Source organism: Sphingorhabdus wooponensis, from assembly GCF_003933235.1.
GTDB lineage: Bacteria > Pseudomonadota > Alphaproteobacteria > Sphingomonadales > Sphingomonadaceae > Sphingorhabdus_B > Sphingorhabdus_B wooponensis.
Window position 1 is genome coordinate 928928 of the sequence record NZ_RWJI01000001.1, and the last position, 230686, is coordinate 1159613.

211 protein-coding genes, 3 tRNA genes and 1 other RNA gene (2 of these 215 cut by a window edge) are annotated in these 230686 nt (G+C 53.6%); 87 read left to right on the forward strand and 128 right to left on the reverse strand.

All coding sequences use genetic code 11. The features are described 5' to 3' along the window. On the forward strand, positions 1 to 13 hold the end of the coding sequence (gene hflX, locus D7D48_RS04680; RefSeq protein ID WP_125230185.1) for a GTPase HflX. The gene continues 1325 nt to the left of window position 1, outside the view; 13 of the gene's 1338 nt are visible here — the last part of the coding sequence; the start codon falls outside the window, past its left edge; the stop codon is at positions 11 to 13. Positions 14 to 28: 15 nt separating this feature from the next. On the opposite strand, the gene mazG is transcribed toward hflX, so the two are convergent. The 7 genes from mazG to D7D48_RS04715 form a co-directional block, all read right to left on the reverse strand. Continuing rightward, positions 29 to 787: a nucleoside triphosphate pyrophosphohydrolase gene (gene mazG / locus D7D48_RS04685; protein WP_125230186.1), complete on the reverse strand. Its 759-nt coding sequence runs from the start codon at positions 785 to 787 to the stop codon at positions 29 to 31. Positions 788 to 879: 92 nt separating this feature from the next. Further along, positions 880 to 1476, reverse strand: a complete 597-nt coding sequence (locus D7D48_RS04690; RefSeq protein WP_125230187.1) for a retropepsin-like aspartic protease family protein — start codon at positions 1474 to 1476, stop codon at positions 880 to 882. Beyond that, positions 1473 to 2249, reverse strand: a complete 777-nt coding sequence (locus D7D48_RS04695; RefSeq protein ID WP_125230188.1) for a TatD family hydrolase — start codon at positions 2247 to 2249, stop codon at positions 1473 to 1475. Before D7D48_RS04695 ends, D7D48_RS04690 begins: the two co-directional genes overlap by 4 nt. After that, positions 2249 to 3817 carry a methionine--tRNA ligase gene (metG, locus tag D7D48_RS04700; RefSeq protein ID WP_125230189.1) on the reverse strand — a complete coding sequence of 523 codons (1569 nt, stop codon included), beginning with the start codon at positions 3815 to 3817 and terminating at the stop codon, positions 2249 to 2251. The genes D7D48_RS04695 and metG overlap by 1 nt, the downstream gene beginning before the upstream one ends. Before the next feature lie 18 nt (positions 3818 to 3835). Further along, positions 3836 to 4801 (reverse strand): DNA polymerase III subunit delta', encoded by a 966-nt coding sequence (locus tag D7D48_RS04705; protein ID WP_125230190.1) that lies wholly within the window; start codon positions 4799 to 4801, stop codon positions 3836 to 3838. Beyond that, on the reverse strand, positions 4798 to 5445 hold the full coding sequence (gene tmk, locus D7D48_RS04710; protein WP_125230191.1) for a dTMP kinase: 648 nt from the start codon (positions 5443 to 5445) through the stop codon (positions 4798 to 4800). Before tmk ends, D7D48_RS04705 begins: the two co-directional genes overlap by 4 nt. A 141-nt stretch (positions 5446 to 5586) precedes the next feature. After that, positions 5587 to 6585: a lytic murein transglycosylase gene (locus tag D7D48_RS04715; RefSeq protein WP_185739782.1), complete on the reverse strand. Its 999-nt coding sequence runs from the start codon at positions 6583 to 6585 to the stop codon at positions 5587 to 5589. A gap of 234 nt (positions 6586 to 6819) precedes the next feature. On the opposite strand from D7D48_RS04715, the gene D7D48_RS04720 reads away from it, so the two are divergent. Continuing rightward, positions 6820 to 6909, forward strand: a tRNA-Ser gene (locus D7D48_RS04720). Positions 6910 to 6929: 20 nt separating this feature from the next. Here D7D48_RS04720 and D7D48_RS04725 read toward each other — a convergent pair. The 5 genes from D7D48_RS04725 to D7D48_RS04745 all read right to left on the reverse strand — a co-directional run bounded on the left by D7D48_RS04725 (position 6930) and on the right by D7D48_RS04745 (position 12106). Next, positions 6930 to 7274 carry a hypothetical protein gene (locus tag D7D48_RS04725; protein ID WP_125230192.1) on the reverse strand — a complete coding sequence of 115 codons (345 nt, stop codon included), beginning with the start codon at positions 7272 to 7274 and terminating at the stop codon, positions 6930 to 6932. Positions 7275 to 7386: 112 nt separating this feature from the next. Continuing rightward, positions 7387 to 8691, reverse strand: a complete 1305-nt coding sequence (locus D7D48_RS04730) for a Xaa-Pro dipeptidase (protein ID WP_125230193.1) — start codon at positions 8689 to 8691, stop codon at positions 7387 to 7389. 134 nt (positions 8692 to 8825) lie between these two features. Continuing rightward, positions 8826 to 10217, reverse strand: coding sequence for a dihydrolipoyl dehydrogenase (lpdA, locus tag D7D48_RS04735; RefSeq protein ID WP_125230194.1), 1392 nt, complete (start codon positions 10215 to 10217; stop codon positions 8826 to 8828). A 3-nt stretch (positions 10218 to 10220) separates the two neighbouring features. After that, a complete protein-coding gene (locus D7D48_RS04740; protein WP_185739783.1) occupies positions 10221 to 10817 on the reverse strand; it encodes a hypothetical protein in 597 nt (198 codons plus the stop codon). Then, entirely contained in the window at positions 10814 to 12106 is a 1293-nt protein-coding gene (locus D7D48_RS04745) for a pyruvate dehydrogenase complex dihydrolipoamide acetyltransferase (RefSeq protein ID WP_125230196.1), read from the reverse strand. The genes D7D48_RS04740 and D7D48_RS04745 overlap by 4 nt, the downstream gene beginning before the upstream one ends. A 153-nt stretch (positions 12107 to 12259) precedes the next feature. Here D7D48_RS04745 and D7D48_RS04750 point away from each other — a divergent pair, with 153 nt between their 5' ends. Beyond that, the gene (locus D7D48_RS04750; protein WP_125230197.1) at positions 12260 to 12715 is read left to right on the forward strand and encodes a universal stress protein; all 456 of its coding nucleotides are present in this window, start codon (positions 12260 to 12262) and stop codon (positions 12713 to 12715) included. Positions 12716 to 12717: 2 nt separating this feature from the next. Here the strand turns inward: D7D48_RS04750 and rnr are convergent, their stop codons facing one another. The 3 genes from rnr to phaR are packed head-to-tail and all read right to left on the reverse strand — an operon-like array spanning position 12718 to position 17114. After that, on the reverse strand, positions 12718 to 14988 hold the full coding sequence (gene rnr, locus D7D48_RS04755) for a ribonuclease R (protein WP_125230198.1): 2271 nt from the start codon (positions 14986 to 14988) through the stop codon (positions 12718 to 12720). Positions 14989 to 14991: 3 nt separating this feature from the next. Beyond that, positions 14992 to 16521, reverse strand: a complete 1530-nt coding sequence (gene proS, locus D7D48_RS04760) for a proline--tRNA ligase (RefSeq protein ID WP_125230199.1) — start codon at positions 16519 to 16521, stop codon at positions 14992 to 14994. Between the two features lie 26 nt (positions 16522 to 16547). Beyond that, on the reverse strand, positions 16548 to 17114 hold the full coding sequence (gene phaR / locus D7D48_RS04765) for a polyhydroxyalkanoate synthesis repressor PhaR (protein ID WP_125230200.1): 567 nt from the start codon (positions 17112 to 17114) through the stop codon (positions 16548 to 16550). Positions 17115 to 17467: 353 nt separating this feature from the next. Here phaR and D7D48_RS04770 point away from each other — a divergent pair, with 353 nt between their 5' ends. Beyond that, entirely contained in the window at positions 17468 to 20581 is a 3114-nt protein-coding gene (locus D7D48_RS04770; protein WP_125230201.1) for a TonB-dependent receptor domain-containing protein, read from the forward strand. A 106-nt stretch (positions 20582 to 20687) separates the two neighbouring features. Here the strand turns inward: D7D48_RS04770 and alr are convergent, their stop codons facing one another. The 8 genes from alr to D7D48_RS04810 all read right to left on the reverse strand — a co-directional run bounded on the left by alr (position 20688) and on the right by D7D48_RS04810 (position 31030). Further along, positions 20688 to 21731, reverse strand: a complete 1044-nt coding sequence (gene alr / locus D7D48_RS04775) for an alanine racemase (RefSeq protein ID WP_125230202.1) — start codon at positions 21729 to 21731, stop codon at positions 20688 to 20690. A 31-nt stretch (positions 21732 to 21762) separates the two neighbouring features. After that, on the reverse strand, positions 21763 to 23349 hold the full coding sequence (locus D7D48_RS04780) for an MFS transporter (RefSeq protein ID WP_125230203.1): 1587 nt from the start codon (positions 23347 to 23349) through the stop codon (positions 21763 to 21765). A 62-nt stretch (positions 23350 to 23411) separates the two neighbouring features. After that, positions 23412 to 25418, reverse strand: coding sequence for an acetyl-CoA carboxylase biotin carboxylase subunit (locus D7D48_RS04785; RefSeq protein ID WP_125230204.1), 2007 nt, complete (start codon positions 25416 to 25418; stop codon positions 23412 to 23414). After that, positions 25418 to 25783, reverse strand: coding sequence for a DUF1330 domain-containing protein (locus tag D7D48_RS04790; protein WP_221738620.1), 366 nt, complete (start codon positions 25781 to 25783; stop codon positions 25418 to 25420). The genes D7D48_RS04785 and D7D48_RS04790 overlap by 1 nt, the downstream gene beginning before the upstream one ends. A 13-nt stretch (positions 25784 to 25796) precedes the next feature. Further along, positions 25797 to 26807 carry a biotin synthase BioB gene (gene bioB / locus D7D48_RS04795; RefSeq protein WP_185739814.1) on the reverse strand — a complete coding sequence of 337 codons (1011 nt, stop codon included), beginning with the start codon at positions 26805 to 26807 and terminating at the stop codon, positions 25797 to 25799. Further along, the gene (gene scpA / locus D7D48_RS04800) at positions 26801 to 28924 is read right to left on the reverse strand and encodes a methylmalonyl-CoA mutase (RefSeq protein ID WP_125230205.1); all 2124 of its coding nucleotides are present in this window, start codon (positions 28922 to 28924) and stop codon (positions 26801 to 26803) included. Before scpA ends, bioB begins: the two co-directional genes overlap by 7 nt. 129 nt (positions 28925 to 29053) lie before the next feature. Beyond that, positions 29054 to 29494, reverse strand: a complete 441-nt coding sequence (mce, locus tag D7D48_RS04805; protein WP_125230206.1) for a methylmalonyl-CoA epimerase — start codon at positions 29492 to 29494, stop codon at positions 29054 to 29056. A gap of 9 nt (positions 29495 to 29503) precedes the next feature. Beyond that, positions 29504 to 31030 (reverse strand): acyl-CoA carboxylase subunit beta, encoded by a 1527-nt coding sequence (locus D7D48_RS04810; RefSeq protein WP_125230207.1) that lies wholly within the window; start codon positions 31028 to 31030, stop codon positions 29504 to 29506. 144 nt (positions 31031 to 31174) lie between these two features. Between D7D48_RS04810 and trhO the strand changes: the two genes are divergently transcribed. Together trhO and D7D48_RS04820 are read left to right on the forward strand one after the other, a co-directional pair. Beyond that, positions 31175 to 32116: an oxygen-dependent tRNA uridine(34) hydroxylase TrhO gene (gene trhO / locus D7D48_RS04815; RefSeq protein ID WP_125230208.1), complete on the forward strand. Its 942-nt coding sequence runs from the start codon at positions 31175 to 31177 to the stop codon at positions 32114 to 32116. 55 nt (positions 32117 to 32171) lie between these two features. Next, positions 32172 to 32801, forward strand: a complete 630-nt coding sequence (locus D7D48_RS04820; RefSeq protein WP_125230209.1) for a glutathione S-transferase — start codon at positions 32172 to 32174, stop codon at positions 32799 to 32801. Here the strand turns inward: D7D48_RS04820 and gorA are convergent, their stop codons facing one another. Both gorA and pgi read right to left on the reverse strand, forming a co-directional pair. Continuing rightward, a complete protein-coding gene (gorA, locus tag D7D48_RS04825) occupies positions 32802 to 34148 on the reverse strand; it encodes a glutathione-disulfide reductase (protein ID WP_125230210.1) in 1347 nt (448 codons plus the stop codon). Between the two features lie 95 nt (positions 34149 to 34243). After that, positions 34244 to 35746, reverse strand: coding sequence for a glucose-6-phosphate isomerase (gene pgi, locus D7D48_RS04830; protein WP_125230211.1), 1503 nt, complete (start codon positions 35744 to 35746; stop codon positions 34244 to 34246). A gap of 121 nt (positions 35747 to 35867) precedes the next feature. On the opposite strand from pgi, the gene lepB reads away from it, so the two are divergent. Genes lepB through era form a run of 3 tightly spaced genes read left to right on the forward strand, consistent with a single transcriptional unit; the run spans position 35868 to position 38313 of the window. Continuing rightward, on the forward strand, positions 35868 to 36758 hold the full coding sequence (gene lepB / locus D7D48_RS04835) for a signal peptidase I (RefSeq protein WP_125230212.1): 891 nt from the start codon (positions 35868 to 35870) through the stop codon (positions 36756 to 36758). Beyond that, the gene (gene rnc, locus D7D48_RS04840; protein ID WP_245964335.1) at positions 36755 to 37423 is read left to right on the forward strand and encodes a ribonuclease III; all 669 of its coding nucleotides are present in this window, start codon (positions 36755 to 36757) and stop codon (positions 37421 to 37423) included. The genes lepB and rnc overlap by 4 nt, the downstream gene beginning before the upstream one ends. Then, positions 37420 to 38313 (forward strand): GTPase Era, encoded by an 894-nt coding sequence (gene era / locus D7D48_RS04845; protein WP_125230214.1) that lies wholly within the window; start codon positions 37420 to 37422, stop codon positions 38311 to 38313. The genes rnc and era overlap by 4 nt, the downstream gene beginning before the upstream one ends. 73 nt (positions 38314 to 38386) lie before the next feature. On the opposite strand, the gene topA is transcribed toward era, so the two are convergent. From topA to plsY, 3 genes are all read right to left on the reverse strand, one after another. Further along, positions 38387 to 40939 carry a type I DNA topoisomerase gene (gene topA / locus D7D48_RS04850; protein WP_125230215.1) on the reverse strand — a complete coding sequence of 851 codons (2553 nt, stop codon included), beginning with the start codon at positions 40937 to 40939 and terminating at the stop codon, positions 38387 to 38389. A gap of 91 nt (positions 40940 to 41030) precedes the next feature. Then, a complete protein-coding gene (dprA, locus tag D7D48_RS04855) occupies positions 41031 to 42134 on the reverse strand; it encodes a DNA-processing protein DprA (protein WP_125230216.1) in 1104 nt (367 codons plus the stop codon). Continuing rightward, on the reverse strand, positions 42134 to 42706 hold the full coding sequence (plsY, locus tag D7D48_RS04860) for a glycerol-3-phosphate 1-O-acyltransferase PlsY (protein ID WP_125230881.1): 573 nt from the start codon (positions 42704 to 42706) through the stop codon (positions 42134 to 42136). The genes dprA and plsY overlap by 1 nt, the downstream gene beginning before the upstream one ends. A gap of 386 nt (positions 42707 to 43092) precedes the next feature. On the opposite strand from plsY, the gene hemA reads away from it, so the two are divergent. Further along, complete coding sequence (gene hemA / locus D7D48_RS04865) at positions 43093 to 44313, forward strand: 5-aminolevulinate synthase (RefSeq protein ID WP_125230217.1); 1221 nt, start codon at positions 43093 to 43095, stop codon at positions 44311 to 44313. On the opposite strand, the gene D7D48_RS04870 is transcribed toward hemA, so the two are convergent. After that, positions 44301 to 45287, reverse strand: coding sequence for a threonine ammonia-lyase (locus tag D7D48_RS04870; protein WP_125230218.1), 987 nt, complete (start codon positions 45285 to 45287; stop codon positions 44301 to 44303). The genes hemA and D7D48_RS04870 overlap by 13 nt on opposite strands. A gap of 54 nt (positions 45288 to 45341) precedes the next feature. On the opposite strand from D7D48_RS04870, the gene D7D48_RS04875 reads away from it, so the two are divergent. From D7D48_RS04875 to D7D48_RS04895, 5 genes are all read left to right on the forward strand, one after another. Then, positions 45342 to 46550, forward strand: coding sequence for a saccharopine dehydrogenase family protein (locus tag D7D48_RS04875; protein WP_125230219.1), 1209 nt, complete (start codon positions 45342 to 45344; stop codon positions 46548 to 46550). Further along, positions 46550 to 47704, forward strand: a complete 1155-nt coding sequence (locus D7D48_RS04880) for a carboxynorspermidine decarboxylase (RefSeq protein ID WP_125230220.1) — start codon at positions 46550 to 46552, stop codon at positions 47702 to 47704. The genes D7D48_RS04875 and D7D48_RS04880 overlap by 1 nt, the downstream gene beginning before the upstream one ends. A 127-nt stretch (positions 47705 to 47831) precedes the next feature. Beyond that, positions 47832 to 49037, forward strand: coding sequence for a type III PLP-dependent enzyme (locus D7D48_RS04885; protein ID WP_125230221.1), 1206 nt, complete (start codon positions 47832 to 47834; stop codon positions 49035 to 49037). A gap of 65 nt (positions 49038 to 49102) precedes the next feature. After that, positions 49103 to 49531 carry an MAPEG family protein gene (locus tag D7D48_RS04890; protein WP_125230222.1) on the forward strand — a complete coding sequence of 143 codons (429 nt, stop codon included), beginning with the start codon at positions 49103 to 49105 and terminating at the stop codon, positions 49529 to 49531. An 11-nt stretch (positions 49532 to 49542) separates the two neighbouring features. Then, the gene (locus tag D7D48_RS04895; RefSeq protein ID WP_125230223.1) at positions 49543 to 49986 is read left to right on the forward strand and encodes an MAPEG family protein; all 444 of its coding nucleotides are present in this window, start codon (positions 49543 to 49545) and stop codon (positions 49984 to 49986) included. On the opposite strand, the gene D7D48_RS04900 is transcribed toward D7D48_RS04895, so the two are convergent. From D7D48_RS04900 to D7D48_RS04920, 5 genes are read right to left on the reverse strand one after another with little or no spacing between them, the layout of a single operon-like run. Further along, positions 49983 to 51182 carry a class I SAM-dependent RNA methyltransferase gene (locus D7D48_RS04900; protein WP_125230224.1) on the reverse strand — a complete coding sequence of 400 codons (1200 nt, stop codon included), beginning with the start codon at positions 51180 to 51182 and terminating at the stop codon, positions 49983 to 49985. The two genes, D7D48_RS04895 and D7D48_RS04900, sit on opposite strands and share 4 nt — an antisense overlap. Before the next feature lie 42 nt (positions 51183 to 51224). Further along, positions 51225 to 52946: a dihydroxy-acid dehydratase gene (gene ilvD / locus D7D48_RS04905; RefSeq protein WP_125230225.1), complete on the reverse strand. Its 1722-nt coding sequence runs from the start codon at positions 52944 to 52946 to the stop codon at positions 51225 to 51227. 35 nt (positions 52947 to 52981) lie between these two features. Continuing rightward, positions 52982 to 53719 carry an N-formylglutamate amidohydrolase gene (locus D7D48_RS04910; RefSeq protein WP_125230226.1) on the reverse strand — a complete coding sequence of 246 codons (738 nt, stop codon included), beginning with the start codon at positions 53717 to 53719 and terminating at the stop codon, positions 52982 to 52984. Further along, positions 53716 to 54543 carry a 4-(cytidine 5'-diphospho)-2-C-methyl-D-erythritol kinase gene (locus tag D7D48_RS04915; protein ID WP_245964336.1) on the reverse strand — a complete coding sequence of 276 codons (828 nt, stop codon included), beginning with the start codon at positions 54541 to 54543 and terminating at the stop codon, positions 53716 to 53718. The genes D7D48_RS04910 and D7D48_RS04915 overlap by 4 nt, the downstream gene beginning before the upstream one ends. Before the next feature lie 42 nt (positions 54544 to 54585). Beyond that, complete coding sequence (locus D7D48_RS04920; RefSeq protein ID WP_125230228.1) at positions 54586 to 56226, reverse strand: electron transfer flavoprotein-ubiquinone oxidoreductase; 1641 nt, start codon at positions 56224 to 56226, stop codon at positions 54586 to 54588. A gap of 114 nt (positions 56227 to 56340) precedes the next feature. On the opposite strand from D7D48_RS04920, the gene D7D48_RS04925 reads away from it, so the two are divergent. From D7D48_RS04925 to moaB, 3 genes are read left to right on the forward strand one after another with little or no spacing between them, the layout of a single operon-like run. Continuing rightward, entirely contained in the window at positions 56341 to 57105 is a 765-nt protein-coding gene (locus tag D7D48_RS04925; protein WP_125230229.1) for a uracil-DNA glycosylase family protein, read from the forward strand. After that, positions 57102 to 58856: a lytic transglycosylase domain-containing protein gene (locus tag D7D48_RS04930; RefSeq protein ID WP_125230230.1), complete on the forward strand. Its 1755-nt coding sequence runs from the start codon at positions 57102 to 57104 to the stop codon at positions 58854 to 58856. Before D7D48_RS04925 ends, D7D48_RS04930 begins: the two co-directional genes overlap by 4 nt. Then, positions 58843 to 59370, forward strand: a complete 528-nt coding sequence (gene moaB / locus D7D48_RS04935; RefSeq protein WP_125230231.1) for a molybdenum cofactor biosynthesis protein B — start codon at positions 58843 to 58845, stop codon at positions 59368 to 59370. The genes D7D48_RS04930 and moaB overlap by 14 nt, the downstream gene beginning before the upstream one ends. A 53-nt stretch (positions 59371 to 59423) precedes the next feature. On the opposite strand, the gene D7D48_RS04940 is transcribed toward moaB, so the two are convergent. The 5 genes from D7D48_RS04940 to D7D48_RS04960 all read right to left on the reverse strand — a co-directional run bounded on the left by D7D48_RS04940 (position 59424) and on the right by D7D48_RS04960 (position 67049). Then, a complete protein-coding gene (locus D7D48_RS04940) occupies positions 59424 to 61022 on the reverse strand; it encodes a long-chain fatty acid--CoA ligase (protein WP_125230232.1) in 1599 nt (532 codons plus the stop codon). Positions 61023 to 61090: 68 nt separating this feature from the next. Then, on the reverse strand, positions 61091 to 64567 hold the full coding sequence (gene dnaE, locus D7D48_RS04945) for a DNA polymerase III subunit alpha (protein WP_125230233.1): 3477 nt from the start codon (positions 64565 to 64567) through the stop codon (positions 61091 to 61093). Between the two features lie 62 nt (positions 64568 to 64629). Further along, positions 64630 to 65118, reverse strand: coding sequence for a glutathione peroxidase (locus D7D48_RS04950; RefSeq protein WP_125230234.1), 489 nt, complete (start codon positions 65116 to 65118; stop codon positions 64630 to 64632). A 16-nt stretch (positions 65119 to 65134) separates the two neighbouring features. Beyond that, positions 65135 to 65806, reverse strand: coding sequence for an ABC transporter ATP-binding protein (locus D7D48_RS04955; protein ID WP_125230235.1), 672 nt, complete (start codon positions 65804 to 65806; stop codon positions 65135 to 65137). Then, positions 65799 to 67049, reverse strand: a complete 1251-nt coding sequence (locus D7D48_RS04960; protein WP_125230236.1) for a lipoprotein-releasing ABC transporter permease subunit — start codon at positions 67047 to 67049, stop codon at positions 65799 to 65801. Before D7D48_RS04960 ends, D7D48_RS04955 begins: the two co-directional genes overlap by 8 nt. A 445-nt stretch (positions 67050 to 67494) precedes the next feature. Between D7D48_RS04960 and D7D48_RS04965 the strand changes: the two genes are divergently transcribed. Further along, entirely contained in the window at positions 67495 to 67980 is a 486-nt protein-coding gene (locus D7D48_RS04965; RefSeq protein ID WP_125230237.1) for an Hsp20 family protein, read from the forward strand. A gap of 46 nt (positions 67981 to 68026) precedes the next feature. On the opposite strand, the gene D7D48_RS04970 is transcribed toward D7D48_RS04965, so the two are convergent. The 3 genes from D7D48_RS04970 to tpiA form a co-directional block, all read right to left on the reverse strand. Beyond that, positions 68027 to 69661: a CTP synthase gene (locus D7D48_RS04970; protein WP_125230238.1), complete on the reverse strand. Its 1635-nt coding sequence runs from the start codon at positions 69659 to 69661 to the stop codon at positions 68027 to 68029. Between the two features lie 99 nt (positions 69662 to 69760). Continuing rightward, on the reverse strand, positions 69761 to 70111 hold the full coding sequence (gene secG, locus D7D48_RS04975; RefSeq protein ID WP_125230882.1) for a preprotein translocase subunit SecG: 351 nt from the start codon (positions 70109 to 70111) through the stop codon (positions 69761 to 69763). A gap of 85 nt (positions 70112 to 70196) precedes the next feature. Beyond that, complete coding sequence (tpiA, locus tag D7D48_RS04980) at positions 70197 to 70943, reverse strand: triose-phosphate isomerase (RefSeq protein WP_125230239.1); 747 nt, start codon at positions 70941 to 70943, stop codon at positions 70197 to 70199. 153 nt (positions 70944 to 71096) lie between these two features. Here tpiA and D7D48_RS04985 point away from each other — a divergent pair, with 153 nt between their 5' ends. The 9 genes from D7D48_RS04985 (at position 71097) to lexA (ending at position 80427) form a co-directional block, all read left to right on the forward strand. Then, positions 71097 to 73037 carry a peptidylprolyl isomerase gene (locus D7D48_RS04985; protein ID WP_125230240.1) on the forward strand — a complete coding sequence of 647 codons (1941 nt, stop codon included), beginning with the start codon at positions 71097 to 71099 and terminating at the stop codon, positions 73035 to 73037. Then, positions 73024 to 74499 (forward strand): anthranilate synthase component I family protein, encoded by a 1476-nt coding sequence (locus D7D48_RS04990; protein ID WP_125230241.1) that lies wholly within the window; start codon positions 73024 to 73026, stop codon positions 74497 to 74499. Before D7D48_RS04985 ends, D7D48_RS04990 begins: the two co-directional genes overlap by 14 nt. A gap of 35 nt (positions 74500 to 74534) precedes the next feature. Further along, positions 74535 to 75599, forward strand: coding sequence for an alpha/beta fold hydrolase (locus tag D7D48_RS04995; protein ID WP_125230242.1), 1065 nt, complete (start codon positions 74535 to 74537; stop codon positions 75597 to 75599). Positions 75600 to 75640: 41 nt separating this feature from the next. Then, positions 75641 to 76240 carry an anthranilate synthase component II gene (locus D7D48_RS05000; protein WP_125230243.1) on the forward strand — a complete coding sequence of 200 codons (600 nt, stop codon included), beginning with the start codon at positions 75641 to 75643 and terminating at the stop codon, positions 76238 to 76240. Continuing rightward, entirely contained in the window at positions 76237 to 77232 is a 996-nt protein-coding gene (trpD, locus tag D7D48_RS05005; protein ID WP_125230244.1) for an anthranilate phosphoribosyltransferase, read from the forward strand. Before D7D48_RS05000 ends, trpD begins: the two co-directional genes overlap by 4 nt. Then, complete coding sequence (trpC, locus tag D7D48_RS05010; RefSeq protein WP_125230245.1) at positions 77232 to 78014, forward strand: indole-3-glycerol phosphate synthase TrpC; 783 nt, start codon at positions 77232 to 77234, stop codon at positions 78012 to 78014. Before trpD ends, trpC begins: the two co-directional genes overlap by 1 nt. Further along, positions 78007 to 78474 carry a cyclic pyranopterin monophosphate synthase MoaC gene (gene moaC, locus D7D48_RS05015; protein WP_125230246.1) on the forward strand — a complete coding sequence of 156 codons (468 nt, stop codon included), beginning with the start codon at positions 78007 to 78009 and terminating at the stop codon, positions 78472 to 78474. The genes trpC and moaC overlap by 8 nt, the downstream gene beginning before the upstream one ends. Beyond that, positions 78471 to 79652 (forward strand): molybdopterin molybdotransferase MoeA, encoded by a 1182-nt coding sequence (locus D7D48_RS05020; RefSeq protein ID WP_125230247.1) that lies wholly within the window; start codon positions 78471 to 78473, stop codon positions 79650 to 79652. The genes moaC and D7D48_RS05020 overlap by 4 nt, the downstream gene beginning before the upstream one ends. 91 nt (positions 79653 to 79743) lie before the next feature. Then, the gene (gene lexA / locus D7D48_RS05025) at positions 79744 to 80427 is read left to right on the forward strand and encodes a transcriptional repressor LexA (RefSeq protein WP_125230248.1); all 684 of its coding nucleotides are present in this window, start codon (positions 79744 to 79746) and stop codon (positions 80425 to 80427) included. Here the strand turns inward: lexA and D7D48_RS05030 are convergent. Beyond that, positions 80421 to 82574, reverse strand: coding sequence for a ComEC/Rec2 family competence protein (locus tag D7D48_RS05030; RefSeq protein WP_125230249.1), 2154 nt, complete (start codon positions 82572 to 82574; stop codon positions 80421 to 80423). The two genes, lexA and D7D48_RS05030, sit on opposite strands and share 7 nt — an antisense overlap. A gap of 251 nt (positions 82575 to 82825) precedes the next feature. Here D7D48_RS05030 and D7D48_RS05035 point away from each other — a divergent pair, with 251 nt between their 5' ends. Further along, a complete protein-coding gene (locus D7D48_RS05035; RefSeq protein ID WP_125230250.1) occupies positions 82826 to 84112 on the forward strand; it encodes a citrate synthase in 1287 nt (428 codons plus the stop codon). 89 nt (positions 84113 to 84201) lie between these two features. Here D7D48_RS05035 and D7D48_RS05040 read toward each other — a convergent pair whose 3' ends face one another. Further along, positions 84202 to 85419 (reverse strand): hypothetical protein, encoded by a 1218-nt coding sequence (locus D7D48_RS05040; protein ID WP_125230251.1) that lies wholly within the window; start codon positions 85417 to 85419, stop codon positions 84202 to 84204. Between the two features lie 201 nt (positions 85420 to 85620). On the opposite strand from D7D48_RS05040, the gene D7D48_RS05045 reads away from it, so the two are divergent. Then, positions 85621 to 87912 carry a coiled-coil domain-containing protein gene (locus D7D48_RS05045; RefSeq protein WP_125230252.1) on the forward strand — a complete coding sequence of 764 codons (2292 nt, stop codon included), beginning with the start codon at positions 85621 to 85623 and terminating at the stop codon, positions 87910 to 87912. A gap of 3 nt (positions 87913 to 87915) precedes the next feature. Here D7D48_RS05045 and D7D48_RS05050 read toward each other — a convergent pair whose 3' ends face one another. The 27 genes from D7D48_RS05050 to tkt all read right to left on the reverse strand — a co-directional run bounded on the left by D7D48_RS05050 (position 87916) and on the right by tkt (position 113584). Beyond that, a complete protein-coding gene (locus D7D48_RS05050) occupies positions 87916 to 88188 on the reverse strand; it encodes a DUF1467 family protein (protein ID WP_125230253.1) in 273 nt (90 codons plus the stop codon). Further along, the gene (locus tag D7D48_RS05055; protein WP_125230254.1) at positions 88185 to 89828 is read right to left on the reverse strand and encodes a ribonuclease J; all 1644 of its coding nucleotides are present in this window, start codon (positions 89826 to 89828) and stop codon (positions 88185 to 88187) included. Before D7D48_RS05055 ends, D7D48_RS05050 begins: the two co-directional genes overlap by 4 nt. After that, a complete protein-coding gene (locus tag D7D48_RS05060; RefSeq protein WP_125230255.1) occupies positions 89825 to 90610 on the reverse strand; it encodes a type III pantothenate kinase in 786 nt (261 codons plus the stop codon). The genes D7D48_RS05055 and D7D48_RS05060 overlap by 4 nt, the downstream gene beginning before the upstream one ends. A gap of 12 nt (positions 90611 to 90622) precedes the next feature. Continuing rightward, positions 90623 to 91369, reverse strand: coding sequence for a biotin--[acetyl-CoA-carboxylase] ligase (locus tag D7D48_RS05065; RefSeq protein WP_245964337.1), 747 nt, complete (start codon positions 91367 to 91369; stop codon positions 90623 to 90625). Further along, the gene (nuoN, locus tag D7D48_RS05070) at positions 91336 to 92778 is read right to left on the reverse strand and encodes an NADH-quinone oxidoreductase subunit NuoN (RefSeq protein ID WP_125230256.1); all 1443 of its coding nucleotides are present in this window, start codon (positions 92776 to 92778) and stop codon (positions 91336 to 91338) included. Before nuoN ends, D7D48_RS05065 begins: the two co-directional genes overlap by 34 nt. Continuing rightward, positions 92778 to 94340, reverse strand: coding sequence for an NADH-quinone oxidoreductase subunit M (locus D7D48_RS05075; RefSeq protein ID WP_125230257.1), 1563 nt, complete (start codon positions 94338 to 94340; stop codon positions 92778 to 92780). Before D7D48_RS05075 ends, nuoN begins: the two co-directional genes overlap by 1 nt. Further along, on the reverse strand, positions 94340 to 96364 hold the full coding sequence (gene nuoL / locus D7D48_RS05080) for an NADH-quinone oxidoreductase subunit L (RefSeq protein WP_125230258.1): 2025 nt from the start codon (positions 96362 to 96364) through the stop codon (positions 94340 to 94342). The genes D7D48_RS05075 and nuoL overlap by 1 nt, the downstream gene beginning before the upstream one ends. A gap of 6 nt (positions 96365 to 96370) precedes the next feature. Continuing rightward, positions 96371 to 96676: an NADH-quinone oxidoreductase subunit NuoK gene (nuoK, locus tag D7D48_RS05085; protein WP_125230259.1), complete on the reverse strand. Its 306-nt coding sequence runs from the start codon at positions 96674 to 96676 to the stop codon at positions 96371 to 96373. Further along, positions 96673 to 97293 carry an NADH-quinone oxidoreductase subunit J gene (locus tag D7D48_RS05090; protein WP_125230260.1) on the reverse strand — a complete coding sequence of 207 codons (621 nt, stop codon included), beginning with the start codon at positions 97291 to 97293 and terminating at the stop codon, positions 96673 to 96675. The genes nuoK and D7D48_RS05090 overlap by 4 nt, the downstream gene beginning before the upstream one ends. Before the next feature lie 12 nt (positions 97294 to 97305). Further along, positions 97306 to 97794 carry an NADH-quinone oxidoreductase subunit NuoI gene (gene nuoI, locus D7D48_RS05095; RefSeq protein ID WP_125230261.1) on the reverse strand — a complete coding sequence of 163 codons (489 nt, stop codon included), beginning with the start codon at positions 97792 to 97794 and terminating at the stop codon, positions 97306 to 97308. Continuing rightward, a complete protein-coding gene (nuoH, locus tag D7D48_RS05100; RefSeq protein ID WP_125230262.1) occupies positions 97791 to 98837 on the reverse strand; it encodes an NADH-quinone oxidoreductase subunit NuoH in 1047 nt (348 codons plus the stop codon). Before nuoH ends, nuoI begins: the two co-directional genes overlap by 4 nt. Then, a complete protein-coding gene (gene nuoG, locus D7D48_RS05105) occupies positions 98834 to 100834 on the reverse strand; it encodes an NADH-quinone oxidoreductase subunit NuoG (RefSeq protein ID WP_125230263.1) in 2001 nt (666 codons plus the stop codon). The genes nuoH and nuoG overlap by 4 nt, the downstream gene beginning before the upstream one ends. A 2-nt stretch (positions 100835 to 100836) precedes the next feature. Continuing rightward, complete coding sequence (nuoF, locus tag D7D48_RS05110) at positions 100837 to 102132, reverse strand: NADH-quinone oxidoreductase subunit NuoF (RefSeq protein ID WP_125230264.1); 1296 nt, start codon at positions 102130 to 102132, stop codon at positions 100837 to 100839. Next, positions 102132 to 102269 (reverse strand): hypothetical protein, encoded by a 138-nt coding sequence (locus tag D7D48_RS10505; RefSeq protein ID WP_185739784.1) that lies wholly within the window; start codon positions 102267 to 102269, stop codon positions 102132 to 102134. The genes nuoF and D7D48_RS10505 overlap by 1 nt, the downstream gene beginning before the upstream one ends. Next, the gene (locus D7D48_RS05115; protein WP_125230265.1) at positions 102269 to 102937 is read right to left on the reverse strand and encodes a complex I 24 kDa subunit family protein; all 669 of its coding nucleotides are present in this window, start codon (positions 102935 to 102937) and stop codon (positions 102269 to 102271) included. The genes D7D48_RS10505 and D7D48_RS05115 overlap by 1 nt, the downstream gene beginning before the upstream one ends. Next, entirely contained in the window at positions 102930 to 103109 is a 180-nt protein-coding gene (locus D7D48_RS05120) for a hypothetical protein (RefSeq protein ID WP_125230266.1), read from the reverse strand. Before D7D48_RS05120 ends, D7D48_RS05115 begins: the two co-directional genes overlap by 8 nt. Then, complete coding sequence (locus D7D48_RS05125; protein WP_425452543.1) at positions 103109 to 104314, reverse strand: NADH-quinone oxidoreductase subunit D; 1206 nt, start codon at positions 104312 to 104314, stop codon at positions 103109 to 103111. Before D7D48_RS05125 ends, D7D48_RS05120 begins: the two co-directional genes overlap by 1 nt. Before the next feature lie 2 nt (positions 104315 to 104316). After that, positions 104317 to 105009: an NADH-quinone oxidoreductase subunit C gene (locus D7D48_RS05130; protein ID WP_245964338.1), complete on the reverse strand. Its 693-nt coding sequence runs from the start codon at positions 105007 to 105009 to the stop codon at positions 104317 to 104319. Then, positions 105006 to 105542, reverse strand: coding sequence for a NuoB/complex I 20 kDa subunit family protein (locus D7D48_RS05135; protein ID WP_125230269.1), 537 nt, complete (start codon positions 105540 to 105542; stop codon positions 105006 to 105008). The genes D7D48_RS05130 and D7D48_RS05135 overlap by 4 nt, the downstream gene beginning before the upstream one ends. Further along, a complete protein-coding gene (ndhC, locus tag D7D48_RS05140; RefSeq protein WP_125230270.1) occupies positions 105533 to 105907 on the reverse strand; it encodes an NADH-quinone oxidoreductase subunit A in 375 nt (124 codons plus the stop codon). Before ndhC ends, D7D48_RS05135 begins: the two co-directional genes overlap by 10 nt. A 102-nt stretch (positions 105908 to 106009) precedes the next feature. Further along, a complete protein-coding gene (locus D7D48_RS05145) occupies positions 106010 to 106828 on the reverse strand; it encodes an inositol monophosphatase family protein (RefSeq protein ID WP_125230271.1) in 819 nt (272 codons plus the stop codon). Then, a complete protein-coding gene (gene efp, locus D7D48_RS05150) occupies positions 106828 to 107391 on the reverse strand; it encodes an elongation factor P (protein ID WP_125230272.1) in 564 nt (187 codons plus the stop codon). Before efp ends, D7D48_RS05145 begins: the two co-directional genes overlap by 1 nt. An 81-nt stretch (positions 107392 to 107472) precedes the next feature. Next, positions 107473 to 108096 carry a thiamine phosphate synthase gene (gene thiE / locus D7D48_RS05155; RefSeq protein ID WP_125230273.1) on the reverse strand — a complete coding sequence of 208 codons (624 nt, stop codon included), beginning with the start codon at positions 108094 to 108096 and terminating at the stop codon, positions 107473 to 107475. Positions 108097 to 108435: 339 nt separating this feature from the next. Further along, the gene (locus D7D48_RS05160) at positions 108436 to 109323 is read right to left on the reverse strand and encodes a fructose bisphosphate aldolase (protein ID WP_125230274.1); all 888 of its coding nucleotides are present in this window, start codon (positions 109321 to 109323) and stop codon (positions 108436 to 108438) included. 76 nt (positions 109324 to 109399) lie between these two features. Beyond that, entirely contained in the window at positions 109400 to 110596 is a 1197-nt protein-coding gene (locus D7D48_RS05165; protein WP_125230275.1) for a phosphoglycerate kinase, read from the reverse strand. A 10-nt stretch (positions 110597 to 110606) separates the two neighbouring features. Next, the gene (gap, locus tag D7D48_RS05170; RefSeq protein WP_125230276.1) at positions 110607 to 111614 is read right to left on the reverse strand and encodes a type I glyceraldehyde-3-phosphate dehydrogenase; all 1008 of its coding nucleotides are present in this window, start codon (positions 111612 to 111614) and stop codon (positions 110607 to 110609) included. Between the two features lie 11 nt (positions 111615 to 111625). Beyond that, on the reverse strand, positions 111626 to 113584 hold the full coding sequence (gene tkt / locus D7D48_RS05175) for a transketolase (protein WP_125230277.1): 1959 nt from the start codon (positions 113582 to 113584) through the stop codon (positions 111626 to 111628). A 220-nt stretch (positions 113585 to 113804) separates the two neighbouring features. On the opposite strand from tkt, the gene D7D48_RS05180 reads away from it, so the two are divergent. From D7D48_RS05180 to D7D48_RS05195, 5 genes are all read left to right on the forward strand, one after another. Beyond that, entirely contained in the window at positions 113805 to 113990 is a 186-nt protein-coding gene (locus D7D48_RS05180) for a hypothetical protein (RefSeq protein WP_125230278.1), read from the forward strand. Next, positions 113990 to 114304, forward strand: coding sequence for a cell division protein ZapA (locus D7D48_RS05185; RefSeq protein WP_125230279.1), 315 nt, complete (start codon positions 113990 to 113992; stop codon positions 114302 to 114304). Before D7D48_RS05180 ends, D7D48_RS05185 begins: the two co-directional genes overlap by 1 nt. Before the next feature lie 25 nt (positions 114305 to 114329). After that, positions 114330 to 114500: non-coding RNA, 6S RNA (gene ssrS, locus D7D48_RS10635), on the forward strand. A gap of 20 nt (positions 114501 to 114520) precedes the next feature. Next, the gene (locus D7D48_RS05190) at positions 114521 to 115090 is read left to right on the forward strand and encodes a 5-formyltetrahydrofolate cyclo-ligase (protein ID WP_125230280.1); all 570 of its coding nucleotides are present in this window, start codon (positions 114521 to 114523) and stop codon (positions 115088 to 115090) included. After that, positions 115087 to 115323 carry a DUF2842 domain-containing protein gene (locus tag D7D48_RS05195; RefSeq protein WP_245964339.1) on the forward strand — a complete coding sequence of 79 codons (237 nt, stop codon included), beginning with the start codon at positions 115087 to 115089 and terminating at the stop codon, positions 115321 to 115323. Before D7D48_RS05190 ends, D7D48_RS05195 begins: the two co-directional genes overlap by 4 nt. Positions 115324 to 115337: 14 nt before the next feature. On the opposite strand, the gene D7D48_RS05200 is transcribed toward D7D48_RS05195, so the two are convergent. The 5 genes from D7D48_RS05200 to thyA all read right to left on the reverse strand — a co-directional run bounded on the left by D7D48_RS05200 (position 115338) and on the right by thyA (position 120298). Next, positions 115338 to 115414 (reverse strand) — tRNA-Asp (locus D7D48_RS05200). A gap of 263 nt (positions 115415 to 115677) precedes the next feature. Beyond that, entirely contained in the window at positions 115678 to 116940 is a 1263-nt protein-coding gene (locus D7D48_RS05205; RefSeq protein ID WP_125230282.1) for a dihydrolipoamide acetyltransferase family protein, read from the reverse strand. A gap of 4 nt (positions 116941 to 116944) precedes the next feature. Further along, on the reverse strand, positions 116945 to 117949 hold the full coding sequence (locus tag D7D48_RS05210) for an alpha-ketoacid dehydrogenase subunit beta (RefSeq protein WP_125230884.1): 1005 nt from the start codon (positions 117947 to 117949) through the stop codon (positions 116945 to 116947). 23 nt (positions 117950 to 117972) lie between these two features. Next, complete coding sequence (locus tag D7D48_RS05215) at positions 117973 to 119259, reverse strand: thiamine pyrophosphate-dependent enzyme (protein WP_245964340.1); 1287 nt, start codon at positions 119257 to 119259, stop codon at positions 117973 to 117975. A 106-nt stretch (positions 119260 to 119365) separates the two neighbouring features. Then, complete coding sequence (thyA, locus tag D7D48_RS05220; RefSeq protein ID WP_125230283.1) at positions 119366 to 120298, reverse strand: thymidylate synthase; 933 nt, start codon at positions 120296 to 120298, stop codon at positions 119366 to 119368. Positions 120299 to 120561: 263 nt separating this feature from the next. Here thyA and D7D48_RS05225 point away from each other — a divergent pair, with 263 nt between their 5' ends. The 12 genes from D7D48_RS05225 to D7D48_RS05285 all read left to right on the forward strand — a co-directional run bounded on the left by D7D48_RS05225 (position 120562) and on the right by D7D48_RS05285 (position 134980). Next, positions 120562 to 122277, forward strand: coding sequence for a sensor histidine kinase (locus D7D48_RS05225; protein ID WP_125230284.1), 1716 nt, complete (start codon positions 120562 to 120564; stop codon positions 122275 to 122277). Then, positions 122270 to 122908: a response regulator gene (locus tag D7D48_RS05230; RefSeq protein ID WP_125230285.1), complete on the forward strand. Its 639-nt coding sequence runs from the start codon at positions 122270 to 122272 to the stop codon at positions 122906 to 122908. Before D7D48_RS05225 ends, D7D48_RS05230 begins: the two co-directional genes overlap by 8 nt. A 185-nt stretch (positions 122909 to 123093) precedes the next feature. Further along, positions 123094 to 125307, forward strand: a complete 2214-nt coding sequence (gene katG, locus D7D48_RS05235; protein ID WP_125230286.1) for a catalase/peroxidase HPI — start codon at positions 123094 to 123096, stop codon at positions 125305 to 125307. A gap of 121 nt (positions 125308 to 125428) precedes the next feature. Beyond that, positions 125429 to 125752, forward strand: a complete 324-nt coding sequence (locus D7D48_RS05240) for a c-type cytochrome (RefSeq protein WP_125230287.1) — start codon at positions 125429 to 125431, stop codon at positions 125750 to 125752. A gap of 129 nt (positions 125753 to 125881) precedes the next feature. After that, positions 125882 to 127048, forward strand: a complete 1167-nt coding sequence (locus D7D48_RS05245) for a DSD1 family PLP-dependent enzyme (protein ID WP_125230288.1) — start codon at positions 125882 to 125884, stop codon at positions 127046 to 127048. 184 nt (positions 127049 to 127232) lie between these two features. Beyond that, a complete protein-coding gene (locus D7D48_RS05250; RefSeq protein ID WP_125230289.1) occupies positions 127233 to 128477 on the forward strand; it encodes a Y-family DNA polymerase in 1245 nt (414 codons plus the stop codon). A 428-nt stretch (positions 128478 to 128905) separates the two neighbouring features. Next, entirely contained in the window at positions 128906 to 130087 is a 1182-nt protein-coding gene (locus D7D48_RS05260; protein WP_125230291.1) for a tyrosine-type recombinase/integrase, read from the forward strand. Then, positions 130084 to 130803, forward strand: coding sequence for a hypothetical protein (locus tag D7D48_RS05265; protein WP_125230292.1), 720 nt, complete (start codon positions 130084 to 130086; stop codon positions 130801 to 130803). The genes D7D48_RS05260 and D7D48_RS05265 overlap by 4 nt, the downstream gene beginning before the upstream one ends. A gap of 72 nt (positions 130804 to 130875) precedes the next feature. Further along, entirely contained in the window at positions 130876 to 131079 is a 204-nt protein-coding gene (locus tag D7D48_RS05270; RefSeq protein WP_125230293.1) for a helix-turn-helix transcriptional regulator, read from the forward strand. 347 nt (positions 131080 to 131426) lie between these two features. Further along, the gene (locus D7D48_RS05275) at positions 131427 to 131702 is read left to right on the forward strand and encodes a hypothetical protein (protein WP_125230294.1); all 276 of its coding nucleotides are present in this window, start codon (positions 131427 to 131429) and stop codon (positions 131700 to 131702) included. Further along, positions 131696 to 133909 carry a PriCT-2 domain-containing protein gene (locus D7D48_RS05280; RefSeq protein ID WP_125230295.1) on the forward strand — a complete coding sequence of 738 codons (2214 nt, stop codon included), beginning with the start codon at positions 131696 to 131698 and terminating at the stop codon, positions 133907 to 133909. Before D7D48_RS05275 ends, D7D48_RS05280 begins: the two co-directional genes overlap by 7 nt. A 576-nt stretch (positions 133910 to 134485) precedes the next feature. Next, positions 134486 to 134980 carry a hypothetical protein gene (locus tag D7D48_RS05285; RefSeq protein ID WP_125230296.1) on the forward strand — a complete coding sequence of 165 codons (495 nt, stop codon included), beginning with the start codon at positions 134486 to 134488 and terminating at the stop codon, positions 134978 to 134980. 101 nt (positions 134981 to 135081) lie between these two features. Here the strand turns inward: D7D48_RS05285 and D7D48_RS10640 are convergent, their stop codons facing one another. Next, a complete protein-coding gene (locus D7D48_RS10640; RefSeq protein WP_425452544.1) occupies positions 135082 to 135309 on the reverse strand; it encodes a helix-turn-helix domain-containing protein in 228 nt (75 codons plus the stop codon). A gap of 112 nt (positions 135310 to 135421) precedes the next feature. Between D7D48_RS10640 and D7D48_RS05295 the strand changes: the two genes are divergently transcribed. The 4 genes from D7D48_RS05295 to D7D48_RS05310 all read left to right on the forward strand — a co-directional run bounded on the left by D7D48_RS05295 (position 135422) and on the right by D7D48_RS05310 (position 138879). Next, positions 135422 to 136111, forward strand: a complete 690-nt coding sequence (locus D7D48_RS05295; protein WP_125230297.1) for a hypothetical protein — start codon at positions 135422 to 135424, stop codon at positions 136109 to 136111. 71 nt (positions 136112 to 136182) lie between these two features. Beyond that, positions 136183 to 136734: a hypothetical protein gene (locus D7D48_RS05300; protein WP_185739785.1), complete on the forward strand. Its 552-nt coding sequence runs from the start codon at positions 136183 to 136185 to the stop codon at positions 136732 to 136734. Positions 136735 to 137276: 542 nt separating this feature from the next. Beyond that, positions 137277 to 137723, forward strand: a complete 447-nt coding sequence (locus D7D48_RS10645) for a transferrin-binding protein-like solute binding protein (protein WP_221738622.1) — start codon at positions 137277 to 137279, stop codon at positions 137721 to 137723. A gap of 13 nt (positions 137724 to 137736) precedes the next feature. Then, positions 137737 to 138879 (forward strand): tetratricopeptide repeat protein, encoded by a 1143-nt coding sequence (locus D7D48_RS05310; protein WP_125230300.1) that lies wholly within the window; start codon positions 137737 to 137739, stop codon positions 138877 to 138879. Positions 138880 to 139741: 862 nt separating this feature from the next. Here the strand turns inward: D7D48_RS05310 and D7D48_RS05320 are convergent. The 3 genes from D7D48_RS05320 to D7D48_RS05330 form a co-directional block, all read right to left on the reverse strand. After that, positions 139742 to 140359, reverse strand: coding sequence for a hypothetical protein (locus D7D48_RS05320; RefSeq protein ID WP_125230302.1), 618 nt, complete (start codon positions 140357 to 140359; stop codon positions 139742 to 139744). A 14-nt stretch (positions 140360 to 140373) separates the two neighbouring features. After that, positions 140374 to 140703 (reverse strand): hypothetical protein, encoded by a 330-nt coding sequence (locus D7D48_RS05325; RefSeq protein ID WP_125230303.1) that lies wholly within the window; start codon positions 140701 to 140703, stop codon positions 140374 to 140376. A 278-nt stretch (positions 140704 to 140981) separates the two neighbouring features. Further along, positions 140982 to 141071, reverse strand: a tRNA-Ser gene (locus tag D7D48_RS05330). 132 nt (positions 141072 to 141203) lie between these two features. On the opposite strand from D7D48_RS05330, the gene hspQ reads away from it, so the two are divergent. Beyond that, entirely contained in the window at positions 141204 to 141554 is a 351-nt protein-coding gene (hspQ, locus tag D7D48_RS05335; protein WP_125230304.1) for a heat shock protein HspQ, read from the forward strand. 33 nt (positions 141555 to 141587) lie between these two features. Here the strand turns inward: hspQ and D7D48_RS05340 are convergent, their stop codons facing one another. The 11 genes from D7D48_RS05340 to glmM all read right to left on the reverse strand — a co-directional run bounded on the left by D7D48_RS05340 (position 141588) and on the right by glmM (position 151485). Then, the gene (locus D7D48_RS05340; RefSeq protein WP_125230305.1) at positions 141588 to 142286 is read right to left on the reverse strand and encodes an aspartate/glutamate racemase family protein; all 699 of its coding nucleotides are present in this window, start codon (positions 142284 to 142286) and stop codon (positions 141588 to 141590) included. Between the two features lie 79 nt (positions 142287 to 142365). Next, positions 142366 to 143748 (reverse strand): NAD(P)(+) transhydrogenase (Re/Si-specific) subunit beta, encoded by a 1383-nt coding sequence (locus D7D48_RS05345; RefSeq protein ID WP_125230887.1) that lies wholly within the window; start codon positions 143746 to 143748, stop codon positions 142366 to 142368. A 31-nt stretch (positions 143749 to 143779) separates the two neighbouring features. Continuing rightward, complete coding sequence (locus tag D7D48_RS05350; protein WP_125230306.1) at positions 143780 to 144061, reverse strand: NAD(P) transhydrogenase subunit alpha part 2; 282 nt, start codon at positions 144059 to 144061, stop codon at positions 143780 to 143782. 9 nt (positions 144062 to 144070) lie between these two features. Next, positions 144071 to 145198 (reverse strand): NAD(P) transhydrogenase subunit alpha, encoded by a 1128-nt coding sequence (locus D7D48_RS05355; RefSeq protein WP_125230888.1) that lies wholly within the window; start codon positions 145196 to 145198, stop codon positions 144071 to 144073. 3 nt (positions 145199 to 145201) lie between these two features. Then, complete coding sequence (locus D7D48_RS10620) at positions 145202 to 145336, reverse strand: hypothetical protein (protein WP_281274254.1); 135 nt, start codon at positions 145334 to 145336, stop codon at positions 145202 to 145204. A 171-nt stretch (positions 145337 to 145507) separates the two neighbouring features. Further along, positions 145508 to 145927 (reverse strand): DUF2177 family protein, encoded by a 420-nt coding sequence (locus D7D48_RS05360; RefSeq protein WP_125230307.1) that lies wholly within the window; start codon positions 145925 to 145927, stop codon positions 145508 to 145510. 72 nt (positions 145928 to 145999) lie between these two features. Continuing rightward, positions 146000 to 147085 carry a dihydropteroate synthase gene (gene folP / locus D7D48_RS05365; protein WP_245964341.1) on the reverse strand — a complete coding sequence of 362 codons (1086 nt, stop codon included), beginning with the start codon at positions 147083 to 147085 and terminating at the stop codon, positions 146000 to 146002. A 23-nt stretch (positions 147086 to 147108) separates the two neighbouring features. Next, positions 147109 to 148212, reverse strand: a complete 1104-nt coding sequence (locus D7D48_RS05370; RefSeq protein ID WP_125230308.1) for a site-specific DNA-methyltransferase — start codon at positions 148210 to 148212, stop codon at positions 147109 to 147111. Between the two features lie 212 nt (positions 148213 to 148424). Further along, positions 148425 to 149006 carry a ribonuclease HII gene (locus tag D7D48_RS05375; RefSeq protein ID WP_125230890.1) on the reverse strand — a complete coding sequence of 194 codons (582 nt, stop codon included), beginning with the start codon at positions 149004 to 149006 and terminating at the stop codon, positions 148425 to 148427. After that, entirely contained in the window at positions 149003 to 150145 is a 1143-nt protein-coding gene (gene thiD, locus D7D48_RS05380; protein WP_125230309.1) for a bifunctional hydroxymethylpyrimidine kinase/phosphomethylpyrimidine kinase, read from the reverse strand. Before thiD ends, D7D48_RS05375 begins: the two co-directional genes overlap by 4 nt. Continuing rightward, the gene (gene glmM, locus D7D48_RS05385; RefSeq protein ID WP_125230310.1) at positions 150145 to 151485 is read right to left on the reverse strand and encodes a phosphoglucosamine mutase; all 1341 of its coding nucleotides are present in this window, start codon (positions 151483 to 151485) and stop codon (positions 150145 to 150147) included. The genes thiD and glmM overlap by 1 nt, the downstream gene beginning before the upstream one ends. Before the next feature lie 96 nt (positions 151486 to 151581). Here glmM and D7D48_RS05390 point away from each other — a divergent pair, with 96 nt between their 5' ends. Then, a complete protein-coding gene (locus D7D48_RS05390) occupies positions 151582 to 152826 on the forward strand; it encodes a dicarboxylate/amino acid:cation symporter (RefSeq protein WP_125230311.1) in 1245 nt (414 codons plus the stop codon). After that, positions 152813 to 153808 (forward strand): aldo/keto reductase, encoded by a 996-nt coding sequence (locus D7D48_RS05395; RefSeq protein WP_125230312.1) that lies wholly within the window; start codon positions 152813 to 152815, stop codon positions 153806 to 153808. The genes D7D48_RS05390 and D7D48_RS05395 overlap by 14 nt, the downstream gene beginning before the upstream one ends. Here D7D48_RS05395 and D7D48_RS05400 read toward each other — a convergent pair. The 4 genes from D7D48_RS05400 to D7D48_RS05415 are packed head-to-tail and all read right to left on the reverse strand — an operon-like array spanning position 153805 to position 158805. Further along, the gene (locus D7D48_RS05400; RefSeq protein WP_245964342.1) at positions 153805 to 154482 is read right to left on the reverse strand and encodes an NnrU family protein; all 678 of its coding nucleotides are present in this window, start codon (positions 154480 to 154482) and stop codon (positions 153805 to 153807) included. The two genes, D7D48_RS05395 and D7D48_RS05400, sit on opposite strands and share 4 nt — an antisense overlap. Before the next feature lie 49 nt (positions 154483 to 154531). Continuing rightward, the gene (locus tag D7D48_RS05405; RefSeq protein ID WP_125230313.1) at positions 154532 to 155824 is read right to left on the reverse strand and encodes an amidohydrolase family protein; all 1293 of its coding nucleotides are present in this window, start codon (positions 155822 to 155824) and stop codon (positions 154532 to 154534) included. Further along, positions 155821 to 157224: an amidohydrolase gene (locus tag D7D48_RS05410; protein ID WP_125230314.1), complete on the reverse strand. Its 1404-nt coding sequence runs from the start codon at positions 157222 to 157224 to the stop codon at positions 155821 to 155823. Before D7D48_RS05410 ends, D7D48_RS05405 begins: the two co-directional genes overlap by 4 nt. A gap of 48 nt (positions 157225 to 157272) precedes the next feature. Next, positions 157273 to 158805, reverse strand: coding sequence for a peptide MFS transporter (locus D7D48_RS05415; protein ID WP_125230315.1), 1533 nt, complete (start codon positions 158803 to 158805; stop codon positions 157273 to 157275). A gap of 132 nt (positions 158806 to 158937) precedes the next feature. Between D7D48_RS05415 and D7D48_RS05420 the strand changes: the two genes are divergently transcribed. Further along, positions 158938 to 159507 (forward strand): nitroreductase family protein, encoded by a 570-nt coding sequence (locus D7D48_RS05420; protein ID WP_125230316.1) that lies wholly within the window; start codon positions 158938 to 158940, stop codon positions 159505 to 159507. A 57-nt stretch (positions 159508 to 159564) separates the two neighbouring features. Beyond that, the gene (locus tag D7D48_RS05425; protein ID WP_125230317.1) at positions 159565 to 159906 is read left to right on the forward strand and encodes a GntR family transcriptional regulator; all 342 of its coding nucleotides are present in this window, start codon (positions 159565 to 159567) and stop codon (positions 159904 to 159906) included. A gap of 19 nt (positions 159907 to 159925) precedes the next feature. Here D7D48_RS05425 and D7D48_RS05430 read toward each other — a convergent pair whose 3' ends face one another. Continuing rightward, positions 159926 to 161341 carry a helix-turn-helix domain-containing protein gene (locus D7D48_RS05430; protein ID WP_125230318.1) on the reverse strand — a complete coding sequence of 472 codons (1416 nt, stop codon included), beginning with the start codon at positions 161339 to 161341 and terminating at the stop codon, positions 159926 to 159928. Positions 161342 to 161489: 148 nt separating this feature from the next. On the opposite strand from D7D48_RS05430, the gene D7D48_RS05435 reads away from it, so the two are divergent. Beyond that, positions 161490 to 163091, forward strand: a complete 1602-nt coding sequence (locus tag D7D48_RS05435) for an isocitrate lyase (RefSeq protein ID WP_125230319.1) — start codon at positions 161490 to 161492, stop codon at positions 163089 to 163091. A 12-nt stretch (positions 163092 to 163103) separates the two neighbouring features. After that, a complete protein-coding gene (locus tag D7D48_RS10510; protein ID WP_185739786.1) occupies positions 163104 to 163262 on the forward strand; it encodes a hypothetical protein in 159 nt (52 codons plus the stop codon). A 100-nt stretch (positions 163263 to 163362) separates the two neighbouring features. On the opposite strand, the gene D7D48_RS05440 is transcribed toward D7D48_RS10510, so the two are convergent. Beyond that, positions 163363 to 164148: a 3-hydroxybutyrate dehydrogenase gene (locus tag D7D48_RS05440; protein ID WP_125230320.1), complete on the reverse strand. Its 786-nt coding sequence runs from the start codon at positions 164146 to 164148 to the stop codon at positions 163363 to 163365. 162 nt (positions 164149 to 164310) lie between these two features. Here D7D48_RS05440 and D7D48_RS05445 point away from each other — a divergent pair, with 162 nt between their 5' ends. After that, positions 164311 to 165459, forward strand: coding sequence for an alpha-hydroxy acid oxidase (locus tag D7D48_RS05445; protein WP_125230321.1), 1149 nt, complete (start codon positions 164311 to 164313; stop codon positions 165457 to 165459). Here the strand turns inward: D7D48_RS05445 and D7D48_RS05450 are convergent. Next, positions 165456 to 166070, reverse strand: a complete 615-nt coding sequence (locus D7D48_RS05450; protein WP_221738623.1) for a LysE family translocator — start codon at positions 166068 to 166070, stop codon at positions 165456 to 165458. The two genes, D7D48_RS05445 and D7D48_RS05450, sit on opposite strands and share 4 nt — an antisense overlap. 77 nt (positions 166071 to 166147) lie before the next feature. Here D7D48_RS05450 and D7D48_RS05455 point away from each other — a divergent pair, with 77 nt between their 5' ends. Beyond that, entirely contained in the window at positions 166148 to 167155 is a 1008-nt protein-coding gene (locus tag D7D48_RS05455) for an LLM class flavin-dependent oxidoreductase (protein WP_125230322.1), read from the forward strand. On the opposite strand, the gene sdhA is transcribed toward D7D48_RS05455, so the two are convergent. The 3 genes from sdhA to sdhC are packed head-to-tail and all read right to left on the reverse strand — an operon-like array spanning position 167130 to position 169764. Next, complete coding sequence (gene sdhA / locus D7D48_RS05460) at positions 167130 to 168932, reverse strand: succinate dehydrogenase flavoprotein subunit (RefSeq protein WP_125230323.1); 1803 nt, start codon at positions 168930 to 168932, stop codon at positions 167130 to 167132. The two genes, D7D48_RS05455 and sdhA, sit on opposite strands and share 26 nt — an antisense overlap. After that, positions 168932 to 169321, reverse strand: a complete 390-nt coding sequence (gene sdhD, locus D7D48_RS05465) for a succinate dehydrogenase, hydrophobic membrane anchor protein (RefSeq protein WP_125230324.1) — start codon at positions 169319 to 169321, stop codon at positions 168932 to 168934. Before sdhD ends, sdhA begins: the two co-directional genes overlap by 1 nt. After that, a complete protein-coding gene (sdhC, locus tag D7D48_RS05470; RefSeq protein ID WP_125230325.1) occupies positions 169321 to 169764 on the reverse strand; it encodes a succinate dehydrogenase, cytochrome b556 subunit in 444 nt (147 codons plus the stop codon). Before sdhC ends, sdhD begins: the two co-directional genes overlap by 1 nt. Before the next feature lie 163 nt (positions 169765 to 169927). Between sdhC and D7D48_RS05475 the strand changes: the two genes are divergently transcribed. Next, positions 169928 to 170620, forward strand: a complete 693-nt coding sequence (locus D7D48_RS05475; RefSeq protein WP_125230326.1) for an SDR family NAD(P)-dependent oxidoreductase — start codon at positions 169928 to 169930, stop codon at positions 170618 to 170620. Next, positions 170610 to 171590 carry a 50S ribosomal protein L11 methyltransferase gene (locus tag D7D48_RS05480; RefSeq protein WP_245964343.1) on the forward strand — a complete coding sequence of 327 codons (981 nt, stop codon included), beginning with the start codon at positions 170610 to 170612 and terminating at the stop codon, positions 171588 to 171590. Before D7D48_RS05475 ends, D7D48_RS05480 begins: the two co-directional genes overlap by 11 nt. Positions 171591 to 171601: 11 nt before the next feature. Here the strand turns inward: D7D48_RS05480 and phhA are convergent, their stop codons facing one another. The 14 genes from phhA to rimP form a co-directional block, all read right to left on the reverse strand. Beyond that, complete coding sequence (phhA, locus tag D7D48_RS05485; protein WP_125230328.1) at positions 171602 to 172471, reverse strand: phenylalanine 4-monooxygenase; 870 nt, start codon at positions 172469 to 172471, stop codon at positions 171602 to 171604. A 71-nt stretch (positions 172472 to 172542) separates the two neighbouring features. Then, a complete protein-coding gene (ligA, locus tag D7D48_RS05490) occupies positions 172543 to 174558 on the reverse strand; it encodes an NAD-dependent DNA ligase LigA (protein ID WP_125230893.1) in 2016 nt (671 codons plus the stop codon). Between the two features lie 29 nt (positions 174559 to 174587). Continuing rightward, positions 174588 to 175151 (reverse strand): hypothetical protein, encoded by a 564-nt coding sequence (locus D7D48_RS05495; protein WP_125230329.1) that lies wholly within the window; start codon positions 175149 to 175151, stop codon positions 174588 to 174590. Then, on the reverse strand, positions 175148 to 176803 hold the full coding sequence (gene recN, locus D7D48_RS05500; protein ID WP_125230330.1) for a DNA repair protein RecN: 1656 nt from the start codon (positions 176801 to 176803) through the stop codon (positions 175148 to 175150). The genes D7D48_RS05495 and recN overlap by 4 nt, the downstream gene beginning before the upstream one ends. A 4-nt stretch (positions 176804 to 176807) precedes the next feature. Next, positions 176808 to 177602, reverse strand: a complete 795-nt coding sequence (locus tag D7D48_RS05505) for an outer membrane protein assembly factor BamD (RefSeq protein ID WP_125230331.1) — start codon at positions 177600 to 177602, stop codon at positions 176808 to 176810. Between the two features lie 173 nt (positions 177603 to 177775). Next, a complete protein-coding gene (gene pnp, locus D7D48_RS05510; protein ID WP_125230332.1) occupies positions 177776 to 180097 on the reverse strand; it encodes a polyribonucleotide nucleotidyltransferase in 2322 nt (773 codons plus the stop codon). Between the two features lie 201 nt (positions 180098 to 180298). Beyond that, positions 180299 to 180568 carry a 30S ribosomal protein S15 gene (rpsO, locus tag D7D48_RS05515; RefSeq protein WP_125230333.1) on the reverse strand — a complete coding sequence of 90 codons (270 nt, stop codon included), beginning with the start codon at positions 180566 to 180568 and terminating at the stop codon, positions 180299 to 180301. A gap of 16 nt (positions 180569 to 180584) precedes the next feature. Further along, entirely contained in the window at positions 180585 to 181487 is a 903-nt protein-coding gene (gene truB / locus D7D48_RS05520; protein WP_125230334.1) for a tRNA pseudouridine(55) synthase TruB, read from the reverse strand. Between the two features lie 6 nt (positions 181488 to 181493). Then, positions 181494 to 182075 (reverse strand): thymidine kinase, encoded by a 582-nt coding sequence (locus tag D7D48_RS05525; RefSeq protein WP_125230335.1) that lies wholly within the window; start codon positions 182073 to 182075, stop codon positions 181494 to 181496. Then, positions 182075 to 182503, reverse strand: coding sequence for a 30S ribosome-binding factor RbfA (gene rbfA, locus D7D48_RS05530; protein ID WP_125230336.1), 429 nt, complete (start codon positions 182501 to 182503; stop codon positions 182075 to 182077). Before rbfA ends, D7D48_RS05525 begins: the two co-directional genes overlap by 1 nt. 29 nt (positions 182504 to 182532) lie before the next feature. Then, positions 182533 to 185085 carry a translation initiation factor IF-2 gene (infB, locus tag D7D48_RS05535; protein WP_125230337.1) on the reverse strand — a complete coding sequence of 851 codons (2553 nt, stop codon included), beginning with the start codon at positions 185083 to 185085 and terminating at the stop codon, positions 182533 to 182535. Between the two features lie 21 nt (positions 185086 to 185106). Then, positions 185107 to 185763, reverse strand: coding sequence for a DUF448 domain-containing protein (locus D7D48_RS05540; RefSeq protein WP_342769815.1), 657 nt, complete (start codon positions 185761 to 185763; stop codon positions 185107 to 185109). Between the two features lie 31 nt (positions 185764 to 185794). Next, positions 185795 to 187405, reverse strand: a complete 1611-nt coding sequence (gene nusA, locus D7D48_RS05545) for a transcription termination factor NusA (RefSeq protein ID WP_125230339.1) — start codon at positions 187403 to 187405, stop codon at positions 185795 to 185797. 3 nt (positions 187406 to 187408) lie between these two features. Next, positions 187409 to 187969: a ribosome maturation protein RimP gene (gene rimP / locus D7D48_RS05550; protein ID WP_125230340.1), complete on the reverse strand. Its 561-nt coding sequence runs from the start codon at positions 187967 to 187969 to the stop codon at positions 187409 to 187411. Positions 187970 to 188156: 187 nt separating this feature from the next. Between rimP and D7D48_RS05555 the strand changes: the two genes are divergently transcribed. Continuing rightward, positions 188157 to 189290 carry a PQQ-dependent sugar dehydrogenase gene (locus D7D48_RS05555; RefSeq protein ID WP_221738624.1) on the forward strand — a complete coding sequence of 378 codons (1134 nt, stop codon included), beginning with the start codon at positions 188157 to 188159 and terminating at the stop codon, positions 189288 to 189290. A gap of 19 nt (positions 189291 to 189309) precedes the next feature. Here the strand turns inward: D7D48_RS05555 and D7D48_RS05560 are convergent, their stop codons facing one another. Further along, on the reverse strand, positions 189310 to 190155 hold the full coding sequence (locus D7D48_RS05560) for a DUF1499 domain-containing protein (RefSeq protein ID WP_185739787.1): 846 nt from the start codon (positions 190153 to 190155) through the stop codon (positions 189310 to 189312). A gap of 170 nt (positions 190156 to 190325) precedes the next feature. Between D7D48_RS05560 and D7D48_RS05565 the strand changes: the two genes are divergently transcribed. From D7D48_RS05565 to D7D48_RS05580, 4 genes are read left to right on the forward strand one after another with little or no spacing between them, the layout of a single operon-like run. Continuing rightward, positions 190326 to 190805: a GNAT family N-acetyltransferase gene (locus tag D7D48_RS05565; RefSeq protein ID WP_125230343.1), complete on the forward strand. Its 480-nt coding sequence runs from the start codon at positions 190326 to 190328 to the stop codon at positions 190803 to 190805. A gap of 38 nt (positions 190806 to 190843) precedes the next feature. Further along, positions 190844 to 191395 carry a DUF1285 domain-containing protein gene (locus tag D7D48_RS05570; RefSeq protein ID WP_125230344.1) on the forward strand — a complete coding sequence of 184 codons (552 nt, stop codon included), beginning with the start codon at positions 190844 to 190846 and terminating at the stop codon, positions 191393 to 191395. Next, complete coding sequence (locus D7D48_RS05575; RefSeq protein WP_125230345.1) at positions 191392 to 191964, forward strand: CoA pyrophosphatase; 573 nt, start codon at positions 191392 to 191394, stop codon at positions 191962 to 191964. The genes D7D48_RS05570 and D7D48_RS05575 overlap by 4 nt, the downstream gene beginning before the upstream one ends. Continuing rightward, the gene (locus tag D7D48_RS05580) at positions 191895 to 193193 is read left to right on the forward strand and encodes a CCA tRNA nucleotidyltransferase (RefSeq protein WP_342769816.1); all 1299 of its coding nucleotides are present in this window, start codon (positions 191895 to 191897) and stop codon (positions 193191 to 193193) included. The genes D7D48_RS05575 and D7D48_RS05580 overlap by 70 nt, the downstream gene beginning before the upstream one ends. On the opposite strand, the gene parC is transcribed toward D7D48_RS05580, so the two are convergent. After that, positions 193181 to 195505, reverse strand: a complete 2325-nt coding sequence (parC, locus tag D7D48_RS05585) for a DNA topoisomerase IV subunit A (RefSeq protein ID WP_125230346.1) — start codon at positions 195503 to 195505, stop codon at positions 193181 to 193183. The genes D7D48_RS05580 and parC overlap by 13 nt on opposite strands. Positions 195506 to 195736: 231 nt before the next feature. Here parC and D7D48_RS05590 point away from each other — a divergent pair, with 231 nt between their 5' ends. From D7D48_RS05590 to D7D48_RS05630, 9 genes are all read left to right on the forward strand, one after another. Beyond that, positions 195737 to 198394, forward strand: coding sequence for a TonB-dependent receptor plug domain-containing protein (locus tag D7D48_RS05590; protein ID WP_125230347.1), 2658 nt, complete (start codon positions 195737 to 195739; stop codon positions 198392 to 198394). Between the two features lie 131 nt (positions 198395 to 198525). Continuing rightward, a complete protein-coding gene (gene purB, locus D7D48_RS05595) occupies positions 198526 to 199836 on the forward strand; it encodes an adenylosuccinate lyase (RefSeq protein ID WP_125230348.1) in 1311 nt (436 codons plus the stop codon). A 102-nt stretch (positions 199837 to 199938) separates the two neighbouring features. Next, the gene (locus D7D48_RS05600) at positions 199939 to 200238 is read left to right on the forward strand and encodes a hypothetical protein (protein ID WP_125230349.1); all 300 of its coding nucleotides are present in this window, start codon (positions 199939 to 199941) and stop codon (positions 200236 to 200238) included. Then, entirely contained in the window at positions 200235 to 200909 is a 675-nt protein-coding gene (gene pyrF, locus D7D48_RS05605) for an orotidine-5'-phosphate decarboxylase (protein ID WP_125230350.1), read from the forward strand. The genes D7D48_RS05600 and pyrF overlap by 4 nt, the downstream gene beginning before the upstream one ends. A gap of 74 nt (positions 200910 to 200983) precedes the next feature. Next, on the forward strand, positions 200984 to 201625 hold the full coding sequence (locus D7D48_RS05610; protein WP_125230351.1) for a phosphoribosylanthranilate isomerase: 642 nt from the start codon (positions 200984 to 200986) through the stop codon (positions 201623 to 201625). Next, a complete protein-coding gene (gene trpB / locus D7D48_RS05615; RefSeq protein ID WP_125230352.1) occupies positions 201612 to 202853 on the forward strand; it encodes a tryptophan synthase subunit beta in 1242 nt (413 codons plus the stop codon). Before D7D48_RS05610 ends, trpB begins: the two co-directional genes overlap by 14 nt. A gap of 97 nt (positions 202854 to 202950) precedes the next feature. After that, positions 202951 to 203736, forward strand: a complete 786-nt coding sequence (trpA, locus tag D7D48_RS05620; RefSeq protein ID WP_125230353.1) for a tryptophan synthase subunit alpha — start codon at positions 202951 to 202953, stop codon at positions 203734 to 203736. Between the two features lie 2 nt (positions 203737 to 203738). Then, on the forward strand, positions 203739 to 204593 hold the full coding sequence (gene accD / locus D7D48_RS05625; RefSeq protein ID WP_125230354.1) for an acetyl-CoA carboxylase, carboxyltransferase subunit beta: 855 nt from the start codon (positions 203739 to 203741) through the stop codon (positions 204591 to 204593). Positions 204594 to 204655: 62 nt separating this feature from the next. Beyond that, positions 204656 to 205996, forward strand: a complete 1341-nt coding sequence (locus tag D7D48_RS05630; RefSeq protein WP_125230355.1) for a bifunctional folylpolyglutamate synthase/dihydrofolate synthase — start codon at positions 204656 to 204658, stop codon at positions 205994 to 205996. On the opposite strand, the gene D7D48_RS05635 is transcribed toward D7D48_RS05630, so the two are convergent. After that, entirely contained in the window at positions 205981 to 207549 is a 1569-nt protein-coding gene (locus D7D48_RS05635) for an AmpG family muropeptide MFS transporter (protein ID WP_125230356.1), read from the reverse strand. The two genes, D7D48_RS05630 and D7D48_RS05635, sit on opposite strands and share 16 nt — an antisense overlap. A 92-nt stretch (positions 207550 to 207641) precedes the next feature. On the opposite strand from D7D48_RS05635, the gene D7D48_RS05640 reads away from it, so the two are divergent. The 5 genes from D7D48_RS05640 (at position 207642) to cysK (ending at position 213758) form a co-directional block, all read left to right on the forward strand. Then, entirely contained in the window at positions 207642 to 208487 is an 846-nt protein-coding gene (locus D7D48_RS05640) for a pseudouridine synthase (protein WP_125230357.1), read from the forward strand. Continuing rightward, positions 208487 to 209035, forward strand: coding sequence for a 16S rRNA (guanine(966)-N(2))-methyltransferase RsmD (gene rsmD / locus D7D48_RS05645; protein ID WP_245964345.1), 549 nt, complete (start codon positions 208487 to 208489; stop codon positions 209033 to 209035). Before D7D48_RS05640 ends, rsmD begins: the two co-directional genes overlap by 1 nt. Positions 209036 to 209124: 89 nt before the next feature. Beyond that, complete coding sequence (locus D7D48_RS05650) at positions 209125 to 211428, forward strand: ATP-dependent helicase (RefSeq protein WP_125230359.1); 2304 nt, start codon at positions 209125 to 209127, stop codon at positions 211426 to 211428. Between the two features lie 84 nt (positions 211429 to 211512). After that, positions 211513 to 212841 (forward strand): MFS transporter, encoded by a 1329-nt coding sequence (locus D7D48_RS05655; protein WP_125230360.1) that lies wholly within the window; start codon positions 211513 to 211515, stop codon positions 212839 to 212841. Then, positions 212838 to 213758 carry a cysteine synthase A gene (cysK, locus tag D7D48_RS05660; RefSeq protein WP_125230361.1) on the forward strand — a complete coding sequence of 307 codons (921 nt, stop codon included), beginning with the start codon at positions 212838 to 212840 and terminating at the stop codon, positions 213756 to 213758. The genes D7D48_RS05655 and cysK overlap by 4 nt, the downstream gene beginning before the upstream one ends. Before the next feature lie 76 nt (positions 213759 to 213834). On the opposite strand, the gene D7D48_RS05665 is transcribed toward cysK, so the two are convergent. The 3 genes from D7D48_RS05665 to D7D48_RS05675 all read right to left on the reverse strand — a co-directional run bounded on the left by D7D48_RS05665 (position 213835) and on the right by D7D48_RS05675 (position 217001). Then, a complete protein-coding gene (locus D7D48_RS05665; RefSeq protein ID WP_125230362.1) occupies positions 213835 to 215634 on the reverse strand; it encodes an acyl-CoA dehydrogenase C-terminal domain-containing protein in 1800 nt (599 codons plus the stop codon). A 32-nt stretch (positions 215635 to 215666) separates the two neighbouring features. Further along, entirely contained in the window at positions 215667 to 216119 is a 453-nt protein-coding gene (locus D7D48_RS05670; RefSeq protein WP_125230363.1) for a MerR family transcriptional regulator, read from the reverse strand. Between the two features lie 93 nt (positions 216120 to 216212). Continuing rightward, complete coding sequence (locus D7D48_RS05675; protein WP_245964346.1) at positions 216213 to 217001, reverse strand: L,D-transpeptidase family protein; 789 nt, start codon at positions 216999 to 217001, stop codon at positions 216213 to 216215. A 133-nt stretch (positions 217002 to 217134) separates the two neighbouring features. Between D7D48_RS05675 and D7D48_RS05680 the strand changes: the two genes are divergently transcribed. Then, positions 217135 to 217845 carry a murein L,D-transpeptidase catalytic domain family protein gene (locus D7D48_RS05680; protein WP_245964347.1) on the forward strand — a complete coding sequence of 237 codons (711 nt, stop codon included), beginning with the start codon at positions 217135 to 217137 and terminating at the stop codon, positions 217843 to 217845. 2 nt (positions 217846 to 217847) lie between these two features. Here the strand turns inward: D7D48_RS05680 and D7D48_RS05685 are convergent, their stop codons facing one another. After that, positions 217848 to 218387, reverse strand: a complete 540-nt coding sequence (locus D7D48_RS05685) for a superoxide dismutase family protein (RefSeq protein WP_125230364.1) — start codon at positions 218385 to 218387, stop codon at positions 217848 to 217850. A 73-nt stretch (positions 218388 to 218460) separates the two neighbouring features. Further along, positions 218461 to 219351 carry a phosphoserine phosphatase SerB gene (gene serB, locus D7D48_RS05690; RefSeq protein ID WP_125230365.1) on the reverse strand — a complete coding sequence of 297 codons (891 nt, stop codon included), beginning with the start codon at positions 219349 to 219351 and terminating at the stop codon, positions 218461 to 218463. Here serB and miaA point away from each other — a divergent pair. The 5 genes from miaA (at position 219344) to D7D48_RS05715 (ending at position 224483) form a co-directional block, all read left to right on the forward strand. After that, entirely contained in the window at positions 219344 to 220270 is a 927-nt protein-coding gene (gene miaA, locus D7D48_RS05695) for a tRNA (adenosine(37)-N6)-dimethylallyltransferase MiaA (RefSeq protein ID WP_125230366.1), read from the forward strand. The genes serB and miaA overlap by 8 nt on opposite strands. A 101-nt stretch (positions 220271 to 220371) precedes the next feature. After that, on the forward strand, positions 220372 to 222114 hold the full coding sequence (locus tag D7D48_RS05700; RefSeq protein ID WP_125230367.1) for an acetolactate synthase 3 large subunit: 1743 nt from the start codon (positions 220372 to 220374) through the stop codon (positions 222112 to 222114). Then, entirely contained in the window at positions 222114 to 222629 is a 516-nt protein-coding gene (gene ilvN, locus D7D48_RS05705) for an acetolactate synthase small subunit (protein WP_125230368.1), read from the forward strand. The genes D7D48_RS05700 and ilvN overlap by 1 nt, the downstream gene beginning before the upstream one ends. 126 nt (positions 222630 to 222755) lie before the next feature. Then, positions 222756 to 223775 (forward strand): ketol-acid reductoisomerase, encoded by a 1020-nt coding sequence (gene ilvC, locus D7D48_RS05710; RefSeq protein WP_125230369.1) that lies wholly within the window; start codon positions 222756 to 222758, stop codon positions 223773 to 223775. A 78-nt stretch (positions 223776 to 223853) separates the two neighbouring features. Further along, positions 223854 to 224483 (forward strand): YceI family protein, encoded by a 630-nt coding sequence (locus D7D48_RS05715; RefSeq protein ID WP_125230370.1) that lies wholly within the window; start codon positions 223854 to 223856, stop codon positions 224481 to 224483. Between the two features lie 76 nt (positions 224484 to 224559). Here the strand turns inward: D7D48_RS05715 and D7D48_RS05720 are convergent, their stop codons facing one another. The 5 genes from D7D48_RS05720 to D7D48_RS05740 all read right to left on the reverse strand — a co-directional run. After that, a complete protein-coding gene (locus D7D48_RS05720) occupies positions 224560 to 225531 on the reverse strand; it encodes an NAD(P)H-dependent flavin oxidoreductase (protein WP_125230371.1) in 972 nt (323 codons plus the stop codon). 154 nt (positions 225532 to 225685) lie between these two features. After that, on the reverse strand, positions 225686 to 227356 hold the full coding sequence (gene leuA, locus D7D48_RS05725; protein ID WP_125230372.1) for a 2-isopropylmalate synthase: 1671 nt from the start codon (positions 227354 to 227356) through the stop codon (positions 225686 to 225688). A gap of 240 nt (positions 227357 to 227596) precedes the next feature. Continuing rightward, positions 227597 to 229534: a potassium transporter Kup gene (locus tag D7D48_RS05730; RefSeq protein WP_125230373.1), complete on the reverse strand. Its 1938-nt coding sequence runs from the start codon at positions 229532 to 229534 to the stop codon at positions 227597 to 227599. Between the two features lie 147 nt (positions 229535 to 229681). Next, on the reverse strand, positions 229682 to 230320 hold the full coding sequence (locus D7D48_RS05735) for a tetratricopeptide repeat protein (protein WP_125230374.1): 639 nt from the start codon (positions 230318 to 230320) through the stop codon (positions 229682 to 229684). Further along, positions 230317 to 230686, reverse strand: the 3' portion of a protein-coding gene (locus D7D48_RS05740; RefSeq protein WP_125230375.1) for a cytochrome c-type biogenesis protein. Its footprint extends 32 nt past the window's final position; the window shows 370 of its 402 coding nt (coding positions 33-402); the start codon falls outside the window, past its right edge; the stop codon is at positions 230317 to 230319. Before D7D48_RS05740 ends, D7D48_RS05735 begins: the two co-directional genes overlap by 4 nt.

Consider the following 230686-nt stretch of genomic DNA (forward strand, 5'->3'; position numbering starts at 1 on the left):
GGCTAATGCTTAAGACTGTGTCTTAACTTTACTCTTTTGCTTTGGCTTGTTGCCAAAGTTCTTCTTTTTCATCGAGTGACAAGCCAACAAAAGCGTCTCCGGCTGACACTTCCATATCGCGAAACCGTCGTTCGAATTTTGCACTCGCTTGCTTCAATGCTAGCTCTGCGTCCACTTTATGAAAGCGGGCGAAATTGACGACAGCGAATAGCAAGTCACCGATTTCTTCGGCCACATGCTCAGGTGTATTTGCTTCGCTAACTTCATCTAATTCTTCAACAATTTTGTCGCGCGCGCCGGACTGATCAGGCCAATCAAAACCCGTGCGCGCCGCCCGCTTTTGAATTTTTTGGGCGCGTAATAACGCAGGAAGGGCAAGGGCTACACCGGCCAGCGCGCTATTGTCTTCATATCCGCTACGCTCGGCGGCCTTTATGGTTTCCCAATTGTCAGGAACTTCATGGCTTTCGGCGGTAACATCACCAAACACATGCGGATGGCGGCGCACCATTTTGTCGCAAATGCCATTCACGACGTCCTGAATATCGAAAATACCTAATTCGCTTGCCATCTGGCTATGAAATACAACTTGAAGGAGTAGATCACCCAGCTCGTCTTTTAGTGCATCTAGATCGTTGCGCTCGATTGCGTCGGCAACCTCATAGGCTTCTTCAATGGTGTAAGGCGCAATTGACGCGAAGTTTTGCTCTAAATCCCATGGACAGCCAGTGTCACGATCACGCAGCCGCGTCATAATGTCCGTTAGAGGGGTAATATCTGCGCGCATCAGTTTGCTATCTCAGTTAGTTCGATAATATATATTATGTTAAATAAATGATTATTTCATCTGTGCCTACGCTTTGATTGGCGTATTCTTATTCAAGGTTGAAGCACCATCATATTACCTTCCACACGCCAGCTATGCAGACTGTTGAGGAAGTTCATACCCAATAAGTTTACATCACCAAAGCTCTCCGAAACCACAACGGGATGATTTTCAATTGTGTGCGGCCCTACAACCAAAAGCTCTACATTCGCACGCTTGGCAGCTACACGACCATTTGCGGTGCTCAGGATGATCGGATAGCCAGTGGCCTCAACGCCTACTTCTTTTGCTGTCGCGGCATTAATCGCGGTCATCGTGGCGCCGCTGTCCACCATGAAGCGAACAGGCTCGTTATTTATGTCGACTAAGAGCCAGTAATGGCCATCGTCCTGTCGGCGTAACTCTATTTTATCACCGCGAATGCTTTGTCCGGCGGTCCCCGATATATCGGCTTTCACGCGTTCCCAAATACCGATAAATTCAAATCGGAAGCTGAATATGGCGAACAAGGCGGCAAATATCGCGATCCAAGCGAGCGCAGCCTTTGCGACTTCGCCTAAGGATAAGCGCCGCGCTGCCAGCGAGCTGACTAGAAGCAAGATACAAATAATGCCCCAAATCAGCGATGGCCCGTCTTCCATGATGTTCATCGCCGTGCTTTCGTGAACAGGTCGTAGAAATTGTCTGAAGTTTGCTCAGCCAGCGTTTCAGGCGCAACGTCACGTAACTGCGCAACAAAGCGCGCTGTATCAGCAACAAAGGCCGGCTCGCCGGTTTTGCCCCGATGCGGGATTGGTGCGAGAAATGGGGCATCGGTTTCCACCAGCAATCGATCTGCGGGCAACCATTTCGCCACATCCTGAAGGTCTTGGGCGTTTTTAAACGTCACGATGCCGGAGAGCGAGATATACAAGCCTAAATCCAAGGCAATGCGCGCAAATTCGGCGCTGGCAGTGAAACAATGAATAACCCCAGTGAACGCCCCTTCCCGCATTTCTTCGGTCAGAATAGCAGCGGTGTCTGCCTCCGCATCGCGGGTGTGAATTATGATAGCCAGGCCCGTTTGCCGCGACGCTTTGATATGCTCGCGAAAGCCTGTGCATTGTTGTGCTCGGTCGCTTTTGTCATAATAATAATCGAGGCCCGTCTCGCCTATAGCGACAACACGCGGATGGGCGGACTTAGCAACAAGTTTCGCGCAGTCCATGCCGACATGCTGATCGGCTTCATGCGGGTGAATACCGACTGATGCCCAAACATCACTCTCTTGTTCGGCAAGGCCAATGACTTCATCCCACTCGCGCTCACGCGTTGAAATATTGAGCATCGCCGACACCCCACTGTCCCGTGCGCGCGCAAGTATTTCGGCCTGTTGTTCAACCAAGCCCTTATAATTGAGGTGACAGTGGGAATCGACGAACATCAGGCGGGAGCCCCCTCCTCCGCCGGCAATTCTAGCCGCGGAAACAGCCCCTGAGGCTGAGCAATTTGGAAACCGCCTTCGGCCAAGGGCGAATACCAATGCGATCCGGCGCGCGCATAATTGCGAACATCATCGGGCACACCCATTTGATCAAGCAGCCTAGTGGCCGAACCGGGAATGAACGGCTGCACGGCTATGGCCAATTGTGCGATGCAAATGAACAACGTCGCCAATACCGTTTCCATGCGCTCGGGATCGGTTTTCTTTAGCGCCCATGGTGCTTGCACGTCGACATAGGCATTACATGCAAACACGGCCTGCATCCAAACTTCTAAAGCTTGCGACATAGCGAGTTCTTCAAAATGAGCCGGAATTTGTGTCGAAACAGCGTTGCCAACCAATTCCAATAAGGCTTCGTCATCAGTATGATGGCCATGGATCGCAGGAAGAAAACCTTCGCAGTTTTTGAAAATCAGCGACAATGTCCGCTGGGCAAGATTGCCAAAGCTGTTCGCCAAATCAGCATTTACGCGCGTGACAATGGCTTCTGGGCTATAGCTACCATCCTGACCAAAGCTGACTTCGCGCAATAGGAAATAGCGTAAGGCATCGACGCCAAACAACTCAGCGAGCTCCATTGGGTCGACAACATTGCCCAAAGATTTCGACATTTTCTCGCCGCGCGACAACAGAAATCCGTGACCGAAAACCATTTTTGGCAAGGGCAGGCCCGCCGACATCAGGAATGCGGGCCAATATACGGTGTGAAACCGGACAATGTCTTTGCCGATGATATGGACGCTAGCTGGCCAAAATTTACGCCACTCTTCGGTGTCATCGGGAAAACCAATGGCGGAGATATAGGTGGTTAGCGCATCGAGCCAGACATACATGACATGGTTCTCGCTGCCCGGAACCTTAACACCCCAGTCAAAGCTGGTGCGCGATACCGATAAGTCCTTTAACCCGCCTTCGACAAATTTGACGGTCTCATTTTTGCGGCTGTCTGGTCGAATGAATTCTGGGTTCGCAGCGTAATAGTCCAACAGAGGCTTTTCATATTTGGAGAGCCGGAAAAACCAGCTTTCCTCAACGGTCCATTCAACAGGCGTGCCTTGGGGTGAAAGCTTCTGGCCCCCTTCCCCTTCGGTGAGCTCGGCTTCATCATAATATGCTTCATCGCGGACTGAGTACCAACCCTCATAACGATCCAGGTAGAGATCGCCGTTTGCCTCCAGCCTTTTCCAAATTGCCTGGCTTGCTTTGTGATGATTATCCGCTGTCGTACGACAAAAATGATCAACAGAAATATCAAGTGTTGCACACATCTGCTTAAAATAGGATGACATTTCATCCGCAAGATCACGCGTTGCCTTGCCCAATCCGCGTGCCGTCTGGTCCATTTTTAGGCCATGTTCGTCCGTGCCCGTAACGAAACAGACCTCGCGGCCATTTAGCCGCTGAAAACGGGCAATCGCGTCGGTGGCAATCGCCTCATATGCGTGGCCGATATGCGGCTTTCCATTGGGATAAGCGATTGCAGTAGTGATGTAGAAAGGTTCGGACATGGATACTCTTCAAATTGGCTATGGGCGCGCTGTATGCGTTTGAATTGATGCCAGCAAGCTTCCCATTTGGAAGACGACGCTTTGTTTATCTAAACTTAAGGCGATGGCGCGCGCGGCAAGCCCGCTTGCAGCTTCCCAAGCAGCGACACCGTTGCTCGTCTGCGTGGCATCCAACTTCCGCGTATATTCTGCGATTAAGGACGGTGCACGGCGCAAGAAAGCCTCATAACGCGGTTGCGCAGCCTTTAATGCCAATTTGTCGGCTAAGTTGCTACGCAATGCATTGTCGCGGTCGCCCGTACGCACAATCGCCATCATGGCGTCTTCAATTTCCTTGAGGTCAAGGCCAAGAAAATCAAGTGCCTGCCCCGGTGTCCCGTTGCCCAAGCGGATAAGTGCTTGCATTTGATCCGCACTGACCTCTGGTGCTGCGCGCTGCAATATATGGGCCATGTCGGCGTCATCCAATGCCTCAAACCGCAGAATCTGACAGCGCGAACGAATGGTCGGTAGCAACCGATCACTGGCATGGCTGATGAGAAAGAAGAATGTACCAACCGGCGGCTCTTCCAACGACTTGAGCAAGGCGTTGGCCCCGCCGCGTTCCAAGTCGTCCGCAGAGTCGATGATGATCGCGCGCCGATTGCTTAAACCCGGGCGGGTGGTCAGCGATTGCTGAAGCCCACGAATTTGATCGACGGTAATGCTGCGTTTGAATTCGGTGGCGTCATCGATGACTTCATCTTCCTTCAACGGCTCTTTCGGTAGCCGCTTCACCGATAAGATATCGGGATGCGACCCGCGCGCAATCATGCTCGCATATGCATTTTCTGGATCAACCAGCATGGCCGCCGCCCGCAAGGCAAAGGCAGATTTCCCGATTCCCCTCGGCCCAGACAATATCCAGCCATGGTGGATTTTTCCGCTATCACACGCAGTCGCGAACTGCCGCCAAGCCTTATCATGTCCGACATAATCGTTCATGCAGGTTCCAACAGATCGCTAATTTCGGTTAGTAACCGCGCCGTTACCGCATCTGCCGTACCCGACGCATCGACAAGGCGCACGCGCGGTTCTCGTTCGGCAAAGCTTACAAAAGCCATATCGACGTCCGAATGGAAAATCTCTGTGCGGCCCTGAATACGGTCAGGCTGGTTCTGGTCGCGTGCCGCCGCGCGGCTTACGGCTTCCTTGGTGTCCAACCTTAAAATTAAGGTCCGGTCGGGTAACATCCCCCGGCTGCCGATCTGATGCAATGTCATGATATCGTTATCGGATAGGCCAGACCCCCCACCTTGATAGGCGCGACTACTGTCGATAAACCGGTCTGAAATTACCCACTTTCCGCTGGCCAAGGCTGGTTCGATGAGCCGTTCAACATGGTCGCTACGCGCGGCCGCAAACAGCAAAGCCTCAGCGCGCGGCATCCACCGTTCTGCGCTTCCACCAAGCACCAACTGCCTAATGGTTTCTGCGCCCTCGGTGCCACCGGGTTCCCGCGTTAATAATACTTCAAATCCCTTTTGTGTAATGAATGCAGCGAGTGCCGCAATTTGCGTCGACTTGCCAACCCCCTCGCCGCCTTCAATGGATATAAAACGGCCGCGCACGGTCACAGGCGCACCCATATTGGTTGGATAATCGCAGTATCAGGCATAAAATATCTGTTCCGTCGTCACATAACGCGAATGGCAAGGCCATTTGCTCTCGCCATCCGATAGGCGAATTCAATAGCCGCGTATAGCGGCCCGCAGGCGCCATTCCAAAACCTAATTGCTTATTTCATCCGCTAACAATCCGACCGAAAGAGCGTAGAAATTCGAACAGTTATAATCAAGTATCACCCGGTAATTCCCGCCGAGAAGATAGGCCGTGTTTCCAGCGCCATCAGGCTCAATCAAGGTCGCCATCATATTGTCATTTGGCCAAAATCCCCGCTGCGGCGATATTCCCAATTGCCGCCATTCGGCGATTGTGCGCCATTGGCTGTGCCGCGCATAAACGCGTGGGCATCTTGGCGATGTCATCCGCGACCTTATGATGCCACGATTAAATGTCTCAGGCACATTGACGGCAAATCCCCAATCTTCGCCACGTCGCCACCCGGCATTGACGAAATAATTGGCGATGGAGGTCATGGCGTCCACTTCGCTGCGCCAAATATCGGCATAGCCATCACCATCGCCATCACGGGCAAGCCGCAAATATACCGAAGGCAAAAATTGTGGTTTACCAAGTGCCCCTGCCCAGCTTCCGGTGATGGCATATTGCGGAACGCCTTTGTCGATCATTTTGAGCGCGGCGATCAACTCACCTTCAAACAAGGCGCGGCGGCGTCCTTCATAAGCCAAAGAGGCCAAGGCTTCAGGGGCGTTGAAATTGCCCATGACGGATCCATAATTGGTTTCGTGCCCGTAAATGGCAATCATGATTTCTTCAGGTACGCCCGTCTCATCCTCGATCCGCTTAAGTAACGGGCGAAGCTCCGTATATTTGGCCCGGCCACGACTGATACGCGATGCGTCTACATGACGAGCTTTATATGGCGCGAAATTGGGCACTGGCGCGCTAGACGGACCTTCTGGTTGCCGCCGGTCAAGCATAACTACGCGGTCATTATAACTTATCGACGGCAGCACGCGGTCGAGCGTAGCTGGTGTCACGCCTTCTTGCAGCGCACGTTGCCGCACTTGTGCCAAATAGGAGCGGAAACCGCTTTCTTGCGCGGCAGAATTTTCCGTAGCGCCTGTTCCAACATCCTGTGCCATGCACGTCGCGCCCAGTACTGAAGCACTTACGCAAAAGGCCATCGTCATCACAATTTTTCGGTAAATGCGCACACGGTTCCCTTATGTTTGATTGAGACATTGTGCCACAAGCGACCACAACTGTGAATTGTTTTGGTCCCGAAAGGAAAGCATTTCATCGCTCGCTTTGGTGCAGTCGCATATCATCTACGCTTGCCATCGCAAAGCGCACTGGCTAGGGGACGCTTCGTAAGCGGACAGGTGGCCGAGTGGTTTAAGGCAACGGTCTTGAAAACCGTCGTGGGTGGAAGCTCACCGTGGGTTCGAATCCCACCCTGTCCGCCAAGTTTTATTCTGCGCGAGACTTATTTCTCCGGTGTTAATTTCGCGCCGCTTTCAACATTCTCGTTAAAGCTTGTGACAATCGAGTCGACCAGCATTTGGATCTCTTCGGCTGCAAATTTCTCCGCTTCGGCCTGGCTTGAACCATAAGACCGCTCGGACTTCACCAATATCGCCTTATAGGCCGCGCGTTCTGTCGGGCATGCCTCATCGGATATTTTGATGAATGCGTTTGGCGCGGATTTTTCGGCGACAGCCACATTGTGGACTTCAATCATGCAGTTGTTGAATGCCTTGCGTGCGTTGTCCATGGGATCGCCTTTCATGGCGGCCATGCTGAGCATTGCTGTTGCGATGATAGTGATCATGTTTCAATATCCCTCATGTTCATTCCCGGACGGTTCTGCGGCCGCTCATACTGCAGTTTACACAAGCGTCATGGCGCAATCAATGCGCTATAACAGATTGATCTAGGCGCGTTCACCGAACGATTTTGCCGCCCTTTACAACGGCATCTACAGACTCCAACTCCCGCACGTTAGCTAAAGGATCGCCATCGACAGCGATGATATCGGCAAAGCGACCAACCGCGATCGCGCCAACATCCTTTTCGCGGCCAAGCGCTTGGGCGGCGTTGCGCGTTGCGGCTTGAATAGCCTCAATCGGTGTCATGCCATATTCAACCATGACCTTGAACTGACCGCCCACAAGACCGTGCGGCATCACGCCCGCATCCGAGGCAAAAACCATCTTCACGCCAGCTTTATGCGCTTTGCGGAAATTGTCGCGCTGGATCTGCGCTACTTCGCGGTCCTTGCGCAGGTTGTCCTCCAATACGCCGTTTTTCGCGCCCTCGGACTGCGTATAGTCGGTGTTGAAGATGTCCATCGAGAACCATACGGGCCGTGCGCGCGCGGCGGCAAGCTTTATGCCCTCATCGTCGACAAGGCTTGCATGTTCAATCGTGTCGATGCCCGCTTTGATTGCTGCCTTTATGCCGTCACCGCCATGGGCATGGGCCGCAACGCGCAGACCCCATTGGTGCGCCTCTTCGGCTATCACACGTAACTCGCGTTCGGAAAGTTGCTGCTGACCCGGCTCGGTATTGCGCGAAAACACGCCGCCCGTGGCGCAGACCTTGATGACTTCAGCGCCATATTTACGCTGGCGCCGGACTTCGTAACGCAATTCGTCCTCGCTATCGGCAATGCCTTCTTCCTTGGACGTCCCTTCAAGACTGGGCGGAAGGAATGTCGAGTCACAATGCCCGCCAGTTGCGCCGATGGAATAGCCAGCCGGCACGATACGCGGACCTATGGCATAGCCGTTTTCAATCGCCTGCTTCAGGCCGATGTCATTCCGGTTTTCCGCCCCGACATTGCGCACAGTCGTAAAACCTGCCTTGAGCATGGCCTGCGCGGCACCAACGGCCGACATGCCCCAGAAGCTGTCGGTAAATTCAAGGCCTCGATAGCCACCAATATCGGCAGGACTGTCAAGATGTACATGCATGTCAATGAGGCCAGGCAAGATGGTTTTGCCGGTCATGTTGATATGCGTGACGTCGCTACCCCACTTTACGGTGCGGGCATCGGCAATGCTGGTAATCCGGCCATCCGCTCCGACAAAAACAGCTGGAAAATCGACTGTTTTACCGGTCAAAACATCGACCATCTTGTCGGCGGTAATCACTGTGGTCTGCGCTTGGGCCGTCGAAGACAAAATAAAGACGCCAGAAAACGCCAAGACCCGCAAATTCTTCAGCAGATTCTCACTAAATGACATACCCGAATTCCCTAGATAATTTTGTTACCGGAAAGATGGCAAAAAATCGAGGTGTAGGACAGCAAAAACATCGCCGACAGAATTTTAAGGCTTAAGTCCTAAGCGCCTTTGCGGTGCTGTTCGGTGCGCCCCATTCACATATGCAGCATCTTGCCATAAGCGCCGAGCACGCTCTCGTGCATCATCTCGCTTAAGGTTGGGTGCGGGAAAACGGTATGCATGAAATCGGCCTCTACCAACTCGGCGGTTTTGCCGATGGTATAGCCCTGGATCAGCTCGGTGACTTCCGCGCCCACCATATGCGCGCCCAGCAATTCGCCGGTCTTCGCATCAAACACAGTTTTGACGAAGCCTTCTGCCTCACCCAAAGCGATTGCCTTGCCATTGCCTAAGAAGGGGAAATTCCCGACTTTAACGTCATAGCCTGCTTCTTTTGCCTTGGCCTCCGTCAAGCCGACACTCGCGACCTGCGGGTGGCAATATGTGCAGCCCGGTATGTTGCGTGGGTCCATCGCATGTGGGTGTCCACCCGCGATGGTTTCCGCTGCGATCACGCCCTCATGGCTTGCCTTATGCGCCAACCATGGCGGGGCGGTGATGTCGCCAATCGCCCATAGGCCAGGTACATTGGTGCGGCAGTTCGCATCGGTTTTCAGAAACCCTCGGTCCATCTCCACGCCAAGCGCCTCCAGCCCAATATTTTCGGTATTGGGGACAATACCGATGGCGACGATGCAATGGGTGAATTCGGATGCAACGACTTTGCCGTCTTTGCCCTTGATCGAAGCTGACACGCCGGTCGCGCTGGCCTTCAGGCTTTCAACCCCTGCCCCGGTCATGATCTTCATGCCCTGTTTCGTTAGCGCTTTTTCCAAGAAAGTAGAAACATCGGCGTCCTCGACCGGCACGATGCGATCCAGCATCTCAACGACCGTCACTTCGGCGCCCATGTCATTGTAGAAACTAGCAAATTCGATGCCAATCGCGCCGGAACCAATGACGAGCAGCTTTTTCGGCATTTCGGTCGGCACCATTGCGTGGCGATAGGTCCAGATCCGTTTTCCATCGGCAGGCGCAAAGGGCAAATCCCGCGCGCGCGCGCCGGTGGCGAGGATGATGTTCTTCGCTGTCAGCTCTTCGGTCTTGCCGTCCTTGGTGACCGAAAGTCTATTGGCCGCGAGCAGCTTGCCATCGCCCATATGGACGGTAATTTTGTTCTTCTTCATCAGATGCGTGACGCCCTGATTCAACTGCTTGGCCACACCGCGCGATCGTTTTACCACAGCGTCAATATCGGCGCTGATATTGGCGGCGGTTAGACCATAATCGCCCGCATGCTGCATATAATGATAAATTTCGGCCGAGCGCAGCAAAGCCTTGGTCGGGATACAACCCCAGTTGAGGCAAATGCCACCAAGATTTTCACGCTCAACAATCGCGACTTTCAAGCCGAGTTGTGCGGCGCGAATGGCGGCAACATAACCACCGGGGCCGGAGCCAAGGATGATGAGGTCGTAGTTAGACATTACTCAGTTTCCAATTAGTGTTAAAGTCGCAGCTATAGCAAAGGTACTCACGGCTGAAATGCACAGCATCCTTAGAAACATTTCAGTTTTTGAGTTAAGTCCACCAATATTGACCGAGAGCTCAATGTCGTCCATTGTGTGCACCGATATGCTTCTTGCATAATCGGAAAGTAGGTTTGCTTTGATGAAACCATTTCGTTCAAAATGCTCTATCACCAAATCCCAGTTTTCGTTTTCAGCCTGAAAGTCTTTAATTCTGCACCCGTCGGATTCCGTGATACCAAAATATCCAAAATTTTTTTCAGTGGGCTTTGCTGGTGCTTCAAACTTTATCGTGAATTTCCGAAGTGTAACGCCAGATGCATTTCGGATTTCTATTGGAGAGTTTATTAATTCACCGAATGAGTGAGCCTGCCACTGAAACTTTAGGTCCTGGTGCGGAGTAACTAAGGAAATAGGTTTATCCAACATTATCTTAACTGTTTTCTTTTTTCTTTCGTACCATTGATCTAACAAAGGCTTGAGGAAGGCGCCAAGTATTACACCAAAGACGGTTGCCGCCACTGGTATAACGACAAACCAGCTTGGTTGACTGCTCAAGCCACCAACCCCAAAGGCTTCTCCACCAGTTCCTTGAAGACTTTCATAAACATCGCGCCATCTGCGCCGTCGATGGCGCGGTGGTCGAAGGAGCCTGTGACACTCATGACCGTGGCGATGGCGAGGGCATCATCTACTATATAGGGGCGCTTTTCCCCTGCCCCAACCGCTAGGATCATCGCTTGTGGTGGGTTGATGACGGCGTCGAATTGCTTGATGCCCATCATGCCCATGTTGGAGATCGACGCAGTGCCGCCTTGGTATTCATGTGGCTTCAACTTGCCGTCCTTGGCACGCGCCGCAAGCTCGGCCACTTCGGTCGAGATTTTGGACAGCGATTTGTTCGCGGCGTCGGTGACGATGGGCGTAATCAATCCAGTCGGCACGGATACCGCGACGCTGATATCTGCGCGGCTATATTGCAGCATATTGTCGCCGGCAAAACTGACATTGCACGCAGGAACTTGTATCAAAGTCAGCGCTAGCGCCTTAATCAGCATGTCATTAACCGACAGCTTGATGCCGCGGCTTTCAAGGCTGGCGTTCAATTCGCCACGCAATTTCAATAAGGCATCAAGGCGAACATCTACCGTTAGATAAATATGCGGCACTTGCTGCTTGCTCTCGGTCAGGCGGCGCGCGATGGTTTTGCGCATATTGCTGAGCTTGACGACCTCATGTGGAATATCGGTGTCAATTGCAGTGGGTTTTACGACAGGCGCTTCTGTTCGAAGGCTGGCATTCGGAGCGGTAGCCGCAACAGTTCCGCCAGAGAGCGCTTCCACATCAGCCTTCACGATACGACCATTGGGGCCTGTGCCAGCGACAGCTGTCAGATCAAGCCCCTTGTTGTTGGCAATACGTTTGGCAAGTGGGCTGGCTATCACGCGGTCATTGTTTTGCGATGGCGCAGGAGTTGCTGCGGCCGCCTGTGAACGAGGTGCTGCCGCGGTCGGTTCCACCGCTTGCGTGGTTGGAGCCACCTTCTCCGCTGCCACAGGCGGAACGGATTGAACCGGCGCAACAGCAGAGGGCGCTGCGTCCTCATCCTCACCCTGAATCATCGCGATAACCGCGCCGACCTTCACGCCGTCTGTTCCCTCGGCAACCAATATTTGGGTCACGATACCCTCATCAACGGCTTCGAACTCCATTGTCGCCTTATCGGTCTCAATTTCGGCCAACAAATCGCCGGAAGACACTTTGTCGCCTTCCTTGACCAACCAACGGGCTAATGTGCCTTCTTCCATCGTGGGCGAAAGGGCGGGCATTTTGAGTTCTATGGGCATCGGGTACTGGCCTTTTATAGACGTCGTTAAACGACTCCGAATAGCCAAGCTTTCCCAAGCGTCAAGCGTGATGAGGTTGCCAATCCCGCAAAATTCGCGCAGGCTATACGAATTCATGAAATGCTGTGGGCATACTATGCCCCGGGGGAAACTATGCGCACATATCTTGTGGTTATCGACGAAACCGAAGAAGCACGGCTTGCCTTGCGGTTTGCATCGCGCCGCGCTGCCAAAACGGCTGGCACAGTGCATATCCTTGCGCTTGTGGAGCAGGCGGATTTTGTCGCTTGGGGTGGCGTTCAAGCGACGATGGAGGCAGAGGCGCGCGACCGTGCGGAGCAGCTTGTAACCGCTGCCGCAGGTTCAATCTTCGACGAAATGGGCGTTCGTCCTGCTATTACCGTTAAACCTGGCGAGGCCATTGATGTTGTAAAAGCCATGTTGGAGGAACATCCCGGTATCGCCGCACTCGTGCTGGGCGCCGCCGCCCAAGGTGCGCCTGGTCCATTGATCAGCTACTTTACGGGCGTAAATGCAGGGACACTGCCCTGCCCCGTCATGGTTATTCCAGGATCTCTCAGCGACGCTCAATTGGATGAATTGAGTTAGCTTTAGCGCCTTTTTCCCTGATGCCGGATGTTCCCGGGCCTGCCCCTCTTTCCTGCGTCATATTTGCCCGCCTTGGGCTTGCCCTTATGCTTGAAACGGTCGGGGGCGTAGCTTCCGCCCTCAGGCAATTCAAAGCGCAGCGACCCTGAAATCGGGTTCGCCTCTGCCAAGCGTAGTTCAAGGCACATGCCCGGCCGATATTCCTGCCGTGTTTTTTCGCCAATCAATGTCTGGCTGGCTTCGTCATAATGGAAATAATCCTTACCCAAGGTTGAGACAGGAACTAAGCCATCTCCGCCAACACCTTGTACAGTAGCGAAAAATCCAAAATTCTGCACACCGGTAATCCGCGCTTGAACGATTTGTCCGACTTGCGCGGACAGATAGGCGGCAATGTAACGGTCTGTTGTTTCCCGCTCCGCTTCCATCGCGCGTCGTTCGGTGCGGCTGATGGCTTCTGCAGTGACGGCGAGCTTCGTAATCGCAGCCTCGGTCAAGCCCGTTATAGGCTCAACATCCTTTATTTTTGGCTTGGGCATCTCAAGCCCATAAGCACTTACCAATGCGCGATGCACGATAAGGTCCGCATAACGGCGGATTGGTGAGGTGAAATGGGCATAGCTACCCAATGACAAGCCGAAGTGCCCAACATTATTGGGGCCATAATAAGCCTGTGTCTGGCTGCGCAACACCGCTTCCATGATTTGCGGCCGCACTTCTTCATCGATGATTTTTTCGAGGATATTGTTGAATGTCTCAGGCTTGACCACCTGACCAAGCGCGAATTCGATATCAAAAGTCTTCAGATATTCTTTCAGTGCCACCAGCTTTTCACGGCTTGGCGGTTCATGCGCGCGGTAAATCAACGAGGATTTCTTTGCCTCCAGCGCCTTGGCTGCGGCGACATTCGCGGCAATCATAAAATCTTCGACCAAACGATGTGCTTCTAGCTGCTCACGCTCGGCGACTCCTGTGACGCGACCTTGATCGTCGAGCGTAATGCGCTTTTCCCGTAGATTGAGTTCCAGCGGCCCGCGCTTGTTCCGTGCCTTAGAAAGCAATCTCCAGCACGCCCAAAGCGGTTTGAGCGCTATTTCCAGCAACGGATTTTCCATCTGCCCATCAATAGCGGCCTGTGCATCCGGATAAGGGATATTGGCCGCAATTCGCGCAATTGCGCGCGTGAAGCGCCATGACGTAACTTGCCCAGTCTTGCTGATGGCAAGGTGGCAGGCGATCACCGCGCGATCCTCCCCTGCTCGCAGCGAACATTTGTCTGAAGACAGCGCGTGCGGTAGCATTGGCACGACGAGGTCGGGAAAATAGACACTGTTTCCGCGCTTCGACGCTTCATGGTCTAATGCGCTGCCTGGACGGACATAATAGCTCACATCGGCAATTGCGACGATGGCATCAAAGCCACCGGTATCAGTATTTGCGGTTGCCCAGATGGCGTCATCAAAGTCCCGCGCGTCGCGTGGATCGATGGCTATGATAGGTAAGTGGCGCAGGTCTTCACGATGGTCGTCTGTGACCGGTAATTCTCTTACGTGCTCCGCCTCACGTTCGGCGGCTTCGGGCATTTCGAATGGTATGCCAAACTTGTGAATGGCGATCAGGCTGAAGCTTTTAGGCGCAAATGGATCGCCCAACACTTGCGTGACCCGAGCCGATTTCTTGTATGCGTTGCCCGTCAATTCGGCGAGTACCAGTTCCCCGGCCTTCGCATTGCCAACGTCACCAATTTGCGTATCAAACCGCGCTTTCTTGTCGACGGATTTCAGCCAGAAACGGCCATTTTCACCGCCTTCGACCACACCCAAAATTTGCTCGCTGCCCTTAGCCAGCTTTTTCATGACGTGCGCGACGTGGCCGTTGCCACGCTCTTCGGTGCGCGCCAATATGCGGTCACTTATGCCCAAGGCGCCACGCTTGCCTTTGGCTTCTATCACCCGAATTTTGGGTAATGGAATGCCTTCAGCCTCCCAATGTTCCGGTACAGCGACCGTGTTATCGCCATCAATCGCAACAATCTTAAGCACCGTAACCTTCGGTACGCCGCCCATTTTGTGAAAGGCACGGCCCGGGGCCATGTCAATCAGCCCTTCGTCGGTCATGTCTTTCAACAATGCTTTTAGGGCAATCTTCTCATTACCCCGCAAGCCAAATTCCCGCGCAATTTCCCTTTTACCCGCAGGGTCCTTGGATATTTTGATAAATTCAAGGATCTGATCTCGGGTTGGGAGGCCTTCAAATTGCGCATATTTGGTCATGCTCTAATAAGTCCGCCCGATTAGTATTCGTTCGACAGCCGGATCACCTGTAAAAAAGCATGGGCCGTTGGCGGGTGCGGCGTCGATGGGGCTGTTGCGCATCGTGATTTTCAAGGCTTTGAGTTGTCCCACGATGGCGTCGAGGGCCGCGCCCGTTGGACGCGACCATTGCACCTCAACCCAGCCGGCAAAGCCTGCTTCATCGCCTGCGAAATGCTGAGCAAGGTCCGTGATGTTGCGGTGAATATTGGCCTCTAGCCGTGCTTTTGCTTCGGTATAAAGATTGCTCTGGATATCCGCCAGCAACGTAGGCGCAGATGCCACAAATTCGGTGCGCGGGGTGAAGGCGGTCGCAAGCTTGCCGTCATCCTTATACAGGCTATCGCGGCGTATGACCGCGGCCTTGCCCTCATTCATGTCGCGTGGCCCCACCTCAACAATGATCGGCGCGCCTTTTTTGACCCAGGCCCAGCGTTTGTTCGACGCCTTTGTCGCTTTGGTATCCAATAACACGCGCAAAGGTTCGCCAAAGACGTTGAGCGCGAGTAATTCCGCCCGCAAGCTGCGGCAATATGCCAATACAGCCTCGTCTTCGTCATTATCACGCAGCATAGGTATGATGACAATTTGATGCGGAGCAATTTGCGGCGGGCAGCGCAGGCCATCATCATCGCCATGCGTCATGATAACGCCGCCAATCATGCGCGTGGAAACGCCCCAGCTTGTGGTATGTGCGAATTGCTGATTGCCGTCTTTATCTTGATATTTAATGCCTGAAGCTTCAGCAAAGCCAGTGCCCAGATAATGTGAAGTTCCTGCTTGTAGTGCTTTTCCGTCCTGCATCATCGCTTCGATACTGTAGGTTGCTACCGCGCCAGGGAAGCGTTCATTTTCTGGCTTTTCACCCGCAACGACGGGCATAGCCAACGGACCTTCGGCAAAGGCGCGGTACATTTCCAGCGCGCGCATCGTTTCCTGCATCGCGTCTGCACGGTCAACATGGGCGGTATGCCCTTCCTGCCACAAAAACTCGCTGGTTCGCAGGAACATGCGCGTCCGCATTTCCCAACGAACGACGTTTGCCCATTGATTGACCATCAAGGGCAAATCGCGCCAGCTTTGTACCCAGCGGCTCATCGCTGCGCCAATCACCGTTTCCGACGTAGGGCGCACGACAAGAGGTTCCTCAAGCTTCGATCCTGGATCCGGTATCAGCTTACCATTGCCATCACTGACAAGACGGTGATGCGTGACAACTGCCATTTCTTTGGCAAAGCCTTCGACATGGTCGGCCTCCTTTTCAAAGAAGGATAAGGGAATGAACAATGGGAAATAGCAGTTTTCAACGCCGGCGGCCTTAATCTCTGCATCCATAAGCTTCTGAATGCGTTCCCACATGCCATAGCCCCATGGCCGGATGACCATGCATCCACGCACACCGGATTCTTCGGCCAAATCGGCCTCTGAAATAACTTCTTGATACCAGCCAGCGAAATTCTGCGCGCGGGTGACGCTTAGAGCATGTTTTATCAAAATCTTACCTGTTTTCTTTGAGGGAATTATGAGGCGCGGTCAGCGGCCATTTTGTCAATCTGCGCCTGTAGCGCCGCTATCTGTTGTTTCAGCTCGGCAACGGTTTCATCGCGTTCCGGCTTTTTGCCTGATAGGTTACCCAAATTGGGCATCAAGGCTTCCCGCGCAGAACGCATGAACTCGATATTCTGCTTTGCCAAATGGCCAAAAGGACCCGAGGTGATCGCGGTTTCAATCACTTCTTGAACTTGCCGTTGGTTTTTGCGGAAATTGTCCATCGACGTTTCCAAAAACTGCGGCACCATGCCTTGCATGGAATCTCCATACATTGCGATCAATTGCTTAAGGAAGCCAACCGGCAACATTTGCTGCCCGCTATTCTCCTCATCCATAATAATCTGCGTAAGCACGCCATGGGTAATATCTTCATTCGATTTTGCGTCAACGACCTTGAAATCAATGTCCTTGCGCGTGAGTTCGGCCAGGAAATCGAGCGTAATATATTTCGAAGACTGCGTATTATACAGCCTGCGGTTCGCATATTTTTTGATGATGATTGGGCCATCACCATTTTTGTTGGCCGTACGTGCCATCGTTGGTCCTTCCGGAAAAGTTGCACCCCGATAGCATCAAGCCATAGTGCACTGCAACATTGGTGAGGGGATAGGTATTCTGCCTGTAGAGATTGAGCAAACTATTCATTGCCGATCCTTATCTCACCCCGCTGTTTTAGTGCCTTCATGAATTTTTGATTAACCACTGTTGCAATGTTGCAACAATTCAAAAAGAAATGCAGCCATTCATATTCCAGTGGTTGCACTTCCAGCCCGCCTCAGTTTACCATATTTTACTTTATGATTAATACATAAAGATTAAGTTACTTAACTGTTTTGCAAGCGGGCGCTGGGCCTGAAAATTGTTCACGAAATTTAGCTGGGGAGCTACAATGAAAAAATCACGTCTCTTTGTCGCAGCGTCATTTGGCAGTCTTGCCATGGTCATTGCATCGCCATCTTTTGCCCAGACTGCACCTGCGCCTCAGGAACCTGAAGAAGAGGTCAGCGTAAATACTAATCCTGCGCCTCAGGAACCTGATGAAGAGGTCAGCGTAAATACTAATCCTGCGCCTCAGGAACCTGATGAAGAGGTCAGCGTAAATACTAATGAAGAGGTTGAGGATACATCCAGCGCTATCGTTGTTACTGGGTCTCGCATCCGTCGCGACACATTCAGCACCATCGAGCCAATTACAGTTGTTACCGCTGAAGAAATTACGCAGGGCGGTTTCAATAGCGCCGCCGACGTGTTGCAAAGCCAAGTCGTGACTGCCGGCGCTGGGCAAATCAATAACTTTTATGGCGGCTTCGTTACCGCTGGAGGTACTGGTGCAAACACGCTGGGTCTTCGCAACCTTGGTCCCGCACGTACGCTCGTTCTGCTGAACGGCCGCCGATTGGCACCTGCCGGTACGCGAGGCAACGTGCTTGCTGCTGACCTTAACGTACTTCCGACGGCAATTGTTGAACGCATTGAAGTTCTCAAGGCTGGCGCATCATCAATTTATGGTTCTGACGCTGTCGCAGGTGTTGTAAACATCATGACTGACAAGAAGGTTCGTGGCGTTACTCTCGATGCGCAAATCAATATCCCTGAAGTGGGTGCCGGAGTCGATCGCCGGATTGCTACAACTTTTGGTTTTGGTGATGACCGACTAAATGTGCTTGGTTCATTTGAGTATCGTAAGCGTAATGCTTTGCGTCTTAAGGACCGTGACTTCACAAGCTGCCCTATACCAGGGTACAAGCTTGACGCTGCCTCGCCTTTGGGCTCAGACGATCCATACCCACTAGGTGATCCGCGTAACTGCTTCACGCTCGACAATGGTGGCGTAACAATTAATACACTCGGCCTTCCTAACCGCTCTGCAATTGGGCGCACGAGTGGAACGGCGGCTACTTTTAACCGCTTTGTTCCATCTGCGAGTGCTGGCGGCGGTACACCAGGATATCTTGGTGTAGGCCTCTATGACCGCGATACTTTTGATCCTGCAATGCAAGAAGAAGAGTTGATCACTCCAGTTGAAAATTACACTGGGTTTCTTGCTGGAACTTACCAAACCGATATGCTGGGTAATGCAGAAATTTACGGTGAGGTGCTCGCCACTCGTCGTAAATCTTCATCTCTTTTATATCGCCAAGTATCTTTGGACTATTTGAGAGGTAGCCCACTTTTACCAGTTGAATTTCGTTCAGGCACGTTCCTCGCTGCCAATAACGTCTCAAGCGGGCAACCAGTTGCTGCGCGCGCCTTTGTGGGTTTTGGTCTGACCGACTCCGCCCAAGAAGTTGACTATGCGCGTTTTGGTACAGGTATCCGTGGTGATTTTGCATTCGATGGCTGGCGTTATGACGCTTATGTCGGAAAATCTTGGACAGATGGTACTTACGAGATTGAGTCTTTCTTAATCGACAGAATGGCGAATGCGATGAACGTTGTGGAATCATCCACTGGTGTCCTGAGCTGTGCGAGCGCCGCTTCTAACGTAAATTGCGTTCCAGGACCTCGTCTTACTGCGGATGTTATTGGCGGTAAATTGCCCCAAGCGTTTCGTGATTACATTCTGGTAAATACCATCGGTAACACTAAGTTTCGTGAAACGACTGCAAGCTTTAACGTAGATGGTCCACTGTTTGCATTACCAGGTGGTGACGTTCAATTGGCCTTGGGCGCAGAATATCGCAAACAGCGCATTGATGACACGCCTGATGCAAACTCGATCAGCGGTAACCTTCTTGGTCTTACTGCGGGTACTCCAACACGTGGCACTGATAATGTGAAGGAAGTGTTCGGCGAAGTATTCGTGCCTATAATGTCCGATCGTCCATTCTTCCAAAATTTGAGCTTGAATGCCTCCGGTCGTTATACTGATTATGCGTCATATGGCAGCGACACCACATATAAGGTTGCTGGCGAATGGGAGTTCTTTAAAGGCGTCGGCATTCGAGGAAGCTACGGCACGTCGTATCGTGCACCTGCACTTTCAGAACAATTCTTGGGCGCGACTAGTGGTTTTAGCAGTGGCGGTAGTGATCCTTGCGATTCAGACAACTTTCCACGCGCTAATGGCCAGCCAAACCCAAGTGCTTATTCTGCTGCTCAACAACAGCGTGCTGCCAATTGCCAGTCAATCGGTATTGATACTAACACCTTCCAGCAGAACTCGAGTATTACTCTGTTCCAACGTGGAGGAGCAGAAACTGGTCTGTCAGCGGAAACGTCGCGTAACTGGTCGGTAGGTGCTGTAGTGCAGCCGCGCATCTCAAATTCCACAACGTTGGGACTTGCGGTAGATTATTTTGATATCAAGGTTTCTAACGGTGTTTCTTCGATTTCAGGTTCGAGCATCCTGTCTCGTTGCTACAGCGACGTCGACTTCAACCCAGCGGAAGGTTTTTGTAAGTTTGTAAAACGCGACGCCAACCAGATTTTGACTGTTACGAGTGGTTACGTGAACCTCTCCCTAGACGTCGTAAAGGGTTATGAGTTTACTGGTCGCTTTTCGACAAATCTGCTTGGTGGTCGATTTACTTTTAATGCTAACATGACAAAATACACAGAACAGTCTGACAAGACTTTCCCCGAAGAGATTTTGCTTGATAATAATGGGACTTTGAATGTTCCTGATTTGCTCGGTAATTTTGACGCCACTTATAGCACAGGCCCTGTGTCTTTCCGCTATGGTGTATCATGGTTTGACGGCAGTAGCGGTACCGCCAAGTACAATCAAACAAGCCGTACTACTGGATTAGTCAACCAAGCCAATGTTGATATCTTGAACGAAGGCTATCAACTCGAAGTGCCAGATTATTATCAGCATAGTGCTTCGGTTCAGCTAAATATCACTGATAAATTCCAGATGACACTTGGTGTACGTAATCTCCTCGATAAGGATCCTCCAAAGGTCTCTGCATATTACACCGTCATCGGTAACGCCCCGCTATATTCAGGTTATGATTACACGGGTCGTCAGTGGTTTTTGAACACGAACTTCAAGTTCTAAAATAAACTTAAGACACAAATTAAAGAAAAGGGCGCCCATGAGGCGCCCTTTTTTGTTGGTTTAACTAACGGTCAGCAGCGCTATAAAATCAGGCCGCTCCAGAATATCAACTCCAGCTACGCTCGAACCTTGACCCTAAATTTGTCAGTAGCTCATATTGCGAAAGCTCCGTCAGCGCGGCGGCAGCTACAAGGTCATATTCTATGTCTACCCAATCACCTTCGCGTAAATCAGGTGATGCATTTAGGTTCAGCGTCACAAGGTCCATCGACACGCGACCGATAACGGGCAATGCAAGCCCATCTGTCCACGCCCTGCCCTTACTCGAAAACGCGCGCATATATCCATCAGCATAGCCGATCGATATTGTGCCCACGCGGGTTTCTTCCGGGCAGGCATAGGTTGCATTGTAACCGACCATTGCACCTGCTGGTAAGTCGCGCACTTGTAGAAGCCGTGCCGATATTCGAACAACTGGCTTAATCCATTTTTCCATGCCAGCGCGGGCAATGCCGCCATAGAGGCTGATCCCAGGACGTGTCAGATCAAAATGATAGTCGTCCCCCAACATAATTCCTGCGCTATTGCACAAGCTAAACCGCTGTGCGGTCACTGTGGAAACAGCTTGAATAAATGCATGAAGCTGTGCTCTGTTTTGTGCAACATCGGTATCCGCCGATGCCAAATGCGACATCAATAGATCAACATCCATGCCATCAAGTACGCCGTCAGCTAAATGCTGTGGCGCTAGGCCCAAGCGGTTAATGCCGCTGTCGAACATGACATGGCATCGTCCGCCGCCTGCGTTGCGCCAGTGGCTAAGCTGTTCTGGCGTATTCAGCACTGGCGTTGCCCCCAACGCCCGCGCCGCTGCGATATCTGATGGCGCAATACCATTCAGCACAGATATCGAATGGGGCGGTAACAAATCGGCAATGGCTTCTGCTTCGCGCCAATGTGCCACGAAAAAGTCACGGCAGCCTGCATCACGCAATCGCGTAACAACTTCACGCGCACCCAAGCCATAAGCATTGGCCTTTACCGCCGCCCCTGCCCGCGCCGCGCCGCTGCACGCATCTAGCGCACGCCAGTTGGCGACGAGCGCATCTCGGTCAAGATGTAGGCGCAATGGGGCTTCAAAATCAGTCATCGACTGCCTTTTGTCCCTGCTGCTCGCTCTGTCAATCCAGCTCCGTTTTTCCGGATGTTTCGGGCAACCAAATCAACGCTACGATGAATGCCATGGCGGTAATCGCCACGGTATACCAAAGTCCCGAAAAGGGCTGTCCGGTTTGTGCGACGATATATTGGGAAATATACGGCAGAAAGCCGCCAAAATAGCCTGTGCCTATGTGATAGGGTATGGACATCGATGTATAGCGGATTTTGGCGGGGAACAATTCCACAAGGATAGCGGCAACTTGCCCGTAGGTCATGCCTGACAAGGCCACCATCAGGAAGACCGCTAAGATGATTTTCCAAGGTTCGCGCTGCGCTGGGTCTGATTTGTCGGGATAACCCGCCTTCTCTAGCGCTGCGATATAGGCTTTTTCATCGAAACCCTGAAGCTTTGTATCCCCGACGTTCAAAGACACAGTGTCGCTGGTTTGTTTGCTATAGGCTATGCCGCGTTTCGTCAGGAAATTCAGCGCTTGCGCACATTCGCTTTCGTGCACGCGGTTAAGTGCGTTAAAATCACATTCCGGCATAGACAAGGTAACAGGATTGCTCTGTGTCGCGCGTGCCAAAGCGGGGTTCGCGGCATCCGCCATCATCCAAAAAATCGGGAACACACCGATGATGGAAAGGCCATAGCCAAGCAATAGAAGTCTTTTGCGGCCCCATTTATCCGACAGCCATCCGCACGCAACATAAGTGGGGGCTGCCAATGCTGCGCCAACCGCCATGTACAAAAGTGCGTCGGTCTCTGGAACGCGCGCAGTTCCAGTGAGAAAGTATAATGTGCCGAATTGGGACGTATAATAAATAACGGTCAATCCAGCTGCGACGCCGAATAATGCAACAAAGATACGCCCCACATTGCCCGGATATTGGAAGCTTTCCAGAAACGGATTTTTGGACGTTGTCCCTGCGGCCTTCATAGCCTTGAAAACAGGGCTTTCCGACAGTTTGACGCGCATATAGAGCGAAATCGCGAGCAGCAAAATTGAGGTCAAGAACGGCACACGCCAGCCCCATGCCTCAAACGCTTCGTTGCTCATGGACTGGCGCGTGATCAGTACGACAATGACAGCGAGCAGAAATCCGCCCGCGACGGACGCTTGGATCCAGCTGGTATATTGGCCGCGTTTACCGTCTGGTGCATGTTCGGCCACATAAATGGCTGCCCCGCCATATTCACCGCCAAGCGCCAAGCCCTGCAGACAGCGCATAAGTAAAAGCAAGCCCGCGGCCCATAATCCTGCGGTTTCAAAGGTTGGCAACAATCCAATCGCTGCTGTTGCAACACCCATCAACGTTATGGTAACAAGAAACGTATATTTGCGGCCGATCTTGTCCCCAAAATATCCGAACAAAATTGCGCCAAATGGGCGCACACCAAAGCCCGCACCAAAAATTGCAAGCGATGCCAAGGTTGCTGCAGTCGGGTTATCTGCGGGGAAAAATAGCTTTCCGATTAACGCAGCCAAAATGCCGTAAACGAAAAAGTCATACCATTCGAAAACCGTACCCAGCGATGATGCTGTAATAACAAGGCGATCACGTTTGGGATCAAGTACGACTTCGGTTTCGGCAGCACTGGCCATGACATTCCCCTAATAACCCTCTGTGCATGTTTTAATGCCAATGTTGGCACTTTCAAGCGGGTTCATTCCATTTCAAGGATCACAGCATCAACGGCCAGACTGTCTCCAGCCTTCGCATTTACCAATTTGACCGTTCCGGATTTTTCCGCGCGCAAAATGTTTTCCATTTTCATCGCCTCTACCACCGCAAGTGGTTGACCAGATTCAACCTTGTCGCCGACATTGACATGCAAAGTCGTGAGTAGGCCCGGCATTGGACAAATAAGGAATTTGGACAGGTCTGGCGGGATTTTCTCAATCATGTGCGTTGCAAGATGCGCGATGTGACCGGGTAGAACGCGGGCAAAATAGGTTGCGCCGCGTGTCGTTAGATGAAATCCCGTGCGTGCTTTGTTGATTTTAACCGCGAGCTCTTCTTCCCCGATTTCCGCTTCAATCAAGCGATCACCAGGGTCATATTCCATCGACAGGTCGAAAGGCGCACCATCAACATGCATGTCGCCATCAACCATTTCGATGTCATGCACCGCATCGCCAATGGTCACCTGCCAGCGTGCTGGCGGCTCCAGCGTATCCCCCAATTGACCATCGACATTCCGCGCGCGGTCGGCTTCTGCTGTCGCCACAAAGCCAGCGATTGCCGCGAGCGATTTGATCAGTTCAGCATTTGCAGGTGCGCCCTGAAAACCGTCAGGATATACTTCCGCGATAAACCCTGTTGTGAGTTCACCCGAACGGAAACGGGGATGCTGCATGATGGCACTCACGAAATCGATATTGTGGCCAAGCCCTTCAATTTCGAAGCGGTCGAGCGCCGCAATTTGCAGGTCGGCAGCTTCGTCGCGGGTTTCTCCCCATGTTATCAGCTTAGCAATCATGGGGTCGTAGAACATCGAAACTTCGCCACCATCCATGACGCCATCATCGACACGAACGCCATCAACGCCGCGTATATCCCCTGCCCAGCCCGCCACTGGCGGATGATAGCGCGTCAATCGTCCCGTGCTCGGCAAAAATCCGCGATAGGGATCTTCGGCATAGACGCGGTTTTCAATCGACCAACCATCGATTTTGATATCGTCTTGCGTCATCGCAAGCTTCTCACCGGCGGCTACGCGGATCATCTGTTCAACCAGGTCAATGCCCGTGATGCATTCCGTAACAGGATGTTCGACCTGCAACCGCGTGTTCATTTCAAGGAAGTAGAAGCTCTCACCGCTTGGGTCCGCGCCGGATACGATAAGTTCCACTGTTCCTGCAGAATAATAGCCCACCGCACGGGACAAGGCCACGCATTGCTCGCCCATTGCTTTGCGCATTTTGGGCGTAACGAAGGGCGAAGGCGCTTCTTCGACAACCTTTTGATGCCGCCGCTGGATCGAACATTCGCGTTCGTTCAAATAGAGGATATTGCCGTGCTGATCGCCCAATATCTGAATTTCGATATGGCGCGGGTTGAGAATGAATTTCTCGATAAACAAGCGGTCATCCCCGAATGAGTTCAGCCCCTCCCGCTTGGTCGCTTCAAAGCCTTCGCGAACGTCCTGCTCATTATACGCAAGCCGCATCCCCTTGCCGCCGCCGCCTGCGCTGGCCTTCATCATGACGGGGTAGCCGATTTCTTCCGAAATCCGCACCGCATGTTCGGTATCGTCAATCTCACCCACAAAGCCAGGGACAACATTGACCCCTGCCGACATTGCCAGTTTCTTGGATTCAATCTTGTCACCCATCGCGGCAATTGCGTTCACGGGTGGGCCGATAAAGGCGATATTTTCCTTGGCCAATGCTTCGGCAAAGCTGGTGCGTTCGGACAGAAAACCATAGCCCGGATGTACGGCCTCTGCGCCTGTTTGCTTGCACGCGGCGATGATCTTCTCAGCAATCAAATAAGACTGCGCAGCCGGTGAAGGCCCGATATGCACAGCCTCGTCTGCCATCTGCACAAAGGGCGCACGTGCGTCGGCATCGGAATAGACCGCGACAGTGGCAATCCCCATGCGGCGTGCGGTTTTGATGATCCGGCAAGCAATCTCGCCACGGTTGGCGATCAGGATTTTTTTGAACATTAAGGAATGACCCCTTCAACAATCATAATGCGGGATACGGCATTTTTATGCCTGATATCGGCGATAGGGCGATATTCGTCTGACATCAAAAATGCTTGAGCTGCAGACATATTTGCAAATGCAATGATAACCAATCGGCCTTTGGGGGTTTCGCCTTCAAAAGATGCCGTTTGCCCGCCACGAACAATATATTCTCCGCCATATTGGGCGACAATTGGAACGACTGCCGACGTATATTTTTCGTACGCCGCGGAATCCGTTACTTCAACTTCGGCAAGAAGATAAGCCTTTGGCACCGGCAACGGGCGCGCGTTTTCGGAATCCGTCTGTGAAACAGCGCTGTCCTGACAAGTTGTTTTCAACATGATATCGCCAAAATCACTCTGCCGCCTCCAGCGCCTTGCACGCGCGTAAGGGCTCCTGTGCATCCATTGGGCGCAGACCCAACTTTGCTAGCATCGCTGCGTCTTTGTCGTCGCCTGCATTGGCCGCGGTGAGCAATTTGTCACCGGTAAAGATACTGTTTGCACCAGCCATGAAGCATAAAGCCTGCGTTGCCTCGGACATGCTTTCACGCCCCGCGCTTAACCGTACCATACTCATTGGCATGGTGATACGCGCCACGGCGATTGTGCGGACAAATTCGATATCGTCGATCTTCGCCAGTGGCGTATCGGCGAGCATATCACCGAGCACAGTGCCCTTCACAGGCACCAAGGCGTTAACCGGTACGCTTTCGGGATGCTGTGGCAAGGTCGCGAGCGTATGAATGAAGCCCACCCGGTCAGCGCGTGTCTCGCCCATGCCGACTATGCCACCGCTACACACGTTAATGCCCGCACGACGGACTTCGGCCAGCGTGTCGAGCCGATCCTCCATCGTGCGTGTGGTAATGATCTCATTATACCGCTCTGGTGAGGTATCGATATTATGGTTGTAATAATCCAAGCCAGCGTCGGCGAGCATGTCTGCTTGGCTGGGTGTCAACATACCCAAGGTCATGCAGGTTTCCATGCCCATGGCACGCACACCCTGAACGATTTGCACAATCGCAGGCATATCGCGATCCTTGGGGTTCCGCCACGCCGCGCCCATGCAGAAGCGGCGTGAGCCAGCGTCTGCGGCTTCAGCCGCCTTTTGCAACACGGCTTGGGCATCCATCAACTTCGTTGCTGCAACGCCGCTGTCGGCCTTCACGGATTGCGAGCAATAGCCGCAATCTTCTGGGCAACCGCCGGTTTTGATGCTCAGCAATGTGCATAGCTGTATCTGTCCCGCCGCATGATGCGCACGGTGCACGGTCTGCGCCTGATACACCAATTCGTCGAACGGCAGGTCAAACAAAGCCGCGATTTCTGCACGGCTCCAGTCGGTGCGTACTGTCACGATGCATCTCCTAAAGGCGGCATATTGTGCCCCAATAACGTCAAAACATCTGCAGCACACTCAACAACATTGCTGCCGGGGCCGTAAATGCCCTGCACCCCTGCCTCACGCAGAAAATCATAATCCTGGGGTGGAATAACACCGCCGGCAATCACCTTAATGTCGCCGCGTCCTGCCGCGCGCAAACCTTTTACCAATTCGGGTATGAGGGTTTTGTGCCCTGCGGCAAGGCTGGATGCGCCAACGGCATCAACATCATGTTGAAGCGCCAGAACAACGGTTTCTTCTGGCGTTTGGAATAATGGACCGCTGATAACGTCAAAGCCCATGTCGGAAAAAGCCGACGCAATGACATTTGCACCGCGATCATGCCCGTCTTGCCCCATTTTCGCGACCAACAGCTTGGGCTTGCGACCCAATCGGCGCTCCACTGAAGCCACGCCATCCAGAACTTGTGCCCAACGTTTGTCAAATTCATGCGCGCTGCCGTAAATGCCTTGAACGGGCACAGGCGTTGTTGCGTAACGACCGAATACAGCCTCCATCGCGTCTGAAATCTCGCCCAAAGTTGCGCGGGCGCGGGCCGCCTCGACAGCGAGTGCCAAGAGATTGGCATTGCCTTTTGCGCCTTCGGTCAGTGCCACCAGCGCCGCCTGACACGCGGCCTCATCACGGGCGGCGCGCGTGGCCGCAAGGCGAGCAATTTGGCCCTGACGCACGAAGTCATTGTCGACTTCCAACGTATCGAGCTGGTCTTCTGTGGCGAGCTTATATTTGTTGACGCCGACGATAACGTCTTCGCCTTTATCGACACGTGCCTGCCGCGCGGCGGCTGCTTCCTCGATAAGGCGCTTTGGCATGCCGGATGCAACGGCCTTGGTCATGCCGCCAAGCGCGTCAACTTCGCCGATGATTTTCCATGCTTGGTCGACCAATTCCGCGGTCAGTGCCTCGACATAATAAGACCCGCCAAGCGGATCGACGACTTTGGTGATGCCGCTTTCTTCGGCCAACACAATCTGTGTGTTGCGCGCAATGCGCGCCGAAAAGTCGGTCGGTAGCGCAATCGCCTCATCGAGCGCGTTGGTGTGCAACGACTGCGTCCCACCTAAGGTCGCGGCCATCGCTTCAATCGTTGTGCGGATGACGTTGTTATACGGATCCTGCTCCTGCAACGACACACCCGATGTCTGGCAATGCGTACGTAGCATTTTGGAGCGTTCATCTTTTGCGCCGAGTTCGTCCATGACACGGTGCCACAATGTCCGCGCCGCGCGAAGCTTTGACACTTCCATGAAAAAATTCATGCCAATACCAAAGAAGAAGGACAACCGCCCCGCAAAGGCGTCAATGTCTAAGCCCGAGGCGATAGCGCGCTGCACATATTCCTTGCCATCGGCAATGGTGAAGGCAAGTTCCTGTACCGCGGTCGCGCCAGCCTCATGCATATGATAGCCGGAAATGGAGATGCTGTTAAACTTGGGCATGTGCGCGCTGGTATATGCGATAATGTCCGATACAATCCGCATCGATGGTTCTGGCGGATATATATAGGTGTTGCGGACCATGAACTCTTTGAGGATGTCGTTCTGGATTGTCCCTTCGAGTTGCGCTTGGTCGACGCCTTGTTCTTCGCCAGCCACAATAAAAAACGCTAAGATGGGGATGACCGCGCCGTTCATGGTCATTGACACGGACATTTGATCGAGCGGAATGCCGTCGAACAAGATTTTCATATCCTCGACGCTATCAATCGCAACACCAGCCTTGCCAACATCGCCGACAACGCGCGGATGGTCGCTGTCATAGCCCCTGTGCGTGGCGAGATCGAAAGCGACCGAAAGGCCCTTTTGCCCAGCGGCCAAATTACGACGGTAAAATGCATTGGATTCCTCAGCGGTTGAGAAGCCTGCATATTGGCGGATCGTCCAGGGGCGGCCTGCATACATGGATGCTCGCACACCGCGCGTAAATGGCGCAAAACCGGGAAGGCCAGGATCGCCAGCATCTTGCGCGGTATAGAGCGGCTTCACAGCGATGCCCTCTGGCGTATTCCAGGTCAGGTCCCTGCCCTTGACCTCTTTGTCAGCCGCTTTTTTCCACTGGTCGATATTCGTCATAAAACTTCCATTCGCTAATCCGTCACCCTAAACGCGTTTCTGGGTCCATTTTGCCACTCACTTCGTTGTTTAGAGTAGCGTGATAGATGCTGCCACAAGTTCAGCATGACGATTGGGGGCAATGCGCGATCAGTGCGCTCCTACACCCACCTCCATAATTTCGGTCAAAACACCTTGCATATCCTTGGGATGCACAAAGAATATCAGCGTCCCATGCGCGCCAATGCGTGGCTCGCCAAGCACGCGTTTGCCCATCGTCTCAAATTCGGCCTTTGCCGCATGGATATCGGGCACTTCGTAACAGACATGATGCTGCCCACCCGCCGGATTTTTCTCCAGAAAGGCTGCTATGGATGCATTGCCGGGCAGCGGTTCGATCAGTTCAATTTGCGTGCCATTCAGCGCGCCATCCGCGGCGGGCGTATCAACAAAGCAGACCTTCACCCCCTGATCAGGCAGGTCGAACGGTTCATGAATTTTCGTCGCGCCCATAACGTCGCGGTAAAAAACGATGCTGTCCGCTATGGATGGCGTTGCAACGCCGATATGGTTCAGACGGCCGAGTTTCATATTAGATCCTCACAACGGAATATTGTCATGCTTCTTCCAAGGGTTTTCCAACGCCTTGTTCCGCAATTTCCGTAAGCCCAAGGCGATCCGTTTTCGTGTGGAATGCGGATAGATGACCTCGTCGATGAACCCCTTGCTCGCCGCCACAAACGGATTGGCGAAGCGGTCTTCATATTCTGCGGTTTTCACCGCTTGCTCTTCGGCCGATAACCCGCGGAAGATGATTTCTACTGCGCCCTTTGCACCCATGACCGCGATTTCGGCGGTTGGCCATGCGTAATTGAGGTCACCGCGTAAGTGCTTGGACGCCATCACATCATACGCGCCGCCATAAGCCTTGCGCGTGATGATGGTGATTTTGGGTACTGTCGCCTCGGCATAAGCGAACAGCAGCTTGGCGCCATGCTTTATTATTCCGCCAAATTCCTGCGCGGTCCCAGGCAAAAAGCCCGGAACGTCAACGAAGCTGACGATTGGAATGTCGAACGCATCGCAGAAGCGCACAAAGCGCGCGGCTTTTTTAGAACTGTTGATATCGAGCACACCTGCCAACACCATCGGCTGATTGGCGACGATGCCTACCGTGCGCCCTTCAATCCGGCCAAAGCCAATGATGATGTTCGCCGCATGGCTGGGCTGGACCTCAAAGAAATCGGCCTCATCGACTGTTTTGCGGATCAGCTCATGCATATCATAAGGCTGGTTCGCACTAGGTGGGATCAAAGTGTCGAGACTAGGTTCAATCCGGTCCCATGGGTCCTCAGTCGGACGCTCAGGCACGCCCGTGCGGTTATTCTCGGGTAAATAATCAAAGAAATCGCGAACCGACAACAATGCCTCAATATCATTTTCGAAGGCATTATCCGCCACGCCAGATTTGGTTGTATGCGAAACCGCCCCACCCAATTCTTCTTGCGTCACGACCTCATTAGTCACTGTTTTTACCACATCGGGGCCAGTGACGAACATGTATGACGAATCCTTCACCATGAAGATGAAGTCTGTGATTGCCGGTGAATACACCGCGCCGCCCGCACATGGACCCATGATTAGCGAAATTTGCGGGACAACGCCGCTGGCCAGCACATTGCGTTGGAACACTTCGGCATAGCCGCCAAGTGATGCCACACCCTCTTGTATGCGCGCGCCGCCGCTGTCGTTCAAGCCAATAACCGGGGCACCGACTTTCATCGCATTGTCCAATACCTTGCAGATTTTCATCGCATGGGCTTCAGACAAAGACCCGCCGAATACTGTAAAATCCTGGCTGTAAACATAGACCAGGCGGCCATTGATAGTGCCGCTACCGGTGACAACGCCATCCCCCGGTATTTTTTGTTCTGCCATACCGAAATCGATGCAATTATGCGTGACATAGGCGTCGAGTTCTTCGAAACTGGCTTCATCCAGCAAGATATCCAAGCGTTCGCGGGCCGTCAAACGGCCCTTGGCATGCTGCGCATCAATACGCTTTTGCCCACCCCCCAGTTTCGACGCCGCGCGGCGTGCTTCCAGTTCAGCGATATTAGCCGACATGGCATTCCCCATAAGCAATTTTGTTGTCCAAAGCCTTGGCATCCTGTCACGGCAATTGCAAATTAATCGTGCGATTAAATTCGGTTTGGCCCGCCATGGATTCCAGGCTGCATAAATCTAAAAAACACGTTATAGGGCCGCGACATGGACGAACAATATCCCATTAAGGTAGCGGCGCTCTATCGCTTTGTAGCATTTGACGCGCCTGAAGAATTGCAACCACGCATTCAGGCACAATGCGCTGCAGGCGGCATCAAGGGTACAATATTGTTGGCGCATGAAGGCATCAACGGAACCGTGGCTGGAAAACCTTCTGACATAGACGCCTTAATAGCTTTTCTGCGCGACATTCCGGGCTGCGCCGAGCTGGATGTGAAATATTCACACGCTAAGGAAATGCCCTTTTACCGTATGAAAGTGCGCCTTAAAAAAGAGATTGTTACGCTCGGCGTAGATGGCATTGATCCAAAAAGAGAAGTGGGCACCTATGTGCAGCCCGAGGATTGGAATGCGCTGATTTCCGATCCAGACACTGTGTTAATCGATACGCGTAATGATTATGAGGTGGCGATTGGCACGTTTGAGGGTGCGGTTGACCCCAGAACCAAATCCTTCAGTGAATTTCCCGATTGGTTTCGCGCGCATCGTGCGGAGCTAGCGGCAGGCAAAACAAAATTTGCGATGTTCTGCACAGGCGGGATCCGGTGCGAAAAATCAACGGCATTTTTGAAGGCAGAAGGCATAGACGAGGTCTATCATCTGGAAGGCGGCATTTTGCGCTATTTGGAGAATATTCCGGAAGCACAAAGCAAATGGCAGGGTGAATGTTTCGTTTTCGACGAACGCGTGTCAGTGAAGCATGGCCTGGAGCTTGGCGAAATGGAACTCTGCCACGCGTGCCGCCGCCCGATTTCACAAGAGGATAAGGCATCCGATTATTTCGTCGAAGGCGTGTCTTGTCCGGCTTGTTATGCCGAACGTACCGACGAAGACCGCGCCCGTTTTGCGGAACGGCAAAAGCAGATTGCCTTGGCCAAAAAGCGCGGCAAACAACATATTGGCGTTAATCCACGTGATGATGGCTAATTTGCGTTTCTTTGGTTTCACGCGCAGTCAAAACACAAGGCCATGTAATAGGTAAATGACCGCCCTGCCGATCCTATATAGTTTCCGCCGTTGTCCTTATGCCATGCGCGCAAGGATGGCTGTCGCGGTTAGTGGCGTACAGGTGGAACTGCGCGAGGTCGTGTTGCGCGACAAGCCGCCGGAAATGTTAGAGGCATCGCCTAAGGGGACCGTTCCTGTTTTGGTGCTACGCGATGGCAGGGTGTTAGAGCAAAGTCTGGATATCATGCGCTGGGCGCTCGCACAGAGCGATCCCAAAGGCTGGCTGGCCCATGACGACCAAGATCTTGTTTTGGCGAATGATGGGCCATTTAAACAAGCGCTAGACCGATATAAATATCCGCATCGTTATGATCTGGCCGATGGCAGCGCACATCGCGACGCCGCTTTGCTCTATCTGGGTGACTTGAATGACCGATTGGCGGCGGCACCCTATCTCGGCGGCGCACAGCCTGCTTTCACCGATATCGCGATATTCCCTTTTGTCCGGCAATTTGCCGCCACGGATGCCTTATGGTTTGGTGCTTTGCCCCTGCCCGCGCTACAAAACTGGCTATCCGCACTTGTTGGCAGCGACCTGTTTGCAGCTATCATGACCCGCTACCCGCAATGGAAAGCAGGCGATACGCCGGTTCACTTTCCCTGATTATTTCATCAAAACCAATTCTTCGGACATGCTGGGGTGCAAGGCGACAGTATCGTCAAAATCCTGCTTGGTTAAGCGCGCTTTAACCGCAACGGCCGCAGCCTGAAGAATTTCGCCGCTGTCTGGGCCGATTAGATGAAGGCCGACAACCCGTTCGTCCGGACCAGCCACCACCATTTTATACAAGGCCCGCTCATTGCGATCGGCAAGCACGTTTTTCATTGCGCGGAAATCGCTTTTATACACCTTCACATCATCATGTTGCGTCCGTGCTTCCGCCTCGGTCATACCCACGCTGGCGATAGGCGGATTGCTGAAAACCGCCGTTGGAATACAGTCATAATTGACCGTGCGCGGATTGTTGCCGAACACGCTATCGGCAAAGGCATGGCCTTCACGGATGGCAATCGGTGTCAATTGCACGCGGTTGGTGACGTCACCAACGGCGTAAATGCTAGGAATATTGGTGCGGTTGTCGTCATCGACTTTCACCGACCCGTCTTTCCCAAGGTCAACGCCTACCTGCTCTAAACCAAGCCCAATGGTGTGCGGCGTGCGCCCGATGGCCCATAACAGCAAATCGGTTTCAATCGTCTCTCCATTGTCGCCCTCAATCAAAAGAGAGCCGTCATCCTGTTTTGTCACCGATTTGATGCCAAAGTGGAAATGGACATCGATACCTTTTTGACGACTTAGGTCGACTAAGCGATCGACAATTTCGTCATCATAACCACGTAAAACGCGGTCGCCATGTGTTACAAGCTTAACTTTGACACCCAGTTCATTGAAAATACCAGCAAATTCATTTGCGATATAACCGCCGCCCGCAATAAAGGCGCGTTTGGGTAATTCAGAAAGGCTGAAAACTTCGTTCGATGTAATCCCATGTCCTGCACCTGGAATTTCAGGAACAGACGGCCAAGCACCCGTAGCAATCAAAATATGCGCAGCCGTGACCATACGTCCGCTGGAAAGTTGAACACTGTTTGCCCCCGTCAGTGTCGCGCGTTCGTGAAAAACCTCGACCTTATTGTTACCAAGCGTCTGGCCATAAAGGCCTTCCAAGCGGTTGACCTCGGCAGCAACATTGTCGCGCAAGACGCTCCAATCAAATGTCGCACCATCGGTATTCCAGCCGAACCGTTTTGCGTCATGCAAATCTTCAGCGAAATGCGATCCATAAACTAACAGTTTCTTGGGTACACAGCCGCGAATGACGCAGGTGCCGCCGACACGATGCTCCTCCGCCACAGCAACGCGGGCTCCATGCGATGCCGCGATGCGTGAGGCCCGGACGCCGCCCGAACCTGCGCCAATAACGAAGAGATCATAATCAAAATCAGCCATATATAGTTCTTTCCTGTGTCCCTGGGATATGGGGACAGGTCATAATATTACCAACGGGAATTCTCACCCATTGTTATCGAATAAATACCGATGGCTTAGATATCGCCAAGCGCCGCTGCAATCAGCGCAGTGGTAGACGGGTCAAAGCCGCTTGCGCCATTGTCACTTATGCTTTTTGCAATTTGCTTGCCGAGCTCAACGCCGAATTGGTCGAACGGGTTAATCCCCAACAAAACCGCATTCACAAATGTCCGGTGTTCGTAAAAGGCAATCAACGCCCCCACCGTTGCGGGCGTGACGTCGTCCAGCAATATCGTCGTAGATGGCCGGTTGCCGACATAATTGCGCGCCAAATCATCGGATTTCTGCCCCGCCATCAATGCCGCGCCTTGGGCAAAGCAATTGACCAGCAAGGTTTCATGATGCTTGGTATCGAAGTCATGCCCCGGCGTCTTGCTGGCGATGAATTCGACGGGGATAAGATGCGTGCCCTGATGCAGCAATTGGAATACGGCATGTTGGGCATCGGTCCCTACACCGCCCCATGTCACAGGCGCGCTGTGGCGTCCAAGTGGCGCGCCTTCGGCGGTCACGGACTTACCGTTTGATTCCATCTCCAACTGCTGAAGATAATCGGGCAGCAGGCGCAAACGCTCATCATAGGCAAATACCGCACGTGTCTGGCAAGACTTGGTTTGGGCATAATAAAGATCCACAAATGCCGCCAATGTCGGGGCATTTTCCATGATGGGCGCATTGCGGAAATGTGCATCCATAGTGGCTGCACCATCCAACAGTTCTTGATACACCGACCACCCAAGACCTAGCGCAACAGGAAAGCCGATCGAGCACCACAAGGAATAGCGGCCACCAACGGTTTCGTTGAACGGCAAAATCCGGCTTTCGTCTATGCCCCATTCGATAGCTTTATCGGGATAGGCTGTCAGTGCGACAAATTGCGCATAAGGGTCTGCCACGCCGCCGTCGCGCATCCATTCCATGGCGCTGGTTGCGTTGAGCAATGTTTCGGTGGTGGTAAAAGTTTTGGAGGCAACGGCGACAATCGTCTTATGCGGGTCCATTCCCTTGACCGCTTCGGTCAGCGCCGCACCATCTATGTTTGACACGACTTTGACATCATAACGTGCGCCATCGCGGCCAAGTGCGTCTATGAGCAGTTTGGGGCCAAGCGCCGACCCGCCAATGCCGATATGCAATATATGGCGGATATCTCCCATTAAGCCAGCATCAATAGCCTCAACCAAACCGCGCATGCGTTGTTGCAGCGCGCGAGCATAGGCAACGGATTCGGCATCGCCCATACCGCGTTCAGCCGCATGCTCAGCGGCACGTGCTTCAGTCACATTGATAGCTGCCCCCGAAAACAACGCAGCCTTTGCAGCGTCAAGCTGCATATCTTCCGCAAGCTTGGCAAAATGACTTAACGCCGCATCATCAAGATGCGTTTTTGACAGGTCGAACCGAAGACCCATCTCCTGTATGGTCATTTTGCTCACGCGATCTGCGTCCGCCGCGAACAGTTTTACTAAGTGTTGCGGCTGATGCTGTTCCAGCGCAACCCATCGTTTATCGGTCATTTTCGGTCTCTTCATTATGGGCGTTGTAACGCAGCGTGAATCTCGGCGCTGGCAAATAACGCGCCTTCACGGTAAAAGACCAGCCTAACCGTCATTCGACGACATTATTTTGTGAGATTTTGTGACTTCTAATACTGAAAAGTCAGGCGATTCATCTGCAACTGCGCCTGCGCCGCAGGTTTCACCACCTGAAACGTCAGAATGGCGCGAATATGGTGGCTTCTTACTGAAGCTTGCATTGTTCGTATTTATATTACGCAGTTTCATCGTTTCGCCCTTCAACATCCCGTCGGAATCGATGCAGCCACGCTTGCTCATTGGGGATTATTTGCTCGTAGCGAAATGGCCATATGGCTATTCCAAGAATAGCATGCCTTTTGCATTGCCGATTATACCGGGACGGATTTTTGCGGGCCAACCAGAACGTGGTGATGTCGTGGTTTTCAAGGCCCCGATGTCAAACGGCGCGGATTATATTAAGCGTGTCATTGGCCTTCCCGGTGATGTCATTCAGATGCGCGAGGGCATCCTTGAAATCAACGGCGTCGCCGTGAAAAAGGAACGTATTGCAGACCTTGTTATTCCAGTGACGCAAAATATGCGAGATGCCGCTGAGCTTGATCGCAATCCATTCCCTTGCTGGCGTCCCGACATGGAGGAACCTGCGGCGAAGGGCGGAACACAATGCCGCTATCCCCGTTTTCGGGAAACATTGCCGGAAGGCAAAAGCTACGAAATCCTCGATCTTGCAAATGGTCTAGAGGGCGACAACACTGAAGCATTTGTTGTTGGTGAAGGCGACTTGTTTCTGATGGGTGATAATAGAGATCGCAGCGCTGACAGCAGATGGTCCCCCATCGACAAACCAGGCGCTATTGGCATGGTGCCGCAAGAAAATCTCGTGGGGCGTGCGTTGGTGTCTGTATTCTCCACCGATGGATCATCGCATTGGTTGCTGCCATGGACATGGTTTACGGCCACGCGCGCGGAACGCATTGGACAAGGGTTTTGACCAACGAAGAACAAGAGGCTTGGCTGACGGCGTTACTTCCAAAGCCGCCAAAGGATTTGGCACTTTACCAGCGCGCACTCACGCACGGCAGTACGGGGCAACCGGACTATCAACGGCTCGAATTTCTCGGCGATCGTATCTTGGGACTTATAATCGCGGATATGCTCTATCACCGATATAAGGATGAAGCCGAGGGGCGCTTATCGCATAGGCTAAACGCGCTGGTTTCGGGCGTGACCTGCGCAGACATTGCGCGGGAAATTGGTCTTCCGCCTTATATCCGTTTGGGCAAGCAAGCGCGTGATGATGGTGCCCAACAAAGCGATAATGTTTTGGGCGACATCATGGAGGCCACTATTGGCGCTGTATATCTGGACCATGGCCTACTCGTCACCCGCGATCTTGTAGAACGGCTCTGGAGGCCACTCCTCGAATCCGCAACTGGCGCCCCCAAACACCCGAAATCCGAACTCCAAGAATGGTGCGCCGCCCATGGTCGCAAGGTTCCTGAATATGTCATCACCAAAAAAGAAGGCCCTCCCCACGCCATGAGATTTGAAATCACCGTCACCGTAAAGGGCTTTGCACCCGTTGCGGCTACCGCCAATAGCAAACAGGCCGCTGAAACCGCCGCTGCACTTGCATTTTTGGAAACCAACGCATGACCAAAAGATGCGGACATGTGGCCATTATCGGCGCTCCCAATGCAGGCAAGTCGACCTTAGTCAATGCTCTGGTCGGACAGAAGGTTGCGATTGTTAGTCCCAAGGCACAGACCACGCGCACGCGCATGTTGGGTGTTGCCTTGTCCGGTGAAACGCAAATCATCCTCGTCGACACACCGGGCATATTTGCCGCGCAACGTAGGTTTGACCGCGCAATGGTGGCTGCGGCTTGGGACGGTGCGGGTGATGCCGACATGATTGCGTTAATAGTCGACGGCCGCGCGGGCGCAGGACCAAAGGTGGAAAAGATCCTTGAAGGATTAAAGGACCGCCCAGAACGCAAGTGGCTCGTGCTCAACAAGGTCGATATTGCCGCCAAGGACAAATTGCTCGCTTTGACCACGAAACTGACGGACAAATGCGCGTTTGAACAGATTTATTATATCAGCGCGGTGACCGGTGACGGTTTGGAAGAATTCAAAACGGCGCTTGCTTACAATATGCCTGAGGGCGAATGGCACTTCCCCGAAGATCAAGTGTCCGATGCTACGGAGCGCCTGATCGCGTCGGAAATAACACGTGAGCAACTTTATCTGCAACTGCATGAAGAGCTTCCTTATGCAAGCGCTGTGGAGACTGAAAAATATAGCGAGCGCGAAGACGGCTCACTAGAAATTCACCAGCAGATTTTAGTGGCCCGCCCTACCCAGCGCGCAATCGTTCTCGGCAAAGGCGGCGCGCGGATTAAGGCCATTGGAGAGGCTGCGCGGCTTGAACTGGCCAAGCTTATGGGCGTGAAAGTTCATCTCTATTTGCATGTCAAAGTGCATGCCAAATGGGACGAGGACCGCAGCCTGTATCGCGACATTGGGCTTGAATGGGTGGAGTAGACTCGGGTCGATTTCTTCCCGATCCCCGTCGCACCAGCGCAGGCTGGTGCGACGGGTGGATGTATTTCGTTGCTTACGTCTTTGCTTTTGCGGCTGGCTTGGCCTTTGCCGGCGCTTTCTTTGCTGCAGCTTTCTTCTTCGGTGCGGCCTTTTTCTTGACCTTACCTTTAGGTGGCATCGCCGCGCGGGCGTCGATCAATTGTGCGGCTTCTTCCAATGTCAGCTCATTTGGTGAGATGGACTTGGGCAAAGTGGCGTTTGTCGTCCCGTCGGTCACATAAGGCCCAAAGCGCCCCTCCATCAGTTTAATCTCCGCATCGGTACGCGGATGTTTGCCGAGTTCCTTTAATGGCGCGCGCGCAGCACCACGGCCGCGGCCGGGGTTGGCCAATGCTTCGGCCAGCTTCACAACTGCGCTGTTCATGCCGGTTTCAAACACTTCAGTCGTTGACTGCAACCGCGCATATTTGCCGTTATGCGCCAAATATGGCCCATAGCGACCAATGCTTGCCGTGACGGGTTCGCCGCTCTCAGGATGTATGCCGACCGTGCGTGGTAACGACAGCAACTTCACCGCCCATTCTAACCCGATATCCTCCGCAGGAATATCCTTAGGGATAGAGGCGCGTTTTACTTCCGCGCCCTCACCCATTTCGAAATAAGGACCAAAACGCCCAGATTTTCGGCTGACTTCTAATTGCGTTTCTGGATGCTGGCCCAGTACTTCTGGACCGGTATCCTCTCCACTTTCGCCGCCGGGCTGCGCGAATTTCCGAGTATATTTGCACTCTGGATAATTTGAGCAGGCCACAAAGGCGCCAAACTTTCCGCCGCGCAGGGCAAGTCTACCATCGCCGCATTTCGGGCATATACGTGGATCAGTGCCGTCCTCGCGGTCTGGAAACAGATAAGGCGACAAGAAGATGTCAAGCTCGGCAGTCACCTCAGATGGTTTCTGCTCCATGACTTCAACTGTTTTGGGTTTAAAATCGCGCCAGAATGCCTCCAGAAAGGTTTGCCAATCGGCACGGCCACCGCTGATTTCATCCAACTGATCTTCAAGACCTGCGGTATAATCATAAGCAACATAGCGTTCAAAAAAGTGTTCTAGAAATGCTGTGAGCAGTCGCCCGGACTCCTCTGCAAAGAAACGATTTTTTTCCACACGAACATAAGCGCGATCTTTTAGAACTTGGATAGTCGACGCATAAGTTGACGGGCGACCAATGCCCAATTCTTCCAAACGCTTTACCAACGTCGCTTCCGAAAAACGCGGTAGCGGTTGCGTAAAGTGTTGTGTCTTTTCCACAGCGTGTTTGGCGGGCGTATCGCCAACGGCCATGGCTGGCAATATCGCGCCATCTTCGCTGTCGCTATCGTCTAGCCCTTCTTCATACACGGCCAGAAACCCTGGGAACTTCATCACTTGCCCTGTCGCGCGCAGGCCAGTCTGTCCGGTGCCGTCAAGCAGATCGACAGTGGTACGCTCCATACGGGCGGATGCCATTTGGCTGGCCATCGCCCGTTTGAAAATCAGGTCATACAAACGGCCATGGTCACCGGAACCTACCTTATCCTTACCAAAATCAGTTGGCCGGATTGCCTCATGCGCTTCCTGCGCGTTTTTCGCTTTGCTTTGATACATGCGCGGTTTTTCGGGTAGATAGCCGCTGTCAAAACGATCCGAGATGGATTTACGCGCGGCGGAAATGGCGCTGTGGTCCATTTGAACGCCATCGGTTCGCATATAGGTTATCGCCCCATCCTCATAGAGACCCTGTGCGATGCGCATGGTGTGACTGGCGGAAAAACCCAACTTTCGTGCGGCCTCCTGTTGCAATGTCGATGTTGTAAAGGGCGGCTGCGGATTTCGGGTTACAGGTTTCGTTTCGACGGTTTCGACTGTGAATTTGCCCGTTTCCACTGCAAGACGCGCTTGTTCTGCGTCTACTTCAGTCTTCAGATCCATCTTGTCGAGCTTCTTGCCCATATATTGAATCAAACGGGCATCAAATTTTTGCCCCTTATGCTCCATAGCGGCCTTCACAGACCAATATTCCTGGGCACGAAACGCCTCAATCTCACGTTCACGTTCCACGATGAGGCGCAGTGCAACGGACTGCACACGACCTGCGGATTTTGCGCCAGGTAATTTACGCCACAACACGGGCGACAAAGTAAACCCAACCAGATAGTCCAACGCACGGCGTGCGCGATATGCATCAATCAGGTCGACATCCAAAGCACGTGGATGCTGCATTGCATCGGTTACTGCCTGTTTGGTAATCGCGTTGAATGTCACGCGGCCTACTTTGGCAGGCAGCGCCTTTTTCTTCGCAAGCACTTCTTGCACATGCCAGCTAATAGCTTCACCTTCGCGATCAGGGTCGGTCGCAAGGATGAGGCTATCGGCTTTCTTGGCCTCGTCGGTAATGGCCTTGAGCTGCTTTGCCTTATCGGCATAATTATCCCACAACATTTCAAAGCCATTGTCTGGATTCACCGAACCGTCCTTGGGCGGCAAATCGCGTATGTGACCATAAGAGGCGAGCACCTTGAAACCCGGGCCCAAATATTTCTCAATTGTCTTAGCTTTTGCAGGTGATTCAACGATTACTAATTGCATGATATATTGTGCTTTTCTAAAATCTCTCGCGTACGCGTGTAGGCTGACGGGGTAAGGCAGAGCTCGTCAAGACGAAAAATGCAGATGTTTTTTATGCCGCCAAGCGGACCTTCCCACCTGCACCGCGCTCTAGTTTTCCGGCCAGCTCAAGCTCAAGCAACACCATCTGGACGGTGGTTGGATTGCTGCCGGATTGCCGTACCAATTCGTCGACCGAGACATAAGTCATGCCCATAAGGTCAATAACCGCGCCGCGCTCAACATTGCTTTCATCATCGTTCATTACGGCAAAGGACGGGGCTGTTTTAACTGCAGGTGCAAGCATCCGGTTGTCCAATGGAGAAACCAGCTCCGCAATTTCCGACGCGTCCTGCACTAATGTTGCGCCTTCACGGATAAGCTGGTTGCAACCACGCGAGCGCGGATCCAGCGGGGACCCGGGGATAGCCATAACTTCCCGCCCCGCTTCTGCCGCAAGTCTCGCGGTAATGAGTGACCCCGAATTTGGCGCGGCTTCAATCACGACTGTTCCAACCGAAGTGCCGGCAATGATGCGGTTTCGATATGGGAAATGTCTTGCGCGCGGTTCGGTTCCCGGCGGTTGTTCCGCTATCAAAAGCCCACGCTCAGCAATGCCCTCCTGCAGCGCGCGGTTTTCGGGCGGATAAACAACATCTATACCACCAGCGATAACCGCGACAGTGCCACTTTCTATGGAGCCCGCATGTGCGGCTGTATCAATACCGCGTGCCAGTCCCGACACCACAGACAGCCCCATTTGGCTGAGATCAAAAGCCAACTGACGCGCAAATTGACAGGCACCGGCCGAAGCATTGCGTGCGCCGACGAGCGCCACAGCAGGTTGCGCCAATAACGATAGATTGCCCTTTACGCAGATAACGGGCGGGGCATTGTCCATTTGCGACAGCAAATAAGGATAGTCGTCATCGCCGATGAAAACATGGCGCGCACCAAAGTTTTGGGCAAACTGAAACTCCCGCGCAATGGCCTCATCATTGGCGAGAACCACCGACTTACCACCGCCGCGACGTATGAGATCAGGTAAAGCCTCAATCGCGGCCCTTGCGCTACCAAAGCGCGCCATGAGTTGCCGATAACTTACGGGGCCTATGTTGGGGGAACGGATCAGGCGAAGCTGATCAAATTGTGCTTGCCTGCTCCCCATTGATGCCATCAGCTTTTGCTTTTGCCGATTCTGGGTTCCGTGCCATCCAGCAGATTTTTGATATTCGATCGATGCTTCCAAAAGACAATCAATGTGCAGGCGCTAAGCAACGCTACCAATTCATAATGACCGAAAATGGCAGCGGCGATGGGCGCAGAAAGAGCGGCGACCAGGCCGGACAGCGACGATATCCGTGAAATAAGCAAGGCGCCAATCCAAGCCACTGCATACACCAAGCCGCCTTGCCAGAATAAACCAAACAAAATGCCTGCATAAGTTGCGACGCCCTTGCCACCTTTAAACTGAAGCCAAACCGGAAAAAGATGACCAAAAAAAGCGCCCGCTGCGGCCAGAATTTCTCCACCGGGTAGATATTTTGTCGCTAGCAAAACCGCGCACAGACCTTTTAGCAGATCAAGCAGCAATGTAAGTGCCGCAAGCCCTTTGCGCCCAGTCCGCAAAACATTCGTTGCGCCAATATTGCCTGATCCAATGGTCCTTATGTCAACACCCCCGGAGAAACGCGTGAGCAACAAACCAAAAGGGATGGCACCAAGCGCATAGCCCAGCAACAGACCCATAAATATGTTGAACCAAGTATCACTCACCAGACGAATCCCCTAAGTTTCTGTATTCTGTAGCTGTTTTGTTCTTCATGCTCAAGGTTGTCGCCTTGATAAGCACCGCTTGCCCCCAACACCTCCATTTATACATAAGACAGGTTTGCATCGAAAAGCCCGCAGATTGTAATTTCCAAAATAACGGAGAGGTCAACGTATTGGGACCGTCCTTTCCTGCTATGTTTTCGTTAGGTGTAACGCAAATCAAATTACTGTAAGCGAAAATATCGCAATAGCGGAACCCGAATGACGCTTATTGCAAGTCGTTCGCGCTGGATTTTTACGGTGCTCGCGATTATTGGGCTTCAGCATATTGCGATAGTGGTTTTTAACCGGGGTTAATGTCCGTGAATTATAACGCTGTTTTCGAAAAGGCGATCGATCGGCTTCATGCTGAGGGCCGCTATCGCGTATTTATCGACATATTGCGGAATAAGGGCAATTACCCGAACGCGCGTTGTTTTGCGGGGCATAATGGTCCCAAGGATATCACCGTATGGTGTTCCAACGATTATCTTTGCATGGGGCAACATCCCGACGTCATTAATGCGATGGAAAACGCATTACACGATGTCGGCGCAGGTTCGGGCGGTACGCGCAACATCGGTGGCAATACACATTATCATGTTGAGCTGGAACATGAGCTGGCCGACTTGCATGGCAAGGATGGCGCATTGTTGTTCACGTCGGGCTATGTTTCGAACGATGCGACATTGTCGACACTCGCAAAGGTCCTACCAGGCTGCATCATTTATTCGGATGAATTGAACCACGCGTCGATGATCGCTGGTATACGTAACGCAGGATGTGAAAAGCGTGTGTGGCGGCACAATGACCTCGCGCATCTTGAAGAGTTGCTCGCTGCTGATGATCCGGAAGCACCGAAACTAATTGCCTTTGAAAGCGTCTATTCGATGGATGGTGATGTAGCGCCTATTGGCGCGGTATGCGATCTTGCTGACAAATATAATGCGCTCACCTATTGCGACGAAGTCCACGCCGTTGGCATGTATGGCACACGCGGTGGCGGCATTTCAGAACGTGACGCCGTCGCAGACCGTGTGACTATTATCGAAGGCACGCTTGGCAAGGCATTTGGTGTCATGGGCGGCTATATCGCCGCGGACCAGAACATCATTGATGTCATCCGGTCTTATGCACCCGGCTTTATCTTCACCACGTCTTTGTCACCGGTTTTGGTCGCGGGTGTATTGGCCGCAGTGCGCCATTTGAAGGCATCCAGCGTGGAACGTGATGCGCAGCAAGCGAACGCCGCCATGCTGAAAAAGCTTTTTGCCGATGCTGGCTTGCCCGTAATGATGAGCAACACGCATATCGTTCCTTTGATGGTCGGTGATCCGGTTAAAGCCAAAAAAGTCAGCGATATATTGCTCGCCGAATATGGCGTATATGTGCAGCCAATCAATTACCCGACAGTGCCGCGCGGCACTGAGCGGTTACGCTTTACTCCCGGACCTCAACATAATGAGGCGATGATGCTTGATCTGACTGCGGCGTTAGTCGAAATTTGGGGCAGGATGGAAATGCCAGTCGCTCAGGCGGCTTGAGCAAGCAACTTAACGAACAACTCACGATCCACGTTTCCGCCTGACAAGGTTACAGCGGTAACGCCCTTGGGTTGTATCTTTCCGGTAAGCACAGCTGCCAGAGCGACAGCGCCGCCGGGTTCTACAACAAGATGTAGACTTTCAAACACCACGCGCATCGCGGTCGCAACTTCGTCCGTCGTTACCGAAACACCATAAGACACGCAGTTGCGCAGAATTTCAAAATTCACTGGATAGGTTTGCGGTGTTTGTAGAGCATCGCAATAAGTCGGATGCGTGAGGTCTTTGACTGGCAAAATTTCACCTGCAGCCAGCGAACGAATGATGTCATCCCAGCCTTCGGGTTCAACAATGGCGATTTCAGCGTTCGGACATGCCAGCGCAAGGCCGGATGCCAAGCCGCCGCCTCCGCAGCAAGACACTATCATATCTGGGCCAGACAAACCAAAATCGCACAGTTGCTGGGCAATTTCGATTCCAGCGGTCCCCTGCCCTTCAATTACCCATGGATCGCCAAAGGCATGCACCAAAGTGGCACCGCTTTGGGCAATCAGTGCAGCGGCAACTTCTTCACGCGATTCCGTGGCACGATCATAAAGAACAACTTCTGCCCCAAGAGCTTTCGTTGCTTCTAGCTTCATGCGCGGCGCATTAGATGGCATCACAATAGTTGCCGATATTCCAAGCCTCTTAGCCGCCCAAGCAACGCCCTGAGCATGGTTTCCACTGGACACGCCGACAACACCCTGCGCGCGCTCTTCTGCGTTAAGGTCGGACAGGCGATGCCACGCGCCGCGAATTTTGAACGCACCTATTGGTTGAAGCATTTCCGCCTTGCACCAGATGGTTACACCGTCCACTTCAAGCGGCAGCAAGGGTGTTTTAGGCAGAATATCCGCAATTTTAGTCATTGCCCGCAGTACGCCTTCGTGCGTTGGTACTTTTTGGGCCGCAGCCAATTCTTGTTCTGTCATAAAAGCCCCCTATATGCGTCCGCTGAACGAATCTCTGATAAGAGGAAACTGAAGATGAGCAAGATATTGGTTATTGGCGCAGGCGGCGTGGGGTCTGTTGCGGTCCATAAGATGGCCATGAATTCGGATATCTTTAGCCACATCAGCCTCGCAAGTCGCACAAAGTCGAAATGCGATGCAATTGCCGCATCTGTGAAGGAGCGGACAGGTGTCGTCATAGACACTTTTGGTCTTGATGCGGATGACGTGCCTGCCACCACGGCTTTGTTGAACCAGATCAAGCCCGAACTGGTCGTAAATCTTGCTTTGCCATACCAAGATCTCAACATCATGGACGCGTGCCTCGCCGCTGGCGTTCATTATATGGACACCGCCAATTATGAGCCGTTAGATGTCGCAAAGTTCGAATATCATTGGCAGTGGGCGTATCAGGACCGTTACAAGGATGCAGGCCTTACGGCATTGTTGGGTTCGGGTTTTGACCCCGGCGTCACCAGCGTGTTCACAACTTATTTGAAAAAGCATTATTTCGACCGTATCGATACGCTCGACATATTGGATTGTAACGGTGGCGATCATGGTCAGGCTTTTGCCACCAACTTCAACCCAGAAATCAACATCCGTGAAGTCACTGCCGTAGCGCGGCACTGGGAAAATGGCGACTGGGTCGAAACCCCGCCAATGTCAGTAAAGCAAAACTTCGACTTTGAAGCCGTTGGCCCTAAGAATATGTATCTGATGTATCATGAGGAAATCGAAAGCCTCAAAACGCATCTGCCCGAAATCAAGCGTATCCGTTTCTGGATGACCTTTGGCGATGCGTACATCACGCATCTGAATGTGCTGCAGGCGGTTGGTATGACGCGGATTGACCCAGTGATGTATGAGGGCAAGGAAATCATTCCGCTGCAGTTCTTAAAGGCTGTATTGCCTGAACCTGCCTCGCTTGGGCCGACGACCAAGGGCAAGACCAATATTGGCTGCATCGCCACTGGCCTTGGTAAGGATGGTACGGAAAAAACGCTGTATATCTATAATATCTGCGATCATGAGGACGCTTATGCAGAAACCGGCAATCAAGCCGTGAGCTACACCACGGGCGTTCCGGCCATGATTGGCGCGGCAATGCTGGTTACGGACAAATGGTCGGGCGCTGGCGTCTGGAATATGGAACAGTTCGATCCAGATCCCTTCATGGATATGTTGAACGCACACGGTCTGCCGTGGCAGGTCAAGGAACTGGACGGGCCTTTGTCGTTCTAATGGAAACCAGAGCTGGCGATCCTGGGGCATTTGCCCATTTTGATCTTCACCGCGTGCCCTCGCCTGCCTTTGTGGTGGACGAGGCGGCGCTGCGGCGGAACCTTGCCATTTTGGCGGACATCAAAAATCGGTCGGGCGCAAAAATACTCTGCGCGATGAAGGCGTTTTCCATGTGGAAAGTTGCACCCGTCATTAGTGAGTATCTGGATGGCGTATGCAGTTCGGGTCTTTGGGAATCGCGCCTTGCTCGTGATTATTACAAGGGCGAAATCGCGACTTATTGCGCGGGTTATAAAGAGACCGATATGGCCGAAATCGTTGAAATATCCGACCATGTGATTTTTAACAGTCCATCGCAGCATTCCCGTTTTGCATCGTTCTTGAATGACAGTGTCGATGTCGGCCTACGCATCAACCCCGAACATGCCGAGGGCGAGGTCGCGAAATACGACCCCTGCTCGCCCGGATCACGGCTTGGGTTTCCGGTTAGCCAGTTGAAGGTTGAGCATCTCGAGGGTGTCTCAGGGCTGCACTTCCATACGCTTTGTGAACAGGATTTCGAACCGCTTAAGCGCACATGGGAGATGTTGAAGCCGCATATCGCACCTTTTTTTGGGCAGCTAAGTTGGCTAAACTTTGGTGGCGGCCACCATATCACCCGCGCAGATTATCAGCGCGACGAACTGGTTAACTTTATTCAAGAAGTTCGTTCCGAAACAGGCTTAGACGTTTATCTAGAGCCCGGTGAAGCCATAGCGCTAGATGCCGGTATTCTGATTGGCGAATTGCTCGACGTTTTTGAAAATGATCTTCAAGTTGGCATAACCGACATCAGCGCGACCTGCCACATGCCGGATGTCATTGAGGCGCCCTATCGCCCCGCTATGCTCGGAGAGCGCTCAGAAGGCTCTCCAGTGCGCCTTGGAGGGCCGTCTTGTCTCGCCGGTGACATCATTGGTGATTATGTTTTGCCTGTTGCAGCAGAGCCTGGTGCGCGTTTCGCATTCCTAGATCAGGCACATTATTCTATGGTCAAGACCAATACATTTAATGGTGTACCTTTGCCATCAATCTGGCTGTGGAATAGCGATACGGATGCGCTTGAATGCGTGCGTTCCTTCGACTGGACCGCGTTCCGCGACCGTCTCAGCTAAAAACCAAACGAATCACTTTACAACACCCCCAGCTTTTCATAAGGCGCACGTCCGCTGCCCCAGGGGGACTTCCAATAACCGCAAGGCAGCCTTGTTGTTTCATGTTATCTTTTGGGGGTCCCTTGAATTGTACGAGAACACTGACGCACTTGCTGTAGTCCGCGCCCTCCGCCCGGACGAACCAATCACGCTACTTCGCCCACATGCTGCAGCACGCGCGGCCCGTTTCTTCGTTGAGAAGTTTCAGGGTAAGTCGCTATATGCGGTAAAAGCGAACCCATCACCTGCCCTTCTGGAAACCCTTTGGGAAGCGGGCATCACGCATTATGATGTGGCGTCCTTGGGGGAAGTTCGGCTGGTCCATAAATTCCTGCCAAAGGCAAAGCTTTGCTTCATGCATCCGGTGAAGAGCGAGCGTGCCATCGCGCAGGCCTATCACAACCATAATGTCCGTACCTTCAGCCTCGACAGCCGTGAAGAGCTGGATAAAATCGTGCGCGCCACCGATGGTGCGACAGATCTCGAATTGTGCGTGCGCATTCGGGTTTCTTCTGAACATGCAAAGTTGAGCCTTGCGTCAAAATTTGGCGCAGATCCATCAGAGGTGGCTGACCTGTTGGTTGCAACACGTCAGGTTGCCGACAGCCTTGGCATTTGCTTTCATGTTGGCAGTCAGGCTATGACCCCAGCAGCTTATGCTGAAGCCATGGAGCATGTCCGCGCTGCGATTGTAAAGGCATCGGTGACGGTTGACATCGTGGATGTAGGCGGTGGCTTTCCTTCCGTTTATCCTGGCATGGAGCCTCCGGCGCTGGATGGCTACTTCGATGTCATTCACGATTGCTTTGAAGATTTGCCAATCAGCTACTCCGCAGAGCTTTGGTGCGAACCTGGCCGTGCATTGTGCGCCGAATATGCATCTTTGCTCGTGAAGGTTGAGAAACGTCGCGGGAATGAGTTGTTTATCAACGACGGCGCTTATGGTTCGCTGTTCGACGCCGCCCATATCGGCTGGCGCTTCCCTGTGGCGCTTCAGCGGTCGGAAACCTCAATTGGTACCCAGATGGCTGAATTCAGCTTCTACGGGCCTACCTGCGACGATATGGACCATATGACGGGGCCCTTCATTCTTCCAGATGATGTTCAGGCTGGAGACTATATCGAAGTTGGCATGCTCGGCGCTTATGGCTGCGCCATGCGCACAGAGTTTAACGGCTTTGGCGAAACAGAAACGCTGGTTGTATCAGATCAGCCAATGGCAACGCTTTATGGCTGGGCTCCAGCCAATGATGAAGGCGTGAGGGCCACGCGTTCGCAAAGCTCAAAGATCTAAGTTACATTTGACAATTTGTCTGAGGTGCATCACCCTCTCCACCTAATGAATGGGAGGGTTTTTATATGAACACAGCTATTTTAGCGCCAGCAGCGGCATTGGTCCTGTGGTCTGTTTTCATGATGTATTGGCTCATGGCGGCGCGGCTGCCCGCAATGGCGAAAATCGGCGTGGATCTTGGTAAGGCTGCACCCGGCGGACGGGGACAAGACATTGATCCTAATTTGCCGCCGCCTGTCGCTTGGAAGTCGCATAATTATGCGCATCTCATGGAACAACCTACTGTGTTCTACGCCGCAGTCGTAATCCTAGCTATATCCGGCGGCGCAAGCGAAATTTCTGTTTATTTGGCGTGGGGATACACCGTTTTGCGGGTACTCCACAGTGTCTGGCAATCGACAGTAAATGTCGTCAGCGTCCGGTTTGTTTTGTTTCTGTTGTCATCATTATGTCTGACGGTTTTGGCCGTGCAGGCAGTGGTTGCGACAATTTAAGGGGGAGTAATATGGAAAGTAATATTTTAGGACCAGTCGTCGCGCTTGCGGCGTGGACAATGATTATCTGGATATGGATGTATGCCACACGCCTGCCAGCGATGGGCCGTGCAGGCATTGACGGAACCAAGATCATTGGCTCTTCCAGCGGTGCGTTGCGTGAGGCACTTATCGCCAAAGGCGAAGAAAAAGCGTCTTGGGTTGCAGATAATTACAATCACTTACATGAAGCACCTACCGTATTTTATGCAGTATGCTTGGTGCTGGCGATGATAGGGCAAGGCGACAATTTGAACGCGACTATAGCTTGGGCATATGTCGGACTTCGCGTAGCGCACAGCTTAGTTCAGATTTTTTCTAACCGCGTGATCATTCGCTTTGCTTTGTTTGCGCTGTCATCCATCGCACTCATGATCCTCGTGGCGCATTCCGTGATGTCGGTACTGCTCCACTAACGGCTAAAATGGCCGACTAGCTCGATATGGGTTGACCAGCGGAACTGCCCCACCGGCCAGATCCGCTGCAACCTGTATCCGGCAGCTACCAAAGTTTTTGCATCCCGCGCAAAGCTGGCGGGGTTACAGCTAACATAAGCTATATTTTGCACATTCGACGCGGCCAACTGCGCCACCTGCTCCTTTGCACCGGCGCGGGGTGGATCAAGCACGACTGATTGGAATTTGTTGAGTTCGTCCGCCGTGAGCGGTCGCCGGAAAAGATCACGATGCTCTGTAAATATAGTTCGGCCCGTAGGCCCTGCTGCTGCCTTAAGAGCGAGACTGGCCTGCAGATCAGCTTCACCTGCATAAACCTTACGACCTTGCCCCATCGATAAGGCGAAAGTTCCAGAGCCTGCAAACAAGTCCGCCACTAAAGTGTCGTTCCCAATAATGGAATTGACCGCATGCACCAACTCCGCCTCACCATCAACAGTGGCTTGCAGGAAGCCATAAGGCTGATAACCCACTGCAACACCGCTAAGCGTTACAGTAACGGGCTCTGGTTCAAAAAAAGGTACAGGACCATAGCCTTCATCTAGCGATAGGCGCGCGAGATTGTGGGTCTTTGCAAACTCTGACAATAACTCATGCGTATCTAGATCATTGGCGATCCAATTCTCAATTAGTACATCGACGCCCTGGTCAACCATCGCCAATTTTATCTGCACCTGACGAGCCCGATTGAGTCGTGGTTCGAGCAAACCGCGTATCGGTGCAAGCAAAGCAAATAGCTCCGGTGCCATAACCTCACACTGACGCAAATCGATGATACGGTGGCTTTTTTCGGTACTGAAACCCAGCTGGAAATGCTTGCCGGCCCAAGCCGAGCGCACTGCGATGCGGCGACGTGACATAGGCGGCGACAGATAAACAGGCATCAGTTCGCCGATGCTGACCTGTTGCGTCGCCAGGGCGTGCGTTACACGTTCGGCAATGAATAGCCGCTGGCTGTCTTCGTCCAGATGCTGCAACTGGCAACCACCACATAATGGAAAATGCTGGCATGGCGGCGCAACATGATGCGGACCATGGATTAAGCCGCCCGACGGATCGACAATGTCGCCCGGCGCAGCGAGCGCTACATAACGTCCGTTTGCCGTGACGCCATCACCGCGTGCGGCCACCCTAATTATTTCTTCTGTCAATTCCATACTGCCCCATGCCCGTGAAGGGGCAAGCAATCAACCGGCGACTTAAATATCAGCAAAAACGTGCGTTTCCTTGGCGCCACCGGGATGCGTGACCGCGCCTTTATAGGCGGGCCCCACATTTTGGGCATAACGCCAAATTGCACCGGACTGATAATCCGTCTCACGCGGCTTCCAGTTTTTACGACGTTCCTCAAGAACTTCTGCAGCAACATTCAGATCAATGACGCCTGTTTCGGCATTAATCATGATCTCGTCACCATCCTCTACCAATGCTATGGGACCGCCCAAAGCGGCCTCTGGTCCAACATGACCAATGCAGAAGCCACGCGTTGCGCCTGAGAAGCGGCCATCGGTAATAAGCGCAACCTTTTCGCCCATCCCCTGCCCGTAAAGCGCAGCCGTTGTCGATAGCATCTCGCGCATGCCTGGGCCGCCCCGTGGACCTTCATAGCGGATCACAATGACTGAACCTTCACGAATTTCGCGCGCCTCAACCGCGGCGAAGCAATCTTCTTCGCAATCGAATACCTGAGCTGGGCCAGTGAATATCAAACGGTCCATGCCCGCGACTTTCACGATTGCGCCTTCTGGAGCCAGCGTCCCGCGAAGTCCAACAACTCCGCCAGTCGGCGTTATGGGGGCGGTTGCAGGATAAATGACTTTTTGGTCGGGGTTCCACGTGATTTGGTCGATATTCTCGCCAAGTGTTTTACCCGTCACTGTCATACAGTCGCCAAATAACAAGCCTTCAGCCAGCAATGACTTCATGAGCATGTACACACCACCCGCATCATACATGTCACGCGCGACAAACTGACCACCGGGTTGGAGATCGGCCATATATGGGGTGGTCTTAAAGGCATCTGCCACATCAAATAGGTCAAAATCTATTCCAGCCTCATGCGCCATGGCAGGTAAATGTAATGCGCCGTTAGTAGATCCCCCTGTTGCGGCGACAATACGTGCAGCATTTACAAAGGCTTCACGCGTACATATGTCACGCGGCCTGATGTTACGTGCAAGCAATTCCATAACTTGAACGCCCGCGGCATGCGCGATTTGGTCGCGTGTCGAATATGGCGCAGGTGCCATGTTACTGTTGGGCAAAGAAAGGCCAATTGCCTCGCCAACGCAGGCCATAGTGTTCGCCGTATATTGACCACCACATGCGCCGTGGCCGGGGCACGCAACACGCTCAAGCTCTTCCAATTCCGATAGAGGACAAGCGCCTGCCGCATATTTGCCTACGATTTCGAACACGTCCTTAACGGTGACGTCTTTGTTATTGTGCCGTCCAGGAAGGATGGAGCCACCATACACAAAGATTGAAGGCACGTTTAAGCGCAACATAGCCATCATGATACCGGGCAGCGACTTGTCGCATCCGGCAAAGCCTACCAGCGCGTCATAGCAGTGGCCACGAACCGATAGCTCCACCGAGTCCGCAATAACTTCGCGACTGACGAGTGAAGATTTCATCCCCTGATGCCCCATGGCAATACCGTCCGTCACGGTAATGGTATTAAAACGGCGCGGCATACCACCGCCCTGCTCCACACCAACGCGTGCGATATCGGCTTGGGCATCGAGCGTCGTATTGCACGGGGCACTATCATTTCCGGCGGAGACCACGCCAACAAAAGGACGCGCAATTTCTTCGGCAGTAAGCCCCATTGCGTAATAATAGCTGCGATGCGGGGCGCGTTCCGGCCCTACAGACACATGGCGGCTTGGCAATTTGGACTTGTCGAATTGGTTTGGCATAATGACCTCCGTTAAGTGGAGCGCTTTAAGCCATTTTATATGGATAAGCCAAGCTGTTCCGAAACAAAATGGCACATATCTGCCAGTGTGCGTGCATATCTTGCTTGGCCATCGGGATGGCAGGATATGTCCTGCCGCATCTCGATACCAATATAGGCTATGTCATTGGCTTCGGCGTGGCGGTTCATCGTCGCGTTCAGCAGCTTGCCTGAATAAGGTAGTTGGTCGCCGACGGTATACCCTGCACTTTCAAGAAATGGGATTGCGAGTTTGGAGGCGGCTTCCTTATCATTATATAACACACCAACCTGCCATGGCCTTGCTTCATCTGGCTTGCTCTCCAATGCCGGCGTAAAGCTGTGGAGAGATAAGATAAGTTTTGGGCGATGTTGAGCCAGCAGCTCACTTAAATGGAAATGATAGGGCTTATGAAATCGTTCCAGCCGTGCTTCTTTTTCGTTTTCGCTGATCGCGTTGCCGGGAATGGGTAATCCATCACTTGCGCTAGGAATTGCTGAATCATCATACAAATCTCTATTCAAGTCGACAACCAGACGCGAATAACCGCCGAGAAATGCAGAGAAACCATCCTCGCGTGCAATTAAGCGCGCAACAGAGGCTACCCCGATATCCCATGCAATATGTGTGTTAAGGCAGGCTCGATCAATTCGAAGGTCGATATCGGAAGGAACATGATTTGAAGCATGGTCTCCAATGATAAGGAAACCGCCTTTGCGCGGCTTTCCAAATATTTCGAAGGGAGCATCCGTCATCGCAGCACACTGGCCATAGACCACCAATGCGGTTCCAGCCTTGCTCTTGCGGCCTCTAGTGATGTGACATCATCAAATAACGCAAAGCATGTTGCGCCAGACCCGGACATACGCACCATGGATGGCTCGGCCTGTGCAAGCTGGGTCAAAATGTCCGTAATGACGGGACATATCTTAGATGCTATCGGTTCAAGGTCGTTGCGCCCAGTAATTGTGGCATCCCACATATCGCCGCGACCAACTGCGCCGCCATCAATGCCGCCCCAAGCCTGAAATATTGCCGCTGTAGAAACAGATTGAAGGGGGTTTACCAGCAACAAATGTCGCGCGGGAACATTGCTATCATCCAAAAAGGCCAATGCCGTTCCGGTGCCACTACCAAAACTTGGGCGGCTGAACACGCAAGCGGGAATGTCTGCGCCTAACGGGGCAAGAATATCTGCCAGTTCTCGCTCGGAGGCACCCAGTGTCCAGAGCTTGTTAAGAAGCCTTGCAGTTGCCGCTGCGTCGGCCGACCCCCCGCCAATGCCCGAAGCAATTGGCAATCTTTTGTCGAGCCGAATTGCAGCTCCTTGCTTGACACCAAAATGCGCCTGTAACGACAAGGCCGCTTTCAGCACCAAATTGTTTTCATCGGCGTTTAGGTCGGCTCCAAAAGGGCCTACAATCTCCAAGCTCAGATCTTTTGCAGGGCGTGCGTTCAGAATATCGCCGTCTTGCGCAAAGGCGAACAGCGTTTCGATATCATGATAGCCATCATACCGCCGTTTACGAACGTGCAAGGCGAGATTAATCTTTGCAAAGGCTATTTCAGAATATTCCACGATTGCCCTTAACCCCGGGTGGCGAAGAAAGCGCCACCCCTATTACATATTGGGGTAATTAGGCCCACCGCCGCCCTCTGGCGTCACCCAATTGATATTCTGGTTCGGATCCTTGATGTCGCAAGTCTTACAATGGACGCAGTTCTGGGAGTTTATTTGATAGCGAGGATCTTTGCCTTCTTCCTCAATCCACTCATAGACACCTGCGGGGCAATAGCGTGTTGATGGACCCGCAAATTCCATAAATTCACTGTTCTTCTGAAGGTCCATATCTTTGACCTGCAAGTGAATGGGTTGGTCTTCGGCGTGGTTAGTGTTTGACAAGAAAACCGACGACAGGCGGTCAAAGCTGAACACACCGTCGGGCTTCGGATAATCAATGCGCTCGGCCTTGTTCTTCTTTTTAAGCGCGTTATGGTCTGGATGGTGTTTCATCGTAAATGGCATGCGAATTCCAAAATTCTCTAGCCACATGTTGACACCCGCAAGCGCGCTGCCCAGCAGGTTGCCGTATTTTTCTACTAACGGAAGGACGTTGCGGACCATTCGTAGTTCTTTGTAAATCCAGCTATTTTCATATGCCGTCTGGTACGAAGTGAGTGCGTCATGTTCACGTCCCGCAGCCAAGGCTTCAACGGCAGCTTCTGCTGCCAGCATTCCCGACTTCATAGCTGTATGCGTGCCCTTGATACGCGGTACGTTTACGAAACCTGCAGAACATCCAATCAATGCACCGCCGGGGAATGTAAGCTCAGGAACTGATTGCCAACCGCCATCGCTAATCGCGCGCGCTCCGTAGGAAACACGGCGACCGCCAGCGAGTATCTTCTTAACCTCTGGATGGGTTTTCCAACGCTGGAGTTCTTCAAATGGTGACAGATACGGATTTGAATAATTGAGCCACACAACAAAACCCAAGGCCACTTGGTTGTTCGCTTGGTGATAAAGGAAAGCGCCGCCATTGGCATCAGCCAAAGGCCAGCCTTGGCTATGAATGACGCGTCCTGCAGAATGTTGCTCCGGCGGAATGTCCCACAATTCCTTAAGACCGATACCGTAAACCTGCGGCTCGCAATTCTTGTCCAAGGCAAATTGTGGCTTAAGCAATTTGGTAAGATGGCCGCGCACACCTTCAGCAAAGAAGGTATATTTTGCGTGCAATTCCATGCCGCGCATATAATCGTCCTTGTGGCTACCATCGCGAGCAATGCCCATATCGCCCGTCGCAACGCCTCTTACTGAGCCATCGGCGTTGTAGAGAATTTCGGCAGCTGAAAAGCCCGGGAAAATTTCTACACCCAGATTTTCAGCCTGCCCCGCCAACCAGCGGCACACATTGCCGAGCGATGCAGTATATGTACCCTTATTGTGCATGAAACCGGGGGTTAGGAAATGCGGCATATTAAACTTGCCGGTCTTGGTCATGATCCAATGCTGATTGTCATTCACGGGTGTATCGGCCAGCGGGCAGCCCATGTTGCGCCAGTCAGGCAGCAGTTCATCAAGCGCCTTTGGATCAATAACCGCACCGGACAATATGTGCGCGCCTACCTCAGACCCTTTTTCAAGGACGCAGACGCTGGTGTCGGGGGATAGTTGTTTTATACGGATTGCGGCCGAAAGTCCCGCTGGCCCGGCGCCAACAATAACAACATCATAGGGCATCGACTCACGTTCACTCATTGCCTTTATCCTTTACCCGGCATATAATTCCAGCTGTCCCGTTATATGAACAGCCTGTGGGAATTGCCATGCCAAGCAATTGACCCTGTCGTCAACTGGTGACTGAAGGGATTTATGGAGGATAAGGGAAAAGTTACTGCTTTTGCAGTGTTTGAATCTTTATCTGGCTGGTGGGAGCTTGCCGGGGTTGATTCTGCTGTGCATGAAGATACGGTCGATTTGCTATCGCAAGAGACTATAGTAGCAACTTCAAAGGTTGCGGTTACTGCCCATTCAGAAAAAAAACTGGCGGAGATACCTGCGCCGATACCTGCTTCCCCAACAATTATTTGGCCTAACGATATTCTCGGCCTTCGCGATATGGTTACCAGTGGCGCTTCCCTACCCGGAAATGCTTATGGCCCCATTCGCTTCCCACCCGTTGGCCCGATGAGTTGCCAACTGATGATTATATCGGATTTACCCGACATAATAGCCGCGCCAGACACCACGATGCAATTGAATGCAGGCCTTCTGCATCGGATGCTTGCTGCGATCGGTATAGATATGGCAGATTGCTATTGCACATGGTTGGCGACGAGCGTCCCTTCAACAGGTGATGTTCCCGAAAACGATTTGGCCAATCTCGCGGCATTTATGCGACACCAGATTCAACTTATTCAGCCCAAATCGCTGGTTATACTCGGTTCTGCCGCATGCAATGCTCTGTTAGGCGAAGAACTGATACATGCACGGGCAAAGCTCCATAATATTAAATATGACGACATTAGCGTACCCACAATGGCGACATTCCATCCACGAACCCTTATTGCGCGGCCTGCCATGAAAAAGCTGGCTTGGATAGATTTGCAAATGTTTGCAAAGAAGGTGATGCAATGAACATAAGAGCACATAAGACGTATTGGCTTGCATTTGCCTTAGCTTGCACCCCCTTTGCGGCCGCTCAAGCGAATACCAGTGGCGGCTTTCGTATTGCTTTGCCGTCTCAGCCAGCCCCATCTGTTCTGAACGCTCAAGAGAAAATCGTTTTCAAAGCAATCTTCGACGCTATCCGTGCGGAGAAATGGGAGGATGCCGCAAAGATGATTGATGCGGCGCCCCAAGGTCCGATGTCCGCGATGGCGCGCGCGGAATTATATTTAGCACCAAACAGACCAAAGGTAGAGGCAGAGCAGTTGCAAGCCCTGCTTGAGGCAGCACCTTATTTGCCACAGGCTGAACAATTGGCAACTATGGCGCGCAAGCGGGGTTTGGAGATGCTTCCAGATCGGCCCGGCATTCGCCGTTTTTCATGGCTGGGTGGCGCGCCCAAAAGAGATTTACCCGCAAACAAGGCAAGCGATAGCATACGCGCCGAATTGCAGCTTTTTATTAAAAATGACCAACCTTTAGCCGCCGAACAATTTCTAGAAAGCAAGGCGTTGGAACTATCACCTGAGGCGCTCACGGAATTACGCTACCGTGTGGCATGGTCTTATTATATTGAAAATGACGATGTCTCCGCGAAGCGCGTTTCTGCTGCTGCACAAATTGCTGGCGGTGAATGGGGTACGCAGGCCAGTTGGGTACTTGGCCTCGCTTCATGGCGGCTCGGTGATTATGCTGGCGCTTATGACGCCTTTGATTTTGTTGCCCGCTTAGCGAACAACGCTGACTTAAAGGCAGCGGGCCTCTTCTGGGGTGCACGCGCAGCGATGGCAGCAAAACAGCCCCAGTTTGTTCAATCCAAGATGCAAAAAGCGGCGCAGTTATCGGAAACCTTTTATGGCTTGCTTGCTAGCGAGGCGCTTGGGATGGAGCCGATTGCGCGGAATATATCAAAAGTTATCCCGCTTGACTGGGCAAGTTTGAAAAACCAGCCGAACGCTGTCTTGGCTGTGTCACTTGCTGAAATTGGCCAGAATAAGTTGGCCGATACAGCATTGCGCCATCAAGCGAGAATCGGAGAGGCGCGACAACACAACAATCTCGCGCAATTGGCGGGCGCGTTGAACTTAGCTTCAACACAATTCTGGTTTGGTCATTATGGTCCATCACGTGACCAAAGCAACGCAACGGCACGTTATCCCCTGCCTAATTGGGAACCAACCGGTGGTTGGCGTGTTACGCCATCCTTAATCTATGCCCACACCTTGCAAGAATCCAATTTCCGTACCGACGTTATCAGCCCAGCAGGTGCGCGCGGTCTCATGCAAGTTCGTCCCGGAACGGCGCAGGACCTTGCGCGCGCGCGCGGTGCTTACTTCACGGCGTCCGAACTGGACCGTCCGGCTATCAATTTGGAATATGGGCAATCCTATTTGGAAAAGCTGCGGGACTTGCCCACAACAGGCGGACTACTTCCAAAAGTGATTGCCGCCTATAATGCAGGGCCAACTCCTGTGGCACGCTGGAACACCGAGATACGCGACAATGGCGATCCGTTATTGTTCATCGAATCTATCCCATTTTGGGAAACGCGTGGCTATGTGGCGATAATTTTACGGAATTATTGGATTTACGAGATGCGCGAAAACAGGGCTTCAGGAAGCTTGAGGGGGCTAGCCCAATATATGTGGCCGAGATTTCCCGATGTAAATGGCATAGTCACTGCGCGAAGGATGACAGGAGGCGTCGTTGCCGCTCGATGAAAATAGGACGTTCAAGCCGGTAAATATCGGGCTCTTAACGGTTTCCGACACCCGTGGTGTTGATAATGATACCAGCGGCGATATTCTGGCAGACCGGATCGCTGCAGCCGGACACAAAATTATTGATCGCGTCATTTTGCGTGACGACACCGCGTTAATTACAGCGCAATTGCATCACTGGATTGATGACAATAATATTGACGTGGTAATATCAACTGGGGGGACGGGCCTCACCGGGCGCGATGTTACACCTGAGGCGCTTAACCGCGTAAAGACCAAGGATATTCCTGGTTTTGGCGAACTGTTTCGCTGGTTAAGCTTCGCAAGTATTGGTACATCCACCATACAGTCGCGGGCATGTGCGGTATTGGCTGGTGGAACATATATCTTTGCCCTTCCCGGCTCAAATGGCGCCGTTAAAGACGGCTGGGACCAGATTTTGGTCCACCAACTCGACAGCCGCCATCGCCCCTGCAATTTTGTGGAACTGATGCCGCGTTTACGTGAATTATAGACTGATTGGGCGGCAAGCTCCGCCCAATCAGTCACAAGGACGCAGCTTGCGGCTCAACCCTCGAGAACAAAATCCTTAAACTGCGCACGAAGTGCAACCTTTTGGATTTTGCCTGTACCGGTGTGCGGCAATTCGTCGACAAACAGGACGCGGTCGGGCATCCACCATTTAACGATACGCTCGGCTAAATACGCCTTTACGGTTGCTTCGTCGACGTCTGCCCCGGGTTTTTTGACAGCGATTAGAACAGGCCGCTCATCCCATTTAGGATGCGGGATACCGATCGCGCCTGCCTCGGCAATTCCGGGGCAACCCACTGCGATATTTTCAAGCTCAACAGAACTAATCCACTCGCCGCCAGATTTGATAACATCTTTCACACGGTCAGTGATCTGCATTGTACCGTCTGGATGCAGTACAGATACATCTCCGGTATCAAACCACTGTTCCGCGTCCACTGCATCCGTATCAGCTTTGAAATAACGCTTAATGACCCAAGGCCCACGAATTTGAAGCGCGCCCGAAGTCACTCCATCGCGCGGTGCGACATTGCCATCCTTGTCTATCACGCGCAGTTCAACACCAAATGGCGTACGACCTTGTTTGCAAACAACGTCAATTTGTTGTTCCAGCGTCAAATCATCCCAATTGGGTGTTGGCGCGCCCATTGTCCCAATAGGTGATGTCTCAGTCATGCCCCATGCATGCGATACGCGCACACCAGCCTTCATCAAACGCTCGATCATAGCGCGCGGCGCAGCCGAACCGCCAATTGTAACCAAACGGAGCTTACCAAGCGTCGATTCACGTGCGGCCGCCGCTTCGGCATCTAGGTGCGCGAACATCGAGAGCCACACTGTAGGCACACCCGCGCTATGAGTTACGCCTTCCTGAAGCATCAGGCCGTGCAGAGTTGGGGCATCATTTGTTGTTGAAAACACAAATTTAACGCCTGCAGCCGCGCCTGCAAAGGGTAGACCCCAGCTTGCCGCATGAAACATCGGGACGATAGGCAACAGCACAGATTGCGGACTGAGATCGAAAATAGCGGGAGCTATTTCGGCCATCGCATGCAACATTGTCGAGCGATGTTGATACAAAACGCCTTTTGGATTGCCGGTTGTCCCGCTGGTGTAACACAACATACATGCGTCGCGTTCATCGCCAGTTGCCCATTCATAATTGCCATCTTGGGCCGCAATAAAAGCGCCATAGCTCTCGTCGCGATCAAATATCACATAATGCTCAACTGTCTTCAGATGTGGCTTCAACCGGTCGATAATGGGCTGAAACATGGCGTCGTACATCAACACCTTATCTTCAGCATGGTTCATGATGTAGATTAGGTCTTCATCAAACAGCCGCACGTTCACCGTGTGAATGACACCGCCAAAGCCAATGGCGCCATACCAAGCCGCCAAGTGCCTATGATGGTTCATTGCAAAGGTCGCAATGCGATCCCCTTTTTGCAGGCCAAGTCCAGCAAAAGCTTGCGCCAATTTGCGCGCTTCTGTGGCTACACCGGACCAATTTGTGCGTTCAATGCTGCCGTCGGTCCAACGCGTCATGATCTCACGCGTACCATGTTCGCGCGCCGCATAGTCAATCAAACGTGGAACCCGGAGGTCCCAATCCTGCATGGTATTGTGCATCAAAATCTCTCCCTCTTACCCCGCCGCAAGATACTGCAGACGCAATTTCTGTCTACGATTTTCGCAGTTCAGCGCACCAATGCCAAAACAGGGCCCAATGGTGCAAGCTCTACATTTTCAATACCGTCAATAAGCCGCACTTGGTCAGCCAAAGATGCATCAATCTGGAAACGACGACCAAGGCTAATATGCACCCAGCGTTCATTGGCAGCGCGGGTTTTGATAACCAATTCGCTTCGGCCGCCATCTAATGGTGCCACGATCTTTGCGAGCTGCGATATGGCTGCTTCATGCGTCACATCCAACTGCATTTTTAGACGCGACACGCTGGTTAAACCAGAGAGGGCTTTGGCGCTTTTCACTGTAAAGCTGGGTGTTTCATCGCCGGGGCGCATGTCCATCTCACAATGCAGCAAAAGGCACTCCGCGTCTTTTGCCCACTCGGCAAGTTGTAAACCCACTGTCTCGTCGAAACATCGCACAGAAAACTGACCGCTATTGTCCGAGAAATCTGCAACCATAAAGCGCTTACCCTTGCGGGATTCGCGCCAGCGGACGCCTTCAATCAATGCGGACATAGTTGCGGATCGGCGGACGCCCTCGGGTATCGGACCGCTGTCGAGCCACACCGCATAAGGCTTTGCACCGTGGCTACTGGCCAGCGCATCATATTGGGAGCAAGGATGTGCCGAAAAGTAGAAGCCAAAAGCGTCTTTTTCCTGGTTCATTTGTTCGGCAGGTGCCCAATGCAGACTGCTATCAATCCTGAGCGCCGCCATGTCCGATCCGCCTTCTCCAAAAAGGCCGCCCTGTCCGCTTTCACGTGAATCACGAGCAGATTGCGCAGCTGCCAAAAGCGTTTCAGCCGCAGCATGGACCGCACCACGGTTTGGTTCCAGTGAATCAAATGCACCTGCAGCGGCGAGATTTTCAAGGCTTCTGCGATTAATCTGGCCTGGATCAACCCGGTTGGCAAAGTCATCAAGACTTTTAAATAAACCCGCCGCTGCACGCTCTTCGACTAATATTTCCATCGCGCCTTCGCCGACATTTTTAATGCCGCCCAAAGCATAACGCACGGCATGTTCGCCATACGCATTAGTCTCTACGGTAAATTCAGCTTCGCTCTGGTTGATGTCCGGCTGCAAGCAGGTGATATCAAGCCTGCGCATATCATCGATGAAGGTTGCAAGCTTATCGGTCTGGTGCATGTCGAAGCACATGGACGCGGCAAAGAATTCCTCGGGATGATGTGTTTTTAGCCAAGCCGTTTGATACGCTAGCACAGCGTAAGCGGCTGCATGGCTCTTGTTAAAACCATAGCCAGCAAATTTGTCAATTAAGTCAAACAGTTCATTGGCGCGATTAGGGGTGATGGCGTGCGTGGCACAGCCCGTAACAAAACGCTCGCGCTGGGCATCCATTTCAGCTTGAATCTTCTTACCCATAGCACGGCGCAGCAAATCTGCTTCCCCGAGACTATAGCCTGCCAAAATCTGCGCGGCTTGCATAACTTGCTCCTGATAAACGAATATCCCGTAGGTTTCGTTCAACACAGGTTCCAGCAATGGGTGCGGATATTCAATGCTCTCTTCGCCATTTTTGCGACGGCCAAACATGGGGATATTGTCCATTGGGCCAGGGCGATATAGCGACACGAGTGCGATAATGTCCCCAAAGTTTGTTGGCTTCACAGCAGCCAGCGTGCGGCGCATACCTTCGGATTCCAACTGGAATACGCCAACCGTGTCGCCACGTTGCAGCAATTCATATACCGCCGGATCATCATGCGGCAGCAAGTCGAGATTGATCTCCACGCCACGTTTGGCCAGCATTTGGCTGCCTTTTTGCAGGACCGATAATGTCTTCAATCCCAAAAAGTCGAACTTAACAAGGCCAGCACTTTCAACATATTTCATGTCGAATTGTGTAACGGGCATGTCCGAACGCGGATCGCGATATAAAGGCGCCAATTCCGACAATTCCCGGTCGCCAATTACGACACCGGCGGCATGGGTCGAACTGTGGCGTGGCAAGCCCTCCAGCTTCATCGCAAGGTCGAATAGGCGCTTCACCTGCGCATCGCGCCGATATTCTTCCCGCAACTCCGCCACGCCAGACAAGGCGCGCTTCAAATCCCATGGGTCAGTGGGCAGATTTGGCACTTGCTTACACAACCGGTCCACTTGGCCGTAGCTCATCTGCAGCACGCGCCCAGTGTCGCGCAAAACCGCGCGTGCCTTCAGCTTTCCAAAAGTAATAATTTGCGCCACTTGGCGTGCACCGTATTTTTTCTGCACATAACGAATGACTTCGCCACGGCGCGTTTCGCAAAAATCGATATCGAAGTCAGGCATCGACACACGGTCAGGATTTAGGAAACGTTCGAAAAGCAAGCCTAGCTTGATGGGATCTAGGTCGGTAATTGTTAGTGCCCAAGCGACCAGCGAACCTGCACCCGACCCACGGCCTGGGCCAACGGCAATGTCCTGTTCCTTCGCCCATTTGATAAAGTCGGCAACGATCAGGAAGTAGCCGGGAAAACCCATGGCGCAGATAACGTCTGATTCAAACTTAAGTCGGTCAAAATAGACTTGTCGCTCGGCAGGATCCGTTATGCCTGCAATCTCAAGGCGCTTTTCGAGGCCAAGACGCGCATCTTCCCGCAACTGCGTATCTTCTGCGGTTCTGTCGCCGGCGAGGCTTGGTAAGATGGGGTTCCGATATGGCGCGAGTGCTGCGCAGCGTTGGGCGACAACAAGCGTATTGGCCAATGCTTCGGGGACATCGGCGAACAGCTCGTGCATTTGCTTGCCTGTTTTAATCCAAGTGTCACGGCTGCTCCTGCGGCGGTCTGCGCTTTCGATATAGGCGCCGTCCGAAATACACAGCATGGCGTCATGCGCGTCGAAGAAGTCAGGCTCGGCAAAAAAAGCAGGATTCGTGGCTACCAGAGGAATGTCGCGGGCATATGCAAGGTCAATAAGCGCCTCTTCAGCCGCTTCTTCAACTGCGTCGTTACGCCTGCTGAGTTCGATATACAAACGGTCGGAAAACAGCGCCTGAAGACGTGTCAGGTAGCTGGATGCGGCATCATTCTGCCCGGCACTTAAAAGCTGCGCCAACGCACCCTCTGCCCCCCCGGTGAGCGCGATCAGCCCGTCTTTATGGTCCGCAAGCTGCTCCAGCGTCACATGCGCGTCAATATCCTCTGGTCGGTCCAAATGCGCCATGGAAACCAAGCGGCACAGATTGTGATAACCACTGTCGTCTTGTGCAAATAAGGGCAACCAGTCGCGGATGAATTTGCCGTCGCTTGTCGGTCGCCTTATCCCAAGCAACGCGCCGATGATCGGCTGAACACCAAAAGATTTTGCGCCGTCCTGAAAGGGCATGACGCCATAAAGGCCATTACGATCACAAATTGAGATAGCGGGAAAGCCAAGCTTCTTTGCCGTCTCACCAATGGCCTTTGGTTCAATCGCGCCTTCCAATATGGTGTATGCGGAATACACGCGGAGGGGGACGAAGGGTACATAAGCCATGCCCCATCGTTAGAACACGCGCCTGATTCGACAAGGTTTGTTTTTGGCTAAGCTGTGGACAATCAAGCCGCCGCGGCGAGCAATGTTTCAATGTCCTTGGCCAGCGCCTCTGGCTTTACCTGTGGGCCATGACGGGCCACAACATTCCCTTTGCGGTCCACAAGGAATTTGGTGAAGTTCCACTTGATGCCGCGCGAGCCCAAGAGGCCAGCCTGCTGCTGCTTCAGATAATGCCACAACGGATCTTCGTCCGTTCCGTTCACATCGATTTTAGCGGCCAATGGAAATGACACATCATAAGTCAGAGAACAGAAATTCTGAATTTCCTGCGCGTCGCCCGGTTCTTGCGCACCGAACTGGTTGCATGGGAAAGCAAGGATTTCGAGACCTTGGTCCTTATACTTGCGATATAGCGCCTCTAGGCCCTTATATTGCGGGGTGAAGCCACATTTGGATGCCGTGTTTACCACGAGCAACACTTTGCCCTGATGCGCGGCCAGCGCTTCGGTGCCGCCACCAGGCATTTTTACTGTGAAATCATAGACTGACATTTAGTGTCCCCTATTATTATCCGAGCTTACCATCATGCAAGCGCACGACGCGATCCATCTTTGCTGCCAATCGCTCATTATGCGTGGCAACAATGGCTGACGATCCCTCTTCACGTACCAGCGCCATAAATTCACCCAACACAATATCGGCCGTATGCTCGTCCAGATTGCCGCTTGGCTCATCGGCTAGCACCAGCTTTGGCCGGTTCGCCAATGCCCGGGCGACGGCCACGCGCTGTTGCTCACCACCCGACAGTTTTGAAGGCCTATGGTGGAGCCGTTCAGACAGGCCTAACTGCGTGAGCAAATAGGTCGCACGATCATGCGCAACATCGGGTGCGGCATCCGCAATCAACTGCGGCAAAATGACATTTTCCAATGCGTCAAAGTCGGGCAATAAATGGTGAAATTGATATACAAAGCCCAGCTTTTGTCTGCGAATTTCGGTTTGTCGGTCAACACCGGCGGCGCTAACTTCTTCGCCATCGAGTTTAATGGATCCTGAAAAGCTACCTTCCAAAAGGCCTATTGCCTGCAGCATGGTCGATTTGCCGGAACCCGATGGGCCAAGCAACGCCACCAACTCACCTTTGCCGACTACAAGGTCAACGCCGCGCAGTACTTGTATCGTGACATCGCCTTGCACAAATTTGCGGCGGACATCGATAAGTTCCAAGATATTATTCATAACGCAGCACCTGAACGGGGTCCGTACTTGCTGCCTTGAGCGCCGGGTATAAGGTTGCAAGGAAACTGAACAGCAAAGCCAGACCGCATATCGCTAGCACTTCGAACGGGTCAGTGCGCGACGGCAGCTCGGTCAAGAATCGGATAGATGGGTCCCACAAATTCTGGCCGGTCACAAATTGAATGAAGTTCACCACCGATTGCCGGAAATACAGAAATATCGCGCCTAATATCATACCAAGTATTATCCCCGAAGAACCAATCAGTAAGCCGACAGTCATGAAAATCTTCAGCAGCGATTTGCGCGAAGCGCCCATGGTCCGCAATATAGCAATGTCGCGGGTTTTGGCGCGCACCAGCATGATGAGTGAGGACAAGATGTTGAACACCGCGACCAACACAATAATCGACAGGACGACAAACATCGCGACGCGTTCGACCGCCAAAGCCTCAAATAAAGACGCATTCATGCTTTTCCAGTCGACAATCTGCCCCTTATTCTCAAGCTTCGGCAGTAAGGGCGCGAGGATTTCATTCACCTTGTCGGGGTTTTCGGTCTTGATCTCGATCATCCCGATTTCATCGCCCATCAGCATCAAGACTTGCGCGCGTTCGATGGGCATGATGACAAACGCTTTGTCATAATCATACACCCCCACTTCAAAGATCGCTGCAACCTCATAGGATATTTCACGCGGGACGGTGCCAAATGGCGTCGTTCGACCAGCTGGGTTGATGATCGTGACGCTCTGACCGACCTGTATGCCAAGATTCTGGGCAAGCCGTGATCCAATGGCCACCTTGTCTTCATTGGGGTTTAACCGACGCAAATCGCCGGCAACGGTCCTGCCCTTCAGCGTGTCGTTTTTTAAAATATCATTGACCGACATGCCACGCGCCAAAATAGCCTCGACGCGGCCATTGAAGGTCGTCAACAACGGTTGCTCAATTAATGCCGTTGCATCTGTGACCCCGTCTGTCTGCTTCACTTCGGTCAGAATTTGACGCCAATCTTGCAAGCGACCGCCATAGCCTTGAACAACTGCATGGCCGTTCAAGCCAACGATTTTATCAAATAATTCGGCGCGAAATCCATTCATCACGCTCATCACAATGATCAATGCAGCAACACCTAAAGCAACAGCGACCAGGCTGATGCTAGCCACGAGGAAAATGAAGCCTTCGCCCTTCCCCGGAAGCAGATATCGGCGTGCGACCATGCGTTCATATCGCGACAATATCATGTGCGGACACTCATCCATAATTTCTGCATAGATTGTTCTTAGGTTCCGCCATGAAGACTGGCAAGTATTGTTGCAGGCGTGCAACAGCATTTGAAAATAAGAAGATAGGCTTAGGGTTCCATTTGCAAAGCCAATCGCAAAAGCAGATGTAGATTTGGAATACATCGTTAGCTCAATAAGGCCGATGGTTCAGGGAGAAAATCAGACCTGTCGGTGGGGACCGGCAGAGGACTGAAAACCAACCATGCGCTGATAAAGCTGCATAGCGAGGCCGTTCGGACATTCCGGGCGGCCTTGTTTTTGAAGCAGTCGATTTTTTGCTCTTGTATTTTTTTCGGGCCATCCCATCTTGCCAGTCGGAGGCCACAAGGCTCCAAAACGAACATGCTGGCCGCTGCATCAGCGGGGTTGGCGACGAACCAAATTGCTTGATGGAGAATTTGTAATGACACGTTTTGATTTTACACCTTATCGCCGGAACACTGTTGGCTTTGACCGCCTATTTGAGCTGCTCGAAACCACGGGACGTGCCGCACAAAATGAAAACTACCCCCCATTCAATATCGAACGCACCGGTGAAAATGACTATAAGGTCACTGTCGCCGTGGCTGGATTCAAGATGGATGAAATTGATATCGTTGCGCAGCAAAATTTGCTGATTGTCACCGGCAGCAAGCAAGGCGAAAGCAATGATAATCGTGATTTCCTGCACATGGGCATCGCAAACCGGAACTTCGAACGCCGCTTTCAACTTGCCGACCATATTCATGTCACCGACGCAGACATGGCCGACGGCCTTTTGATCATCAACCTCGTGCGTGAAGTGCCTGAAGCGTTAAAACCGCGCAAAATTGCGATTGGTGCGAATTTAACGCCAACGGTGATTGAGCATGATGCTGCGCCCAAGAAAAAAGGGCCGCAAGCGGTTTAAGCATTAGAAGATGGGGCGGCAGGAGAAAGCAGCCGCCCCGTCTCTCTTATACCAATCGGCTTTGCTGCAGCGCTGCCTTCACAAAGCTGGCGAACAAGGGGTGCGGCGCAAATGGTCGTGATTTCAATTCCGGATGGAACTGCACGCCGATAAACCAAGGATGGTCTGGACGTTCGACAATCTCGGGCAATTCGCCATCGGGCGACATTCCACTGAACACCAATCCGCCTTGTTCGAGCGCGTCCTTATAATGGACGTTCACCTCATAACGATGGCGATGCCGCTCGGATATGTTTTTGCTACCGTAAATCGACGCAACATGGCTGTTTCCATCTAGAACGGCATCATAAGCACCAAGCCGCATCGTGCCGCCCATATCGCCGCCGGTCTCACGCTTTTGAATACCCTCTTCGCTCATCCACTCGGTGATAATGCCAACGATAGGCTCATTTGTGGGGCCAAATTCTGTGCTTGATGCGCCTGATAGTCCTGCGGTGTTCCGCGCGCCTTCGATACATGCCATTTGCATGCCCAAGCAAATGCCGAAAAATGGTACATGGCGTTCACGTGCAAATTTGACGGCTGCAATCTTACCTTCGGAACCGCGCTCACCAAATCCGCCGGGGACCAAAATGGCGTTCATGGGCTCAAGCGCCGTCGCAATGTCCTCTTCGGATTGCTCGAACAATTCGGCATCAATCCATTTGATATTAACCTTCACGCGGTTCGACAGTCCGCCATGCGTTAAAGCTTCGTTGAGTGATTTATAGGCATCGGCAAGGCCGACATATTTGCCGACAACGCCAATGGTCACCTCGCCTTCCGGGTTGGACTGCCGGTCGATGATATCGTCCCAACGGCCTAGATCAGGCTCGCCTTCCGATTCAAGGCCAAATGCCCGCAACACTTCGTTATCAAGCCCTTCGGCATGATATTGCAGGGGCACGGCATAAATGCTCTTTGCGTCCAACGCAGGGATAACTGCCTCTTTGCGTACGTTGCAAAAGGCCGCAATCTTGGCGCGCTCAGTTTCCGGCAAAGGATGTTCGCAACGGCACAGCAGGACATCGGGTTGAATACCCAAGGATGTCAATTCACGCACACTATGTTGCGTGGGCTTCGTCTTCAATTCGCCAGCAGCAGCGATGTAAGGGACCAAGGTCACATGGACCGATAAGGTGAGTTCGCGGCCCAACTCGTTGCGCAACTGACGAATGGCCTCAATAAACGGCAGCGATTCGATGTCACCAACGGTCCCGCCGATTTCGCACAGAACAAAATCCAAATCCTGGGTCTCGGCCTTCGCAAATTCCTTAATGGCGTCGGTAACGTGCGGGATGACCTGCACAGTTGCACCAAGATAATCGCCGCGACGTTCTTTTTGGATAATCGTCTGATAAATCCGGCCAGAGGTAATATTGTCTGATTGCCGGGCGGAAACGCCGGTAAAGCGTTCATAATGACCAAGATCGAGGTCGGTTTCGGCCCCGTCATCCGTCACATAGACTTCGCCATGTTGATAAGGCGACATCGTGCCTGGATCAACGTTAAGATAAGGGTCGAACTTCCGGATGCGGACGCGGTAGCCACGCGCTTGCAAAAGGGCAGCAAGCGATGCTGCCATAAGACCTTTGCCAAGCGAGGAGACCACGCCACCGGTGATAAAAATGAACCGTGTCATGGGAGAAAAGGCCTAAGCTATCTTTTCACCAAAACACAAGCGCACGAATCCGCCTGATGAAAATTAAACTGTGTAAAAAGATTTTTTCGAGGGCCGCGATTATTTGTCGAGCGGAACTTCGGTTGCAGGTGCAGGTGTCGCTGCCGCTGGCGCAGTCGTTACTGGGGCGGTTGGCGCCACAGGCACTTCTGTGCGTTGCAAGCTATTGTCGATTTCGCCGCTATTGCCTTTTTTCGCTGCAACAAAGGCCAAGGATATAGAAAGAATGATGAACAAGGTCGCCAATATCGTGGTCGTGCGCGTCAAAAAGTCGGCTGCACCGCGCGCAGACATCAGGCCCGATGGGCTTCCTCCCATGCCCAAGCCGCCACCTTCGGAGCGCTGCATCAAGATGATGCCAACGAGCGAAGCTGCGATAATGGCTTGAACGACGATGAGAAAATGAAAAATGCCCATGAGAGATATTCCGAATATAAAAGGCAATATGCCAATGATTATTGCGCCCACATAGCGAGCGCATCCATATTCTTCAATGCTATTCGCCGCAGGCTTGGGCTGCAACCAATATTGGTTGGAATTTAGCCGCCGTCAGACTCGCACCGCCAATCAACCCGCCATCCACATTTGGCACCGCCAAAAGCTGTGCGGCATTATCACCATTCATCGAGCCGCCATATAAAATACGGATCTTTTCACCTTCTGGGCCATAACGCGCCACTAACGCAGCGCGAATGGCAGCATGCATATCTGCAACATCGGAAGGTTCGGCAACGCGGCCGGTGCCAATGGCCCATACAGGTTCATAGGCGACGCTGAGCCAAGCACCTGCAGCGGCCTCCGGTAAGGAATGGGCGACTTGGCCGAGGACAATGTCCAACGCCTTACCCGCTTCACGTTCCTCCAATGTTTCGCCTACGCACAATATGGCTTGCAAACCAGCTGCCTTCGCCGCTTCGGCTTTGGCGCGGATATCGGCGTCGCGCTCATGCTGAGCCGCACGACGTTCGCTATGGCCAATGATGGTCAATACAGCGCCTGCATCGGACAACATGTCCGCTGAAACACAGCCCATATGTGCCCCTGCCCTTTGCATGTGGCAATCCTGCCCACCGATGGGAAACGCACCAACGGCGGTAACGGCACGCGTGATAAGCGTGGCTGGCACACATAAAGCTGAATCCACCAATGTGTAAAGTTGCGCCACAGCAGAAATGGCTGCGATTTCGTCCAAATCATTGGACGTGCCATTCATTTTCCAATTCCCGACGATAAACTTGCGCATCAGACACCTCAAAATTTCATAGGCTACGAATCTGTATGGGCTATCCATGCTTTCCGCCCTTTGGGCAAGTCTATCCCTTGATTGCCAGCGGTATGCCGCCTAAAGCGTCTCGCAAAGGCCACTTAGCGCCGCATAGGCAGGAAATAGCAGTTCATGATTAGCTCCATCCGTTCTCTCATTAATTCAAAATTCGGTGCGATTTTCGCGCTTTTATTCATTGGATTAATCGCCATTGCCTTTGCCCTTGGTGATGTCAGCGGTTCTGGCAATTTTGGTGGCCTAAGCGGTGGTAACGTTGCCAGTGTAGGAAATAAAAACATCACCTTAAGTGAACTGAATGACTCGCTTGAGCGTGAATTGCGGGCTGAACGTCAAAACAATCCAACACTAGATATGAGCCAATTTGTGGATGGCGGCGGTCTTGATTCCACGCTTGAACAGTTGATCAATCGCTATGCGATCACAGTTTTTGGCGAGAAACATGGCGTCGCGGTGAGCAAGCGTCTGGTAGACTCCGAAATACGCAAAATTCCTCGGGCTATGGGACTTGATGGCAAATTTAGTGCTGACGCGTTTCGCGCTTTTGCCCAACAAATCGGTGTCAGTGAAAAAGCAATTCGCGACGATTTGACCCAAAATTTGTTTGCGCAACAGATTTTACCAGCCGCGGCCAGCGGACCAACTGCGCCTGACGGCATGGCCTTGCCTTATGCGTCGTTGATGTTGGAACAGCGCACGGGACAAATTGCGTCCATCCCAGCCACAGCATTTTTGCCCACACGCGCACCAAGCGAGTCTGTTCTCGCTAAGTTTTACAGCGAAAATGCCGCAAAATTCATCATCCCTGAAAAGCGGGCTGTGAGCTATGCCATTTTTGGGCGTGATATCATTGCCCAACGCGCGAAGCCAAATGATGCGGATATCGCAGCTTATTATAAAGCAAATGCAGCCCAATTCGCTGCATCACAAACGCGGAACATCAGCCAAGTCATTGTACCAACTGAGGCAGCTGCAAAATCCGTCGTGGCCCAAGTCGCCGCGGGCAAGTCGCTTTCCGCGGTTGCGAATGGTCTGGGTCTATCGGTAACGACAACGGCAAATGTTAGCAAAGAAAGCCTAACAAGCTCCAGTACGCCAGCCGTGGCCAATTCGGTTTTCGCCGCGGCACAGGGCAGCGTTGCCAAGCCTGCACGTGGTAAGCTGGGCTGGGCCGTGATCCGCGTCGATGCCATCAACAATGTTGCGGCAAAGTCACTCACGGCAGCGCGCGCCGATATTGAGAAAGAATTACTCAAAACGCGCAGCGAAGAAATGCTGACCGAAATGACGGCAGAAATTGAAGATGCGTTTGCAGACGGCGCAACGATTTCCGACGTGGCGAAGCAAAATGGTTTAACGGTCAATACTTCGCCAAAGTTACTCGCAACCGGACAGGACATTAGCAATCCTTCTTATAAACCTATTCCGGAAATGGCAGCCATCTTGCCCGCAGCTTTCCAAATGGAAACCAGTGGTGAGGCGCAATTGATTGAGCTGGTCCCTGGCGAGAAATTTGCGATGATTGCCATTGCCGATTTCGAAGAAGCCGCGCCACCCCCTTTGAATGACGTGCGCAGCATAGTGCAGCAGCAATGGGCCTTGTCAGAAGGCGCAAAGGCCGCACGTTCTGCGGCGGATGCCCTGCGTAAGGCCGTGGATGCTGGTCAGCCGCTACAAACGGCGCTGGCAGCCGCAGGTATCAAAGGCGCGCAGATTGAACGGCTCAGCGGAACCCGCGCAGATATTTCACGTGAAGGTCAACCAGTTCCCCCGCCATTGTCGATGATGTTCGCCATGAAAAAGGGAACTGCTAAAATTCTTGCCGCGAGCGGAGATCGCGGATGGTATCTCGTGCACCTAACCGACGTTATCAAAGGTGATGCACGCGGTAATGTGCCCATGCTGATAGCACGCAAACAAGAGCTAACGGGCATATTACAACAAGAATATGCCGCGCAGATGATCGTATCAGCCGCGAAAGATGCCGGCGTTGAAAAAAATGAAGGCGGTATAGAAGAACTCCGCACCCGCCTGACTAGCCGTGACGGAAACTAAGCCGCAGCTCATCTGGCGAAAGCGCATTGCTGACACCGAAACACCGGTGTCGGCTGCGCTGAAGTTGTTTGAGGCAGAGCGCGGCGATTTCATTCTGGAATCAGTCGAAGGCGGCGAAACGCGCGGTCGCCATAGTCTAATTGGCATTGCTCCCGACCTTGTGTTTCGCGCCGCTGGCAACAAGGCCGAAATCAACACCCAATGGATGGCCGATCGGGAGGCGTTTCTGCCCACTCCGCTCCCCTCACTCGATGCCTTGCGGGCCTTGGCAGCGGAATGCCGGATGGACGTCCCCGAAGAACTACCGCCTGCCCTCGCCTGTCTTGTCGGCTATTTCGGTTATGAAACTATTGGTCTGGTTGAAAAACTGCCGCGTGCGCCACAATCGGTTTTGGAATTACCGGACATGCTGTTTGTACGGCCAACCGTCATTCTTTTGTTCGATCGTTTGAAGGACGAAATGTTCCTTGTTTCGCCTGTCTGGACAGGACTGGCGGATACCCAAGCTGTTGCGCGGGCACATGAACGTCTGGATGATGCTGAACGATTGCTCGATGCAGGGCATGCTCCCCAAGTGGAACCTGCGGTGCAGAACGATGGACAAGAGCTGAAGCTGCAGCCCGTCCTGCCTGCTGGCCGTTATGGCGATATGGTCGCTTCCGCCAAAGATTATATACAAGCAGGCGACATTTTTCAGGTGGTGCTTGCGCAGCGGTTCACCGCGCCCTTTAATCTGCCACCCGTCTATCTCTATCGCGCATTACGGCGGATAAATCCTTCGCCATTTTTGTATTTCATCGACCTTCCGGGTTTTGCACTTATCGGCTCGAGCCCGGAAATATTGGTGCGTGCGCGCGGCGGAGAAGTAACGATCCGGCCCATTGCGGGAACACGGCCGCGCGGCAAAACCGGCCTGGAAGATGCGGAAAATAAGGCGTCCTTGCTGGCCGATCCTAAAGAACGCGCAGAGCATCTGATGCTACTCGACCTTGGACGAAACGATGTTGGTCGCGTGACCAAGGGCGGCAGCGTGACCGTCACTGACAGTTATATGGTCGAATTTTACAGCCATGTGATGCACATTGTGTCCAATGTCGTTGGCGAATTGGCGGAAGATAAAGATGCAATTGATGCCTTATTCGCTGGCTTTCCGGCTGGCACGGTGTCCGGTGCACCCAAGGTCCGTGCTTGCGAAATCATTGCCGAGCTGGAGCCGGAAACCCGTGGTGCATATGCTGGCGGTGTTGGTTATTTCTCGCCCAATGGTGACATGGACAGTTGTATCGTCCTGCGCACTGCCGTGGTCAAAGATGGCATAATGCATGTGCAGGCTGGTGCTGGCATTGTCGCCGACAGCAATCCCGAATATGAACAACGCGAATGTGAGGCGAAGGCCGGTGCGCTAATTGCCGCCGCGCGCGAGGCCATTCGTGTGGCGGGTGAGGCGAAGTTTGGGCAATAGCTTGACGTTCACGTAAACGCCGCTAGCTTACCTGCATGCGTAGATTGTTACTTGCTTCACTGGCTGTTTTGGCGGCCCTATCTTCTCCAGCCTTTGGCCAATCGACTGCGCCTGTTGAGGCAGATGCTGTCTTTCGAGATTATGTATTTTCAACGGGTGAACGCTTGCCCGAAGTGAAGATCCACTACACCACTTTAGGCACGCCAAAGCGCGATGCGCGCGGCGAGATTTCGAACGCTGTGATGATATTGCACGGAACCGGCGGAACGGGACATCAATTCTTTCAACCACAATTTGCCGCCGAGTTGTTCGGTCCAGGACAAGTTCTGGATACAACGAAATATTTCATCATATTGCCCGACAATGTCGGCCACGGAAAATCGTCCAAGCCAAGCGATGGCCTGCGCATGGCGTTTCCGAAATATGATTATAGCGACATGATCGCGACGCAGCATGCTTTGGTGACAAAGACACTCGGCATCAAGAAATTGAAACTAATCCTCGGCACATCGATGGGCTGCATGCATGCGTTTATGTGGGGCTCGCGTTATCCCGAAGCTGTTGAGAAGCTCGCACCCTTCGCGTGCTTGCCAGTCGAAATCGCTGGCCAAAATCGTATGTGGCGCAAGCTGTCCATCGATGCGATTAAAGCTGACCCCGCTTGGAATGCAGGAAATTATACCACAGCACCCATGTCGGGACTACGGACGGCCGCGACACTAAGCCTTATCGCGGGTGCAAACCCGCTTGCGCTTCAGGCGCAATATCCAACGCGCCAAGCCGCCGAAGCCTATACCAACGAGGCCTTTGCTCGAGTGGTCACACGCAATGACGCAAATGACATTATTTATCAGTTGGATTCATCTCGGAACTATAATCCATGGCCAATGCTTGAGGCGATTAAGGCCCCTACCCTTTGGATTAATTCAGCGGATGATTTCATCAATCCGGCCAATTATGGCATCACAGAAATGGCCATGAAGCGCCTGCCCAACACGAAATTCATCCTCATTCCAGCCTCGCCCGAAACAAAAGGGCATGGTACGCACACTTGGGCGAAATTCTGGAAGGACGATCTCGCCGCTCTATTAGCGCAATAGTGCCTCTTCCACCCACAGGGCAAAGCCGCTAGGGACGCCGCATGATTTTAGTCATCGACAATTATGACAGCTTTACCTGGAACCTTGTCCATTATCTGATGGAGCTTGGCGCGCAGGTCGACGTTGTGCGCAATGACGACATTTCGGCAGGGCAAGCCTTGTCAACCGGCGCGCAGGCATTCCTGATTTCGCCAGGACCAAAAACGCCGAACGAGGCGGGGGTTAGCCTTGAGCTCGTTGCCGCCTGCGCCGAGGCAGGAAAGCCATTGCTTGGCGTTTGCCTTGGCCATCAGACTATTGGGCAGCATTTTGGTGGTACCGTCGCGCGCGGTGGGTTGATGCATGGCAAGACTTCGCCAGTCACGCATGATAATAGTGGTTTATTCACAGGATTACCCTCCCCGTTTCAGGCAACCCGTTACCATTCGTTGATTGTTGAAAATGTTCCTCCAAGCTTGGTGGTAAATGCCACCAGCGATGACGGCCATGTCATGGGCTTTCGCCACACCACATTACCCATTCACAGCGTGCAGTTTCATCCTGAGAGCATCGCTACCGAACATGGACACGCCATGTTAGCCAATTTCATGCGCATTGCGGGCATGGCTGTCTCCGATCGGACATTGAGGGAACCTGCGTGACTCCCTTTTGCAGGCTACCCGACCCGAGAAATCTGTTCGCTCATGATGAGGCCGCACAAGCATTCGCCGATATATTAGATGCGCGCGCGTCAGAGGACGAAATTGAAGCATTTCTGATTGCGCTGTCCGCGCGTGGCGAGACGATGGTAGAAATTGCGGCTGCGGCGCAGGCGATGCGTGACCGATTGATCCCCATAGACGCTCCAGCAGGTGCGATAGACGTCTGCGGCACCGGTGGGGATGGACATCATACGCTGAATGTCTCCACCGCCGTATCTTTGGTTGTGGCCGCTTGCGATGTGCCTGTCGCCAAGCATGGGAACCGGGCGGCATCTTCCAAAGCTGGCGCTGCAGACACTTTGGAGGCGTTGGGTCTCAATATGGAACGCGCCGGACAGAATGCAGAAGAAACGCTGAAAGACTTGGGCATCTGTTTCCTGTTCGCCGCCAATCACCATCCTGCGATGAAGCGTATTCAGCCGATCCGCCAACGTATCGGTCAGCGCACAATTTTTAACCTGATGGGCCCCTTGGCCAACCCTGCGCGCGTGAAGCGGCAGCTTATCGGCATTGCACGCCCGGCCTATGTTCCTGTTTATGCAGAGGCGCTGCATCATTTGGGTACAGAACATTCCCGTATCATTTCAGGCGACGAAGGCTTGGATGAATTGAGCTTGGCTGGCGGCAATGCCGTCGCGGTCGTCGAACCCGGTGGCGTTCGCTACCAGCGCACCACAGCGGCGGATGCGGGCTTACCCGTTCACCCTGTAGAAGCCATCCGTGGCGGCGATGCGCAGCATAATGCGCGGGAACTGCGCAAATTGCTTCAGGGCGAACATGGCGCATATCGCGACGCCGTCTTGTTCAACGCAGCAGAGGCTTTGTTAGTCGCAGGCGTTGTCGACACTATGCCCGAGGGCGTGGAAGAGGCAGCGGAGGCCATCGACAAAGGGCTTGCCAACGCACTGCTCAATTGTTGGGTGGCTTATTAATGTCGGACAAGCTTGCAGAAATTTGCGCGACAAAGCGTGTCGAAGTGTCGGAGCGTAAGCCGAAAGGCCTTAGGCATTGGCCGACGCCATCTGCCCCGCGCGGGTTTGAGGCAGCTTTGCGGGCCAAAAGCCAGACCGGAATCGCACTTATTGCCGAGATCAAGAAAGCCAGTCCGTCCAAGGGCTTGATCCGCGCAGATTTTGATCCAGCGGCGCATGCAGCGGCCTATCAATCAGGCGGCGCGGCATGCTTGTCCGTATTAACCGACGCGCCTTATTTTCAGGGGCATGAAGATTATCTTATCACGGCGCGCGGCGCCTGTGACCTGCCCGTCATCCGAAAAGATTTCATGGTCGACCCATGGCAATGCGCAGAAGCGCGCGCGATGGGCGGCGATGCCATATTGATTATCGTCGCAGCTCTCGATGATGTTGTAATGGCGGAAATTGAGGATGCCGCACGGCAGGAAAATCTGGATGTTCTGGTGGAGGTGCATGACGAGACTGAACTGGAACGCGCGCTCAAGCATCTGAAATCCAAGCTGGTTGGCGTGAACAACCGCAATTTGAAAACCTTCGATGTTGATCTGGCCACAACAGAGCGTCTGGCGAAATTGGTGCCAGATGACATTTTGCTTGTCTGCGAAAGCGGCATTTCGACGCATAGTGATTGCCTGCGCATGGCAGAGGCAGGCGTTAACACCTTCCTTGTCGGCGAAAGCCTGATGCGGCAGAATGATATAATGCACGCAACAAAAAGGCTTTTGACAGGACATGGCTGACCTTACCCATCTGGACGCAAATGGCGGCGCGCATATGGTCGATGTGTCGGCCAAAGCGGATACCGCGCGCGAGGCAGTTGCCGAAGGGCGGATCACCATGTCTACCGAAGCACTTGCCGCGATACGCGCGGGCAATATGAAAAAGGGCGATGTGCTGGGCACAGCGCGCATCGCTGGCATATTGGCGGCGAAGAAGACCAGCGACCTCATTCCTTTGTGTCACCCGTTGATGTTGTCCAAAATCAGCGTTGATTTTGAATATGAAGCCAAGGGCATTCGTGTCGAAGCGCGGGTGCGCTTGAACGGGCCAACGGGGGTGGAGATGGAGGCCTTGACCGCCGTCAGCGTCACCTTGCTGACCCTCTATGACATGGCTAAAGCACTCGACAAATCGATGATTATTTCGGACGTCCGCTTGCTCTCCAAAACAGGTGGCAAAACGGGCGACTATCGCGCATGATATCGGTTGCAGAAGCGCAGGCCAGATTGCTGGCACTGGCATCACCTTTGCCTCCAATAGAACGAGATCTCATGCAGGCCGTGCGGCATTATCTGCATGCACCTTTGATGGCCGAACGCATGCAACCTGCGGCCGATCTGTCCGCGATGGATGGCTATGCCATCGCCGTTGAAGACTTTCCCGGTCCATGGCGCGTTATTGGCGAGAGCGGAGCGGGGCATCCCTTTACCGGCGATCTGCAACGTGGCGAGGCCGTCCGTATTTTTACCGGGGCGCATGTACCCGAAAATGCCGATAGCGTCCTTATACAAGAAAATACCACGCGCGATGGCGAAATGTTACGCGCGACCATTGACCGCGCACCTGCGCAAGGGTCCAATATCCGCCGCCTTGGAAGTGATTTTCGCGTAGGTGACGCAGTGCTGCCAAAGGGCGCCTATTTGGACACAGGGGCAATATCTGTGGCCGCGATGGCGGGGCATGGTCGGCTCACTGTGGGCGGCACACCGCGTATTGCTATTGCCGCCACGGGCGACGAGCTGGTTCCTGCCGGTTCGGCCTGTAGCGCGGCCCAAATCCCATGCTCCAACAGCCCAATGTTGCAAGCCATGCTCACGAGCCTGCCCTGTGATGTCCGCGACGCAGGTATCTTACGCGACGATTTGGGCGTGCTGGAGCGCAGCCTGTCGGCACTTTCAAAACAGGTCGATATAATTGTCACGACTGGCGGCGCTTCGGTGGGTGACCATGACTTGGTGCAACGCGCGTTGGTGAACATTGGCGCGCAAATGGACTTCTGGAAAGTTGCGATGCGGCCCGGCAAACCGTTGATGGCTGGCAAAATTGGTAACGCAGTGGTCCTTGGCCTGCCCGGCAATCCTTCTTCTGCTTTCGTCACAGCCTTTTTGTTCCTCCTGCCACTAATACGGCACATGGCGGGGTGCAACGCGCCCCTGCCCGCCTTATTTGAAGCGCCAACCGCAACCGACTTGCCCGCAGGCGGGGATCGCGGCGAATATCTACGCGCGACGGTCGAAGGCGGGCATATCACCCCGTTGTCGGTACAAGACAGCGGGGTGACGCGCACTTTGTCTCAAGCCAATGCGTTACTCGTGCAACAAAGCCATGTTACGCCGCGCCCAAAAGGAACAATGGTTCAATATATGCGGCTGTCGTAAAATCTCGACAGTACACAGGCGATTGTTCTTGACTTAACCGCTTTTGTTCTCTAATCGTTCCATTCATGTTCAACAGGATGGAACCCTGAATATGCTCACCGCGAAACAGCACGAACTGCTTTTATTCATTAACCAGCGATTGGATGAAAGCGGCATTTCCCCTTCGTTTGAGGAAATGAAAGAGGCGCTTGATCTAAAGAGCAAATCCGGGGTGCACCGTTTAATCGGTGCGTTGGAAGAACGCGGTTTTATTCGGCGGTTGGCCAACCGCGCGCGCGCGTTAGAGGTGATGAAAATGCCCGAAGGCGGGAATGTGGGCGGCAATAATGTGGCGCGCTTTGCACCTGTGAAGGAAAGCAAACCGCAAATTCAAATTCCTGTTGCTGCAAATGATGTCATGGAAATTCCACTTCATGGGAAAATTGCGGCTGGCGTGCCGATAGAGGCCCTTGAAGGGCAGAATTCATTATCCGTGCCCATGGCATTATTGGGCGCAGGCGAACATTATGCGCTTGAGGTATCCGGTGACTCAATGATTGAAGCGGGGATATTGGATGGCGATTATGCCCTCATCCGTAAGGCCAATACGGCGCGCGATGGTGAAATCGTGGTCGCATTGGTGCGTGGTGAGGAAGCAACATTGAAATATCTGCGCCGTGAAGGTCAGCAGATCCGTCTTGACCCCGCCAATGGTAGCTATGAACCGCAATATTATGCGCCGCATGAGGTTGAGGTTCAGGGCAAGCTCGCCGGACTGCTCCGCCGATATCATTGAACTAAGGTCTCAGCCGTACTGCGCGCCTCCAGTGCGGCATGCACCCAAGGCATATGTCTGTTGCTCTCATTCACTGTGACAACGCGTTGCGCATCCAGATAAAAGGCCAGACCGCCGCTTTGATCTAACAATCGGCGATCCGCTTTAATCCATTTTGGGCGGCATGATGCTGGCAACCATCGATCACTCACGACGATATCGACGCGCTTACATGCGGCAGCCATCTCCATAGACGGTATCGGATTGCGTGTTCTGGTGGCCAATAATGTCCACGCGCGATCCTGCCCCATTATAGTAACCACACAATTGTCCAACGTGCATTGGACACCGGACCAGTCCTCAATCAGCTCTGCTTGCGTATCACTTCCAGCTTTCTCAAAAATCATCCCGCGGACAAAATCACCCGCTTTAGAGCGCAGTAACGCTACTTCACCGTCAGCGCTGACTAAGGCTAGATGTTTGCCATCTCCCGTCACGAGAATATCGGGGCGGGGTGCCGTGACCATCGCGATGATGCCAATAGCGCAGGGTAAAACGCCAAAATAGCGCACGCGCGTTGTCATTAACCCGAATATCAGCGCGCCAATAATGAACGCCCCAAAGGACCATATCGGCATTGCAGGCATCATCGTAACGGCTCCGGGCAAGCCACTTACCAAATGCGCCAGCGCCAACATCGCGGCAATACCCTGCCCCGCCAGCCACCAAAAGGGTGTCCCCAAGCCAATCACATCGAAGAGTAGCGCCAATGCTTCCAACGGCATGATGATGAATGTTGTCATCGGTATCGCCACCACATTGGCCAAGGCACCATAAAGCCCCGCCTTATGGAAATGAAACAAGGCGATTGGGGTGAGGACAATCTCAATCGCAACGCCGGTCAGGATGAGCGAACCGACCGCCCGCGCCGTCTTGCGAACAAGGCTTTCATCCCGCCGCTCTGTGAAGCGTTTAACAATTGGCATCTCATGCATGATCACAATGGTCGCAACCGCCGCAAAGCTAAGCTGAAAACTTGGCCCAGTCATAGCCTCGGGCCAAAATATCAAGACTATCAACGCTCCGAAGGCCACAAGTCGAATCGTGAGCGCGTTACGTCCCAACGCCAATGCAATCAAGACCAGAAGTGCGGCAATGAAAGATCGTACCGTCGGCACTTCGGCCCCAGTCAACAAGGTATATCCCAGCGCGACTAAAGCTGCTGTTGCCGCAGCGACAACGGGGATAGATATTCGTAATGCCAGCCAAGAGGACAAAGACAATAAGCGGCTGACCGCAATGAATATAAACCCTACCACAGCCGTCACATGCAGCCCGCTAATTGATAGCAAATGCGCCAAGCCGCTATCTCGCATGGCTTGTGCATCGGCCAAATCAATATGCCCTTGATCCCCGGTAACCAGTGCTGCGCCTATTCCACCGCTTCCCTGCGGCATGGATTTGAGGATATGCTGTGTCAGATTAGCACGCTGCGTAGCGAACCAAGCTTCGCTGTCCGCCTTCTGAAAAAGCTGCACATTTCCTAAAGCTGTTCCCGTCGCGCCAATCTGTTGAAACCACGCGCGCCGAGCAAAGTCATATCCGCCCGGCAAAGTTGGCCCAGCAGGCGGCAGAAGCCGCGCACGCAAGCGAATGATCGCGCCTGGTTGGAAGTCGTCCTGATATTGTTCCGGCGTCAAGTTCACACGCACAAAGGGCGGTAAGTCCGCGTTGTCGCCGGTGGCGAGCCGCAGTCGATAGATATTGCGCGCGGAGATATTCTCTACTGCCTCAATCTGCCCGTAAAATGCGCCAGTCCATATTTTTCCTAAAACGGGCTGGGCAACGGTCGTTGAACGAAAGGAAATCAGGAGAAAACCGATAAAAATCGCAACAGCAGCTATCTGGGCCAAAAGCCGCAACCGGCTATATCGCGGCGCCAATGTCCCAAGAAACAACAAAGAGGCGCAGGACATTGCCAATCCCATCCACGCAGAACTTCCAAAAACTTGCCAGAATGCAACGCCGAATCCGATACCAACTGGCAGCCATAAGGGTAATTGGTCACGTTCACGGTCGAGCCAGTTTTCCAGAACCGCAAACAGTGTAATTGGTTGACTGAACCAGACGTTTCCGTCCGTAACAAAATTGCCAATTTTCTGTTTCACAACAGCCGCTTAACATCAAAGAGAGAAAGCGCAATTTATCTATGATACAGAAGCTATTGTTTGCCTTGACGCCCATAGAATTTCCTATCATTGGGCTACCCAACGACATAGCCATTTTCTCCCCAAGAAATATTGGTATTTAAACGACTTTAGATTGTCGTCACGGGCGTCTCCTGAGTCCCGTATCATAAGAAAACATGCCTTTCTAAAGGGCAGACCGGTATATATATTAGTAGATATGGAGTTTGATAATGGCCGATAAAAACGCGACGCTCACCGTTGGCGACACCAGCTATGACTTGCCCATTATGAAGGGTACAGAAGGCCCTGACGTAATCGACATACGCAAACTTTACGGGGCTTCGGACCATTTCACTTTTGACCCTGGGTTCACATCAACGGCGAGCTGCGAATCCGCGCTTACTTTTATTGATGGTGACAAGGGCATCCTTCTGCATCGTGGATACTCCATCGAAGAACTGTCCGAGCAGTCGAGCTTTATGGAAGTGTCTTATCTGCTGCTGAACGGTGAACTGCCAAATAAAGAACAACTCAACACTTTCAGCCATACAATTTCCCGGCACACCATGCTGCACGAGCAATTGGCAACATTTTACCGTGGTTTCCGCCGCGATGCGCACCCGATGGCCATCATGTGCGGTGTGGTCGGCGCTCTTTCCGCATTTTACCATGACTCAACGGACATTAGTGACCCAACACACCGGATGATTTCAAGCCATCGCTTGATCGCGAAGATGCCGACAATTGCAGCCATGGCCTATAAATATTCAGTCGGGCAGCCATTTGTCTATCCAGACAATAATCTGTCTTACACTGGCAATTTCCTGCGTATGACCTTTGGTGTGCCAGCTGAAAAATATGAGGTAAACCCTGTCATCGAGCGCGCAATGGATCGTATTTTTATCCTCCATGCGGACCATGAGCAGAATGCGTCGACATCAACAGTTCGCCTTGCAGGGTCATCTGGTGCCAATCCGTTTGCGTGCATCGCCGCCGGTATCGCTTGCCTGTGGGGCCCTGCCCATGGCGGTGCGAATGAGGCTGCATTGAACATGCTGCGCGAAATCGGAACGCCTGACCGTATCCCACATTATATTGAGCGGGCGAAGGACAAGAATGATCCGTTCCGTTTAATGGGCTTTGGCCACCGTGTTTATAAAAATTATGACCCGCGCGCTTCGGTTATGCAAAAGACCGTACGTGAGGTTCTGACCGAACTGAACATCAGCGATCCTATTTTCGACGTTGCGATGCAGCTGGAAGAAATGGCTTTGAACGATCCTTACTTCATTGAGAAGAAGCTGTTCCCGAACGTCGACTTCTATTCTGGTATCATCCTGTCGGCTATTGGTTTCCCGACCGAAATGTTCACCGTATTGTTTGCGCTATCCCGGACCGTAGGTTGGGTTGCGCAGTGGAACGAAATGATTTCGGATCCAGCACAGAAAATTGGTCGTCCGCGTCAGTTGTATACAGGACCAAATCACCGTCCTTACCCAAGCTTAGACGCACGCTGAATCATATCGGGGGGGGCGGAGCGTAATTATTACGCCTCCGCCTTCGACAGCCAAGGCGGCTTCCATATAGCGTTGATGCTTATGTATGCTTAATGTGGCGTTTTGTCGCCGCGCTTCACACTTGCGATGATCAGAACGCAGAGTTGCAATGTCATAATCCACTGCAAAGCCAACGTTATTCCGATTGTTGCAGTGCCGATAATGGCCAGTAACGCAAAAGCAGCAGGTGAATGCAGCAATTGCCTCGCCTCATTAGGCAATTCCATTTTTTGGGTAAGATAGGCGAGCGAAGCCACTGCAAACGCCGCAAATAAGCCATTGTAATCATAAGATGTCGCCACATATGCGCTGCCAAACATAGCCAATATGATCAGCGCCCAGGTAATAATAGACAGGCTTTGTATATGATCACTACCATCGGCATCATCGGTTACCGCCAAGCGTAATGCGTTCGCCGCGATGGACAGAAAGACTGCTATGCTCGCGGCGGTGGCTAGGTTCTCAACCCCCAACGCTACTGCTACTAATGCTATCGCAGTACTTGCGAATTTGGTTGCAGTTACCGCCTTGGGACTCTGCCAGATAAAAGGCACTATACGCGCAAGGATTGGGCCAAATAATTTTGCCTCAACATAGCCTGCTCGGCTTGCCACGCGCCGGCGAAGTATCTGTCGATTGAGTTCTGAAAAGTCCTGCGCGCCCGTCAAGACGGTCAGTGTGCCGTTGTGAACATGTTGTTGCGACAATGGACGAAACGGAACTTTAGCCAGTAACGCCTGCCGCAATAATGATGATATGATGCTCCAGTCTTCTGGCAGGTCACGCAGCATAGCAAGAGCGTCATATCCCACAACCGAGATGCCTGCCCACCGCGTATTGATATCAATACGTTCAAACGCACGATTTTCGTCACGGCCATCAATGGTTGCAATGAAATTGTCGCTGGATTTGAGAAGCGTCTCTATCAAGCCCAATTGCACATATAACTGCCCCGATTGCACCCATATGCGATCGTCAGAATTCATGTGACGCAGTATGTCAACGCCAGTACGAACAAAATCAACCGTCAGCTTGCGGGCGCGGCAACGATCGGCGAGCGCGATTAACGAACCGTCGATATTTTCGACTTCAATCAAAAAGCTATGAATACCGGCGCGCGCGAGCGTCGATATCTGATATTCAATCAAGGACTGCCCAGCCAAGTCGGGGCGCCCGACACCATTGGGTGCATCCTGCCCGCTACCATCATCACCCGCGACGCAGAGCAAAGCAGTTGTTGGGAAATTCGGATTTCGGACGGAGAGCATGCTTCCGATATGAATGATAACGCAGTTTTGCCAACAGAAAAAAAGCTGAGTGCTAACGGAAATGCGCAAAACCTTATATTTCCGTAATCATATTGCCTTGGCTGACGCGCAAAACCCTTGAGAGCATTGCGATTTCATTTCCCTTTCCGTTATATGTTAAGTTTGCGTTTCGCTCACCGAATAATGTGTTAAATAGAGAATATGACTTCACGCTCCAAAATCGTCGGCTTGAACCGCGAAATCCCTGAAACCGATCAAGAGACGGCCTTGCCGCCAACAATCGGCAGTGCCGAAGGCGCTACCGAGAACGATCAATCAGTGGATTATGATTATGATGATAACGCCGACGAAACGACGCATCGCTTAGGTATTGGGCACTACATTGCCCCCACCTTACTATTGTCGGCCTTTATCGGATGGTCAGCGTTTTTTGGTTTAACCCATTGGTCTGAAGCCCAATTCGCGATGACTAATGATCGGATTGTGACGTTGATCGTCACATGGGCTGTTCCTACGCTTTTAATTGCTGTCCTGTGGTTACTTGTTATGCGCAACAGCAGCCGTGAAGCCATACGCTTTGGTAAAGTGGCAAACATGTTGCGGACCGAAAGCGATGCTTTGGCAATCCGCATGCGGACGGTGAATGAAGAGATAGCCCTCGCACGCCAATTTCTGTCACAAAATGCGCGTGAACTCGAAACAGTGGGGCGTCAGTCTTCGAAAAATCTCGTGGACTCCGCACAATTGCTAACAGCTGCGCTCGCCGATAGCGATGAAAAAGCCAAAATCCTAGAATCGGTGAGCAACGCCGCCAACACAAATTTGGAACAGCTCCGGAAACATTTGCCAGTTGTGACGAGCGCTGCAAAAGATGTGAGCAACCAGATTGGAAGCGCAGGTAATGACGCGCAGGTTCAGATTAAAACCCTGATTGCGGCCCTCGAACGCGTAAGCGATGCCGGTAAGTCGGTAAGCGAATATATTGAGAATGTCGAAACCCGTGCGGACGACTTGTCCGTCCGGCTCGCGCATTCCCTGAACGAGAATGTAAAACTGCTGGATGATACCAGCAGTGAAGCGCTCAACCGAACTGCCGAAATGGCAACTCTTATGGACAGCGCCGCACAAGCAATTTCCAGCGGCATCGCGCAAGCATCCAGCGAAGTCGACGCTGTCATTGCACGCAGTAAAGCGCAAATCCTGGCCAATCTCGCCGATTTACGTCGGGCTTTGGGTAACATTGAAGCCCAATCCGGTCAGGAAGAGGCGCGGATTCAGGCCATGATCGCGAATATTAGCGAACATATTCAAGACAGTGCTGCGCACATTTCAGAAATTGACCGCGCAGCAACAGACCAAACGGCAAAGCTTGCATTTGCCGTATCGGCGCTGGGCGAAAGCACCCGCTCGGTAGGAAGCGCGCTTTTGGATAACCAATTGACCACCGCTAGCTTACTGGAACAATCGGACAAGCTGATCGGGTCACTTAGCACCGCCAATTTGGAAATTGGTCATAAGATTCCTGCCGCGATGGACAGCGTAAACGCGCGCATGACACAAGGCATCGAGCAAGTGAATGCGGCCCTTGCTGCGGCCGAGACGCTCGACAATATCAGCGACGGAACGCTTGAAAAACTCAATGAAATTGAGCACTCGATTTCCGCGCAACGCGACGCTGTTGGTGCGCTGATGGCTGAAAGTGATGCACATTTTGCCGCACGCCATGACCAAGTCGATGCTCTTGGCGCTGCGCTCAAGCAAACGCAGGCCCTGTTGCAGGACATGTCGGATCAGGCGAATGGCAATTTGGTCACTTCTTTGCTCCGCGTGCGTGAAACCACGCGTGCTGCTGCAGAAAGTAGCCGTAAGATCCTCGACGAAGAACTGGCGCATATCGCGGACCAGTTGACGGAACAAAACCGGACGGCTTTAGCCAATGCATTGGATGCACAAGTTGCATCGATGAATGAAGTGGTGAACGAGGCGATTACGCGCAACATCGCATTGTCGGAAACCGCGTCTTCCTTGGTTGCCAAGCAGCTCGGCGAGCTCAATGAGATGACGACAAGCCTTGAAAGCCGGATTGCAGATACGATCAACAGCTTTGAAACAATCCAAGATGATAGCTTTGCTCGCCGTATGGTTATTTTGACCGAGTCTTTGAACTCGACCGCTATCGACGTTACGAAGATATTGTCCAATGACGTCACCGACACCGCCTGGGCAGCTTATTTAAAGGGCGACCGGGGCGTGTTTACGCGACGCGTAGTGCGCTTGCTGGACTCACGTGAGGCAAAGATTATTGCCAAACATTATGCCGATGACAACGAATTCCGCGAACATGTGAACCGTTACGTCCATGATTTCGAAGGAATCATGCGCCTGTTGCTTAGCACGCGTGATGGCAATGCGATTGGCGTCACATTGCTATCGTCCGATATTGGCAAGCTTTACGTAGCGCTGGCACAAGCCATTGAGCGGCTCCGCAAATAAGGCTTAAACGGGTGGGTTAAACAAACCGTCAAAACTGTCCCGATTTATCCAGCCATAGCTATAATTGACGTAATACAGCGCAAACAAAGCAGCGGACAGCATTGTCGTTCGCAGCAATATTTTTCGTGGCTGAAAATTACCCGGCGCGCTGTCCGCTTGGCCAGGTGTCTTTGGAAGGCCGAGTTCGTCATGTGTGCGTACGCCAATCGGCAAAATGACGAACGCGGTCATCACCCAAAATAGCAAATAAATGGCAATAATCGAGGTCCAGGTCATGCGGTCTCCACTATTAAAACATCCACAATAGGTTTTTTGCCCGTCCAGCTTACCGCCACACGGCGAACGGCTAAACGTACAGTTTCGCGCAACTTGTCATAGTCACCACGATGGTCTTTCACGGCTTTCACCGCAGCAGCTGTGGCCTCTTCCAGAAAATCTTCAAGATCTTCCTCAATTGGTACACCATGCAAACGGATCTCAGGGTTGCCTAGCATCCGGTCTTTAGCATCCAGCGCGAAGGCTACTGAAATCAGCCCATACCATGAAAGGCGGCGACGTTCGTTCAACGTGGCACCATCGGCCGCAATGATGGTGTCGCCATCAAGGATCAAACGGCCAGTGCGTTCTTTACCAATGATTTTCGGTTCGCCAGGCGCAAGGCGCACCACATCACCATTGGACTGCACAACGGCCTTTGGAACGCCGTGCGCACGCGCGAAGCGTGCTTGTTCCGCCATATGCCGGCGCTCACCATGTACGGGAATCAAGATTTCTGGCCGAACCCAGTCATACAGCGCGGCAAGCTCTGGCTGACCTGGGTGGCCGGACACATGGACATGCGCCTGCTTTTCCGTGACCGTCAGAATGTTGCGTTCGGCAAGCTTGTTCATAATTACACCAATGGCGATTTCATTGCCCGGTATCTGCTTCGAAGAGAAAATGACTGTGTCGCCTTCTTGCAGTTTCACGGGGTGGTTGCCCTCGGATATGCGCGCCAAAGCGGCCCGCGCCTCGCCCTGCCCGCCCGTCGCGACGACCATAACGTCGTGCCGCGGCAGGCTATCAACGCTTTCCATATCCACCGTCTTTGGCATGTCTTTTAAATAGCCATTCGCCTGCGCCGCTTCAATAATGCGGTGCAGCGAGCGGCCCGCAAAACATAGGGTGCGGCCGCTTTCGCGTGCTACCTCGCTTAAGGTCTGCAATCGCGCTGCGTTAGAGGCGAAGGTGGTTACAACCACCCTGCCCTTGGCAGCCTTAACGGACTTGAGCAGATCATCTTTAACGCTGCCTTCGCTGCCGCTGGTTTCTGGATTAAAGACGTTGGTGGAATCACACACCATCGCCAACACTTTGCTGTCGCCAATCGCAGTCAGAGTTTCTTGGGTCGATGGTGTGCCCAATACAGGGCTAGGGTCCAGTTTCCAGTCACCCGTGTGGAAAATCTTTCCGTAAGGCGTATTGATGAGGCAAGCACTCATCTCAAGGATTGAATGCGCTAAGGTGACGAATTTGAAGTCGAACGGCCCCAACGTAAACGCACCCTCCATCGGGATTACGTTTAGCTCCACAATGTCGGCGATGCCTTCTTCTTCCAACTTGCCGCGAATGAGTGTTGCCGTGAACGGTGTTGCATAGAGCGGCACGCCCAAATCGGCGGCAAAATAGGCAACTGCGCCAATATGGTCTTCATGGCCATGCGTCAGCACGATACCCAACAAGTCATCCTTGCGCTTTTCAATAAATTCCAGATCAGGCAGAACAAGATCAATTCCGGGATATTCCGAATTTGCAAAGGTTAGGCCCAAGTCGACCATCACCCATTTTCCCTCGCAACCATATAAATTGACGTTCATTCCAATTTCGTTGGATCCGCCAAGGGCAAGGAAAAGCAGTTCATTTTTTGGGGTCGTCATGAGTTAATGTCTCTATTCCTGTATAAAAGCGCCAGCCCCCGCAGCGTCAAATCGGGCTCTACCCGGTCAAATAAATGGCCATGCTGCTGAAACAATATGGCCAAGCCACCGGTTGCAATGACCGACACCGGTTCGCCAATTTCAGCTTTCATCCGTGCGAGGATCCCTTCGATCATCGCCACATAGCCCCAATAGATGCCAATCTGCATTTGTCCAACAGTCGTTGTACCAATTACGCTTTCATTTGGTGGTGGTTCGATTGCAATTCGCGGCAACATGGCTGCGGCGGCATAGAGCGCATCTAGCGAAAGATTGACGCCCGGTGCGATGCTACCGCCGCGATAAGAGCCATCTGGTCCAACATGATCAAATGTTGTGGCTGTGCCAAAGCTGATGACGATCTTGTGACCGTCTGCCAAGGAATGGGCGGCAATGGCATTCACGGCGCGGTCCGCGCCAACGGCGTGCGGTTCAGCTACGCGCAATTGAATGCCCCAACCGACACTGCCGCGTCCAGCAACTAAGGCCTCACACCCGAAATAGCGTGTCGCTAGCAATTGCAAATTATGCAAAGCGCGCGGAACGACCGTTGCAATAATGACCGCCTTCACATCTGCACGATGAAAGCCTGCCATCTGGATCAATTGGTCCAACCAAACCGCATATTCATCGGCGGTGCGCCGTGCATCTGTCGCAATGCGCCATCTTTGCACTATTTCGCCAGCGTCATTGACCAATGCAAATTTCACATTGGTGTTACCTGTATCAATTGCGAGCAGCATAGCCCACCCCTGCTAAATTAGAAAAACGTCGGCAGCGTGAATGGCACGAATTGAACCATCCGCCAAGCGGAGCTGCAATGCACCATCATCATCAAGACCAGCATAAAGGCCATCCACTTCTTCGCCATCGGGCAGCTTTGCCGACAAGGCTGTGCCGCGTGGATGGGCGTGCCCTTCCCAATGGCGAACGATGGCTCCCAAACCCGACAGCCGCCAGATATTGAGATAGCGCGCGAATGCGTCAGCTAAGATCTCGAGAGCCGTTTGGGCATCTGGCGGCGTTCCACCAAGCGTCAATAGGTCCGACACCTTCCGGTCCAGATTTTGCGGGTGCCAGACAAGGTTAAGGCCAATACCCACAACGACAGCATCTGCAGCACGCTCCAACAATATGCCGCATAATTTTGAACCATCATGCGTCAGAATGTCGTTGGGCCATTTGAGGCGGATATCGACTTGTGGCGCCATATGCCGGACGGCATCATAAGCAGCAACTGCCGTTACAAAAGCAAGCCCAGCGGGCGAAGGGTCACTATCACGCAAGCGCACGATGACGCTGGCAAAGAGATTCCCTTTCGGGCTTTCCCAACTGCGGCCAAGACGTCCACGCCCGCCATCCTGCGCATCTGCGCGAAGCCATAGGCCTTCAGGAGCACCTTGCGTCGCGCGTATCAGAAGATCCGCATTCGTTGATCCCGTGAGCGCGACTTCTTCAAAAATGGGCGTCAGAACAGCGCCCTCGCAGCATAAGCTGTCCAAACCCCAAGCGCAGGTATCGCAAAATACCCCAAGGGTGAATTTGCAGCAGCCAATAGGCCGCCTGTCCAGACAAGAACCTTGTCATCGCTTTCAATAATGACATCCGCTGCGTCATCAAAATACATGACCTTGACGACTTTCAGATAATAAAATGCACCAATGACGGATGCCGTGATGCCAATGACGGCTAATGGCAACAGACCAGCTGCCACTGTGGCGTTAAACACTACGAGCTTGCCCCAAAAACCGAACAATGGCGGAATACCGGCGAGGCTGAACATGAAAATGGCTAAAGCCGCGGCGAGCGCAGGCCGCGTCTTGGACAGACCGGCGATATCAACAAACTCTTCACGATAGCCGCCGTTTTTATCCTTCAACTGCATTAGGCAAATGAAGCTGCCTAAGGTCATGGCGACATAAATGACTAGATACACAAGCATGGCAGAAATGCCATGCTCTGTTCCCGTCGCAAGGCCAATCAAAATGAAGCCAACATTGTTGATTGAGCTATACGCCATCAGGCGTTTCAGATTTTGCTGACCAATGGCACCAACTGCGCCGATAATGATCGACATCAATGCGACAGCGATAATGATTTGCTGCCAAACCAATATTTGCGAGCCAAATGCCTCAAGCACGATACGGATTGTCAACGCAATTGCCGCAACCTTAGGCGCGCTGGCAAAGAATGCAGTAACGGGTGTCGGCGCCCCTTCATAAACATCTGGCGTCCACATGTGGAACGGCGCGGCACTAATTTTGAAGGCAAGCCCCGATAGGATGAAAACGATACCGAAGATCAAGCCAAGGCCGACTTCCTTATCCATAGCGGCGCCAATTGCGGCAAAACTTGTGGAGCCGGCAAAGCCATAAACCAAAGACGCGCCGAACAAGAGCATGCCGCTGGCCAATGCGCCAAGGACGAAATATTTAAGCCCGGCTTCAGCTGAACGGCCGTCAGAGCGCACAAAGCTTGCAAGAACATAGGCCGACAAGCCCTGCAGCTCTAAACCAATATATAGTGAAATCAGGTCAGTTGCTGAGACCATCACGGCCATGCCAATGCAAGACAGTAAGATAAGCACAGGATATTCGGCGCGCATAGCACCCGCATTTTCCAAGAAGCGCGGCGCAATCATCAATGCGATGGCGGCAGCAATGAAAATTAATATCTTGGAGAAATTACCAAATGCATCATTGATTAACAGACCGTCAAAAGCAGATGCGTCTGTGGCATTCATCATAGCGGTGACAACAAATGCTGCGGCCGCGCCAAGAGCCGTAACTGCCAATATACTGATCAAGCGACCAGCCTGTTCACGCCACGCAGCCACAAGTAAAAGGCCAAGCGCGGAGAAGGTCAGGATGATTTCCGGACGGAGTAATGCGAGAGAAGCGTTCAGTTCCATTATTTATGGCTCCCCTCAGCCATGTTTTTTTCCGTATGATGCATTACGCGATACCGCGCGGTTGTTGGATCGACTAATTTCAGTTTGCTATCACCTGCAGGTGCAGCGCGTTCGACGCGCTCTACTATTGTGGCCACGTCACGGCGAATGGGTGCCAGAAATGTCTCAGGATATACACCCATCCACAACACCACGACAGCAATCGGCGCGAGAAGCCACATTTCGCGGCCATTAACGTCCGACATCGCTGCAGCATCGGCATTGACTTGCGGACCAAAGGCGATGCGGCGGTAGAGATATAGCATATAGCCTGCACCCAAAATGATACCGGTGGTTGCGATGAATGTGGCCCAAGTGGAAACCTTATACGCTCCGGCAAGGCTCAAAAATTCACCCACAAACCCGCTGGTGCCGGGCAAGCCAACGCTCGCCATTGTAAACAGCATGAATAGCAAAGCATATTTGGGCATATTGACGCTGAGGCCACCATAACGACTGATCTCACGCGTATGCAGGCGGTCGTAAATAACGCCAACACACAAGAAGAGGGCGCCCGATACGAGGCCATGGCTCAACATCACAATGATCGCGCCTTCAATACCTTGTTGGTTGAAGGTGAAGAGGCCAACAGTCACAATGGCCATATGCGCGACCGACGAATACGCGATCAGCTTTTTCATATCGTGCTGCACCAATGCAACGAGCGAGGTGTAGACTACCGCAACCATCGACAGGCCAAAGACTAACGGAATGAAGTAAGCGCTCGCCTCTGGGAACATCGGTAAGGAGAAACGCAGGAAGCCGTAGCCACCCATTTTCAGAAGCACACCCGCTAATATCACGGAACCTGCGGTCGGTGCTTGAACGTGGGCATCAGGCAACCATGTGTGCACGGGCCACATGGGCATCTTCACCGCAAAAGATGCGAAGAATGCAAACCACAACCATGTCTGCGCTTCTGCAGGAAAATCTGTGTTCAGCAATGTTGGAATATCCGCGGTGCCAGCAAATTGGATCATCCAAAGCATCGCAATCAGCATCACGAGTGAACCAAGCAATGTGTAGAGGAAGAATTTGTACGAAGCGTAAATGCGGTCCTGCCCACCCCAAATGCCGATGATGAGATACATCGGAATTAGGCCTGCTTCAAAGAAGATGTAGAACAGCAGCAAATCCTGCGCCGCAAAAACGCCAATCATCAGCGTTTCCATCAACAGGAACGCGGCCATATATTCACCGACGCGTTTCTGGATGGATGTCCAGCTAGCACCAATACAAATCGGCATCAGGAATACCGAAAGCATAATCAATGTTAGCGAAATGCCGTCAATGCCAAGCCGCCAACCAATGGGGCCGAACAAGGTCGCGCTTTCGGTAAATTGCCATTGCGCGCCCGCGGGATCATAGCTGATCCAAAGCACGACGCCGAGAACAAGATTCAACAATGTCGCCGACAGCGCAATAATACGCGCTAGCTCTGCGCGTACAAACAAGCACAAAGCTGCTGCCACCACCGGGATGGCTAACATGATCGAAAGGATAGGAATATCTGCGGCGTTCATTATGCTCTCACCATCATCCAGCTCACCGCGATGACTAAGCCAAGAAGCATCACAAGCGCATATGTATAAAGATAACCCGACTGCATTCGCACAGCCAATTTGCTACCAAGGGACACTAAAGCGGCCGAACCATTGGGCCCAAAACGGTCAATGATGCCGATATCTCCTTGTTTCCAGAACAGACGTCCAAACCAAAATGCAGGACGCACGAACAAGAAATTATAGAGTTCGTCAAAATACCATTTATTGAGGAAGAAACGGTAAATCGGCGCAAAAGTCGTCGCTAAACGTTGCGGTGCATCTTTCGACAACTGGTACATGACATAGGCTGTTACCAGACCAATAAGCATGGCAACGGTCGATGACAATTTCACCCACAAAGGCACTTCATGCATAGCATGCATCAGATGCGTGTTGAAATAGAGCGTGCTATTTGCCCAAAATGCTTGCCCTGCCTCCGCATCAATAAATGCATTGTGGAAGACAAAACCTGCAAAAATGGCGCCTACCGTCAACAACGCCAAAGGCGTCAGCATTGGCCAAGGGCTTTCATGTGGATGATAGCCCGCCGTCCCGTCATCTTTCGCGCCATGCGCATGTGCGTCATGGTCATGATTGTCGTGCATAGCATGTTGTATATGCTCCGATTGTTCCCAGCGCGGCGTGCCAAAGAAGGTCAGGAACATGAGGCGCCAGCTGTAGAAGCTCGTTAGAAGCGCGGCTAGTACGCCAATGGCAAAGCCGTACATGTGGAAGGTAGATTCACTCGCAAACGCAGCTTCAATAATTGCATCTTTTGAATAGAAACCAGCAAATCCGCCAACACCAAGGATACCTACACCCGTTATCGCCAAAGTGCCTGCCATCATGGCCCAGAATGTCAGCGGGATATGTTTCCGCAAACCGCCATAATAACGCATATCCTGTTCATGGTGCATCGCATGGATCACCGAACCTGCGCCCAGGAACAACAACGCCTTGAAAAAGGCATGGGTGAAGAGATGGAACATCGCCGCACCATAAGCGCCGGTACCGGCAGCAAAGAACATATAGCCCAGTTGCGAGCAGGTGGAATAAGCGATGACGCGCTTGATATCGTTTTGCACAAGACCAACTGTTGCAGCGAAGATGGCTGTCGTCGCGCCCACGATCGTAACGACATCGAGGGCGAATTGGCTGGTCTCAAACAAGGGCGACAGGCGGCACACCATGAACACGCCGGCGGTCACCATAGTTGCTGCGTGAATTAATGCCGAAACGGGCGTTGGCCCCTCCATCGCGTCCGGTAACCATGTATGCAGACCAAGTTGCGCCGATTTACCCATCGCACCGATGAACAGCAATATACACAGCAAGCTCATGGTATCGACGCGCAGCCCCAAAAAGCCGATGCTTGAACCGACCTTATCCGGTGCGGCAGCGAGAATTTCCGGGATCGAAACGGTGCCAAACAACCAGAATATGCCGAAAATGCCGAGCATGAAACCGAGGTCGCCAACACGGTTGACGACGAACGCTTTGATCGCCGCAGCATTTGCGCTCGGTTTCTTGTACCAGAAACCAATCAACAAATAAGACGCAAGGCCAACACCTTCCCATCCGAAGAACATTTGTACCAGATTGTTGGCGGTGACCAACATCAACATCGCAAAGGTAAACAGCGACAGATACGCAAAAAAGCGCGGCTGATCGGGATCTTCCTCCATATAGCCCCAGCTATAGAGATGTACGAGCGCCGACACGCTGGTGATGACCACGAGCATGACGGCGGTTAGGGCGTCGACGCGCAATTCCCAGTCAAAAGTCAGATCGCCCGACTGCACCCATGTCATCACGGGTTGGACATAAGCGGTTTCGCTACCGTTCAAAAAACCGATGAAAATCGGCCAGCTCAGGAACGCAGCAATAAACAAGCTAGCAGTAGTGATAGTCTTGGCTGCCAAAGCGCCAATAAAGCGCTGCCCTAGCCCTGCGACAAGCGCAGCAAGAAGCGGCAGGAAAACAATGAAATGGATTGCAGTCACAGGATGTTACCCCTTCATCCGGTTGACGTCATCAACGGCGATGGTGCCACGGCCGCGGAAATAGATAACTAATATCGCAAGGCCAATCGCGGCCTCACCTGCGGCCACGGTCAACACGAACATGGCAAAAATTTGTCCGGTTAGGTCGCCTAAAAAGACACTGAACGCGACAAGATTGATGTTAACTGCAAGCAATATAAGTTCGATCGCCATCAGGATAATGATGACATTCTTGCGGTTCAGGAAAATGCCAAGCACGCCCATCACAAACAAGATGCTGCTGACCACGAGATAATGTTCGATACCAATCACAGCTCAATCCCCTGCCCGACGGGCTGATTAACATTGCGCGTCGCGTCTTCTGGACGGCGCTGGACCTGGCTGCTGATGTTCTGACCGCGCGTATTATGGCTGCGGCGATGTGTCAGAACAATTGCGCCGACCATCGCGACCAACAGGATCAAGCCTGCCGTTTCGAACAAGAAGACATATTTACTGTAGAGCAAGGCGCCAATGGCCTCGATATTTGGTACTGTCGGCGATACCGTCGCAACGCCTGCCTCAGGCGTGCCAAGCTGCACGGCACCGGCCTGATATGCGCCGATACCAAGCACCAGTTCAGCCACCAAAACAATTGCAAGTAAAAGCCCAAGCGGGACATTCTTGATAAATCCTGCACGCAATTCAGCAAAATCAATATCAAGCATCATGACCACAAACAGGAACAAGACCGCAACCGCGCCGACATAGACAATGACCAACAACATCGCGATAAACTCTGCGCCGATTAGGACCATAAGGCCTGCCGCGTTGAAGAAGGCAACAATCAGCCACAGCACACTGTGTACCGGGTTGCGCGCAAAAATGACCATCGCCGCAGACGCTATGACGATGCTTGCAAAGATATAGAAAGAGACAAGTTGGATCACTATGGGTCGCCCTTAACGATAGGGTGCATCGGCGGCAAGGTTCGCGGCAATCGCCCGTTCCCATTTCGCGCCGTTGTCGAGGAGCTTGGCCTTATCATAGAGCAATTCCTCACGTGTTTCTGTTGCGAACTCGAGGTTCGGGCCTTCGACAATGGCATCGACCGGGCATGCTTCTTGGCAAAAACCGCAGTAGATGCACTTCGTCATATCAATGTCATAGCGCGTGGTCCGGCGGCTACCGTCATCGCGTGGTTCGGACTCAATGGTAATGGCTAAAGCAGGGCAAACCGCCTCACATAATTTACATGCGATGCAGCGTTCTTCCCCATTGGGGTAACGACGCAGCGCATGTTCACCACGAAAACGTGGGGAAAGCGGGTTCTTTTCGAACGGATAATTGATCGTCGCCTTACGCTTGAAGAAATATTTCAAGGTCAACATGTGCGCCTTGACGAATTCCCACAAAGTGAAGGTTTTGATGAGATGCGCGATGGTAGTCATGCGAAATGTCCTGTGAACATAAGATAGCCGCTTACCAAAAAGACCCAGAAGAGCGAGATTGGCAGAAACACTTTCCAACCCAAACGCATCAATTGATCATAACGGTAACGCGGAACAGTCGCCTTTACCCAAGCAAAGATGAAGAACATCAGAAGGATTTTAGCGAAGAACCAGATGATGCCTGGAACGGCGTACAATGGAGCCCAGTCAACCGGCGGCAAGTAACCGCCCCAGAACAGGATAACGTTCAGCGCGCACATTAACAGGACGTTGGCATATTCACCCAACCAGAACAAAGCGAAAGCCATGGAGGAATATTCGGTTTGATAACCGGCAACCAATTCACTTTCCGCTTCGGTCAAATCGAAAGGCGCGCGCGCAGTTTCCGCCATTGAACTGATGAGGAACATCACCGCAATCGGGAACAGCAAGGGATTAAAGGCATAGGCATTGATGAAGCCAAAAATATGACTGCGTTGCCCTTCAACAATACCGCCTACATTGAAAGTGCCAGCCCAAAGGACGACGCATATCAAAATGAAGCCAATAGAGACCTCATATGATATCATCTGCGCTGCTGCGCGCATCGCCGAATAAAAAGGATATTTGGAGTTGGATGCCCATCCCGCAATAACCACGCCATAAACACCAAGGCTACTAATCGCGAGAATGTAGAGTAAGCCAACATTGATATTCGACAGCACGACGCCGTCGGCAAAAGGAATGACGGCCCACGCCATGAGCGCAACAGTGAAGGTAATGATCGGCGCGATTAGGAATAGGCCTCGGTTCGACGCGCTAGGGATGATCGTTTCTTGTAAGAAAACCTTCAAACCATCGGCGAAGGATTGCAGTATTCCGAAAGGTCCAACGACATTGGGGCCCCGGCGCAATGCAAAAGCGGCCCATAATTTACGTTCCGCATAAATGATGAGCGCAACGGCCAACATCAGCGGCAGTGCAATAAGCAGAATGCCAGCGATGGTCGCGGTGAACCATGCCGCTTCGTAACTCATGCCGAGATTTTGGAAGAAGGATGTCATTCCGCTGCCTCCAAAATTTGCGTGCCATACAACAATTCCGCTGAGCATCTTTGCATCGTTTCAGACGCGCGGCAAATCGCGTTGGTCAGGTAGAAATCCTTAATGGGATAATCTGCAATCTTGCCGCTCACATCCGCTGAAAGCGATGGTTCCGACCAGCCATAATCCGCCAGTCCTTCTACACCCAAAGCGGGCACAGCCTTCGTCATTTCGGCGCGCAAGGCATCTAGGCTGTCAAATGGGAGGCGCTTGCCCAGCACATCGGACAAAGCACGGAATATGGCCCAATCTTCGCGCGCATCTCCTGGCGGGAACACCGCGCGCTCGCCGCGTTGCACGCGGCCTTCCAAGTTTACATAGGTACCCGATTTTTCGGAATATGCTGCGCCAGGCAAAATAACATCGGCATGATGTGCGCCATTATCGCCATGGTGGCCGACATAGACTTTGAAGCTGCCGGCGAACAGGCTGTAATCCACCTCATCCGCACCAAGGAAAAACGCTAGCTTGGGCTGCGCCGCAGCGAGCTTCTTTATGCCACCATCATGCGCATAACCGAGCATGAGGCCACCCATACGGGCCGCTGCAAAGTGCAAGATGTTGAAACCATTCCAATCGTCGCGCACCAGCTTATACTTTTTGGCAAAAGCCAATGCCGCACCGTGCACACCATCATAACGCAACGCACCGCCGCCGACGATAATCGCCGGACGTTCAGCAGTCTTCAGCGCATCGGATAAAGCCTTGGGCGCTTTTGTTAACGCACTCAGGTCATCGCCGAGCCATTCGACCTTATAGGTCAGGTCGGTCACGGGTCCGATAGCAAACACCTTTGCCTTGCGCTTGCGAATAGCCTTTTGAATGCGGGTATTCACCAACGGTGCCTCTCGCCGCAAATCGCTTCCGACCAACAAGATTACGTCAGCATTTTCAATGCCAGCTATCGTGGTGTTGAAATTCACCGCAGACAGCGACGATGTGTCATATGCAAGGCCCGTCTGGCGCCCCTCCAACATCGACGTGCCAGCCAATTCGCGCGCGGCGAACATAGTTTCACAATCAACCTGATCACCCGCCAGTACCGCCGCTTCACCTGTCCAATGCGCCTTGATAGCGTCAAAGGCCTCAGCCCAGTCGGCGGCGACCAGCTTTCCATCCTTGCGGATATAGGGCTTGTCCAAACGGCGATGCGTCAGGCCGTCAACGGCATGGCGCGTTTTATCCGACGCCCATTCTTCATTCACATCATCATTGATACGCGGCAAGGCGCGCAATACGGCCCGGCCCCTGCTATCGAGACGGATGTTGGTGCCAACGGCATCCATCACATCTATGCTTGGCGTCTTCTTCAGTTCCCACGGGCGCGCCTCAAAAGCATAAGGCTTTGACGTCAATGCACCAACGGGACACAGGTCAACGACATTGCCCGATAGCTCGCTTTGCATAGCGTGCTCTAAATAGGTCGTGATCTGCATATTTTCGCCGCGACCAATCGCGCCGATTTCTTCAATGCCGGCTACCTCTTCCGCAAAACGGACGCAGCGTGTGCACTGAATGCAACGCGTCATTGCCGTTTTAACCAGCGGCCCCATATATTTTTCGGACACCGCGCGCTTGTTTTCATCAAAACGAGACGCGCCGCGCCCATAAGCCACACTTTGGTCCTGCAAATCGCATTCGCCGCCTTGGTCGCAAATTGGGCAATCCAACGGGTGGTTGATGAGCAGAAACTCCATCACCCCTTCGCGTGCCTTTTTAACCATCGGCGTATCGGTGCGGATGATCTGACCTTCCGTGGCCGGCAAAGCGCACGACGCCTGTGGCTTTGGTGGACCGGGTGCAACCTCAACCAGACACATGCGGCAATTGCCCGCAATGGACAGCCGTTCATGATAACAAAAGCGCGGAATTTCCTTCCCCGCCATCTCACACGCCTGCAACACAGTCGCGCCTGCGGGGACTTCCAGTTCTAATCCGTCTACGGTCACTTTAGGCATGTTTACTCCGCCGCCTCCAGCATATTGTCGCCCTTGGCGTCATTAATCCGGCGTTCCATCTCTGGACGGAAATGCTTGATCAGCCCTTGAATTGGCCAAGCGGCGGCATCACCGAGCGCGCAAATGGTGTGTCCTTCGACCTGTTTGGTAACATCATACAAAGTATCAATATCGCCAATGTCAGCATCGCCAGTGCGCATCTTTTCCATCACGCGCCACATCCAACCTGTGCCTTCACGGCAAGGCGTGCATTGGCCGCAGCTTTCATGCTTGTAGAAATAGGAAAGCCGCGAAATTGCGCGCACGATGTCAGTGGACTTGTCCATCACGATGACCGCCGCCGTGCCAAGGCCGGAACCAACAGCTTTGCAGCCGTCAAAGTCCATCGGCACGTCCATCATCATCGCCGCAGGGACCAATGGAACCGACGAACCGCCGGGGATCACAGCGAGCAGATTGTCCCAACCACCTTTTATACCACCGCAATGCTTCTCAATCAGTTCGCGGAAGGGGATGCCCATTTCTTCTTCAACAACGCATGGCTTTTCGACATGGCCGGAGATTTGGAACAGCTTTGTGCCATGGTTATTTTCGCGACCAAAGCTTTTGAACCATGCAGCGCCGCGCCGCAGGATCGTTGGCACGACCGCAATGCTCTCGACATTGTTGACCGTTGTCGGGCAACCATAGAGCCCTGCCCCCGCAGGAAATGGTGGTTTCAGGCGTGGCTGACCCTTTTTGCCTTCCAAGCTTTCAATCATCGCGGTTTCTTCACCGCAAATATAGGCACCCGCGCCGCGATGGACGAACACGTCAAAGTCATAACCCGACTTCGCGGCGTTCTTGCCCAACAAGCCTGCGGAATAGGCCTCCGCGACTGCCTTTTCGAGAACTTTGGCTTCGAAAATATACTCGCCGCGAATGTAGATATAGGCCGCACGCGCGCGCATCGCGAAACCGGCAATCAGCGCGCCTTCAATCAGCTTATGCGGATCATGTCGGATGATCTCGCGATCTTTACATGATCCAGGCTCGGATTCGTCAGCGTTGATGACGAGAAAATTAGGACGCTCGGGCGTCGGCGCCTTTGGCATGAAGCTCCATTTCATACCTGTCGGGAACCCTGCGCCCCCGCGACCACGCAGACCGGAAGCTTTCACTTCCTCAATTATAGCATCCTGCCCAACCTTCATCAGGTCAGCGGTTTTATCCCAATCGCCACGTTTCTGCGCCGCCTTCAGGGCAAAATCCTGATAGCCGTACAGATTGGTAAAAATGCGGTCTTTGTCAGCGAGCATCAGCCCAAACCTCCAAGAAAAAACCAAGCTGCTCCAGCGATAAGCAAGCCAATAACGGCAAGCTTAATAACGCCCTTGAGCAATTTCCACGCGACGAACGCGGCGATGAGAATACCGATGAGAGGGAGAAATTCCATTAATACTCCCCCCGATAATCATGGTTCTTGTCGACCATCGCGTGCAAGGTCGTTGCTCCGCCATAAGGCTCCACCGTGTGGCGACCCGGCAGCTGCGTGCCGACCTTCGGCTGCTTGCCCTCGGCCAAGTCGTTAAGGATAGCGGTCATGCTACCATAATCGAGATCTTCATAATTATCGTCGTTGATCTGAACCATCGGCGCAGATGCGCAATTGCCCATGCACTCGACTTCGTTCAGCGTGAACATGCCGTCCGGCGTCGTCGCACCTTTGACGAGACCGCGACTCTTGCACGCCGCCATAATATCATCGGACCCGCGCAACATGCATGGCGTTGTGCCACATACTTGCACATGGAAACGGCCAACAGGCGCAAGATTGTACATGGTGTAGAAGGTCGCGACTTCGTACGCCCGCATATAAGGCATGTCCAAATAGCTTGCGACATATTCGATTACAGGAACGGGCAACCAACCCTGCGTATGGGTTTCTTCGCCAACCTGACGTTGCGCCAAATCAAGCAGCGCCATCACCGCCGATTGCTGACGTCCTGCAGGGTAACGACCGATATACATATCGGCTTGCACCTTATATTCCTTCGAAAATGCGAATTTACCCCATTTGGCACGGGTTTCGGCTTCATCCGGGATGTGTACTGCGTCAGCCATGTGCTTCTTTCCGTCCCCAAATCCGCCCGATATACGCGCCAAACATCATGGCGGCAGCGGTCGAACCCACTTCCTTTGCCGACACCTCGGCATGAAACAAATACAGATAAGCCGCGACCAACGCGACCGAACCAAGCGCCGCCGATGCCAAAAACATAAGCTCACGCGTCATCAGCGGTCACACTCCCCAAACACGATATCGAGCGCGCCTAAAATCGCGGTCGTATCCGCCAACATGTGCCCACGGCTCATGAAATCCATAGCTTGTAGGTGCGAAAAGGCCGTCGGACGAATTTTGCAACGATATGGCTTGTTGCTACCGTCAGCGACCAAATACACCCCAAATTCGCCCTTGGGGCTTTCGGTGGCGACATAGACGCTGCCTGCAGGCACTTTAAAGCCTTCAGTGTAGAGCTTGAAGTGATGGATCAATGCTTCCATCGATTGCTTCATTTCAGCGCGCTTTGGCGGTGCCACCTTGCGGTCGTCGCTGCACACAGGGCCTTCGGGCATTTGCTGCAAGCACTGCTTCATGATGCGGACCGATTGGCGCACTTCTTCGACGCGGACCATGAACCGGTCGTAACAATCGCCGCGTGTGCCGACGGGAATATCAAACTCCATCCGGTCATAGACGTCATAAGGTTGGCTCTTGCGAATATCCCAAGGGATGCCTGCGCCGCGGATCATAGGACCGGAAAAGCCCCATTTGATTGCGTCTTCTTTCGAAACAATCGCAATATCGACATTGCGTTGTTTAAAAATGCGGTTGTCGACCACCAATGACATCGCGTCCTCGAACAAGCGCGGCATGCGCTCGTCCAACCATTCGGCAATATCGGTTAACAGCTTTAACGGCACATCCTGATGCACGCCGCCCGGGCGGAACCATGCCGCATGCATACGCGCACCACTTGCCCGCTCGTAAAAAGCCATGATGTCTTCGCGGATTTCATACAACCATAATGGCGGTGTCATCGCACCAACATCAATGATATGGTGCGCGATGTTCAGTGTGTGGTTCTTGATACGCGTCAGCTCGGCGAACAATACCCGCAGATATTGTGCACGCAGGGGTACCTCCAGATCCAACAGCTTTTCGACCGCGAGCACATAGCTGTGCTCCATCGCCATTGGCGATGCGTAATCCAACCGGTCGAAATAGGGCAAAGCCTGCAAATAGGTTTTATACTCGATCAGCTTTTCGGTGCCGCGATGTAAAAGGCCGATATGCGGGTCAAGCCGCTCAACGATTTCTCCATCCAGCTCCATCACCAAACGCAATACGCCATGCGCTGCGGGGTGCTGTGGCCCGAAGTTAATCGTGTAATTCTGGATCACTTCATCGCCAGTGGTCGGCGCGAGATCTTGCTGCATGCTCATGCTTTGTCTCCCGTCGCCTTTGGCTTCCGCACGGTGCGTTTGACCGTTTCTTTAGGCGCAGGCTGCTGTGGTGCAGCCTCACTGGACTTCTCATCACCCGGCAGCACATAATCCGCGCCTTCCCAAGGGCTCAGAAAGTCGAAATTACGGAAATCCTGTGCCAATTGCACAGGCTCATATTTCACACGCTTTTCTTCTTCGGAATAGCGCAGTTCAACATAACCCGACAGCGGGAAGTCTTTACGCTGTGGATGTCCTGAAAAACCGTAATCGGTCAATATGCGCCGCAAATCGGCATTTCCGGAGAATAACACGCCATACATGTCAAAGACTTCGCGCTCCAACCATCCGGCAACTGGCCAGATGCCGGTAACCGACGGAACAGGCTGATCTTCATTCGTGGTCAAATGCACACGAATGCGGTGATTCTTTGTAAGGCTCAGCAGGCAATAAACAATTTCAAAACGCGGATCGCGATCGGGCCAGTCGACGCCAGCGATTTCAACCAACTGTTGATACTCGCAATTGTCACGCAGCAGGACCATGCAGTCCACCAACGCATCGCGGTGAATGTGCACAGCAACTTCATGATTGGCTTCTTCAATAGAAACCAAGTGTTTACCAAGCGTTTTTGAGATCGCTTTTACAGTGCCTTCGGGCGTGTGAATGCGGGGTGCGGAGTGGCTCACCGTTCGATCGTCCCTGTCCGGCGGATTTTGCGCTGCAACTGCATAATGCCGTAAAGCAATGCTTCGGCCGTTGGCGGGCATCCGGGTACATAAATATCTACCGGTACAACACGATCACAACCGCGCACAACGCTGTAACTGTAATGATAATAGCCGCCGCCATTGGCGCAGCTGCCCATGGAAATAACATATTTGGGTTCAGACATCTGGTCATAAACCTTGCGGAGCGCTGGCGCCATTTTGTTACAAAGCGTGCCGGCGACAATCATCACGTCGGACTGACGCGGCGATGCGCGTGGCGCAATTCCGAACCGTTCAAAGTCGTACCGCGGCATATAACCGTGGATCATTTCTACAGCGCAACAGGCAAGGCCGAAGGTCATGGGCCATAAAGAGCCCGTACGCGCCCAATTAAAGAGGTCTTCGGTCGACGAGACGACAAACCCCTTGTCGTTCACTTCGCTCTCAATATCCTTGAAGAACGCGGTGTCCGGCGTTTGCACGTCAGACAGTGATGGCGTGATTACTCCCATTCGAGTGCTCCCACTTTCCATGCATAGATAAATCCGATGACCAATTCGAACAGGAACAACATCATGGTACCCCATCCGATCCAGCCTGTTTCACCCAGACTAACCGCCCATGGGAATAAAAAAGCCGCCTCAAGGTCGAAAATGATAAACAAAATCGCAACAAGGTAGAAGCGGACGTCAAATTGGCTCCGCGAGTCTTCGAACGCTGGAAATCCGCACTCATACTCGGTGAGCTTCGCTTCGCTGGGCTTATACGTTCCCGTCAGTCGCGACACGCCCATCGGCAAAAACACAAATGCCGACGACAATGTAAGCGCGACCACTAAGAAAAGCAGTATGGGCAAATATTGCGACAAATCAGTCATATCAGACTCGTTTCAGAAACCCCGTAAGTTGCGGCGCTTTTAAGCAGAAGAATCCTGACCTGCAAGGCCAAGACTCAGCATTTTTTCTGCCATTTTCGACGATTATTTTATGGCACCGACCAACAGCTTATGCAGCTTGCTATGCAATATGTCATTTGCTGCCAAAACCTGTGTATCTGCGATATGCGGACTGCGTCCACGATAGTCGGTCACAAAGCCACCTGCTTCGCGCACGAGCAAGCATCCAGCAGCTGTATCCCAAGGAGACAAGCCGCTTTCCCAAAAACCATCATAGCGGCCAGCGGCCAACCAAGCGAGGTCAAGGCTTGCCGCACCAAAACGCCGAATGCCTGACACCGAAGGTCCAATGGCGCCAAAAATCTTGGCCCATTCCTCAAAGTCGCCATGTCCCTTATAGGGTGTACCAGTGGCAATCAGAGCCTCATTTAGCTGACGGCGTGCCGATACCCGTAAACGCCGGTTGCCCAACCATGCACCTTTGCCACGCTCGGCCCAGAAGCTTTCGTCCGTGATCGGGTTATATACAAGGCCTGCAAAAATGTCGCCCCAGCCGGAACCATCCGGTTTCGGATCTTGCACCGCAATTGAAATTGCGAAATGCGGAATGCCATGGAGGAAGTTACTTGTTCCGTCGAGCGGATCGACGATGAACCGCGGTTTGCCTTCGGCACCAGCAATCTCGCCGCCTTCTTCCATCAGAAAGCCCCAGTCGGGACGTGCGATTTCGAGTTCACGGAAAATTGTGTCTTCAGCGCGCTCATCAGCTTTGGAAACGAAATCTGCAGGGCCCTTTTGCGAAACCTGCAAATGTTCAATCTCGCCAAAATCGCGGCGAAGCTTACCACCCGCTTTACGGGCAGCTTTTTCCATAATGGTCAACAGACCAGTTAATGCGGGCATTAATCAGCCTTCCGAACATATTCCCGTTCGTAGACATCAACCACAATCCGCGTGCCTGCGCTTATGAATGGCGGCACCATGACGCGCACGCCATTATCGAGGATCGCTGGCTTATAGCTGGATGACGCCGTCTGACCCTTAACTACAGCGTCAGCTTCGACAATCGTCGCTTCAATCTGGTCCGGTAAAGCGACAGAGAGTGCCTCGTCATCATACATTTCCATGACAACGTCCATGCCATCCTGAAGGAAAGCTGCCGCATCACCGAGAAGGTCGGTAGGCAAAGTCACCTGATCATAGGTTTCCTTGTCCATGAACACCAGATTATCGCCCTCGGCATAGAGAAACTGGAAATCTTTCTGATCAAGGCGTACTTTTTCGACGCTTTCTGCCGAACGGAACCGAATATTGTTCTTGCGGCCATCGCGGAGATTTTTGAGCTCAACTTGCATATATGCGCCGCCTTTACCCGGTTGGGTGTGCGCAGTCTTTACGACACGCCAAAGGCCGCCTTCATATTCCAATATGTTACCCGGCTTAATTTCAACCGCGTTGATTTTCATGAGTACACTCGCTTGACAGATGGAAAGAGCAGGCACGCATAAACGTGCCGATAGTCGCGGCCTTTAACGATGACAGCGCAATTAGGCAAGCAGTGCGTTGAACGCCTTAACCGCTTCTGCAGGACCTTGTGGGTGTTTCCACACAGAGCCGCTCACCGCTAAGAAATCCGCCCCTGCATCTATTAATGGTTTGGCATTATCTGGTGTAATTCCGCCAATAGCCACACAAGGAACTTCCGTCACAAACGACCATTTTTGTAATGTGTCGAGTTCAGCGACATGCTCCACCGTCTTTGTCGCTGTGGGAAAAAATGCGCCAAAGGCGACATAATCAGCTCCAGCCTCCGCCGCCTCCATAGCGAGATGACGGCTATTGTGACAGGTAACACCAATCTGGTAATCTTTGCCAAGCAGTTCCCGCGCCTCCCGAACATCGCCATCGCCCTGCCCCAAATGCACACCATCGGCCTTCAAACGCTTGGCCAAAGCAACACTGTCATTTACGATGAACGCGACATCATGCGCAGCACAAATGGCCTGCAACGGCTCCGCGAGCGCCGCCGCCTCGTGCTGATCTAGGTCTTTAACACGAAACTGAAACGCCGCGACGGAACCCGCGGACAAGGCAGCCTCAAGCCGGGCGGGAAAATCACCGCCGACTTCAAGCGGTGAGATCAAATATAATTGGCAGGGAAATTCTTTCATGCCGCGGTCAATAGCGGGGCTTTAGGCCGGCGGCAAACATCTTGCGCAAAAGGGTCAGGACCACTTTAATTCACCTTTGCGGTTTGAGGCCATTTTGTTCAGGGCTATGCGGCAAGTGCCGGGCTTAGTGCTTCTAAGTCCAAGCTTGCCAAAGACGCCCTGGGCAAAATGGGTCAAATCCTGCGGACGTCAAAATGGCTTCGATCTCAAAGCGAAATGACCTTGCAGGCAGAATAACTGCCTGCCAGCGGCCATTTCACTTCGATATCTTTGCCATTTTGACGCCGCGAAGGTGAATTGAAGTGATCCTGACCCTATTCTGCCGGTCCCTCTCCAAACTCAGGTTGCAGATGCTGCGTGAATTTCGTCGATGGCGCTGGAAAGCGCGGTATCAAATTCTTCCGCGGTCATTTGGTGACGCAAATCTTCCAACAAAGCCCGCGAGAAGCTGGCGATCATCCCCTTATTCTTGGCCAGTTCAGTGCATGCCTCTGGACGGGCATAGCCACCGGAAAGCCCAACAACCCGCAACACACGCGGGTGATTAATGAGCGCGTCAAACGTACCCGCCTGTGCGGGAATCGACAGCTTCAGCATGACCTTGTTGTCAGCCGATACATTATCAAGTGCCTTCAAAATTTCATCGCGCAACAGGGTGTCACTTTGCGCGCGGTCTGCGCTTTTAATGTTCACCTCAGGCTCGATAATCGGCATCAATCCCGCGGCGAGAATTTGTTCGGCCACATCAAATTGCTGCTTTACGATCGCGGCAATACCGGACGGCGATGCTTGATTGATAACGGAACGCTTTTTTGTACCAAACACGCCCTTCGCCTTGGCGCGTTGTAGCAACGCGTCCAGATCCGGCATTGGCTTCATCAATTGTACGCCGTCCGCCTCTTCCTCAAGGCCTTTATCGACCTTAAGAAACGGCACAACGCCGCGGTCCTGCAATGCCGCAGGCACTGGCTTGCCGCCCGCTTCACCGTCCATCGTACGTTCGAACAATATCGCGCCCAGCACCTTCTCCCCGGAAAAACTTGGTGCAGTAATGATCCGAGCGCGCATATCGTGGATAAGGCCAAACATCTCTTCTTCAGTCGCGTAGGCGTCTTCCTCTATGCCATAGCCTTTGAGCGCCTTTGGTGTTGAACCACCGCTTTGATCCAGAGCCGCAATAAATCCTGAAGCGGTGGACACTTTTGCAAGCATTTCAGCGTAATTCATTATTGTCTTCCTACAAGCTGACCGATGCATACGTATGCATCAGATATTGAAAAAAACGGGGCATTGCCCCGCAGGTTTAAGCCAAATTTAAAGCATCTACCCCCGGCAAAGGCTTGCCTTCCATCCACTCGAGGAAGGCGCCCCCCGCTGTCGAAACAAATGTAAAATCTTCAGTCACCCCTGCATGAGCAAGTGCAGCAACGGTATCACCGCCACCTGCAACCGAAACCAGTGACCCTTCACGCGTCAGGGCAGCCGCGGTTCGCGCCAGTGAGACTGTTGCAGCATCAAAAGGTTCAATCTCAAATGCGCCCAATGGGCCGTTCCACACCAACGTCCGGCAGTTTTTCAATACATCGGCCAATGCCTCAACAGCGGCGGGGCCAACATCCAAGATCATTTCATCCGCGGCTACTTCATGCACATTTACTGTCCGAATTGGCGGATTGGCACGGAATTCGCGTGACGTCACAACGTCATAAGGCAGATGAACCGTGCAGCCTGCTGAATCCGCCGCATCCATAATCGCATTGGCTTGATCCGCCAGATCATGCTCACACAAGGATTTCCCGACATTGACGCCGCGCGCAGCCAAAAAAGTATTCGCCATGCCGCCACCAATAATCAAATGATCAACCTGCGTTACCAAATTGTTCAGCACGTCAAGTTTTGTCGACACCTTTGCCCCGCCTACAACAGCCGCCACAGGATGCTCGGGCGCGCCTAAAGCAGCCTGAAGCGCCTTCAACTCTGCCTCCATCGCACGTCCAGCAAAAGCAGGTAGGACATGCGCAAGGCCTTCGGTCGACATATGCGCACGATGCGCCGCCGAAAATGCATCATTTACGTAAAAGTCACCATTGGCAGCCACAGCACGCGCGAGTTCAGGGTCATTTTTTTCCTCACCTGACCAAAAGCGTGTGTTTTCGAGGAGCGCGATATCGCCATCTGCCAATATCCCAACAGATTGCGCAACCACATCGCCCGTTATTTCCGGTACAAACATGATCTCGCGACCAAGCACTTCTTGCAAGGAATCAAGCACCATAGATACGGACATTTCGCTATGCTTCGCTCCCTTTGGGCGACCGAAATGTGCGAGCAGAAGGACCTTAGCCCCCTTATCCGCCAGCTCTAGGACTGTCGGCAACAGCGCACGCATGCGTGTCTCATCCGTCACCCGCCCGTCGGCCATAGGCACGTTCAGGTCAACACGCACCAAAGCACGTTTGCCCTTGATATCGCCGAGGTCGTCGAGCGTGCGGAATGCCATGGATTAATCCTTACAGAAATTTGGCAATGACACCGGCTGTATCAACCATTCGGTTGGAGAAGCCCCATTCATTGTCATACCAGCTCAACACACGCACCAGCTTACCGTCAATGACGGCAGTTTCCAAGCTGTCGATAGTCGAGCTTGCTGGGCAATGGTTATAGTCAATAGAGACCAAAGGCTCATCCGAATAAGCCAACACGCCTTTCAAAGCGCCTTCTGAAGCCGCTTTCAATAGAGCATTCACTTCCTCAACACTTGTGTCACGCTTTGGCGTGAAGGTCAGGTCGACGATGCTGACATTTGGCGTTGGCACGCGGATGGCGGAACCGTCCAGCTTACCTTTGAGTTCTGGCATAACTTCGCCAACGGCGCGCGCAGCACCGGTAGTGGTGGGGATCATAGACATGCCAGCAGCGCGTGCGCGGCGCATATCATCATGGATTTGGTCGAGGATCTTTTGATCATTGGTGTAGCTGTGGATCGTTGTCATCAATCCGCGCTCGATGCCGATGGCATCGTTCAGGACCTTCGCCATTGGCGCCAAGCAATTGGTGGTGCAGCTTGCGTTTGACACGATGATATCAGCGGCGCTCAAAACGTCATGATTGACGCCAAAAACGACCGTCTTGTCTACATTCTTACCAGGAGCAGAGATCAGGACGCGCTTTGCGCCTGCCGCGAGATGCTTTTCGGCGCTGACGCGATCCGTAAAGAAGCCGGTGCATTCCAGCGCAATATCGACGCCATTAGCGGCGTGCGGCAAATTGGCTGGGTCACGTTCTGCAGTTACATGGATACGCTTGCCGTTAACGATGATGTCATTGCCATCTGCCTCTACTGTCCCGGGGAACGGGCCGTGTACGCTGTCACGCTTGAACAAAAGAGCATTCGCCTTGGCCGGTGCAAGATCGTTAATCGCGACCAGTTCCAGATCATGGTCATCGCGTTCCAATATCGCGCGGGCGACCAAACGACCAATACGACCAAAACCGTTAATTGCTACTTTCACTGTCATAACTGCTCCTATCAGCCCAATCGGGCGACAATTTGCGGGGTGATCTTGTCAGCCGTCAGGCCAAAATGTTCGTAAAGCGCGTCAATGGGGGCAGAAGCGCCAAAGCTATCGATACCAATACGAAGTCCGTCGCCGACATAGCGCTCCCATCCCATGGTTGTCCCAGCCTCAATGGAAACACGCAGCGTATCTGTGGGTAACAGCTCAGACTTGTACGACGCGGGCTGCGCATCAAACCGTTCCCAGCTTGGCATTGATACTACGTCCGCACCAATGCCCTGTGCTTCGAGCTTATCCGCTACCACAGTGGCGATTTCGACTTCAGAGCCGGTCGCAATCAGAATAGCTTTACGCGGGGCGGTTGCGGCACGCAGCCTATATGCGCCCTTGGCAGAAAAATTCTCGCTAATGTCCGTACGCAATTGCGGCAGATTTTGCCGTGAAAGTGCAAGTACCGAAGGCGTGGACGCACTTTCAATTGCCAAGGCCCAGCATTCTGCTGTCTCAATCGTATCACAGGGCCGGTACACATCCAGGTTAGGGATAAGCCGCATCGACATAATCTGTTCAATGGGCTGGTGCGTCGGGCCGTCTTCGCCAACGCCTATAGAATCGTGCGTCATAACGTAAATGACACGGGTTTCTTGCAATGCAGACAATCGGATGGCTGCACGACAATAATCCGAGAAGATCAGGAACGTACCACCATAAGGTATGATGCCGCCATGAAGCGCCATGCCATTCATCGCCGCAGCCATGCCAAACTCGCGAATGCCATAGTTCACATAGCGACCCGAATAGTCGTTTTTATCCAGAGTGTTGGTGGACGCAGTGCGGGTAAAGTTAGAACCCGTCAAATCCGCAGACCCCCCCAACAGCTCCAATATAGCTGCTGTTGCCGCGGTCAACGCGATTTCAGATGCCTTACGGGTCGCAATTTTCTGTGGTGCGGCAATCAAACTATCAAGATGAGGCTTTAGCCAGGCACCGTTCGGCTCTCCGGACATTGCCGTTTTGAACGCCGCTGCATTTGCAGATGCTGCCAACCGCGCATTCCACGCCGCATGCGCCGCTGCACCTGCTTCGCCCGTTGCGCGCCATGCCGCAAGAATATCTTCAGGTATTTCGAATGCGGGATATGGCCAATCTATTGCAGCGCGCGTCGCAACAATTTCATCTGCGCCAAGCGGGCTTCCATGTGGAGCTTTCGTGCCTTCTTTATTGGGCGACCCCTTCCCAATGAGCGTCCGGCAAGCAATCAAAGAGGGACGGTTATCTGCCAACGCCGCCTTAATTGCCCGTTCTATATCGTTGAAATTATGACCATCGCACGCTTCAACATGCCAACCACTGGCAACATAGCGAGCGGCAATATCTTCGCTGGTGGATAGGTCAGTCGAGCCATCGATAGTGATGCGGTTGTCGTCCCAGAATACGATCAAACGGCCTAAGCCAAGATGCCCAGCGAGACCAACGGCTTCATGGTTAATGCCCTCCATCAAGCACCCATCACCGGCCACAACCCAAGTGCGGTGATCAACTAAATCATCACCAAAGCGGGCATTCAGGTGGCGCTCCGCCATTGCCATACCAACAGCCATAGCCAAACCCTGCCCCAATGGGCCTGTGGTGCATTCAATCCCGTCGATTAGGAAATTTTCCGGATGCCCTGCACATGGGCTACCCAGTTGACGGAAATTGCGGATATCGTCGATAGTTGGGCTTGCATAGCCGGTCAGATATAAGGTCGCATAAGCAAACATCGAACCATGGCCAGCAGACAAAACAAAACGGTCGCGGTCAGCCCAATTGGGCGCTTTCGGATCGAATTTCAGAAATTTGGAGTAGAGCACCGTTGCTACATCGGCCATGCCCATCGGCATGCCAGGATGGCCGCTATTTGCGGCCTGCACAGCATCCATGGCCAGTGCCCGAATTGCATTGGCCATTTGCTGGTCACTAACGGTCATTTTCTTTTCCCCAATTGTTACTCCCAAATAGGAGTGGGTGGCGGCACGAGGATATTTGTCCAGCACCACCGAATCGATGCTGCAAACCCTTGCGGATGCTAGCGCAAAGCGTCAAGTGAGCGGGGGCGCTTTTCCCCATGAATTTCTGCTTATATTCGCGTTCACACATTTGCATTGGGAATAGTCTCTGCTAAGCTTCCTCAGCAAAGGAAACTAACCCGTGATAGAACAACGATTTATTGTCGCAATCGGTCGTATCGAGCGCGCTTTGTCTCGCATCGAAAAATCGGCAACCACATCTGCATCTGCTGGCGATAGTGACCTTGTCGAACGGCATGAAAAGCTAAAGTCGGAAACGCGCATTGCCATTCAAGATTTGGACAAGATTTTGGCGAGTGCCCGCTGATGCCTGACGTTAAGTTATCTATCGCTGGTCGCGATTATTTCGTCGCATGTAACGCCGGTGAAGAACAGCGCCTGCTGGAACTTGGAGCCATGGTGGACGCCACGGCGCAACAAGTGTCTGGTGGCGGACGTGGCTTGACAGAAACGCGCGCGCTGCTGTTTTCTGCGCTGATGCTTGCCGACAGGCTGCATGATGCAGGTGGTTCAGTCGTTGCTGAGAAAGCGGTACCGTCAGCCGCAATGGTGCAATCCGCCGATACGCTAGAACAACTGGCGACCCGATTGGAAAATCTGGCGCTAAGGCTTGAGAATTAACGTAAGTGGCTTATATTGGTTATTGGCGGAACTGTCCGGCACGAACTGATGAGAACATCCCTGAGGCGATTATCTATCTAAGGGAGCTGTCCCTGCTTGGACCGTTTGGGAAACCTTAAGGTCCAGATCACACGGTGCCCACCTGACGTCCTGGCGTCAGAGGATATTCCGGGAAACGACCCATGATGGTTCCGCCAACATTTTTCGGGAAAAATAGTGCAGCCAGATTTTGACAAGCAGTCGCAGCGGTTGGAATTCCGTAAAAAGCGTGACCAGTTTGTGGACGCACTGTCGCCACAGGATCGCGCCTTAGCCTTCTCCAAAGTCCCAAGCCCTTTGGCGCAATATCTTTTGCCCGGTAAAATAGTGGCGGGATACATTGCCATCGGCTCTGAAGTAGATCCCGCCGCGTTGTTGGCTCAGGCCCATAAAATGGGCTGCGATATTGCCCTACCCCATGTCACGAGCAAGGCCGCCCCAATGCGCTTCCTGCGCTGGACGCCGGGTGACAATTTGGTTCCCGGTCCCTTTGGATTGCTGCAGCCATCAGAGAACGCCCCCCCTTGCACACCAGACATCGTTCTAACGCCCTTAGTGGCCTTTGACGACCGGTTGATGCGGCTTGGGCAAGGCGCCGGCCATTATGACCGCGCTTTGAGCGTGTTGGAGCAAGCCATTGCTGTTGGACTTGCGTGGTCAGTGCAACATGCGCCTATCCTCGCATCGGACATTTGGGATATGCCTTTGCACGCTATACTCACCGAAAAATCATGGATCACCATATGACTACACCACTTAAGCAACCCACTTGGCGGAAACCTGCCGGCATGCTGGCGATATTAGTGATTATATTGCTCTGGTCAGGTATCATTGTCAGCGCATCCGACTTTATCGGAGCGCAAAACATCGCAATCCAGAGCATTATCTATCTGGTCGCAGGAATCATATGGATCGCGCCAATGCGCCCACTGATGATTTGGATGGAGACGGGATCTTTCCGCGCACCACCTCAAGCCTAAAAGCTTGAAAGAAGTGGCGCGAGTGACGGGGCTCGAACCCGCGACCTCCGGCGTGACAGGCCGGCGCTCTAACCAACTGAGCTACACCCGCTAACTTGCGGTGGGGGCGCACTATAAGCGGCGCAAGATTCTGTCAACGCCATTTGTCATAAAAGGACATATTCAACGAAATCACCTGTTATTACAATTAGACAAGATCATTGGAAATGCTGGCAGTCGAGACAGAAACGCTAATTTAAGTATATGTTAAATAGTATTTTTGATTGCTATTCACAAGCCAATGTGGTGATGCAGCAGCACCAAAAGACAGCGAACGCGTCCGAAACCCCAAAAAGCGCAAAGCCGCCTTGCAAATTAATCTGCGAACAACAAAACGGGGGTCTCAATGAGTTTTTTGAGAGCCTGAACATAACTGGCGGCATCCCACCCGTCGACGACACGGTGGTCGCAACTAATCGACAGGTTCATCAATTTACGCGCCTCGATAGTGTCGCCGACGAACATCGGGCGTTCGACAATCTTATTCGGGCCGATAATAGCCACTTCAGGTCGATTGATAACGGGCGTGGTCGTAATACCGCCGAGTGGGCCCAATGATGTAATCGTCAGGGTCGAGCCAGAGAGTTCCTCGCTTTTTGCAGAGCCGCTGCGTGCCGCATCCGCCAAGCGCGCAATTTCAGTCGCCAATTGCCAGATATTCCGGTCCTGCGCATCTCGTATGACAGGCACCATCAAGCCCGATTCTGTCTGTGTTGCCATACCCAAATGGACGGCGCCATGGCGGGTGACAACACCTGCTTCATCATCGAAACGCGCGTTAATCATTGGAAATTGCGGAATGGTCTTACAAATAGCAACGATCAGCATCGGCAACATCGTCAGCTTTGGCTTTGCCCCGCGATTTGCGTTCAAATCGGCGCGCATAGCTTCAATTGCCGTGACGTCGATTTCCTCGACATAGGTGAAGTGCGGAATGTGCCGTTTTGACGCCGCCATATTGTCGGCAATCCGGCGACGCATACCGATGACTTTAATGGCTTCATCGGCGCGGCGGGCATTTGCGTGCGCAGGGCGATAGCCCAACTGTGATCCATAGGTAAGAAACGCATCAAGGTCTGCATGCCGAACATGCCCACCTGCCGCCTTGACGTCAGTCAAATCGACGCCAAGGTCTTTGGCACGTTGACGCACAGCAGGCGACGCAGTGAGCTTATCGGCGGCGGACATGGAATGCTGCGCTACTGCTGGCGCAAAAGATTGCGGGGTTATCTCTGCTATAGCAACAGGCTCCGGCGCATGTGGATTTTCATCCTCGACCACGGCCAATATCGGTTCTGCTATTGTCGCTGCTGCCAAAGGTGGATTGCTGCTATCGGCAGCGATCTCAATCTCGACAAGCATCGCGCCAATGGCAATCACATCACCCGCCTCGCCCGCGATCTTTGTAACCACACCTGAAACGGGGCTTTCCATTTCAACCGTTGCTTTGTCGGTCATCATGTCGGCAAGCGGTTGGTCTTCCTTGACATTGTCACCAACCTTCACATGCCAAGCGACGATTTCGGCCTCTGCGATACCTTCACCAATGTCGGGCAAGTTGAATGTAAATTTCGGCATCGCGTCAGTCCTTCATGATCTTGTCAAAGGCGCGGGCAAGCCGCACGGGTCCGGGGAAATAGGCCCATTCAAGGCTATGCGGATAAGGCGTGTCAAAACCCGTCACGCGCTCGATCGGCGCCTCGAGATGGTAGAAGCAACGTTCCTGCACTTGCGCTGCCAATTCGGCGCCAAAGCCGCTGGTCCGCGTCGCTTCATGCACCACCATACATCGGCCTGTTTTCTTAACCGACGCCTCGATGGTTTCAATGTCGAGCGGCAGCAAGGTGCGCAGGTCAATGATTTCGGCGTCAATCCCATGTTCGGCCACGACCGCCTTTACGACATGCACCATCGTACCATATGTCAAAACGGTAAGCGCCTCGCCTGCGCGCACGACCGCAGCCTTACCAAGATCAATACGATAATAGCCTTCGGGAACCGCGCTGCCGTCATGCTTTGACCATGGCTCCACAGGTCGATCATAATAGCCGCTGAACGGGCCATTATAGATGCGCTTGGGTTCAAAAAAGACAACTGGGTCATTGTCCTCAATCGCCGCAATCAAAAGGCCTTTAGCGTCGTAAGGCGTCGCCGGTATCACGGTCTTTATACCGCAGACATGGGTAAATAAGCTCTCGGGGCTTTGGCTATGCGTCTGCCCGCCAAAGATGCCGCCGCCAAAAGGCGAACGCACCGTCATGGGGCAAACGAAATCATTGGCCGAACGGTAGCGCAAACGCGCAGCCTCGCTCACCAACTGGTCGAGGCCAGGATAGATATAATCGGCAAATTGAATTTCGGGCACAGGACGAAGACCATAAGCCGCCATTCCGACGCCAACGCCGATAATGCCGCATTCGCTGATCGGTGTATCAAACACACGGGTCTTGCCATGCTTGACTTGCAGCCCCGCCGTCGCACGGAACACACCGCCGAAATAGCCAACATCCTCGCCCATAATGACAACATCAGGGTCTTTGGCGAGCATGATATCCAACGCGCTGTTAATCGCCTCAATCATGTTCATTGTTTTTATGGAAGGCTCTGACATCAACGCGCCTCCCACTCTGGACCAAATTTATCTTCTTGCTCCTCCAACATCTGGGCGCATTGCTCTTTCAAATGCCAAGGCATTTCTTCGAACACATCCTCAAACATTGTCTCGAACGGATGATGCAAGCCATGGCCCAATATGCCATTTTGCTCGGCCTCTTTTTGAAGAGCCTTCACATGCTCAGACAGCTCAAGGATAAGCGCTTCATGCTGCGCCTCACTCCATTTGCCGATCGTTATGAGATGGTCCTTCAACCGCGTGACGGGGTCCCCCAGAGGCCACAACGCATATTCTTCGGCCGCGCGATATGCGCTCGGGTCATCTGACGTTGAGTGCCCCTCCCCTCGATAGGTAAAATATTCGATTAAAGTTGGACCGCCATTGGTCCGTGCGCGGTTTGCGGCCCATTGCATCGCAGCGTAAACCGCAAGCGGATCATTGCCGTCAACGCGCAGCCCAGCGATGCCATAGCCAATGGCGCGCGCGGCGAAGGTTGTCCGCTCGCTTCCGGCAAATCCGGAAAAGGATGAAATCGCCCATTGGTTATTCACAACCTGAAATATAACCGGCGCATTATAGACAGCGGCAAAGGTTAAGGCGTTGTGGAAGTCGCCTTCTGCCGTTGAACCTTCACCGCACCAAACCACTGAAATACGGGTATCTCCGCGCGATGCAGATGCCATTGCCCAGCCAACGGCTTGAGGATATTGTGTGGTGAGATTGCCCGATATGCTGAAAAATCCATAATCCTTTGCCGAATACATGATCGGCAGTTGGCGGCCCTTCAGCCGGTCGCCGCGGTTGGAATAAATCTGGTTCATCATGTCGACGAGCGGATAATCGCGCGTGATCAAAATGCCCTGCTGACGATAGCTTGGGAAGCACATATCATCGGAATGCAGCGCCATTGTCGTCGCAACCGAGGTCGCTTCTTCGCCAAAGGACTTCATATAGAAGCTTGTTTTGCCCTGCCGCTGTGCCCGAAACATACGATCATCAAAAGCACGCAAAAGCAGCATCTTCCGCAACATGACCTGTAGAGTAGCAACATCAAGTCCGGGGTCCCAACTGCCCGATGCCGCATGGTCATCGCCCAAAACGCGCACAAGGCCATAGGCCAACGGGTGAATATCAGCCGGCAAAACATGCTCATCTGGGCGCGGATGGGCATCTACCGCAGGCACAATGATATCGCTAAAGTCGGCAACATCACCGGGGCGGAATTTAGGTTCAGGTATATGCAGATGCAGCGGCGCGAGATTGTCTTTCGTAGATTGCACCATATCCATCTCCGCCCACAACCGCCTGAACGACTCAGGCAGTTTATTATCCATGTTTGTTATAATATTTCAAACATAGCATTAGGTCAACATAGTTGACCTAATGGGCTTACACAGCTACCGGTGCGGAGATATGAGACTGAGGCTGGTAATCGACAACTTCGAAATCTTCTATACGATAGTCAAAAATACTGTCTGCTAAGCGCAGCAACTTTAGCTTGGGCGCTCCAGATGGCGTCCGCGACAATTGCTCTTCGACCAAGGGCGCATGGTTGAGATACAAATGCACGTCCCCACCCTGCCAGATAAGTTCGCCCGCTTGATACCCACACACAGAAGCCAGCATCCGCGTCAGCAATGCCGCCGAAAATGCGTTAAAGGCAAAACCAAGCCCTAAATCGCACGAGCGCTGAAACAAAATGCAACTCAGAACACCATCGGCAACATGAAATTGGTAAGTTTTGTGGCACGGCGGCAAGGCCATTTGGTCCAATTCCGCAACATTCCAGCCTTCGATAATATGTCGGCGGGACCCCGGATTGTTTTTCAGGCATTCGACCAGCAAGCTGACCTGATCGATCCCCTTTGCCGCACGGCGGAATAAGCCATTCTCTGCGGCTTCATATCGCGGCCAATTCACCCATTGCGCGCCATAAACAGGTCCAAGGTCGCCCCATTTTTCGGCGAAAGCGGTATCCTCAACTATGCGTTGTTCAAAATCATCTTGCGAAATATCTGCGCCCGTCTCTCGACGGTAGCGATCCAACGGCCAATCGGTCCATATCTTGACCTTTTGTTCCAGCAACGGCCGGATGTTCGTATTGCCCGTCAGGAACCACAGCATTTCGCGCGCTGCTGTCTTCCAATATACCCGTTTCGTGGTCAGTAGCGGTATCGCATCATCCGCCAATGAAAAGCGCATAGTGGCGCCGAACAATGCCTTGGTCCCAACGCCCGTCCGATCGCGCTGAACCGAGCCATTTTCCCAAATTTGACGCATCAGCGACAGATATTGCTCTTCATAATGTGGCATATTGTTCATGGCCTATCGCTAAGCGCCGCGTATTATTTTTGCAACCTTGGCAATTGGCCGTCGCCAAGTCGCTCTCATATCAAACACTCTAACACCCAATAACACAAAACGTTCTGGCACATTTGCGCTGGCAGCGGGCTATCCCCAAACCCCAATATATGACATTCAAAATATAGTAATTTAATAAAATAGTTAAAAATGATAATTTTAAAAAATTTAAATATAAATTCCTGAAACATTACAATTTATTTTTTTTAAATTATAGTAAGCGAATGCTACGCCTCCCAAAAAAAATAATAACCGATCACATCTTAAAACGATACAATACCACCTGCATTTTATGGGCATGGCCAATTGCCCGATTATTTTTATTTATTATCATATTTCTGATTTCGCCGACGTATCCATCCGGTTCGGATTATACTAATTTTCTGCAAATCCACTTTTATATGTGGCTTGGTTGGACGACGGTAGCGACTATCCTGACTTTTGGCGGACGTTTGCAACCAAAGATATTACGCCTTCAGGTGTTTGGCGACGCGATTATGATTCTTTTTGCCATTATGTTGCTTCGCGGGACGGAACAGGCAATTATTGCCTTTGCCGTTTGTGTTGGGGTCATCGCATCAACCACAGGTACAAATAGCAGGCATATTTTAGCGGCGGCTGCGGTTGCTATGTGCATGTTTATTTTCCGAGATTTTTTAGCTCCCTTCTCAGGAAGCTCCTCAGTGCAAATAACCTCCGCTTCGGGGCTACCAAGCACATTGTCCCATATGATTTTGGCGCTGGCAATATTCATGGTCATAACCTCGGCGAGCCGAAGATGCCGTTTAAAGCTTTTCTACAATGAATATTCATCGCTCCGCACACTTGCTCTTGAACATTCATTTCAGTTTGATCTTCAAGCTTGGACGAATGCATCGGCCGGCTTGTTTAAGCCTGGTAAAGCAGCTTGCCTAATGCAGGACCCCACGCAGCAAGCCGTGGGGCAATATCATGAATGCAATCTGCCAGTGCTGCAAAAAGCATCAGAACGTCAAGAACTCATAGACGCCCTGTTTAACCTGCAAATCGGTAGCAGACTGTTCGACACAAATTTGAACCGCGTCTTTTTTCCAGATACTGGAGAATACAGGGCTTTTGATGAACATGAGCAACGCATTGCGCACATGTTACGCAAAGCAGATATCAGGGCCGCTTTGGTCCAACCTGTACAAATTGACCGCATGCGCGGTGGATTTATATGTGCCATAAATAACCATATTGATGCAATCATAAGGACAGAAGCAACCTTCTTAGGCCATCATATGACCGAAATGACCACATTTTTAGGGAAAGTCGTTACAGCTCAACGTAATTTCATTGCCGATGCACATGAAGTTGCGCGGCGCGATCTGCACGACGGCGTTTTACAAACCCTGGCCGCATTGCGGATGCGCTTATTGCTCCTCACAAAACGAGAGGATGTAGCCCACCAATCCATAGAATTGGAAATAAGGAAAGCGGTGGATATTGTCACGCTTGAGCAATCTCGGCTTCGCGGTTTTTTGGAAAGTAGCCATATAGCTGATCATACTGTTGATCTCATCGCGCAACTGAATATCTGCGCCAGGACTATTTCATTACAATGGGGTGTACTTGTCACATTAAAGTCGGAAGAACCTGCCATTCCAGTCGATTTAGAATCTTCCTTCAATATCGAGCATTTATTGCGAGAGGTCATAACCAACGCTGTCCGGCACGCAAAAAGCAAGCGCTTGACAGTCACGCTATCGCTCAAGCAAGGCGCCCTTATAATGTCGGTTTTAGACTTAAGCGAACCGCTTGAGGGGCCGCAGACGCAGAAAAACCCTGAATTAACTTTGAAATCAGCATCGTTGCTTGAACGACTAAGACTTTTGAGCGCCGATGCATATGTGGAAGGGCTTGGGAAAGGAACGTTGCTGTCGGTCCGTATTCCCATGCAGCAGATAGAGAATGACTAGCATTCTTGTAGTAGACGATCATCCTTTCTTCCTGCACGGATTTAGCCAATATTTAAAGAATATTTGCGACTTCACGGTTGATACGGCGCTGTCTGTGGAAGAAGCGATGCGCAAATTGGATAGCTCGCCTACTGATCTCGCCATGCTGGATCTATCGATGCACAATGGTGGCGGCATGCGGGTGCTGCGGCACATGCGCATACACAATCCCGATACTCCTGCGATGTTCCTAACGGTCCATATTGACCCTGAACAGACCATTGAGGCGATGCGCCTTGGCATCAAGGGCATCGCCTTAAAAGATAGCGACCCTGAAGTCATCATTACTGGCATGAACAGCATATTGGCCGGCGGCACTTGGTTTGATAGCAGCGTGACCGAGCTCGCCTTGCAATATTCCGTTGATAAACCAAGCCGCGCCTTTCGGTCTGACGATCTTTTGACCAAAAGGGAGACAGAGATTGTTGAGCTCGTCTGTTTAGGGTTACGCAACCGACAGATCGCAGATCAATGTGCCTTAACCGAGGGCACGGTGAAAATTCACCTCAACAGTGTCTTCCGCAAACTTGGCGTTTCCTCTCGTGCGGAATTGATCGTGCGACGCGAAGGCACGCGCTCGACACAAAATTGAGCGTTTAGGGCAATTGGCCAATTTTACGAGTTGCCCGCAACGGTAAAGGTCCCGCCTAAATCGGGCTTTCATCAATACAATCGATTATTCTGACCAATCAATCTCGTTGGGCTTCATGACGCGCCGTCAATATGACATCCTTATCCCATGGAGAATCCAGGGCAAAACGGGAGATTTTTCACGTCATGAAAATACGCAACATCCTTACTGTCGCTTTGCTGGCCGCCACATCATCGATGGCGCTGAGCACTGCTGCAGTTGCTGAAACAGCAGAAACAAAAACCGAGTGGTGGCCAAAGAAAGTGGACCTTACCGCATTGCGTCAAAATGAAGCGCGCGCCAACCCTTATGGCGACGATTTCAATTATGCTGCGGAATTTGCCTCGCTCGATCTGGACGCCGTAAAGGCAGATATTCGCAAAACATTGACCACATCGCAACCATGGTGGCCCGCGGATTATGGACATTATGGTCCATTCTTCATCCGTATGGCATGGCACAGCGCCGGCACATATCGCACCGGCGATGGTCGCGGCGGTTCTGATGGCGGTGAACTTCGGTTTGAACCGCTGAACTCATGGCCTGACAACGTCAATTTGGACAAGGCGCGTCGTCTGGTGTGGCCAATCAAGCAAAAATATGGCCGCAAGCTTTCATGGGGTGACCTCATGGTTCTTGCGGGCAATGTCGCCATGGAAGATATGGGCTTCAAAACCCTTGGCTTTGCTGGCGGACGCGTAGATTCATGGCAGCCTGACCTTGTTTTCTGGGGTCCTGAGGCCGAATTGCTGGCGGATCGCCGCCGCGATTCAAAGGGCAATCTCAAGGGACCATTGGCTGCATCGCAAATGGGCCTGATCTATGTGAACCCAGAAGGACCCAATGGCGTTCCTGACCCACTTGCCGCAGCTGCAGAAATCCGCCGCGCGTTCAGTTCAATGGCGATGAACGATGCCGAAACCGCGGCATTGATCGCGGGTGGACATACCTTTGGTAAGGCGCATGGTGCAAAGAAGCCAGAAGAGTGCGTTGCCGGTGATCCGGGCGTTTCCCCGATTGAACAGCAAGGCCTCGGCTGGAAGAATAAATGTGGTAAAGGCCATTCAGAAGACACGATCACCAGCGGATTAGAGGGCGCATGGACATCAAACCCCATCGCTTTCACGACCCAATATCTGGACAATCTGTACGGCTTTGAATGGGTGAAAACTAAGAGCCCAGCGGGCGCCACGCAGTGGATCCCTAGCGACCCAGCGGCCGCCAATATGGTGCCGGATGCGTTTCGTGCGGACGTCCGCCACGCGCCCATCATGTTCACAACCGACATCGCTTTGCGGGAAGACCCCGGTTTCCGGAAAATCACGCAGCGCTGGCAGAAAAATCCGCAAGAATTTGCTGATGCCTTCGCGCAAGCTTGGTTCAAGTTGACCCACCGCGACATGGGTCCACAAGCCCGTTATTTGGGTAAGGATGCACCAAAGGTTACTTTGACCTGGCAGGATCCACTACCCAAGGCGAATTATGCGCCAGTCGACGCTGCTGATATTGGCCAGTTGAAGTCCAATATATTGGCGAGCGGCCTGACCACGGCTGAGCTGGTGCGGACCGCATGGGCTTCGGCATCTTCATTCCGTGCGACAGATATGCGTGGCGGAGCAAACGGCGCACGTCTGCGGCTTGCCCCGCAAAAGGATTGGGCCGTCAATAATCCTGCCGAAGTGGCGAAGGTCATTGCAAAGCTTGAAACTGTGCGCACAGCGTTCAACAAGAGCGCCACTGGTGGCAAGCAAGTAAGCCTTGCCGATTTGATCGTGCTCGGCGGAAACGCGGCTATTGAACAAGCTGCGAAAGCAGCTGGACAGGACATTGTTGTTCCATTCAACGCAGGACGTGTTGATGCGACGCAAAGCCAAACGGATGTTGAATCCTTTAACCAGCTGCAGCCAAAGGCTGATGGTTTCCGCAACTATTTTGCCTCGGACGCCTTTTATGGACCGACCGAAGCACTGATAGACAAAGCGGACTTGCTTGGCCTTACCGTAACCGAAACAACCGTATTGGTTGGCGGTATGCGCGTATTGGGTGCAAATGCCGGTGGTTCAACCGCAGGCGTCTTCACCAGCAAGCCTGGCACATTGACCAACGACTTCTTCACCAATTTGCTGTCGATGGACACAGTCTGGACGAAGTCCGCAACCGACGCAGGCCTGTATGAAGGCAAGGACCGGGCGACCGGCGCCGCGAAATGGACCGCAACGCCTGTCGATCTGGTGTTTGGTTCCAATGCCGAATTGCGGGCCGTCGCTGAAGTCTATGCTTCGGACGATGCAAAGCAGAAGTTCGTGACCGACTTTGTTGCGGCATGGACCAAAGTGATGAACGCAGATCGTTTCCAGTAAACACGGACATAAGCGGCGGCGGGTCATTCCGTCGCCGCTTATTCTTAACCATTTTTTGAGCAATATTGTGCCCATCACTCTGCGCCTATCTCTATCCATTTTCGGCTTGGCGATTGCGCTGATGGCCACATCTTTTACGCCTGCCACAGCGCAAAAGGCGCGTCCTGCTGCCTTTGCCCAATGCGCCGGATGCCACGCAACCGAAGCTGGCAAAAACCTTTTCGGGCCAAGTTTGGCCGATGTGGGTGGCAGACGGGCCGGTTCGCTTCCGGGTTATGCCTATAGCCCTGCCCTGAAGGCGTCGGGTTTGACATGGAACGCAAAAACCCTCGACCGCTGGCTTACATCGCCCCGAAAGACCGTACCGGGCACCAAAATGCCCTTTAACGGGATACATGACCCTAAATCACGTGAACAGGTCATTGCCTATTTGCTGACGCTATAACCCACGCGCACGGCGGGCATCCATCCAAGTTCCGTAATTCAAGTGGTAAAGCCTATACGCAGCCGTTAACTGCGCCATAAGATGTGCGACATTAGGATCGACACACACCGGCAGGAGGAAAAACAGCCTATGCGTGCAGCAACATCCCCCGAAGCGGCCCAGTCGCGCATTGGAACGCTCGAAACCCCCTGCCTGATTATTGATGCCGCGCGTATGGACCGCAACATCGCGCGCTTACGCGACAGGCTGGCTCCCATGGGCGTGCCACTGCGCCCACATCTGAAAACAGCAAAGTCGATTGAAGTTGCTGTTCGGGCGATGTCTTCGCCGCAAGGCCCCGCAACAGTTTCAACGCTCAAGGAAGCCGCATTTTTTGCCGCTGCTGGCGTTCGCGACATAATCTATGCGGTTGGCATCACCCCGTGTAAGCTGGCGAAAGTTATTGAGCTGCGCCAAAATGGCGTAGACCTCGCGGTAATCCTCGACACCGTTGAGCAAGCTGAAGCGGTTGCGTTGGCCTCTCGCACCAGCGGAGAGGTTATCCCCGCATTGATCGAGATCGACTGTGATGGGCATCGTTCTGGCGTGCCCCCGCAGGATAAAGATCGCCTCCTGTCCATCGGCCGGGCGATTACGCAGGGTGGCGAGCTACGGGGTGTTATGACTCATGCCGGCGGAAGCTACGCCGCGCGCGGGGCCACAGCCCTGCGGCAAGCAGCAGAAACCGAACGCCGCAGCGTTGTCGACGCGGCAAATATTCTCCGACAGGCTGGCCTGCCCTGCCCCGTGGTCAGCGTGGGATCCACCCCAACGGCGCATTATGCCACTGACCTTAGCGGCGTCACGGAGGTCCGCGCAGGTGTCTTCGTCTTTTTTGACTTAGTCATGGCGGGCATTGGTATTTGCGAAATTGACGACATCGCCATGTCCGTGCTTGCAACGGTTATCGGGCATCAGCGCGAAAAAGGTTGGATTTTAATAGATGCGGGCTGGATGGCCATGTCCCAAGATCGGGGCACGTCGAAGCAGCAGATTGATCAAGGCTATGGCCTCGTCTGCGATAGCGCTGGCACGCCGTTTCAGGATCTTATTCTGGCGGATGCTAATCAAGAACATGGCATCCTAAAGGTGCGTCCGGGGTCGAACGCGGCGCTTCCCGAACTCGCCATTGGTGATCGCGTGCGCATTTTGCCCAATCACGCCTGCGCTACCGGCGCGCAGCATCGCAGCTACCACATCGTGCATGGCACGTCAGATATCGTTACCAATGAGTGGGTGCGTTTTACAGGCTGGTAAAGCGCATGCAGAAATTGCTTTCGCGCTGGGCGCCAAAGGGCAGCAAAGGCTGGCGCGCGATTTAACAAGAAAGTGTCACTCGACACTCCCAACATCCCTTTTCAAAGCTGCAGATCTGTCAACTCGCTTGCGCCGATGTTCTGTTTATGTTCTTTTACAAATCCCTCTCCGATTCGGCACTCCCATGCGCAAACCAGACACAATCGAGCACCTCTATTTGGACTTTGACGGCTTTTTTGCGAGCGTTGAGCAGTTGCGAAACCCTGCCTTACGCGGGCGTCCTATCGGCATTGTTCCCTATGAGGGCGGACGTTCGTGCATCATCGCCTGTTCACGCGAAGCGAAAGCGCACGGCGTCAAAAACATAATGATGGTGGATGAAGCCAAGCGGATATGTCGCGATCTAATTTTGGTACCGCAAAAGCCAGATTTATACAGGCGTGCGCATAACGAGCTTATATCGCAAATTGGCTCCGTAATCCCGGTCGATCAGGTCAAGTCGATTGACGAATTAAGTTGCAAACTTGACGAAGGGCAAAGGGCCGATCCGGCTGGCGTGGCTGCGGCTATCAAGCGGACGATCCGCTATAATATCGGCGCAAGCATCACATGCTCTATCGGCTTTGCCGCCAATCGCCATTTGGCCAAAATTGCAGGCGGGACGCAAAAGCCGGATGGCATTTCTATCTGGCGACCTGAGGCCATGCCTGCCCCCTTATTGAAGCTCCCCTTGGATGATATACCGGGCATCGGGAAAAGGATGGAAATTCGGCTTGCAAAAGCTGGGATAACGACAATGGCGGCCTTGCTGGCGACCCAACCTAAACAGCTTCGCGCTTTGTGGAATAATGTTACCGGCGAGCGGCTTTGGTATGCGCTACACGGCTATGCGATAGAAGCACCGCCTACCGAACGCGGCATGTTCGGCCATGCAAGGGTTTTGCCGCCCGATGCGCGGACGTTGACGGATGCTAAGACAATATCGCGCCTGTTGCTTGTGAAAGCAGCTCGGCGGGTGCGCAGGGCCGGATATTACACAAAGTCCATTACCCTATGGATGCAATATTATGAGGGGAGCGGGTTTGACAGCCTGACACTGCCACAAGTGAATGACGATCAAGCGCTGCTAACCGCGCTCGCTTCTCTTTGGGAACGCCTTACAAGCCGCCTGACTAGCAAAACGAGGGTGATGCGTATCGGTGTTAGTCTTGGCGATCTAACAACTGCCAATCATCGCCAGCTCGATTTTTTGTTGGATGACGATTCCGAACGACAAAAATGGGAACGGCTGGGGTCTGCGCTTGACCGGCTTAATATCAAATATGGCAAAACGGTTGCCAGTGTCGGTTTTTGGGAGCCGCCGCCCGGTGGCAATGTTGGTGGTAAAATATCATTTACGCGGATTCCCAGTGCAGAGGATTTTTGGTGAACTGGCGAAGCAATATCCAAATACTCGATTTGGACGCAAACAACTGGCTGGAACTGACTTGCAAGAAATGCGGAACGTTCCGGTGGCTAACGGGTGCAGAGTTACAAGCGCGGAAGGGAAAAGAGCGGCTAACTTTAGGCGAAGTCGAAAGTCGCGCACGGTGTCGGCAGCGCGGGTGCGGTGGCACTATGCGGATGGCCATGCCCGCGCCTCAAGACACGGCTGGGTTTGTCGGCGGAATTGCTTAAAAATTGGCGGAGAGATAGTCCGCCGATCAGCGCTCCAACATCGTCCAATGAAATCCCAAATACCCTCTTAAAAACGAGGTTTTTTATGGATTGACTGCAACTTATTGTCCAGCGTCATCTATTGCCATCCCACCGCATCTGTGTAAATTGTGGTGGGATATATGGTGGGATGACAGGCCAGTGACACTTACAGCGCTAGAAATAAAGAATGCCAAACCGGGCCTCCACTCCGACGGCGGCGGCCTGTACCTTCACGTAGGTCCTACCGGCGGGACCAGTTGGATATTCCGCTACCAATTAGATAAAAGGCGGCGGGAGATGGGTATCGGCTCACTCGCCGCACTCACTGCCCCCGAAGCCCGCGCGAAGGCCGCCTCGTTGAAGGCTATGGTCGCTGGAGGGCAGGATCCTCTTGACGCAAGACGTGCAACGCAGGCCTCCGCGCGAGAGGCCGCCGCTTTGGCTGTAGCGCCGACGGCATCACATACATTTCGCGACGCCGCGGAACGGCACATAGCGATGAAGGAAACGGGCTGGTCAAACCCTAAGCATCGGCAGCAGTGGGCGAACACGCTTGAGACCTACGCTTATCCGACCATCGGTAACATGCCTGTAGAAGACATTACGTCGGCACACGTCCTCGACGTCCTGCTTCCGATATGGCCCGTGAAGCCCGAGACGGCCAGCCGTGTGCGGATGCGGGTTGAAGCTGTACTGAACAGTGCCAAGCTTCTCGGCTGGCGCATTGGCGAGAACCCAGCGGTTTGGCGTGGCGGCCTTGAGGCTGCATTGCCGCCAAAGTCTCGGGTGAAGGCCGTAAGGCACCACGCCGCCCTGCCATGGCAACAAGTTGCAGCCTTCATGGCCGACTTACGTGCCCGCAGTGGAATTGGCGCAAGGGCCTTGGAATTCACCGTTTTGACAGCTGCGCGCTCGGGCGAAGTGCGACACGCGCAATGGGCCGAAATCAAGGATGACTTATGGATTGTTCCTGCGGAGCGAATGAAGGCGCGGCGTGAACACCGCGTTCCGCTCTCCCCCGCCGCACTGGCACTGCTTGAGCAGATGCCACGTATCGAAGGCTGCCCTTTGATTTTCCCGGGCACACGGATGTCTCCCCTATCCGATATGTCGCTAAGTGCAGTGCTTAAGCGCATGGATCTCGGCGCGTTTACGGTTCACGGGTTCCGCTCAACTTTCCGCGATTGGGCGGCAGAAAACACCGACCATGACCGCGATGCGGTCGAGATGGCCCTCGCCCACACCATAGGTAGCAAGACAGAAGCGGCGTACCGCCGTGGTGACATGCTGCCAAAGCGAATGAAACTGATGGCTGAATGGGCCGACTGGTGTGGCGCATGATTGATCGTCGTTTCAGAGAGGCTCTCCGCAAGGCGCATGTTGACGGAGATGGCGAAGCTGTCGCAGACATATGGCGCAAGGTCGCAAACAGCAAGATGTCGGTCGAGGAGACGCTCGCTTGGGCTAAGACTGTAGGAGACTGGATAACTGAGACCAATGAAACATCACCATCGCGGACGCCGGAAGGGGAGCCTACGCCGTTGACGCGGGTTGACCGCATTCACGCCGCACTTGCGGTCACCGGATGGGCAGAGCCTACACGGGATAGCCTAAGTGATGAGTACCATCTCCTTCAGTTTGCAACGAAATACTCACATGTACAGCGCACAGCGGCAACTGCGATATGGCAACTTATTCACCGCGGTAAGGCGTCACAGCGCACACGTGAGGAATGGCTCGATTACGTTGCGAAAGGCATCACCGAAGCCGAACTCCCCGACGGCGCGAACCGGCGTGGCGATGCCATGCTGAAAACGATTGGGCTTAAAGGGCATGAACACGGACAACTTGAGATGCTAGTGAAAATTTTACTGCAATGGATGGTTGCTCTGCGGAAGGATGCATATTCTAAAAACTCAAGGTCGCACACTGTGTCACTGCGAAAAAGGCTTCAGGCGATCAACGTTATACCTGAGGACATAACTGAGGAAGAAGAGAAAAAGTGGGAGCGCATAATCCGCAATGAGAAGCTTGCTCTCAAAATAAAATCGAAATGACAAAAATGCCGGACGACTGACCCGCGAGCGTGCTTAAAAGACGGTGTTGCATCAATTAGGAGTATGCAACACATGACCAAAGAGTACCACCCAGACGCGTATCTGCGGCTTAAGACTATCATCGGCGATAAAAAGAAAGGGGTGCCCGGCATCCTTCCAATGGGCGCCAGCACCTTTTGGGCTGGCGTAGCATCGGGCCGCTACCCCAAGCCAACGAAGCTTGGACCCCGCATCACTGCTTGGCGCGCCGCCGACATTATCAACCTCACCATTTAAAAGAAAAGCCAGCGCCTCCCGTGCAAGGAGATGCTGGCCAAGAAGGTATCTTACAATGAAATTTATAGCAAATAAATCTGCTGGTTACCAGCAGAACCTTACACATGGTGTAAGAACATGACCCGGTCGAAAGCAGTGCGCATGCGCGCAAAACGGAAGATACACGCCCAAACGCGGGTAAGGGTCGGTAGTCACACGCTCGAAGTCACGATCTACAAAGTCGACGGATTAACGGTTATTCAAAAAGAGTGGTCACCGACCAAACCGAGCGCCGCCGAGTTGCGGAACATGAACTCTGCTCTCCACAAGTCACTTCTGGAAGCCACTTGGAAAGCCGGAGGTGCCGTATGACCGCCTTCGAAGCAATCGGCCCGCTAGAGAGCGGCCCGGGCGCGGGTCTTCCGGTAATCATGCGCACCCGTCACCGCATGTCGCCAGATTACGTCGTCCAGATCACGCTGTTCGACGGCGACGGCGTATTCACGATTGGCAAGAGCTGGTATCCAGATGTCCCCAGTGCGCCTGAGATGGAGGTATTTGAAAAGAAACTGGCCAAGGTTTTGGCACCCTTCCTAGAGGCGGCGCTCCAATGCGCTGGATTGATGGAAGGTGACCTATGGTGAACCTTCCCCAAACAGCGCCTGCGCCTCTGCGTGATATGCCGAACTGGGTGGTTTATCGGTTGGAAAAACACCCAAACGAAGACAGGCAGGAAAAAATACCACACTGGGCCGATGGTACACAGAGGTTCGGCACACAGGGCGGACCAGAGGATCGCGCACGCCTAGTGACGTTTGAGGTGGCGCGTGAGGCTGCGATACGCATGGGCTTCGATGGCGTCGGCTTTGCCCACACTGAAGGGTGCGGCATTGTTACGCTCGACTTTGACAAATGCGTCGGGCCTGACGGCAAGGTGCGGCAGGACGTTCTTGACCTCGTGACCATGACGTACGCCGAATACAGTCCGAGCGGCAAAGGCATCCACGCGATCTTCATTGGTGACGCGGATATATTGGGTAACCAAAAGGCGAACGTCAGCGAGGGGCTGGACTTCTCTGTCGAGGCATTCAGCTCAAAATTGTTTACAACTTTCACTGGCAACACGCTGGATTACGTCGACGTACTTTACGGTGCGGACTACCTAGCGCCTTTGCCAGACATCACAATCGCCGCATGTCAGAAGCGTTTCGGTCCACAGAAAGCCAAGGACGACCCCGACGACTTCATGATCGGACATGAGCCGAAGACTGGCCTTTCCGTGTCGCAGATGGAGGGGATGCTCGCTGTTCTCGACCCTGACATGTCACGTGAGGACTGGATCAAGCCCGGCATGGGTCTGCATCACGAGACCGACGGCGACGACACCGGCTTCGAGATCTGGAACGACTGGTCGGCGAAGGGGTCGAAGTACCCCGGTGAGGAAGAGCTGCGGAAGCAGTGGGACAGTTTTGACCGCCGTAAAAGCTCCGGGCAGGCTAACATAACAATGCGCACCGTTAAGAAAATGGCGAAGGAGGCTGGCTACCAAGATCCTGGCATCGACATTTCCGCTGTGCAGCCCGCAGACGTGCCGAAGGTAGACGCCACGCCGTCACACCCCCTTCTCGACCCGTTTCCCGGCTTCATGGCGGATGTGGTATACCTCGCGCTGGCGACAGCACATAAACGCCAACCGGCTATGACGTTGCTAGGAGTGTTGGTCGCCATGGCATCAGCCTGTGGGTCGAAGATCTACCTACCGGATGGGATGCGCCTTAATTTGTACGGCCTCTGCGCTGCACCCACAGGCTCAGGCAAAGACCACATCCTCCACGTCACCGGCGAGATTGCGCGCGCGGCTGGCGCACGCAGGCTCGGTGAGTTTGCATCGGGCGCAGGCCTCGAAGATGCGCTTTGCGAGGGTGGTATTTTCGCAAGTATCGACGAAATCGCGCATGTGCTCTCAGTCCGCGGAGATAACGGCGGCCAGCATGTGAGGGAAGTCGAGAAGATGCTGCTGAAGCTGTTTTCGGCGAGCAAAGCAGATTACCATACCCGAGTGAAAGCTGGCACAGCCTCGCGCTGTGTTGCCAACCCTTCGTTGAACCTGATGGGCTTCGCCGTTCCATCCAAACTCGGCGAGGCTTTAACCGAAGGTGATATTGCCTCGGGATTGCTCAACCGGATGCTGATTGCGGTCGGAGATGGTGCGGCTCGTCCTCAGCCCGGATTGCGCGAGAAGTTCGAGCTTGATGCAACGATGATCTCAAAGCTGGAAGCCCTTCGTTTCGCATCGGGAGCGATAACATTCAGCGCCGAAGCCGAACAGCGCGTCGAAGAACTGAATGTCGAGTTGTATGATGCCGAGCAACGCTTGCCCGAGGAGGCGCCAGAACGGCTTCTTCTGTCTCGGAAACTGGAGAAGACACTCCGCATAGCTGGCGTGCTATCCGTCTTTGACTTGCCCGGTAGCCCCCAAATTAAAATCGCACACCTCGATTGGGCTATCAATTTCGTGGAGGTAAGCGACGGCATGCTTCTTCAGTTTATCGAGCGACATATGCACGGCGGCAAGGTTCAGGCAAATGCTGCGAAGGTGAAAGACATTGCGCGCTCACTCCTACTCACGCGGCCAGAGAAGTGCCGCCCGACTGAGGCACACGCTCTGGCGAAGGGCTATGCGCCCGTATCGCTGGTTGCCAAGCGGTGTCATCTAAATGTGTCGGACATGAAAGACGCGATAGCTCAGTTGGAAATGTGTGGGGATATGCAGAAAACTACTTTTGCGCACGCGCCAACTCACGGCAGAGGCGGCAAATGCGACGTCATCTATTTTCCGAATGATTTGTGATTTCCGAGGCATCTGTCCGCAACTGTCCGCAGTGATTTGCGGACAGATAAACGTCTGATTTCCGAGGGGTTGAGGGGTAAAATGCTTACTGTCCGCAAATACCCACCCTCACAAAATATACCTCTCCTCGTACGAGTTAGGGGGGCAAACTGCGGACAGCTCGTTTTTCCCCTGTGACCCGCATAAATCCAACATTTATCTGTCCGCAAATCACTGCGGACAGTTGCGGACAGATAGCCCCCTCGTAAAATTTTACGTGCACTCCAAACTGCCCAGCTTCTCCCGCGGAGCGTGTCACATTGCAATTTTTTACAAGTTACAGAACCATGGCTCCTCCGGGGAAGTGATCTGAAAAAACTACCGGTTGCCATAACCGCAACCGATATATCGACAAAAACGATGAAATATGCCATTTGCGCAGAGTATTTCGATTAATCTGCGGAGGCAAGCATGGGCGGACACGGATCTGGGCGACGCAGCAACCGTTGGACCACGGACGACTGCCTCCGCATCAACCTCTCGAACCTAAAGCAGCTCGGCAATTTGCAACGGAATTGGATGGCCCGACATGAGGAAGTGAGGAGCCAATACGGCCAGACCACCGCAAGGCTAACGGTGGTAACCGACGTTCACTGCCTTGAACCTTCGCCATGTCTGAGGGTCACGGGACACGCGTTCGGCAAGGTCATTAACTGCGTGGTGTATCTGGAAGAGCAGCCCTTGCCTTATGGCGGGGAGCGTTGGTTCGCATTGTGCCCGCATACGGGCCGCAGGTGCACCGCGCTGGTGCTACCGCCGGGTCAGACCCACTTTGCCTCTGTAAAGGGCTGGAACGTGGCCTACGGCTCGCAACGAGAGTGCCCGATACACCGAGGCCACCGCGCCATATACAAGGCTCAGGAGCGCCGAAAGGCGCTGTCCAAGTATACGCGTAAGCCAACGCGAGAAAGGCTGTTGGACAAGCTGATCGAGCGGCAGGTATTCGTTGATGAGCAGATCGACAAGCTGATGGAGATGGTGTTTCGATGCGATGCCGCAGCGGGTGCACGCCGACGCGGGAACGGTTGGTAGATCGGTTGATCGAGCGTCAGGTCTTTGTTGAGGAGCAAATCGACAAGCTGGCACAGATGGGCCGTCGGGTTGTCAGTCTTGGTATTCCTGATATCGCGAGCTTAACTTGTAACATCGGTTAGCAGCGCAGACGGCGTTGTGTTCAGTGCCACAGCTATCGAAGTTATAACTTTCAGTGATGGGTTTCTTTGGGCGCGCTCGATCCCGCCTAAATACCTGACGTCTACCCCTACTCGGTGGGACAGCTCTTCCTGAGACATGCCCATCTGACGCCTCTTTTGGAGGACGTTGGTTGCAAAAACGCTAACCCAGTTCACCTCGCTATTCACCTGAGCGCTTAGGCGCTGTTGTAATAATTCAAACAAGGAACTATAGTTCCCATCAATGATATTTGCTGGTCGAGCGCGCTGGAGAATTCTTCGCGCTTGAGGGGGGAACTAGATGAAAAAATTGATAACATTCGGCGTGGCGTTTTTAGCTGCCACAGGATCGCATGCTCAGCAGCAGGTAAGCACCGCTGAGCAAGTAGTTTCTGCTAATGCCCCGGTCGCTTTAGAGCAGTGTGAATTGCGGGTTTTCCCAACGCTTGAAGCAGGCGCCGACACACGGACCCTTGTAGGTAGCTTTGGACTAATAGGTGCGCTTGTCGATGCCGCCGCTACTGAAAAGCAAGATGCCACTGATGGTGCGTATCTGAAAGAAGCCCTTGCACCACCGCAGCAGGTAAAAGCTCTTTCCAGCTTCGATCTTGTTGGGGCGTTAAAGTTGCCGTCGTCGAACGTGGTGTTCGAAGAACCGCTGGCTAACAAATCTCTTAATTCTAAGCAAAGGCTAACCGGTTCAACAGTCAATTGTTACTTTGAATTGGTGATCACTAAAAATCAGTACATGAAAGCGCCTCTTAGCGGCGGTTCGTTGTCAAACAGCTTTGTTCTAAGGGACTTCCGCGCAGTGAAGCCACGAGCTGGGGTGCACGCAGGCCGCGTTGGCAAGGTATACAAGGGCCGTGGAGACACGGGCCTCAAGGTCTTCCCGCCGGAAACCACTTACATGACCGAAGAGGCTGAAAAGGAGCTTCACGGAGCGTTCGCTGCCAACGTGCGGGAATTTGCGGCGAAAATAAAAAAATAGCAACACTTAGGCAGGGTTGGCGGCTGTCGACACTGTGAGACTTACTTTGGCCGTTAACATTGGGGTGATATATGAAAAAAGTTGTGACTAGCATTATGATGCTAATGATTTCCACGAACGCTTTGGCACAGGGCCAAGCAAGTGTCGTTCAAACCCCGTCAGGCGCCGTCGGTGTTGCTAGCCAATCGGAGGTCACGCTACCATCCAACACAGAAGTCATTCTGCGAATGACGGATGATTTGACAACCAAGGGTGGAAAAATCGAAGTAGGGCACGTGTTCCGGCTGACGGTTGCATTTGACGTTCGAGCACAGGGTGTTGTGGTTATCCCTGCTGGCACGCCAGCAACTGGAGAAGTAACCATGCGAACCGGCAAGGCCGTTTTCGGCAAATCGGGAAAAATGGACGTAGAGCTGCGCCAAATCGATTTGTATGGCCGCCGCATCCCTGTGACTGGGAAATACCGCCAAGAGGGTGAAGGCAACACGCTAGCTGCCGTGGGTGCTGTTTTCTTAGCCGCTGGCTTGATGTTTGTTACCGGCAAGAGCGCCGTGATCCCTAGAGGCCGCGAACTTGTTGCGTACACAATCACCCCTGAACCATTTCCTGTACCCAGCAAATAATTTAGTTTCGAAGTTAGGAACGTTCTATGGATAGACGTATTGCAGTTGGCTCTGCCATCGTGTTTTCGTTGCTATCAGCCTGTGGCGGCGGCGGAAGCGGCGGCGGTGTGAGTTCAACACCAGCGCCTCCAATAAACACTCCTCCACCTCCACCTCCACCTCCACCGCTACCACCTCCTCCTCCGCCGACTACTTTCACAAATTGGCAGTCAGCGCCTACCAATGGTGTAGTTAGGCTGTCTGGGAGCACGGTTGAGGCGCCTAATACTAACCCAACCGGATTAAGTATTTCTGGCGCTCCAAATATATTTGGCACTTTGGGCACTGTCAGTGCTGGGGACCTCACCTTAGATATTACCTACGCGGCAAATGCCCAGACCGGTTTTGCGGTGCGAGGTGGGCTGTCATCTGTGAACTTTACTAATTCCGACGGCTCAACGAAAATACGGCTCGCAGACAGCCCGAGTATCATAAAATATTCATCCCCCAGCGGGACAACCACGTTGTATGTGGCGGACCCAACTGTGGCTGGCTACTCCTACATGACTTATGGAGCTTGGGGTGGAAAAACTGCAACCGGAGGACTTAGTAACGGGTTCCATGGCGGCAGCGTCACACCGTCCGGATCAGTTCCTACATCTGGTTCTGTTACATATACGGGCGCGGCAGTTGGCTATTACGCCGACGAAGGTGGAAATAGAATTCGTGAATTTACTGATCGTGTAACTTTAGCCGCAAATTTTGGATCAAGGTCGCTGCTTTTTTCGGCACCGGGCATAGTCGGTACATTAACATACAGCTCGGGTTCGAGTACATTTTCTGGACCAATTTCGTCTAATACAAATTTCGGTTGGTCTGGAACCGCCACAGGTAGCTTTTATGGCCCGGGTGCTCAAGAAGTTGCGGGGACATTTTTTATGAGGAGTATCTTCGGTACTTGCAGCCCCGGATGCCAATTCGTTGGGGCGTTTGGAGCTAAGCGCCCTTAACAGGGCTATTTGAATGACACCCGTGGATGTCAATGCCCAGGTAATCGTTACCTCCCCTGCGGAGATCGACAGCCAGTTTCAATCGGCACTACGCTTGATCGATATCGGTCAGGCACAGTTAGCTGTGCCAATCTTGCAAGAGTTGTCCAAAAAAACTGCCTCAAATCGTATTCGCCTTGAATTAGCCCGCGCCCTGTCGTTCTCTGGCCAGTATGAAGAGGCCCGACGGCTTTTTGTTTTGATATACAAAGAAGGGCCGCCCCCAGCGGTGAAGCTAACGATCCTTAGGTTCATCGACCAAATTGACCTGCGGCGTGGAAAATTTACGTTCAGCGTATCCGCAGCGAAAATGTCGAACCCACTTAACCAGCCGGATGCAGTGCAGGTCTTCTTTCTTGGTACACCATTCACCATCCAGTTAAACCAAGAAGACCGGAACCTATCGGGCATTATCCTAAACGCCGGTTACGAAAGAATTTTCGGCAACGGATACAGTATACGTGCAATCACTTCACACCGTGAAATGCCAAAGCATCCGAACGCAGATCTAACAAGTGGCGACTTTTCTGTCGGCAAGCAAATCGCGAGTAAACCGCTGGAAGTAAGGGCTGGCTTTCAATTCCAGCACATGACGAACCAGTCTTCCAATATGCCCTATGTGGAAATCGGCTATCGAAAAGAGCTTGCTCCTGAGATTGACGTCCAGCCAAGGTTGCAGGTTGGATATCATAGCTTTCAAGGTGGAGCAGGATTGTCAGGTATGAGCTACCGGGTCCATGCCCCTGTTACATATTCACCAAAACCGACACTAGGCGTGTCTATTGGACCACGCATAGAGTTCAGAGACACGGCTTTTGCCGAACAGCGCTTTGTTAGTGCGGGGTTAGCATTAGATGCCGCCTACACTGCCAACGATTTCACGATCTCAGCGACGGTATTTCCATATACCACTCAGTTCCAAGCGACTGACCCTTTCTGGGGAAAAAGGCGTTCTGATAAGGCGTTGTTCGTAGGCGCTGTTCTCAGTTCCGACTATTTGAGAGTTGGAGGTTTCATCCCCACCTTAAGCCCCTATTGCGGGTTTAACAGCTCGAATATCACCTACTATAAGGTTAACAACTGCGGGATCAGTTTTGCTGCTCGTAAGATTTTCTGATCTGCCACGCGGCTGTAAGTCGCTTACTGTCGAAGAACGTTTAACCGGGGGATAACCTTTTCCTTCGTTCTATCGCCTTAATGCGACCTCTGCCAAGCTTCGACCTGCGCCCTGCTGATCTCTTCAGGATAACAAATCGGCGCAGCTCCTCCAGCTCGGCTCCACGCGCTGCGTCGACCACATGAAGAACCATTGCGAGCGCTATTGTAAGGGCAAGCGCAACTACCGGGATACGACGCAATCGATGCAGAGATGATCTGCTGCCGAATTTGAGCATCTGACAGCCTGCTTCTCGCTTCAGTGACCGAAGCCGTTGCAGCTAATGCGCAAATTCCAATGATTATCGCGGTAAAGCTTCTCATTCTAAGCCCCTCATGGTGCATCAACCAAATCGGCACCCTCACCGGCTCCTTTTTGAAATAGAAGTCAGCTTGCCTTCAATTAGACAGGTCCGTAACATATTAAATGGATGGAGAGAGGTAACTATGAAGTCAAGAAATTGGATATTACCGATACTTTTAGCCTTGTCCGCTTGTGGTGATGAATGCAGTTCATACTCAGATTACAGCTGCAAACAGATATCCAAAGCTAACTACAATGTGTATTTCTATATGCCAAACGGGGATCAGATTTACCTCGGCGAAACCGAAGGGCTTAAATCATGCGGCAACAGTGCATGGGGCTATGCAACACAAAAAAATATAAGCGAGAATACCGACTGGGGCTACATTTGCTGTATGATTGCAAAAGGCTCATCTTGTTATGAGAAGCACAGATAGAATGAAGTCAATCCAGCAGGCAGCGCATTGGCCTGCGATCCGTCTGCATAGGAAGTATCGTTAATCGATTGTGGACTTGAAACTCATTTAGATGACTTCAAACGTAGCTCGATGCTAGTTATCGCTTTTGCACTCTCCAGCGTTGACATTTTATCTATCGCAATCAGCTCAGCCTTATGTTTGGCCAGATAGTAAGCAATATCAGCCGCATAATCACTGCCGGACATCATCTCGATAATACGTTCACTAAACGGAACATCGGATGCAAAAATCACATTATCAAAGTCAGCAAACAGGTGCATCCGCGGCTGGGCTGCTACCAACCATTTCTCAATAGTTTGGTTTAGAGTTGAAGGTGAGCTAGTAGCGGATGCGTCCCCTGCCCCAGCCGATGGAACATAGGGAGGCGTGTTGTCACGGCGCATGTAATCAGTCTGCTGTCTTATACGCTCGGCTTCGGCCCTGTCCCGCTCTGCTCTTGCCCTTGAAGCTTCCATCGCCTCAAGTCGTTGCATCTGTAATATTGGGTCAGGCATTTTTATCTGAGGGGGGCGAACCTTTAACGCCACCATGGGATCGAAGCCCTGTCCAAAGGCACTATTGGGTACGAGCACAATAAGTGACGCGGTAAATACAAAACGCAGAATTTTCACAGTCGCATACCTTAATTCGTGAGCTTCGATAATCTTGACAAGTTGCATAGGCCCTATGCCATTCACCTTACCTGATGGACTTTGTCTCCGACGATCATTACCATACTACTACTGCCGTTGGATAAAATTAATGCACGTGGACGAAGGGCATATTGATAGCCGTAGCTCGAACAAGTTACGTATTTCCCGTCATCAAAAACAATGACACGACCAAAGCGGCATCCTCTAAAGGATGTTTCTTCCCCATCATCGTCGATACTCTTCGAAATGGTTTTAACAGCTACGATTGTATACCCAACGTAAGACGAAAGGTCATCTGCCAGATCTGCCTTTACCGGTGGTGTCCACAGAGCGAGAATAGCTATCAGTGTTGCAACCTTGGCAAATCTCATTTTCGTTCCTTAGGTAACCCTTTTGACCGGCCACCACTAAATGGCCCGAGTTGATTGCTAGAACGTAATGCCATCTTTGGCCAGTGTTGGTCGCAGGTGGAGCATCATGGGGCCGCAGGGTCACACTAGCAAAGGAGCGGCGTGTAGGATGCGGATGTGCGTTACTCCTGCCCTGCTCCTACTTGCATCAAACAGGCTTGCTGTTTTCGTCAAAGTGGTGGGACAAGTGGTGGGATAAACCGCATCTATTCCAATAATTAACGTATTTGCGTTGTAATTGGCGGAGAGATAGGGATTCGAACCCTAGGTACCGTCACCGGCACGCCGCATTTCGAGTGCGGTGCTTTCGACCACTCAGCCATCTCTCCGCAATTCATAGGGACTGGTCATTGCCGTAAAAACGGCGCATCCCCATGACAGAGCGGGGCCATTAACCCAAGTTTTTCGCTTTGCCAAGCCACAAGGTTGATTTGCGCGCCAGAAGATATGATATTGTAGCCATGATTGACCAAATAGCTCCTCCCGACATTGTCGAAACGAAGTTTTCTATCGGTGATGTTGTGCGCCATCGCATATTCGATTTTCGCGGTGTCGTGTTCGACATTGATCCTGTGTTTGCCAATAGCGAAGAATGGTATCAGTCCATCCCCGAGCCGGTAAGGCCAGCAAAAGACCAGCCATTTTACCACCTATTCGCCGAAAATGCCGAGAGCAGCTATATCGCTTATGTGAGCCAGCAGAATTTACTGCCCGACCATCAACAAGGGCCCATCAACCACCCCGGCATTGATGCGGTTTTTGAAGGGTGGGATGGCGACCAATATCAATTGAAGCGGCTTATGCGTCAGTAAACTTTGCGTGACCGGCGAGTGATGCCAAAAGGCTTATGCTGCGTCCGCAAGAATCCAATCTACACCTGCGTCGGCATGAATTTCGGCGCTGTCATAGATAGGCAGGACATTGGCTTTGGTGTCGACGAGCATGCTTAACTCGGTGCAACCCAGCACAACCGCTTTCATGCCTTGCTGATCAATTTCAGTGATGATCGTTTTCAACATGCGTTCGGAATCGCGTTTTACTACGCCGTGCATCAGTTCGTCATAGATGATACGCTCAACGTCTTGGACATCGTCCATCTCAGCGGGCAGCAAGGATACGCCATGCTTTACGAGGCGCTGACGATACCAATTTTCCGCCATGACATTTGCCGTACCCAGCAACGCGGCAGACGAAACGGCGTCCGCCTGCATTTTCGCACCAACCGAGTCGGCAATATGGATGATCGAGATCGAAACAGCCGCGGCCACATCATCAAACACTTTATGCATGCTGTTGGCGCAAATGAGTATCGCGGTGGCACCAGCCTGTTCCAGACGGCGTGCAGAAGCAATCAGCACGTCTGCCACATGGGCCCAGTCTTCCTGTGTGCTGGCCTTACCGACATCACAGAAATTAAGGCTCTCCATCAGCAACGGCGCATTGCACGTCCCATTGGTGCGCCGGAGGACCTGTTTATTGATGCGTGCGTAATATAATTCGGTCGAATACCAGCTCAATCCGCCGATCAGTCCAAGTTTACGCATGTTCATTACCTTTGATAGAAACAAATACCGCCCCGATTTGGCTCGGGACGGCATTTATCTATCGATAGCTTGAACTGGCCTAGTGCTGCAAGGCTTTGACGATGTCTTCGCACATCTTCTTCGCATCGGCGAGAAGCATCATCGTTTGGTCCATGTAGAACACGTCATTGTCAACGCCGGCATAGCCAACGCCGCCCATGGAACGCTTCACGAAGAACACGGTCTTTGCCTTATCGACGTCAAACACGGGCATGCCATAAATGGGCGAAGTCTTGTCCGTTTTCGCCGCGGGGTTCACAACGTCATTGGCGCCAATGATGAAGGCGACATCGGCTTGTGCAAATTCGCTATTGATATCCTCAAGCTCGAAAACTTCGTCATAAGGCACGGATGCTTCAGCCAACAAAACGTTCATATGGCCGGGCATACGCCCCGCAACAGGGTGGATCGCATATTTCACCGAAACGCCCTGCTTTTTCAAAACATCTGCCATTTCGCGTAATATGTGCTGCGCCTGCGCAACCGCCATGCCGTAGCCGGGTACGATGATGACGCTTTCCGCCTGCTGCATCATATAAGCCGCATCTTCGGCGGAGCCGCGCTTCCAAGGGCGCTGTTCCTTAGCTTCGCCGCCCGATACAGCTGCCTCCGCACCGAAGCCACCCGCGATCACGCTGATGAAGCTGCGGTTCATGGCCTTGCACATGATGTAGGACAAAATCGCCCCCGACGAGCCGACAAGCGCACCGGTGATGATCATTGCTGTGTTATGCAGCGTAAAGCCCATGGCAGCCGCCGCCCAACCCGAATAGCTGTTCAGCATCGACACCACGACGGGCATATCCGCGCCACCGATGGGGATGATGAGCAAGAAGCCAATGAGGAAAGCCAGCGCGGTAACGGTCCAGAAAATCCAAGGGCTTTGGTCCACAGTGAAGTAACCAATAAGGCCAAGGATTGCCGCCAAAGTGCCCAAGTTGATAACATGGCGCAGCGGCAAGAGGATTGGCGCGCCCGACATTTTTCCCGCCAGTTTCAGAAATGCGATGACGGATCCTGAGAAGGTGATTGCACCGATCGCGATGCCCAAGCCCATTTCTACACGGCTGACGGGGTTAATCAGGCCATCTTCACCAACAATACCAAAGGCACTGGGGTTCAAAAACGCGGCAGCCGCGACCAATACAGCCGCCATACCGACGAGCGAGTGGAACGCCGCCACAAGCTGCGGCATGTCGGTCATCGCAATCTTACGCGCCGTGACCCAACCAATGCCGCCACCGATGGCGATAGCCCCCATAATTTCAGGCAGAGACGCAACATCATGCGTGACCAATGTCGTTACCACGGCAATCAACATTCCAGCCATACCGAAGTGATTGCCGCGTTGCGATGTGGCGGGCGAAGACAATCCGCGCAGCGCCAATATGAAAAACACGCCCGAAATCAAATATGCGAGCATGACCCATGCGGGGGGAGCGATATGTTCCAACTTAACGCTCCTTTTTCTTATACATGGCCAGCATACGGGCCGTTACAGCAAAGCCGCCGAAGATATTCACGCTGGCCAATGCTACGGCAATTAGGCCAAGCCATTTGGCGGTCGGTGAACCACCTGCGGCTGCCGCGATCAAAGCACCAACAATGATAACCGAAGAAATTGCGTTTGTGACCGCCATCAGCGGCGTGTGCAACGCGGGGGTAACAGACCAGACGACATAATAGCCCACGAAACAGGCCATCACGAAGATGGATAAGATTGAAATAAAGTCCATTATGCCCCCTTACGCCGACAGGCGTTCATTCACGACCTTGCCATCTTTGGTCAGGCGAATTGCTGCGGTAATTTCATCTTCATCCGGTAATACAGGCTTGCCAGCTTCCTTGTCCCAAAAGGCGGAAAGGAAGTTGAACAAATTGCGCGCGTAAAGCGCCGATGCGTCCGCCGCTAAATGCGCTGGCGTGTTGCTGTAGCCGACGATTTTTACGCCATGTTTGATGACGATTTCGTCCGCCTTCGAACCTTCAACATTGCCACCTTGAGCAACAGCAAGGTCGAAAATGACCGAACCGGGCTTCATGCTGGCAATCTGCGCGTCAGACACCAGACGCGGTGCCGGACGCCCCGGGATCAACGCGGTTGTGATAACAATGTCTTGCTTGGCGATATGCGCGGAGACCAGCTCGGCTTGCGCAACCTTATATTCGTCGGACATTTCGGTCGCATAACCACCAGCGCCCTCACCCTCGATCCCGGCAACATTCTCGACGAAGATTGCTTTTGCACCCAGAGATTCGATTTGTTCCTTGGTGGCAGAGCGCACATCGGTTGCCGATACTTGTGCGCCCAAACGGCGCGCGGTTGCAATCGCTTGGAGCCCGGCAACGCCAACGCCCATGATAAACGCCTTAGCAGCGCTAACCGTGCCAGCGGCTGTCATCATCATTGGAAAGGCACGGCCATAAACCGATGCCGCCTCAATCACAGCTTTATATCCGGACAGGTTCGACTGCGAAGACAATATGTCCATCGACTGCGCACGCGTAATGCGCGGCATGAATTCCATCGCCAGAGCTTCTACGCCTGCCTTGGCATAAGCATCAACGCGCGCACGCTGCCCAAAGGGGTCAAGCCCCGCAACCAGCCACGCTCCGGGCTTCATCCCCTTCAGCGCCTTTGGATCCGGTCCTTGAACACCAAGGATTATATCCGCGTCCTTCAGGACAGAAGCCAGATTGCCGACTACCGCACCCGCAGTTTCATAATCGCTATCGCCGATGGATGCCCCGACCCCCGCGTCATTCTCAACCGAAATCGTCGCACCTAATGCGATGAATTTCTTAACAGTTTCAGGTGACGCAGAAACGCGTGTTTCGCCAGCGGTGGTTTCCCTCAGGACAGCGATTTTCACCATTTAAGCCGCGCGGCTTGCGATGATCAAAACCACGATAGCGGTGACAATCGCGGTAACAATTGTACCCCATTTGAAGAATGTGACGAAACCTTCATATGTTTCTTTTGCGGGTCCAAGATCGTGATTGTTTGCCAAAACAGCCTCCGTATTAAATATAATATTTATAAGCTTTAACTGGTGATTTTCTAATGCTCAAGCGCGATGAACAAAGAAAATGTCATCACGACAAAAACGGCCCTTTATCGCTTCCGCTTCGCAAAGGTTGTTAAGGTATCCCGTTTATTCTCGAGATGGGTGTTCACCAATCTAGATATTCTTGCCTAATAAAGCCTGCGTGATCCAAAAACCGACCAACGACGCCGATCCTGTTAAGAACGTACCCCAGATGATATCGAGTATGGTGACTTTCGTGCTCCACACTTTCAACGTGGCATAATTGGTCAAATCATATGTCATATAGCAAAAGAAGCCCATCAACGCGCCCCAAATGAGCGCGGTCTGCCACTTGCCGGTCAACAATGCTGGCCCGACAGCAAAGATCATCATGCCCAAAATATATAGCAGATAGAAAATGATGGCCGGCCCCATGCGAAAACCGCCCTTCATCAGCAATTCGCCAATCTCAGGCTGATATAACCGCGTATACATGCTCCGCAGCCAAACACTGTCGATGGCCGCAAAGGCGATGCCGGTTGCGATGTATCCGACGATATATTTTAGTAGCATTTCAAATTCCTCTCCATATTGCCGCAAAACTGCCAAACGAAATAGGAGGGGTCAAGGCTGTGTATGTAACGGCTAGCCCTGCAATGCCGCGTCACGAAGACCACGCCAGACCTTAATTGCCTGTATGGTCTCTGCAGCATCATGAACGCGGACAATATGTGCGCCCTGCTCCACCGCTTTAATGGCGAGAAAGATTGAACCGCCAAGGCGATCAGCTGCCTCCGCCTCATTCGAAAGCGCCCCAATCAATCTTTTACGGCTAGCGCCAAACAATAAGGCGCAGCCCAGCCCATGATAGATCGCCAGATTGTTGATGATCGCCAGATTATCAGCCAAAGTCTTTCCAAACCCGATGCCCGGATCAACCAATATCATTTCACGCGACAAGCCTGCCGCTTCGACCGCCGAAACCCGCTGCTCAAGCCAGTCGAACACATCGTACACGACATCATCATAAACGCCGTCTTTATGCGGGTCGTTGCTTTGGCTCGGGGCGTGCATCAGCACCACAGGAACATTGCTCTTACGCGCAACGTCTACGGCGCGATCGTCATATAAAAGCGCAGAGATGTCATTGATCATCGTCGCACCAGCCTGCAACGCGCCCTCCATCACCGGCGCCTTGCGTGTGTCGATGGAGATTGCAGTACCGGCTCCTGCGAGCCGCCGGATCAGGGGCGCGACACGATTAAGCTCCTCGCCTTCCGCAATCAAAGGCGCACCAGGCCGCGTCGACTCCCCGCCAATATCAATGATGGCCGCCCCCGCGGTGCTCATCGCGACAGCCGCTTTAGCCGCAATATCTGTGTCTAAATTCTTGCCACCATCTGAAAAGCTGTCTGGGGTAGCATTGATAATCGCCATGACCTGCGGTTGCTCAAGACTAACCCTATGCGTGCCCATCTGCAACGCAGCGCGGGGCGCGGTTATACGTTCGAGCAGCATCGCGCAGCGTGCGCGCGCGGACTGCGGCAGTGCCGCTACGAAGGCATCCCATTCGCGAACGGCGACCAACTTCCGCTGTGTTGTTGCTGCGTCGCGTGATATAAATTCTATTTGCGAGAACCACAGCATGGTTCCCGCCAAGCGCAAGCTATCACCTTCGTGCCGCTGCGGGGTTTCGACAAAACCGGTCGGAAGAAGATAGATTTTTGTCACGGCTCAGTTGCAAGCAAATAGGTTTACCGCAGATCGTCAATCGGCTTCATCGCGCCATCGGGCGCCGCATAATGCCAATAGGTCCACCCATTGCAGCTTGGCGCATTTTGAATGCTTGAGCCGACCTTATGAATGGAACCGTCCACCACGCCGCACATGATAGAGCCATCGGCGCGTACCGTCGCCTCAAACTGACGCTTGCGGTCAAATAGCTTTGTGCCGGGATTGAGATAGCCAGCTTCCACCAATTGGCCAAATGCAACCTTTGGCGCGGACTTGGGCGACTGCATGGTTTTGATCGCGCTTTCATCCAGAGGCAATGCCGCCGCAATACGTTCTTCTGCGACTTCGCAATAAACCGCTTCACGCTCACAACCAATCCAGTCCCGGCCAAGACGCCGCGCAACTGCGCCTGTTGTTCCCGTTCCGAAAAATGGATCGAGCACCACGTCGCCAGGTTTCGTGCATGCGAGTAATATGCGATACAGCAAAGCTTCAGGCTTTTGCGTCGGGTGTGCCTTCACACCATTGCGCTTCAGCCGCTCTTGCCCGCCACAAATCGGAATCAACCAATCAGAACGCATTTGAAGCTCGTCATTCAACGTCTTCATTGCGCGATAGTTGAAGGTATATTTCGACTTCTCGCTTTTTGACGCCCAAATCAAAGTCTCATGGGCATTGGTGAAGCGTGTGCCCTTAAAATTCGGCATCGGGTTGGACTTGCGCCAAACGATGTCGTTCAGGATCCAATAGCCAGCATCCTGTACCGCCGTGCCAACGCGGAAGATGTTATGATAACTGCCAATGACCCACAACGAACCGTTAGGCTTCAATATACGCCGCGCCTCCGCCAGCCATTCGCGGGTGAACTTGTCATAAATGGCAAAGCTAGCAAACTTGTCCCAATCATCATCGACTGCATCGACCTTGCTATTGTCAGGCCGCAACAAATCGCCACCAAGTTGCAAATTATAGGGCGGGTCGGCAAAGACCATGTCGATGGAGCAATCGGGCAAGGAACGCATGGCCGCAATGCAGTCCATCCGCAAAATCTGATTACGCGGCAGGTCCTGTGCCGGTGCCAGCTTTGCTTTTGTTGCTGGTCTAATTTTCTCAATAACACCCATAGTCTGCTCCCTTTGGCGCTTACAAAGCTGCGATGAGTCAGCGCGGCTCTCGGGTCAAGGTTGTTGATGCCACGGGATTCCTTGGATTAATGGGCGTAAAGCATAGATATATGCGGAACGAAACGAGTCCGACACAATATGTGGAGTCTTGCGAATCTCGGCAGACTCAACCCCTAGTGGTGTTACCCGAAGGACTCACTGCCAAAAAAAAGTTACAGCAAAAGCAATTGTGCAACCGGCGCGAAGCTTTTCCGGTGCAAAGGCGTGGGACCATGCGCCCGCAAAGCAGCCATATGGTCTGGCGTGCCATAGCCTTTGTTCTTTTCCCAACCATAATGCACATGCTGCTGCGCCGCTGCACACATCAACCGGTCCCGATGTTCTTTGGCGATGATGGACGCTGCCGAAATGCAAGGTTCTATGGCGTCACCACCTACTAACGCGCGTGCCGGCCAGCGCCATTCGGGACGGCGACCCGCGGGGGTCATATTGCCGTCGATCAATACCTCATTAGGGTCGCTACCAAGTTTTGCGCACAGGGCATCTACAGCCAGCGTCATGGCCAGCATTGTCGCGCCGAATATGTTCAGGCGGTCAATATCCTCAACCTCGACAACGCCTATCGCCCATTGGCAACGGCGTTTTATGGTAGTTTCCAACTCCGCACGCCGCGCAGCGGATAGTTTTTTGCTATCGTCCAACCCAGATGGACGCGGCTTGGACAATAACACGGCCGCAGCGACCACTGGTCCCGCAAGCGGCCCACGGCCCGCCTCGTCAACGCCGAAAATCATATCCGCCACGCAGAGTAGCGCCGGTTCTCACCCGCTTTGTAAAGGCAGACAATATTGCCCGCAGGATCTAACAACCGTGCCTCACGCCAGCCCCAGCTTTCATCCTGTGGCAGCTGCTCAAACGCAAAGCCTTGGCTGGCCAGCGCGGTTACCCACGCATCGAGGCGCTTGCTTTCAAAATATATTATGGTCGATGCCGCCACATCATCGCTTTGATGAATGGAAAAGGTTACGCCATTGGGCGCCTCAAATCGCGCATAACCGTTGGATGGGCTATCCACAATGCGCTGAAGCCCAAGCGCCATATAGAAATTGACGGACGCCGCATAATCGCGACACCCCATGGTCACATGGTTGAGCGACGGGCCAGCGACCATCGCGTCCTCCCGCACCGATTGATGCCCCATCGGGCCATGGCCGTGGCCGAGGCCGGGCGCGTCACGCAGCGCAAGCCGCACGAACAAGCGCGCGCGCTCTATGGCAGGAACAATCTCCATCCCCTGCCCCAGTCCCGTTGCGATGGCCGACGCCAATGTGCACCCTGTGCCATGTGTGTTATGCGTATTTATGCGTGCGTCGCTCCAGCTTTCATGTTGCCCCGGCGCGAGATGCAGCGTGTCTATGATATCATCCCCGTCCGCATGGCCGCCCTTGATAAGCAAGGGAATCCGACGCCCAAGCAAAGCATCTTTACCACCCAAAGCCTCCAACTCCGGAAGATTGGGTGTTGTCAGCGTGGCAATCCCCATCAGCCGTTCAAACGCAGATATGGTATCCGGATCCGCCAGCACGGCCCCGCTCGTTGCAACCATGACTGGGTCGAATATGATTGGGCATGATAGCTCGGCAAGACTGTCTGCCACCGCATGCGCGGTCGCAGCATTGCCAATCATCCCGATTTTGACCGCATCAACACCAATGTCGCTGACAACCGCATTGATCTGGTCAATCACCATTTGAGTTGGCACCATATGCACCGCGTCAACACCTAGCGTATTTTGAGCGGTAATCGCGGTCACCGCCGTCATCGCATGGCCACCCAGCATGGTCACCGTTTTGATGTCCGCCTGAATTCCCGCGCCGCCACCACTATCTGAACCGGCGATAATCAAGATGCGAGCGGGCGCGCCTTTCGTCATCAGGATGCAGCAATCCTGACCGCGTCGCAGATGCTATCGACAATACGCTCAACCTGCGCCGCATCATCCCCCTCCGCCATCACGCGGATAACTGGCTCAGTACCCGACGGGCGGATCACCAAGCGGCCATTGCCCGTCAACTCAGCCTCAGCCGAAGCAATTACGGCCTGAACATCCGGATTATCTAGCGGCTTGCCGCCGGAAAAACGCACATTTTTGAGCAATTGCGGAACTGGATCGAACAAGTGCAGTACTTCACTTGCCGGTTTCCCGCTTTCGACAAGCTGAGACAGCACTTGCAAGGCAGCAATGGTACCATCGCCCGTCGTCGCGTGATCCAACATGATCATATGGCCCGATTGCTCTCCGCCGACATTGATGCCGTGCTTGCGCATTTCTTCCAGGACATAGCGATCGCCGACTTTCGCACGAATAAGGCGTAAATCCTGTTTTTGCAGATATCGTTCTAGGCCCAAATTCGACATCACCGTCGCGACAATTCCGCCCCCCGTCAGTTGGCCACTGCGGTTCATGGCGCCGCCAAGCAATGCCATGATCTGGTCTCCGTCAACGATGCGACCATGTTCGTCTACAACAATCAAGCGATCTGCATCGCCATCAAGCGCAATGCCAATGTCGGCGCCCGCTGCGACCACGGTTTCCTGCAATGTCACCACATGTGTTGAGCCGACCTTGTGATTGATATTCTTACCATTGGGATCAATACCAATGGACGTAACTTTTGCGCCCAATTCCCAAATCGCGGTTGGCGCGACTTGATAGGCCGCACCATTGGCGCAATCGAGCACCACATGCAGACCATCGAAGCGGATATGTTCCGGCACGGATGCCTTTACCGCATGAATATAGCGGCCCCGGCTGTCTTCAATGCGCCGCGCACGCCCCACATCAGCTGCGTCCGCCAATGCAAGCGGCGTATCCAGTAATGCCTCAATCGCAAGTTCGTCCGCGTCCGATAGTTTAAAACCATCGGGGCCAAATAGCTTGATACCATTATCTTCATACGGGTTATGACTGGCCGAAATCATCACGCCTAAATCCGCGCGCATCGAACGCGTGAGCAACGCTACGGCTGGTGTCGGTATTGGGCCAAACTGAACCACATCCATGCCAACGCTGGTAAAACCCGCAACCAACGCGTTCTCAATCATATAGCCGGACAATCTTGTGTCTTTGCCAATTACAACCCGATGCTTATGTCCACCGCGCAGGAAATGCGTGCCCGCCGCTTGGCCGACCTTCATCGCCATTTCCGGGGTCATGGAGCCTGCGTTGCTGCGTCCTCTAATACCGTCTGTGCCAAAATATTTGCGCGCCATGTGCGTCCCTACCCTTATGCGGTCGTTATTTGATTTTTTCGTGCCGCGAAGCCTCTCCCTTGCATAGGGAGCGACAGGCTGGCAAGACCCGATGCTATGTCTAACGCTACACGTATACTCCTCGCCTTGGTCCTTGGGCTTGCTCTTGGGATTTTCGCCGCCGCGCAAGTGCCTGCCATTGGTACGCAAATTGCCTATTGGCTCGATATTGTCGGCACCTTGTGGCTTAATGGCCTTCGGATGACCGTGGTGCCGCTGGTGGTGGCGCTACTGATTACCGGTATCGTCAAAAGCGCTGAGGCGGCCCGCGCCGGCCCTATGGCTGCGCGAACAGTCACGTGGATTGTCATCATGATGGGTCTCTCGGCGGCGATGGGCGCTCTATTGACACCATCATTGCTATCCATCTGGCCAATGCCATCGGAAAGTGCTGCGGCCTTGCGTGCTGCTCTTACGGGTGTTCCTGCGGTGGCGGAGCAACCACCTTTGCGTGATTTTATTGTAGCACTTGTGCCGACCAATCCGATAGCCGCAGCAGCCAATGATTCGATTCTGCCTCTTCTGATTTTCACTTTGGTATTCGCCTTTGCGGTCACACGTCTTGCGCAAGGCCCAAGAGAGCAAATGGCTGGATTTTTCAGCGCACTTGCTGACGCCATGGTCCTTGTCATTGAATGGGTGTTAAAACTCGCACCAATTGGCGTATTCGCGCTGGCATTTGTCGTTGGCGCACGTTCCGGCCTCGCGGCACTGGGTGCCGTAGCCCATTATATCGTTACCGTTTCCATCGTCGGCATTATCGTTGGCGGCTTCGCCTATCTGGTGGCTGTCTTTGCTGGCAAGGTGCGTTTTACAGACTATGCGCGGCAAATCGCGCCAGTTCAGGCCTTTGCGGTTTCCACCCAATCCTCACTCGCCAGCTTACCGCTCATGTTGAAAAAGGCCGAGGCGCTTGGCGTAAGGGAATCAACTGCTGGCTTAGTTCTGCCCATGGCCGTCGCCTTATTGCGCGTGACCGGGCCAGCGATGAACTTGGCGGTTGCACTGTATGTTGCCAACTGGTTTGGCGTGGAACTCAGCTACTTCGATTATGGGTTTGCAATCTTCATCGCGGCATTGACCTCTATGGGCGCGGTCAGCCTGCCCGGATCGGTTAGCTTCGTGACATCCATCGCACCCATCTGCTTGGCGCTTGGTATTCCAATTGAGCCATTGGCGCTGTTGATTGCAGTCGAAACATTGCCCGATATCTTCCGTACCACTGGGAATGTGCAAATGGATGTGGCGCTTGCTACTGCCATAGAGGCATCTGAAAAGGACAAAGCTGATGCAATATCGTGAACTTGGTCATGGGTTAAAAGTATCCGCACTGGGTGTTGGCTGCATGCCCATGATCAAGGGCGGCAACATCGTTTATGGCGAAGATGCAGACCCCGATGAGGCTATCAAAACGATCCACCGCGCGATTGACCTTGGCATCAACTTTTTCGACACCGCACAAATTTATGGCCCATTCCAGAATGAGGAATTGGTCGGCCAAGCGATTAAAGGCAAACGCGACGGCCTCATCATCGCCAGTAAATTTGGCTTCAAATTTGACAATGGGAACATCGTCGGCGTCGACGGTTCAGCAACAAATGCCAAGACTGCGGTTGAAGGCACTTTGAAACGTCTCGGCATTGATTGCCTCGACCTATATTACCAGCATCGTGTTGACCCCAATATACCCATTGAAGAAACTGTTGGCGCGATGGCTGATCTGATCACCGAAGGTAAAATCAAGCATATCGGCCTGTCCGAAGCGGGGCCAGCAACGCTTCGCCGCGCCGCTGCTGTTGCACCGATTTCCGCGCTGCAAAGCGAATATTCACTGTGGGAACGTGATATTGAGGATGAAATCCTACCGACTTGCCGTGCATTAGGCATTGGCTTTGTTCCCTACTCGCCGCTCGGCCGCGGCTTTCTTACCGGTGCTTTCAGAAGCCTTGACGCACTGCCCGATAACGATTGGCGGCGGCAGGATCCGCGCTTTCAAGGCGACAATTTCGCCGCGAACCTCGCGATTGTGGATGCTGTAGGTGAAATTGCCGGAAAGCATAACGCATCACACGCACAAATCGCGCTGGCATGGATATTGGCGCAAGGCCAAGATATCGTGCCGATCCCCGGTTTCAAACGCCGTGTAACGATGGAAGACAGCGCAAAAGCGAGCGACATTGCGCTTGATGCGAGTGATCTTGCCAAATTGGATGCCGCAGCCCCGCGCGGTGGCACATCGGGTCCACGTTATGGCGAACGGGGTATGAAGATGGTTCGGCTTTAAAGGTCGAACCAGCGGAACAGGCCAGCGCCGCCCACGTCCCAAAATGGGTGCGCCCATGTGGCGATGATCCAGATCAAAATGCCTGCGCCCCATGGACCGATACCCGCACGCAACAAGGCGACAGGACGGACAAAAAAATGCGTGCGGCGCAGCCACTTTGCCCACTGACCGCCCATCAAGTTACGCTTCTTGATTTCTTGGGCCTTGGAACCAGCCAAAGCCAAGAAAACGATGCTCCCTGAGAAGATGAAATTGTCGATGCGCGGTGCAACAAGAATATGGCCCACACCCCATAAAGCAAAACCCCACATCATGGGATGACGTGTTGCCTTAAATACGCCCGATGGTGATTGTGCGGCTAGCGCGTCGGGCACGCCAGGAAGCGAGGGGTTGCGGATGAACGAACCTGCAAACAGCACCGCCGCTATCAGCGTAAGCACACTCGCGGCCACCCAGACGATATCACCCACCGGCCAAAGACCGTCGGCTTTTGGCGCACGCCCAAAGGCGATAATCATCCACGCGAACGTAATGAGCGAAATGGCAGAATAGACCACCATAAATCCGTTCGCGCCAAACCGACGGACCAGTGATGTGCGTAACGGATGCGACATCAGAAAATGACTACCAACGAACGACAGGCTCGCTGCTATCAATGCTAGATAATCATCCAAAATGCCACACCCTCCCCACGCAACATGCTGTAATTATAGCATAATTTTATCAGCGATCATATGCCTTTGGTAAATCCCCTTCTGTAGGACGCGCATAACGGTCCCGCAGGCGGTTTTGACGATTGGTAAGCGGTTGTTCGATACCGTCGATGATGACCGTAGTGGCTGCACTGGAAAGCTCGAGCGGGTCGCCATCCCAGAGCACTACATCCGCGGCCCGACCCGCTTTCAAGCTGCCAAGACGATCGCCAACGCCCATGATATCGGCAGGAACCGAACTGATCGCAGCAAAAGCTTCATCCCAGGTTAGACCCGTTGCACCGGGCACATATTGAAGGCTCACAATATTACCCGCATATTGGGTTGTGTACCGCAATTGGTGCGAATCCCGATCATTGATCATACCAATGGCGACCTGAACGCCGGCGTCCTTCATACGGCCAACATTGCTTTGTGTCGCACCCAGCATTTCAAATGTTGCCGGAAGATCATTGAGTGCCGATGCGATAACCGGAATGCCGGCTTTTGCGAGTTCGTGGGCGACCCGCCAACCTTCGCTCACGCCTACAAACACCATTTTAATTGTAGGAAAATCGCGCTTTAACTCCATAAGCCGGAGCATGTCATTTGCCCCTTCCACATGGATGAGCAAACGGGTTTCACCGCGAAGGACGGACAACAAAGCCTTCGCATCCTCAGCCTTCAACAAATCATCATCAAACGTGCCACGGCCAGCGGCATAATCTTGGGCCTCACGCAACATGGCGCGGAAGTGCAGATGCGTTCCCGCACGACTTCCCCCCGCAGATGCAGCACCCTCTTCCCCGAACTCGGCAAATTGGAACGCACGGGCTTTGGTAACTGGGTTACTATCTGCGCCAAGGTCCGCAATTGCGCCTTGGCCTGCAAAGATATTGTCCCCAGCCTCAGGCGCTACAACAGCGCGTGTTACGCCCGATGAGCGATTTACAGCAAAAGGCGACCGAAACGGATCAATGGCAGGCGCAACGTCGATAGCGGCTGAAAACCCACTGCGTCCGCCGCTCTTGTCATTGGTACCGTTGACCGCATCGACTTCAGCTAGGCCAAGCCGCGAGAAACCGGCAAATACACCCGGTGTCACCCATTTGCCTGTCGCGTCAATCTGACGTGCGCCCGATGGTATGACGACAGTTGTACCGGCGGCAACGATTTTGCCGTCACGGATAAGTACAGTGCCCCCTTCGATTGGCGCGCTGCCATCCCCGACCACAACCCGGCCGCCTGTAATGGCGATGGTTTCGGCGGCAACAGGCGTTGCAAATGTTGCTAAAGCAGCGGCGGTATAGAGGAAATGCCTCATTTTACATCTCCTTCACCTGGTTGGCCGAGTTCAAAATCGCTGACCGGACGTATTTTGGGGTTGCTTGCGTCAAACATTAAAGCACCATCAATCCAGACCTTGTCTGGACGGGCGTAGACGCTCAACGGATTACCGTTCCACAAAACGACATCGGCCATCTTGCCCGCTTTCAAGCTGCCTGTTTTGTTCGATATGCCTAACGCCTTGGCAGGGTTGTAAGTGAGCCATTTGATAACTTCGGCATCGCTGATGTTGAAACCCATGCGACGGCCATCGGCTTGCGCCTTTGCCGCTTCTTGGTTCAAACGCTGGATCTGGTTTTCGTCGTCGGAATGGATGATCACGCAAGCGCCGGTATTATGCAGGATCGCGGCGTTTTCAGGAATGGCGTCATACGCCTCCATCTTAAAGCCCCACCAATCTGCCCACACGGCGGAGCATACCCCATTGTCGCGGAGTAAATCAGCGATTTTGTAGCTTTCTACCGCATGGTGGAATGTTGATACCTTATAGCCAAATTCCTTGGCCATATCGAGGACAAGCGCCATTTCGTCGGCACGATAGCAGTGGTTCTGGATTGAGATGTCACCATCCAACACACCAGCCAATGTTTCCATACCAATGTCGCGGGTAAATTCTTTGCCGCTGTCGCGCCTTTTCTTATATTCTTGCGCTTTGATCCATGTCTGCCGGTTCACGGCGATATTGCCCATGCGCGTTGATGGCATCCGCCCCTTGCTGCCGTAAACCCGCTTCGGGTTTTCACCGCAGGCCATTTTCATGCCATAAGGTGCGTCAGGAAACTTCATGCCCTGTACGGTGCGTGCGTAAACGTTTTTCAGGACAACAGAGCGCCCGCCCATGAGGTTGGCCGAACCCGGCAATACTTGCAGCGCCGTAACACCGCCATTGGCAAGCGCGCGACTGAAACCTGGATCTTGCGGCCATACGCTATGCTCGGCCCAGACTTCGGGCGTTGTGGGCGATGTGGCTTCATTGCCGTCGCTATGCGCCTCAACGGATGGCGTGGGATAGTCACCCAAATGGGAGTGAATATCGATGATGCCGGGCGTTACAAACTTGCCCTTACCATCGACCACATTCACACCTGCTGGAATGATCGTATCTGCACCACCAACGCTGCTAATCTTGCCGCCGGTCATGAACACCACGCCATTATCAATCTTGCCGCCTTCGCCATCATATATGGTGACGTTACGAATGGCCGTCGCGACACTGGGATAAGCCTTATATGTTGACGGAAACGGCACTGGGGCCTTTTCCGCTGGCTTCACCGCAGGGGTTGCGGAAACGGTTTTGGGGCCTTCGGCGTTGGAACACGCCATCAAGGCCAGTGGCAGCACCAGATATGCGCTGCGCAATGTATTCGAAATTGCCATTGTCTAACTCCGATTTGTTAAGTGAACGCCAAAAGCAGATGCATCTGCTTAGGCATGTCCGTCCGATGGCGCATCGTCACGCAAAGTGTCGAGGTGCATAAGCTTCTTGATAAGTGGCGAGATGACCACGACTGCCAAGCCGACGCCAATCGCAATCCAACCAATTTGGCTGTAGACGGCCATGACGACTTCGCGCCCCGCACCTTCTCCAGATGCCGCTTCTGAACCAGTTGCCGAAGCAATCAAGCCCGCGACAAAGTTCCCAGTGGCCGATGCAAAAAACCATGTTCCCATGATCAAGGATGCGAGATGTGCCGGCGCAAGCCGGTTCATCGCGCTGAGGCCAACTGGCGACAGGCACAATTCGCCAGTTGTGTGGAACAAATAGATCAGGAAGATGAACAAGACGGGGACCATGCTGTCTGCACCTGCCGCGGCAGAACCCGCCACAAGGACAAGAAAGCCGATGCCCAGCTGAACTATGCCAAGACCGAACTTTGCCGCAGCAGATGGTTCAAGTCCCTTGCGACCAAGCGATGTCCAAAGCCATGCGAACAAGGGAGCAAGCATAACAATGTAGATGGCATTTAAGGACTGAAATACCGATGCAGGAACGCCAGCGCGATCCACATGACGGTCCGTGAACAAGTTTAACGACGAACCAGCCTGTTCAAACAAGGCCCAGAAAAGGATTGAACCGATGATAAGGAACATCGCTGCAAAAATCCGGTCGCGATCATGTGGCTCAAGTTTCCGCACCGCCGTCCATAAAACATATGACACGAGGATAGCACCAACTACGCCAAGCAAAGTGCCGACGACAGCTTGATTTTGCACCAACCACCAGCAAATGACGACAGCAACAAGGCCGACAAGATACAGCAGCCACTCTAACTTGATGCCCAAAACTGGCTTATTCAAAGCCTCTGGGTTCAAAGGCTCACCACGCCCCAATAGCAATGGTTTGAATACAACAAACACAATAAGGCCGAGCAACATGCCTACGCCCGCTGCGCCAAAACCATAAGACCAGCCATAGGTTTCGCCGAGATAGCCGCAAAGCAATGCGCCAAGCGCAGCGCCGAGGTTAATGCCCATATAGAAGATAGTATAGGCTCCGTCGCGACGCACATCAGTACGTGGATAAAGCTGCCCGACGATAACCGAGATATTCGCCTTCAAAAAGCCCGAACCCACGATGATAAACGCCAAAGCGAGCCAGAAGATGCTCAGCGACGCCGCATCTTGGCCGCCAGAACCTTCAAAGCCCATGAGAAAATGCCCGAAGGTCAGCAGAACAGCGCCATAGGTCACGGCCTTTCTCTGCCCAAGATAGCGATCTGCAAGATAGCCGCCGAGTACGGGGGTGATATACACCAACGCCGTATAAGCACCGTAGATGACGCCGGAATCCTCATCCGAAAACAACCAGTGCTTAGTCAGATAGAAAATCAGCAGCGCGCGCATTCCGTAATAGGAAAAACGCTCCCACATCTCGGCAAAGAATAATACAAAAAGACCTTTGGGATGACCAAGGAATGTCCCTGCTGCATCTCCATCTTGCGCATATGATGTTGCCATCGTGCGAACCCCTCATCTTTATTTTGTTTAAAATCCCATTGCATGGGACTATTGCGCCGGAACCTACCGAAAAAAATGCGCGTGTGAAGAATTATATTGCCGAAGGGAGCGAATTTCGTCGAAGGGTGCGGAATGTTCAACGATCTTTCTTCTGTCACCGCCTATCTGGAAACCCGCCGTTCCGGCAAGCCACGCGATATGGTTGCGCCAGGCCCCGATAGCGCGCAGCTTGACCGAATCCTTCAAACGGCCATGCGCACGCCCGACCATGGGAAGTTATTCCCGTGGCGTTTTGTTGAAGTCATCGACCGCTCTGCCTTTGCCGATTTATTGAAAAAGGCATTCTGCGACGCCAACCCAGATGCCCGTCCAGTGCAAATCGAAGCGGCGATTGCCCCAGCGCATATGGCCCCTACCCTCATCTTGCTGCTCTTTGCACCTCAACCAAGCTTGAAAATTCCGCTGTGGGAACAGGAGATGAGCGTGGGCGCTGTGGGTATGAATTTACTGCACGCGGCGCATGCCCACGGCTTTGTCGGTAGCTGGATCACAGGCTGGGCAAGCTACGATCCGATTGTGCAAGCCGCCATTTGTCAGGGCGATGAGAAAATAGCAGGCCTATTCTTCATCGGAACACCAGCGCTCGCGCTTGAAGAGCGTCCGCGCCCCGTTCCAAGCGACATCATTCGCCAGTGGCCATGACTGCATAGATTTACCCATGCTTGACGCGCCCTACTGTATTATGGCAGTAAGCATGTAATGAAAAATGATGTAAAACCAGTCTATCTAAAATTGCGCGACGTAATCGCTGCGGCGATACTCGACGGCAAATATAAAGAGGGCGAAATGCTGCCCTCCGTTCGCGCATTTGCCGCCATTCAGTGCGCGAATCCCCTGACAGTGGCGAAGGCTTATCAGTTATTTCAAGATAGCGGCTTGGTTGACGTAAAACGCGGCGTTGGTTTGTTTGTAGCCCGCGGAGCCACCGCAAAGTTGCGCAGTTTTGAACGCGACAATTTCGTTCAAAATGTCTGGCCCGACGTAAAGGCACAAATGCAACGCGCAGGCATTGATCCGGCAGAGCTGCTCGCTCTGACCTAGATACTATCGGCAGTGGGCTTCATGCCAGCTGATCAAAGGTAAAAGGCGACATACCTCTTTCACGTTCATTGAACACCAGCACGCGGCCAGTTGGCGGTGCGCTTCTTTGGGGACATTCTGGTCGCGTGCATGCTGAACAGCCAAGGCCGATGGCCGTCGCCACACCATTTTTCAGGTCCATACCGCGCGCAGTGGCCAATGGTACGGCAAGCTTTGCATCTAAGCCAAGACAAATCGCAAACTCGGCCTCCACGCCACCGCTGACCGCGGTTTGCGGGTGCACGGCGCGGGACAAAGTGAACCAGCGACTGCCGTCTTCTAATTCCACCAAATGTGGCAATAGTGTCCCGGGCCGCGCAAATACATTATGCACATGCCATAAGGGACAACGCCGGTCGGTCGCCACCAATGGCGATGCGCTTGCGCCCGCATAACGCTTGCTGCTTTGCCCCGCCTTATCAATGCGCAACATGAAAAAGGGCAAACCGCGTTGGCCAACGCGCTGCAATGTCGTCAGGCGGTGGGCGATCTGTTCAAAGCCTGCGCCAAAACGTCGCTGCAAAAGCATGATGTCATAGCCTGTGGCTTCGCAAGCCCTCAGAAAACGCGCATAAGGCATCATCACGGCGGCCGCGAAATAGCTGCTCAAATGGCGACGATACAGCCGTTCGGCCGCCCGTTCCGTGAAAGATGCTCCTGCAACCAATGCATCAATCTCCGTCTTTGCCTCTAACATACCAAGCTGCAAAGCGGCGGCGAAGGTGCGACTTGCGGGGTCAAGCAATTCGGACAATTGTAACTGCCGTGCGTGCAGGTCGAGACGACGGAGCCTGTCCGGCATGACGTCAAACGGCAGTATCCTTATGGACAGCTGATGCTTGACGCGCAGCCGTTCGGTAATCGCCCCATACAGATCCGCATTGGCGAGCCTTAGTTCATCGGCAAGAGCCTCAGCCTGCGAGTCCAAATCTGCAAAATGGTTACGCCAGCGTTCAATTTCACGCCGTGCCGATGCTATAGCTTCCGGCTCAATCGGCACGCCGCCCGCTGCTGTACTGGCACCGCCGTGTGAACCACCTGAAAGACGGTCAAACGCGCGCGCAAAAGCCTCGGCCGCATCTGGACTGGCCGCGATCCATTCTTCGACCTGCGCCCGGTCAACCGCTAAATCTGCGAACATAGGATCGCTGAGCCGACGCCGAATAGCGTCAACGCCGCCACCCGGCGTTGCCCCCGTTAAGGTACGCGGATCAAAGTCATAAGACTGCGCCAGTTTCAATAACAAGGTCGCCGTCAGCGGCCGCTGATTGCGTTCAATCAAATTGAGATAGGACGGCGAAATCGCCAGCGTATCAGCCATCGCCCCTTGGGTTAGGCCATAAGCGCGGCGGATCCTGCGCACTGCATGCCCCGCAAATAATTTTTCTTCAGCCATCGCACAACTGTCAATAATATTACAAAGTTACAAAAAAATCATAATGATTTACGACGACAACACAACAAATATTACAAAATTGACTGGGCTTTCGCACGCAAAGGTCAGAAGAACGAGGGATAGATACCCACGAACGAAGGAACAGAACATGTCATATCAGACACTGATAGCCACCAACAGCGCGGAAATCGCCGCGCATAACGGAACGTGGGATTCCATTAGCGCTGAATCTGTCGCGCGTATGCAATTGCAAAACCGTTTTCAGACTGGTCTCGATATCGCCCGCTACACCGCCAAGATTATGCGCGACGATATGGCGGCCTATGACGCAGACCCCGCGCAATATACGCAATCATTGGGTTGCTGGCACGGGTTCATCGCACAGCAAAAGATGATCTCCATCAAAAAACATTTCGGTACGACCAAGAAGCGCTATCTTTATCTGTCAGGTTGGATGATCGCTGCATTGCGGAGCGAATTTGGCCCCCTGCCCGACCAATCTATGCATGAAAAGACAAGCGTCCCTGAGCTTATCGAAGAGCTTTACACATTTTTGCGTCAAGCCGACAGCCGCGAACTCAACCTCCTCTTCCGCGACCTTGATGATGCGCGTGCGCAGAATGACACCGCGCGGGCTTCCGCCATCATGGACAAAATCGAAACCCATGAAACCCATGTTGTGCCTATCATCGCCGATATCGACGCTGGGTTCGGCAATGCAGAAGCCACATATTTGCTGGCGAAGAAGATGATTGAAGCGGGCGCTTGTGCGCTCCAAATCGAAAACCAAGTTTCAGATGAAAAGCAATGCGGCCACCAAGACGGCAAAGTGACTGTACCGCATGAGGATTTCCTTCAGAAAATCCGCGCTTGCCGTTACGCGTTTCTCGAACTCGGCGTGCCAGACGGCATCATTGTTGCGCGCACCGACTCGCTCGGCGCTGGCCTAACCAAGCAAATCGCCGTTTCAACTGCTGAAGGTGACTTGGGCGATTTGTATAACAGCTTCCTCGATTGTGAAGAAATTGATCCCGCCACGGCGCAAAATGGCGATGTCATTTTGAACCGCAACGGCAAGTTGTTGCGTCCAAAGCGTTTGCCGTCCAACCTTTTCCAATTCCGCTCTGGCACTGGCGAAGACCGCTGCGTCCTCGATTGCATTACGTCGCTTCAAAATGGTGCAGATCTCATTTGGATTGAAACTGAAAAGCCGCACATCGAACAGATTGCTGGTATGGTTGACCGTATTCGTGAAGTCGTTCCCAATGCAAAGCTGGCCTATAACAACTCGCCAAGCTTCAACTGGACACTAAATTTCCGTCAGCAAGTGTTTGATACTTGGTCTGCCGATGGCAAAGACGTGTCCGCATATGAGCGCGCCAACCTGATGAGCGCAAGCTATGACGAAACGCCTTTAGGTGTTGAGGCAGATGTTCGCATCCAGAACTTCCAGCGCGATTCTGCTAAGCGTGCAGGCATTTTCCACCACCTCATCACGTTGCCAACCTACCACACAGCGGCATTGAGCACGGACAATCTCGCGAAGGATTATTTCGGCGAAATGGGCATGTTGGGTTATGTTGCAGGCGTTCAGCGCAAGGAAATCCGTCAGGGCATCGCTTGCGTCAAACACCAGAACATGTCGGGTTCCGACATTGGTGATGATCATAAGGAATATTTTGCCGGTGAAGCTGCGTTGAAGGCGGGCGGCAAAGACAATACCATGAATCAGTTCAACCAAGCTGCATAAGGAGCAATCGATATGGCTGAGCCCGCACGCGCACGCGCCGTTCTTTCTACTGAGGATCTTACGCTCCTACGGCAGGCATTGGTGCATTATCTTGAGGTTATTCAGGACAAGCCTGAATCAGTCAAATTCGCACGGCTGTATCACCGCCTTGGCAGTGCCGGCGGCAAATAGAGCAGCTAATGCATTAGAGTTTTCCTGGGGAGGAAAAGCAACTGACCGCCGGCAGCAATGCCGGCGGTTTTTTTAGGGCTACAGGACCAAATATTCGCAGCTATTGCGCGGTCCATCCACCATCGACCGACAGGTTTGTGCCGGTAATTGCGCTCGCCTCATCGCGGCACAAAAACACCGCAAGCGCAGCCAATTGCTCCACCTGGACAAATTTTTTCTGCGGTTGATTGGCCAGCAGCACATCATTGATTACCTGATCCCGCGTGAGACCGCGTGCCTTCATGGTATCGGGGATTTGGTTTTCGACCAACGATGTCCAGACATAACCCGGGCAGATATTATTAACCGTTATGCCCTCTGTCGCCACTTCCAACGCAACCGTCTTGGTAAAGCCCGCAAGGCCATGCTTTGCCGCATTATAGGCCGATTTGAAAGGCGATGCGACCAAGCTGTGCATCGACCCTGTGTTGATAATACGCCCCCAGCCCTTGGCCTTCATCGCGGGCAAGGCGGCCTTTGTCGTGTGGAAGGCCGAAGACAGGATGATGGATAAAATCGCATCCCATTTATCCTCCGGAAATTCGTCAACCGGTGCAACATGCTGTATTCCCGCATTATTGATCAAAATATCAGGCGATCCCAATAGGTTGGTGCATTCAGAGACCATAGCACGGATGCTGTCGGGTACAGTCATGTCGGCCGCGGAATAATGCGCCTTTCCGCCGCTCACCTTGCTGAGTTCGGCAACATAGCTTTGTATCAGATCGGCATCGCCGAACCCGTTTATCATCACATTTGCACCTTGCGCCGCCAGCGCACGGGCATAGCCCAATCCGATGCCGGAGGTTGAACCAGTTATCAGTGCTGTTTTGCCTTTGAGGAACATCAGAATATGCCTTTGCATTTGGGATGACCTTATCTTGCGCAATGCTCGGCCAAACGCAATGTTCCATATGGATAATGTACAGCAGCACAACCAAGGGCCAGACGCCGTGTAGCCACAATCCAAATAGATGCAATTATGCGCAAGGTCTGTCATAAGCCCGAAATGCGCTTACAAAATTGTCACAATGTCGCAGATTTCCGCCGCTTGGCAAAATCGCGCCTGCCTTCACCTATCTTCAATTACATCGATGGCGCCGCCGACGATGAACGCACCAAGAACCGCAACACATCGTCCTTTGACGATTGCGATTTGGTGCCCAATGTCTTGGCGGGCGTGTCAGAAATCGACATGGGGGTAACTGTGATGGGACAGCGGATTGATATGCCGCTGATGCTCTCCCCCACCGCGTTGCAGCGCCTGTTCCACTGGCAAGGCGAGCGTGCCGTTGCCTCAGTCGCGCAGCAGCATAACACCTGGTTTGGCATCTCCTCATTAGCCACCGTCAGCATTGAAGAAGTCGGCGCGACCATCAAAACACCAAAAATGTTCCAGCTTTACATCCACAAGGATAAGGGGCTGAACACATCGATGATCGAACGCTGCAAGGCGGCAAAATTTGATGCCATCGCGTTGACAGTCGATACGATCGTTTCCGGAAACCGCGAACGGTGCTTGCGCAGCGGCTTTACTTCTCCGCCGCGGTTCACGCCTGCCTCGGTGATGAGCTACGCCATCCACCCCAAATGGGCGCTGAATTACCTGTTTCGGGAAAATTTCGCCCTGCCCAATCTGCAGACGCATGTCGATGCGGGCACCAATGTCGCGGTATCGGTGGCGGAATATTTCAATACGATGCTCGATACATCGATGGACTGGGCCATGGCCGAAAAGGTCCGTTCGATTTGGGGCGGTGAATTCTGCTTAAAAGGCATCATGTCCGTTGAGGATGCAAAACGCGCCGTCGACATTGGCGCGACCGCAATCATGGTGTCCAACCATGGCGGGCGGCAATTGGACGGGTCGCGTTCCCCCTTCGATCAAATCGCCGAAATCGCCGATGCCGTGGGCGGGAAAATTGATATCATTTGTGACGGCGGCGTGCAGCGCGGAAGCCATGTGTTGAAAGCGCTGGCCGCAGGGGCCACTGCCTGTTCGGGCGGGCGGCTCTATCTATATGCTTTGGCAGCAGCAGGCCAACCCGGCGTCGAGCGCATTGTTGGCAAATTGCGCGACGAAATCGCGCGCGATATGCGCCTGATGGGCGTGACATCACCGGCGCAGCTTGATCGGTCCATGCTGCGCTGGCGCTAAGCTGTGGTAAAAAGGAACCAGATAGCGATACCGGCCAACAAAATGGCAGAGACGCGGCGAACAATGTGCGCCCTGTTCCCGGCGGATATCCATCCATGTGCCTGCGCCGCTAGCGTAACAATGACCAGATGCACAAAGGTGGCAATCGCGACATAGCTTGCCGACAGCAACGCCGTTTGCGGCGCAACTGGCGCATTTTGGGTTATGTTGGCAGGTAGGACGGTTATGAAGAAAACCGCGGCCTTAGGGTTCAGCAAGTTCAACAGCAGCCCATGGCGAAACCATGCGCCGAGCGCATTGTTGCTTATGCCGTCTGCAATTGCTTCCTCTTGCCCCGCCCATGTCTTCCACGCCAGCCAGAGTAAATAAGCGACGCCAGCATAGCGCAACAGGCTGAACAAAGCTGGAGAACGCGTCGCCAACGCCGCAAGACCAACAGCAGATGCCGCAGCCAATATCGCGAGGCCAAGCGCAATCCCGGCTACGGCAGCAAATCCAGACCTTTTACCTTCGCTGGCACTCGTCAACGCCAACCACGCCATATTTGGACCGGGGGTAAGCTCGATCAGCATTGTTGTTATAAGGAAAGGTATGAAAAGTTCGGTGATCACATCACCGCATATCGCACGGCGCGGCGAAATAGTCGATTGCGCTTGGCTTTGGAACGATAAGCCACCATTTAAGCGTCATGACATCCTACTCTTTTCTGGATCTGGTGCCTGTTGTGGAAAGCGGATCGGTCGCAAGCGCGCTCGCCAATGCGGCGGACCTTGCGGCATATGCCGAAAAACTTGGCTTTACCCGTTATTGGGTTGCTGAACATCACGGCATGCGCGGCATTGCAAGCGCCGCCACCAGCGTGGTGATCGGGCATATTGCCGCCGCAACGCAGACTATCCGCGTTGGCTCCGGCGGTATAATGTTGCCCAACCATGCGCCCTTGGTCATTGCCGAGCAGTTTGGCACGTTGGACGCGCTTTATCCGGGGCGGATTGATCTGGGCCTTGGCCGCGCGCCCGGGAGCGACCAGCACGTTGCCGCCGCAATCCGGCGGACGCTCGACAGCGATCCCAATGCATTCCCGCGCGATGAGATGGAATTGCAAAGCTATTTCGCCGATGATGGCAAAACGGGTATTGTCGCAACGCCGGGTGCAGGCGCTGACGTGCAAATCTACATTTTGGGCAGCAGCCTGTATGGCGCGCAGGTGGCCGCGGCTTTGGGTCTGCCCTTCGCCTTCGCCAGCCATTTTGCGCCACAGATGCTGGATGAGGCGCTGCATATCTATCGCAGCCATTTCCGCTCAAGCGCCGTGCTTGACGCGCCGCACGCGATAGCCGCGTTCAACATCATCGCTGCCGACAGCGATGCGGAAGGCGAATTTTTAGCGAGTTCGTTGATGCAAAGCTTCGTTGCTTTGCGCACCGGTAACCCGCGCCAATTGCCACCGCCTGTGGAGGGCTATGTCGCGTCCCTGCCCCCGCATTTTGCATCGGCGTTGAATGATGTTCTGTCCGCCAGCGCCATCGGCGCGGCTGACACTGTAAAATCCGCGGTTCAAGCGTTTCAGGCGCGAACGCAGGCCGACGAAATCATCGTCGCCTGTTCGGTTTTCGACCATGAAAAGCGCAAACGGAGCTTGGAAATTACCGCCACCGTTTTTGCAGAAATCAATACACCCGCGGCTTCGGCTTGATATACTCGGCCTCGTCGGTGAGCGTGTAATCATGCACCGGGCGGTAGTCGATCTTGACCTTACCGCCGGAACCACCCCAACCGTCAAACCATGACGCCGTGTGCTTCATCCAATTGGCATCATCGCGCTCGGGGAAATCTTCGTGCGCATGGGCGCCGCGGCTTTCCTTACGGTTGTTTGCGCTTTCGATCGTGCAGACTGCTTGCGCCATAAGGTTATCGAGCTCTAGCGTTTCGATAAGATCGGTGTTCCAGATTAGGCTGCGGTCGGTCACATGCACGTCGGCGAGACGCTTATTGACCTTCTGCATTTCAACGACGCCTTCTTCCAACAACGCGGTGTCGCGGAATACGGCAGCATGCTTTTGCATTGTCCGCTGCATTTGCAAACGGATGTCTGCAGTCGGCGATCCACCCTTTGCATTGCGGAACTTGTCGACACGCGCGAGTGCAAGGTCAGCAGCGTCCGCAGGCAATGCCTTATGCGGCGCGCCGGGGGTCAGGGTCGATTTCAAATGCAAGCCCGTTGCACGGCCGAACACAACAAGGTCAATCAACGAGTTTGAACCCAGACGGTTGGCGCCATGCACCGAAACGCAAGCGGCTTCTCCAACGGCATACAGGCCCTGAACTATGACTTCAGGATCATCGCCCACCTTGTTGACGACTTGGCCATGATAATTGCACGGAATACCGCCCATATTATAGTGAACCGTTGGTGTCACAGGCAAAGGTTGGCGGGTCAGGTCGACGCCAGCAAAAATCTTACCGCTTTCGGTGATGCCGGGCAAACGCTGCGCCAATACCGCAGGGTCGATATGATCGAGGTGCAGGTAAATATGGTCCTTATGTTCGCCAACACCCCGCCCTTCGCGCATTTCAAGTGCCATCGAACGGCTGACCACGTCGCGTGAGGCAAGGTCTTTTGCCGATGGGGCATAACGCTCCATAAAGCGTTCACCTTCGCTGTTGGTCAGGTAACCGCCCTCGCCGCGTGCACCCTCGGTGATGAGGACGCCAGCACCATAAATACCCGTTGGGTGGAACTGGACGAATTCCATGTCTTGCAATGGCAAGCCAGCGCGCAACACCATGCCGCCGCCATCGCCCGTGCAAGTGTGCGCCGAGGTTGCGGAGAAATAGGCGCGGCCATAGCCGCCGGTTGCCAGCACGACAGCGTGGCTCTTAAACCGGTGGATGCTGCCATCTTCCATGCACATGGCGATCACGCCGCGGCATTCGCCATTTTCCATGATGAGGTCGAGCGCGAAATATTCGATGAAGAAATCCGCGTCATATTTCAGGCTTTGTTGATACAAAGCATGCAACATGGCGTGACCGGTACGGTCGGCAGCAGCAGCCGTACGCTGAACGGGTGGGCCCTCGCCCATATTCTGCATATGGCCGCCAAAGGGGCGTTGATAGATAGTGCCATCGGCGTTGCGCGAGAATGGCACACCGGCATGTTCCAATTCGTAGACCGCCGCAGGTGCCTCACGCACCATATATTCGATGGCATCTTGGTCGCCGAGCCAATCGGAGCCCTTGACCGTGTCATACATATGCCAGGTCCAATGGTCTGGCGAGTTATTGCCTAGCGATGCCGCGATACCGCCCTGCGCTGCGACAGTATGCGAACGCGTTGGGAAGACTTTAGTAATACACGCGGTTTTCAAACCTGCTTCCGCACTGCCCATGGTGGCGCGCAGACCCGACCCGCCGGCGCCAACGACGACGGTGTCATATGTGTGGTCGATAATCTTATAAGCGTCTGACATCAGGCGGGAGCTCCGGTAAATGCGAGTTTTGCAACGACGAAAATGCCGAATACGGCGCTGGCGATGACGTAAAAGTTTAACAGCGCCATGGCCGCGAACTTCAGGCCGTCATCATGGACATAATCCTCAATCAACACCTGAAGGCCCAAGCGGGCATGCACGAATATATTGGCAATCATCAAGATCATGGGAACGGCAACCAATGGCTGCGCCAACCACTGCGCCAAGGCCGCTTGATCAAAACTTGGGATCATAAACAACGACGCAACGAACCAAGTGGTCAGCAGGACATTGCCAATCGCTGTCAAACGCTGCTTCAGCCAATGTTCGCCGCCATGCTTGGCCGAACCTAGGCCACGGACGCGACCGATATTTGTTCTACTGTCCATCACAAAACTCCAAGAAAGCGCGATGCCACAAACAAGGCGACCAATGCAGTTGCAAAAATGGCTGCAACAAATGCAACCGATGCCCACAGTCGGTTGGTCTTCAATTCATAGCCAGCGCCAATGTCGAGCACGAGGTGACGAAGCCCCGACGCCAAATGTTGAAAGAAGCTGAAGGTCACGGCCAGAGCCACAAGGCGGAAGAACCAGTTGCTGGCAACTTGCAATACCGTGCCATCGGCACCTGCCGAAACGACATATTGCTGGAACGTGGCATAGCTTTCTGCGCCACCCCCGATAGCCGACAGCCACCACAACAAAGTCATCATTCCAGCAGTCGCGAGAACAAAGCCTGTCGCGCGGTGGAAGATCGAGATGGCCATTTGCGGCGACCAACGATACACCTGCAAATGCGGTGACAGTGGCCGGTTAGGGTTTTTCGCCATAATTTTAGCGTCCTTCATAAATGCAAGCGGTCGACGTTGCCACGCTCTTTAATCGAATAACGCCGCCTTGCAAGGCCTGCGCATTGCGAAACACGCAATCGGCTGACCAATTTCTTCAATAACTTTGGTTGAACTTTCGGCTGCGCTGTGAAAAGCAGCGCGCATGAAAACGCATATTTTGATCACCGGCGCCTCGCGCGGAATTGGCGCAGCAATCGCCGCAAGCTTTGACCCTGCCACAACGAAGGTCGTTGCCTTGTCCAGCAAGGATGGCGACTTGAATGACCCCGCGGTTCCCGCGCTGCTGTGGGCACAGGCGCTTGAGCGTTTGGACGGCCGGATTGACGTCCTCATCAACAATGCAGGCGTCTTCGAAGCAAACTTGCTTGCACGGCCCGACGAGGCATGGCTGGAAAGCTGGAACCGCACGCTGCAGATTAACCTGACGGCCAGCGCGGACCTGTGCCGCCGCGCGGTGCTGCATTGGCAAGCCAGCGGCGCGTCAGGCCGTATCGTCAACATCGCGAGCCGCGCCGCATATCGCGGCGATAGCCCTGCCCATTGGCATTATGCCGCATCAAAGGCAGGCATGGTCGCGATGACCAAGACCATCGCGCGGGCCTATGCCAAAGAGGGTATTTATGCCTTCACCATCTGCCCCGGCTTCACGATGACAGGTATGGCGGAAGACTATCTGGAGAGCCGCGGCGGCGATAAATTGCTGGCCGACATCCCCTTGGGCAAAGTCGCCGACCCCGAAGAGGTCGCAGTCATGGCGAAATTCTGCGCTTTGGAAGCGCCACCATCGATGACCGGCGCGGTGCTCGACGTAAATGGCGCCAGCTATGTCCGGTGATTGGAAAGTCCAATTTCCCTGCACCCGTGCAGAGGCGGAGGCCATACATGAAGACGATGAATGGCTGGCGTCGCTCGACCCCATGCCCTCTATCGTGGCGGATGAAGTTGAGGCGTTTAACGATAATAAATGGCAGTTAAATGCCTATTTTGCAGGCAAACCGACGAAGGCGGTTATCAAGTCCATTCATGATCGCTTGGCCAGCGCTGCACATGTAAATCCAATCGTCGAAGAACTGCCCGATGCGGACTGGGTCGTGATGAGTCAACAAGGGTTGGAACCAGTCCATGCAGGCCGTTTTTACGTGCACACCAGTTCGAACAAAGGGAGCGTTCCCAAAGGCGCAACGCCGTTCCTGATTGAGGCGAGCCGCGCTTTTGGTACAGGTGGCCATGAAACCACGACCGGCTGCCTAAACATGCTCGACAATATGAAGCGCGCAGGCAAGCGCTTTGACGTCATCGCAGATATCGGCACGGGCACGGGGCTGCTCGCCTTTGCCGCACATCGTCTGTGGCCAAAGGCCTATTTGACCGCGTCCGACATTGATCCAGTCAGTGTTGAGGTCACAGCGGACAATGCGCAGGTCAATAACGTGCCCTGCGGCGTTTCTCAGGGACAACTGGCGCTTTGTGCAGCCGAAGGCACCGCGCACCCACTCATTATCGCACGGGCGCCGTACGACCTTGTTACGGCCAATATTCTTGCTGGCCCCCTGATTGAGCTTGCGCCGTCGATTGCAAATATATTGCGCGACAATGGTTCATTGATATTAGCGGGGCTGCTGAATACCCAAATAGAGGCTGTATTACGCGCCTACAAACGCCAGGGCTTCCGCCTCGAAAAGCGAACCGATTTTGGTGACTGGCCGTGCCTATGGCTCGTAAAGCGCCGCACTTATGGTTGGAAACGCCCCGTGCGCGCCACTGGCCGCACGAGCCAGCCCCCTGGAGATTTCGGCACATGGTAGCGCCAAGTTAGTCAGCGACCGGCTTCCAACGCATATGCTTGCGTACCACGCGTGATCAGCACATCATTTGGTAATAGTTCACTGGCATTTATGTCGGGCAGCGTTTCCAGTTGCGCATAAAGCGGCGCGAAGTCGGTCTCGAGCGTGACGTTCAGCAATTGGTCGATGCTCGAAATCACAAAATAGCTCTGCTGAAAATCGTCAATCCGGTAATGCGTACGCATAACCCGAAGCAAATCGAACGCAATCCGGTTCGGGCTTGGATCATCCAATGCAAAGATGCTTTCGGCATAGCTGGAGAGTATCCCCGCACCATAAATGCGCAGGCCGTCGGCTTGCTGGATTAGACCAAACTCCACCGTATACCAATATAGCCGCGCCAGATGGTCGAGCGCACCATAGCCCAACGACCGCAGCCCGCCTTTGCCATAGGCCACCATATAATCGGCAAATACCGGATCGGCGAGCATCGGCACATGGCCAAATACATCGTGAAAGACATCTGGTTCTTGCAGATAATCCAGCTGGTCTGGTGTCCGAATGAAATTACCGGCGGGAAAGCGGCGGTTGGCCAGATGGTCAAAAAACACATCATCCGGCACAAGGCCGGGAACCGCCAGTATCTGCCACCCAGTCGCCGCCATCAACCGCGCATTCAATTCGCGATAATCGGGAATGCCGGGGCGGGAAAGCTTGAGCACATCAATACCGCGCATAAACGCATCGGCCGCTCGCCCGGGGAGCATCGCCGATTGCCTTGCAAACAGACGGTCCCACATCGCATGCTCATCCGCGCTGAACTTCTCCCAATTTTGGGGTACCGTCCAATCGGCCTGCGCGCCAGCGGGTGGCGTTTCATAAACGTGGCTAATTGGGTCCATGACAACTGGTTACACTTGAAACCAGATTACAGCAACTGCTGTCGCTTATTCTGCACCGCCAAGAAGCACTCTTAAGCGCTTTGCACGATATTGGCCCATTCGGCTTCATCAATAACCTGAATGCCAAGCGCATTTGCTTGTTTCAGTTTCGACCCGGCACCGGGACCAGCGACCACAAGATCGGTTTTGGCACTGACTGAGCCCGCTGCTTTCGCGCCCAGCGCCTCGGCCTGTGCTTTGGCTTCATCACGGCTCATCGTCTCTAATTTGCCAGTGAAGACAATCGTTTTCCCCGTCCACGCGCTTTCGCGAATGTTGGAAACATAAGCAGGCGGACTGACTTCGTTCAAAAGGTCGGTCCACACAGACAGATTATGGGGTTCATGGAAGAAGTCGCCCAATGCCTCGGCAACTGCCCCACCGACCCCGTCTATCGCGGTGACATCGGCAATCGCGGCTTCATCGGCCTGGGCCAGTCTTTGGCCGACCTTGCCGATTTCTTCGACCGATCCGAACGCCTTAAACAAATCCCGCGCCGTGACCGTTCCTATATGACGGATTCCCAAACCAAAAAGCAGTTTTGCGCCGTCTGGCGCACGCTTTGCCTCAATCGCTGCCAACAGGTTATCCACAGACTTATCCTGCCAACCATCGCGTGCCAATATTTCGGCGCGGCGATTGCGTAGCCGGAATATGTCCGCAGGGCTTTCCAACCAGCCCAGATCAAAAAACTCCTGAATGGTTTTCTCGCCCAACCCCTCAATATCCAGCGCGCCGCGGCTGACAAAATGGATAAGGCGTTGCACGCGTTGCGCGGGGCAAATCAGCCCTGCTGTGCAGCGCACATCTACTTCGCCCTCTTCGGCCACCGCTTCGGAACCACATTCCGGGCAATGCGCAGGGAATTCATAGGCCGGACGCACATTTTCACGTGTGAGATTCTCAACAATCTGGGGAATGACATCCCCTGCCCTTTGCACTACCACGCGGTCGCCCGGACGCACGCCCAAACGCGCTATCTCGTCGCGGTTGTGCAACGTCACATTGGATACAACCACGCCGCCAACAGTCACTGGCGTCAGGCGACCAACCGGCGTCAACTTGCCCGTCCTGCCAACCTGTATATCGATTTGCTCCAACGTCGTTTCCGCGCGCTCAGCCGGAAATTTATGTGCAATGGCCCAGCGTGGTGATTTGGCTACAAAGCCAAGCCGTTCCTGCCATTCCAAACGGTCCACCTTGTAGACAACGCCATCAATATCATAAGGCAAATCGGCACGGCGGCGTTCTATGTCAGCATAATGCGCTAGGACGTCATCGGTATGTTCAAAGCGGCGTAGCAAGGGCGATATCGGCACACCCCAATCGGCAATCGCCGCCATCACCTGACTTTGCGTATCGGCGGGCAGCTCACTTACCTCACCCCAGCCATGCGCCAAAAAGCGCAAGGGGCGCGATGCTGTAACCTTCGCATCCTTTTGCCGCAAAGACCCCGCCGCCGCATTACGCGGATTGGCGAACAGCTTTCCATTTTTTGCCGTTTGCGCGTCGTTAAGCGCCGCAAAGTCGGATTTCGCCATATAGACTTCGCCGCGTATTTCGAAAACGTCTGGCACGACTCCCTTAAGCTGTTGCGGGATGTCGGCGATATAAGCGACATTGGCTGTTACATCCTCACCCACGCTGCCGTCACCACGCGTGGCCGCTTGTTTCAAGACGCCTTTTTCATACCGCAATGACAGTGAAAGCCCGTCAATCTTGTCCTCCGCCGTTAACGAAACCTCTGCGTCTGCGGACAAGTTCAAGAAGCGTCGCACGCGCCCGACAAAGTCATGAACATCTTGAGCCGCAAAGGCATTGTCGAGGCTCATCATCCGCTTGGCGTGGGTGATTTTTGGAAGGCCCGAGCCTTCGACTGCCGCCCCCACTTGCGAGTTAGGGCTATCGGCGCGGATTAGGTGCGGAAATGCAGCCTCTAATGCATTGTTACGACGCACCAATGCATCATATTCCGCATCGGAAATTTCAGGCGCATCTTCGGCATGGTAACGTTTATTGTGGTACGCAATCTGTTTCGCCAAGCGCATCAGCTCATTGGCAGCATCCGCCTCAGATGTCACTCACTCGCTCCGGTGATAGGGTTACCCACGTCAAACGCCACCCGGAACAAACGGTTCGGGCGAGCCAATTCATAGGTCAATGACCGACCGGCATCGATTTCAAATGCCCAAATGTTCGTGTTCGAAACCGTGCGACCCTCTTTGGTGAACATGGCCTTGGAATATGCATCGGCAGGGAATTCTTGCCGCGTCGCTGTCCCTGCCTGCGCGGTGTCGCCGCCATATTGCGACACAGGGTCTTCGGTGCCGTCCTTTAACATATGGCGGTGCTTCAGGCGCAGGCCGTTGTCGGTCCGTGTAATGATCCAAGTCCGTGAGCGATCTTCGCCAACATCAAAGGAAATCTGAATTTCGCGGTCGGTGCAGGTGCGGACATGGGCCTGCATCTTGGCCGAGGCAAAGCTTGCGTCGCTATCATCGCCTGCGGCTAATTTACCATTGAAGCTTTTGCCGCATAGCATGGACATATCTGCGAAAAACTTATCCGCCGGTTGTGCCGATGGTTGCGGCGTCGCATAGGCGCTGGCCGACAAAGCCACTAAAATCCAAAACATCTTCATACGGTCTCCAATAATCGCACAGCCTGCGCCCGTGCCTCATCTGTTATCTCTGCGCCGGACAGCATGCGGGCGATTTCTTGGCGGCGGGCTTCGGCGTCGAGCAAGGTGACTCCAGTGCGGGTCACGGTGCCTTGGTTCGATTTCGCAATAAAATAATGCGCTTTGCCTTTGGCGGCGACCTGCGGGCTATGTGTGACGGCCAATAACTGTGTGCGTGTCGCAAGACGCGCAAGGCGTTCGCCAATCGCCGCAGCAACGGCGCCGCCCACGCCCCGGTCGATTTCGTCGAAAATAATCGTGGCAGCGCCGCCCTCTTCGGCCAATGCGACCTTCAACGCCAGAATGAAGCGTGACAATTCCCCGCCCGATGCGATCTTCGCCAAGGGTGCGAAAGGTGCGCCGGGGTTGGTCGAAATCAAAAATTCGACACGGTCCATACCAAAGGCCGTCCAGCGATCTTCCGGCAATCGCTCAACCGCAGTCTGAAATTGCGCCGCATCCAACTTTAACGGCGCCAGTTCATTCTTCACCGCAACGTCCAACTTGGCCGCAGCCGCCGTACGGACCGCAGACAATGCGGTAGCGGACTCGACATAGGCACAGTGCTTGGCCTTGACCTCAGCCTCCAGCACCGCAAGCCCCTCGCCACCTGCCTGTATCGACTGCAATTGCGCCGTCAGCTTTTCCTGCAAAGCGATAATACCGTCGGGCGCTATATTATGCTTGCGGGCCAATGCGCGCAGCTCAAACAAGCGCTCCTCAATCTCATCAAGTCGTGCGGGTTCATATTCAATCGCGCGCGCGGCAGCGTTCAATTTACCTTCGGCCTCGCTCGCCTCAATCACCGCGCGGTCCAATGCGGTCAGCGCTTCGGCCAATAAGGGGTGCGCGTCGGCCAGACGATCCAGTTTGCGCGCCGCACCACGGATAAGCGCCAAGCCACTTTTCGGGCCATCAAAGCTTTCCAGCACAGCTTTCAGGTCTTCGGCAATGCGCTCGCCCTTTTGCATGTCGGACCGCTCACCCGCGAGCTGCTCTTCCTCGCCCGGTTGCGGATGGAACGCGGCGAGTTCGGCCACGGCATGCTCCAGCCATTCGCGGTCGCGCGCTGCGTTTTCGAGCGCCTCACGCGCAATATCCAAACGCGATTTGGCATCCTGCCATGCGGCAAAATTGGCCGACACGGTTGCGGTGTCACTCCGGCCAAAGGCGTCCAGCAATCCGCGATGTCCGCGCGGGTTCAACATGCCGCGATCATCATGTTGGCCGTGAATTTCAACCAATGCCGCGCCCAATTCCCGCAAAAGCGCGGCTGAACAAGGTTGGTCGTTGATAAACGCCTTGCTGCCGCCATCGGCCTTCACAGAGCGGCGGATGATTAACGGCTCATTGCCATCAATATCAATGTCATTATCGGCCAAGAAAGCCGCGACATGAGCGGGTGTATCAAAGCTTGCCGTCACCTGTGCTTTTTCGGCGCCGGACCGCACCAAACCGCTATCGGCGCGGGCGCCAAGGGCAAGGCCAAGCGCATCCAGCAATATAGATTTACCGGCCCCAGTCTCACCGGTGAGCACGCCAAGCCCGCTTGCAAATTCCAAGTCCAGTGCCTCGATCAGCACGACATCGCGGATCGATAGCCCCGTTAGCATGGCATTACGCGGCGGGTGCGTTCTTCTGTATCAAATTATAGGCACGCGCATACCATTCGCTGCCGGGATAATTGGCACCGAGTACGGCCGCAGCCTTCTTCGCTTCTTCAGGCACGCCCATGGCAAGATAGCTTTCGGTCAGACGATATAGCGCCTCTGGTGCGTGGGTCGTGGTGTCATATTTGTCGATCACCTCACGGAAGCGCAAAGATGACGCGAGCCACAAGGCACGGCGTTGGTAGAAACGGCCAATTTCCATTTCTTTGCCGGCCAGATGGTCGCGGACAAGGTCAATCTTCAACGTGGCATCCGACGCATAACGCGAATTGGGGTACCGGCGCTGCACTTCGCCCAAAGCGGCCAATGCCTGTTCCGAAATCTTCTGGTCACGCGTAACGTCGCTGATCTGCTCATAATAAGACAAAGCGATCAGATAATATGCGTAAGACGCATCCTTATTACCCGGATGGATTGACAAGAAACGGCGCGACGATTGGATCGACTCATTATATTTCTGCGCCATATAATAGCTAAACGCGCTCATTAGCTGCGCACGGCGGGCCCATGGCGAATAAGGATGCTGACGCTCTACCTCGTCAAATAACGCCGCAGCAACTTCATATTGCTTGTTATCCAGCTTGTCCTTTGCCGCCGAATACAGCGTATTTACGTCGCGCGCGACATAACGGGTGTTGCTACCCGGCTTTGCTCCGCCACCACCTAGACCGAGCATAGCGCAGCCGGAAAGCAGGGAAGATGCGGCCAATAGCGCAACGGGCATAAGGAATTTTTTGTTCATGAATGTTCCCTAGATAATCTTGTCCGCCCCGCCAAGCCTTTTGCTTGGCACGGCACATAAACTCACATCAAGCGTGGCCGAAATATGCTGTATCGGTGATGAACTACGACCCTAATGGCCATAAAAAAAGGGGCCGCCGAAGCCGCCCCTTTCCTCTCCAATCGTTTACGGATTTAATCTTTCAAGAAAGCTGGCACATGGTCGGGATCGCCCCCGCCCTTGTTTTCGCCCTCTGAACGCTCTTGGCGGGGGCCACGGTCGCCGCGGCCTTCACCACGTCCGCCATCACGGCGTGGGCCACGGTCGCCACGGCCTTCGCCGCGTCCACCACCGCCGCCTTCACGACGGGGACCACGATCGCTGCGCTCGCTCTTTTCGCGGGGCGGGCGTGTGTCTTCCAGCTCTTCACCGGTTTCCTGGTCTACGACACGCATCGACAGGCGCACCTTGCCGCGTGGGTCGATTTCAAGAACCTTGACCTTAACATCCATGCCTTCGCTGACGACGTCCGTCACCTTCTCAACGCGCTCATTGCGCATTTCGCTGACGTGGACGAGACCGTCCTTGCCACCCATGAAGTTTACGAATGCGCCGAAATCAACGAGATTGACGACCTTACCGTCATAAATCTTGCCTACTTCTGCTTCTTCAACGATGCCCGAAATCCACTTACGGGCCGCTTCGATCTGCGCGATGTCAGACGACGAAATCTTGATAAGACCTTCGTCATCAATGTCGACCTTCGCGCCGGTGGTCGCGACGATTTCGCGAATAACCTTGCCGCCGGTGCCGATGATGTCGCGGATCTTCGCTTTGTCGATCTGCATCGTTTCAATGCGCGGCGCATGCGCGGACAATTCGCCGCGAGCTTCACCCAATGCCTTGGCCATTTCACCAAGGATATGCGCGCGGCCTTCCTTGGCTTGGTTCAATGCAGCTTCAAAGATTTCGCGGGTAATACCGGCAATCTTAATGTCCATCTGCATCGTGGTGATGCCTTCAGACGTACCAGCTACCTTGAAATCCATATCGCCGAGATGATCTTCGTCACCCAAGATATCCGAAAGGACTGCGAAATCCTTGCCTTCTAGGATCAAGCCCATCGCAATACCTGAAACCGGACGCTTGATAGGAACGCCAGCGTCCATCATCGCAAGGCTTCCGCCGCACACCGATGCCATCGACGACGAACCATTGGATTCGGTAATGTCGCTGGTGATACGGATTGTGTAGGGAAACTCTTCCTTGGAAGGCAACACAGCGTGCAGCGCGCGCCATGCAAGCTTACCATGGCCGATGTCGCGGCGGCTTGGTGCGCCAAAGCGACCAACTTCACCAACGCTATAAGGTGGGAAGTTGTAATGCAGCATGAAGTTTTCATAATGCAGACCGCCAAGGCCATCGATCATCTGCTCTGCATCCTTGGTGCCCAAAGTGCAGGTTGCGATGGTCTGGGTTTCACCACGAGTGAACAACGCCGAACCATGTGAACGTGGCAAGAAGTGCGTTTCCGCCAAAATTGGACGGATTTGCGAAGTGGTGCGTCCGTCGATACGTGTGCCGTCCTTAAGGATGGCGCCGCGCACAATTTCAGCTTCCAGCTTCTTCATCAACTTGCCAGCAGCAAGCTGATCTTGCGGTGCAGCATCAACAAACGCTTCCTTGGCCTTTGCGCGCGCCGCGTTCAACGCGTTGCTACGTGCCGACTTGTCGGTCAACTTGTATGCAGCGGCAATATCCTTGCCGATCAGCTTCTTCAGCTTTTCCTTAGCGGCAGACAAATCAGCCTGCTCTGCCATCGCCCAAGGCTCCTTCGCAGCTTGCTCAGCAAGCTTGATGATAGCCTTAACGACTTCCTTACACGCATCATGCGCAAACAGGACGGCACCCAGCATGATTTCTTCCGAAAGCTCATTGGCTTCGGATTCCACCATCATCACCGCGTCATATGTTGCGGCAACAACGAGGTCGAGGTCGCCTTCGGCAACCTGCGCGTCAGTTGGGTTCAGGATATATTCGCCGTTCAGGTAACCAACGCGTGCTGCGCCGATTGGCCCCATGAATGGAACGCCCGAAATGGTCATTGCGGCCGACGCGGCAACAAGTGCCAAAATGTCAGGCTCATTCTCGCCATCATAGCTAAGAACCTGCGCAATTGCGTTAATTTCGTTGTAGAAACCTTCTGGGAACAGCGGGCGAAGTGGACGGTCGATCAGACGCGAAACCAGCGTTTCCTTTTCAGTTGCTCCACGTTCACGCTTGAAAAAGCCACCGGGAATACGGCCAGCTGCGGAATATTTTTCTTGATAGTGAACGGTGAGCGGGAAGAAATCCTGGCCATCTTTCACAGACTTTGCGGCGGTAACCGCGCAAAGCACAACAGTTTCGCCAAGCGATGCCATAACAGCGCCGTCAGCTTGACGGGCAACTTTGCCCGTTTCGAGTGTCAGGGTTTGTCCGCCCCACTCGATGGATACAGTCTTCGTATTAAACATAAATTTTCCTTTGACCCGCATGCCCAATGCGATGCGGGGCCTCTTGAGTTGCGGAATTACCGATCCGCCGCGGATGGGGCATTTTCGAGCCCCGATGACAGTCCAGCCTCATTGCCGGAATGCCCTTTTCATGCGCACCCGAAATTCATTTTTGGAAGGCGCAAAACGCAAACGGCCCGCCGAGGCGGGCCGAGAGTGAATTTACTTACGAAGGCCAAGCTTCGCGATGAGGGCGGTATAACGCGCCGCATCAATTTTTTTCAGATAGTCGAGAAGCGAACGGCGCTTGTTAACCATTTGCAAAAGGCCACGACGCGAGTGATTGTCCTTGTGGTGGTCTTTAAAATGGGATGTCAGGGCATTGATACGGTCAGTCAGGATTGCAACTTGCACTTCTGGTGATCCGGTATCGTTAGGCTCGCGTGCGTGCTCTTTAATGACCTGGGCTTTACGTTCTGCAGTAATAGACATATTTTTCCTTCGAACATCATGGAGTTAAGTTAAAGCCACGGACGGTTTTCAATATCCCGTCGACGTTCTCCACCAATGCCAGTGGCCGCAAATCTGCGCCCCTCGCCCAATGTAGCCCATCTTCCATGGCAATCCCGGTCAAGACGCGGCCCTGCTGGACTGCCCTTGCCTGTTCCGGGGAGAGATTAAGAGCCGGGATGTCGACCAGCCCTGCCTCTATCGGCAAGATAATGTCTTCTTGCGCGGCTCCTTGGCCGAATGCATTCAGTTTGTCCAGCGAAATCGCGCCTTGCACGCTGAACGGCCCTGCGCGCGTGCGGCGTAGCATCGTGACATGCCCGACTGTACCGACTGCATATGCAATGTCCCGCGCCAAACTGCGTATATAGGTGCCTTTGGAGACGTCGGCGGTGAGCGTGACGGCATTCAAAGCCTCAACGGTCGCAACACTGTGCAAACAAAGGTCGTGCACCGTCACATAACGGGGCTTCATCTCCACAACCTCGCCTGCACGCGCCAAGTCATACGCGCGCTTGCCGTCAATTTTTATTGCCGAATAAGCAGGCGGAATTTGTTCGATGGGGCCAATAAATTGAGCCAACGCTGCTTCGACTTGTGCCAAGCTCGGGCGGTGATCGGATGTCGCTACGACCTCCCCTTCGGCATCCAGACCGCTGGTTTCTGTTCCAAAGCAAATGGTAAAGTCATAGATTTTCGATGCATCCAGCATACGGCCGCACAATTTGGTCGCTTCGCCCAAAGCAATCGGCAGAACACCCGTTGCCAAAGGATCAAGCGTGCCGCCATGGCCGACCTTGACCTTGCCAAAGCCCGCTTCACGCAAATTCCGCTTTACCGCAGAAACCGCCTGCGTTGAGCCCAACCCAAGCGGTTTATCGAGGATGATCCAGCCATGCATGCTGATCTATCGCGCTGCCCGCGCCTCATTAAAATGCTTGCGGCACATGGCGATGTAGCGATCATCGCCGCCAATTTCGGTTTGCGCACCGTCGACCACTGCTTTTCCGAACTCATCCACACGCAAGTTCATTGTCGCTTTGCGTCCGCAATCACACACACCTTTAAGCTCAACGAGACTATCCGCTATTCCAAGCAAGGCAGCGGATCCGGGAAACAGCTCACCTTGGAAATCCGTGCGCAGGCCGTAACACACAACCGGAATTCCCGCCTTGTCGGCGAGTGCCGCGGCTTGCCAAACTTGCTCTTTGCTTAAAAATTGCGCTTCATCGATTAAGACACATGCCAGCGGCGTTTCATCATGCTGGGCAAGCACCGCTTTTTCGATGTCAGTTGTCGCGTCAAAGCGGCTAGCGTCACCTGCAAGACCAATACGCGAGCTGATAGCGCCATAGCCGGGGCGGTCATCAATCGCGGCGGTCCAAAGCATGACTTTCATGCCGCGTTCGCCATAATTAAACGCCGCTTGCAGCAAGGTCGACGATTTGCCTGCATTCATAGAGGCATAATAAAAATATAATTTGGCCATTACACGGCGTCGTCCGCTGGCGCGGCAGCAGCATCCTCGGTCAAGTCTTGCTGGACCTTGGGCGCGCTCAATAAGGTTTCGATATGCGTTGCTTGATCAAAACTGTCATCCGCTAGGAATTTCAATTTTGCGGCATATTTCATGCTGACCCGTGCGGCGACTTCCTTTTGGAAAAACGCTGTATTCGTGCGCAGTGCCTTGAGCACCACCGCCTCATTCACCCCAAGCAGCGGTTTAATGAACGCCGTCGCATGGCGCAAATCCGGGGACATGCGCACTTCAGTCACGCTGACGCTGTGGCTGTTGAGGATATCATCATGCACCTCACCGCGCGCTAGCAGCTCCGACAATATATGCCGGAATTGCTCCCCTACGCGCAGCAGGCGTACTGAACGGCCTTCGGGGCCCGTATCATTATGTTTAGCCATGATATTCCCCGTTCAGGACCGAGCTAAAATCACAACGTCCGTTCACGCTCCTCGATCTCAAAGACTTCGAGCATATCGCCTGCCTTGACATCGTTGGTATCCGCCAGAACGACGCCACATTCCATACCGGCGCGAACTTCGTCGACATTGTCCTTGAAGCGGCGCAGCGACGCAATCGTCGTTTTCGATACGATGACGTCTTCGCGGGTAAGACGCGCGTGCAGACCCTTTTTGATGACGCCCTCGGTGACCAAAAGACCAGCAGCCTTGTCGCGCTTGCCGGATTTGAACACATCCTTGACTTCGGCGCGTCCAACAACAGTTTCGATGATTTCTGGACCCAATTCGCCCGCCATTTCTTTGGCGATGTCGGCGGTCAGGTGATAGATTACATCGAAATATTTCAAACGTACGCGGTCACGCTTCGCCAAGGCAGCGGCCTTAGCATTGGGGCGCACGTTGAAACCGATAAGCGGCGCATTGGAGGCCGCCGCCAGCAACATGTCGGATTCGGTAATGCCGCCAACGCCGGCCAGCAATACACGGACCTTGATGTCGTCAGTCGAGATGTTGTTAAGTGCAGTGACAATCGCTTCAACCGAACCTTGCACATCCCCCTTGATAACCACAGGATATTCCATCGCGCGTGACGCAGACAGATTATCAAACAGATTTTCCAAATTCGGCGTGACTTGCGCTGTGCGCACCTTGGTCGATTGTTCCTTACGATACAAAGCAACCTCACGAGCACGCGCTTCGCTTTCAACAACGGTCAGAACGTCCCCTGCCGATGGAACACCGGTCAGGCCAAGCACTTCGACTGGGGTTGCAGGGCCGGCTTCGGAAACTTGCTGTCCCTTTTCGTTGATCAACGCACGAACTTTACCGCTCTGGGCGCCAACTACGAAGATATCACCGCGCTTCAGCGTGCCGCGCTTCACGAGCACAGTTGCGACAGCACCGCGGCCCTTGTCGAGTTGTGCTTCGACCACGACGGCTTCTGCCGCGCGGTCTGGATTGGCTTTCAGCTCCATGACTTCGGCCTGCAGAGCAAGCTTTTCAAGCAAAGTATCAAGGCCTGTCTTCTTCAGCGCTGAAACCTCAACGTCCTGAACATCGCCGCCCATCGCTTCAACGATAACTTCATGCTCAAGCAAACGCTCGCGCACCTTTTGAGGGTTTGCGCCCTCTTTATCGATCTTGTTGATCGCAACAATCATTGGCACATTAGCAGCCTTGGCATGCTTAATGGCCTCAATTGTCTGCGGCATAAGACCATCATCGGCAGCCACCACCAAAATCACGATATCGGTTACCGATGCACCGCGCTGACGCATTTGCGTGAACGCTTCATGGCCCGGTGTATCGAGGAACGTGATGACCGAGCCATCCTTTGCCTTCACCTGATACGCGCCAATATGCTGGGTAATGCCGCCCGCTTCGCCGGATACGACATTCGCGCCACGCAAGGCATCCAGCAAGGACGTCTTACCATGGTCGACATGGCCCATGACAGTTACGACCGGGGGACGCGGCTTCATGGTTTCAGCGCTATCTACATCGTCATCATGGAAAATGTCGACATCGGCATCCGACACGCGTGTGATGTTGTGGCCAAATTCTTCGACCAGCAATTCTGCCGTGTCTTGGTCAATGGTTTCGTTGATCGTGATTGGCATGCCCATTTTGAACAATGCTTTGACCAAATCGCTGCCTTTTTCCGCCATACGGTTGGCAAGTTCTTGCACCGTGATGGTTTCGGGCACGACAACGTCGCGGGTTTGCTTCACCTGTGCCTGACGGTTGCCACCGCCATGGAGGCGCTTTTCTTTTTCACGCGCACGCTTCAGCGCGGCCAGTGATCGTGCACGGGCGCCGTCGTCGCCTTCCAGCGCGCGGGTAACCGTGAGCTTCCCAGACTGGCGGCGGTCATCGGCTGCACCGCGCGTTGGACGATGCGGTGCCTTTTTGATTTCCTCACGCTCGCGCTCTGGGCGTTTGGGCGCTTCTACAGGTGTAAAGCGACGCGGCGCAGGCGCGGCACCGTCCCTATTGCTTTCTTCCGCAACAGCTTCATCCGCATCCATGGACGCAGGAACGACTGTTTCAACGGCGGCGGCGGGCGGTGGTGGCGGCGCTGCAGCAGCCTCCTCACGGTTGGCTTGGGCACGCAGGCGTTCTTCTTCGGCGCGTTGCGCACGTTGTTCCGCTTCACGGCGGCTGCTTTCCTCAAGCATCGCCAAGCGCGCCTCTTCGGCTTCGCGTAGCAGCTTTGCCTGACGCTCCTGACGGCTGAGCATGTCATTGCCCGTGGGGCGTGGCTTAGGCGCTGGCGCGGCCACAGGTGCAGGCGCGGGCGTTACTGGCGCCGCGACAGGCGGCGGAGGTGGTGGCGGTGCCGCAACTTCGGGCTCCGGCGCATAACCAGGCTTACCGACAAGCTTTTTGCGCTTCACCTCAACCACAACCTTATTGGTGCGGCCATGGCTGAAAGTCTGTTTCACTTCGCCGGACTCAAGCGAGCGGCTCAAAGTGAGCGGCTTGCGCGTCAAAGTCGGCTTATTATTATTTTCATCACTCATCGAAACAGAACCCGTCCTTACTCAGTCAATTGCGGAGATGTCAGCGTCATTGCCCCGCAAGTCCGCAGCCAAAGCAGCGGAATCGAATGGCGCATTACTGCATCCTTTGAAATTTAGCCAGCGTCCAAGATGATGCATCACCCGCTCCGCCGCTTTTTGATTAATCAATGCAACGTGCACAGCATTTTGCCGTCCAAGCGCTGCAGACAATGCATCCCGGTCCACAGGTAGCTTCACGCCGCCCTTTCCGGTCCCTTCAGCGTCTTCGCCAACGCGCCATGCTTGGTCGCGCTTGCCGCTGCCATCGGCGCTTGCGTCCGATGCGTGCAACAATAGCTTCACTTGACCACTGCGCGACGCGGAATCGATTTTCTCGGCACCTAAGATAAGGTGCCCTGCCCGCGCTTCCAAGCCAAGCCGATCCAAAAAGGCCTTCTCCAAGCCGCGATCAATGCGGCCTGTGAGGTCATCGATGATCTCAATCTTATCCGTTTTGAACGCACGGCGCAGCAATCCAGCAAGCTTACCCTTGGCGAGCGCCTTGGACAATTCTTCACCGGAAACGCCAATCCAAGCGCCACGACCGGGCGCCTTTGCGAATAGGTCAGGTGCAATACTACCATCGGGCCCGAGGGCAAGCCTGATGAGCTGGGCACGAGTCCCATGCTCACCTGACAATATGCACTTCCTTATTGGGGAGTGTCGGTTCTCATTGAGAGTCGTCCGCTGCAACCGCGTCCTCCTCTTCGAACCAATGTGCGCGAGCAGCCATGATGATTTCATTACCCTGCTCTTCAGACAGACCAAAGGTCGCCAATATGCCTGCCTTGTCTTCCGTACGGTTACGCCGCACTTCGCGATCGCTCCGTTCGTTGCGACGTGGCTCGCGTGCCTTCTGAATCAGTTCATCGGTGGCAAGGTCCGCCAAATCGTCGAGCGTCTTGATGCCGGCCTTACCCAAAACGACCAACATCGCTTCGGTCAATATCGGCAGTTCTGCGACAGCATCTTCCACACCAAGCGCGCGGCGCTCGGTCCGGTTCACTTCTTCGCGACGTTCCAGCGCTTCTTGTGCGCGGCTCTGCAATTCTTCGGCCAAACCGTCGTCAAAGCCTTCGATGGCAGCGATTTCAGCGGAGTCGACATAAGCGACTTCTTCCAATTCGCTAAAGCCTTCCGCGACCAGCAATTGCGCAAGTGTTTCGTCGACGTCCAGCTCTTGCTGGAACATTTCGGAACGCTCGACAAATTCCTTCTGCCGTTTCTCGCTCGATTCCGCTTCGGTCATAATGTCGATGCCACGGCCCGTAAGCTGCGATGCCAAACGGACATTCTGTCCACGACGGCCAATGGCAAGGCTCAACTGATCGTCCGGAACGACAACTTCGATACGGCCCTCCTCTTCGTCGATGACGACGCGGCTGACCGTTGCGGGCTGCAGAGCGTTCACGATGAACGTCGCGGTATCTTCCGACCATGGAATGATGTCGATTTTTTCGCCCTGCATTTCCTGCACGACGGCCTGAACACGGCTACCCTTCATACCGACGCATGCGCCAACGGGGTCAATGCTGCTGTCATAGCTGATGACGCCAATCTTGGCGCGGCTTCCTGGGTCGCGCGCAGCTGCCTTGATTTCGATGACACCGTCATAGATTTCGGGCACTTCTTGCGCGAACAATTTCTTCATGAAATCCGGATGCGCACGGCTCAACAGTATCTGTGGCCCGCGATTTTCGCGCTGAACCTTCATGATAAGTGCACGGACGCGGTCGCCACTGCGCACAACTTCACGCGGGATTTGTTGGTCACGGCGAATAACACCTTCTGCGCGGCCAAGGTCCACGACGACATGTCCGAATTCAACGGACTTCACAACGCCCGTGATAATTTCGCCAGTACGGTCCTTAAATTCTTCAAACTGGCGCTCACGCTCTGCATCGCGCACCTTTTGGAAGATGACTTGCTTAGCGGACTGCGCATCAATACGGCCCAAATCCACAGCAGGAAGCGGATCGACGATGAAATCGCCGACAACAGCGCCCTTTTGTAACTTGTCCGCCTGCTTCAGGTCGACTTGCTTGAAATAATCTTCGACATTTTCAACGACCTCTACGACGCGCCACAGACGCAAGTCACCAGTTTGGGTGTCCAGCTTCGCGCGAATGTCGTTTTCGGCACCATAACGTGCCCTTGCCGCACGCTGGATAGCTTCTTCAAGCGCTTCGATAACAATCGACTTGTCGATCATCTTTTCGCTGGCGACCGCGTTGGCGATTGCGAGCAACTCAGCCTTGTTGGCGGCAATACTACTGGCCATGTTTTAGTCTTCCTGTGCTTCGTCGTGAATGGGTTCCGCCTCTACTTCGTCGGCACCATCGCTATTGATGGGGGCAGTCGACGCAATGAGGCGGTCTGTCAAGAGCAGCTTGGCATGGCCAAGTGCGGAAAATGAAAAGGTTAAACGCCCTGCCTTGCGGTCATCGACATGAATATTTTCACCATCGACACCAGCAAGATCACCGCGAATATTTTTGCGGCCATCCATAGGCTCGCTCAGTTCAATCTTGGCTTCATGCCCTACCCAATCGGAAAAGTCGGCAAGACGCGTCAACGGCCGGTCAATTCCGGGCGAGCTAACTTCAAGGCGATAGGCCTCAACGATTGGATCAAGTTCGTCAAACAAATCGGAAATGCGGTGCGAGAGCGCCGCACAATCATCAATATTCAGTTGCCGTGTCTCTGGACGCTCGGCCATAACTTGCAAGGTCGGCTCGTCGCTACCCTGCGCGCCATTGGAAAACCACGCCACGCGCACCAAGGCGAAGCCAAGCGCTTCCGCCTCAGGCGCAATCAAACTGCTTAGTTTATCCAGATCAGGCAAAATCAGACTTTCTTATTCGACATGCAATAACGTTCCGCGCCGGCCCCAGTGGCGCCAGCCCTTCCAAGTTCTCACAATGTAAGGATGATGGCCGTATAGCCCCGTAAACTTTCATATGCAAGTGTCTTGCACATCACGCCTTCACCTACCAATTGGGTAAGGTAGTTATAAAATGGAGCTTTGGATCATGTCAAAATTGTCTTTTCTGATGGGCGCATCCTTTCTGGCCGCCGCCTGCCAGTCTTCGGTCAGTGACGCCGCCCCCGCAGACACCAGCTCTGTGCCATTTGATGTTGCGGTGGTTGCCGATTTCGAAGAGCCTTGGGCCATGACATTCGTCCCGGGGACGCCTTATGCGCTCGTGACGGAGAAAAAAGGCAAGCTCAAGCTGTGGCAGAATGAAGGCGCTGTTGTTGACGTCGAAGGCGTTCCGGCCGTTGCTTATGGCGGTCAAGGTGGACTTGGTGATGTGATCCTCCACCCCGACTTTGCCAAAAACAAATTGGTCTATCTCAGCTTTGCAGAGGCCGGCGAAGGTGGTTTTGGCGCAGCAGTGGTCCGTGGAAAGCTGGACCTCACAACCGCAAAGCCGATGCTGACCGACGTCCAAATCATCTGGCGTCAGGAACCAAAGGTTTCAGGGCAAGGCCATTATGGCCATCGCCTCGCCTTCGGTCCGGACGGTATGCTGTATATCAGCAGCGGCGAACGGCAGAAGTTCGACCCCGCGCAGGATCTCAACCAAAATCTTGGCAAGATTGTGCGCTTAACCGATAGTGGCATGGTCCCATCGGACAATCCCTTCTACGGCCAAGGCAGCGTAAAGTCGCAAATCTGGTCTTACGGACATCGCAACCCCCTGGGCATTGCTTTTGACGCAAAGGGCCGTTTATGGAACCAAGAAATGGGCCCTGCCGGTGGCGATGAGTTAAACCTTGTCAAAAAGGCCGCCAATTACGGTTATCCAACCGTGTCCAATGGTGACCATTATGATGGCAGGAACATTCCCGACCATGCAGCAGGTGACGGTTTTGAAGCACCCAAAGTTACATGGAACCCCGCAATTTCACCCGGCGGCCTTATGATTTATTCTGGCGACATGTTTAAGGCTTGGAAAGGCAGCGCGTTTATCGGCGGCCTTGGCGCAAAGGCGTTGGTCCACGTGAAGCTGGACGGCGAAAATGCAACGAAGGCAGACCAATGGAACATGGGCGCGCGTATCCGCGAAGTCGAACAGGGCCCCGATGGCGCTATCTGGCTATTGGAAGATGAACGCGCTGGCTCACAGGGCCGCTTATTGAAGCTGACCCCGAAGAAATAAAGATCTTCGCGGCGGCGCCTTACTGCGCCGCCGTCACTGTCCCCGTTAAATCAGCCAAAAATGACCGGACGCGCTTGGCGTTCATGCCCAAGTCGCTCTGCCCAACTCGGCTGACAGAGCGCATATCGACAATGCTGCCCTCGCCCGTATCCGACGGACGGACGCGCAGCACGACATCATCCTTGAACTGGAAAAATGCGCTGGTTTCAGTTGCTTCCAAACGCCCTTCTTCGGGCGACGAGATAGCCACATTCCAACCACGGGTTTTGGCTAAACGCTCTGCTTTGGCAATGACCGTTGGCACCGGTGCGTCAACACGCACCGAGCGGATGTCGCCATAAGCTTTTTGATGCACCATCGCCCAACGTTGTTCTGGCGTCAGTCCGCGCATCTTCGCATCGTCAGCACCCGGAACATTGTCAGTATTATCGGCACGCAATTGTAATGTTTGGAAAGCTGGCGGATCGGCAAGATCAGTCGATACATCGTGGATCGCAGGGACAGTGAGCGCCTTGACAAGGAACGTTCCGACCCAACCGACATAGACCAAAGCAACCAGCATCCCAACCCAGCGCCGCGCGCGCAATGGCGGGGTGGTGGATTTACGAATGCGCCACTCTTGCACCAACCCAATCAAAATGGCCAATATGCCTAAAAGGAAAGCGGCAGCGACACCCTTCAGCCCCGATGTATAGGCCCAAAAACCCCAACCTGTGCCAACCGCCGCAACCGTGCCCCAGACCAAAGCGCCAAGGCCCGCAATCAAAACCAAATAGCCCCAAATATCTTTTTGGGCACTTGGTTGCGCCGAAGCTAGTGTTGATGTTGCGTCTGGTGCCGCATGGGGCGCTTGCTGATCGGTCAAATTCTCTCTCCTGCATGACGAAACCATCTAAGTGGCACATGCTAATGGATGTTCCGTCGAAAGGCAATTTGCGGCGGTTTAATTGTAAGCGAAAACATATTCGATTGGACAAATAACCTCTGCAATGACAGGGAACGCCGTTATTGTGTCCCTCATTCCGGCAAGTTTATATGCATAAAACGCCCCTCTCACGCATATCTGCAGAAGCGTTGAACGCTTTGCTTGATGATGCGTTTGGAACGGACAGGCATATGCGTACAGCCTATTTACTGCGCAAAGGCATGGCGGCCATCGACCATCTGTCCTTTGGCATTTTGGAAAATAGTGCGCTTCTGGCAAGCATTCAGTGTTGGCCGGTGCGCGTGGATCATGCCGATTTGATCTTGGTCGGGCCAGTCGCCGTTGCCAGTCATCGCCAGAATGAAGGCCTTGGAACACAATTGATGCAATTGATGCTGAACGCCGTAACACCTCAGGATGCGCCAATGGTGATGATAGGTGATCCTGAATATTATGGCCGTTTCGGTTTTGAGGCTGAGGGCACATCTGGCTGGACCTTGCCGGGCCCTTGGGAACCACGGCGTTTGCTTCTGCGCAATAATGATAGGGTTGCGTTGCCAACGCACGGCATGCTCGGGCCAAATGACTAAGCTTTGACGATTGGCCTGATTGGACCTATCGCGTTTCTATGCCTTATGAAGCACCCGATCTAGCAAAGCTGACGCTATCCGATATTGCGGACCTTGTTGCGGCGCGAAAATTGCCACCAGTGGAAAGCTGGGAACCCGCAAATACGGGCGATAGCGAAATGCGGATCGCGTCGGACGGTACATGGTTTCATCAGGGTGGAGAAATTACGCGCCCCGCCATGATCCGCGCCTTTTCCAGTCTCTTGCGCCGCGACGCCAACGGCCAATATTGGTTAGTGACGCCGCAACAAAAGCTGTCAATCATCGTCGACGACGTTCCATTTATCGCGGTAGAATTGCAAAGTGAGGGCGAAGGAGCAGAACGCAGCTTGGCATTCCGGCTGAACAGCGACGACCTGATTTTCGCTGATGCCAATCACGCCATCGAAATGCGCGGCGGTATGTTATATGTGCATGTGCGCGGCGGTATGTACGCAAAACTTGCACGCCCCGTTTATTACGAACTCGCAGATTTGGCGCTTTCGGAAAATCCCGATAGCCCCAGCATCTGGAGCAGAGGCGCGCAATTCAAGCTGGATTCATCTGCATGAACTGGCGGCAACGGCTGCAAACGGCGCTTGATCCTGCGCTAAGTATAGAAATTGAGGACGAACGGCACTTTGCCGTTGGTACCCACCGCGCGGCCGCCGTGCTCATCCCCATAACCAATCGGGCAGAACCTGGCGTCATCTTGACCCAGCGCCCCACATGGCTGCGAAGCCATGCGGGCCAAGTAGCCTTTCCTGGAGGCAAGGTCGATGACAGCGACGAAAATGCAATCGCGGCGGCCCTAAGGGAGGCGCATGAAGAATTGAACATTCCGCCCGCGACAGTTGAAGTCATCGGTGTAGCGGATACCTATTTTTCGGGCAGTGGCTACAGCATCGCGCCCGTTGTTGGCATTATCCCACCGGACCTTGCGCTTCAGCCCAATCCCGAAGAAGTCGATGCTTTTTTCGAAGTGCCGCTTGCCTTCTTGCTTGACCCTGCCAATTCGGTGCGAAAAGAGGCGGCTTGGAATGGGCAGCAACGCAATTATTATGACATGCAATGGGGCGAACGACGAATATGGGGCGTAACGGCGGGGATCATCGCCAATCTCGTGCGGCGGATGGCGTGATGCCGGTGCAATTGCCCGACGCCGAATGGCAGCATAATCATGGCCTAAAAAGCGTCTTGGCTGCGCTCGACGATGTTTATGGCGGCCCACGTTATGTCGGTGGCGCGGTGCGCGACACGCTGCTGGGTTTGCCGGTATCTGACATTGATATCGCAACGGCCTTATTACCAGATGACGTGATCAACCGTTTGGAAGCAGCTGGTATCAAGGCCATACCCACAGGCGTTGAACATGGCACGGTTACGGCGGCCTTAGCAGGCAAAAATTACGAAATCACAACATTGCGGCGCGATGTTGCAACCGATGGTCGGCGCGCCACGGTGGCCTTTTCCACCGATTGGCAGGAAGACGCAGCGCGCCGCGACTTCACAATCAACGCTTTATATGTCGATCCCCAAAGCGGGGAAGTCTTCGACTATTTTGATGGACTGAGCGATCTCGAAGCGCGCAGACTGCGGTTCATTGGCGATGCCAACCAACGGATCGCTGAGGATTTCTTGCGCATATTGCGCTATTTCCGCTTCCTTGCCCGATATGGCGGCGGACAGATTGATGCAGGCGCCATTGAAGCATGCGCAAATGGCGCGCATGGGCTGACAGCCTTGTCGCGCGAACGCATAGCGCAGGAGCTGTCTCGCATATTAGGATTGAAAAATCCGGTCGCGTCGGTTGACCTCATGATCCAAAACGGCATCTTTACGCCCTTTTTGCCTGAACTGTCCAAAAGCGCGGCTGATCATTTGAAACAACTCGTGCAGCGCGAAGCACAATTTAAGCAGCCCGTTTCACTGCCGGCGCGCTTTCTGGCGCTATTAACCCGTGACATTGTTGCCACTGATAAGGTTGCGGCGCGGTTGAAACTGTCCAACAAAATGCGCGAGGGCTTTGGCCATAGGTTGCGCGCAGGCGTCCCAACCCCTTTTAATGTTCGAGCCATCGCTTATGGGGCCGATATCGACACTGCGCGCGATGCCGCGATGCTATATGCTGTCGATGAGGATGTGCCGGAATGTCTCGCGCAGCTGGAGCAATGGGACATTCCTACGCTTTCGATCAAGGGCGGCGAATTGATCAGCATGGGTTTACCGCCCGGTCCGCTCGTGGCAAAAACGCTGCAAGCCATCGACGCGGCGTGGATAGAACAGGACTTCCCAGATACCGCACGCCAGCGCGAGATAGCAGTGCAAATGGTCAACGCGGCTTTAGCCGTGGATAATCAATCAAATTGATTGTTACGCGGAAAACCCTGCGGCGGTAATCGGCCAGCGGCGCCCCGCGCGACACGCCATAATGACATGTCATTCTCCGTCCGCATCCGTCCGCTGTCGCCGCCCATGGTCCAACTCAGCCCCTCGCTCATGCGGAAACACACCGCATCTGCAAGCCCACCGTCCTTATAACGTTGCAAAGTTACGCCCTGCCCTTTGGACATTTCGGGGATCTCGGTCATCGGGAAAACGACTAATTTTCGGTTATCGCCCACTACGGCAACATATTGATCGCGCAATACCGCTTCATCCGAAGTTTCCGGCGGCGCTAGGCGGACGACCTTTAAGCGCGTGCCAGGCTTCAATGTAACAACGCCGCGTCCTTTGCGTGTCTCGGCGATAACCTCACTAATGCGCGCAATGAAACCTTTTCCAGTAGTGGCAGCCAGCAACATCCGGCCATCGGCAACCGCTGGGAAAACGGCCACAATATCGTTACCCGCTTCAATGTCGATCATCGTACTCACAGGTTCACCGAACCCGCGCGCACCGGGAAGTTTATCCGCACCCAAGGTGTAAAAACGGCCATTCGCTGTAGCGATAAGGATCTTGTCTGTCGTTTGGGCATGGAAGGCGAAAGCGGGGCCGTCCCCTTCTTTGAACTTGAAGTCCGCGCGCGCAGACAGATCGGCATGGCCCTTCATCGCCTTGATCCAGCCGCGCTTTGACATGATGACGGTCACGGGCTCGCGCTCCACAAACGCCTCAAGCGAAATCTCGCGCGCTTGCCCTGCTTCTTCCAAGCTTGTCCGGCGGCGACCAAGCGCCGTTTCTTCGGCGTAATTTTTACGCAGTGCCGACAGGTCTTTCTTCAACCGCTTCTTTTGGAGCGCTGGACTGTCGATCAACTTTACAAGATCTTCCCGCTCAGCCTCTAACGCCTCAAGCTCGCGTCGCAGCTCCATTTCCTCAAGCCTGCGCAACGACCGCAAACGCATGTTCAAAATGGCCTCTGCCTGACGGTCATTCAAATCGAATTCCGCCATCATGACGGGCTTGGGCTCGTCCTCCGTGCGGATAATCTCGATAATGCGGTCAAGATTAAGGAAGGCAATGATATAGCCCTGAAGCAACTCCAGCCGCGCGTCGATCTTCTCAAGCCGATGCTGGGATTTACGCACGAGCACTTCAATCTGGTGTCGCAACCAATGCAGCAGGACTTCGCCCAAGCCCATAACCTTGGGCGTGCGGTCGGAATCCAACACGTTCATATTCAAAGAGAAGCGCGTTTCCAAATCGGTAAGGCGGAACAAGGCGTTCTTCAGATCTTCGGGGTCAACATTGCGGCTTTTCGGTACAAGCACAATGCGGACATGCTCGTCGCTTTCATCGCGAATGTCATCGAGAATGGGCAACTTCTTATCGGCAATAAGCTGTGCGATTTGTTCAATCAGCTTGCCCTTTTGCACTTGATAGGGAATTTCAGACACGACCAACTGCCATGTCCCACCGGGTAGTTTTTCAACGCCTGTCGGTTCCCAGGCGCTGTCATCCTGCCAACCGTTTGAGAAACGTGCGCGTACGCGCATCGCGCCTCGACCGGAGGCATAGGCCGCGCTGATCACTGATGGGCTATCGACTAACACACCACCTGTTGCAAAATCGGGGCCACGCACGATTTCCATCAATTGGTCATGGCTGGTCTGCGGATTGTCAATCAACAGCATCGCCGCATCGATAATCTCGGCGGCATTATGCGATGGTATGCTTGTCGCCATGCCCACGGCAATCCCGCTGGCTCCATTGGCGAGCAAATTCGGGAACAGGCCAGGCATGACCTCTGGCTCTTCATCCTCGCCATTATAGGTTGGCCGAAAATCAGTCGCGTTTTCGTCGAGCCCGTTCATTAACTCAATGGCTGTGCGCGTCAGCCGCGCTTCGGTATAGCGGTAAGCAGCAGCATTATCGCCGTCGATATTGCCGAAATTCCCTTGTCCATCGACCAACGGATAGCGCAGTGAGAACGTCTGCGCGAGGCGGACCATGGCGTCATACACTGACTGGTCGCCATGCGGATGATATTTACCGATTACATCACCGACAACGCGCGCACATTTCTTATATCCGCTAGCCGGATCAAGCTTCAACAGGCGCATCGCCCATAATAAACGGCGATGCACTGGCTTAAGCCCGTCACGCAAATCCGGCAAAGAACGCGCCGTGATCGTCGACATGGCGTAGATCAGATACCGTTCCGACAAAGCCGCATCAAACGGCGCATCGACTATCGCATCAAATGGATCTTCTGCTGGAGCATCAACAATATCAGACATGAAATAGCCGATAGCGGTCCAACCCGCCCTCGCAAAGCAACGATTTCAGCAATCCACAGCTAAATGCAAATTTTCGATTATAAGTGCGTTGCCACAATTATAAGTGCGTTGCCACAAAGCCACACATCCATAGTAAAATATTTCATTTTTACGACTTTACTGGAACTTAAGGCGTCAAAGTGCAAGATTCATGACTGTAAAACTTATTTACGCGTAGAATGGGGATTTTAAATGAAGACGCATAAGCTCATTTCAGCACTGGCAATGACGGTTTCGACCACTGCCCTTTTTGTTGCCGCGGCAAACCCTGCCTTTGCTCAAGACAGCGCTCCACAAGATGCTGCTGCCGAAGAAGCAACTGGTTTAGATGCCATTATCGTCACCGGCACACGCCGCACTGACCGAACCGTTGCCGACAGCACAGTGCCTGTTGATATTATTTCGGCTGACGCCTTGTTGAACAGCGGCCAAACCGAAACCAACAAATTGCTTAACCAACTTGTGCCATCGTTCAACTTCCCACAGCCTTCGCTGACGGATGGAACCGACTCACTGCGTCCTGCAACATTGCGCGGTCTTGCACCTGATCAGGTTCTGGTACTGATTAACGGCAAGCGCCGTCACCAATCGGCTCTCGTCAACTTGAACGGTTCTGTGGGCCGTGGGTCAACAGCAGTCGACCTCAACACCATTCCGCCATTGGCGATTGAACGCCTTGAAGTGCTGCGCGATGGTGCTGCGTCGCAATATGGTTCTGATGCTATTGCGGGCGTTATCAACGTCCAATTGAAAAAAGGCATGGGCGGCCGCGCGCAGGCGACATTTGGCAAATATATCACCAAAATGGAAGATGTCGGCCAGGTCGACACTGTCGCGCTCACGACGACTAATCTTACAATCAACCCAGCCACCAACGCCATTACGGGCGGTGATAATCCTGCCATAACCTACACGGGTGAAGATCGTAAACGTCGGGATGGCGACACATATACCTTTGCGTCCAACTTTGGCTTGCCATTGGGCCAAAGCGGATATGTGAACCTGACAGCGGAATATAAGGACCGCTCGCCCACGAACCGTTCCGGTCCGGATATCCGCCGTAACTATTTCGCTGCGGGCGACCCACGCGAGGCAACATTCAACCGTTATGCCCATCGTTATGGTGATGGCGTATCCAAAGACCTGAACTTCTTCGTGAACGCGGGTTATGAATTCTCCGATACGGCCGAATTTTATACCTTCGGCAGTTATGGCGTACGCGACGGTAATGGCGCCGGTTTCTATCGTCGCTCTGCCGACGCGCGTAACCGCGACTTTGCGGCATCGACCACGGCATTCGTACCTATCTATGCAGACGGCTTCTTGCCGTTGATTGCAAGTAAGATCGTCGACATTTCTGCTGCGGCGGGCCTTCGTGGCACGACTGGCGGATGGGACTATGACCTCTCGGCTGTCTACGGATCTAACCGCTTGGATTATACGATTGAGAACACCGTCAACACCTCGCTTGGCGGTATCGCAAGTGCCCGTCGTTTTGATTCAGGCGGACTGCGCTCGGGGCAGACCTCGATTAACCTCGATATGCGCCGCGACTTGGACATCGGTATCGGCAAGAGCGTTTCTTTCGCTTTTGGTGGCGAATATCGGAACGAAAACTACAAAATTGTTGCTGGCGAACTGCAGAGCTACGTCAACGGTCCGTTTTCAGCAGCACCATTCAATGCCGCTGGCGGTGCACAGGTGTTCCCAGGCTTCCGTCCGGCCAACGAAACCGATGTTTCACGTGACAGCTTTGCTGGCTACGCTGAAGTGGACGCGGACCTCACCGACCAGTTGACACTTCAATTGGCCGGTCGTTACGAGCATTTTAGTGATTTTGGTGACACCATCAATGGTAAAGCTGCCGCGCGTTATGAAGTAATCGACGGCGTTGCTTTGCGTGGTTCCGTTTCAACCGGATTCCGCGCCCCAAGTCTTGCCCAGCAGTCCTATGCCGCAACATCAACGAACAATGTAGGCGGCGTTTTGATTGAAATTGGAACATTCCCTGTCTCATCGCCTGTGGCTATCGCTTTGGGTGCACAGCCACTTAAGCCTGAAAAATCGGTCAATCTGGGTGCGGGTGTTACATTCACACCAATTAGCGGGCTGAGCATTACGGCGGATTACTATAACATTCAGATTAACGACCGCATCACGCTTACGGAAAACCTTCAGGGTACTGATGTTCTAGCGTTACTGACCTCAGCAGGCGTCACTGGCGTCAGTTCCGCACGTTTCTTCATCAATGGTATCGATACCAAGACCACCGGCCTTGATATCGTCGCCAGCTACCGCGTACCCGAATTCGGTCTCGGCCAGTTCCGGGTGAGCGTTGGCTATAACTTGAATGATACCAAAATCACCGATCGCCGGGTATTTTCTGGCTTCACCGCACAACGCCTTTTCGCACGTCAGGAAAGCTATCGCCTCACCGACGGCCAACCAAAGAACAAGTTGAACGTTGGTCTGGATTGGGATTATGACAACTTCGGTATGACGCTGCGCACCAACCGTTATGGTGAAGTGTTCTTGCCGAGCGGTTTCACTACTGTGACGGGAACAAACCCAACAAGCGATATCACAAAAGCGCCGGGTACTGTTCCAGGCGACATCTTCTTGTCGCCAAAATGGGTCACAGATCTCGAGTTCCGTTTTAAACCTGTTGAGTCAGTATCAGTCGCCTTTGGCGCAAACAACCTGCTCGACACATATCCAGACCGTCTGCCTTTTGGTACGGTGAATGGCGTGAACTATGGCTTTAACAACGCGTTCTTGCCTTACAGCTCGCAATCGCCATTCGGTTTCAGCGGACGGTTTGTTTACGGTCGTGTGTCGATCGATTTCTAAATCTTTCATAAAGTGAATAAGCAGGGCGCGGCGTAAAACCCGCGCCCTTCTTTTTTGTCAGGCGTTTTGACGCCAAACCTTACGCCTGCTAACGGAACCACGACTCCCGATATCAGCCGAAAGCGTTTCTTATGATCCCACGTTATTCCCGCCCCGACATGGTCAAGATTTGGGAGCCGGAGAACCGTTTCCGCATTTGGTTCGAAATTGAAGCGCACGCCACGGACGCATTGGCCCAACGCGGCGTTGTGCCCGCATCCGCCGCCCAAGCCCTTTGGAAATGGTGGGAGACAAATCCAGCTATCGACGTTGCAGCTATTGACGCGATCGAAGCAGTGACAAAGCATGACGTTATCGCCTTCCTGACATGGGTTGCCGAACAGGTAGGCGAAGAAGCCCGCTTCATGCATCAGGGGATGACGTCCTCCGATGTGCTCGACACCTGCCTAGCCGTCCAATTGACGCAAGCGACTGACTTGTTGCTTGCGGATATGGATGCACTACTGGCCGCCATCAAAACCCGCGCGATGGAGCATAAGTTCACGCCGACCATTGGCCGCAGCCATGGCATCCATGCTGAGCCCGTCACATTTGGTATGAAGCTGGCGCAAGCTTATGCCGAATTTGCCCGCGGTCGCGAACGTCTGGTTGCGGCCCGTGCCGAAATCGCCACCTGCGCGATTTCCGGCGCTGTGGGTACCTTTGCAAATATCGATCCTGAAGTTGAGGCGCATGTTGCCGCGAAGCTTGGTCTTGCAGTTGAGCCAGTCTCGACCCAAGTCATCCCGCGCGACCGTCACGCCATGTATTTTGCGACTCTGGGTGTCATCGCCTCCTCAATTGAGCGTCTGGCAACAGAAGTGCGTCATTTACAGCGTACAGAAGTCCTAGAGGCGGAGGAATATTTCTCGCCAGGTCAAAAGGGCAGCTCGGCAATGCCGCACAAACGCAACCCGGTGTTGACCGAAAACCTGACGGGCCTTGCCCGCATGGTGCGTGGCTATGTCACACCCGCGCTCGAAAATGTCGCTTTATGGCATGAACGCGACATCAGCCATTCGAGCGTTGAACGTTATATCGGCCCCGATGCGACCATTACGCTCGATTTCGCGCTGGGCCGCCTGACGGGTGTTGTCGACAAGTTGCTGATCTACCCAGAGCGGATGCAAAAGAATCTCGACCGTATGGGCGGGCTTGTCCATTCGCAGCGCGTGCTGTTGGCACTGACGCAGGCCGGCATTAGCCGTGAGGACAGCTACCGCATCGTGCAGCGCAATGCGATGAAGGTTTGGGAGTCGGATGGAGCAGAGTCCTTGATGGAACTGCTTAAAGTTGACCCAGAGGTAACCGCAAAAATGACAGCGTCAGAAATCGAAGATCGGTTCAATCTTGATTATCATTTCAAGCACATCGATACAATTTTTGACCGCGTATTTGGTTAATCGCGCATTCCTTGTTTGAAGCACATGAGAGGAAAAGACGCTACCCCCTACCCAAGAGGGTAAAGTTTCCATAAGATGTGCATCAGAAGGAGAAGCCGCACAATGCGATTTCTAAAAATGCTGATTTGGGTCACGATCATTATCGGTTTGATTGTGTTCGCGACTAACAACTGGGCCCCTGTGTCCGTCAGCCTTTGGGGTGGCCTTCGCTTGGACACCAAATTGTCTGCTTTGGTTATTGTGGCATTCCTGCTTGGTTTTCTGCCTTTATACCTTTTGCACCGGACACAAATATGGCGCTTGAAGCGCCGCATATTGACGCTGGAGGGTAACCAGCGTGCGTCTGCTTTACCGGCGCCTGCCACGCCTCCCCCCGCTTACACTGCTGTGGATTCCATATGACCAACCCGATCTTCGTCGCCATTGACACGCCCTATCTGGAAGACGCGCTGGAACTGACCCGCCGCATCAAGGGCCAAGTTGGCGGGGTAAAGCTCGGTCTCGAATTTTTCTGCGCCAATGGGCATCATGGCGTGCATGAGGTGCAGAAATTGGGCCTACCCATTTTTTTAGACCTAAAATTACACGATATTCCCAATACCGTTGCCAAGGCAATGCAGGCAATCAACTTGCTTGAACCCGCTATTGTGACCATCCACGCCGCGGGTGGCCGCGCGATGATGGAGGATGCCAAAGCTGCTGCAGGCCTGCATACCAAAGTGGTGGCGGTCACTGTCCTTACCAGCTTAGACAATCATGATCTCAACCGTGTTGGCGTCCCCGACAGTCCAGAGCTTCAAGTTGCCCGTTTAGCCGCGCTCGCGCAGGAAGCTGGTCTTGATGGCATTGTCTGTTCGGGGCATGAAGTGAAGGCCGCGAAAACGGCATGGAAGGATGGTTTCTTTGTCGTCCCAGGCCTTCGCCCCGCTGGTGGAACCGCTGCAGACCAGAAACGCACTGTAACGCCCAGACATGCCCGTGACGATGGCGCGAGCATTTTGGTCATTGGCAGACCCATTACGAAAGCAGAGAGCCCAGACGATGCTGCAAGGGCCATTATGGGCACGCTTTAAGTCATCTGCATCCGCCATCATGCTAAACTGGTTTTGGCATGACGGGAGCGCAAGGGACGGCTATTAGGCCCGATATGAACACACAGATAAAAATCTGCGGCCTGAGTACCGAAGCCAGCATTGATGCCGCCGTCAAAGCGGGTGCATCGCATATTGGCCTCGTCCATTTCGAAAAAAGCCCGCGCCATGTTGCACTGGAACAAGCTGCTTCCCTCCGGATGCGGGCGCCGGCCTCGCTAAAGGTGGTCCTTCTTCTGGTGAATGCCGAGCTAGACCTTACAACCAAAGCAATTGAAGTGATCAAGCCCGACATCGTTCAATTTCATGGTTCCGAGAGTGCACAATGGATCCATGCCCTTAAAAACACCGTGGACATCGAAATCTGGAAGGCCTTGGGCGTTCGAGATGCTGCATCGCTCAAAACTGCTGATGAATATGACAATGCAGCCGATCTCATATTGTTTGACGCACCCGCGCAGGCTTTGCCCGGTGGCACGGGCATGCGTTTTGATTGGTCTTTGCTGACCGAGCATAAACACAAGCTTCCATGGGGCCTTGCAGGCGGACTAACCTCCGACAATGTGAAGGAGGCTTTGGCCCAGACGCGCACGCAGTTGGTCGACACATCGTCGGGCGTAGAATCGGCGCCGGGCATCAAGGATGTGGACAAGATTGCGGCCTTCTGCCAAGCGGTGCGGGACTATGACAATCACTGAACGCACCCCGAACTCCTTTCGCAACCAACCCGACGAACGCGGTCATTTTGGCCAGTTTGGCGGACGCTATGTCGCCGAAACGCTCATGCCGCTTGTGCTTGATTTGGAACGCGAATATCGCGCAGCGCAACAGGATCCAGCCTTTGCCGCGCAGTTTGATGATCTGCTGGAACATTATGTCGGCCGGCCTTCGCCGCTATATTATGCCGAGCGCCTGACTGAAGAAGTCCGAAAGAACGCGCCAGCAGGCAAAGGTGCGCAAATTTGGTTCAAGCGTGATGAATTGAACCACACGGGCGCACACAAGATCAACAATTGCATCGGTCAAATTTTGCTCGCCATTCGTATGGGCAAGACACGCATCATCGCGGAAACCGGTGCTGGCCAACATGGCGTTGCCACGGCAACCGTCTGCGCACGTTTTGGCCTGCCCTGCTTCATCTATATGGGCGCTAAGGACATTGAACGGCAACAGCCCAATGTGTTCCGTATGCGCCTTCTGGGCGCGGAGGTCATTCCCGTCACCAGCGGTGCAGGCACGTTGAAGGATGCGATGAACGAAGGACTGCGCGACTGGGTCGCCAATGTCCATGACACTTTCTACATTATTGGGACTGCTGCAGGTCCACACCCTTATCCTGAATTGGTCCGCGATTTCCAAAGCGTTATCGGCAAAGAAGCGCGCGCACAAATGCTGTCGCGCATAAATCGACTGCCCGACTTGCTTGTTGCGGCGATTGGCGGTGGTTCAAACGCCATCGGCCTGTTCCATCCCTTTTTGGATGACAAAGACGTTGCGATGCTGGGTATTGAAGCAGCGGGTCATGGCCTTAACGCCGAACATGCTGCAAGTCTTGCCGGCGGCCGCCCCGGCGTGCTGCATGGTAACAAAACCTATTTGCTGCAGGACGATGACGGCCAAATTGCCGAAGCGCATTCGATTTCAGCTGGCCTCGATTATCCAGGCATTGGCCCGGAGCATAGCTGGCTCAAGGAAATTGGCCGCGTCCGGTACGACAGCGTAACCGACACAGAGGCGCTGGCCGCATTCCAATTGCTCTGCCGCACCGAAGGGATCATTCCTGCGCTTGAGCCTGCCCACGCGATTGCCGCCGTAGAGCGCGAAGCGAAGAAAATGGACCGTGACCAGATCATATTGGCAAACCTGTGTGGACGCGGTGACAAGGACATCTTCACCGTCGCTGAGGCTTTGGGGACGACTATATGAAAACCCCAACATTCGTCATCCTGAACTTGTTTCAGGGTAACGCGATTCCGTTGATTGTTATCCCGAAACAAGTTCGGGATGACGGGAAGTTGTTTGAATGACCCGCCTCTCCGCCGCCTTTTCCAAACCTCACCCTGCGCTTGTCGCCTTCATCACCGCTGGTGATGGCGACACCGCAGCCAATCTCGACGCGCTCGTTGCTGGCGGCGCGGATGTAATCGAACTCGGGATGCCGTTCACGGACCCAATGGCCGACGGCCCAGCCATTCAAGAGGCAAATATCCGTAGCTTAAACGCGGGGACCAAGACGGCGGATATCTTCGCCCTTGCCTCCACCTTTCGCAAACGCCACCCCGACACGCCCTTGGTCCTGATGGGCTATGCCAACCCCATGACGATCCGTGGTGGTGACTGGTTTGCGTCCGAATGCAACAAAGCGGGTGTCGACGGCGTCATATGCGTCGATATTCCGCCCGAAGAAGACCCGGAGCTTGGCCCTGCGTTGCGCAATGCTGGTATTGATCTTATCCGCTTGGCAACCCCAACAACCGACGCCGCGCGCTTGCCCACGGTCCTCAACGGCGCGTCGGGTTTCCTATATTATGTCAGCGTTGCGGGCATCACCGGCCTACAAGTTGCCGCACAAACCAGCATTGATGAGGCTGTCGCGCGCTTGAAGGCGCATACCGACCTGCCTATTGCTGTGGGCTTTGGTGTGCGTACGCCAGAACAAGCCGCCAATATCGCGCGTGTCGCCGATGGTGTTGTCGTTGGCTCAGCCATTGTTGAAATAGTTGCCCAGCACGGCGCTAACGCCGCTGGTCCTGTACGCGATTATGTCGCATCCTTAAAGCAAGCCATTGTTGCCGCCAGAAAGGTCTGAACATGAATTGGGTCACCCGCGTCCGTAACGCCATTCCCTTCATCGCCAAACGCGAGACTGCTGAAACGCTATGGCACAAGTGCAAGGGATGCGAGGCAATGATTTTCCTGCGCGAGTTTGAGGAAAATCAATCCGTCTGTCCCAAATGCGATCATCATGGCCGCATTGGCCCCTCTGCCCGCTTTGACGCTTTATTCGACAATGAAAGCTATGAGATTCTCAAACCGCCGGTCGTGGGCGAAGACCCGTTGAAGTTCAGAGACACCAAAAAATATGTCGACCGGATCAAGGCTGCGCGCGCAGCCACGGGCGAGACCGACGCCATGAAAACCGCGCGCGGCAAGATTAATGACCAAATGGTCGTGGTCAGCGTGCAGGATTTCGCCTTCATGGGTGGTTCCATGGGTATGGCGGTGGGTGAGGCGTTCATCGACGCGGTTAAAGCCGCGATCCGTGCGAAATGCCCTTATGTCATTTTTACTGCGGCAGGCGGAGCGCGCATGCAGGAGGGCATATTGAGCCTGATGCAGATGCCACGTTCGACGGTAGCGATACAGATGCTGCACGATGCAGGATTGCCCTATATCGTTGTGCTGACGGACCCAACCACGGGTGGTGTCACTGCATCTTACGCCATGCTTGGAGACGTGCAAATTGCCGAACCGGGTGCGCTCATCGGTTTTGCTGGACAGCGCGTGATTGAGCAGACGATCCGTGAAAAACTCCCCGAAGGTTTCCAGCGGGCCGAATATCTGCTGGAGCATGGCATGATCGACATGGTCACCCACCGCCATGACCTGCGTGGTGTTTTGTCGCAGCTCATTGGCTATCTCGCACCGGAGAAGAAGGCGGCATAAACCAATATCGCGAAATCATATATTGTCATTACCGCGCATACGGGAATGACAAAGGAAGATGAATGCCCGACCACGCCACCTCCAATGACCCTGCTGTTCAGGCGCAGCTTGACCGGCTGACTATGCTGTCACCCGGCAAGGACGTGTTAGGCCTTGAACGCATTGCAACCTTGCTCGATCGTCTGGGTAACCCGCATCATCATCTTCCACCCGTCTTCCACGTTTCTGGGACCAATGGCAAAGGCTCAACTTGTGCCTTTCTGCGCGGTGCCATTGAGGCGGCAGGGCTAACGGCACATGTCTATTCCAGTCCGCATTTGGTACGCTTTAACGAGCGCATACGAGTCGCGGGGCGGCTGATTGACGATATTACTCTGTCGGCACTTCTGTCCGAAGTCCTCGACCATGCAGAGGGGTTGGAGGCGAGCTTTTTTGAAGTGACTACAGCCGTTGCCTTTTGCGCCTTTGCACGGACGAAGGCAGATGCGTGCATTGTCGAAGTCGGCCTTGGCGGTCGGTTAGACGCGACCAACGTTCTGACTAAGCCTGTAGCGTGCGGCATTGCTTCGCTGGGTTTAGATCATGAGGCATTTTTGTTGGCGGCGGAAGATGGCGTGCCCGAAATGCCGCCGCTTGACCGGATCGCCTTTGAAAAGGCGGGCATTGCCAAATCCGGCGCGCCTTTAGTCACGCAAAAATATAGCGTCTCCATGGCAAGCACAGTTGCTGCACAAGCGTCCGTGCACAATGCGGTAGTACATCCGCGCGGCGAAGACTGGGATGCGGCTGTATATGACGGGCGCTTGCATTACCGCGATGCCGCTGGAAAGCTGAACCTGCCCCTGCCCCGCATGCCGGGCGCGCATCAGGCGGATAATGCGGCCTTGGCGGTGGCAATGTTGCGGCATCAATCGGCGATCTCTGTGCCCGAAGCTGCCTTGTCCGCTGCGATGGAGTGGACGCGTTGGCCCGCACGGATGCAATTACTAGCGGCAGGGCCGCTGACTGACTTATTACCCGATGGTTCCTATATTTGGCTGGATGGCGGCCATAACCCTGATGCAGGGGGCGTAATTGCCAAGATACTGAAAAACGGCGGGCCCGTGCATGTCATCATCGGCATGTTGAAGAATAAGGACGCGCTTGGTTTCTTGACACCATTTGCATCGAAGATTGCAACGCTGACCGCTGTGCCAATTCCGGGCCATGAACATCATCTGCCAACTGCGCTTTGCGACTTGGCGCTTTCCGAACTGCACATCGCTGATGCACGGCCAGCAGGCGACATTGTGACTGCGCTGACGCGTGTGGCGGGCCCGCAAGCCCCAGCCAATGTCCTCATCTGCGGATCGCTATATTTGGCAGGTGAAGTGTTACGTCTGAACGATCAGGTGCCGGACTGAGGCAGGCGCTTCGATTGCCCTTTCCAAGCGAGCAACCCGCCTGTCACCAGCAATGCTGCAAAAGCCAATGTGACATCGTTTGCGAACTCTAACGGTTGCGAAAGAAGCAGCCCGATGAGGCCAGCGACAACCAGTAAGAAGCCAAGGATACGTATCGGCCCGACCGGACCCTTCAACGCCTTTTCATCGACAGCCGCAACCTGATGGATGCTTTGCACGACATAGCCTTTGCTCCACAACACCCAAAGCAAGATCATGCCCGGAATTGCTGCGACGACGGTAAAGCCCCAAAAGCCGACCCAACCTACATTTTCTGCAACAATGCCCGCTGGTCCCGCCATAAACGTCCGGCCAACGCCAGCAAAGGACGACAGCAACGCAAATTGCGTCGCGGTGTAGGCTATGCTCGACAGACCTGACAAATAGGTCGCGAAAACGGTGAGGCCTATACCGCTCGTTAAATTCTCCGTGCAAATGGCCGCAACCATCATCCAGTAACTATTGCCCGTAGCCGCCAAGATCATGAACATAACGTTGGAAAACATCATCAGCAGGCCCGAAATCAGCAAAGCGCGGCCCATGCCCAGCCACAAGATGAACGGCGCGCCCAAGGCCGACCCCACAATCAACGCGCCGAAGCCCCATAATTTATTGGCCGATATATAATCGAGATCGGAAAAGCCCAGATCGACAATCATTGGGCTTAACATCGCCTGCCCCATGGCATCGCCCACCTTATACACAAGGACAAAGCCAAGAATGAGGAACGCCCCATGCCGCGTTAAGAATTCACGGAACGGGTTTATTACCGCCTCTGTCAGCCATTGTTTCGGCTTCATACCCTCCACATGGGCGAAACGATCCACAAACTTGCCCGGCCCGGCCCATAAGGCGCCAATGATAGCCGGAATGATGCAAAATGCGGTCAGGCCATAGGCCGTCGACCATCCGAGCCCCAAGCCCTCTTGCGAAGCAAAATAGATGGTTCCAGCACCCGCAATCAAATTGCCCGTACGATACCCAAACTGGTTTGTTGCCGTGCCGTGCGCGAATTCTTCTTCTTCCAATATTTCTATACGATAGGCGTCAATAACGATGTCCTGCGTTGCCGATAGGAACGCGGTGATCAATGCCCAAACCGCAAATAGCCCCATGTCACCGGGCTGCGGATTGCTCGCACCTAATTGCCAAATCGACACGAAAAGTAAGGCCTGCACGAAGAACAACCAACTGCGGCGTTGCCCGAATAATTTGGTCAAAAACGGCAGATGCAGCTTGTCGACCAACGGGGCCCAGAGGAATTTAAGCGTGTACGGAATGCCCAATGCTACAGCAAAACCGATAGTTGCCGTGTCGATGCCAACTTTTGCCAACCAAAATGTCATTGTCGCGACAAGCAAGGTCAGCGGAAAGCCGCTCGAAATGCCCAGCAGAAAGGTAATGACAGGGTTTTTGCGCAGATATGGCCGAAATGCCGGAACAGTCAGCGCGATCAATGGTAGAGCGAGCAAAATGCCCGCAAAAATGATAAAACGCAGCAAATCGACTGACATTTGGCCCCCTCCAAAATTATTGCGACGATGACTAACGCCATTTTCCTGAATGGCCAGTGACTTTTACAGCAATATGCGCCAAAGGCGCGGACATGGTTAAACCTCCGTCAAAAGCTCCTGCCCGTCCGACCAAGCCACCGCGTCTGCGTTGGGACAGCAAACCGTCACGTAAACCCAACCCAAATGCCGGCCCGAGCAAGGGCGCTTTGGAACGCAAGGATGGTGAAGAGCGCATTGCAAAGCTGCTCGCGCGCGCTGGTGTTGCGTCGCGTCGTGAAATCGAACGCATGATTGCCGATGGCCGAGTCACGCTGAACAATGAAAAGGTGGAAACGCCTGCAACCCTATTAAAGTCACTCCGTGGCGTCGCTGTGGATGGCAAGGCCGTGGGTCAGCCCGCGCCGACCCAATTATACATGTTCCACAAGCCCGAGGGCTGCTTGACCGCTGAACGCGACTTTAGCGGGCGCAAGACAATATACGACGTCCTGCCCAAGGATTTACCACGCCTGATGCCCATTGGGCGTCTCGATCTGAACACCGAAGGTTTGTTATTGCTGACCAATGATGGCGAATTCAAACGCCAGATGGAATTGCCATCGACCGGTGTTGAACGCACCTATCGTGCGCGTTGCTTTGGGGATGTCAGCCAGGAACAGCTGGAAGAGCTGATCCACGGTATTGAAATTGAAGGCGTTAAATATGGCAAAATCGACGCCAATCTGGAACGCCGCACAGGCCGCAATGGCTGGGTCGAAATGACGCTGACGGAAGGTAAAAACCGCGAAGTCCGCCGCGTGCTGGAACATTTGGGTCTTGAAGTCAGCCGACTCATCCGTACGCGCTACGGCCCGTTCGTTCTAGGCGAACTCGCGCCCGGTACTGTCGGCGAAGTGCGCCGTGTGGACCTCATCGAATTTCGAAAGACGTTGAAATAATGCGTATCATTTCCGGCCAGTGGCGCTCGCGACCGCTTGTTGCGCCGAAGGGCGACACAACCCGCCCGACGGCAGACCGCACGCGTGAGACATTATTCTCCATGCTGACAAGTCGTCTGGGGTCATTTGAAGATTTGCGTGTGCTTGACCTATTTGCGGGATCTGGCGCGCTTGGGCTAGAGGCTTTGTCGCGCGGCGCGGCGCATTGCACCTTCGTCGAGCAGGATGCGCTTGCACTCGATGCACTTGCCAAGAACATCGATAAGCTAGGCGCAAGAGACCAAAGTGATGTACGGAAATCCTCAGTATTGTCTCTCGGCACTGCAATAAAGCCGGCAGATATCGTCTTAATGGACCCACCCTATTTGAGCGGCGCAGGTTCAGTTGCGCTGGATAAGCTGGGCCGCTTTGGTTGGTTCGCGCCTTCAGCTTGGATTAGCGTTGAAACGAGCATCAAGGAAGATGTCGAGGTAAAAGGCTTCACGATCGACACCGTCCGCAATGTCGGCAAAGCAAAGCTCACTTTATTGCGGCCCGCGGCGCTGTAACGGCGCGCGCACTTTCTGCCCTATTATAGTTCCAGCATAGGACCTAACAGCGCTTGCGGTTCGGCGCGTTGTTCCCTAACTGTTCGCAGATGTCAGACATTCAGGTCCAGTCCGATCCGTCGCAAACGGAACCGCCTTGGTTGCGTGGGTTAAACCCGCCGCAACGTGAAGCCGTGCTTACGACCGAAGGACCTGTGCTCCTGCTGGCGGGCGCAGGCACGGGTAAAACGGCCGCGTTGACCGCCCGTATGGCGCAGATATTATATACGCGCCAAGCATGGCCGTCAGAAATTCTCGCGGTCACATTCACCAACAAGGCGGCACGCGAAATGCGTGAACGTATTGGCACTATGGTAGGCTCCGCGGTAGAAGGAATGCCCTGGCTTGGCACCTTCCATAGCATTGGCGCAAAGCTACTACGCCGCCACGCCGAAATCATCGGCCTACAGAGCAACTTCACGATTATCGATACGGATGATCAGCTTCGGCTGTTGAAGCAACTTATCCAGTCCGAAGATTTGGACGAGAAGCGTTTTCCTGCGCGCGGATTAGCGAGCTTACTCGACAAATGGAAGAATGCGGGCAAATCGCCTGCCGATTTGGACGCTGCTGACAATGAAGCTTTTGCCAACGGCAAAGGCCAGCATATGTATGCGCTGTATCAAGCACGGCTGCTGGCGCTGAACGCCTGCGACTTTGGTGATTTGTTGTTGCATGGCCTGAACCTGCTGAAGAACAACCGCGATATCCTCGAAAAATATCAAGCGCAGTTCAAATATATCCTTGTCGACGAATATCAGGATACCAACGCCGTCCAATATCTGTGGCTGCGATTGCTGGCGCAAAAACGCAAGAATATCTGCTGCGTCGGTGATGATGACCAAAGCATCTATTCATGGCGCGGGGCCGAAGTTGCAAACATCCTGCGCTTTGAAAAGGATTTTCCGGGCGCCAAGACGATCAAGCTAGAACAAAATTACCGCAGCACGCCGCATATTCTTGCGGCGGCATCGGGCCTCATTGATGCCAACAGCGCACGGCTTGGCAAAACATTATGGACCGAATTGGACGATGGTGAAAAGGTCCGGATCATTGGCGTGTGGGACGGCCCCGAAGAGGCCCGCCGCGTCGGAGAGGAAATCGAGGCAATCCAGTATAAAGGCGAAAGTCTGGACAATATTGCGATACTCGTGCGCGCCCAACACCAGACGCGTGAATTTGAAGACCGTTTCATACAAATCGGTGTCAATTATCGAATAGTCGGTGGTTTTCGTTTTTACGAGCGTGCCGAAATTCGCGATGCTATTGCCTATTTACGTATCGTCAATCAGCCCGCCGACGACCTTGCCTTTGAACGGATTGTCAACGTGCCCAAGCGCGGCATTGGCGATAAGGCAGTCGAAAAAATTCATATTGTGGCGCGCGCAGAACGCACCCCTTTATCCGTCGCCGCCGCGCGTCTGGTCGGAACCGACGAACTGACAGGCAAGGCTCGCAAGTCCCTTGCGGACCTGGTGGTCGACATTGCCCGCTGGCGGGACGAGGCCGCGACGATGTCGCCGGCCAATTTGACACGCCTGATATTGGACGAAAGCGGCTATACTGCCGTCTTACAGGCGGAGCGCAGTACGGAGGCATCGGGCCGCCTCGAAAACCTCAGCGAACTTGCCCGCGCGATGGAAGAATATGAGAGCTTGGGCGAGTTTCTGGAGCATGTGAGTTTGGTCATGGACAATGACCGCGGCGACACCGGCGCAAGCGTCACGATTATGACCATCCATGCCGCCAAGGGCCTTGAATATGACAATGTTTTCTTGGTCGGCTGGGAAGAAGGCATTTTTCCCTCGCAACGCGCGTTGGACGAAGGTGGGCTTGCTTCGTTGGAAGAAGAACGCCGCTTGGCTTATGTTGCGATTACGCGCGCCAAGCGCAAATGCACCATTATCCATGCCGCCAATCGCCGCATTTATGGCCAATGGACCAGCAGCATCCCCAGCCGTTTCATTGAAGAACTGCCGCTCGACCATATTGAGGCCGAACAGACGATGACAGGCGGCGCATCCTTATGGCGCGCCAACTGGAGCGAACAGACCGACCCGTTCGCGCATCTGGCTGCCGCCAATCAAGGCCGAAGCAACGCGCGTGGCCCTGGCTGGCAACGCGCCGCCACCTCGGGCGGCTTCAACCCCCGACCGCAGCGCATAGCGGAAAACACGCGCAGCGCCGTCAGCTTGGGTAACAAGGGCCGAAGTGACCTCAGCATTGGCCTGCGCGTTTTCCATGAAAAATTTGGTTATGGTACCATTGCATTGATTGAAGGCAACAAGCTTGAGATCGATTTTGAGCAAGCCGGCCGGAAGCGCGTCATAGACAGCTTTGTAAGTCTAGGCTGAATTGCTGCGGCCATGACCTCATGATAGGGCTGGTAACATCGTGCACATTGCGCTTCGAAACATAAGCCGATAGGCCCACAGAATATGTCCGAAACACCCGCTGAAATTCATCCGCTCAAAATCGCTGACTTCCGCTTTTACTGGATGGCGCGCTTTATGGCGGTGCTTGCCACTATGGGGATGGTCGTTGTTATCGGTTATCAGGCCTATGACATCGCGCGCAGCGATTATGGCATGTCCATACGCGAGGCATCGTTGCAACTGGGCCTGTTGGGGTTGGTACAATTTGTTCCCCTCGCGCTGCTGACGCCCGTAGCCGGATGGGCCGCAGATCGCTGGGAACGGCGGACGGTCGCACGGCTCGCCAATAGCATCGACATGGTTGTGGCGCTTGCTTTGGGTTGGTTCACTTATGTGGACGGACTAACGCTCCCTCTCCTTTTCCTGTTTGCGGCCTTGCACGGTGTCGCACGCGTTTTTGTCGGGCCGTCCATGTCGGCGATTGCGCCCAACATTGTGCCACCCAGTTCCCTGCCCCGTGCGATTGCCTTAAGCTCCATCGCTTGGCAGATTGGCTCGGTCATTGGCCCTGCGGCAGGTGGTCTGATGTTCGCCGCAAGCCCGTCGCTGCCATATTTCGCATCGGCTGGCCTCATGCTCATGGCGACGATCAGCCTCAGCTGCGTACGGCCCGTCTATCCGCCGCCGATGGAAAAGAAAATTCACCCTATCCGCCAGATGGTAGATGGTATGCGTTACACTTGGTCTGAACGCTTCTTATTGGGTGCCATTACACTTGACCTGTTTGCAGTGTTGCTCGCGGGCGCAACGGCTATGCTTCCGGTCTATGCGCGCGACATCTTGATGGTTGGCCCAGACGGTCTTGGGCAATTGCGCGCGGCACCTGCTATCGGTGCTTCAGTCGTGGCACTCATGCTTACCTTCCGGCCACTGCGTCACAATGTCGGCGCAAAAATGCTGTGGGCTGTGGTCGTATTCGGGATTGCGACAATAGGTTTTGGTCTAAGCCATGAAATCGGCTCCCGTGTCTTCGGTGACGCGCGTATTGGTTTCCTGAACATGGGCGCTGGAATGGCGGTGGCTTTGGTCATGCTGGTCATACTTGGCGCCTCAGACATGTTGTCCGTTTATGTGCGCTCCTCACTTGTGCAGCTCAACACCCCCGATGAGATGCGCGGACGGGTAAGTTCGGTGTCCGGCCTTGCGATTTCCGCATCTAATGAATTGGGCGAATTGCAGTCCGGCGTGGCCGCCGCGGTGCTTGGTCCCGTTGGCGCGGTTGTATTTGGCGGCGCGGGTGCCATATTCGTTGCAGCTATTTGGGCGGGATTGTTCCCCGAACTTAAAAACGCCCGCACATTCGAACCGCAATATAGAGGAAAAAGTCCATGAAAGCGCAATCGATCCTCGAAACCATTGGTAACAGCCCGCATATTCGCATGGGACGTATGTTCCCGAATGCAGAGGTCTGGATTAAGTCGGAACGGTCAAATCCCGGCGGATCGATTAAGGACCGCATTGGCTTGGCCATGATTGAGGCGGCCGAAAAGGATGGTAGTCTTAAACCCGGCGGCACAATCATTGAACCAACCTCCGGCAATACCGGCGTTGGCCTTGCAATGGTCGCGGCAGTGAAGGGCTATAAGCTCATCCTCGTCATGCCCGAATCCATGTCGCTGGAACGTCGCCGTTTGATGCTGGCTTATGGCGCTTCATTTGACCTTACCCCGCGTGAAAAGGGCATGAGAGGTGCGATTGAACGCGCATTAGAATTGGTATCACAAACCGCAAATTCATGGATGCCACAGCAATTCGAAAATCCGGCCAACATCAACGTCCATGTGCGCACCACAGCGCTGGAGATATTGGAAGATTTTGCCGACACCCCTATTGATGTAATGATCACTGGCGTCGGCACTGGCGGGCATATCACTGGTTGTGCAGAAGTCCTGAAAAAGGCTTGGCCAAAGCTCAAAGTCTTCGCGGTCGAGCCGACGTTATCGCCCGTCATCAGCGGAGGCCAGCCAGGTCCACATGCGATCCAGGGGATTGGCGCTGGATTCATTCCAGACAATTTGCACACCGCTTTACTAGATGGTGTTATTCAGGTTGATCCTGAAGCAGCAAAAGAAACCGCGCGCCGCGCCGCGCGCGAAGAGGGCATGCTGGTCGGCATCTCATCAGGTGCAACGCTGGCTGCAATTGCGCAGAAACTACCTGAACTACCGGCTGGAACCCGCGTCCTTGGTTTCAATTATGATACTGGTGAGCGCTATCTGTCGGTTCCGGATTTCTTACCGGTGGAATAAACCAAAGCTTGCATAAACAAAAAATGCCGGGAGATAACTTCCCGGCATTTTGTTTTTCTGACGGAGCAATGGGTGTTTAAGCTGCTGCGAACATTTCCGGCGTAAGTGCCATAATCGCCTCACTGCCTGCTTCAATCTTGCGACGAAGCGCGCCACAATCCGGCATGTGACGCTCCGCAAAATAACGCGCGGTAACTAGCTTGGTTTCGTAAAATGCCGCGTTTCCTATGCCCGCATCCAAAGCCTTCTGTGCGCTTTGCGCCATACGCAGCCATTGCAGGCCAAGCGCAACAATGCCCATGATGTGCATATAATGATGCGCGCCTGCGCCGATATTGTTTGGATTGGCCATGCCATTTTGCATGAACCACATGGTCGACGCCTTCAAATCACCATTGGCCTTCTCAAGGCGACCAGCCAAATCCGCCAACGGCCCATCCTTGGCAGCAGCGCATTCCTCATCGACAATCTTGAAAAGCGCCTGAATAGCGCGACCACCATTTTGGGCGAGCTTTCGGCCGACGAGATCCATGGCTTGCACACCGTTCGTGCCTTCATAGATCATCGCGATACGGGCATCGCGGACATATTGCTCCATGCCCCATTCGGCGATGTAGCCATGGCCGCCATAGACTTGCTGCGCGTTGGTTGCGACTTCATAGCCCTTGTCCGTGCCATAGCCTTTGATGACCGGCGTTAACAAAGACAGTAAATCATCAGCGGTCTGGCGCTCTTCCTCGGTTTGCGCATGATGCAGCAAATCGGCCTGCAACGCGCCCCATAGACACAAGGCACGCATGCCCTCAGTAAATGCCTTTGCATCCATCAACATACGGCGCACATCAGGGTGCACAAACAAAGTGTCGGCCTTTTGCTCCAAATCCTGCGGTCCAGTCAGCGCGCGGCCCTGACGGCGGTCTTGCGCATAATGCACCGCATTTTGGTATGCGACTTCTGCAATGCCTAAGCCCTGCTGCCCCACGCCCAAGCGCGCGATGTTCATCATGATGAACATGGCCGCGAGGCCTTTATTCTCTTCGCCAACTAAATAGCCGGTGGCGCCGTCATAGTTCATCACGCAGGTGGCGTTGCCGTGGATGCCCATTTTATGTTCAATCGAACCACAGGACAAAGCATTACGTGCACCAAGCGACCCGTCGTCATTCACAAGGAATTTGGGCACGATGAACAACGATATGCCTTTTACACTGTCCGGTGCACCGGGTGTTTTTGCGAGTACCAAATGAATGATATTCTCAGTCAGGTCGTGCTCCCCCGACGAAATGAAAATTTTAGTCCCGGAAATCGCGTAGCTGCCATCTCCATTAGGTTCTGCCTTAGTGCGAATAAGGCCAAGGTCGGTTCCACAATGCGGCTCGGTCAGGTTCATTGTCCCGCCCCATTTGCCCGAGATCATGTTCGGGGCATATTTGGCCTTCTGCTCCTCACTGCCCTTAACCAAAATCGCCGATACCGCGCCCTGCGTCAGGCCGGGATACATCGCAAACGCCATGTTGGAACTCGCCATCAGCTCCTCAAAGGCCATGGAGACGATGTGCGGCATGCCCTGCCCGCCAAACTCCACGGGACTCGACAATGTGCCCCAGCCACCTTCGCAATATAGCTTATAGGCTTCCTTGAAGCCCTCAGGCGTAGTCACGCTGCCATCCTCATGCCGGGTGCAGCCCTGCAGATCACCAACTTGGTTCAAGGGGAACAGGACATTTTCAACAAATTTTGCGCCTTCAGTCAGAATCGCATCAATCATATCTGGGCTGGCATTTTCAAAACCGGGCAAATTGGCGTAGCGCTCAACACCCAAAACTTCGTTAAGGATGAACTGCGTGTCGCGAACGGGGGCGGTGTAGCTTGGCATTTTCGGTCCTTTAGATAGCAGTGAATAGGGCGTTACGCCGCGGCAGATTTTTCTGCGGCTTCGACCTGTTCTACCGTTGAAACAAATTCGGTCAGCTCTTTAATCGCGCTCTCAATATCATCGCGTTGAGACTTCAACAGATTGATACGGTCGCGACATTTTTCAATGGTCACGCGGCGTTGAATATTGCGGCCGTCATTCAGGTCATACAGATCTATCATCTCGCGAATTTCAGCAAGGCTAAAACCAACCCGCTTTGCCCGCAATATCCACGCCAAACGCGCCCTGTCCCGTTTTGAATAAATGCGTGCTAAGCCCATACGTTCCGGAGAAATCAGGCCCTGATCTTCGTAAAAACGCAAGGCCCGCGCCGTTACCTCAAATTCGACCGACAGGTCGGATATCGTAAACGAATCCCGATTATATGCGTCAGGCGTGTCGATAGTCGCATCGGCTCGCCTTTCTTCGCGCGTGACAGATTCCATAGCGCCTTCCCTCTTGGTTGCCCTAACGTCACTAGTTTACGTTAGCGTAAACGTCAATCGGGGAAGTGAGGGATGCGGCTGGAATATAGCGTGTTAAACTGATGGCTCAGGCAGCGATGCGTCTTCTGGCTTTGGTGCCAGTACCGGCGGCGATAGCGCAGGATCATTTGTTGCATCCTTTGCCCCCGTCACAGCTTCTGTGGCTGGCTGCGGCGATGGCCGCTTAACGGGCGTTGACGTATCTTGAAGAACGACGACCTCCTGCCCCTTTTGCGTGACGTCGAATAATGCCTTGGCAAAGGCAAGGGGCAAGCGAATACAACCATGCGACGCGGGATATCCGGGCAAGTAACCGCCATGGATGGCAATCCCATCCCATGTCAGGCGCTGCATAAATGGCATTGGCGCATTGCTGTAGAGATTGGATTTATGATCGACATTTTTCTGAAGAATATTGAAAATGCCCGTCGGCGTTTCTTTGCCTTTTTTCCCAGATGAAATGGTGCTGAAGCCAATTAGCTTATCGTTCTGAAACACATAAATCCGCTGAATATCGAGCACGATAACGATTTTCATCGGTCCTTCGTATACATCCTGCTTGGCCCACCGAAACTGTCCGGGTTTCAGTGCGTCAACTGGCCCTTTTACGCGAGGCTTTGGCGCGGGGCTTGCAATCGGGGTTTTCGAAGCAGATGGATTTGTCGCAGGCGGCGGGACAACGGGTGCCGTAACTTGAGACGCAACGTCAGATAACTGGCCTTGCTCTAAAGGTGCAGGCGCTGCCTGCTCCAATCCTTGCGTTCCAGCTTGGGCCGGCATGGCAGTCATCAACAAAAGCGCTATTATGCCCTGCAATGTGCGGATACCCGCGCCGAAACCCATAATATTGCCCTAACTAACCTATATTGTGCCGCACAAGACAGCATATGAATGGGCATATCATCATCTATATGAAAATTCGACGTCAATTTTCCCGCAGCCATATATAATCAGCCTGCGCCCCCTAAGTTCCGACATGATGCGCCTAACCGTCCTGCTTTTGCGCTCAAATGCCTTAGAGACCCTATTTATCGCCAGCTTTGAGCCCTATCTTGCCCTTATGAACATAGGACGCAGGCAATTCATTCACTCAGCGGTTTTAGGCGCAAGCTTACTTACGGTTCCATCAAAGGCGGCCGACATTGTCTTTCGGCCGGGCACGGGCGCCGAACCGGGCAGCCCATCGCCTTTATTGCTTGATCGCGCAAAGGCAGCATTGGCGGCGCATAATGCACGTATCCGCAACCATGATCTTCTTGCCATCGCAGACTTTTCAAAGCCATCGCGCGATCCGCGCTTTTACGTTGTCGATCTGCGCAGTGGGAAATCCGACACATTCTTGGTCGCCCATGGCAAAGGTTCGGATCCAAGCCATAGCGGCTGGGTCCAACATTTCTCTAACGTGCATGGGTCTGAGGCGACGTCCGCGGGCAGTTACCTCGTCGGTGAGACCTATTTTGGTCAATATGGCGAATCCCGCCGGTTAATCGGGCTTGATCCGCAAAATGACCAAGCTGAGGCCCGCGCGATTGTCATTCACCCTGCTTGGTATGTGAACCGATCGCTCATTCAAGACCAAGGCAAGATTGGCCGCAGCCAAGGCTGCTTTGCTTTTGCAAAGGATGATATCAACGTGATCCTGGAGCGCGTGGCCCCAGGATGCCTGCTATACGCGGATAAGGTGTAAGCTCAGCTGCTGTTGCCGGATTTGAACACGCCACAGATAATGCGCTTGCCGCTGTTCCCGCTTGGGTCGGTTTTATAGTCATCGGCTTTCTCGTGAATGACAAGCGCCCCGCCATCGGCATCCAGCAAACCGTTCGGCCCGGTCAGCACGACATCCTTCAATTTATACTCCAGCGTGATTTTCATATCAGCGCCTGCGTTCACATTGGGCAAATCGCCGTCATGCGCGCCCATGGGGTTGTCGTGACCATGCTGCTTCATATCGGGGTTCCAGTGCGGCCCTGCGCTGGTGAAGTCGGGTGCTTCACATTTACCAACGGCATGGAGATGCATGCCAAATGTTCCGGCCGTAGGCGCTTGAGCAGATAGGCTTAAAAACACGCCATCGCGCCGCTGGGATATGGTTGCAACGCCTGCCCAACTGCCATCGGCACGAGCCAGATCCGCCGTGATGACTTCAGAGGTCTCCGCCGCCTTCGTAGACTGCAGGGTCGAACAGCTGGCGAGTATTGGAAGGATGAAAATCGGCAGATATTTACGCATATTCTTCTCCTGAATCTGGGTTGTTGCGTGCAACATAACATCAACCGTACGGCACTCAATTTGTTTCCTGCATTCACTCCGCCCATTCGCTGGGCTTAACACCTTGCGCAAATAGCAAGGCTGTCAGATCATTGTGCCGCACGGAAAAATTCGCGGCTTGCGCCAATTGCGGACGCGGATGATAGCCCACACCAAGGCCCCCGCCCGACACCGCTGCGGCAATCATGGGCAAGTCATTCGCGCCATCACCAACAGCTAGCGTAGTAGCCAAATCAATCCCACGCATTTCAGCGGCTGATTGCAGGACTGCCTGCTTAGTAGACGCATCCACGATATCGGCAGCCAGCGCGCCGGTCAGCCGCCCATCTTTAATCTCCAGAACATTGGCATGCACCTCATGAAAGCCCAGCCTATCCGCCACAGGGCCCGTAAAACTGGTAAACCCACCCGACACGAGCACCGCATGTGCGCCCCATCCAGTCATCGTACGCACAAGGATATCTGCCCCCGGCATTGGCTGCACGCGTTCACGCAGGCACTGCGCAACGACATCCTCGTCCAACCCCGCCAGCAGAGCGACCCGCGCCTTTAACGCCTCGGCAAAATCGAGCTCACCGGCCATTGCCCGCTCGGTAATCGCGGCAATCTCTGGCTTAATGCCAGCATAGTCCGCCAATTCGTCAATGCATTCGACCGTAATCATGGTGCTGTCCATGTCGGACACCAACAACATTTTTCGGCGGTTACCCTCATGCTGGATGGCAATATCAAAACGATCCTCAATAACCGCGAGGGCCGAGCGCGCATCGGATAGGTCGCCTTCAAACAATATATCGGCAGCTTTGCCTTCTGCGAGCCAGTCAAAAGCCTTTGGCATACAGCCAGCTTCGGCCAATCTATCCTTGGCCTCGGAAAAATTGCCGCTTTCCAGACTATCTGCTGCTATCAGAGTGCAAATGGGCATATCGAATCCTCAAAATATGGTCGCGCTTATTGCGGGTCCGACAGCAAGCGGCAAGACGGCATTAGCGCTGCATCTGGCCCGATCCGGCAATTTCGAGATAATCAACGCCGATAGTGCGCAAGTTTATTCTGACCTGCCGATATTGAGCGCCCAGCCCACAGCCGATGAACAAAGCAGCGTTCCGCATCATCTTTTTAGCTATATCGACGGCGTCACCCCCTGCTCCGCCGCACGCTGGGCCAAAGATGCCAAGGACGTTATTGCGCGCGCCCATTCAGCAGGCGCTACGCCGATATTGGTGGGCGGCAGCGGCCTTTACCTCCGCACCTTGCTGGAGGGCATTGCCCCCATTCCAGAAGTGGATCCAGAATTGCGGGCAGCAATCCGCGCTATGCCGGTGGCAGATGCTTATGCCGCGCTGCAAACATATGATGCGCCCGTTGCCGCAACCTTAGCCCCCACGGATGTCAGCCGCATCAGTCGCGCACTTGAAGTCGTGCAAAGCACCGGACGCAGCATTTTGGCATGGCGCGCAACCAAGACTGGCGGAATATCTGCGGACATAGCATTGCGACCATTGTTGCTCTTGCCCCCACGCGATTGGCTATACGACCGCTGCGACACACGCTTCGAACAAATGATGGCGCATGGCGCAATTGATGAAGTGGAAGCATTGCTTGCCCGCAATCTGCCGCAGGATGCGCCCGTTATGCGCGCCATCGGCGTACCGGAGATTGCGGCTTATTTAAAAGGCATGATGACACGGGACGAAGCGATTGCGCGCGGCCAAATTGCCACCCGACAATATGCAAAGCGGCAGTTTACCTGGTTTCGCAATCAAGCGCCTGCGGATTGGCATCGCACAAATGAAGTAATAAATGATTCAAATATAGGTAATTTTGAAATAATATTTCAATGAATGTATTTGACAAGTCATTTTCTAATCATTAGCTAGCCCGCTCTTGCTTACCCTGTTGCAGTGCAACATAGGGAAGCCGCTAAACATATAAGGACTGTCTAGTGCCCGAAAAATCCGGCGCAGAAATTTTGATTGATATCCTGGTTGAACAGGGCGTGGACACCGTATTCGGTTATCCCGGTGGTGCTGTATTGCCCATTTACGACGCCTTATTTCAGCAGAAGAAAATTAAACATGTCCTCGTCCGGCATGAGGCTGGCGCCGCGCATGCGGCTGAGGGTTATGCCCGCGCAACGGGTAAACCAGGTGTTGTGCTGGTCACGTCTGGCCCCGGTGCGACCAATGCCGTTACCGGTATTGCCGACGCATTTATGGATTCTATTCCTTTGATTGTGTTGACCGGTCAGGTCGCAACAAATTTGATCGGTTCCGATGCCTTTCAAGAGGCCGACACTGTCGGCATTACACGCCATTGTTCCAAGCATAATTATTTGGTGAAGGACCCAGCTGAGCTCGCCACCATTGTGCGGGAGGCTTTTTCCATTGCCACGAAAGGACGCCCCGGTCCGGTTGTCATCGACATTCCCAAAAATGTGCAGGTTGCAACGGCAAGTACCGATGTAAAGCGCCCTGCACGTACGCGCTTCACATATGCGGGTGAGGCCGACTATGCCGAAATCAACCGCGCGGTGGAATTGATTGCCAACGCTAAGGCACCGATTTTGTACACGGGCGGCGGCATCATCAATTCAGGCCCCGCCGCCAGTGAAGCGCTGCGTGAGTTGGCTGAGCTGACTGGCGCGCCGGTGACATCGACGTTGATGGGCCTTGGCGCTTACCCCGCCTCCGGCGACGCTTGGTTAGGTATGCTCGGCATGCACGGCACCTATGAAGCCAATATGGCCATGAACCAATGCGATGTCATGGTCTGCTTGGGCGCGCGCTTTGACGACCGTGTAACAGGCCGATTGGACGCATTTTCACCCGACAGCGTCAAAATTCACGTCGATATAGACCGCAGTTCGATGAACAAGACCGTGCGCGTTGACTTACCCATCGTTGCGGATGTTGGCACGGCCATGCGTCAGATGATTGATGTATGGAAAGGCCGGAAATACAAAAAACAGTCGCTAGAGGATTGGTGGGCACGCATCGCCGGATGGCGCGCCGTTGACTGTCTCAGCTACCCCGGCAGCACGCAGGAAATCATGCCGCAATATGCGATTGAGCGCCTGTTCGAAGCGACCAAGGACAAATCGCCAATTATCTCGACTGAGGTTGGCCAGCATCAAATGTGGGCGGCGCAACATTTTCATTTTGATGCGCCAAACAAATGGCTGACCAGCGGCGGACTAGGGACGATGGGCTATGGCCTACCTGCGGCAATCGGCGCGCAATTGGGTAATCCAAACGCGCTTGTCATCGACATCGCCGGTGAAGCATCGATCCAGATGAACATTCAAGAGATGGCAACGGCCACGCAATATCGTTTGCCGGTAAAGGTATTCATCCTCAACAATGAATGGATGGGGATGGTGCGCCAATGGCAAGAGCTGACATATGAAAGCCGCTATTCCGAAAGCTATTCGGACAGCCTGCCCGACTTTGTTGCGCTGGCCGAAGCATATGGCTGGAAAGGCATTCGTTGCGATGACCCCGCCAAGCTTGATGATGCCATCGCCGAAATGTTGGCGTATGACGGACCAGTCATGTTCGATTGCCGTGTGCACAAAACATCGAACTGCTTCCCGATGATACCATCAGGCGCAGCCCATACGGACATGATCCTCAATGCAGACCAAGTATCGGGCACCATGGATGACGAAGCAAAGGCGCTCGTATAATGCAAATCAAGCAAGAACTTACCGAACGGCACGTGCTGACCCTGACCGTCGATAATGAAGCGGGCACGCTGGCCCGCATCGCTGGCATGTTCACGTCGCGGGGCTATAATATCGATAGCCTTACTGTGGCCGATATCAGCGAAGACCATACGACCAGCCGGATAACTATCGTCACCAAAGGCCCGCCGCCGGTGATCGACCAGATTATCGCGCAATGCGAGCGGCTGATTCCCGTCCACAAAGTCACGGACCTCACCGAGGCTGGGCCGCATGTGGAGCGGGAACTTGCCTTGGTCAAAGTCAACGGCACGGGCGACCAACGTGTTGAGGCGATGCGCCTTGCCGACATTTATCGCGCACGCGTTATCGACGCCACCGTCAACAGCTTCATTTTTGAAATCACAGGTGGTCCTGACAAGATCGATACTTTTGTAACGCTTATGCGTGAGGTCGGTCTGGTCGAAGTTGGCCGGACTGGGATTGTCGGCCTGATGCGGGGTGCTGGGGTTAGTTAATTACGATATCGTCATCTTGGGCGCGTTTGAACAATAGGAACTGCATCTCAGGATTTTGAAAATACGCCGTTGAAAGTAAGGCCCTGAAACACGTTCAGGGTGACGGCAACGAAGAAGGACGGAAGAATGAAAGTATATTATGACGCCGATTGCGACTTGGGCCTTATCAAAGACAAAAAGGTCGCGATTGTAGGCTATGGTAGCCAAGGCCATGCCCATGCGCAAAACCTGCGTGACAGCGGCGTAGCGGAAGTCGCGATTGCCCTGCGCGCCGGTTCAGCCACAGCCAAAAAGGCAGAGGCCGCTGGTTTCAAGGTTTTGGCCAATGCTGACGCGGCCGTTTGGGCCGATATCCTCATGGTGCTGGCACCCGATGAACATCAGGCCGCCATTTACGCCGATGACCTGCACGCAAATATGAAGCCCGGCGCGGCTTTGGCCTTTGCCCATGGCCTCAACATCCATTTCGGTCTTATTGAACCGCGCGCCGACATTGACGTGATCATGATCGCACCAAAAGGCCCTGGTCACACCGTGCGCAGCGAATATCAAAAGGGTGGCGGCGTGCCATGCCTAATCGCAGTTGCACAGGATTCCAGCGGTAACGCTCATGACATCGCCCTTGCGTATGCCAGCGGCGTGGGCGGCGGACGCAGCGGCATCATAGAAACCAACTTCCGCGAAGAGTGCGAAACCGATTTGTTCGGCGAACAGGCCGTGTTGTGCGGCGGTATCACGCACCTGATCCAAGCTGGTTTCGAGACCTTGACCGAAGCAGGCTATGCCCCAGAAATGGCCTATTTCGAATGCTTGCATGAAACCAAGCTGATTGTGGACCTCTTGTATGAAGGTGGCATTGCCAATATGCGTTATTCGATTTCGAATACCGCAGAATATGGCGATATCACCACGGGCCCACGTATCATCACCGACGAAACCAAGGCGGAAATGAAGCGCGTTCTCGCGGACATTCAATCTGGCCGCTTCGTTAAGAATTTCGTGCTCGATAACCGCGCGGGTCAGCCAGAATTGAAAGCCGCACGTAAGGCCGCTGCAGCGCACCCCATCGAAGCTACGGGCGCAAAGCTGCGTGCGATGATGCCATGGATTGCCAAGAATAAGTTGGTGGATCAGGCGAAAAACTAATCGCTTTTTCCTAGCTTGACTCATTCAGGGGAGGCATCGACACTGATGCTTCCCCTTTTTGCTATCTGGAGCAAAGTTATGCGTAAGCTTTTATGTGCCCTCCCCCTCTTGTTCGCTGTGCCATTGGTCGCGCAAAGCGCACCGCAAATGCCCGGAACAATGGACGTAGCGCGTGTCACCGCAGGGACGTACAGCACCGACCCCGGCCATACGCTCATCGGCTGGAGCGTCAGCCATTTTGGCTTCAACGATTATTTCGGTATTTTCGGCGATGCGACGGGAACGCTGATACTTGATCCAGCTAATCCCAACGCTGCCAAGGTTGATATCACTATTCCTGTCAGCAAAGTCACAACGGCCAGTGCTGGCCTGACCAGCCATCTGCTGCGCGCTGGCAAGGACGGCGGCAAGGCCGACTTTTTTGGCCCTGCCCCGTCGGATGCCAAATTCGTTTCAACCAGCGTTGTTGCATCAGCCACCACAGCGAAAATCACCGGCAACCTGACACTGAACGGTGTGACAAAGCCTGTGGTGCTCGACACCAAATTTTCAGGAGCTGGCAATAATCCGTTCAACAAGAAAGCGACAGTTGGCTTTCACGCCACCGCGGTCATCAAGCGGAGCGAATTTGGCATTAGCTATGCCGTTCCGATGATCTCGGATGATGTCACCTTGGACATCAGCGTTGCCTTTGAAAAGTCAAGCTAGAGCTTTAGGGCATCAAGAACATACCCCCCGACTTGATCGGGGGGCATGTACCGAGCGCTTAATAATCGAAGCGCAATTACCCCAAATAGCGCGCATCAAGGCTGGCTTTCGCTGCGCGATATTCCGCCTCAAGCTGGTCCACAAATTGTGCCACGGTTTGGACTTCTTTGATTGCGCCAATGCCTTGGCCTGAGCCCCAAATGTCTTTCCACGCTTTGGCTTCGCTATTGCCGCCAGAGCCGAAGTTCATAGTCGAAATATCGCCCTTGGGCAGATTGTTCGGGTCCATCCCTGCCCGCTCAATCGACTGGCGCAGATAGTTTCCGCTGACGCCCGTGAATAGGTCGGAATAGACAATGTCGGCGGCCTTCGCCTCAACGATATTCTCTTTGTAGCCGTCAACCGCGTTCGCTTCCTTCGTCGCGATGAACGCACTACCGATATAGCCGAAGTCTGCGCCCATCGCCTGTGCCGCGAGAACCGACGCACCATGCGCGATTGAACCGGACAGAGCGACTGGCCCGTCAAACCATTCACGGATTTCACGCATCAACGCGAAAGGTGACGTGACGCCCGCATGGCCGCCAGCACCCGCAGCAACGGGAATGAGGCCATCGGCGCCCTTTTCAATCGCCTTATGCGCGAAACGGTCGTTAATGACGTCATGGAAGGCAATCCCGCCCCAGCTATGCACAGCTTGGTTGAGTTCTTCCTGCGCACCGAGCGAGGTAATGGTAATCGGCACCTGCCATTTGGCGCATACCGCAAGATCCTCCTGCAGTCGGTTATTCGACTTATGGACAATCTGGTTCACCGCATAAGGCGCGGCGGGGCGATCAGGATTATCGCGATTATGGGCAGCGAGCTCTTCGGTAATCTGATGCAACCATTCGTCCAACTGGCTTGCTGGACGCGCATTGAGTGCCGGAAACGACCCAACTACACCGGCCTTACACTGCGCGATGACCAGTTCCGGTCCCGACACGATGAACAGCGGTGAGCCGATCACTGGAAGCCGAAGATTATCGAAAATTGCCGGAAGTGCCATGCGTCGAATCCCTTGTTAATATATTGGTTAAATACGGGTTAGCCACAGCGCGTCGCAGCTGTCAAACCCACCTTTTTTAATGGGCTATTCCGTAGGGTAAGGCCACCAGACGGGCGCCACGGCCCAATCGACCCGGGCGCCTATCAAGGATAGCCTAAGCCCCGTTGGCGGCGCTCAGGATTGCTCTGACCGACGCTGTGGCCACATCCTGACTGATGCCGACGCCAAATAATATTGGTCCGTCACCAACACGACATTCGACATAAGCCGCGGCGCGGGCATCGGTGCCATGGCCAATGGCGTGCTCGCTATAGTCGATAATGTCCAGCGGACCGCCCAATGCGTCCTGCAAAGCGTTGGCAAGGCTGGAAATCAGGCCATTGCCCCGTCCGCTAACGCTTTGTTCGACGCCATCTATGCGGATATTACCTGCAAAGATGCGCTCGTCCTTTTGCCGCTGGCTTTGGGTTTCATGGAAATCGATGAGCCGGAACCGGCCATCGCCCTTGAGATGGTACCGCTTTTCAAACGCTTCCCAAATGTCATTGCTGGTTAGTTCGCGCCCGGTACTGTCGGACAATTCCTGCACTGTAGTCGAGAAATTCGCCTGCATCCGTTTGGGCAGCTTCAAACCTTGGTCCTGCTCGATCACCCAAGCCACACCTCCCTTGCCGCTTTGCGAATTCACGCGGATTACGGCTTCATAATTGCGGCCTAAATCAGCAGGATCAATGGGCAGATAGGGCACACGCCAAATTTCGTCATTCTGCCGTTCCTGCGCTGCGAACCCTTTTTTAATCGCGTCCTGATGCGACCCTGAAAAGGCGGTGAATACCAATTCGCCTGCATAAGGATGGCGCGGGTGAACCGGCAACTGGTTGCAATATTCGACGGTCTGAATAACCTCGTCAATGTCGCTGAAATCGAGGCCGGGATTTAGGCCTTGCGTATACATATTCAACGCCAGCGTCACCAAATCGACATTGCCGGTGCGCTCGCCATTACCGAACAAGCAACCCTCTATACGGTCACCACCCGCCAGCAAGCCAAGTTCGGCCGCAGCGATGCCACTGCCCCGGTCATTGTGGGGATGCAGGCTGATGATCACATGGTCACGCGCGCTGATATTGCGGCACATCCATTCGATTTGGTCGGCATAGACATTGGGCATGGCTGCCTCAATTGTCGCTGGCAGATTGAGGATCAGCGGCTTTTCTGCTGTGGGCTGCAACACATCCATCACCGCCTCGCACACTTCAAGGCTGAATTCGAGTTCAGCCGTCGAGAAAGTTTCGGGGCTATATTCAAAATGCCAATCGGTTTGCGGATATTTGGCCGCTTGCTCTTTCAGGATATTCGCGCCTTCTATGGCAATCGCCTTCACACCCGCTTTGTCGAGGTTGAAGACTATGTCGCGCCACGCTGGGCTAACGGCATTGTAGACATGCACAATTGCGCGCGGCGCGCCGGCCATGCTCTCGAACGTTTTTTCAATCAGGTCGCGCCGGGACTGTGTCAGGCTTTGGATTGTAACGTCATCCGGAATGCGGCCACTGTCAACAAGTCCGCGAATAAAATCGAAATCGGTGGCGCCCGAACTTGGGAAGCCAACTTCAATCTCTTTTACGCCGACCTTCAACAACAGGTCAAAAAAGCGGTTCTTCTTCTCCGCCCCCATGGGATCAATAAGCGCTTGGTTTCCATCACGCAGGTCGGTGGAGAGCCAGCGGGGCGCGCGGTCGATGGTCCGCGTCGGCCAAATGCGGTTGGGCAAATCTACTTGGGGAAAGGGTCGGTATTTACGCGATGGATCGGAAAGCATCATGATATGGCAACTTCGCTGAGACGCCCGGCTTTGGGGCTAAAATTGGCGGTGATGTGGCCCTTAGGCGGGTTGCCGAACATCGTCAGCAAAACAGGCACGCCTAAGGGCGTGTAAGTCGTAGTAGGAGAAGCGAAAGGGCGTTGCGCATTTTCATAACTATATGGCGATAGCCATATCGAGCAACATTCGTCCAGTCTTAAAATGCGTTGGGGTTATTTTATTGCGAAAATCCAACGCACGTTAAATTTCAACTTGGCTACCCAATTCAACTACGCGATTGGTTGGCAATTTGAAAAACTCCATCGCATTGGCCGCATTGCGCAACATCCATGCAAATATCTTTTCCCGCCAGATCGCCATGCCGGGCATTTTAGATGCGATCAATGTCTGGCGCGACAGGAAAAAGCTGGTGTGCATCATGTCAAATTTGGGACCACATAAATCGACCAAGTCGAGCGTTGCTGGCACATTGGTCTCTTCCAAAAAGCCAAAGCGCATTTTTACACGGTAAAAACCTTCCCCCAAATCCTTACAGATTATGCGGTCAGTGCTGACGACATAGGGCACATCCTCAATCTGCACCGTCAGGATGATGACGCGTTCATGCAAGATGCGGTTGTGCTTAATATTGTGCAGCAAAGCGGATGGCACGCCACTGGCCGCCGATGCCATGAAAATCGCGGTTCCTTGCACGCGGGTGGCGCTGTTGGCGGCAGACTTTATGAAAATCTCCATAGGCATTGTGCTTTCGGCCATCCGTTCGCGCATCAAAGCGCGGCCACGCGACCATGTCGTCAACAAGGTGAAGATGATTAATCCAATGACCAAAGGCACCCAACCGCCCGATGGCACCTTCAACAAATTGGCGCCTAAATACGCAAAATCAACGATGAAGAACAATGCAAGGATCGGCAGCGCTTTCCACTTTGGCCATTTCCACAGCGACAGCAGGACAACCGCAATCAGGCAAGTATCAATGAACATAGCGCCCGTCACCGCAATGCCATAAGCAGCAGCAAGGTTGGACGATGACTGGAAGAATAAAACCAGCAGCAAGACCATCACCGCAAGGCCCCAGTTAATCGCTGGGATATAAATCTGCCCAGCTGCCTTTTCGCTGGTATGCAATATACTCAGGCGCGGCATGAAGCCCAACTGTATAGCTTGCTGCGTCAAGGAAAACGCGCCGGAAATGACGGCTTGGCTGGCAATGATGGCGGCCATGATGGTCAGGAAAATAACGGGGGTGCTGATAAGCTCCGGCACCATCAAAAAGAACGGATCGCGAATGGCAATCTGAGCCTCTTGCGGGGTCATGGACATTATCATGGCCCCCTGCCCCATATAATTGAGCATCAACGCGGGCAGCACGAAGAACAGCCAGCTAAACTTAATCGGCCGTCGTCCGAAATGCCCCATATCGGCATACAGCGCTTCTGCACCTGTTACAGCCAGCACAACCGTGCCCATCGCCACAAAGGCCCGAAAACCGTCAATGTAGAAGAAATAAAACGCGTTCATGGGGTTCAAAACATCGAATATGATCAACGGCATCTTCGTCAGATGCATCAGCCCCAAGCCCGCCAATGTCGAAAAATATAGCAGCATGATCGGCCCAAACCAGGCCCCCACTTTAGCCGTCCCACGTGACTGGAATGCAAACAACGCGCCGATAATCACTACAGCAATCGGCAATATCCACGCGCTGAAGCCTTCGTGCACATATTTCAGACCTTCGGCTGCCGATAAGATCGACATAGCCGGCGTGATCATAGAATCCCCATAAAATAGGGCGGTTGCAAACACCCCAAGCATGACAAAGGGCGCGGTCCATTTTGCGCCAGCCGTTTGCCGGTTAATGAGCGCCAAAAGGGCTAGGCTTCCGCCCTCGCCCTTATTGTCAGCCTTCATGATGGTGAAGACATATTTGAACGTCACCACAATCATCATCGACCAGAATACAAGGCTCAACACGCCTTTGATGTGCATCGGGTCGGGGGTAATCGGGTGATGACCGGCGAAGGTTTCACGGAACGCATAAATCGGGCTTGTGCCGATGTCGCCGAAGACAACGCCAATGGTGCCGACGCATAAAGCCAGCAGCGACCCTTTCGGGGCATGACTGTGATGGTGATCCTGGTCGCTATGACCGAAATCATCTGCTTGCGGTCCAACCATATTGTTTCCCCGGCTTTTGCCCCAAATGCCACCTTCCTCGTGACTGGGGCGGGGGCAATAGCATGGAGCACGGCCCTTCACAACACAGCAATGTTGCTTCAAAAAACTATAAAAATATCAAATAATCAATTGCTTAAAATTGATAATTCATTTTGATTGTTGCGCTTGTGCTTGCAGGGCCTTTGCCGCCTGCAGCTGCGACTCAATCCGCGGTTTCCATTTGGCATTCGGCGTTGCCAATGAAATGGTTTTTTCCCAGAGCACAATCGCCCCATCAAGGTCCCCAGCGAACAAACGTGCAAGCCCCGCAAAATAATAAGGCGCCGGATATTTAGGCCGAATGGCCCGCGCTTTATCAAACGCCAATTGTGCCGGCGGTGACATTTGCCCCTCACTGGCCAACATCAATTGCAGGCCAAGTGCGGACCATAAATCGGCATTCTGCGGGTCAGCGCGCAACCCGGACTGAATATAAGAAGCCGACAAGGGATAATCCCCTTGCTTAGCAAAGGAATCCGCTGTCACGAGCCAGCGTTTCGCGCTGCCAAAGCTTTGATCCATGTCGGCCCGGATTTCCACCAACTGCGTCGCGCCTGCTGCACTCGCCTCTAGAGGCTGCGCTGGCGCGGGCGGTAACGATGGCCGTCCCTGCAGCGCATATCCTGTCATGCCCAAAAGTACGGTTGCTGCCGCAACCTGCCACAATCCCTTTGACGATCGCACACACAAAACCAAGACCAATAAGGTAAGGATCGATAGCAACCCAAGTGCAATCCAACCGTTCATGTACGCCTCCGAAACAGTCCGCGGGCAAGCCAAATTGCGGCAAAGAATATCAAAAAGGGCGCGATCCAGAGCAAGAGTCCGGATCCCTTGATATCCGGTTCAAAACTGACCCACTCGCCATAACGGTCGATCATCCAGCTTCGAATGTCTTGTGGTTTTTGGCCAGCCGCGATTTGTTGACGCACTTCAGCGCGCATTGTCTCCGCCATTGCGGCATCGCTATCTGCGATGGATTGCCCCTGACATTGAATACAGCGCAGACTATGCATCAGACGCATGGCCTCTGCCTCTTGTGCAGGATCAGCAAGTTGCCGATTGGCCAGCGCAGGTGTTGGGCCACTGCCTTGCGCGAAAGCAGGCGCAGCG

Excerpts from the sequence above, each read along its gene's own strand:
- miaA (WP_125230366.1), top strand. The coding sequence starts at position 219,344 with ATGGGCATATCGAATCCTCAAAATATGGTCGCGCTTATTGCGGGTCCG.
- D7D48_RS05300 (WP_185739785.1), top strand. The coding sequence starts at position 136,183 with ATGAAAAAAGTTGTGACTAGCATTATGATGCTAATGATTTCCACGAAC.
- trpC (WP_125230245.1), top strand. The coding sequence starts at position 77,232 with ATGTCGGACAAGCTTGCAGAAATTTGCGCGACAAAGCGTGTCGAAGTG.
- D7D48_RS05435 (WP_125230319.1), top strand. The coding sequence starts at position 161,490 with ATGTCATATCAGACACTGATAGCCACCAACAGCGCGGAAATCGCCGCG.
- alr (WP_125230202.1), bottom strand. The coding sequence starts at position 21,731 with ATGACTGATTTTGAAGCCCCATTGCGCCTACATCTTGACCGAGATGCG.
- D7D48_RS10645 (WP_221738622.1), top strand. The coding sequence starts at position 137,277 with ATGACTTATGGAGCTTGGGGTGGAAAAACTGCAACCGGAGGACTTAGT.
- D7D48_RS05240 (WP_125230287.1), top strand. The coding sequence starts at position 125,429 with ATGGCCACATCTTTTACGCCTGCCACAGCGCAAAAGGCGCGTCCTGCT.
- hspQ (WP_125230304.1), top strand. The coding sequence starts at position 141,204 with ATGATTGACCAAATAGCTCCTCCCGACATTGTCGAAACGAAGTTTTCT.
- D7D48_RS04790 (WP_221738620.1), bottom strand. The coding sequence starts at position 25,783 with ATGTTGAAAACAACTTGTCAGGACAGCGCTGTTTCACAGACGGATTCC.
- D7D48_RS05320 (WP_125230302.1), bottom strand. The coding sequence starts at position 140,359 with ATGCAACTTGTCAAGATTATCGAAGCTCACGAATTAAGGTATGCGACT.
- D7D48_RS04810 (WP_125230207.1), bottom strand. The coding sequence starts at position 31,030 with ATGTCGGCTAATATCGCTGAACTGGAAGCACGCCGCGCGGCGTCGAAA.
- D7D48_RS04785 (WP_125230204.1), bottom strand. The coding sequence starts at position 25,418 with ATGTTCAAAAAAATCCTGATCGCCAACCGTGGCGAGATTGCTTGCCGG.
- D7D48_RS04895 (WP_125230223.1), top strand. The coding sequence starts at position 49,543 with ATGGAAAGTAATATTTTAGGACCAGTCGTCGCGCTTGCGGCGTGGACA.
- D7D48_RS05210 (WP_125230884.1), bottom strand. The coding sequence starts at position 117,949 with ATGAACATGATTGAGGCGATTAACAGCGCGTTGGATATCATGCTCGCC.
- D7D48_RS05675 (WP_245964346.1), bottom strand. The coding sequence starts at position 217,001 with ATGGGTTTCGGCGCGGGTATCCGCACATTGCAGGGCATAATAGCGCTT.
- trpB (WP_125230352.1), top strand. The coding sequence starts at position 201,612 with ATGACAATCACTGAACGCACCCCGAACTCCTTTCGCAACCAACCCGAC.
- D7D48_RS05375 (WP_125230890.1), bottom strand. The coding sequence starts at position 149,006 with ATGATTTTCGGCGTTGACGAGGCGGGCCGTGGGCCGCTTGCGGGACCA.
- efp (WP_125230272.1), bottom strand. The coding sequence starts at position 107,391 with ATGAAAATCAACGCGGTTGAAATTAAGCCGGGTAACATATTGGAATAT.
- katG (WP_125230286.1), top strand. The coding sequence starts at position 123,094 with ATGAAAATACGCAACATCCTTACTGTCGCTTTGCTGGCCGCCACATCA.
- D7D48_RS05415 (WP_125230315.1), bottom strand. The coding sequence starts at position 158,805 with ATGGCAACATCATATGCGCAAGATGGAGATGCAGCAGGGACATTCCTT.
- D7D48_RS05125 (WP_425452543.1), bottom strand. The coding sequence starts at position 104,314 with ATGCAGCAAGATCTCGCGCCGACCACTGGCGATGAAGTGATCCAGAAT.
- D7D48_RS04985 (WP_125230240.1), top strand. The coding sequence starts at position 71,097 with ATGATTAGCTCCATCCGTTCTCTCATTAATTCAAAATTCGGTGCGATT.
- D7D48_RS05720 (WP_125230371.1), bottom strand. The coding sequence starts at position 225,531 with ATGGCACTTCCGGCAATTTTCGATAATCTTCGGCTTCCAGTGATCGGC.
- D7D48_RS05250 (WP_125230289.1), top strand. The coding sequence starts at position 127,233 with ATGCGCAAACCAGACACAATCGAGCACCTCTATTTGGACTTTGACGGC.
- D7D48_RS05670 (WP_125230363.1), bottom strand. The coding sequence starts at position 216,119 with ATGGAATCTGTCACGCGCGAAGAAAGGCGAGCCGATGCGACTATCGAC.
- purB (WP_125230348.1), top strand. The coding sequence starts at position 198,526 with ATGATCCCACGTTATTCCCGCCCCGACATGGTCAAGATTTGGGAGCCG.
- D7D48_RS05295 (WP_125230297.1), top strand. The coding sequence starts at position 135,422 with ATGAAAAAATTGATAACATTCGGCGTGGCGTTTTTAGCTGCCACAGGA.
- D7D48_RS05420 (WP_125230316.1), top strand. The coding sequence starts at position 158,938 with ATGTTCAACGATCTTTCTTCTGTCACCGCCTATCTGGAAACCCGCCGT.
- infB (WP_125230337.1), bottom strand. The coding sequence starts at position 185,085 with ATGAGTGATGAAAATAATAATAAGCCGACTTTGACGCGCAAGCCGCTC.
- D7D48_RS04880 (WP_125230220.1), top strand. The coding sequence starts at position 46,550 with ATGGAAACCAGAGCTGGCGATCCTGGGGCATTTGCCCATTTTGATCTT.
- D7D48_RS05020 (WP_125230247.1), top strand. The coding sequence starts at position 78,471 with ATGATATCGGTTGCAGAAGCGCAGGCCAGATTGCTGGCACTGGCATCA.
- D7D48_RS05655 (WP_125230360.1), top strand. The coding sequence starts at position 211,513 with ATGTCCGAAACACCCGCTGAAATTCATCCGCTCAAAATCGCTGACTTC.
- topA (WP_125230215.1), bottom strand. The coding sequence starts at position 40,939 with ATGCAATTAGTAATCGTTGAATCACCTGCAAAAGCTAAGACAATTGAG.
- D7D48_RS04725 (WP_125230192.1), bottom strand. The coding sequence starts at position 7,274 with ATGATCACTATCATCGCAACAGCAATGCTCAGCATGGCCGCCATGAAA.
- trpA (WP_125230353.1), top strand. The coding sequence starts at position 202,951 with ATGACCCGCCTCTCCGCCGCCTTTTCCAAACCTCACCCTGCGCTTGTC.
- D7D48_RS04705 (WP_125230190.1), bottom strand. The coding sequence starts at position 4,801 with ATGAACGATTATGTCGGACATGATAAGGCTTGGCGGCAGTTCGCGACT.
- D7D48_RS05635 (WP_125230356.1), bottom strand. The coding sequence starts at position 207,549 with ATGTCAGTCGATTTGCTGCGTTTTATCATTTTTGCGGGCATTTTGCTC.
- D7D48_RS05055 (WP_125230254.1), bottom strand. The coding sequence starts at position 89,828 with ATGACGACCCCAAAAAATGAACTGCTTTTCCTTGCCCTTGGCGGATCC.
- D7D48_RS04730 (WP_125230193.1), bottom strand. The coding sequence starts at position 8,691 with ATGTCATTTAGTGAGAATCTGCTGAAGAATTTGCGGGTCTTGGCGTTT.
- D7D48_RS05275 (WP_125230294.1), top strand. The coding sequence starts at position 131,427 with ATGACCGCCTTCGAAGCAATCGGCCCGCTAGAGAGCGGCCCGGGCGCG.
- D7D48_RS05395 (WP_125230312.1), top strand. The coding sequence starts at position 152,813 with ATGCAATATCGTGAACTTGGTCATGGGTTAAAAGTATCCGCACTGGGT.
- D7D48_RS05225 (WP_125230284.1), top strand. The coding sequence starts at position 120,562 with ATGCTACGCCTCCCAAAAAAAATAATAACCGATCACATCTTAAAACGA.
- tmk (WP_125230191.1), bottom strand. The coding sequence starts at position 5,445 with ATGGGTGCGCCTGTGACCGTGCGCGGCCGTTTTATATCCATTGAAGGC.
- D7D48_RS04695 (WP_125230188.1), bottom strand. The coding sequence starts at position 2,249 with ATGTTCGTCGATTCCCACTGTCACCTCAATTATAAGGGCTTGGTTGAA.
- D7D48_RS05650 (WP_125230359.1), top strand. The coding sequence starts at position 209,125 with ATGTCAGACATTCAGGTCCAGTCCGATCCGTCGCAAACGGAACCGCCT.
- D7D48_RS05345 (WP_125230887.1), bottom strand. The coding sequence starts at position 143,748 with ATGCTCGCATATTTGATTTCGGGCGTGTTTTTCATATTGGCGCTGCGC.
- dnaE (WP_125230233.1), bottom strand. The coding sequence starts at position 64,567 with ATGGCTTATGTACCCTTCGTCCCCCTCCGCGTGTATTCCGCATACACC.
- D7D48_RS05715 (WP_125230370.1), top strand. The coding sequence starts at position 223,854 with ATGCGTAAGCTTTTATGTGCCCTCCCCCTCTTGTTCGCTGTGCCATTG.
- D7D48_RS05580 (WP_342769816.1), top strand. The coding sequence starts at position 191,895 with ATGGGGCGAACGACGAATATGGGGCGTAACGGCGGGGATCATCGCCAA.
- gap (WP_125230276.1), bottom strand. The coding sequence starts at position 111,614 with ATGACAGTGAAAGTAGCAATTAACGGTTTTGGTCGTATTGGTCGTTTG.
- D7D48_RS05430 (WP_125230318.1), bottom strand. The coding sequence starts at position 161,341 with ATGGCTGAAGAAAAATTATTTGCGGGGCATGCAGTGCGCAGGATCCGC.
- D7D48_RS05370 (WP_125230308.1), bottom strand. The coding sequence starts at position 148,212 with ATGGGTGTTATTGAGAAAATTAGACCAGCAACAAAAGCAAAGCTGGCA.
- lpdA (WP_125230194.1), bottom strand. The coding sequence starts at position 10,217 with ATGTCTAACTACGACCTCATCATCCTTGGCTCCGGCCCCGGTGGTTAT.
- D7D48_RS05525 (WP_125230335.1), bottom strand. The coding sequence starts at position 182,075 with ATGGCCAAATTATATTTTTATTATGCCTCTATGAATGCAGGCAAATCG.
- D7D48_RS04920 (WP_125230228.1), bottom strand. The coding sequence starts at position 56,226 with ATGAGTGAACGTGAGTCGATGCCCTATGATGTTGTTATTGTTGGCGCC.
- D7D48_RS05410 (WP_125230314.1), bottom strand. The coding sequence starts at position 157,224 with ATGGCAATTTCGAATACATTGCGCAGCGCATATCTGGTGCTGCCACTG.
- D7D48_RS05245 (WP_125230288.1), top strand. The coding sequence starts at position 125,882 with ATGCGTGCAGCAACATCCCCCGAAGCGGCCCAGTCGCGCATTGGAACG.
- nusA (WP_125230339.1), bottom strand. The coding sequence starts at position 187,405 with ATGGCCAGTAGTATTGCCGCCAACAAGGCTGAGTTGCTCGCAATCGCC.
- D7D48_RS05050 (WP_125230253.1), bottom strand. The coding sequence starts at position 88,188 with ATGACCTGGACCTCGATTATTGCCATTTATTTGCTATTTTGGGTGATG.
- mazG (WP_125230186.1), bottom strand. The coding sequence starts at position 787 with ATGCGCGCAGATATTACCCCTCTAACGGACATTATGACGCGGCTGCGT.
- D7D48_RS05590 (WP_125230347.1), top strand. The coding sequence starts at position 195,737 with ATGAAGACGCATAAGCTCATTTCAGCACTGGCAATGACGGTTTCGACC.
- D7D48_RS05270 (WP_125230293.1), top strand. The coding sequence starts at position 130,876 with ATGACCAAAGAGTACCACCCAGACGCGTATCTGCGGCTTAAGACTATC.
- D7D48_RS05145 (WP_125230271.1), bottom strand. The coding sequence starts at position 106,828 with ATGCCCGCATTAACTGGTCTGTTGACCATTATGGAAAAAGCTGCCCGT.
- D7D48_RS04770 (WP_125230201.1), top strand. The coding sequence starts at position 17,468 with ATGAAAAAATCACGTCTCTTTGTCGCAGCGTCATTTGGCAGTCTTGCC.
- scpA (WP_125230205.1), bottom strand. The coding sequence starts at position 28,924 with ATGACGAATATCGACCAGTGGAAAAAAGCGGCTGACAAAGAGGTCAAG.
- D7D48_RS05555 (WP_221738624.1), top strand. The coding sequence starts at position 188,157 with ATGTCAAAATTGTCTTTTCTGATGGGCGCATCCTTTCTGGCCGCCGCC.
- ilvD (WP_125230225.1), bottom strand. The coding sequence starts at position 52,946 with ATGCCAAACCAATTCGACAAGTCCAAATTGCCAAGCCGCCATGTGTCT.
- sdhC (WP_125230325.1), bottom strand. The coding sequence starts at position 169,764 with ATGGCGAAAAACCCTAACCGGCCACTGTCACCGCATTTGCAGGTGTAT.
- D7D48_RS05390 (WP_125230311.1), top strand. The coding sequence starts at position 151,582 with ATGTCTAACGCTACACGTATACTCCTCGCCTTGGTCCTTGGGCTTGCT.
- moaC (WP_125230246.1), top strand. The coding sequence starts at position 78,007 with ATGGCTGACCTTACCCATCTGGACGCAAATGGCGGCGCGCATATGGTC.
- D7D48_RS05215 (WP_245964340.1), bottom strand. The coding sequence starts at position 119,259 with ATGGTGCAATCTACGAAAGACAATCTCGCGCCGCTGCATCTGCATATA.
- phhA (WP_125230328.1), bottom strand. The coding sequence starts at position 172,471 with ATGGACCCAATTAGCCACGTTTATGAAACGCCACCCGCTGGCGCGCAG.
- thyA (WP_125230283.1), bottom strand. The coding sequence starts at position 120,298 with ATGAACAATATGCCACATTATGAAGAGCAATATCTGTCGCTGATGCGT.
- tpiA (WP_125230239.1), bottom strand. The coding sequence starts at position 70,943 with ATGCGCAAGTTTATCGTCGGGAATTGGAAAATGAATGGCACGTCCAAT.
- truB (WP_125230334.1), bottom strand. The coding sequence starts at position 181,487 with ATGCATGGCTGGATCATCCTCGATAAACCGCTTGGGTTGGGCTCAACG.
- D7D48_RS05570 (WP_125230344.1), top strand. The coding sequence starts at position 190,844 with ATGCCTTATGAAGCACCCGATCTAGCAAAGCTGACGCTATCCGATATT.
- nuoI (WP_125230261.1), bottom strand. The coding sequence starts at position 97,794 with ATGACTACCATCGCGCATCTCATCAAAACCTTCACTTTGTGGGAATTC.
- D7D48_RS04925 (WP_125230229.1), top strand. The coding sequence starts at position 56,341 with ATGGAGGATAAGGGAAAAGTTACTGCTTTTGCAGTGTTTGAATCTTTA.
- D7D48_RS05045 (WP_125230252.1), top strand. The coding sequence starts at position 85,621 with ATGACTTCACGCTCCAAAATCGTCGGCTTGAACCGCGAAATCCCTGAA.
- thiE (WP_125230273.1), bottom strand. The coding sequence starts at position 108,096 with ATGAAAGAATTTCCCTGCCAATTATATTTGATCTCACCGCTTGAAGTC.
- D7D48_RS05060 (WP_125230255.1), bottom strand. The coding sequence starts at position 90,610 with ATGCTGCTCGCAATTGATACAGGTAACACCAATGTGAAATTTGCATTG.
- dprA (WP_125230216.1), bottom strand. The coding sequence starts at position 42,134 with ATGGCATCAATGGGGAGCAGGCAAGCACAATTTGATCAGCTTCGCCTG.
- D7D48_RS04930 (WP_125230230.1), top strand. The coding sequence starts at position 57,102 with ATGAACATAAGAGCACATAAGACGTATTGGCTTGCATTTGCCTTAGCT.
- D7D48_RS04780 (WP_125230203.1), bottom strand. The coding sequence starts at position 23,349 with ATGGCCAGTGCTGCCGAAACCGAAGTCGTACTTGATCCCAAACGTGAT.
- D7D48_RS05565 (WP_125230343.1), top strand. The coding sequence starts at position 190,326 with ATGCATAAAACGCCCCTCTCACGCATATCTGCAGAAGCGTTGAACGCT.
- D7D48_RS05165 (WP_125230275.1), bottom strand. The coding sequence starts at position 110,596 with ATGGCATTCCGCACGCTCGACGACCTCGGCGATATCAAGGGCAAACGT.
- D7D48_RS05340 (WP_125230305.1), bottom strand. The coding sequence starts at position 142,286 with ATGCGTAAACTTGGACTGATCGGCGGATTGAGCTGGTATTCGACCGAA.
- rsmD (WP_245964345.1), top strand. The coding sequence starts at position 208,487 with ATGCGTATCATTTCCGGCCAGTGGCGCTCGCGACCGCTTGTTGCGCCG.
- D7D48_RS05440 (WP_125230320.1), bottom strand. The coding sequence starts at position 164,148 with ATGTTCCTCAAAGGCAAAACAGCACTGATAACTGGTTCAACCTCCGGC.
- plsY (WP_125230881.1), bottom strand. The coding sequence starts at position 42,706 with ATGGGTCTGTTGCTGGGCTATGCGCTTGGTGCCATCCCTTTTGGTTTG.
- D7D48_RS05680 (WP_245964347.1), top strand. The coding sequence starts at position 217,135 with ATGATGCGCCTAACCGTCCTGCTTTTGCGCTCAAATGCCTTAGAGACC.
- D7D48_RS05610 (WP_125230351.1), top strand. The coding sequence starts at position 200,984 with ATGAACACACAGATAAAAATCTGCGGCCTGAGTACCGAAGCCAGCATT.
- ilvC (WP_125230369.1), top strand. The coding sequence starts at position 222,756 with ATGAAAGTATATTATGACGCCGATTGCGACTTGGGCCTTATCAAAGAC.
- D7D48_RS04715 (WP_185739782.1), bottom strand. The coding sequence starts at position 6,585 with ATGGCACAGGATGTTGGAACAGGCGCTACGGAAAATTCTGCCGCGCAA.
- pyrF (WP_125230350.1), top strand. The coding sequence starts at position 200,235 with ATGACCAACCCGATCTTCGTCGCCATTGACACGCCCTATCTGGAAGAC.
- rnr (WP_125230198.1), bottom strand. The coding sequence starts at position 14,988 with ATGACCAAATATGCGCAATTTGAAGGCCTCCCAACCCGAGATCAGATC.
- D7D48_RS05600 (WP_125230349.1), top strand. The coding sequence starts at position 199,939 with ATGCGATTTCTAAAAATGCTGATTTGGGTCACGATCATTATCGGTTTG.
- D7D48_RS04890 (WP_125230222.1), top strand. The coding sequence starts at position 49,103 with ATGAACACAGCTATTTTAGCGCCAGCAGCGGCATTGGTCCTGTGGTCT.
- D7D48_RS05665 (WP_125230362.1), bottom strand. The coding sequence starts at position 215,634 with ATGCCAAGCTACACCGCCCCCGTTCGCGACACGCAGTTCATCCTTAAC.
- D7D48_RS05475 (WP_125230326.1), top strand. The coding sequence starts at position 169,928 with ATGAAAACGCATATTTTGATCACCGGCGCCTCGCGCGGAATTGGCGCA.
- D7D48_RS10510 (WP_185739786.1), top strand. The coding sequence starts at position 163,104 with ATGGCTGAGCCCGCACGCGCACGCGCCGTTCTTTCTACTGAGGATCTT.
- D7D48_RS05040 (WP_125230251.1), bottom strand. The coding sequence starts at position 85,419 with ATGCTCTCCGTCCGAAATCCGAATTTCCCAACAACTGCTTTGCTCTGC.
- D7D48_RS04965 (WP_125230237.1), top strand. The coding sequence starts at position 67,495 with ATGACACGTTTTGATTTTACACCTTATCGCCGGAACACTGTTGGCTTT.
- D7D48_RS04950 (WP_125230234.1), bottom strand. The coding sequence starts at position 65,118 with ATGTCAGTCTATGATTTCACAGTAAAAATGCCTGGTGGCGGCACCGAA.
- serB (WP_125230365.1), bottom strand. The coding sequence starts at position 219,351 with ATGCCCATTTGCACTCTGATAGCAGCAGATAGTCTGGAAAGCGGCAAT.
- gorA (WP_125230210.1), bottom strand. The coding sequence starts at position 34,148 with ATGGCTGATTTTGATTATGATCTCTTCGTTATTGGCGCAGGTTCGGGC.
- D7D48_RS05445 (WP_125230321.1), top strand. The coding sequence starts at position 164,311 with ATGCGCTTACAAAATTGTCACAATGTCGCAGATTTCCGCCGCTTGGCA.
- D7D48_RS05205 (WP_125230282.1), bottom strand. The coding sequence starts at position 116,940 with ATGCCGAAATTTACATTCAACTTGCCCGACATTGGTGAAGGTATCGCA.
- D7D48_RS04900 (WP_125230224.1), bottom strand. The coding sequence starts at position 51,182 with ATGGAATTGACAGAAGAAATAATTAGGGTGGCCGCACGCGGTGATGGC.
- D7D48_RS05115 (WP_125230265.1), bottom strand. The coding sequence starts at position 102,937 with ATGGCTGACGCAGTACACATCCCGGATGAAGCCGAAACCCGTGCCAAA.
- D7D48_RS04970 (WP_125230238.1), bottom strand. The coding sequence starts at position 69,661 with ATGACACGGTTCATTTTTATCACCGGTGGCGTGGTCTCCTCGCTTGGC.
- rbfA (WP_125230336.1), bottom strand. The coding sequence starts at position 182,503 with ATGGCTAAACATAATGATACGGGCCCCGAAGGCCGTTCAGTACGCCTG.
- ilvN (WP_125230368.1), top strand. The coding sequence starts at position 222,114 with ATGCAAATCAAGCAAGAACTTACCGAACGGCACGTGCTGACCCTGACC.
- sdhD (WP_125230324.1), bottom strand. The coding sequence starts at position 169,321 with ATGGACAGTAGAACAAATATCGGTCGCGTCCGTGGCCTAGGTTCGGCC.
- D7D48_RS05265 (WP_125230292.1), top strand. The coding sequence starts at position 130,084 with ATGATTGATCGTCGTTTCAGAGAGGCTCTCCGCAAGGCGCATGTTGAC.
- D7D48_RS04820 (WP_125230209.1), top strand. The coding sequence starts at position 32,172 with ATGACCGCCCTGCCGATCCTATATAGTTTCCGCCGTTGTCCTTATGCC.
- era (WP_125230214.1), top strand. The coding sequence starts at position 37,420 with ATGACCAAAAGATGCGGACATGTGGCCATTATCGGCGCTCCCAATGCA.
- mce (WP_125230206.1), bottom strand. The coding sequence starts at position 29,494 with ATGAAACTCGGCCGTCTGAACCATATCGGCGTTGCAACGCCATCCATA.
- D7D48_RS04995 (WP_125230242.1), top strand. The coding sequence starts at position 74,535 with ATGCGTAGATTGTTACTTGCTTCACTGGCTGTTTTGGCGGCCCTATCT.
- parC (WP_125230346.1), bottom strand. The coding sequence starts at position 195,505 with ATGTCTGATATTGTTGATGCTCCAGCAGAAGATCCATTTGATGCGATA.
- D7D48_RS05630 (WP_125230355.1), top strand. The coding sequence starts at position 204,656 with ATGCCCGACCACGCCACCTCCAATGACCCTGCTGTTCAGGCGCAGCTT.
- D7D48_RS05730 (WP_125230373.1), bottom strand. The coding sequence starts at position 229,534 with ATGGTTGGACCGCAAGCAGATGATTTCGGTCATAGCGACCAGGATCAC.
- D7D48_RS04955 (WP_125230235.1), bottom strand. The coding sequence starts at position 65,806 with ATGAATAATATCTTGGAACTTATCGATGTCCGCCGCAAATTTGTGCAA.
- D7D48_RS05280 (WP_125230295.1), top strand. The coding sequence starts at position 131,696 with ATGGTGAACCTTCCCCAAACAGCGCCTGCGCCTCTGCGTGATATGCCG.
- D7D48_RS05455 (WP_125230322.1), top strand. The coding sequence starts at position 166,148 with ATGACATCCTACTCTTTTCTGGATCTGGTGCCTGTTGTGGAAAGCGGA.
- D7D48_RS05685 (WP_125230364.1), bottom strand. The coding sequence starts at position 218,387 with ATGCGTAAATATCTGCCGATTTTCATCCTTCCAATACTCGCCAGCTGT.
- D7D48_RS05075 (WP_125230257.1), bottom strand. The coding sequence starts at position 94,340 with ATGAACGCCGCAGATATTCCTATCCTTTCGATCATGTTAGCCATCCCG.
- D7D48_RS05000 (WP_125230243.1), top strand. The coding sequence starts at position 75,641 with ATGATTTTAGTCATCGACAATTATGACAGCTTTACCTGGAACCTTGTC.
- D7D48_RS05135 (WP_125230269.1), bottom strand. The coding sequence starts at position 105,542 with ATGGGAGTAATCACGCCATCACTGTCTGACGTGCAAACGCCGGACACC.
- D7D48_RS05350 (WP_125230306.1), bottom strand. The coding sequence starts at position 144,061 with ATGGACTTTATTTCAATCTTATCCATCTTCGTGATGGCCTGTTTCGTG.
- rpsO (WP_125230333.1), bottom strand. The coding sequence starts at position 180,568 with ATGTCTATTACTGCAGAACGTAAAGCCCAGGTCATTAAAGAGCACGCA.
- D7D48_RS04745 (WP_125230196.1), bottom strand. The coding sequence starts at position 12,106 with ATGCCCATAGAACTCAAAATGCCCGCCCTTTCGCCCACGATGGAAGAA.
- ligA (WP_125230893.1), bottom strand. The coding sequence starts at position 174,558 with ATGCGCTTGGCGAAACAGATTGCGTACCACAATAAACGTTACCATGCC.
- nuoF (WP_125230264.1), bottom strand. The coding sequence starts at position 102,132 with ATGCTCGCTGACAAAGACCGCATTTTTACCAATCTGTACGGCTATCAG.
- D7D48_RS05195 (WP_245964339.1), top strand. The coding sequence starts at position 115,087 with ATGACTACACCACTTAAGCAACCCACTTGGCGGAAACCTGCCGGCATG.
- D7D48_RS10505 (WP_185739784.1), bottom strand. The coding sequence starts at position 102,269 with ATGGAATTTCTCCCTCTCATCGGTATTCTCATCGCCGCGTTCGTCGCG.
- nuoN (WP_125230256.1), bottom strand. The coding sequence starts at position 92,778 with ATGGAACTGAACGCTTCTCTCGCATTACTCCGTCCGGAAATCATCCTG.
- D7D48_RS05405 (WP_125230313.1), bottom strand. The coding sequence starts at position 155,824 with ATGAGGCATTTCCTCTATACCGCCGCTGCTTTAGCAACATTTGCAACG.
- trhO (WP_125230208.1), top strand. The coding sequence starts at position 31,175 with ATGGACGAACAATATCCCATTAAGGTAGCGGCGCTCTATCGCTTTGTA.
- accD (WP_125230354.1), top strand. The coding sequence starts at position 203,739 with ATGAATTGGGTCACCCGCGTCCGTAACGCCATTCCCTTCATCGCCAAA.
- D7D48_RS05185 (WP_125230279.1), top strand. The coding sequence starts at position 113,990 with ATGCCTGACGTTAAGTTATCTATCGCTGGTCGCGATTATTTCGTCGCA.
- D7D48_RS05230 (WP_125230285.1), top strand. The coding sequence starts at position 122,270 with ATGACTAGCATTCTTGTAGTAGACGATCATCCTTTCTTCCTGCACGGA.
- D7D48_RS05495 (WP_125230329.1), bottom strand. The coding sequence starts at position 175,151 with ATGAAGATGTTTTGGATTTTAGTGGCTTTGTCGGCCAGCGCCTATGCG.
- cysK (WP_125230361.1), top strand. The coding sequence starts at position 212,838 with ATGAAAGCGCAATCGATCCTCGAAACCATTGGTAACAGCCCGCATATT.
- D7D48_RS05120 (WP_125230266.1), bottom strand. The coding sequence starts at position 103,109 with ATGACGCGTGAGCTTATGTTTTTGGCATCGGCGGCGCTTGGTTCGGTC.
- D7D48_RS05160 (WP_125230274.1), bottom strand. The coding sequence starts at position 109,323 with ATGAATTACGCTGAAATGCTTGCAAAAGTGTCCACCGCTTCAGGATTT.
- D7D48_RS04910 (WP_125230226.1), bottom strand. The coding sequence starts at position 53,719 with ATGACGGATGCTCCCTTCGAAATATTTGGAAAGCCGCGCAAAGGCGGT.
- D7D48_RS05425 (WP_125230317.1), top strand. The coding sequence starts at position 159,565 with ATGAAAAATGATGTAAAACCAGTCTATCTAAAATTGCGCGACGTAATC.
- D7D48_RS05575 (WP_125230345.1), top strand. The coding sequence starts at position 191,392 with ATGAACTGGCGGCAACGGCTGCAAACGGCGCTTGATCCTGCGCTAAGT.
- phaR (WP_125230200.1), bottom strand. The coding sequence starts at position 17,114 with ATGGCACGTACGGCCAACAAAAATGGTGATGGCCCAATCATCATCAAA.
- D7D48_RS05035 (WP_125230250.1), top strand. The coding sequence starts at position 82,826 with ATGGCCGATAAAAACGCGACGCTCACCGTTGGCGACACCAGCTATGAC.
- pgi (WP_125230211.1), bottom strand. The coding sequence starts at position 35,746 with ATGACCGATAAACGATGGGTTGCGCTGGAACAGCATCAGCCGCAACAC.
- D7D48_RS04690 (WP_125230187.1), bottom strand. The coding sequence starts at position 1,476 with ATGAACATCATGGAAGACGGGCCATCGCTGATTTGGGGCATTATTTGT.
- nuoH (WP_125230262.1), bottom strand. The coding sequence starts at position 98,837 with ATGACATCCTTCTTCCAAAATCTCGGCATGAGTTACGAAGCGGCATGG.
- thiD (WP_125230309.1), bottom strand. The coding sequence starts at position 150,145 with ATGACGAAAGGCGCGCCCGCTCGCATCTTGATTATCGCCGGTTCAGAT.
- D7D48_RS05640 (WP_125230357.1), top strand. The coding sequence starts at position 207,642 with ATGGTTAAACCTCCGTCAAAAGCTCCTGCCCGTCCGACCAAGCCACCG.
- nuoG (WP_125230263.1), bottom strand. The coding sequence starts at position 100,834 with ATGCCTAAAGTGACCGTAGACGGATTAGAACTGGAAGTCCCCGCAGGC.
- D7D48_RS05505 (WP_125230331.1), bottom strand. The coding sequence starts at position 177,602 with ATGAACAAAAAATTCCTTATGCCCGTTGCGCTATTGGCCGCATCTTCC.
- D7D48_RS04940 (WP_125230232.1), bottom strand. The coding sequence starts at position 61,022 with ATGCACAATACCATGCAGGATTGGGACCTCCGGGTTCCACGTTTGATT.
- glmM (WP_125230310.1), bottom strand. The coding sequence starts at position 151,485 with ATGGCGCGCAAATATTTTGGCACAGACGGTATTAGAGGACGCAGCAAC.
- D7D48_RS04875 (WP_125230219.1), top strand. The coding sequence starts at position 45,342 with ATGAGCAAGATATTGGTTATTGGCGCAGGCGGCGTGGGGTCTGTTGCG.
- D7D48_RS05480 (WP_245964343.1), top strand. The coding sequence starts at position 170,610 with ATGTCCGGTGATTGGAAAGTCCAATTTCCCTGCACCCGTGCAGAGGCG.
- D7D48_RS05360 (WP_125230307.1), bottom strand. The coding sequence starts at position 145,927 with ATGCTACTAAAATATATCGTCGGATACATCGCAACCGGCATCGCCTTT.
- D7D48_RS04870 (WP_125230218.1), bottom strand. The coding sequence starts at position 45,287 with ATGACAGAACAAGAATTGGCTGCGGCCCAAAAAGTACCAACGCACGAA.
- D7D48_RS04750 (WP_125230197.1), top strand. The coding sequence starts at position 12,260 with ATGCGCACATATCTTGTGGTTATCGACGAAACCGAAGAAGCACGGCTT.
- D7D48_RS05735 (WP_125230374.1), bottom strand. The coding sequence starts at position 230,320 with ATGAACGGTTGGATTGCACTTGGGTTGCTATCGATCCTTACCTTATTG.
- D7D48_RS05325 (WP_125230303.1), bottom strand. The coding sequence starts at position 140,703 with ATGAGATTTGCCAAGGTTGCAACACTGATAGCTATTCTCGCTCTGTGG.
- tkt (WP_125230277.1), bottom strand. The coding sequence starts at position 113,584 with ATGACCGTTAGTGACCAGCAAATGGCCAATGCAATTCGGGCACTGGCC.
- D7D48_RS05310 (WP_125230300.1), top strand. The coding sequence starts at position 137,737 with ATGACACCCGTGGATGTCAATGCCCAGGTAATCGTTACCTCCCCTGCG.
- metG (WP_125230189.1), bottom strand. The coding sequence starts at position 3,817 with ATGTCCGAACCTTTCTACATCACTACTGCAATCGCTTATCCCAATGGA.
- leuA (WP_125230372.1), bottom strand. The coding sequence starts at position 227,356 with ATGATGCTTTCCGATCCATCGCGTAAATACCGACCCTTTCCCCAAGTA.
- pnp (WP_125230332.1), bottom strand. The coding sequence starts at position 180,097 with ATGTTTAATACGAAGACTGTATCCATCGAGTGGGGCGGACAAACCCTG.
- sdhA (WP_125230323.1), bottom strand. The coding sequence starts at position 168,932 with ATGTCAGACGCTTATAAGATTATCGACCACACATATGACACCGTCGTC.
- ndhC (WP_125230270.1), bottom strand. The coding sequence starts at position 105,907 with ATGACTGATTTGTCGCAATATTTGCCCATACTGCTTTTCTTAGTGGTC.
- D7D48_RS04960 (WP_125230236.1), bottom strand. The coding sequence starts at position 67,049 with ATGATATTGTCGCGATATGAACGCATGGTCGCACGCCGATATCTGCTT.
- recN (WP_125230330.1), bottom strand. The coding sequence starts at position 176,803 with ATGCTAACGGGGCTATCGATCCGCGATGTCGTGCTGATCGAGGCACTG.
- lexA (WP_125230248.1), top strand. The coding sequence starts at position 79,744 with ATGCTCACCGCGAAACAGCACGAACTGCTTTTATTCATTAACCAGCGA.